The sequence below is a fragment of the Enterobacter chuandaensis genome, assembly GCF_039718975.1.
Classification (GTDB): Bacteria; Pseudomonadota; Gammaproteobacteria; order Enterobacterales; family Enterobacteriaceae; genus Enterobacter; species Enterobacter chuandaensis.
Map to the genome: position 1 here is coordinate 909960 of NZ_CP097173.1, position 230686 is coordinate 1140645.

A 230686-nucleotide genomic window follows, 5' to 3' on the forward strand; every position below is an offset into this window, starting at 1 on the left:
GCAAAAGCGCCTTTCATTATTACGCCACCCGTTTACAAATTGCAGGAAAATCGTCAAACGCTTTTGCACGTTATTTTCACCGGCGATAAAAACAGTCTGCCAGCGGACCGCGAATCACTGTTTCTGGCGAACGTTAAATCCGTATCGGCACTCTCGCCTGAGCTGAAAGAGAAAAACACGCTGCAGTTTGCAATGAAAACGCGTCTGAAACTTTTCTGGCGCCCCGCTCAGTTGAAAGAAACCGATGCTCTGAGTGCCTATGAAAAAATAACGTTCAACCGTCAGGGTGACACGCTAATCGCAAAAAACCCGACACCGTTTTATGTCTCGTTTGGCGAACTGGCCGTTGGCGGGAAAAGCGTGCCGGTGAAAGAGACCAAAACCACGCCTGGTGCCATTTCTATGATGGTTGCCCCCTTCAGCGAACAGCGTTTCGCGTTACCCGCATCAGCAAAGGGCGCGGTGACCTGGACGGCAATCAATGATTTCGGTGGGCAGACCCCGCAACGCAAGCAGGCTCTTTAAATAATCATGTTGGTATGTTATGTCGTCATCTCTGCTTCGCACACAGGTACTGTCCGGGATCGCGCTGGCGCTGCTCGCCGCGATCCCGCCTGCAAGTGGCGATGACGAATTCAACCTGCGGATCCTTGAGCTGGATACGCCTCTCGAAAATACCTCCACGCTCGAAAACTTCATCAAGGATAACGGGTTACTTGCAGGAAGCTACCTCACGACCATTATGTGGGATCGCGACATTCTGGATAAACGTAGCGTTTCCTACGTGCTGTCTGACGATAAACAGCGCCTGCTGCCGGAGCTGACGAAAGCCGATCTGCGTGATTACGGCGTAAAAGTCGACACGATCCCGGATTTAAAAGATCTGGATGACGGTGCTTACGTCCGCGATATCTCCCATTTCATCGAAAATGCCCGTTACGAATACAATCAGGACAACCAGACCCTGAAGCTGGTTATCCCGCAGGCGTATCGCGATCGCGCTGCCGCTGGCGCCATTCCGGCAAAATTCTGGGATGACGGGGCACCTGCTGCCTGGACAAGCTATCAGTTAAGCGGGTCGCAACAGCACTATAGCGCGGGCAAAACAGCTTCGACCTGGCTTGGCCTGGAATCTGGCCTCAATCTGGGGGCGTGGCGACTGCGGAATAACAGCACGTGGAGCGACGCTTCCGGCTGGGAAGCCATCGCCAGCACGTTACAACGTGACATCAAATTACTGAAAAGCCAGCTTGAGATGGGCCAGACGTATACCAATGGTGAGCTTTTTGACAGCATCCAGATGACCGGTGTGAAGCTGGAAACGGATACCTCTATGCTGCCCGTAAGCCAGCAAGGTTTTGCGCCTGTGGTGCGTGGGATCGCCAATAGCGATGCCAAAGTTACCATCAAGCAAAATGGCTACATTATCTATCAAACTAACGTCTCGCCGGGGCCTTTTGAGATCCGTGACTTAAGTCAGGTGACCTCCGGCGCGGATCTGGAAGTCACCGTCGAAGAGGCGGATGGCAGCGAGCACAGCTTTATACAGGCCAGCGCATCGGTGCCGGTGCTACAGCGGGAAGGCGGCTTTAAGTATTCGCTGGCCGCAGGGCGCTATCGCGGTAATGAAGGGGAAGACGAACCGACCTTTGCGCAAGGCACGGCTATCTATGGCCTGCCTTACGGCGTCACGGCGTATACCGGCGCGCTGGGTGCATCACTGTATCACGCACTGCTGCTGGGGCTCGGTGCCGATCTGGGGCATTTCGGCTCTGCCTCTGTTGATCTCACGGCCGCGCGTACCGCCTTTGATGACGGGCGTGACGATGCCAGCGGTTTATCCTGGCGGGCGCAGTATTCAAAAGATATTCCCGATACGGATACCACCGTCACGCTTGCCAGCTATCGCTACTCCACATCGGGGTTTTATACCTTTCAGGAAGCTATCGATCAACGTGATAGCGAGATCGATGACGGCATTTATACCTACCGCAGAACTAATAACCGCCGTAGCCGCATGCAGCTCAACCTTTCCCAGCGGGTTTCTGACTGGGGCTCGGCCTATCTCAACGGCTATCAGCAAGACTACTGGGATATGGACGGCCATGAGCGAAGCGTCAGCGCGGGGTTTAGCTCCAGCTGGCGCGACATCACCTGGTCGATAAGTTACAACCTGACCCGCACGCCAGATGCCGATACGGACCGGCAAATGGCGTTAACGGTCAACATTCCGTTATCAAAGTGGCTGCCGGATTCATGGGCAACCTACAGCGCCAATACCGCCAGCGGCGGTTTTGTCTCGCATCAGGTTGGTCTCGGCGGTACCGCTTTCGAGGACAACAAGCTGAGCTATAACCTCCAGCAGACCTATGCCAACCAGGATACGGGCTACGGCGGCAGCCTGTCAGGCCGTTATCGTGGATCTTCCGGTGAAGTGGGGATGGGGTACAGCTACGGTGGCGATAATCGACAGTGGAACTACAGCGCTCAGGGGTCAATCGTTGCCCACAAGCATGGCGTGACGCTGGGGCAACCCGTGCGCGACGCATTTGCCATCGTGCACATTAAAGATGGCGATAACGTCAAAGTACAAAACGGGCGCGGCATTTCTACCGACCGCTTTGGTAACGCGATTGTTCCCTCCCTGACCGCCTACCGGCATAACGTCATTACGGTCAATACCCAGGATCGGGAAGATATTGATATCGACGCGGCAACGATGGATCTCGTGCCGACGAAAGGCGCTGCGCTACACGCCACCTTCGATGCGCGTGTGGGACGACGCGCGCTGGTGACGCTGCTTTACGCGGGTAAGCCCGTGCCGTTTGGCGCCGTGGTGGCGCTGGATAACACCACGGCAATAGTGGGTGATGACGGCGAGGTTTACCTGACGGGGCTGTCCGGCAAAACCACGTTTAGCGTGCAGTGGGGGGAAGCGCGCGATCGGCAGTGTCAGGGGACGCTGGATATTCCTTCACAGAGCACTGCCGGGATCGTCAAAGCAACGGTCACCTGTGATTAACAGAGGTATTTCATGAAACTACGCCGTACGGTTAAAACATTTCTTTCACCACTGCTGCTCGTGCTGGCGGGGACCTTTTTCCATACAGCCCGTGCAGAATGTACCTTTAACGGCAGTTCTGACGTGGATGCCGTGGTAACGTTTCAACTTCCTCCGGTGATTGTTGTTCAACCCGATACGCCCGTCGGCACCGTGATTTATGATGGTAGCGTCGAGAGTAAAGAAGTAACGGTGGAGTGCAGCGGTGATGCGCAAATTCGGCGCGGATACCTCTATCTGTCTGATAGCGATGCGCGCGAAGATGTCATGTCGGGAGTTTATCAAACCAACGTGCCGGGTATTGGCATTCGCGCGGCTTCGTCGAACGAGCAGTTCCCCAATTACAATGAGGAAAATATACTCAGGCCGATGCACTATCTGGGATCGACCCACGGCTCTTCGCTAAATACATCTGTATTTCGTGCTGCCGCACAGCTGGTGGTGACGGGCGATATTCAGGAAGGGTATCTCGATACCTCGCGTTTAACCTCAATGGATATTCTGGGCAACGCGGTGATCGGTGAAATGCGGTTTTCCCCTACCAGCGTTCACATTACGAACAACACCTGTAATCTGGTCGACAGGAACATCTATGTGCCGCTGAAAACGGTCAATACGCAGGACTTTACCGGGCAATACTCGGATATTCTTACTGACGACAGCTTTAAGATTGAAATCACCGACTGTGCGGCGGGAACAAAGGTCGATTATCAGTTCACCAGCGCGGGCTCGACGGGGGTCATGAACGGCACTATTTTGCGCATCGCTTCCGGAGACTCTGCCGCTGATGGCGTCGGTATTCAGATCCTCGACCAGAATAATACCGTGCTGCAGTTTGATCAGAACTACACGGCGATAACCAGCACGCAGGACAAGGTTCCTGTCGAAATCCCCCTCAGGGCCCGCTACATCAAGACGGGGGAGGTTAAAGCCGGCAAAGTCGATTCTGTCGCGACGTTCGAGGTCTTTTACCGCTAATCCATCCTGCCCGCTCTGGCGGGCTTTAACGATCATTTCACTAACCTCATTAACCCCCTGTTTTCATCTGGTTAATTCTTAAACCCTTAAATCTTGTAGGGCCGCTTATTGCTTGCTATGCAACCAGCGTTTCGCATATTATTCTGGCGCTCATAATAATAATTCTCGTTTACGTTATCATTAACCTTTCCATCAGAGATACTACATGGCGCTTTTCAATACTGCTCAGCCAATTAACACGTCGCTGCGTAAAGTCGCGGTCGTCGTAGCCACAGCGGTTGCCGGCATGTCTGCTTATGCTCACGCGGCCGAAACCCCGAAAAAAGAAGACACCATTACGGTTACCGCAGCGCCCGCTGCCCAGGAAAGTGCCTGGGGGCCTGCTGCGACTATCGCCGCGAGACAGTCCGCCACCGGCACGAAAACGGATACGCCAATCCAGAAGGTTCCGCAGTCTATTTCTGTGGTGACGGCCGAAGAGATGGCGCTGCACCAGCCGCGTTCGGTGAAAGAAGCCCTGAGCTATACGCCGGGCGTTGCGGTAGGCACGCGCGGTGCGTCCAACACCTATGATTATCTGGTTATTCGTGGTTTTGCGGCCGATGGTCAGACGCAAAACAACTACCTCGACGGCATGAAAATGCAGGGGAACTTCTACAATGACGCGGTAATTGACCCGTACATGCTGGAGCGCGCCGAAATCATGCGTGGCCCGGTTTCCGTTCTGTACGGAAAAAGCAGCCCAGGCGGTTTGCTGAACATGGTCAGTAAGCGCCCAACGACCGAGCCGTTGAAAGAGATCCAGTTCAAAGCGGGTACGGACAGCCTGTTCCAGACCGGCTTTGACTTTAGCGATGCGATCGATGATGACGGCGTTTACTCATACCGTCTGACGGGCGTTGCGCGTTCGAACAATTCCCAGCAGGAGGGTAAGGGCGAACAGCGTTACGCCATCGCACCATCGTTCTCCTGGCGTCCGGATGATAAAACTACCTTCACGTTCCTCTCTTACTTCCAGAATGAGCCTGAAACGGGCTACTACGGCTGGCTGCCAAAAGAGGGGACGGTCGATCCGCTGCCAAACGGCGATCGTCTGCCGACTGACTTCAATGAAGGCGCGAAGAACAATACCTATTCCCGTAACCAGAAAATGGTGGGATACAGCTTCGACCACGAATTTAACGATACTTTCACCGTACGTCAGAATCTGCGTTTTGCCGAGAATAAAACCTCGCAAAACAGCGTATACGGTTACGGCGTTTGTACCGATCCGGCGAACAGCGGCAACAAGCAGTGCGCAGCTTTATCCCCTGCAGACAAAGGCCATTATCTGGCACGTAAATACGTTGTCGATAACGAAAAACTGCAGAACTTCACCGTTGATACTCAGCTACAGAGCAAATTCTCTACCGGTGAGGTGGACCACATCCTGCTGACCGGCGTTGACTTTATGCGTATGCGTAACGACATCAACTCCTGGTTCGGCTACGACGATTCTGTTCCGCTGCTGGATCTCTACAACCCGGTGAACAGTGACTTTGATTTCGGTTCGAAAGATCCTGCTACCTCCGGCCCCTATCAGATCCTCAACCGTCAGAAACAGACGGGGCTCTACGTGCAGGATCAGGCGCAGTGGGATAAAGTCCTGGTGACGCTGGGCGGTCGTTATGACTGGGCCGATCAGGAATCATATAACCGCGTGTTAAATACCACCTCCAAACGTGATGACACCCAGTTCACCTGGCGTGGTGGCGTTAACTATCTCTTTGATAACGGTATAACTCCGTATTTCAGCTACAGTGAATCGTTTGAACCGGCTTCACAGACCGATGCACAGGGCAAACTGTTCGCACCGTCTAAAGGCAAGCAGTACGAGGCGGGCGTGAAATATGTGCCGAACGATCGTCCGATTGTTGTCACCGGTGCACTGTACCAGCTGACCAAAACCAACAACCTGATGGCCGACCCTGCGGGTTCCTTCTTCTCCGTTGAAGGCGGCGAGATCCGTGCCCGTGGTTTCGAACTGGAAGCCAAAGCGGCCCTGTCTGCCAGCGTGAACGTTGTCGGTTCTTATACCTATACCGATGCGGAATACACCACGGACACCAACTACAAAGGCAACACGCCAGCGCAGGTACCGAAACACATGGCTTCCCTGTGGGGCGATTACACCCTGTATGACGGTGCGCTGTCTGGTCTGACGCTGGGTACCGGCGTTCGTTACACCGGCTCCAGCAAAGGCGATCCGGCGAACTCCTTCACGGTGGGCAGCTACACGGTAGTTGACGCCCTGGTCAGATACGACCTGGCGCGCGTGGGCATGGCTGGCTCTAACGTGGCGCTTCACGTGAACAACCTGTTCGATCGTGAGTACGTTGCCAGCTGCTTTAACACCTACGGTTGCTTCTGGGGTGCTGAACGCCAGGTTGTTGCCACCGCGACCTTCCGCTTCTAATCTCTCTTCGGGCACGGTTCGCCGTGCCCTTTTTATTTAAGTTGGCTGATATGCAGGATAATCAAACGCAATCCGACACCACCTTTACGCTCAACCATCTCTCCTTTCGCGTACCCGGACGCACCCTGCTGCATCCGCTCTCGCTGACGTTTCCGGCCGGTAAAGTGACGGGCCTGATTGGTCACAACGGCTCCGGTAAATCCACGCTGCTCAAGATGCTGGGACGTCACCAGCCGCCTTCTGAAGGGGACATTCTGCTGGACGATCAGCCGCTGGAGAGCTGGAGCAGTAAAGCTTTCGCGCGGAAAGTGGCCTATCTGCCGCAGCAGCTGCCGCAGGCAGAAGGGATGACGGTGCGTGAGCTGGTGGCGATTGGCCGTTATCCGTGGCACGGGGCGCTTGGGCGCTTCGGCGTCGCCGACCGGGAGAAAGTGGAGGAGGCGATTGCGCTGGTAGGGTTAAAGCCGCTGGCGCACCGTCTGGTGGATAGCCTGTCCGGCGGCGAGCGTCAGCGCGCGTGGATTGCGATGCTGGTGGCACAGGACAGCCGCTGTCTGCTGCTGGATGAACCCACCTCTGCGCTGGATATCGCCCATCAGGTGGACGTGCTGGCGCTGGTGCATCGCTTAAGCCAGCAGCGTGGTCTGACGGTCATTGCGGTCCTGCACGACATCAACATGGCGGCGCGCTATTGCGATTATCTTGTCGCGCTACGCGGTGGCGAAATGATTGCGCAGGGGACACCGCCTGAGCTGATGCGCAGCGAAACGCTGGAACACATTTACGGTATTCCAATGGGGATCTTGCCTCACCCTGCCGGGGCTGCACCGGTGAGCTTCGTGTACTGATGCTGGACAACACTTTTATTAGCCGTCGTCGCCTGCTGGCGGCAATGGCGCTCTCACCGCTGCTGTTTAAAATGACGACGGCACGCGCTGCCGCTATCGATCCCCACCGCATTGTGGCGCTGGAATGGCTGCCGGTCGAGCTGATGATGGCGCTGGGCGTTACGCCGTATGGGGTGGCCGACATCCCTAACTATAACCTCTGGGTGAACGAGCCGAAGCTGCCTGATTCCGTCATCGACATTGGCCTGCGCACGGAGCCAAACCTCGAACTGCTGACCCAGATGAAACCGTCGTTTCTGTTCTGGTCTGCGGGCTATGGCCCCTCAGAAGAGACCATGGCGCGCATTGCGCCAGGGCGCGGATTCTCGTTCAGCGACGGTAAAAAACCGCTGGCTATGGCAAAAAACTCGATTAACGAGATGGCGCATTTCCTCAACCGTGAGGCAGAGGCCAAAAAACACCTCGACGAATTTGATGCCCTGATCGACGCCCTGAAGCCGCGCTTTGCCAACCGGGGCGATCGTCCGCTGCTGATGGTGACGCTGCTGGATGCCCGCCACATGCTGGTCTTCGGTAAAAACTGCCTGTTTCAGGAAGTGCTGGACAGCTTTGGCATTCGCAACGCCTGGGAAGGGGAGATGACCTTCTGGGGCAGCACCGCCGTGGGTATCGATCGTCTGGCGGCGTTTCGCGATGTCGACGTGTTGTGCTTCGACCACGGCAACGAGCGTGAAATGCAAACCCTGATGGCGACACCGCTCTGGCAGGCGATGCCGTTTGTGCGCGAGAAACGCTTCCTGCGCGCACCCGCCGTATGGTTCTACGGCGCGACGCTGTCGGCCATGCATTTTGCCCGCGTGCTGGATAACGCGCTGGGAGGCAAAGCATGAACACGCGTATTGCTCGTTTCCCGGTACTGCTGCTCTCCCTGCTTTTTCTGGTCGCGCTGGCCTTAACCGGGCTCAATCTCTCGACGGCGTTACCGCGCCCGCAGTGGGGGGCCGCGCTGGCCTCGCCGGACATCGATAATATTCAGCAGATGCTGTTCCACTACAGCCTGCTGCCGCGTCTGGCGATTTCACTGCTGGTCGGGGCCGGTTTAGGCCTGGTAGGTGTGTTGTTCCAGCAGGTATTACGTAACCCGCTGGCGGAGCCGACTACGCTTGGCGTCGCGACCGGTGCGCAGCTTGGCATTACCATCACCACGCTGTGGGCGTTACCCGGGGCGTTAACCTCGCAGTTTGCGGCTCTCGCGGGAGCATGCGTGGTGGGGGCGCTGGTCTTTGGCGTGGCCTGGGGCAAACGCCTTTCTCCGGTAACGCTTATTCTGGCCGGGCTGGTCGTCAGCCTCTACTGTGGCGCGATTAACCAGCTGCTGGTGTTGTTCCATCACGATCAGCTGCAAAGTATGTTCCTGTGGAGTACCGGTACGCTCACCCAGACCGACTGGAGCATTGTGCAGCGCCTGTGGCCTCAGCTGGCGGGCGGTGTGGTGCTGACGCTGCTGCTCCTGCGTCCTCTGACGCTGATGGGGCTGGATGATGGCGTGGCGCGCAACCTGGGGCTGGCGCTGTCGCTGGCTCGTCTGGCGGCGCTCACCCTGGCGATTGTGTTAAGCGCTCTGCTGGTTAACGCGGTTGGCATTATCGGGTTTATCGGCCTCTTTGCGCCGCTGCTGGCGAAAATGCTCGGGGCGCGTCGCCTTCTGGCACGTCTGCTGCTGGCGCCGCTGATCGGGGCGCTGATCCTCTGGCTTTCCGATCAGGTCATTCTCTGGCTGGCGCGCGTCTGGATGGAAGTCTCCACCGGGTCGGCAACGGCGCTTATCGGTGCGCCGCTGCTGCTGTGGTTGCTCCCGCGTTTGCGCAGCATTAGCGCACCGGCGATGGACGCGGGCGATAAGGTCTATGCCGAACGTCAGTCGGTGCTGTGGTTCAGCCTGGCCGGTCTGGCGGTGTTGCTTATCGCCTCGTTCGTGGCACTCTCCTTCGGACGTGATGCCGCAGGCTGGCACTGGGCAACGGGTGATCTGCTCAACGAGCTATTACAGTGGCGCTGGCCGCGTATTCTCTCCGCGCTGATTGCCGGAGTGATGCTGGCGGTAGCGGGGTGCATTATTCAGCGTCTGACCGGCAACCCGATGGCGAGCCCGGAAGTGCTGGGGATCAGCTCCGGCGCGGCCTTTGGCGTGGTGCTGATGCTCTTCCTGGTGCCGGGTAATGCGTTTGGCTGGCTGATGCCTGCCGGGAGCATTGGCGCGGCGGTGACGCTGCTGATTATCCTGATTGCCTCTGGCCGCGGCGGATTTTCTCCGCACCGTATGCTGCTGGCCGGTATGGCGCTCAGCACCGCTTTCACCATGCTGCTGATGATGCTGCAGGCGAGCGGCGATCCGCGCATGGCGAAGATCCTGACCTGGATTTCCGGCTCAACCTACAACGCCACCGCTAGCCAGGTTGTGCATTCCGGGATAGTGATGATGGTACTGCTGGCGATTGTCCCTTTGTGCCGTCGCTGGATGACCATTCTGCCGCTGGGAGGCGAAACCGCGCGTGCGGTTGGCTTAGCGCTGACGCCGACGCGCGTTGCGCTGCTGCTGCTGGCGGCGTGTCTGACGGCAACGGCCACCATGACCATCGGTCCGCTGAGTTTTGTGGGGTTGATGGCGCCGCATATCGCCAGAATGATGGGTTTCCGCCGGACGATGCCGCACATTGTGATGTCGGCCCTGACGGGCGGGGTCATTCTGGTGTTTGCCGACTGGTGTGGAAGGATGGTGCTGTTCCCGTATCAGATCCCGGCGGGTCTGCTGTCGACCTTTATTGGTGCGCCGTACTTTATCTATCTGTTGAGAAAGCAGAGTAGGTAATAAAAGTAAACGGCAATCCCTGGATTGCCGTTTTAGTGTTTGCTCCCTCTCCCTGTGGGAGAGGGCCGGGGTGAGGGCACCAGGCCGCACATCTTAAAGCTTCTCAAACACCTTACGCGCCGCGTCGATGGTGTTATTGATATCTTCTTCGCTGTGCGCCACGGACATAAAGCCCGCTTCGAACGCCGACGGCGCCAGGTACACGCCTTCTTCCAGCATCAGGTGGAAAAAGCGCTTGAAGCGTTCAACGTCGCACTTCACCACGTCCTGATAGCAGGTCACGGTTTTCGCATCGGTGAAGAAAATCCCGAACATGCCGCCCACGTGGTTCACCACCAGCGGAATACCCGCGTCTTCTGCGGCTTCCAGCAGACCGTTTGCCAGCTGCGCGGTGCGGTCAGTCAGGGTTTCATGAATACCCGGCTGCGCCACTTCGGTCAGACAGGCGAAGCCCGCAGCCATGGCGATAGGGTTGCCGGAGAGCGTGCCCGCCTGGTAAACCGGGCCGGTTGGTGCCAGGGCTTCCATCACGTCCTTGCGACCACCGAATGCCCCGACCGGCATGCCGCCGCCGATGATTTTGCCGAGGCAGGTCAGGTCTGGCTCAACCTCATAATAAGACTGAGCGCCCGCCAGCGCCACGCGGAAGCCGGTCATCACTTCGTCGATGATCAGCAGCGCGCCGAACTCATCACACAGGGCGCGCAGGCCCGGCAGGAAGTCTGGCTGCGGTGGGATGCAGTTCATATTGCCCGCAACCGGTTCAACGATGATGCAGGCGATCTCCTGCGGATACTGCTCGAACGCCGCGCGAACGGTGCTCAGATCGTTATAGGTGCAGGTCAGGGTATGTTTAGCGAAATCAGCCGGTACACCCGGCGAGTTTGGCTGGCCGAGCGTCAGCGCGCCGGAACCGGCCTTCACCAGCAGACAGTCTGCGTGACCGTGGTAGCAGCCTTCGAACTTGATGATTTTGTCGCGGCCGGTAAAACCGCGCGCCAGACGGATGGCGCTCATGGTGGCTTCGGTACCGGAGTTCACCATACGCACCATGTCCATGGTCGGCACCAGTTCGGTAACCAGCTCCGCCATTTTCACTTCCATCTCGGTTGGCGCGCCGAAGCTCAGGCCGCGCTGCGCGGCTTCGATGACCGCGTTACGAATGGCCGGGTGGTTGTGACCCAGTACCATCGGCCCCCAGGAACCGACGTAATCGATATAGGCTTTGCCATCGACATCATACAGATACGCGCCGTCAGCACGTTCGATAAACAGCGGCGTGCCGCCCACGCCGGTAAAGGCGCGTACTGGCGAGTTCACGCCACCTGGAATAAGCTCGCGGGCTGCACTGTAGAGGTTTTCAGACTTGCTCATGGCATCGTTCCTGGTTCGTATAAAATGATTAAGCCCACTATTCTAAGTGATCCGCAGAAGGTTATGAAATTTTTAGCCGGGTAATGCTTTAAGATTTGTTAAGTATTTTTCAGACGACGCAGGGAAGGTCTCTGGTAAAATCCTCGCGGCTTTTTGTATGACGAATAAGAACAGGACATGAAATCAGATTCTCCGTCTTTTGAAGAACAACAGTTTACGCGCGCCCGGCACCGAATCAGCATTCGGCGGCTGCTCAATCGCGATAAAACGCCGCTGGCGATCCTGCTGGCCGCTGCGGTGGTGGGTACCCTTGCTGGCCTGGTTGGCGTGGCGTTTGAAAAAGCAGTTAATGCCGTACTCAACTGGCGAGTGGGGACCGTAGCCGGTTTCGCCGAGCGCGAATGGCTGGTCTGGGTGGCAGCATTCGGCCTGTCTGCGCTGTTTGCCATGGTGGGATATTTTCTGGTGCGTAAGTTCGCCCCGGAGGCGGGCGGGTCTGGCATCCCGGAAATCGAAGGTGCGCTGGAGGAGCTGCGTCCGGTGCGCTGGTGGCGGGTGATTCCGGTTAAATTCATTGGCGGTATGGGGACGCTTGGTGCGGGAATGGTGCTCGGCAGGGAAGGGCCAACGGTACAGCTCGGGGGAAACGTCGGCCGCATGGTGGGCGATCTGTTTCGGATGCGCAGCGCTGAAGCGCGCCATACGCTGCTGGCCACCGGTGCAGCTGCGGGGCTTTCTGCGGCGTTTAACGCGCCGCTGGCCGGTATTTTGTTCATCATCGAAGAGATGCGCGCACAGTTCCGCTACAACCTGATCTCCATTAAAGCGGTGTTTACTGGCGTCATTATGTCGAGCATCGTTTTTCGCATCTTCAATGGCGAGGGAGCGGTGATTGAAGTGGGTAAACTGACCAACGCGCCGGTCAACACCCTGTGGCTTTACCTGATCCTCGGCATGATTTTTGGCGTAGTGGGGCCGCTGTTTAACACCTTTATCCTGCGCGCTCAGGATATGTTCCAGCGTATTCACGGCGGGAATACCACGAAATGGGTGCTGATGGGCGGTCTGCTGGGCGGGATGTGCGGTGTGCTCGGCTTTATCGAGCCGAATGCTGCTGGCGGTGGCTTCGGGCTGATCCCCATTGCCGCAGCCGGAAACTTCAGCGTGGGTTTGCTGCTGTTTATGTTTATCTCCCGGGTCATCACGACGGTACTGTGCTTCTCCTCCGGTGCGCCTGGCGGGATTTTTGCCCCAATGCTGGCGCTGGGTACGCTGCTCGGTACCGCGTTTGGTATGGCGGCTGAGGCGGGGTTCCCCGCTTACCATCTGGACGCCGGCACCTTCGCAGTGGCCGGGATGGGGGCGCTGCTGGCCGCATCCCTGCGCGCGCCGTTGACCGGCATCGTGCTGGTGCTGGAGATGACGGACAATTACCAGCTCATTTTGCCAATGATCATTACCTGTCTCGGGGCGACACTATTAGCCCAGTTCCTGGGTGGAAAACCGCTATACTCCACTATCCTCGCGCGAACCCTGGCAAAACAAGAGGCGGAGCGGGCCGCCGCGCAGAATACTTGAATGAATTACCAGGGTATTAGATAATGACGAAAAGAATTGGGTGAATTTTACCCAATGGCAGTATTCATGGGAGCATAAGATGAGTGATGACGTAGCGTTGCCGCTGGAGTTTACCGAAGCAGCAGCCAACAAAGTGAAAACCCTGATTGCCGACGAAGACAATCCGGATCTGAAACTGCGTGTCTATATTACCGGTGGCGGCTGCAGCGGCTTCCAGTACGGTTTTACCTTTGACGATCAGGTTAACGACGGCGATATGACCATTGAGAAACAGGGCGTCGCGCTGGTTGTTGACCCGATGAGCCTGCAGTATCTGGTGGGCGGTTCGGTGGATTACACCGAAGGTCTGGAAGGTTCGCGCTTTGTCGTGACCAACCCGAACGCAACAAGCACCTGCGGGTGTGGTTCGTCGTTCAGTATTTAAGAGGGGGTGGGCTGATGCCCTCATCCCGACAAAACGCTAAAAACGGTAACCTGGTGGTTACCGTTTTGCATTTACCTGCCATTCTCATCCAGCGCAAACGTCGGCAGCTTCAGGTGCCAGCGTATCGCCGCTAAACGTATCACCAGCGTCACGACCATACCCAGCATGGCCGCATTTTCCAGCGGAACCGCAAAGGTGTAGTACGCCGTAGCGTGAACGATCCCACCAATTATGCAGGCAGTGGCATAGATTTCAGTCCGCAGGATCATCGGCACTTCACGCGCCAGGATATCGCGAATGATCCCGCCGCCAACGCCGGTCAATACGCCCATGCAGATCGCTACCATCGGGCCGGTACCCGCATTAAACGCCTTATTGACGCCAATGCCGACAAACACGGCGAGACCGACGGCATCCAGCACTGGCAATATCCATTTTGGCAGTCTGCGAGGCTGGCGAACCAGCACGATGGTCAACAGACAGGTCACCATCGCCACCACCAGATCGGTGGGATCTTTCACCCAAAATACCGGGCCATTTGCCAGCGCCATGTCGCGAATTGTCCCGCCGCCAACGGCGGTCACCACGCCCAGCACCAGCACGCCAAACGGATCCATGCGTAGTTTTCCGGCGAGCAGGACGCCGGAGATAGCAAAAACGGCTGTACCAAGAATATCCAGCCAATAAACGAGCATCGTTAAATCCTCGAACGTATGTTAATGACCCTCTGCCAGGGCGGCACAGAGCTGTTTTGCGGCGAGGATAATACGCGGGCTGGCGCGTTCAAACCAGTCGCCGTTGAGCGGGATCACCGGAATTTTTAGCTGGCTTTGCCAGAATTGTTCAATTTTAGGAATTTCGCTCGCACTTCCGACCACGACGATGGCCTGCGGCTGGCGCGCCAGAACCTGCTCGCGGCTCACCTGAGGCCACGGCACCCGGCTGGCAGCAAAGATATTTTCTCCGCCGCACACTTCCAGGACCTGATTCTGAATGGAGCCTTTACCGGTGGTGAATAGCGGCTGGCTGCCAAACTGCAGGAAGATGCGCTTTTTAACAGGGGTATCGTATCGGGCTTTCAGCGCGGCGTAGTCACTGAGCATCTGCTTCGCCGCAGCCTCGGCCTTTTTCGGCGTGGGGCTATAAGGTGCCAGGGCGCGCAGCGCCTGAGAGACCTGCTCAATGCTTACGGCGTCAACCCACATGACCTTGATGCCAAGCGAGGTAAGCTGGTTGACCTGCCGCTCGGCGTTACCGCCGCGCCAGGCCAGCACGAGATCCGGTTTAAGCGCCACGATGCGCTCAAGATTCATCCCTTGCCAGGTTGCTACTTGCTCAATGTCGGCCGCCTGCGGGGGATAATCCGAAAAGCTGCTGACGCCAACGGGGGTGATCCCGGCGGCAAACGCCAATTCGGTATTCGCGGGGGAGAGAGTAATCACACGCGGCGCGGCGAACAGCCACGCCGGTGCGAGGAGGAGCAGGGCGACCAGCGCCCTGATAGACCGTTTAGCCACGTGCCAGGTTCTGCACCAGGCGTTCCACCATCACAGTGGACTGTTTTGCCGCAACGACCAGGAACTCATCAAAGCTGATGTGGGACTGCTGGTCTGCCACGTCAGAGATGGCGCGCACCACCACGAACGGTACGCTGAAGTTATGGCAAACGTGCGCAATTGCGGTGGCTTCCATCTCAACAGCGACGGCCTGCGGGAAGTTATGACGGATTTTCGCCAGACCGACGGAACCATTGATGAACGCATCACCGCTGACAATCAGGCCGCGTACCGCGTTGAGATTGAGCTCAGCAATGCAGGTTTCAGCCGCGGCAATCAGTTTATCGTCAGCTTTGAACCCTGCCGGGCAGCCGGGAAGCTGGCCGTACTCGTAACCGAACGCGGTGACATCGGCGTCGTGGTAGCGCGCTTCGTCGGAGACAACGATATCGCCCACTTTCAGCGTCGGCGCCAGGCCGCCCGCAGAGCCGGTATTAACGATCACGTCCGGCTTGCAGCGTTCAAGCAGCAGGGTCGCACCCAGCGCAGCAGCCACTTTACCGATGCCTGATTTCAGCAGAGCCACGTCAACACCGTTCAGCTGGCCGGTGTAGATCTCACAACCACCCAGAGAGAGGGTCTGACGGTTCTCAATTTTGTCACGCAGCAGCGTAACTTCTTCTTCCATTGCACCAATAATGCCGATTTTCATAGATTTACTCGCGATGTGCCTTGTTAAGATGCATAGTCTATCATGCGGTTAAGGGGAAACGCATTCTCACGCGGGGGAGCACATGTCACCAATCGATTTTCGTACCAAAATTAACTGGCACCGTCGTTTCCGTTCGCCGCAGGGCGAAAAGAGCGAACATGAGATCCTGCGTATCTTCGAAAGCGATCGCGGCAGGATCATTAACTCGCCCGCCATCCGGCGTTTACAGCAAAAGACCCAGGTGTTCCCGCTGGAGCGTAACGCCGCGGTGCGCACACGCTTAACCCACTCCATGGAAGTCCAGCAGGTCGGGCGTTATATCGCCAAAGAGATTTTAAGCCGCCTTAAAGAGCAACGTTTACTGGAAACCTATGGCCTGGATGAGCTGACGGGCCCTTTTGAGAGCATCGTTGAGATGGCTTGCCTGATGCACGACATCGGCAACCCGCCTTTTGGCCATTTCGGCGAGGCGGCTATCAATGACTGGTTTAAGCAGCGGCTTTATCCGTCGGATGCGGTAAGCCAGCCCCTCAGTGATGACCGCTGCATCGTGCGCGATTTACGCCTGCGCGAAGGTGAAGAGGGGCTGAACGATCTGCGCCGCAAAGTGCGCCAGGATCTCTGTCACTTTGAGGGCAACGCGCAGGGGATCCGGCTGGTGCATTCCCTGATGCGCATGAACCTGACCTGGGCGCAGGTCGGCTGCATTCTGAAATATACCCGCCCCGCATGGTGGATGGGTGAGACGCCTGCCTCCCACAGTTATTTAATGAAAAAGCCGGGTTATTACCTTTCTGAAGAGGCCTATATTGAACGGCTGCGTAAAGAACTTTCCCTGACGCCAAACGGCCGCTTCCCTTTGACGTGGATTATGGAAGCCGCTGACGATATTTCCTATTGCGTGGCCGACCTGGAAGATGCCGTTGAGAAAAGAATATTCAGCGTTGAGGAGCTTTATCAGCATCTTTATGCGGCATGGGGACACCATGAAAAAGGCTCGCTGTTTGCCCAGGTTGTCGAAAATGCCTGGGAAAAATCGCGCTCAAATACGTTAAGCCGCAGTACGGAAGATCAGTTCTTTATGTATTTGCGGGTCAATACATTAAATAAACTGGTGCCGTATGCCGCCTCGCGCTTTATTGATAATTTGCCGCTGATCTTCAGCGGGGAATTCAATCATGCGCTGCTGGAAGACGACAGCAGCTTCAGCCAGCTTCTTGAACTTTATAAGCATGTGGCGATGCGGCATGTGTTCAGCCATCCTGACGTTGAACAGCTGGAACTGCAGGGATACCGGGTAATCAGTGGGTTACTGGAGATTTATTCTCCCTTGCTCAACCTGACGACGGACGACTTCAGTGAGCTGGTGGAAAAAGAGCGCGTGCGGCGAATTCCTATCGAATCCCGGCTTTACCAGAAACTCTCTACCCGTCATCGGCTGGCGTATGTCGAAGCGATTGGCAAACTGGATCGGCAATCACTCCAGTGGCCGGTGATGGAATATTATTATCGCTGCCGTCTAATCCAGGACTATATCAGCGGCATGACCGATTTGTATGCCTGGGATGAATACCGCAAGCTCATGGCCGTGGAATAATTCCAGAGTTTTGTAAAGACGACCAATAAATTTTTACCTTTTCCATAAACTTATGGCCGGAACTAAGCGGTATAAAATGAATCTGAGTTACACAGCAATTTTGCGTTACCTGTAAATCGAGATTGAGAAACATGAAAAAAACCACATTAGCAATGAGTGCACTGGCTCTGAGTTTAGGTTTAGCGCTGTCTCCTCTGACTGCTACTGCAGCCGAGACCGCGTCGTCGGCAGCAACCGCGCAGCAGATGCCAAGCCTGGCACCGATGCTCGAAAAAGTGATGCCATCGGTGGTGAGTATTAACGTTGAAGGTAGCACGACCGTCAATACGCCGCGTATGCCGCGTAACTTCCAGCAGTTCTTTGGTGATAATTCACCGTTCTGCCAGGACGGTTCGCCATTCCAGAGTTCCCCGTTCTGTCAGGGCGGTGGTGCCGGGGATGACAGCCAGGGCGGCGGCCAACAGCAGAAATTCATGGCGCTTGGTTCAGGGGTGATTATTGATGCGGCGAAAGGCTACGTCGTGACCAACAACCACGTTGTTGATAACGCGAACAGCATTAAGGTTCAGCTGAGCGATGGCCGTAAGTTCGACGCCAAAGTGGTGGGTAAAGACCCACGCTCCGACATCGCGCTGATCCAGATTCAGGATCCGAAAAACCTGACGGCGATTAAAATTGCCGACTCCGATGCGCTGCGCGTGGGTGATTACACCGTCGCTATCGGTAACCCGTTCGGTCTGGGCGAAACCGTGACCTCCGGTATCGTCTCTGCGCTGGGCCGTAGCGGCCTGAATGCGGAAAACTATGAAAACTTCATCCAGACGGATGCGGCCATTAACCGCGGTAACTCTGGCGGTGCGCTGGTGAACCTGAACGGCGAGCTGATCGGTATCAACACCGCAATCCTGGCACCGGACGGCGGCAACATCGGTATCGGCTTTGCTATCCCGAGCAACATGGTGAAAAACCTGACTGCTCAGATGGTGCAGTACGGCCAGGTGAAACGCGGTGAGCTGGGTATTATGGGGACCGAGCTGAACTCCGAGCTGGCAAAAGCAATGAAGGTGGATGCGCAGCGCGGTGCGTTCGTCAGCCAGGTTATGCCGAACTCCTCAGCGGCGAAAGCAGGCATTAAAGCGGGGGATGTGATCACCTCCCTGAACGGTAAGCCGATCAGCAGCTTTGCTGCCCTGCGCGCGGAAGTGGGTTCTATGCCGATTGGCAGCAAAGTGACCCTCGGCCTGCTGCGTGACGGTAAACCGGTTAACGTGAGCCTGGAACTGCAGCAGAGCAGCCAGAATCAGGTGGATTCCAGCACTATCTTCAGCGGTATTGAAGGGGCTGAGATGAGCAACAAGGGCCAGGACAAAGGCGTGGTGGTGAACAACGTGAAGGCGAACAGCCCGGCTGCCCGTATCGGCCTGAAAAAAGGTGATGTGATCATGGGGGCTAACCAACAGCCGGTGAAAAACATCGCTGAACTGCGCAAAATTCTCGACAGCAAACCGTCCGTGCTGGCACTGAATATCCAGCGTGGTGACACCTCAATCTACCTGTTGATGCAGTAATCCTCTTAAGCCCCTGTACGCAGGGGCTTTCTCGTTTCTGTGACCCCTACCGCAACTCCATACTTCCCCTTATCACTTTGTGCATTCGCACAATGCAGTCGTTGCTGAACTTCCCTATGCTTGAGCTCTGCTCACAGGAGGGTTACATGGCTGGCTGGCATCTTGATACCAAAATGGCGCAGGATATTGTGGCGCGCACTATGCGCATCATTGATACCAATATCAACGTAATGGATGCCCGCGGGCGCATTATTGGCAGCGGCGATCGCGAGCGTATTGGTGAATTGCACGAAGGTGCGCTGCTGGTGCTCTCTCAGGGGCGCGTGGTCGATATTGATGATGCGGTAGCGAAACACCTGCACGGCGTACGCCAGGGGATCAACCTGCCGCTGCGTCTGGAAGGGGAAATTGTTGGCGTTATCGGCCTGACGGGTGAACCGGAATCCCTGCGGAAATACGGCGAGCTGGTCTGTATGACGGCGGAAATGATGCTGGAGCAGTCGCGCCTGATGCACCTGCTTGCCCAGGACAGCCGTTTACGCGAAGAGCTGGTAATGAACCTGATACAGGCGGAAGAGCATACGCCTGCACTCAGCGAATGGGCGCAGCGTCTGGGGATCGATCTCAACCAGCCGCGCGTGGTGGCGGTGATTGAGGTCGACAGCGGCCAGCTTGGCGTTGACAGCGCGATGGCTGAGCTGCAGCAGCTGCAAAATGCGCTGGCGACGCCGGAGCGCGACAACCTGGTGGCGATCGTCTCGCTTACGGAAATGGTGGTGCTCAAACCGGCGCTCAATGCGTTTGGCCGCTGGGATGCGGAGGATCATCGTCGCCGCGTGGAGCTGCTGATCTCCCGGATGAAGGAGAATGGTCAGCTGCGTTTTCGCGTTGCGCTGGGCAATTACTTTACCGGGCCGGGCAGCATCGCCCGCTCCTGGCGCACTGCGCGCACCACCATGATGGTGGGCAAGCAGCGGATGCCCGAGAGCCGCAGTTATTTCTACCAGGATCTGATGCTGCCGGTGCTGCTCGACAGTCTGCGTGGCGGCTGGCAGGCCAATGAGCTGGCGCGTCCGTTAGCGCGCCTGAAAGCGATGGACAACAACGGCTTGCTGCGCCGGACGCTGCAGGCGTGGTTCCGCCATAACGTGCAGCCGCTGGCGACCTCAAAAGCGCTGTTTATTCACCGCAATACGCTTGAGTACCGGCTAAACCGAATTTCGGAGCTGACGGGGCTGGATTTGGGAAACTTTGACGACAGGCTGCTGCTGTACGTGGCGCTGCAGCTGGACGAGCAGAGATGATGCTGTGTGCGGTTTTCACCCTCTCCCTGTGGGAGAGGGTCGGGGTGAGGGGATCAGGCCGCACCTAACTTATTTATTGCGCGTTAATTTCTCAAGATCCGCTTCAATCTCGCTGATCTTGTTGGTGACAACGCTTTCAAGATGACGCAAATCATCGAGGATCTTACGTTTGAGATCGACTTCAGTGCGATCGCGCTGGCAAATCTGATCGAGCTCATCGATCACATAACGCAGGTTAGGGCTGATTTCCTGCACCTCTTTGTACCCTTGTCCTACGCCGTCAGCGACGACGGTCTTACGCTGGCGTGGATATTTAAACTTCACGCTCTTGGCGAAAAACTCTCCTTTATCCTTGTGAAAATAGATTTTTAGAATGTCGTTGTTGGCTTCCTGGCGAAGGCTGTAACGATCGATTTCATCAGGATTGGTAATGCCCAGACTTTTCAGATTATCGTACATAGCGGTACCCTTATCTCAACATAACCTTTGAATAATTAATGAAAAAATTCCTTTTTGCCACCCTCATATACAAAAAAAGCGGGGTCGATCCTGATTACATTTCACTGAAATTACCGGGCAGGGAAGGTGCATTGCCCCCACTCGTTTATTGTTGTTTTTAACCACTACGTCAAGCGGAAATCCATGGAATACATGAATCTCCCCTCACAACGCTAACGCAGTATCACGATAGCCGCGGGAAAAGGCGAGCGAGACGGGTATTCAAAAGCGAGGAAATGAGGCAAAGTTATCGCACAAAAGCGTAGCCCGCGGGGATAATGACATGTCAGGACGCATTGATTATCAAATTGAAAAATACAGCTTTGGTGCCGCCGAGGAGAGCCCAAGGCTCACGCACCAGTGGGCAGAAGTTGCCGCAGAGTGCCGCCAGTTAAAGGCGGGTGCGGAAGAGCGTTTACGTATTGCCTTGCTGAACGTGGATTATGTCACCAGCTTCGAACTGCCGTTCCGACTGGTACTGACCCGCGCCCCGCAGCTTATCGCCGGGCTGCGCGATGAGTTTCAGCTAAACCAGAAGAACGTCATCTTTAACGGTAAGCGCTTTGGCTGCGTGTACAGCCTGAAAGCCGATCTTAATGCGATTCCCGAGGCTTTTCAGTACCGTATGAGTACCCGCATTCGACGGATCGATCCCACCGGGCTGACGGCAGAGCCTTTCCGGCAGATTGCCAAAGAGGTAAAAGCGCCGCGTGAGCGACTGAAGCTGGCGCTGGAGTCGGGTCTGGCTGTGACGGCTCTCGACGGGCTGTTCTGGCTGGGCAGCCAGCGTATAGCGGCGGATATCGCAGGGTTGCGAAAAAAGGGAATGGCGATCGCGACAGCGGAAACGGACGTCTTTGATGATTATACCGGGACGCACAGGCGGGTCCCGGTTTATCAACGCGTCGGGGATTAGTCGATAGTGCGCAGCAGTTCGTTGATGCCCACTTTACCGCGGGTTTTCGCATCTACTTTCTTCACGATCACCGCACAGTACAGGCTGTATTTACCGTCTTTTGATGGCAGGTTACCGGAAACGACCACGGAGCCCGCAGGAACGCGACCGTAGTGCACTTCGCCGGTTTCGCGGTCGTAAATACGGGTGCTCTGGCCGATGTAAACGCCCATAGAGATCACGGAGCCTTCTTCCACGATCACGCCTTCCACCACTTCAGAACGTGCGCCGATGAAGCAGTTGTCTTCAATGATGGTCGGGTTAGCCTGCAGTGGCTCCAGAACGCCACCGATGCCGACACCGCCGGACAGGTGAACGTTTTTACCAATCTGCGCGCAGGAGCCGACGGTTGCCCAGGTATCAACCATGGTACCTTCGTCAACGTATGCACCGATGTTTACATAGGATGGCATCAGTACGGTGTTGCGTGAGATGAACGCGCCCTGACGAACCGCCGCTGGTGGTACCACGCGGAAGCCTTCTTTCTGAAAACGCGCTTCATCGTAATCCGCGAATTTCATTGGTACTTTATCGAAGTAGCGGCTTTCTGCTCCGTCGATAACCTGGTTATCGTTGATACGGAAAGAGAGCAGCACGGCTTTCTTCAGCCATTGATGAGTGACCCACTGACCGTCGATTTTTTCTGCCACGCGCAGGGCGCCGGAATCCAGCAGGGAAATAACCTGGTTTACCGCTTCACGGGTCACGGTATCCACATTTGCCGGGGTGATCTCGGCGCGACGCTCAAAAGCGGACTCAATAACGTTCTGTAACTGCTGCATTGTTTACTCTTTCCATTTCACTAAAAAACACGTCACCCTTTATCGTTTGGATTGAGGGCTGCTGTCAACCGTTGTTGCACTTCAAGCTGCAGGTCATTATTAAGGGCACGCCGGTCTGCGGTGGCGATTATAAATAAATCTTCTACTCGCTCGCCAATGGTTGTAATTCGGGCGCCATGAAGCGAAATTCCCAGATCGGCAAAAACCTGGCCGACCCGGGCAAGCAGCCCAGGCTGGTCGAGCGCGATCAGTTCCAGGAATGATTTACGGTCGGTGTGGGTCGGCAGGAAATTGACCTCGGTATCGACGGTAAAGTGGCGTAATTTAGCCGGCTGGCGACGCGGCTGCGGCGGCTGCCAGCTGCGCTGGGTAATCGCCTGCTCCAGACCGAAGCGTATCCCTTCATGCCTGTCCGACGACAGCGGGCTGCCGTCCGGCTCCAGCACAATAAAGGTATCCATCGCCATGCCGTCGCGGGTGGTAAAAATCTGCGCGTCGTGAACGCTCAGGTTACGCCTGTCCAGCTCGGCGCAGACGGCAGCAAACAGGTAAGGCCTGTCCGGGCTCCAGATGAAAATTTCCGTTCCGCCGCGCGTGGCCTGCGGGCTGAGCAGGATCATCGGCTGAGACAGATCGTGCTTTAGCAGGTGCCGCGCGTGCCAGGCAAGCTGATTTGGGCTGTGGCGGACAAAATAGTTGGCACGACAGCGGGCCCAGATCTGATGCAGCGCCTCTTCATCAATGTTATCCATCCGCAGCAGCGCCAGCGCCTGCAGCTGGTGATGACGCACGCGCTCGCGCATGTCCGGGGTATTTTGCATCCCGCGTCGCAGCTGTTTTTCGGTGGCGAAGTACAGCTCGCGGAGCAGGCTCTGCTTCCAGCTGTTCCACAGCGTTTCGTTGGTGGCGCAAATGTCCGCCACCGTCAGGCAGACCAGATAGCGCAGACGGTTTTCCGTTTGCACCTCTTCGGCGAACTGCTTAATAACCTCAGGATCCTGAATATCGCGACGCTGGGCGGTGACCGACATCAGCAGGTGATGGCGCACCAGCCAGGCGACCAGCTGCGTTTCACGTGAGTTGAGACCGTGCAGTTCGGCAAATTTCAGCACGTCCTGCGCGCCCAGCACCGAGTGGTCGCCGCCGCGGCCCTTGGCGATGTCATGGAACAGGGCGGCAATCAGAATTAATTCCGGATGGGTCAGGCGCGGCCACAGTTCTACGCACAGCGGGTGGCGGGAACGTGTCTCTTCTTTGGCAAAGCTTTCCAGCTTAAGCATCACGCGGATGGTGTGTTCATCCACCGTATAGGCGTGGAACAGATCGAACTGCATCTGCCCGACGATGTGTGACCACTGCGGCATATAGGCCCACAGTACGCTGTGGCGATGCATCGGCAGCAGCCCGCGGCTGACGGCACCCGGGTGGCGAAGCATGCTCAGGAACAACGAGCGCGCTTCCGGGATGTAACACAAAGGCTGCGTCAGATGGCGGCGTGCATGGCGCAAATGGCGCAGGGTGGTGGAGTAGATCCCGGTGATCGTGCTGTTGCGCACCATGGTGTAGAACATCCGCAGGATCGCTTCCGGCTCGCGGATGAACAGCGTTTCGTCGCGCAGATCGATCAGCGTGCCGCGCAGCTGGAATTCGTCATCAATCGGGCGCGGCTTTTCGTCCGCCGTCAGGGCAAGGATCGCTTCATCAAACAGCTGTAAGAGCATCTGGTTCAGCTCGGTAACCCGGCGGGTGACGCGGAAGAAATCCTTCATCATCTGCTCAACCGGCTCGTTGCCTTCGCCCTGGTAATTCAGACGCTGCGCCACGCTGAGCTGACGGTCAAACAGCAGGCGGTTATCGTAGCGCGTGACTTCCAGATGCAGGGCAAAACGGATGCGCCACAGCAGGTGCAGGCATTCGTTCAGCTCGTTACGCTCGGCCTCGGTCAGGAAGCCGAAGCCGACCATCTCGTCCATCGAGGTGGCGCCAAAGTGGCGGCGGGCGACCCACTGTAAGGTGTGGATGTCGCGCAGGCCGCCGGGGCTGCTTTTGATATCGGGTTCGAGGTTATAGCTGGTGCCGTGGTAGCGCTGGTGGCGCTGGTTTTGTTCCTCGACCTTGGCGGCGAAGAATTTTTCTGAGGGCCAGAAGCCATCGCTGAAGATGTGCTTTTGCAGCTCCAGGAACAGCGCGACGTCGCCAATCAGCAGGCGGGTTTCAATCAGGTTGGTGGCGACGGTCAGGTCGGATAATCCTTCCAGCAGACACTCTTCCAGGGTGCGCACGCTGTGGCCCACTTCCAGCTTGACGTCCCAGAGCAGGGTCAGCAGCTCGCCTATTTTCTGCGCCTGTTCGTCCGGCAGCTTTTTGCGGCTCAGGATCAGCAGGTCGATATCGGAGAGTGGATGCAGCTCACCGCGGCCATAGCCCCCGACTGCAACCAGCGCGACGTCGCTCACCTGCCCGAAACCGTAGTCTATCCACAGACGCTGCAGGAGCTGGTCGATAAATTCGGTGCGTGCTTCGATGAGCTGCTCGGCAGAGACGCCCGCGTCGAACGCGCTGCCCAGCCAGCGGTGGAAAACATCCATATGGGCTTTGATATGCGCGCAGGTCAGCTCGTGCGGCGGCCAGACGCCCGGGTTATCGGGCTGGTCAGGGAGGGTGGGAAGTGCTGTGTTAGCATACTGTTCGGGTAAAAGATTACTCATCGTGCGCCACCCATAAGAAAAAGCTATCGCCATTAAAAAAGCCGGCATTTGCCGGCTCTTTTATCACTCAATGTTCGTCAGTATCGCCGGGATGGTGTCATCCTTGCGCAACGTCATAATTTCGCAGCCGTTGTCCGTTACCACAATAGTATGCTCGTACTGGGCAGACAAGCTTCTGTCTTTGGTTTTCACCGTCCAGCCGTCTTTCATGGTGCGGATGCGGTAGTCACCGGCGTTGACCATCGGTTCGATGGTGAAGGTCATGCCTTTTTGTAGCACTACGCCGCCGTCATCGGCATCATAGTGCAGAACCTGTGGTTCTTCATGGAAGACGCGGCCAATGCCGTGACCGCAGTATTCGCGCACCACGGAGAAACCTTCCGCTTCCACAAACTTCTGGATTGCCGCACCGATGGTGCGCAGGCGAATACCCGGCTTAACCATTTTCAGCGCCAGGTACAGGCTCTCTTGCGTCACTTTGCACAGACGCTCGCCCAGAATCGTTGGTTTGCCAACGATGAACATCTTCGAGGTGTCACCGTGGTACTCGTCTTTAATGACGGTCACGTCGATATTGACGATGTCGCCGTCTTTCAGCAGTTTTTCGTCGTCCGGAATACCGTGGCAAACCACTTCATTAATAGAAATGCAGACGGATTTCGGGAAGCCGTGGTAGCCGAGACAGGCGGAAACCGCGTGCTGCTCGTTGACGATATAGTCGTTACAGATGCGATCCAGTTCGCCGGTGCTGACGCCCGGTTTCACGAACGGCTCGATCATTTCCAGCACTTCCGCGGCCAGACGACCGGCGACGCGCATCTTTTCAATTTCTTCAGGTGTCTTAATAGAGATAGCCATGTAATCTGTCCATCGGTGTCGATTTTTTCGACAATACTAGTCTAAGTGTCGTCAATGGTATCAGTCAGGCACGCTCTGTGCCAAATTGAGAATCATTAACAGCACACTCCGCCAACAACTGTTGGTTTCTGGTCGTGTTTTGTGGTATAAAGCGCGCCGGACTTCCGATCCATCTCAGATACACAGGCTGGACGGAAGCGACAAATCTCACTTTGTGTAACAACACACACGTATCGGCACATATTCCGGGGTGCCCTTCGGGGTCGGTAATATGGGATACGTGGAGGCATAACCCCAACTTTCAATATAGAGGTTTTAAAACATGGCAACTGTTTCCATGCGCGACATGCTCAAGGCTGGTGTTCACTTCGGTCACCAGACCCGTTACTGGAACCCGAAAATGAAGCCTTTCATCTTCGGCGCGCGTAACAAAGTTCACATCATCAACCTTGAGAAAACTGTACCAATGTTCAACGAAGCCCTGGCTGAGCTGAACAAGATCTCTTCCCGTAAAGGTAAGATTCTGTTCGTTGGTACTAAGCGCGCTGCAAGCGAAGCTGTGAAAGATGCTGCTAACAGCTGCGACCAGTTCTTCGTGAACCATCGCTGGTTGGGCGGCATGCTGACCAACTGGAAAACTGTTCGTCAGTCCATCAAGCGCCTGAAAGATCTGGAAACCCAGTCTCAGGACGGTACTTTCGACAAGCTGACTAAGAAAGAAGCGCTGATGCGCACTCGTGAACTGGACAAGCTGGAAAACAGTCTGGGCGGTATCAAAGATATGGGCGGCCTGCCAGACGCGCTGTTCGTAATCGATGCAGACCACGAGCACATCGCTATCAAAGAAGCTAACAACCTGGGTATCCCGGTATTCGCTATCGTTGATACCAACTCCGATCCGGACGGTGTTGACTTCGTTATCCCGGGTAACGACGACGCAATCCGTGCTGTTAGCCTGTACCTGAGCGCTGTAGCTGCTACCGTTCGTGAAGGCCGTTCCCAGGATCTGGCTTCTCAGGCGGAAGAAAGCTTCGTAGAAGCTGAATAATAAGGTTTTACCCCTTATTAGTACCGTGTATGAATAGGGGCCCATTATCGGCCCCTTTTTTCAATTTACACTGTTTGGCCTCCGGCCGGGCAGTTCACATCTCCCGAGGATTTAAGAATGGCTGAAATTACCGCATCCCTGGTAAAAGAGCTGCGCGAGCGTACTGGCGCAGGCATGATGGATTGCAAAAAAGCGCTGACTGAAGCGAACGGCGACATCGAGCTGGCAATCGAAAACATGCGTAAATCCGGTGCGATCAAAGCAGCTAAGAAAGCAGGCAACGTTGCTGCTGACGGCGTGATCATCACTAAAATCGACGGCACCTACGGTATCATTCTGGAAGTTAACTGCCAGACTGACTTCGTTGCTAAAGATGGCGGTTTCCAGGCATTTGCGAACAAAGTACTGGACGCAGCTGTTGCTGGCAAAATCACTGACGTTGAAGTTCTGAAAGCACAGTTCGAAGAAGAACGTGTTGCGCTGGTTGCTAAAATCGGTGAGAACATCAACATCCGTCGCGTATCTTCCCTGGAAGGCGAAGTGCTGGGTTCTTACCAGCACGGCGCACGTATCGGTGTTCTGGTTGCGGCTAAAGGCGCTGACGAAGAGCTGGTTAAACAGCTGGCAATGCACATCGCTGCAAGCAAACCAGAATTCGTTAAGCCAGAAGACGTGTCTGCTGAAGTGGTAGAGAAAGAGTACCAGGTACAGCTGGACATCGCGATGCAGTCTGGTAAGCCAAAAGAAATCGCAGAGAAAATGGTTGAAGGCCGCATGAAGAAATTCACCGGCGAAGTTTCTCTGACTGGCCAGCCTTTCGTTATGGATCCAAGCAAGTCTGTTGCTCAGCTGCTGAAAGAGCACAATGCTGACGTAACTGGCTTCATCCGCTTCGAAGTGGGCGAAGGCATCGAGAAAGTTGAGACTGACTTCGCAGCAGAAGTTGCTGCAATGTCCAAGCAGTCTTAATGATTGAAAAGGAGCCGCCTGAGGGCGGCTTCTTTTTGTCACCCTTCACAGGAAATCAGACAGGCTCCAGTATCGCTGTGCTGATTTGCGGCATATCATGTCGCCAGAATTAACCCCCATCTTAATCGTTGACAGTCTCAGGAAAGAAACATGGCTACCAATGCAAAACCCGTGTACAAACGCATTCTGCTTAAGCTGAGTGGCGAAGCGCTGCAGGGATCGGAAGGCTTCGGTATTGACGCAAGCATCCTTGATCGCATGGCACAGGAAATCAAAGAACTGGTCGAACTGGGTATCCAGGTTGGCGTGGTCATTGGCGGTGGCAACCTTTTCCGTGGTGCTGGTCTGGCGAAAGCGGGGATGAACCGCGTTGTGGGCGACCACATGGGGATGCTGGCAACCGTGATGAATGGCCTGGCAATGCGTGACGCGCTGCATCGCGCTTATGTGAACGCCCGCCTGATGTCCGCGATCCCCCTGAATGGCGTATGCGATAATTACAGCTGGGCAGAAGCCATCAGCCTGCTGCGCAACAACCGCGTGGTGATCCTCTCCGCCGGTACGGGTAACCCGTTCTTTACCACCGATTCCGCTGCCTGCCTGCGCGGTATCGAAATCGAAGCCGATGTGGTGCTGAAAGCGACCAAAGTAGACGGCGTGTTTACTGCCGACCCGGCAAAAGATCCTTCAGCGACCATGTACGATCAGCTGAGCTACAGCGAAGTGCTGGATAAAGAGCTGAAAGTGATGGATCTTGCCGCCTTCACGCTGGCTCGCGACCACAAACTGCCGATCCGTGTCTTCAACATGAACAAGCCTGGCGCACTGCGTCGCGTGGTTATGGGCGAAAAAGAAGGCACTTTGATCACGGAATAATTTCCGTCGACGATAAATACAGGTAAGATTCCGCTTTACTTTGTAGTGGTATCTTACCTGGACGCGCCTTTGGCGTTGTCATGAATTAAACGCGACTATACTTAGCACACCTGTAGCGCTGTGCTGGCGGATAGTCTGCCTGAGACAAGTTTTCAAGGATTCGTAACGTGATTAACGACATCAGAAAAGATGCTGAAGTACGCATGGACAAATGCGTAGAAGCGTTCAAAAACCAAATCAGTAAAATCCGTACTGGCCGTGCTTCCCCAAGCCTGCTGGATGGCATCATCGTAGAATACTACGGTACGCCAACCCCTCTGCGTCAGCTGGCGAGCGTAACGGTTGAAGATACCCGTACGCTGAAAATCAACGTCTTCGATCGCTCTATGAGCCCGGCCGTTGAGAAAGCAATCATGGCCTCTGACCTGGGTCTGAACCCAAGCTCTGCGGGCGCTGACATTCGCGTTCCACTGCCTCCGCTGACGGAAGAGCGTCGTAAAGACCTGATCAAAGTGGTTCGCGGTGAAGCTGAGCAGGGTCGTGTTTCTGTGCGTAACGTACGTCGTGATGCGAACGATAAAGTGAAAGCACTGCTGAAAGAAAAAGAGATCAGCGAAGATGACGATCGTCGTTCTCAGGACGACATTCAGAAAATGACCGACGCGGCCATCAAGAAAATTGATGCGGCGCTGGCAGAAAAAGAAGCGGAACTGATGCAGTTCTGATTTCTGTCGTACACTGATAAACGCCGTTCAGAGGGACTTCGGGTCTTGCTGGCGGCGTTTTGCTTTTATCTGGTCTAACTTTTTTCGGGCATCTCATGAAGCATTTAACACTCCTCGGCTCAACCGGCTCCATCGGTTGCAGTACTCTCGACGTCGTCCGCCATAATCCTGATCTTTACACCGTGACAGCGCTGGTGGCCGGTAAGAATGTGCAGCGTATGGCTGAGCAGTGCCTGGAGTTTATGCCCCGCTATGCGGTGATGGATGACGAACAGAGCGCACGTCTGCTGAAAGCACAGCTGCGTGAGAAGGGCAGCCAAACCGAGGTGCTGAGTGGCCAGCAGGCGGCCTGCGAGATGGCGGCGCTGGATGAGGTTGATCAGGTTATGGCGGCCATCGTCGGGGCAGCCGGGCTGCTGCCGACACTTGCCGCGATCGATGCGGGTAAAGACGTTTTGCTCGCTAATAAAGAGTCTCTTGTCACCTGCGGCCGCCTGTTTATGGACGCGGTAAAACAGCGCGGGGCGCGACTTTTACCGGTCGACAGCGAGCACAACGCCATTTTTCAGAGTTTACCGCAACCTTTTCAACAGAACCTGGGGTACGCTGACCTGGAGCAGAATGGCGTGGTGTCGATTCTGCTTACCGGGTCTGGTGGCCCGTTCCGTGAAACGCCACTGTCTGAACTGCGCGCAATGACGCCGGATCAGGCGTGCCGTCATCCGAACTGGTCAATGGGGCGTAAAATCTCCGTCGATTCTGCCACCATGATGAACAAAGGTCTGGAATACATTGAAGCTCGCTGGCTGTTTAATGCGTCGGCGAAACAGATGGAAGTACTGATCCACCCGCAGTCGGTGATTCACTCGATGGTACGCTATCAAGATGGCAGCGTGCTGGCACAGCTGGGCGAGCCGGATATGCGTACGCCTATAGCCCATTCAATGGCATGGCCAAACCGGGTGAAATCCGGCGTGAAGCCGCTTGATTTCTGTAAGCTCAGTTCTCTGACGTTCAGTGAACCAGACTACGATCGTTATCCTTGTCTGAAGCTTGCAATGAATGCCTTTGACCAGGGACAGGCGGCGACCACGGCACTGAATGCAGCCAATGAAATTACCGTTGACGCATTTCTGAATCAGCAGATCCGTTTTACCGATATTGCGACCTTAAATTTATCGGTACTGGACATGATGGATTTGCGCGAGCCACAAAGCGTGGAAGAGGTGCTGGCGGTGGATACAGCTGCTCGTGATATTGCGCGTAAACAGGTGACACGTCTCGCAAGCTGGTGATAAAGCAAGCACTAGTGGTCGTGCTATTTGTTAGCGTTGGGCTTCAGTGATATAGTCTGCGCCACCTGATCGCAGGAATTTGACTTTATGTGGTCAGGTAAGCCGTGGTTTGACACGGCTTTTTTATGTACAGGCTTAAGTATTCCTGAGTACCGTTAAATCCTTTTCAGGGACAAAAAACGCGTTATGTTGTCTGCGAATCAACCAATAAGCGAAAACTTGCCAGCTCATGGCTGCCGTCATGTAGCAATTATTATGGATGGCAATGGGCGCTGGGCGAAAAGACAAGGGAAAATACGAGCCTTTGGGCATAAAGCAGGGGCGAAATCTGTTCGCCGCGCCGTCTCTTTTGCCGCCAATAACGGCATTGATGCGTTAACGCTCTATGCTTTTAGCAGTGAAAACTGGAATCGACCTCCGCAGGAAGTAACCGCGTTGATGGAATTGTTTGTGTGGGCGCTAGACAGCGAAGTAAAAAGCCTGCACCGCCACAACGTACGCCTGCGCATCATTGGCGATACCAGTCGTTTTAACTCACGTTTGCAGGAACGGATTCGTAAAGCAGAAGCGCTGACGGAAAATAATACCGGTCTGACGCTCAACGTTGCGGCGAATTACGGTGGACGCTGGGATATTATCCAGGGCGTTCGGCATCTGGCCGAACAGGTTCAGGAAGGGCTGTTGAGACCCGACCAGATTGATGAAGAGGCGCTGAGCAAGCAAATCTGCATGAATGAACTGGCACCTGTGGATTTGGTAATTAGGACAGGGGGGGAACATCGCATAAGTAACTTTTTGATATGGCAAATTGCCTATGCTGAACTTTACTTTACGGATGTTCTTTGGCCCGATTTTGATGAACAAGACTTTGAAGGTGCGCTGCATGCCTTTGCCAATCGAGAGCGTCGTTTCGGCGGCACCGAGCCAGGTGGCGACAAAGCCTGATGGGGGTAGCTTTTGCTGAAGTATCGCCTGATTTCCGCTTTTGTTTTAATACCCATTGTCATTGCGGCGCTGTTTTTACTGCCCCCGGTGGGATTCGCCATTGTTACGCTGGTGGTGTGCATGCTCGCCGCGTGGGAATGGGGACAGTTTAGCGGCTTTACCTCGCGCAGTCAGCGAGTATGGCTTGCGGTACTTTGTGGCTTAATCCTGGCCATAATGCTGTTTACGTTGCCTGAATATCACCATGATATTCGTCAACCGCTAGTTGCCGGCTCCTTATGGGTATCGTTGGCCTGGTGGGTTGCTGCGCTGTTGCTGGTGCTTTTTTATCCAGGATCAGCCGCAATCTGGCGTAATTCTAAAGTGCTGCGACTTATTTTTGGTTTGCTCACCATTGTTCCCTTTTTCTGGGGAATGGTCGCGCTGCGCGCCTGGCACTATGATGAAAACCACTACAGCGGTGCGATCTGGCTGCTGTATGTGATGATTCTCGTCTGGGGGGCTGACTCCGGGGCGTATATGTTTGGTAAACTGTTTGGCAAACATAAACTGGCGCCAAAAGTGTCTCCGGGAAAAACCTGGCAAGGCTTCATCGGCGGCTTGTTTACGGCAGCGATCATCTCCTGGGGCTATGGCGTCTGGGCAGATCTGGCAGTGGCACCGTCAATACTGCTGGTGTGCTCGATTTTTGCTGCACTTGCCTCAGTGCTCGGTGATTTAACCGAAAGTATGTTTAAGCGTGAAGCAGGGATTAAGGACAGCGGACATCTTATTCCAGGGCATGGCGGTATACTGGATCGCATTGACAGCCTGACAGCGGCTGTTCCAGTATTTGCTTGCCTGCTTTTACTGGTATTCGGGACGATTTAACGGAAGGTTTTATGCTGAGCATTCTCTGGAATCTGGCGGCGTTCATTGTTGCACTGGGTGTACTGATTACCGTGCATGAATTTGGCCATTTCTGGGTTGCTCGCCGTTGTGGTGTGCGGGTAGAGCGATTCTCCATTGGTTTTGGCAAATCACTCTGGACGCGCACCGACCGTCACGGCACGGAATTTGTCATCGCCCTTATCCCGCTTGGCGGCTACGTCAAAATGCTCGACGAACGCGTTGAGCCTGTCGCCCCCGAGCTACGACACAGCGCGTTCAATAACAAAACCGTTGGACAACGCGCCGCCATCATCGCTGCCGGACCGGTAGCCAACTTCATCTTCGCGATTTTCGCTTACTGGCTGGTGTTTATCATCGGCGTCCCTGGCGTGCGTCCGGTTGTAGGGGAAATTGCCCCTGACTCCATCGCGGCGAGTGCGCAAATTACCTCCGGGATGGAACTTAAAGCGATTGATGGCATCGAAACCCCTGATTGGGATGCCGTGCGACTGCAGCTGGTAGCCAAAATAGGCGATCCGCAGACCACCATCAGCGTATCGCCGTTTGGATCAGACGCGCGTCAGGACAAAGTACTGGATTTACGCCACTGGCGTTTCGAGCCAGACAAAGAGGATCCCGTTGCTGCGCTGGGCATTCGTCCCCGCGGCGCGCAGATTGAGCCGGTATTAGCCGAAGTACAGGCAAATTCGGCGGCGAGCAAAGCGGGTTTGCAAGCTGGTGACAGGATCGTTAAAGTCGATGGTCAACCATTAACAGAGTGGATGACCTTTGTTACTCTGGTGCGCGATAATCCGGGGACGTCCCTCGCGCTGGAAGTTGAAAGGCAAGGCAGTCCGCTTTCGCTGACGCTGATCCCGGATACGAAGCCGGTCGGCAAAAAGGCAGAAGGGTTCGCAGGCGTTGTGCCAAAAGTGATCCCGCTGCCAGATGAGTACAAGACAATACGCCAGTATGGGCCGTTCAGCGCCATTCTTGAAGCCACGGATAAAACATGGCAACTGATGAAGCTGACGGTCAACATGTTGGGGAAATTGATAACCGGTGATGTGAAACTGAACAACCTCAGTGGGCCAATTTCGATTGCTCAGGGGGCTGGGATGTCAGCGGAGTTCGGGGTGATTTACTATCTCATGTTCCTCGCGCTTATTAGCGTGAACCTTGGGATAATCAACCTGTTCCCGCTTCCCGTTTTAGACGGGGGTCATCTGCTGTTTTTAGCGATTGAAAAGCTAAAAGGCGGGCCGGTATCCGAGCGAGTTCAAGACTTTAGTTATCGCATTGGCTCGATTTTGCTGGTGCTGTTAATGGGGCTTGCACTTTTCAATGATTTCTCTCGGTTGTAAGAGAGTTAGTTAGGAAGAACGCATAATAACGATGGCGATGAAAAAGTTGCTCATAGCGTCGCTGCTGTTTAGCAGCGCCACCGTATACGGTGCTGACGGGTTCGTAGTGAAAGACATTCATTTCGAAGGCCTTCAGCGTGTCGCCGTTGGTGCGGCCCTCCTCAGTATGCCTGTGCGCCCCGGCGATACGGTTAATGATGATGATATCAGTAACACCATCCGTGCTCTGTTTGCCACCGGCAACTTCGAGGATGTCCGCGTCCTGCGCGATGGTGATACGCTGCTGGTACAGGTAAAAGAACGTCCAACGATCGCCAGTATCACTTTCTCCGGCAACAAGTCGGTGAAAGATGACATGCTCAAGCAAAACCTTGAAGCATCCGGTGTTCGTGTGGGTGAGTCTCTGGACCGCACAACCCTTTCAGACATTGAAAAAGGTCTGGAAGACTTCTACTACAGCGTCGGTAAATACAGCGCCAGCGTGAAAGCGGTTGTCACTCCGCTCCCGCGTAACCGTGTTGATCTGAAGCTGGTCTTCCAGGAAGGTGTTTCTGCGAAGATCCAGCAGATCAACATCGTGGGTAACCACGCGTTCAGCACCGACGAACTGATCTCGACCTTCCAGCTGCGCGATGAAGTGCCGTGGTGGAACGTGGTTGGCGATCGTAAATACCAGAAACAGAAACTGGCGGGCGACCTTGAAACCCTGCGCAGCTACTATCTGGATCGCGGTTACGCCCGTTTCAACATTGACTCGACTCAGGTGAGCCTGACGCCGGACAAGAAAGGGATCTATATCACGGTTAACATTACTGAAGGCGATCAGTACAAGCTTTCAGGTGTTGAAGTGAGTGGTAACCTGGCGGGGCATTCTGCTGAAATCGAATCGCTGACCAAAATTCAGCCGGGCGATTTGTATAGCGGCTCCAAAGTCACCAAGATGGAAGACAGCATTAAGAAGCTGCTCGGCCGCTATGGTTATGCCTATCCGCGCGTACAGACTCAGCCGGAAATCAACGACACGGATAAAACTGTTAAGTTGCACGTTAACGTTGATGCGGGTAACCGTTTCTACGTGCGTAAGATCCGCTTCGTCGGTAACGACACCTCTAAAGATTCCGTTCTGCGTCGCGAAATGCGTCAGATGGAAGGTGCGTGGCTGGGCAGCGACCTCGTTGACCAGGGTAAAGAGCGTCTGAACCGTCTGGGCTATTTTGAAACCGTGGACACTGAAACCCAGCGTATCCCGGGCAGTCCGGATCAGGTTGATGTCGTTTATAAAGTGAAAGAGCGTAACACCGGTAGCTTTAACTTCGGTGTGGGCTACGGCACGGAAAGCGGCGTTAGCTTCCAGGTCGGCGTCCAGCAGGATAACTGGCTGGGTACGGGTTACTCTGTTGGTATTAACGGTACCAAAAACGACTACCAGACCTACTCTGAATTCTCCGTTACCAACCCATACTTCACCGTTGACGGTGTGAGCCTGGGCGGTCGTATCTTCTATAACGACTTTAAAGCGGATGACGCGGATCTGTCTTCCTACACCAACAAAAGTTACGGTGTGGACGGAACGCTTGGCTTCCCGGTTAACGAATACAATACCCTGCGTGCGGGCTTAGGTTATGTGCATAACGACCTGTCCAACATGCAACCGCAGGTGGCGATGTGGCGTTATCTGGACTCTATCGGCCAGTCTGCAAGCACATCCAGCGATGACAACGGCTTTGCGGCGGATGACTTCACCTTCAACTACGGCTGGACTTACAACCGTCTTGACCGTGGTTACTTCCCAACGGAAGGTTCTCGCGTCAACCTGAACGGTAAAGTAACCATTCCTGGTTCCGATAACGAGTTCTACAAGGTGACGCTGGATACCGCGTCCTACTTCCCGATTGATGACGATCACAAGTGGGTGGTTCTGGGTCGTACCCGTTGGGGCTATGGTGACGGTATCGGCAGTAAAGAGTTGCCGTTCTATGAGAACTTCTATGCGGGTGGTTCAAGCACCGTGCGTGGCTTCCAGTCCAATAACATTGGTCCGAAAGCGGTTTATTACGGCGGCAATGACGAAGATAACTGCGCAAGCCGTGATCCAAAACAAGTATGTAGCTCTGATGATGCAGTAGGCGGTAACGCTATGGCCGTGGCGAGCCTCGAGTTCATCACGCCGACGCCGTTTATCAGTGACAAATACGCGAACTCCGTACGTACGTCCTTCTTCTGGGATGCGGGTACGGTGTGGGACACGAACTGGCAGAACACCGATCAGATGCGTCTGGCTGGCGTACCGGACTACAGCGATCCGAGCAATATTCGCATGTCAGCCGGTATCGCATTACAATGGATGTCACCGCTGGGGCCGTTGGTCTTCTCCTACGCCCAGCCGTTTAAGAAATACGATGGAGACAAAGCGGAGCAGTTCCAGTTTAACATTGGTAAAACCTGGTAATAATTCGCTGCAATGGAATGCGTTGGCAGTGTAGCGCTGACAACCGGCGATCGGTCAAACGGTCGCCTTGCCACGCAAAGAACGGTACCTTCTGGTGCCAATGGGATGGTAAGGAGTTAATTGTGAAAAAGTGGTTATTAGCTGCAGGTCTCGGTTTAGCGATGGCAACTTCTGCTCAGGCAGCAGACAAAATCGCAATCGTCAACATGGGTAATTTGTTCCAGCAAGTCGCTCAGAAAACCGGTGTTTCTGCGACTCTGGAAAACGAATTCAAAGGCCGTGCGAGCGAACTGCAGCGTATGGAAGGCGATCTTCAGTCTAAAATGCAGCGTCTGCAGCGTGATGGTTCTACCATGAAAGCAAGCGATCGCAGCAAACTGGAAAAAGACGTTATGGCTCAGCGCCAGACCTTCTCCCAGAAAGCACAGGCTTTCGAGCAGGATCGTCAGCGTCGTTCTAACGAAGAGCGTGGCAAGCTGGTGACTCGCATTCAGACTGCTGTTAAAGCAGTTGCTGCCGATCAGAGCATCGATCTGGTTGTTGATGCGAACGCCGTTGCTTTCAACAGCAGCGATGTTAAAGACATCACCGCTGATGTTCTGAAACAGGTTAAATAAGTAATGCCTTCAATTCGACTGGCTGATTTAGCTCAGCAGTTGGATGCAGAATTACACGGTGATGGCGATATCGTCATCACCGCTGTTGCGTCCATGCAATCTGCTAAAGCTGGCACGATTACCTTCATGGTAAGCCCTAAGTACCGTGAACAACTGGCTCAATGCCAGGCGTCAGCAGTTGTTCTGACGCAGGACGATCTTCCCTTTGCCACTGGAAGCGCGCTGGTAGTGAAAAATCCCTACCTGACGTATGCACGTATGGCTCAAATTCTTGATACCACGCCGCAGCCGGCGCAGAACATTGCTGCCAGTGCAGCGATTGATCCGACGGCCAAGCTGGGTAACAACGTGGCCGTTGGCGCAAATGCGGTTATCGAATCTGGCGTTGAGCTGGGCGATAACGTCGTGATTGGCCCGGGATGCTTCGTTGGGAAAAATACGAAAATCGGCGCTGGAACCCGTTTATGGGCCAATGTGTCCGTTTATCATGAAGTTGAAATCGGCGAAAATTGCCTCGTCCAATCCAGTACCGTGATTGGTTCAGATGGCTTTGGTTACGCGAACGATCGCGGTAATTGGGTTAAGATCCCGCAGCTTGGTCGCGTTATTATTGGCGATCGCGTGGAGATCGGCGCCTGTACCACCATTGACCGTGGTGCACTTGACGACACGATCATTGGCAATGGTGTTATCATCGATAACCAGTGCCAGATTGCGCATAACGTTGTGATTGGCGACAATACCGCGGTTGCGGGGGGCGTCATCATGGCGGGCAGCCTGAAAATTGGTCGTTACTGCATGATTGGCGGCGCGAGCGTGATTAATGGCCACATGGAAATATGCGACAAGGTGACGGTGACGGGCATGGGCATGGTAATGCGTCCTATCACTGAACCCGGCGTCTATTCCTCCGGCATTCCGCTGCAACCCAACAAGGTATGGCGTAAAACAGCAGCTCTGGTGATGAACATTGATGATATGAGCAAGCGACTCAAGTCTCTTGAGCGTAAGATCGATCAACAAGACTAAACGTCACCCGTTTAACGCTATCTTTCCCGGCCTGTCGGCTTTCTAATAAACCGGCAGGCCGTGTTATTATTGTTATCAGTACATTTTGACAGGAAGAGTATTTTGACTACTGACACTCATACTCTGCATATTGAAGAGATTTTAGAACTTCTGCCGCACCGCTACCCGTTTTTGCTGGTAGACCGTGTGCTGGATTTTGAAGAAGGTCGTTTTCTGCGCGCAGTGAAAAATGTTTCCGTGAACGAGCCGTTCTTCCAGGGGCACTTCCCGGGAAAACCTATCTTCCCGGGTGTGTTGATTCTGGAAGCGATGGCTCAGGCTACCGGTATTCTGGCGTTTAAAAGCGTTGGTAAACTGGAGCCAGGTGAGCTGTATTACTTCGCAGGTATTGATGAAGCGCGCTTTAAGCGTCCTGTCGTGCCTGGTGATCAGATGATCATGGAAGTCACTTTTGAAAAAACGCGTCGTGGCCTGACTCGCTTCAAAGGCGTAGCGCTGGTTGACGGCAAAGTTGTTTGCGAAGCGACGATGATGTGTGCTCGTAGCCGGGAGTCCTGATACGTGATTGATAAATCCGCCTTTATTCATCCTACCGCTATTGTGGAAACCGGTGCCATTATTGGTGCTAACGTCCACATTGGCCCGTTCTGTATTGTTGGACCCCATGTCGAAATTGGTGAGGGTACAGTACTGAAATCTCACGTTGTCGTGAATGGTCATACCACCATTGGCTGCAACAACGAGATTTATCAGTTCGCTTCCATCGGTGAAGTAAACCAGGATCTGAAATATGCTGGTGAGTCGACCCGTCTGGAAATTGGCGATCGTAACCGTATTCGCGAAAGCGTCACCATTCATCGTGGAACAGTACAGGGTGGTGGGTTGACGAAGGTGGGCAGCGATAACCTGTTTATGGTTAATGCGCATATCGCGCACGACTGTACCGTGGGTGACCGCTGTATTCTTGCCAACAACGCAACGCTGGCAGGACACGTATCGGTTGATGACTTCGCAATTATTGGCGGCATGACCGCAGTCCATCAGTTCTGCATCATTGGTGCACATGTGATGGTCGGCGGATGCTCCGGTGTGGCGCAGGACGTCCCACCGTATGTGATTGCGCAGGGCAACCATGCCACGCCGTTTGGCGTGAACATCGAAGGCCTCAAGCGTCGTGGCTTTAGCCGCGAAGCGATTACTGCTATCCGCAACGCGTACAAGCTGCTGTACCGTAGCGGTAAAACGCTGGAAGAGGCGAAGCCGGAAATTGCCGAGCTGGCGGATAAGCATCCTGAAGTGAACGCGTTCATGGAATTCTTTGACCGTTCAACAAGGGGTCTGATTCGTTAATGGTCGACAGTCGTCCGCTTACGATAGCCCTGGTCGCCGGAGAAACCTCCGGCGATATTCTTGGTGCAGGTCTCATCCGGGCTCTTAAGGCGCGCGTACCCAATGCTCGCTTTGTCGGCGTTGCTGGCCCGCTGATGCAGGCCGAAGGCTGTGAAGCCTGGTATGAAATGGAAGAGCTGGCCGTGATGGGCATTGTCGAGGTGCTGGGGCGCCTGCGCCGTTTGCTGCATATTCGTGCCGATCTCACCCGCCGCTTTACCGAGCTTAAACCCGATGTGTTTGTCGGTATCGACGCACCTGATTTCAACATTACCCTCGAAGGGAATCTGAAAAAGCAGGGCATCAAAACCATTCACTACGTCAGTCCGTCCGTGTGGGCGTGGCGACAGAAACGCGTTTTCAAAATCGGACGGTCCACCAACCTTGTGCTGGCTTTCCTGCCTTTCGAAAAAGCGTTTTACGACAAATTTAATGTTCCGTGCCGTTTTATCGGTCACACCATGGCCGATGCCATGCCTCTGGATCCGGATAAAAACGCGGCACGCGACGTGCTGGGCATCCCGCATGATGCGCACTGTCTGGCACTGTTGCCGGGCAGCCGTGGCGCAGAAGTTGAGATGCTGAGCGCTGATTTTCTGAAAACCGCGCAGATTCTTCGCGAGACCTGGCCCGATCTTGAAGTGGTTGTGCCGCTGGTGAATGCCAAACGCCGCGAGCAGTTCGAGCGCATCAAAGCCGATGTTGCCCCGGATCTTCACGTCCGTCTTCTCGACGGGAAAGGGCGGGAAGCCATGTACGCGAGCGATGCCGCACTGCTGGCCTCCGGCACGGCGGCGCTGGAGTGTATGCTGGCGAAATGCCCGATGGTGGTCGGTTATCGCATGAAGCCGTTTACCTTCTGGCTGGCAAAACGCCTGGTGAAAACGGATTATGTCTCCCTGCCAAACCTGCTGGCCGGACGCGAGCTGGTAAAAGAACTGTTGCAGGATGAGTGCCAGCCGCAGGCGCTGGCGGATGCCCTGCTGCCGCTGCTCGCCAACGGCAAAACCAGCCACCAGATGCACGATACCTTCCGCGAACTGCATCAACTGATCCGCTGTAATGCTGATGAGCAAGCGGCCGATGCGGTGCTGGAGTTAGCAAAATGATGGAATTTGTTTATCCTCACACTCGCCTTGTGGCGGGGGTGGATGAAGTGGGTCGTGGCCCGTTAGTGGGTGCCGTGGTGACTGCTGCGGTGATCCTCGATCCGGCTCGCCCGATCGTCGGGCTGAACGACTCTAAAAAATTGTCCGAAAAGCGCCGGCTGGCGCTGTTCAGTGAGATTCAGGAAAAGGCGCTGGCCTGGAGCCTGGGGCGCGCTGAACCGCATGAAATAGACGAACTGAATATTTTGCATGCCACGATGCTGGCGATGCAGCGTGCGGTAGCGGGCCTGAAAATTGCCCCGGAATATGTTCTGATTGACGGCAACCGCTGTCCGGCGTTGCCGATGCCGTCGCTGGCTGTCGTCAAAGGTGATAGCCGGGTCGCAGAGATCAGTGCAGCTTCTATTATTGCCAAAGTGACACGCGATGCCGAAATGGCCGCGCTGGACCTCACTTACCCTCAGTATGGTTTCGCCCAGCATAAAGGGTATCCAACGGCTTTCCATCTGGAAAAGCTGGCTGAACATGGCGCAACTGAACATCACCGACGCAGCTTTGGCCCGGTGAAACGCGCGCTGGGACTGGTGTCCTGAATCAATACGCAAGCAATTAAGTAACGCGGAATCTGAAGATGGCTGAACCACGTTTCGTACACCTGCGGGTGCATAGCGACTACTCCATGATCGATGGGCTGGCGAAGACCGGGCCGCTGGTAAAAAAGGCGGCCGCGCTTGGTATGCCTGCACTGGCGATCACCGATTTTACCAACCTGTGTGGCCTGGTGAAGTTCTACGGAACAGCGCATGGCGCGGGGATGAAGCCTATCGTCGGTGCGGATTTTCACGTGCAGAGCGATCTCATTGGCGATGAACTGACGCAAATCTCCGTGTTAGCCATGAACAACACGGGTTATCAAAACCTTACCCTGCTTATCTCAAAAGCCTATCAGCGCGGTTACGGTGCGCTGGGCCCGTGGATTGACAGGGACTGGCTGGCTGAGCTTAACGAGGGGCTGCTGCTGATCTCCGGTGGTCGCATGGGCGATGTCGGAAAATCGCTGCTGCGCGGTAACAGCGCGCTGGTGGATCAGTGCGTCTCGTTCTATGAAGAGTACTTCCCCAGTCGTTATTATCTGGAGCTGATTCGCACCGGCCGCCAGGATGAAGAGAGTTATCTGCACGCTGCTGTCGCGCTGGCAGAAGAGCGCGGCTTGCCCGTGGTGGCGACCAACGACGTGCGCTTCCTTGAGTCGGGCGATTTTGACGCCCACGAAATTCGCGTGGCGATCCACGATGGCTTTACCCTCGACGATCCGAAACGCCCGCGTAACTACTCATCGCAGCAATATATGCGCAGCGAAGAGGAGATGTGCGAGCTCTTCTCCGACATCCCGGAAGCGCTGGAAAACAGCGTAGAGATCGCCAAGCGCTGTAACGTGACCGTGCGCCTTGGTGAATACTTCCTGCCGCAGTTCCCGACCGGCGACATGACCACGGAAGATTTCCTGGTCATGAAGTCGAAAGAGGGTCTTGAAGAGCGCCTGGAATTCCTTTTCCCGGATGAAGCGGTCCGCAAAGAGAAGCGTCCTGAGTATGACGAGCGCCTGGATATTGAACTCCAGGTTATCAACCAGATGGGCTTCCCGGGCTACTTCCTGATCGTAATGGAGTTTATCCAGTGGTCGAAGGATAACGGCGTTCCGGTCGGACCGGGCCGTGGCTCCGGTGCAGGTTCTCTGGTGGCCTATGCGCTGAAAATTACCGACCTCGATCCGCTGGAATTCGACCTGCTGTTCGAACGTTTCCTTAACCCGGAACGTGTTTCCATGCCCGACTTCGACGTCGACTTCTGTATGGAGAAACGCGATCAGGTGATCGAGCACGTGGCCGATATGTACGGTCGTGACGCGGTATCACAGATTATTACCTTCGGTACGATGGCGGCGAAAGCGGTTATCCGCGACGTGGGTCGCGTGCTGGGCCACCCGTACGGTTTCGTCGATCGTATTTCTAAACTGGTGCCGCCCGATCCGGGCATGACGCTGGCAAAAGCGTTTGAAGCAGAACCTCAGCTGCCGGAAATCTACGAAGCTGACGAAGAAGTCAAAGCGCTGATCGACATGGCGCGCAAGCTGGAAGGCGTCACGCGTAACGCCGGTAAGCATGCGGGGGGCGTCGTTATCGCCCCAACCAAAATTACCGACTTTGCGCCGCTGTACTGCGACGAAGCGGGCCAGCATCCGGTCACCCAGTTCGATAAAAACGACGTGGAATACGCCGGGCTGGTGAAGTTCGACTTCCTCGGCCTGCGCACGCTGACTATCATCAACTGGGCGCTGGAGATGATCAACGCCCGCCGCGAGAAGAACGGCGAGCCGCCGCTGGATATCGCGGCCATCCCGCTGGATGACAAGAAAAGTTTCGACATGCTGCAGCGCTCGGAGACAACAGCTGTCTTCCAGCTTGAATCCCGTGGCATGAAAGATCTGATTAAACGTCTGCAGCCCGACTGCTTCGAAGATATGATCGCACTGGTGGCCCTGTTCCGTCCGGGCCCGCTGCAGTCAGGGATGGTAGATAACTTTATCGATCGTAAGCACGGGCGCGAAGAGATTTCCTACCCGGACGTGCAGTGGCAGCACGAAAGCCTGAAGCCTGTGCTGGAGCCGACCTACGGCATCATCCTGTATCAGGAACAGGTTATGCAGATCGCCCAGGTGCTTTCCGGCTATACCCTTGGCGGCGCGGATATGCTGCGTCGTGCGATGGGTAAGAAAAAGCCGGAAGAGATGGCCAAGCAGCGATCTATTTTTGAAGACGGGGCGAAGAAAAACGGCGTTGACGGCGAGCTGGCGATGAAAATCTTCGACCTGGTGGAGAAATTCGCCGGGTACGGATTTAACAAATCCCACTCCGCTGCCTATGCTTTGGTTTCGTATCAAACGCTGTGGCTGAAAGCGCACTATCCCGCGGAGTTTATGGCGGCGGTTATGACCGCCGATATGGACAACACCGAGAAGGTGGTAGGCCTGGTGGACGAGTGCTGGCGTATGGGGCTGAAAATCCTGCCGCCGGACATTAACTCGGGGCTCTACCATTTCCACGTCAACGATGACGGGGAGATCGTCTACGGGATCGGCGCGATCAAAGGCGTGGGCGAGGGGCCGATCGAGGCGATCATCGAAGCGCGTAACAACGGCGGGTATTTCCGCGAGCTTTTCGATCTCTGCGCCCGCACCGATACCAAAAAACTGAACCGCCGTGTGCTGGAAAAGCTGATCATGTCTGGCGCGTTCGACAGGCTGGGGCCGCACCGCGCCGCGCTGATGAACTCGCTCGGCGATGCGCTGAAAGCGGCCGATCAGCACGCGAAAGCGGAAGCCATTGGCCAGGCGGATATGTTTGGCGTACTGGCGGAAGAGCCAGAGCAGATTGAGCAGTCTTACTCTAACTGTCAGCCCTGGCCAGAACAGGTTGTACTGGATGGCGAACGGGAAACGTTAGGCTTGTACCTGACGGGTCACCCGATCAACCAGTACATCAAAGAAATTGAGCGCTATGTCGGAGGCAACAGGCTAAAAGACATGCATCCGACAGATCGTGGTAAAATCACCACGGCTGCGGGGCTCGTGATTGCTGCAAGGGTAATGGTCACCAAGCGCGGCAATCGTATCGGCATCTGTACGCTGGATGACCGTTCCGGGCGTCTGGAGGTGATGCTATTCACCGACGCGCTGGATAAATACCAGCAATTGCTGGAAAAAGACCGCATACTTATCGTCAGCGGACAGGTCAGCTTTGATGACTTCAGCGGGGGGCTTAAAATGACCGCCCGCGAAGTGATGGACATTGACGAAGCCCGGGAAAAATATGCTCGCGGGCTTGCTATCTCGCTGACGGACAGGCAAATTGATGACCAGCTTTTAAACCGACTCCGTCAGTCTCTGGAACCCCACCGCTCGGGGACCATTCCAGTACATCTCTACTATCAGAGGGCGGATGCACGTGCGCGGTTGCGCTTTGGTGCAACGTGGCGTGTCTCTCCGAGCGATCGTTTACTGAACGATCTCCGTGGCCTCATTGGTTCGGAGCAGGTGGAACTGGAGTTTGACTAATACAGGAATACTATGAGTCTGAATTTCCTTGATTTCGAACAGCCGATTGCTGAGCTGGAAGCGAAAATCGATTCTCTGACAGCGGTAAGCCGTCAGGATGAAAAACTGGATATTAACATCGACGAAGAAGTGCATCGTCTGCGCGAAAAAAGCGTAGAGCTGACGCGCAAAATCTTTGCCGATCTCGGCGCATGGCAGATCGCCCAGTTGGCGCGTCATCCGCAGCGTCCGTACACCCTGGATTATGTCCGCCTGGCGTTTGATGAATTCGACGAACTGGCAGGCGATCGCGCATACGCTGATGACAAAGCTATCGTCGGCGGTATCGCGCGTCTGGACGGACGCCCGGTGATGATCATTGGTCATCAGAAAGGCCGTGAAACCAAAGAGAAGATCCGTCGTAACTTTGGTATGCCAGCACCAGAAGGCTACCGTAAAGCCCTGCGTCTGATGGAGATGGCTGAGCGTTTCAACATGCCAATCATCACCTTCATCGACACCCCGGGTGCATACCCAGGCGTGGGCGCGGAAGAGCGCGGCCAGTCTGAAGCCATCGCGCGCAACCTGCGTGAGATGTCTCGTCTGAAAGTGCCGGTCATCTGTACCGTTATCGGTGAAGGTGGTTCCGGCGGTGCGCTGGCCATTGGCGTGGGCGATAAAGTGAATATGCTGCAGTACAGCACCTATTCCGTTATCTCGCCTGAAGGTTGCGCGTCCATTCTGTGGAAAAGCGCCGACAAAGCGCCGCTGGCTGCAGAAGCGATGGGCATCATTGCGCCACGTCTGAAAGAGCTGAAGCTGATCGACACCGTTATCCCGGAACCTCTGGGCGGCGCGCATCGTAAGCCGGAAGTGATGGCCGCGTCCCTGAAGGCGCAGCTGCTGGCGGACCTGGCGGACCTGGACGTCCTGAGCAAAGAAGACCTGCTCAACCGTCGTTACCAGCGTCTGATGACCTACGGTTACGCGTAAGCTTCACAATTATCTGAAAAGCCGCACACTGTTGCGGCTTTTTTTATACCTGCGGTTTAGCCTGGCTATGCTTAGCTAATGTTTTTTAAGGAGGAAGCCCGTGAATATCATTGCCATTATGGGACCACACGGCGTCTTTTATAAAGATGAGCCGATTAAGGAGCTGGAGCAAGCCCTGCAGTCGCGCGGATATCAGCTAATCTGGCCGCACAACAGTGCCGACCTGCTGAAGTTTATCGAGCACAACCCGCGTATCTGCGGCGTGATCTTCGACTGGGACGAGTATGATCTCGAACTGTGCAGCGACATCAACAAGCTGAATGAATATCTCCCGCTGTACGCGTTTATCAATACCCACTCGACCATGGACGTCAGCGCCCATGATATGCGTATGGCGCTGTGGTTCTTTGAGTACTCTCTTGGCGTGGCAGAAGATATTGCGACCCGGATCCAGCAGTACACGCGCGAATATCTGGATAACATCACGCCGCCCTTCACCCGCGCGCTGTTCACCTATGTGAAAGAGGGAAAATACACCTTCTGTACGCCCGGGCATATGGCCGGGACGGCCTATCAAAAAAGCCCGGTGGGCTGCCTGTTCTATGATTTCTTTGGCGGCAACACGCTAAAGGCAGACGTCTCGATTTCGGTCACTGAGCTGGGTTCTCTGCTCGACCACACCGGCCCGCATCTGGAGGCCGAAGAGTACATCGCCCGTACCTTTGGTGCTGAGCAGAGCTATATGGTGACTAATGGCACCTCGACCTCAAATAAAATTGTCGGCATGTACGCCACGCCTGCCGGAAGCACATTGCTGATCGACCGTAACTGTCATAAATCGCTGGCGCACCTGCTGATGATGAGCGACGTCGTCCCGATCTGGCTATCACCCACGCGTAACGCGCTCGGTATCCTCGGCGGCATTCCGCGCCGGGAGTTCACGCATCAAGCCATTGAAAATAAGGTATCGGCGATCCCTGAAGCCAGCTGGCCTGTTCACGCGGTGATCACGAACTCCACCTATGATGGCCTGCTTTACAACACCAACTGGATTAAGCAGACGCTGGACGTGCCGTCGATCCACTTTGATTCCGCGTGGGTGCCTTATACCAACTTCCACCCGATTTATTCGGGAAAAAGTGGGATGAGCGGCGAGCGCGTGCCGGGCAAAGTGTTCTTCGAAACGCAATCGACGCACAAAATGCTGGCCGCGTTTTCGCAGGCCTCGCTTATTCACATCAAAGGCGAGTACGACGAGGATACCTTCGACGAAGCCTTTATGATGCACACCACCACCTCTCCGAGCTATCCGCTGGTGGCCTCTATCGAGACGGCGGCGGCGATGCTCCGCGGCAATCCGGGTAAACGCCTGATTAACCGCTCGGTGGAACGCGCGCTGCATTTCCGTAAAGAGGTTCAGCGGTTAAAAGATGAGGCGGAGGGCTGGTTCTTTGATATCTGGCAGCCGGAAGAGATTGACGAGGCGGAGTGCTGGCCAGTCGCGCCGGGGGAGAGCTGGCACGGTTTTCGGGATGCCGATGCGGACCACATGTTCCTCGATCCGGTTAAGGTGACGATCCTGACGCCGGGCATGGACGAGCAGGGCGTGATGGGCGACGAAGGGATCCCCGCCGCGCTGGTAGCGAAGTTCCTTGACGAGCGCGGCGTGGTGGTGGAGAAGACCGGCCCTTATAATTTGCTGTTCCTGTTCAGTATCGGAATCGATAAAACCCGGGCAATGGGGCTGCTGCGCGGGCTGATGGAGTTTAAGCGCGCCTACGATCTGAACCTGCGGGTGAAGAACATGCTTCCGGATCTCTACGCGGAAGATCCTGACTTCTATCGCAACATGCGCATTCAGGAGCTGGCGCAGGGGATCCACAGGCTGATCCGCCAGCACGATCTGCCGCGCCTGATGCTCCAGGCGTTTGATGTTCTGCCTGAAATGAAGCTGACGCCGCACAAGGCCTGGCAGCGGCAGGTGAAAGGTGACGTTGAAACCGTTGAGCTGGAAAATTTGGTTGGACGCGTGTCGGCCAACATGATCCTGCCGTATCCGCCAGGTGTGCCGCTGCTGATGCCGGGTGAGATGATCACCGAGGAGAGCCGGGCGGTGCTCGATTTCCTGCTGATGCTCTGTTCGGTAGGACGTCATTATCCTGGCTTCGAAACGGATATCCACGGTGCGAAGCGAGATGAAAACGGCGTGTACTGGGTGCGAGTCCTAAAATAAAGATGACCGCTTGCCAGGTGCGGGTTTTCGGTTGTAACGTTTCAGGCATCATAAAAAGGAGAAGCTATGCTGGGTTTAAAAGCTGTTCATCATATTGCGATCATTGCCACTGATTACGCGAAAAGTAAGGCCTTCTACTGCGATATCCTTGGCTTCACGCTGTTGAGCGAGGCCTACCGCGAGGAGCGCGACTCCTGGAAAGGTGACCTGGCGTTAAACGGACAATATGTAATTGAACTGTTCTCCTTTCCCTTTCCGCCTGCGCGCCCGTCACGCCCGGAAGCCTGCGGCCTGCGCCATCTTGCCTTCAGCGTTGATGACCTGGACAGCGCAGTAAAACATCTGGAAACTCACGGCGTGACGTGCGAACCCATTCGTATCGACCCGTTCACTGACAAGCGTTTTACCTTTTTCAACGACCCGGACGGCCTGCCGCTGGAGCTTTACCAGCAGTAATGTTTGTCCTGTGTGATAATGCCCGCTCAGTTCGGGCATTTTTTATGTGTAATTTCCTATGACCTTACCCGCTATCGCACAAGCCGTTTCATCGTACCGCCAGCTGCTGGTGGGGTTTAGCGGTGGCCTGGATTCCACCGTGTTGCTGCATCGCCTTAAGCTCTGGCGCGATCGGGACCCTGACGTCCAGCTTCGGGCGATACACATCCACCACGGACTAAGCCCTCATGCAGAAGAGTGGGTAACGCACTGTGAAGCCTTGTGTGCGGCCTGGGCGATCCCGCTCATCGTTGAGCGCGTCACGCTTGCTGATGAAGGATTGGGTATTGAGGCGCAGGCGCGTAAAGCCCGCTATGCCGCGTTTGCCGGAGCATTACGTACTGGAGAAGCGCTGGTCACGGCGCAGCATCTGGACGATCAGTGCGAAACATTTTTGCTGGCGCTTAAGCGGGGCAGCGGGCCTGCGGGGCTTTCCGCCATGCCGGCGTGTTCTGATTTTGCCGGAACGCAATTATTGCGTCCGCTGCTTGGCGAGACGCGTGCCTCACTGGAAGCCTGGGCGCGAGAACACCAGCTGAGCTGGATCGAAGATGAGAGCAACCAGGATGACAGCTACGACCGTAACTTCCTGCGTCTGCGCGTCCTCCCGCTGTTGAGCGAGCGCTGGCCGCATTTTGCCGACGCGACGGCAAGAAGCGCCATGCTGTGTGCCGAACAGGAAACGTTGCTTGATGAGTTGCTCAGTGAAGAGCTGGCTGAACTGATTTCTGAAGACGGGGCGCTGGCGATCGCGCCGCTGGAGGCGATGAGCCCGGTACGTCGTGCCGCGCTGTTACGACGCTGGCTGGCCTCTCATCATGCTGCGATGCCGTCGCGGGCGATGCTTAGCCGTATCTGGGACGAAGTGGCGCAGTCGCGGGCAGACGCTTCCCCCTGCGTATACCTGCATGGGTTTGAGGTAAGACGCTATAGAGGCGAACTGTGGTGGATAAAATCCACGCCCTCACTGACCGATGTGGTGCTCGACTGGCTTTCTCCTGACGCACCGCTGATTTTGCCCTGTGAGGCAGGGCGCGTCTCTCTCATTCCGTCTGGTCATGTGCGGCTGCCGAAGCCCGGTGAACCGGTCACCGTGCGCTTTAAGGCTGGCGGCATGCTGCATATCGTCGGGCGCAACGGGGGACGGAAGCTGAAGAAAATTTGGCAGGAGTGTAACGTGCCGCCGTGGCTGCGCGACACCACGCCACTGTTGTTCTACGGTGAAACGCTTATCGCTGCGGCAGGCGTTTTCATCACGGAAGAGGGATGGACAGAAGAGGGGGTCCGTTTTGCGTGGCAGAAAGCGTAACGGGCAGCCAGGCTGCCCGTTAGTGTCATCAGGATTCGCTCACCACGACGGTGCCGATTTGCGGGTGGCTGAAGCTGGCTATTTTGTCCAGACGCAGCTCACGCGTCGCACCGGCGTCTTCAACTATCAGGTATTCCACATTCTTACGTGAAACCAGATCGCTGGCTTTCGCCTTCAACACTTCGCCATCTTTTAGCTCCAGCGTCAGTATTAAATGATGCTGGCAGGCGAGTTCGAGGTTGTCATAATCATCACAATTGATGGGTTGATAAGTATCATTCATCGACATAATCGCTCACCAGTAAATTCGCCGCAGCATACGCTGCTTTTTCCCTGACCGACTCTGAAAGGCTCTCATCAGAGGCCACTTCATTAAGCACTTTCAATACACAGCCCAACGCGTCCGGGACATACCCCAGATCTCCGCTGGCGATTTCCGCATACCGTTTGCGAATTAACTCACAATAATTATTCACATCCCCTCCCGCCAGCGCACTGACTTACTGTGAGATATCATTAAGCCTACGAAGATAAACTCGGTTTAGCAAGGTGACTATACCATACTCATTTAAGCAATATCAGCGCCTTGATAGTGGGGTATTTAACACCCCGTAACAGCCTTTTGCCGCAGTTTTCGCTACAATGACCCCCTGATTCGAATGGAGTTCTCTCATGGCGCTGAAAGCGACAATTTATAAAGCAGTGGTCAATGTGGCCGATCTGGATCGCAACCAGTTTCTGGACGCGTCGCTTACGCTGGCACGCCACCCCTCTGAAACCCAGGAGCGGATGATGCTGCGCCTGCTGGCGTGGATTAAGTATGCCGACGAACGTCTGCAGTTTACCCGTGGGTTAAGCGCAGAAGACGAACCTGAAGCCTGGCTGCGCAACGACCATCTGGGGATCGATCTATGGATCGAGCTCGGCCTGCCGGACGAGCGCAGGATTAAAAAGGCGTGTACTCAGTCTGCGGAAGTGGCGTTGTTCGCCTATAACCAGCGCGCGGCAGAGATCTGGTGGCAGCAAAATAAGAATAAATGCGCGCAGTTTAAAAATCTCGCCGTCTGGTATCTGGATGATGAACAGCTGGCGCAGCTGAGCGAGTTTGCCAGCCGGACGATGGCGCTGCAGGCAACGATTCAGGACGGTGCCATCTGGCTCTCTGATTCTCAGAATAATCTGGAAATCCATCTGGCGGCCTGGCAGCCCGCATCATGATTGTTTTGTCCCGAAACGTCAGCATTCCTGATAACGAGCTGGAGATCACCGCCATCCGTGCTCAGGGTGCGGGTGGGCAGCACGTTAATAAAGCATCCACGGCTATCCATTTGCGTTTTGACATTCGGGCATCAAGCCTGCCAGAGTATTATAAAGAGAGCCTCCTTGCCGCCAGCCATCATCTGATCAGCAGCGATGGCGTCATTGTGATTAAAGCGCAGGAGTACCGTAGCCAGGAGTTAAACCGGGAAGCGGCACTTTCCAGACTGGTGGCGGTCATAAAAGAATTAACTGCAGTGCAAAAAAGCCGGCGAGCAACGCGTCCGACGCGAGCATCAAAAGAACGTCGTTTGTCATCGAAGGCGCAAAAATCCACCGTTAAGGCGCTGCGCGGCAAAGTCCGTCATCCGTAGCGTGACGAAAGGGACACACTTTTTCATAAGGAATGTATTGTGAAAAAAGCATTATTATCAGCGCTGGCAGTCAGTACACTGTTTGCGCTCTTCGGGTGTAACAACCGTTCTGAAACGCAGGTTATGCAGCCAGCACAGAACGAAGAATTAAAGCCAATGCAGCAGAGCTGGCGCGGCGTATTGCCTTGCGCGGACTGCGAAGGCATTGAAACGTCACTGTTCCTGCAAAAAGACGTTACCTGGGTGATGAACCAGCGCTATCAGGGCGCGAAAGAACCCTCTTCATTTGCAACTTACGGGACATGGGCGCGTACGGCAGAGAAGCTGGTCCTGACGGATACCACCGGTGAGAAAACCTGGTTCCGCCCTAAAGGCGAGAACATGGAGATGCTCGACCGCGACGGTAACCCTATTCAATCCCAGTTTAACTACACGCTGGCCCCGGTGAAAGCGGCCCTGCCTGCAACGCCGATGGCAATGCGGGGGATGTACTTCTATATGGCGGATGCGGCGATATTTACCGACTGCGCCACCGGCAAGAAGGTCAGCGTGGCTAACAATGCGCAGCTTGAACGTGATTACGCTGTGGCACGCGGCAATGACAGCAAGCCGGTATTGCTGACGGTTGATGGTCACTTTACGCTGGAGCCAAACCCGGATAGTGGCGAGATGGTGAAAACGCTGGTGGCAGACAAAGACGCGAAGTTTGTCGCGGGTAAAGACTGTAACAGTAAATAAATTGACGTTGAGCCATTAAAAAACCCCGCCGGAGCGGGGTTTTTTGTTTTTAGCCTTTGATGGCTTTTACCAGGTAATCAAGAATGTCGCCAGTCTTGATCATCTGTTTTTCGCCGCTGCGACGGTATTTATATTCAATCTCATCGCTGTCGAGGTTACGGTCGCCGATGACGACGGTGTGCGGAATACCGATCAGTTCCATATCGGCAAACATCACGCCCGGACGCTCTTTACGGTCATCCATCAGCACTTCAATACCCTGAGCGCGCAGCTCAGCGTACAGTTTCTCGGCCAGCTCCTGCACGCGGTAAGACTTGTGCATGTTCATTGGCAGAATAGCCACCTGGAACGGCGCGATGTTGTCCGGCCAGACGATGCCGCGCTCGTCGTAGTTCTGCTCGATGGCCGCAGCCACCACGCGCGTCACCCCGATACCGTAGCAGCCCATGGTCAGGATCTGGTTACGGCCATCTTCACCCTGAACGGCGGCGTTCAGCGCGCGAGAGTATTTATCACCCAGCTGGAAGATGTGACCGACTTCGATACCGCGCTTAATCATCAGGGTACCCTGGCCGTCCGGGCTTGGATCGCCGGCAACCACGTTACGGATGTCAGCCACTTCTGGCGTCGCCACGTCGCGATCCCAGTTGATGCCGAAGTAATGTTTACCGTCGATGTTAGCACCCGCGGAGAAGTCGCTCATTGCCGCAACCGTGCGGTCAATAACAACAGGCACCGGCATATTCACCGGACCAAGAGAGCCTGGGCCGGCATTCACGACGGCGCGGATTTCCGCTTCCGTGGCGAACGTCAGCGGGCTGGCTACCTGCGGCAGCTTCTCGGCTTTCACTTCGTTCAGCTCGTGATCGCCACGCACCAGCAGGGCAACCAGCGGGTAAGCGCTACCTTCGGTGGATTTCACCAGCAGCGTTTTAACGGTTTTTTCGACTGGCAGGTTGAACTGCTCAACCAGCTCGGCAATGGTTTTCGCGTTTGGCGTATCAACCAGCGTCATCTCTTGCGTTGCCGAGCCGCGTGGTTCTTTTGGTGCCAGCGCTTCTGCAAATTCGATATTCGCCGCGTAGTCTGATGAGTCAGAGAAGATCACATCGTCTTCGCCGCTCTGTGCCAGTACCTGGAATTCATGGGACGCGCTACCGCCGATGGAGCCGGTATCAGCCTGCACAGCGCGGAAATCCAGACCCATGCGGGAGAAGATTTTGCTGTATGCCTCGTACATTTTGTCGTAGGTCTCTTGCAGGGATTCCTGTGACGTATGGAAAGAGTAGGCATCTTTCATCAGGAATTCACGAGAGCGCATCACGCCGAAACGCGGGCGAACTTCATCGCGGAACTTGGTCTGGATCTGGAAGAAGTTCAGCGGTAGTTGTTTGTAAGAGCTCAGCTCATTGCGAATCAGGTCGGTAATGACTTCTTCATGCGTTGGACCGAGAACGAACGGACGCTCGCCGCGATCGACGAAGCGCAGCAGTTCTGGGCCATATTGCTCCCAACGGCCACTCTCCTGCCACAGGTCAGCGGGCTGAACCACAGGCATGGACACCTCGATAGCACCGGCGTTGTTCATCTCTTCACGCACGATGTTTTCGACTTTTTTCAGGACGCGCACGCCGGTCGGCAGCCAGGTGTATAACCCGGAGGCCAGCTTGCGGATCATCCCGGCGCGCAGCATCAGCTGATGGCTGATCACTTCGGCGTCGGCAGGCGTCTCCTTCAGAGTGGAGAGCAGATATTGGCTAGTACGCATGTTGTTACGGTTCCATTTCGACGATTGGAACAGGCTGAAACGCCAGCCTGACACAAAAAAAGTGGTTTAGTTTACCAGTGTGGCAAAGATGCCAAAAGAGAGGAGAACAAAATTACCTGGGTTCAAGGGCAAACACTTCAAAACCTTCCCCGGTGACGCGCCAGCGAACATTAAAATCCAGCAGCCAGACGGCGTACGTTTTTCCTGCTTCTTCTTCTTTACGGTAGGCCGGACGGGGATCCTGTGCCAGCACTTCGGTGATGAAATTCCGTAAGCGAGGATAGCGTTTCTCCAGCTGAATGAGCTGCGAGGCGATCTCAGGCGTAAACGAAACAGGCATGTCCGCCCGTGGTGCGTCCTGAGCGTAGCTTGCGCGCGCGTCCGGAAGGGCTTCAGCGAAGGGCAAATAGGGTTTGATGTCGATGACCGGCGTGCCGTCGACCAGATCCAGGCTGCCCAGTTCGAGTATGACCTGTTCTTTCTGGCAACGTATGCCTTTCAGTTCAACCAGCGACATCCCGATCGGGTTTGGCCGGAAGGTTGAGCGAGTCGCAAACACGCCCATTCTCGCATTTCCACCCAGGCGCGGGGGACGTACGGTGGGACGCCAGCCGCCTTCCATTGTCTGGTGAAAGACAAATACCACCCATAAGTGACTGAAAAACTCGAGCCCGCGTACCGCATCGGCCTGATTGTAAGGCGCGATAAGATGAAGCTCGCCGCTGCCGCTAGTGACCAGACCGGGCTGGCGGGGCACGGCGAACTTCTCTTTATACGGAGAGTGGATAACCCCTATCTGCTCAAACTGAAATGCACTCATTTCGCCGTGATGTTCAGCGCAGAACCGATGCAAACCGCCTGACGGTAGCAGCCCGGCGTGCCGCTGGTGACTTCGCAACTATGCAGCAGCACCGCGTTAGCTTTCATTTTTGCGGCGTTAATCTGCATGCGTTTGCGCGCGGTCGGGATATTCGGAGGAGAGTCCTGATTGGTTGCCTGACAGGATTCGCCGCTCACTTCACCCAGTTCACGGAACGGTTTGCCGACGAGTTCGTCTGCTTTCGTGATAATGCGAACCGGCGCAGGGCGCGTCACTTTCGGTTTTGCAGGCTCTGTTTTTGGCGGGGTTGCCGTGCTTTGAACGGGTTCAACAGGAGATCTGCTTAGCATAGAACAGCCGCTCAGCATGAGTGCTAAAAGACAGATCGGTAAAGCACGCATAATATTTCCTCAATGGATAATCAAAACGTCAGATATTGAATCAGGTGACTGCACAAATGACAAGACGGGCATAAGCCCGTCCTGATGATATTACACTGAGGTGAGATTACCAGCCTTTAACCGCGCCGCCGTTAAACACTTTGTTGGCTTCCTGGTAAACTTCGTCTGACTGATAGGCCTGAACGAACTTCTTCACGTTTTCCGCGTCTTTGTTATCTTCGCGAGTCACGATCAAGTTAACGTACGGGGAGTCTTTATCTTCAACGAAGATACCGTCTTTCGCTGGCGTCAGGCCAATCTGGCTGGCGTAGGTGGTGTTGATCACCGCCAGGGCAATCTGCGCATCGTCCAGAGAACGCGGCAGCTGCGGTGCTTCCAGTTCAACAATTTTCAGATTTTTCGGGTTCTCGGTGACATCCAGAACGGTCGGCAACAGGCCAACACCGTCTTTCAGTTTGATCAGACCCACTTTCTGCAGCAGCAGCAGGGAACGTCCGAGGTTGGTTGGATCGTTAGGCACGGCTACCTGAGAGCCCGGCTGCAGTTCGTCCAGTGATTTAATTTTCTTGGAGTAGCCGGCAATTGGGTAAACGAAGGTGTTACCCACGCCAACCAGCTTATAGCCGCGATCTTTGATCTGCTGATCCAGGTATGGCTTATGCTGGAAAGCGTTAGCGTCGATGTCGCCTTTGCTCAGCGCTTCGTTCGGCAGAACGTAATCATTGAAGGTCACCAGCTCAACGTCCAGACCGTATTTTTCTTTCGCCACTTTCTGAGCAACTTCAGCAACCTGCTGTTCTGCACCTACGATAACACCCACTTTAATATGGTTTGGATCTTTTTCGTCCTGACCGCAACCCACCAGTGCCAGAGAGCCAATTAGCGCGCCAACTGCAGCAAAGGTCTTTAATTTAAACGCCATGTTTTATCCTTAACTCGTCGAGTTTGTGTTGTGTGTAACGTTATTTGTGAGTAACAGCCCGGACGATGCGATCGCCAGAGAACTGGATTAAGTAAACCAGCACAACCAGCAATACCAGAACGGTATTCATCACGGTAGCGTTATATCCAATATAGCCGTACTGGTAACCAATCTGCCCTAAACCGCCAGCGCCAACTGCACCACCCATTGCGGAATAACCGACCAGCGTGATGAGCGTGATGGTTGCCGCATTCACCAGACCTGGCAGCGCTTCAGGAAGCAGGACTTTGCGCACGATCTGCATAGGGGTTGCACCCATTGCACGAGAAGCTTCAATCAATCCGGTTGGGATCTCCAGCAGGGCGTTTTCCACCATACGGGCGATAAACGGCGCAGCGCCTACGGTCAGCGGAACGATGGCCGCCTGCAGACCGATAGATGTTCCGACGATCACGCGGGTAAACGGAATCATCCACACCAGCAGAATAATAAACGGGATAGAACGGAAGATATTCACCAGCGCGGAGAGCGTACGGTAGAGCTTTGCGTTCTCAATGATTTGACCCGGACGCGTCACGTACAGCAGCACGCCAACCGGAAGACCAATCACAAAACCAAAGAAACCCGACACGAAGGTCATTGCCAGCGTTTCCCAAACGCCGCGAACCAGTAGCCACATCATCGGCTCAGACATAACCCAGTACCTCTACTTTTACATGATGTTCTTGCAGCCAGGCGATTGCTGCCTGGGTTTCTTCTTGGGTGCCGTGCATTTCCGTCAGCATGATGCCGAACTTCACGCCACCGGCGTAATCCATCTGCGCGCTGATGATGTTGTTGTTCACGTTAAAGCGACGCGCGGTTTCGGAAAGCAGAGGAGCATCTACGGACTGACCGGTAAACTCCATGCGCAGCATCGGGACGCTGTCTGCCGTAGGTTCAGTTTTCAAACGTTCCAGATAATCTTCTGGAATATCCAGATGCAGCGTGGACTGAATAAACTGCTGTGCCAGCGGGGTTTTCGGGTGAGAGAACACTTCACTCACCGTGTCCTGCTCGATCAGCTCGCCGTTGCTGATGACCGCCACGCAGTCGCAGATGCGTTTCACTACGTCCATCTCGTGCGTAATAAGGAGGATCGTCAGGCCCAGGCGACGGTTAATGTCTTTCAGCAGTTCCAGAATCGAACGCGTGGTGGCCGGATCTAATGCGCTGGTGGCTTCGTCGCACAGCAGTACTTTTGGGTTGCTTGCCAGCGCGCGGGCAATAGCGACACGCTGCTTCTGCCCACCGGACAGGTTCGCCGGGTAGCTATCATGCTTATCACCCAGACCCACGAGGTCAAGCAGCTCGGTAACGCGACGCTTCACTTCTTCTTTCGGCGTGTTATCCAGCTCCAGCGGTAAGGCAACGTTGCCGAACACCGTGCGGGAGGCCAGCAGGTTAAAGTGCTGGAAGATCATGCCAATCTGACGACGTGCTTTGGTGAGTTCTTTCTCTGAAAGGGCGGTAAGTTCCTGGCCGCCAACTTCTACGCTGCCCTGGGTTGGGCGCTCAAGCAGGTTAACACAACGGATCAGCGTACTTTTACCTGCACCCGATGCGCCAATGACGCCATAAATTTGACCAACAGGAACATGCAGGCTGACGTTGTTCAGTGCCTGAATGGTTCGGTTCCCCTGCTGGAACACTTTGGTGATATTGGAAAGTTTAATCATTAGATTATTTTTATCGTATGTAAGTTAGCCGTGGCATTTTCTTCTGCCAGATACGGGTGATGACCGTAAACAAAACGGATGTTAAGGCATCCAGACGTCTAAATCAATCCAACTCTGTACGATGAGCACTTTATTGCGCTGCGATTCATGAGATACTAGCTCAACAGGCCTTTTTCAGGAGCAAACCGGTGGCAAAATCAGTACCCGCAATTTTTCTCGACCGTGATGGCACTATTAATGTGGATCACGGTTATGTGCATGAGATCGATGAGTTTGAATTTATCGATGGCGTTATAGAGGCAATGCGCCAGCTAAAAGAGATGGGCTATGCGCTGGTGGTCGTAACGAACCAGTCCGGTATCGCGCGTGGTAAGTTCACCGAAGCGCAGTTTGAGACGCTGACGGAGTGGATGGACTGGTCGCTGGCCGATCGCGGTGTCGATCTTGATGGCATTTACTATTGCCCGCACCACCCGCAGGGAACGGTAGAAGAATATCGTCAGACCTGTGACTGCCGTAAACCGCATCCGGGTATGTTTAACTCTGCGCAGGAGTTCTTGCACATTGATATGGCAGCTTCCTATATGGTGGGCGATAAGCTGGAAGATATGCAGGCGGCCGCAGCGGCGGGAGTGGGTACCAAAATATTAGTGCGTACCGGTAAGCCCGTAACGCCAGAAGCAGAAAGTGCAGCGGATTGGGTGATTAATAGTCTGGCAGAGCTGCCAAAAGAGATAAAAAAGCATCAGAAATAGCCTTTTTGGCGAAAAGGTGAGCGGTCGAAATAAAAATGTATATTTCCGCTTGTCATTCCTCGGCAGCTCCCTATAATGCGCCTCCATCGACACGGCGGATGTGAATCACTTCACAAACAGCCGGTTCGGTTGAAGAGAAAAAATCCTGAAATAACGGGTTGACTCTGAAAGAGGAAAGCGTAATATACGCCACCTCGCAACGGTGAGCTGAAAGCCGCGTTGCAACTGCTCTTTAACAATTTATCAGACAATCTGTGTGGGCACTCAAAGTGACATGGATTCTTAACGTCGCAAGACGAAAAATGAATACCAAGTCTCTGAGTGAACATACGTAATTCATTACGAAGTTTAATTCACGAGCATCAAACTTAAATTGAAGAGTTTGATCATGGCTCAGATTGAACGCTGGCGGCAGGCCTAACACATGCAAGTCGAACGGTAGCACAGAGAGCTTGCTCTCGGGTGACGAGTGGCGGACGGGTGAGTAATGTCTGGGAAACTGCCTGATGGAGGGGGATAACTACTGGAAACGGTAGCTAATACCGCATAACGTCGCAAGACCAAAGAGGGGGACCTTCGGGCCTCTTGCCATCAGATGTGCCCAGATGGGATTAGCTAGTAGGTGGGGTAACGGCTCACCTAGGCGACGATCCCTAGCTGGTCTGAGAGGATGACCAGCCACACTGGAACTGAGACACGGTCCAGACTCCTACGGGAGGCAGCAGTGGGGAATATTGCACAATGGGCGCAAGCCTGATGCAGCCATGCCGCGTGTATGAAGAAGGCCTTCGGGTTGTAAAGTACTTTCAGCGGGGAGGAAGGCGATAAGGTTAATAACCTTGTCGATTGACGTTACCCGCAGAAGAAGCACCGGCTAACTCCGTGCCAGCAGCCGCGGTAATACGGAGGGTGCAAGCGTTAATCGGAATTACTGGGCGTAAAGCGCACGCAGGCGGTCTGTCAAGTCGGATGTGAAATCCCCGGGCTCAACCTGGGAACTGCATTCGAAACTGGCAGGCTAGAGTCTTGTAGAGGGGGGTAGAATTCCAGGTGTAGCGGTGAAATGCGTAGAGATCTGGAGGAATACCGGTGGCGAAGGCGGCCCCCTGGACAAAGACTGACGCTCAGGTGCGAAAGCGTGGGGAGCAAACAGGATTAGATACCCTGGTAGTCCACGCCGTAAACGATGTCGACTTGGAGGTTGTGCCCTTGAGGCGTGGCTTCCGGAGCTAACGCGTTAAGTCGACCGCCTGGGGAGTACGGCCGCAAGGTTAAAACTCAAATGAATTGACGGGGGCCCGCACAAGCGGTGGAGCATGTGGTTTAATTCGATGCAACGCGAAGAACCTTACCTACTCTTGACATCCAGAGAACTTAGCAGAGATGCTTTGGTGCCTTCGGGAACTCTGAGACAGGTGCTGCATGGCTGTCGTCAGCTCGTGTTGTGAAATGTTGGGTTAAGTCCCGCAACGAGCGCAACCCTTATCCTTTGTTGCCAGCGGTTAGGCCGGGAACTCAAAGGAGACTGCCAGTGATAAACTGGAGGAAGGTGGGGATGACGTCAAGTCATCATGGCCCTTACGAGTAGGGCTACACACGTGCTACAATGGCGCATACAAAGAGAAGCGACCTCGCGAGAGCAAGCGGACCTCATAAAGTGCGTCGTAGTCCGGATTGGAGTCTGCAACTCGACTCCATGAAGTCGGAATCGCTAGTAATCGTGGATCAGAATGCCACGGTGAATACGTTCCCGGGCCTTGTACACACCGCCCGTCACACCATGGGAGTGGGTTGCAAAAGAAGTAGGTAGCTTAACCTTCGGGAGGGCGCTTACCACTTTGTGATTCATGACTGGGGTGAAGTCGTAACAAGGTAACCGTAGGGGAACCTGCGGTTGGATCACCTCCTTACCTTAAAGAACCTGCCTTTGTAGTGTCCACACAGATTGTCTGATGAAAAACAGCAGTAAAAATCTCTGCAGGCTTGTAGCTCAGGTGGTTAGAGCGCACCCCTGATAAGGGTGAGGTCGGTGGTTCAAGTCCACTCAGGCCTACCAAACTCCTTTTAAAGGATGAGCGGTACAGAGATTAAAAACGATGGGGCTATAGCTCAGCTGGGAGAGCGCCTGCTTTGCACGCAGGAGGTCTGCGGTTCGATCCCGCATAGCTCCACCATCTTTTACTGCGAACACAAGAAAAATTCAGAGTGAACCTGAAAAGGTGCACTGCGAAGTTTTGCTCTTTAAAAATCTGGATCAAGCTGAAAATTGAAACGACACACATGTTATGTGTGTTCGAGTCTCTCAAATTTTCGCAATCAGAAGTGAAACATCTTCGGGTTGTGAGGTTAAGCGACTAAGCGTACACGGTGGATGCCCTGGCAGTCAGAGGCGATGAAGGACGTGCTAATCTGCGAAAAGCGCCGGCGAGGTGATATGAACCTTTGACCCGGCGATGTCCGAATGGGGAAACCCAGTGCAATCCGTTGCACTATCGTTAACTGAATACATAGGTTAACGAGGCGAACCGGGGGAACTGAAACATCTAAGTACCCCGAGGAAAAGAAATCAACCGAGATTCCCCCAGTAGCGGCGAGCGAACGGGGAGCAGCCCGGAGTCTGAATCAGCTTGTGTGTTAGTGGAACGGTCTGGAAAGTCCGACGGTACAGGGTGATAGTCCCGTACACGAAAGCACACAGGTTGTGAACTCGAAGAGTAGGGCGGGACACGTGGTATCCTGTCTGAATATGGGGGGACCATCCTCCAAGGCTAAATACTCCTGACTGACCGATAGTGAACCAGTACCGTGAGGGAAAGGCGAAAAGAACCCCGGCGAGGGGAGTGAAAAAGAACCTGAAACCGTGTACGTACAAGCAGTGGGAGCCTCTTTATGGGGTGACTGCGTACCTTTTGTATAATGGGTCAGCGACTTATATTCTGTAGCAAGGTTAACCGTATAGGGGAGCCGAAGGGAAACCGAGTCTTAACTGGGCGTTAAGTTGCAGGGTATAGACCCGAAACCCGGTGATCTAGCCATGGGCAGGTTGAAGGTTGGGTAACACTAACTGGAGGACCGAACCGACTAATGTTGAAAAATTAGCGGATGACCTGTGGCTGGGGGTGAAAGGCCAATCAAACCGGGAGATAGCTGGTTCTCCCCGAAAGCTATTTAGGTAGCGCCTCGTGAACTCATCTTCGGGGGTAGAGCACTGTTTCGGCTAGGGGGCCATCCCGGCTTACCAACCCGATGCAAACTACGAATACCGAAGAATGTTATCACGGGAGACACACGGCGGGTGCTAACGTCCGTCGTGAAGAGGGAAACAACCCAGACCGCCAGCTAAGGTCCCAAAGTCATGGTTAAGTGGGAAACGATGTGGGAAGGCACAGACAGCCAGGATGTTGGCTTAGAAGCAGCCATCATTTAAAGAAAGCGTAATAGCTCACTGGTCGAGTCGGCCTGCGCGGAAGATGTAACGGGGCTAAACCATGCACCGAAGCTGCGGCAGCGACACTATGTGTTGTTGGGTAGGGGAGCGTTCTGTAAGCCGTTGAAGGTGGCCTGTGAGGGTTGCTGGAGGTATCAGAAGTGCGAATGCTGACATAAGTAACGATAAAGCGGGTGAAAAGCCCGCTCGCCGGAAGACCAAGGGTTCCTGTCCAACGTTAATCGGGGCAGGGTGAGTCGACCCCTAAGGCGAGGCCGAAAGGCGTAGTCGATGGGAAACAGGTTAATATTCCTGTACTTGGTGTTACTGCGAAGGGGGGACGGAGAAGGCTATGTTAGCCGGGCGACGGTTGTCCCGGTTTAAGCATGTAGGCGGAGGTTCCAGGTAAATCCGGTACCTTTTAACGCTGAGGTGTGATGACGAGGCACTACGGTGCTGAAGTAACAAATGCCCTGCTTCCAGGAAAAGCCTCTAAGCATCAGGTAACACGAAATCGTACCCCAAACCGACACAGGTGGTCAGGTAGAGAATACCAAGGCGCTTGAGAGAACTCGGGTGAAGGAACTAGGCAAAATGGTGCCGTAACTTCGGGAGAAGGCACGCTGATATGTAGGTGAAGCCCCTGCGGGTGGAGCTGAAATCAGTCGAAGATACCAGCTGGCTGCAACTGTTTATTAAAAACACAGCACTGTGCAAACACGAAAGTGGACGTATACGGTGTGACGCCTGCCCGGTGCCGGAAGGTTAATTGATGGGGTTAGCGGCAACGCGAAGCTCTTGATCGAAGCCCCGGTAAACGGCGGCCGTAACTATAACGGTCCTAAGGTAGCGAAATTCCTTGTCGGGTAAGTTCCGACCTGCACGAATGGCGTAATGATGGCCAGGCTGTCTCCACCCGAGACTCAGTGAAATTGAACTCGCTGTGAAGATGCAGTGTACCCGCGGCAAGACGGAAAGACCCCGTGAACCTTTACTATAGCTTGACACTGAACACTGGTCCTTGATGTGTAGGATAGGTGGGAGGCTTTGAAGCGTGGACGCCAGTCTGCGTGGAGCCGTCCTTGAAATACCACCCTTTAATGGCTGGTGTTCTAACGTAGACCCGTGATCCGGGTTGCGGACAGTGTCTGGTGGGTAGTTTGACTGGGGCGGTCTCCTCCCAAAGAGTAACGGAGGAGCACGAAGGTTAGCTAATCCTGGTCGGACATCAGGAGGTTAGTGCAATGGCATAAGCTAGCTTGACTGCGAGAGTGACGGCTCGAGCAGGTGCGAAAGCAGGTCATAGTGATCCGGTGGTTCTGAATGGAAGGGCCATCGCTCAACGGATAAAAGGTACTCCGGGGATAACAGGCTGATACCGCCCAAGAGTTCATATCGACGGCGGTGTTTGGCACCTCGATGTCGGCTCATCACATCCTGGGGCTGAAGTAGGTCCCAAGGGTATGGCTGTTCGCCATTTAAAGTGGTACGCGAGCTGGGTTTAGAACGTCGTGAGACAGTTCGGTCCCTATCTGCCGTGGGCGCTGGAGAATTGAGGGGGGCTGCTCCTAGTACGAGAGGACCGGAGTGGACGCATCACTGGTGTTCGGGTTGTCATGCCAATGGCACTGCCCGGTAGCTAAATGCGGAAGAGATAAGTGCTGAAAGCATCTAAGCACGAAACTTGCCCCGAGATGAGTTCTCCCTGAGACTTTAAGTCTCCTGAAGGAACGTTGAAGACGACGACGTTGATAGGTCGGGTGTGTAAGCGCAGCGATGCGTTGAGCTAACCGATACTAATGAACCGTGAGGCTTAACCTTACAACGCCGAAGATGTTTTGGCGAAGAGACACGATTTTCAGCCTGATACAGATTAACAGAATTTGCCTGGCGGCTTTAGCGCGGTGGTCCCACCTGACCCCATGCCGAACTCAGAAGTGAAACGCCGTAGCGCCGATGGTAGTGTGGGGTCTCCCCATGTGAGAGTAGGGAACTGCCAGGCATCAAATTAAGTAGTAAGCCGGTGCATAAATCCGGTGGTTACAAGCAGTCTTCGGTGGAGCGGTAGTTCAGTCGGTTAGAATACCTGCCTGTCACGCAGGGGGTCGCGGGTTCGAGTCCCGTCCGTTCCGCCACTTATTAAAAGCCCTGAGTTAACGCTCAGGGCTTTTTTTCTTATCTGTCGTCTCATTATTGCGAAATTAGCAAAAATCCTCTGCGTTTTGCGATCTTTTTCTCTATAACAGAGCCAGCGATAATCCTCCTCAGTTTACGAACATAACGATTGAGGAATATTATGACTCTCCCTGCATTTGGTCTGGGCACTTTCCGCCTGAAAGACGACGTTGTTATCGCATCTGTTAAAACCGCTCTTGAACTTGGCTATCGCGCAATTGATACGGCACAGATCTATGAAAATGAAGCTGCCGTTGGACAAGCTCTCGAAGAGAGTGGTGTACCGCGTAATGAATTGTTCATCACCACGAAAATCTGGATTGAGAATCTCAGCAAAGACAAGCTTATCCCTAGCCTGAAAGGGAGCCTGAAAAAACTGCGTACTGACTACGTCGATCTGACGCTGATCCACTGGCCATCACCGAACGATGCCGTTTCTGTGGAAGAATTCATGCAGGCACTGCTGGAAGCGAAAAAGCAGGGCCTGACCCGTGAAATTGGTATTTCCAACTTCACCATCCCGCTGATGGAAAAAGCGATTGCCGCTGTTGGCGCTGAGAATATTGCGACCAACCAGATTGAGCTGTCTCCATATCTGCAAAACCGCAACGTCGTGGACTGGGCAAAACAGCACGGGATCCACATCACCTCATACATGACGCTCGCTTACGGTAAGGCTCTGAAAGACGAAGTGATTATCCGCATCGCAGAGAAACATAACGCGACTGCTGCGCAGGTCATTCTGTCATGGGCAATGGGTGAAGGTTATGCCGTGATCCCGTCCTCAACCAAGCGCGAAAACCTGGCCAGCAACCTGTTGGCGCTGGATCTCCAGCTGGATGAAGAGGATAAAAAAGCGATCGCAGCGCTGGAGTGCAACGATCGCCTGGTGAGCCCGGAAGGTTTAGCGCCGAACTGGGATTAATAAGACCCTCCCTCTGTACCCAGAACCCTCACACAGCTCCTTCGGGAGCTGTTTTTATATGTTCACTCAGGAAGTCGATAAAGGCGCGTATACGCGTACTCACCGCTCTGTCGCTGTAATACACCGCGCTAAAAGGCATCTCTACCGGCAGACGCTTATCGGCCATCAGCTCCACCAGTTCGCCCCGCGCTATCTCCTTATCAATCATATAGTCCGATAAACAGGCGATACCGTTCCCTTCCAGACATAGCTGTTTCAGCGTCTCTCCGCTGTTAGAGGATAATCCACAGGTAATTTCATGGAGCTGACCATCATGACAGGCAACAGGCCAGGTGTTCAGCGACACAGGTTCCGTAAAGCCCAGACACAGATGCTGCTTTAACTCTTCTACCGTCTCCGGTTTACCATGTTCAGCAATATACTGTGGCGACGCGATAATTTTGCGGTAGCTGGCAAACAGCGGCCGGGCACGTAGGCTGGAATCCGTCAGTGTTCCCGCCCTGATTGCCACATCCACTTTCCGCTCGATGAGGTTGATAAACGTTTCTGATGAGACCAGAGAGAGCGTCATCTCCGGATAACGTTCGCGAAAAGGTTTAATCAGCGGCATCAGAAAGTGAAGCACAACCGGCGTGGCCGCATCAATACGCAGCAACCCGCGCGGCGTGCTGCGGCTTTCCATAATCTCCGTCTCCGCTGCGGCCATCTCCTGCAGCACCGACTGCACGCGGCGAAAATAACGCTCTCCTTCTTCCGTCAGGCTCAGCTGTCGCGTCGTTCGGTTGAGCAGGCTCACCCCAAGCTTCATCTCCAGCTTTTTCACCGAGCGGCTGATGGCCGAGTTAGCCTGTCCCAGCTGTTCGGCTGCGCGGCTAAAGCTGCCGCTTTCGACGACGGCGACAAAGATTGTTAGCTCTTCCGACGTTGCTTTCATTGTTGCACCACCCGCAAAATTCTATTGATATTTTGACCATTTTTGTTATTTAAGCACTGGCGCATACTGCCTGTCATCTTAATCCTGATGATACGGAGTATTTTATGCCACTGGCGTTACTTGCCCTGACGATCAGTGCCTTTGCGATTGGCACGACCGAATTTGTTATCGTGGGGCTGGTTCCCACTATTGCGAACCAGCTTGCGATCTCGTTGCCCTCCGCCGGGCTGCTGGTGTCCATCTACGCTCTGGGCGTCGCCGTCGGCGCACCGGTGCTGACGGCCCTGACCGGACGTTTTCCGCGTAAGCAACTGTTAGTTGCGCTGATGGTGTTGTTCACCGCCGGCAATATTCTGGCCTGGCAGGCACCGGACTATACCACCCTTGTGATTGCCCGCCTGCTGACTGGCCTGGCGCACGGCGTGTTCTTCTCGATTGGTTCCACCATCGCAACCAGCCTGGTGCCCAAAGAGAAAGCAGCCTCAGCTATCGCAATCATGTTCGGTGGATTGACCGTCGCCCTTGTGACGGGTGTGCCGTTGGGAACGTTTATCGGGCAGCACTTTGGCTGGCGCGAAACGTTCCTGGCCGTCTCCTTACTGGGTGTTATTGCTCTCGTGGCTAGCCTGCTGCTGGTACCGTCGAATATTCCAGGCCGGGCGAGCGCCAGCCTGAGCGATCAGCTGAAGGTGCTCACTCATCCGCGTTTGCTGATCATCTACGCGGTTACTGCCCTGGGCTATGGTGGCGTATTCACCGCCTTCACCTTCCTGGCGCCGATGATGCAGGACCTGGCGGGTTTCTCCCCGAACGCCGTGAGCTGGATTTTGCTGGGGTATGGTATTTCCGTTGCTATTGGCAATATCTGGGGCGGAAAACTTGCAGATAAGCATGGTGCGGTACCGGCGCTGAAATTCATCTTCGCCGCGCTGGTTGTCCTGCTGATGATTTTCCAGTTTACCGCTTCGATACACTACGCCGCACTGGTCACGGTGCTGGTCATGGGGATCTTTGCTTTTGGTAATGTGCCCGGGCTTCAGGTCTACGTTGTACAAAAAGCCGAGCTTTATACGCCAAATGCGGTGGATGTGGCTTCTGGTCTGAATATTGCGGCTTTCAATATTGGTATCGCGCTGGGCTCCATCATTGGTGGACAAACCGTCGAACACTTCGGATTAACCCAGACCCCATGGATTGGGGCGGTGATTGTCCTGGTGGCATTCCTGCTGATTGGCCTGAGTGGACGTCTGGATAAGCCAGCCCGCGTAGCGCTGGGATAACATCAGTAAGTGCTTGCTTACAAAACTGGAAAACGGTTTCTCAGAAATTGCGTTGAAAGTGTGACCTAAAGTCCCTATAACATTAGAACCAGTCCGTTTTCCGGGCTGGTTCATGTTACAGGGGCTGTTTCCAAAAGTGCGAAAAAATACCTATGCCATGCGTTATGTTGCCGGTATGCCTGCGGAGAGGATCTTACCTCCGGGGTCGTTTGCGAGCATAAGCCAGGCATTACCCGCCGGCACACCGTTAAGCAGCGATGAAAAAATTCGGGTACTGGTCTGGAATATCTTCAAGCAGCAGCGCGCGGAATGGTTATCGGTACTCAAAAATTTTGGAAAAGATGCCCATCTGGTTCTGCTCCAGGAAGCGCAAACTACCCCTGAACTGGTCCGGTTTGCCACCACGAACTATCTTGCCGCCGACCAGGTACCGGCATTTGTCCTGCCGCAACATCCCTCTGGCGTGATGACGCTTTCTGCTGCCCATCCGGTCTACTGTTGCCCGCTCCGCGAGCGCGAGCCTATCCTGCGTCTGGCGAAATCAGCGCTGGTGACGGTCTATCCGCTGCCGGATACCCGAATGCTGATGGTCGTCAATATCCACGCGGTAAACTTTAGCCTCGGTGTGGATGTGTATAGTAAGCAGTTACTTCCAATTGGCGATCAGATTGCGCATCACAGCGGGCCCATCATCATGGCTGGCGATTTCAACGCCTGGAGCCGTCCGCGCATGAATGCGCTGTATCGTTTTGCGCGCGAAATGTCGCTGCGTGAAGTTCGTTTTAACGATGATCAGCGCAAAAAAGCCTTTGGTCGTCCTCTCGATTTTGTCTTCTATCGTGGTTTGAGCGTGCACGACGCTTCTGTTCTGGTGACGCGCGCCTCCGATCACAATCCTCTACTAGTTGAATTCAGTCCCGGCAAACCTGATAAATAATGGTGTGTCAGGTCTGCCGTGGGGCAGGCCTGCGCGGGTGCTGCCCTTTTATTTTAACCAACAAAGGACAGTACGATGACAACAACACACTCCCATCATGACAACGTAGAAAAACAGTTTGGTTCTCAGGCAAGTGCTTATCTGAGCAGCGCCGTGCATGCCTCAGGTCGCGATCTGGTGCGTCTCGGTGAACGTCTGGCGGCATTTCCACAGGCGCACGTGCTGGATTTGGGCTGTGGGGCAGGGCACGCGAGCTTTACGGCTGCGCAGCAGGTAGCCCACGTTACCGCGTATGATTTATCGAGCCAGATGCTGGACGTCGTTGCTGAGGCGGCGAAAGCGAAAGGGCTGAACAACATTGATACGCGGCAGGGCTATGCGGAGTCTTTACCGTTTAATGATGCGTCGTTTGATGTCGCGATCAGCCGTTATTCCGCACACCACTGGCATGATGTTGGCCAGGCATTGCGCGAAGTCAGACGAGTTCTCAAGCCGGGTGGCACCTTCATCATTATGGATGTGATGTCTCCCGGGCATCCGGTGCGTAATATCTGGCTGCAGACGGTCGAAGCGCTGCGCGATACCTCGCACGTGCAAAACTACGCCAGCGGGGAGTGGTTATCGTTTATCACTGAAGCCGGGCTGATTGCGCGCTCGTTAATAACAGACCGTTTACCGCTGGAGTTCGGCTCGTGGATCGCGCGTATGCGTACCCCGGAGGCGTTAAGCCAGGCGATCAGGCTCTACCAGGAAAGTGCGTCCGCAGAGGTGAAGGCGTACTTTGAACTGCAGGCCGATGGCTCATTTACCAGCGATACCATCATGGCTGAAGCACAAAAGGCGGGATAAATAAAAAAGGCACCGAGGGGAATCGGTGCCTTTTTATCTTTCGATCGTGTTATCAGGAGTCTGGCGTGGCGCTGTTCTTCACAAACAGCGTCAGCTGGTCGCCCGGTTTCAGATTGTCAGTATCATTATTCCAGCGCATCACATCTTTGATGTTCACGCCGTGCCGTTTTGCGATACTGGACAGTGAATCGCCTTTGCGCACGCGATAGGTAATGCTATCGCTGTTGCTGGCGAGACGCTGTGCGCTGTTACCTGCACCCACCGTCAGTGTCTGACCCACTTTCAGGCCGGAGCTGCGCAGATTATTCCACTGCTGCAGATCTTTCGCCGTCACGCCAAGGCGTGAGGCAATGCCTGAAAGCGTATCACCTGAACGTACCTTATAGCTGCGGCTGTTTACGGAGGAAGCATCCGCGATCAGCGTTGACTGAACGGCGGCAATCTCACCCGATGCTAAAGACTCACGTAACTGCTCAGCATGCTTCTGCGGAACCATTACGTACTGCGGGCCGCTTGCCCCCAGCGTCGAGCCTTTAACGCCTGCATTAAAGGTTTTCAATTTACTTACCGACATACCCGTCATATCAGCGACCTGTTGAATATCAACCGGATTGCTGAGGCGAACGCGCGCCAGTGCACGACTTTCGTCTGGTGTTGGCAGTTGTACACCGTAACGCTTGCTGTTCTTGAGAATATCGCTCAATGCCAGCATCTTCGGTACGTAAATCTTTGTTTCCTGTGGCAGTGAGAGCGACCAAAAATCGGTGGATTTACCCCGTGCTTTATTCGCTTTCATTGCCTTCAGTACACGACCTTCGCCGCTATTATACGCTGCGACCGTTAACAGCCAGTCACCGTCAAACATCTTGTTCAGACGTTGCATCATGTCGAGAGCGGCTGTCGTTGAAGCGACAACATCGCGACGCGCATCATAGTTGCGGGTCTGTTTCAGACCATAGTTTCGCCCGGTGCTCGGAATGATCTGCCAAATGCCTGCGGCATTGGCGCCAGACGTCGCGTGTGGGTCAAAAGCGCTCTCCACTATGGGTAGGAGTACCAGCTCCATAGGCATGTTACGTTTTTTAACTTGCCCGGCTATCCAGTACATATACGGCTCTGCCCGTAACGTTACATCGTGGAGATAGCTCTTATTTCTTAAATACTTCTGTTTCTGTTCGCGAATCCGGCTGTTTTCCGGAATTCCCATCTTTAGCTCGTCGCCAATAGAGGTCCACAAGTCTTGCTCCTGCGCGAAAGATGTCCCATCGTCCAACCATCGCGCCTGACTCGTAAACTTCCCTGCTTCCCCTTGACCAGCTGCAGAAAGGCTCTGTGCGTGCTGTTGTACGTTGCTGCCGTTCTGCGACTGGCAACCTACAAGCAGGACAGAGGCGAGTAATATCGCTTTTGCCTTCATGTGTGTGTCAATAGTTGCTTAAAAGACGAGCGATGATAACGGCGAAATTTTGAAAAGGCAACCCGCATTTATCTGAAGTTATCTTTCTTTGACCGTAACCATGCAAATCGCTGTTCTGGTTGTTGCAAATTTGTTTCTTGGTTAATTTTGTTAATTAAATCAATATCATCAGTTCGTAAAAATAAATTAATTTGACGCTCATTTTTCAGAATAACGGGCAGTGTATTTTGGTTTTTTGCACGTAACTCCTTCACTTTGTGATAATAATCCTGAATCGCCCGATCCTCAGGTAAGAGGCTTACGGCAAACTTCATATTCCCTAATGTATACTCATGTGCGCAACAAATAAGGGTATCATCCGGTAGAGCGTTAATCTTTTGTAAAGACTGATACATCTGTTCTGGCGTACCTTCAAAAAGTCTTCCGCAGCCGCCCGAGAAGAGCGTGTCGCCACAAAAAAGATAAGGTTTGCTGTAGAAACACAGATGTCCCAAAGTGTGACCTGGTGTGGCAAATACGGAAAACTCCCACTCGCGGATGAGGATATTTTCGCCTTCTTCGACTACTTGCGTGGTTCCCTTATCTTGTGTTTCAGCCGGTCCGTAAACCACAAGATGCGGAAAATGGGCGCGCAGTTCCGGCACACCGCCTGTGTGATCGTTATGATGATGCGTTAACAGAATGGCTTCTGGCTGCCAGCCATTCTCTTCTATTGCGCGCAGTACAGGGGCGGATTCTCCGGGATCGACAATGACGCATCGACGTTCGTCATCGACCAAAACCCAGATGTAATTGTCCTCAAAAGCAGGAATACTGATAAGATTCATACATTACCTCTTATAGCGTGGCGGGTGTTTTGATGAAACCGGCAAGGATACCTCAGACTGTCATAGCACCGGAACGTTGGGCGGAATTGCCCTGGGGCGAATACTATCGCGAGGCGTTAGAACAACAGCTGAAGCCCTGGCTCGCGAAAATGTATGGCTTTCACCTGCTTAAGATTGGCAATCTCAGCGCGGAAATCAATACCGAAAGCTGCGCTATCTCCCATCAGGTCAATGTTTCTCTCGGCGGTTCGCCGGTTCAGGTGAAGGCGGACCCCTTGCATCTGCCGTTTGCGGAAAAATCCGTTGATGCGTGTCTACTTGCGCACACGCTGCCCTGGTGCAGCGATCCTCACCGTATGCTGCGTGAAGCCGATCGCGTGCTGATTGATGACGGCTGGCTGATACTCAGCGGATTCAATCCGCTTAGCCTGATGGGGCTGCGTAAGCTGGTGCCTGTCCTGCGCCGTACGCCACCCTACAACAGCCGGATGTTCACCATGATGCGTCAGCTTGACTGGCTTTCACTGCTGAATTTTGAAGTGCTCAGCTACGGCGGCTTTCAGGTGCTGCCGTGGGCGCGGCAGGGGGGCGTAGTGTTAAGTACGCATTTGCCTGCCTTAGGCTGCATGCAATTTATCGTCGCGCGTAAGCGAACCATCCCCCTTACGCTTAACCCGATGAAGCAGAGTAAATCGAAAACCCCCCTTCGGCAGACCGTAGGCGCAACGCGGCAGTATAAAAAACCCTGATCAGGATTCAGGCTGATAGCCTGCATCCTCATGGGCCGGGTTTGAGGCCGCCGCGCGCGCCAGTTCGTCGCAGCGTTCGTTTTCAGGGTGACCGGCGTGGCCTTTTACCCATTCCCATTTAATTTGGTGCTGACCTAATGCCGCATCCAGACGCTTCCAGAGGTCGACATTTTTAACTGGCTTCTTATCAGCCGTTTTCCAGCCGCGTTTTTTCCAGTTATGGATCCACTGGGTTATGCCCTGGCGCACGTACTGACTGTCGGTACTGAGCACCACGTCGCAGTGTTCTTTCAAGGCTTCCAGCGCCACAATGGCCGCCATTAACTCCATCCGGTTATTGGTGGTCAGAAAATAGCCTTCGCTAAAAGTTTTTTCGTGCTGGCGATAGCGCATAATCGCGCCATAGCCGCCAGGCCCCGGGTTGCCGAGACAAGATCCATCGGTGAAAATCTCTACCTGTTTACGCATCTCTGGTAGACTTCCTGTATTCGAAACGTTCAGTTAAACGATAAGTCTGACATAAATGACCGCTATGAGCACTGCAATTACTCGCCAGATTGTCCTCGATACCGAAACCACCGGTATGAACCAGATCGGCGCGCACTACGAAGGGCATAAGATCATTGAGATCGGTGCCGTTGAAGTGGTGAACCGTCGTCTCACGGGGAACAACTTCCACGTGTACCTCAAACCCGATCGGCTGGTGGATCCAGAAGCGTTCGGCGTTCACGGTATTGCCGATGAGTTCTTGCTGGACAAACCGACCTTTGCCGAGGTGGCAGACGAGTTTCTGGAATACATCACAGGCGCCGAGCTCATCATTCATAACGCCTCGTTCGATATCGGCTTTATGGACTATGAGTTTAGTAAGCTCCATCGCGATATTCCGAAAACAAACACCTTTTGCAAAGTGACCGATAGTCTGGCGCTGGCGAGGAAGATGTTTCCCGGCAAGCGTAACAGCCTCGATGCGCTCTGTTCACGTTATGAAATAGATAACACCAAGCGAACGCTGCACGGGGCACTGCTCGATGCCCAGATCCTGGCTGACGTTTATCTGGCGATGACCGGCGGACAGACTTCAATGAAGTTCAGCATGGAAAATGAGTCGCAGCAGACGCAGGGCGAAGCGGGAATTCAGCGCGTTGTTCGTCAGGCAAGCCGCTTGCGGGTTGTTTTAGCCAGCGATGCAGAGTTACTTGATCACGAATCCCGCCTCGACCTTGTGCAGAAGAAGGGCGGAAGCTGTATGTGGCGTGCCTGAAAAAACGCCGGAATGCCTGTAAAATCATCTGTTGGGCGATTTTTGCAGCAAACGATTCAAAACATGAGAAAAAGCGTTGACGAGATCCGAGGCACACCGTAATATGCGCCTCGTTCCCCAAACGGGAACAGTGGAGCGGTAGTTCAGTCGGTTAGAATACCTGCCTGTCACGCAGGGGGTCGCGGGTTCGAGTCCCGTCCGTTCCGCCACTATTCAGAAGGCCTGAATCAGAAATGATTCAGGCCTTCGTCGTTTCAGCTCTCCTCTTCATTTTTCTCTTCTTTTTATTAACAAAAAGTTAATTTATGTGGTGCAATTATTTAACATTTGCACAACTTTAGTGCGTTATTTGCACTAACTCTGTGCATTCTTTCGTCTCGTCATCTTTGCGTAGCCCGTCAGGTTGTTTCCAGTTGTAAAAATAATTATCGGGAAATCATTCGCTTACCCGTCTTGTTCATAAAAGTTCATGAACCAATAACGTATTGGTTCGGTTATTGCTTAATCATTAGCACGATAAGCTTCATTCCATATCAATAACTTATCGTTAATAAAAACAAAATAATGATGATAGCGAGCGAACCAATATGGAAAAGCCGTCACGGTTTCTGGCCAATTCCAGCACCGCGCTTGAGCAGCTGCGCGGGCTAATCAACCAGCATGAGTCAACACCAGGCACTCCGCTGCCCACGGAACGTGAGCTGTCGGAAACACTCGGCGTAGGACGACGCGAAGTGCGTCGCGCGCTGGACGTGCTGGAAGAAGAGGGGCGGATCTGGCGCAAGCAGGGCAAAGGGACCTTTATTGGCCCGGCTGCCCCGGTTGAACCGCTGGCCCTTCAGGGACTGGTTCAGCAGACCAACCTGCTGGAAGTGATGGAAGCTCGTCTACAGCTCGAACCCGGCTTAGCCCGGCTTGCGGCACTGCGTGCCACCAGGGAAAACCTCGCGCTCATGCAGCGCATGCTGGAACGCATCGACAAGGTCAGTCCGGACGACCGCGATCTCAACGAACTCTGGGATAGCGCCTTTCACCGCGCCATTGCCGAGGCGGCGGGCAACCGCCTGATGCTCGGCCTGTTTGACGCCATTGATGCCGTGCGGCGCGAACCCGGCTGGCAGCACCTGCGCGAGCTGGCCCGCACGCCCGAACGTGTCGACAGCTATAACGACCACCATCACAAGATCATGTCTGCGATTATCCATCGCCAGCCTAATGAAGCCGCGGCTGCCATGCGCGAGCACCTGCTCAGCCTGCAAAACGCCCTGATTCAGGCGATCCACCTTGAGGATGACTTCACGCTATGACGACGATCCCGTTTAAGGATTCCACGCCAGTACTGCGGCTGAATAATCTCAACGTCAGGTTTTCCGGCTCGCCGGTGAGCGTACTTGACGGCATTTCCCTGACGGTCAAAGCGGGCGAAACGCTGGCGCTGGTGGGGGAGTCCGGCTGTGGAAAAAGTATCACCTCACTGGCGCTGATGGGTTTACTGCCCGCCAGCGCGCAGATTGTCAGCGGCGAGATGCAGTTTCGCCGCCACGACCTGCGCAAGCTCTCGCCGCGGGAATATGCCGATCTGCGCGGCAGCGAGCTCGCGATGATATTCCAGGAGCCGATGACCTCGCTCAATCCGGCGTTTACGCTGGGCGATCAGCTTAGCGAAGCGGTTATGCGACACCAGAACGTCTCGCGCGCAGAGGCAATGAAGGTTGCCCTGCAGATCCTCGAGAAGGTGCAGATCCCGGCGGCAGAGATGCGGCTCAAGGCATATCCGCATCAGCTTTCCGGCGGCATGCGCCAGCGCGTGATGATTGCCATGGCGCTGATTAACCATCCCAAACTGCTGATTGCCGATGAGCCGACCACCGCGCTTGACGTCACCATCCAGGCGCAAATCCTGACCCTGCTGAACACCTTAAAAGAGGAAACCGGCACGGCGTTCCTGATGATCACTCACGATTTAGGCGTGGTGGCAGAAGTGGCGCAGCAGGTCGCCGTGATGTACGCGGGGCAGGTAGTGGAGCAGGGGAGTGTCGAAGCCATCTTTGCCGACCCGCAGCACCCGTACACTATTGGCCTGATGGGCTCGATCCCTTCTCTGGGCGCACGCAAAGGCCAGCTTTCCACCATTCCCGGTTCGGTTCCGCTCCCGGAATCCATGCCGAAAGGCTGCCGTTTCGCGACGCGCTGCCCGTTTGCGCAGTCGCGCTGCCACGATGAAAAACCGCAGCTCACCACGCTCGGCGCGGGCCATCAGGTCGCCTGCTTCCGCGTGCCGCTCGAACACCACATTGCCCTGGGAGAGACCGCATGACCACGCCCATTCTTGAAGCCCGCGATCTGAGCAAGCGCTTCCCAGGCCCGAAAAAACTCTTCTCCCCGGCGCGGTTTGTCACGGCGGTCGATCGCGTTTCGCTTGCCGTGATGCCGGGCGAAACGCTGGCGATTGTTGGCGAATCCGGTTCCGGGAAATCCACCCTCGGCCGTCTGCTGCTGCGTCTGCTGGCCGCCAGCGAAGGGCGCGTGTTTTATCAGGGGGAGGAGATCACCGATGCCTCGGGCGCCCGTCTGAACCAGCTCCGGCGAGAGCTGCAGATTATCTTTCAGGATCCCTTCGCCTCGCTGAACCCGCGCATGACGGTAGAGCAGATCGTCGGCGAGCCGCTATGGCTGCATCAAAACATGAAGAAAGCGGATCGCCAGTATCGCGTTGCCGAACTCCTGAAGACCGTTGGTCTGCCTGCCGCCTGGGCAGGGCGCTACCCGCACGAGTTTTCCGGCGGACAGCGTCAGCGCATCGGCATTGCGCGCGCGCTGGCCTCGGGACCGAAGCTGCTGCTGGGTGATGAGCCGGTTTCCGCGCTGGACGTCTCCGTTCAGGCGCAGGTGGTCAACCTCCTGGAAAACCTGAAGCACCAGCTGGGGCTGACGATGGTGATCGTTGCCCACGGTCTGGCTGTGATTCGCCATATGAGCGACCGCGTGGCGGTGATGTACCTTGGGCAAATCGTTGAGCTTGCCACCGTCGATGAAATTTTTGACGCGCCGCTGCACCCCTATACCCAGGCGCTGATCGCCTCGGCCCCGCAGATGCAGCCGGGCGTTGAGCGCGACGCGCCGCTGCTGCAGGGGGATCTGCCCAATCCGGCCAGCCCGCCGTCGGGCTGTCGCTTCCACACCCGCTGCCCGTACGTCACCGATGAATGCCGCCAGGTCGAGCCGATTAATCAGGTACTCGACGGCGGGCGGCAGGTTGCCTGCCACCGCTGGCAGGAGATCAATCGCGATCGCAGCGTTATCCAGATCGCACCGCCATCCGCCGCTTTTCTGCGCCGCCGCGCGCTGTTTGAACACGCGGCCACTCACTCGTCCCTTCCTTCAAGGAACTCATGATAATGACAATACGTAATTCTCTTTTGACCGTACTGGGAAGTGTTATGTTGCTTGGCGCGGCGCTGCCCGCCCATTCTGAAAGCGTGCTGCGGATCGGCCTGGGCGCTGACCCGGACATGCTCGACCCGCATCTGGCGCGCACCTACTATGGCCGCTTCGTGTTTGCCTCCCTGTGCGACAGGCTGGTGGATGTCGATGAGCATCTGAAGGTCGTGCCGGGTCTGGCAAAATCCTGGGCCTGGAGCGAGGACGGCAAAACGCTAACCATGGATCTGCGTGAAGGCGTGACCTTCCACGACGGCGAAAAATTCGATGCCGCCGCGGCAAAATACAATCTCGATCGCGCTCTGACCCTGAAAGGCTCCCTGCGTAAAAGCGAGATCTCCTCCGTGGAGTCGGTAGAGGTCACCGGCCCGATGCAGATTGCGCTGCACCTGAAAACGCCCGATGCCGCGCTGCTGATGCAGCTCACCGACCGCGCGGGCGCGATGATGGCGCCCGAAGCCGCGAAAAAGCCTGACTTTGCCGCCCATCCGGTCTGCTCCGGGCCGTACAAATTCGACAGCCGCGTGTCGCAGGACCGCATCGTTCTGACCCGCTTCGACAACTACTGGAACAAAGACGCCTATCACTTCGACAAAATCATCTATCTGCCGATCCCGGATGCCTCCGTGCGCCTCGCGAACCTGCGCGCGGGCGATCTCGACCTGACAGAAGGCATCGCCGCCAGCGACGTCAAAACCGTCGAAGCCGACAGCAAGCTGGCGCTGGCGAAGGTGACGGGCCTGGGCTACCAGGGCATCACCTTCAACATCAACAACGGCAAGGTGCCGGCCAACGATCCGTTTAAGGACGCTCGCGTGCGCGAGGCATTTTCTCAGGCCATTGATCGCGATGCGTTAAACCAGGTGGTCTTTGAAGGGCTGTACACCCCGGCAAACCAGGCGTTTTCACCGGTCAGTCCGTATCACGTTAACCTGCCGGTCCCGCCGCGCGACGTCGATAAAGCCAAAGCGCTGCTGAAAGCGGCAGGCGTCACCACGCCGCTGACCGTCAACCTGCTGGTGCCGAACAACCCAACCTCGCAGCAGGTGGGACAGGTGCTGCAGGCTATGGTTGCCGAGGCGGGCTTTACCCTGAACCTGCAGATGACCGAATTCGCCACGCTGCTCGATCGCCAGCAGAGCGGCGATTATCAGTTGAGCTTCTCCGGCTGGTCGGGTCGTCCGGATCCGGACGGCAGCATCTACGGCTTTATCCATAGCAACGGCACCCTGAACGATGGCCGCTACAGCAACGCACAGGTCGATGAGTGGCTGACGCAGGCGCGCCAGAGCACCGACCAGGCCGCACGCCAGCCGCTGTACGACAAGGTAGTGAAGCAGCTGCAAACCGATATGCCGATTGCCTACCTCTACTTCGAGCCGCGCATTTTCGGCCTGAACAAAAGCGTGCAGGGCTTTAAGCCGTACCCGGACGGCATCGTGCGTCTGGCGGGTTTGACGCTGGCGAAATAAACGTCCTGAGGAGAACCCATGCTGGAACTGATTTGCAAACGTCTGCTGCTGGCCGTCCCGACGCTATTGCTGGTGAGCATGATGGTCTTCGGGCTGCAAAAACTGCTGCCCGGCGACCCGCTGATTGCGATGGCCGGAGAGGAGCGCGATCCGGCGGTGATCGCCCAGCTGCGTGCGGAGCTGAACCTGGATGCGCCGATCCCGGTGCAGTATTTCCACTGGCTGACGCGGGCGCTGCAGGGCGATCTGGGCGTCTCCTTGCGCACGCATGAACCGGTGACCGAGCTTATCGCCAGCAAGCTGCCGGTCACGCTTGAGCTGTCGCTGCTGGCGATGATTATCGCGCTGGTGTTTGGCATCAGCATGGGGATCGTCGCGGCGGTGAACAAAAACAGCTGGGTCGATCACGGGGCGAACTTTGTGGCGATCTCGGGGATCTCGATCCCGCATTTCTGGCTGGGGATCCTGCTGATTCTGGTCTTCTCGGTGAACCTGCAGTGGCTGCCCGCGTCCGGCTATGTGCCGTTCAGTGAAGATCCGCTCCAGAACCTGCGCACGCTGCTGCTGCCCGCTTCTGTGCTCGGAACCGGGCTGGCGGCAACGCTGATGCGCCATACCCGCGCGTCGATGATTGCGGTACTGAAAGCGGATTATATCCGTACCGCACGCGCCAAGGGGCTTCTGCCGAAGGCGGTCATTCTAAAGCACGCGTTTCGCAACGCGCTGGTACCGGTGATCACCCTCACCACGCTGCTGTTCGGCGAACTGCTGGGCGGCGCGGTGCTGACCGAGCAGGTGTTCACCATTCCGGGCTTTGGCAAGATGATCGTCGACTCGGTGTTCAACCGTGACTACGCGGTGGTGCAGGGCGTGGTGCTGATCGTGGCGATCGGCTTCCTGCTGCTCAACCTGCTGGCCGACGTGCTCTACGTTCTTATCAACCCGAAAATGCGAGGTTAACCATGGCGGAACTGACGACGCAAACCGTTACGCCCGCGCTGCCGCGCGCGCAGAACCGGGTGCTGAAGAAATTCCTCGGCAACAAAAGCGCGGTGATCGGCGCGGTGGTGGTGGGCTTTTTTGTGCTGGTGGCGCTGCTGGCGCCGTGGATCGCCCCGTTCGACCCGGTTAAAGCCAACTTCCTCGCGGTGCGCAAAGCGCCGTCGGCGATGTACTGGTTCGGCACCGACGAGCTGGGTCGCGACATTTTATCCCGCATTATCTGGGGGGCGCGCACCTCGCTGATGGCGGGCTGTATGTCGGTGGTTATCGCGGTGGTTATTGGCGTGCCGCTGGGGCTGGTGGCGGGCTACTTCCAGAAGATGTGGGACGGCGTCATCTCGCGGTTTATCGAGGCGCTGCTGGCCTGTCCGTTCCTGATCATGGCGATCGCGCTGGGGGCATTTTTAGGCCCGAGTCTCACCAACGCGATGATCGCCATCGGTCTTTCGGCGATGCCGATCTTCGCCCGCCTGACGCGCGGACAGGTGATCGCCATTCGCAACGAAGAGTATATCGACGGCGCGCGGGCGATTGGCCTGCCGGATCGCTGGATCATCATTAAATACGTCCTGCCAAACGTGATGTCGCCGATCCTGGTTCAGGCCACGCTGGCGATTGCCTCGGCGATTATCGCCGAAGCCAGCCTGTCGTTTTTGGGGCTGGGGCAGCAGCCGCCCAATCCATCCTGGGGCTCCATGCTCAATACCGCGAAAGGGTTTCTGGAGCAGGCGCCGTGGATGTCCGTTTTCCCCGGCGTGGCGATTTTCCTTGCCGTGCAGGGCTTTAATTTACTCGGCGACGGGCTGCGCGATGCGCTCGATCCGCGCCACGACTAAGGAGTCATGATGACCAAAGCGCTTGATTTTACGTCCGGTTACGCTTCACGCCGCCCGCCGATGATGGGCCACAACGCGGTTGCCACGTCGCAGCCGCTGGCGGCGCAGGCGGGAATGAAAATGCTGCAGTTGGGTGGCAATGCCGTTGATGCGGCCATTGCCACCGCGATGGCGCTGACGGTGGTTGAGCCGACCGGCAACGGGATCGGCAGCGATGCCTTTGCCATCGTCTGGGACGGTGAAAAGCTTCATGGTCTGAACGCGTCCGGTCGTTCGCCTGCCAGCTGGCATGCGGATCTGTTTGCCGGTAAAACCGCGGTGCCGGAAATCGGCTGGGACGCGGTGACGGTGCCGGGTGCGGTGTCGGGCTGGGTCGCGCTGGCGGAACGCTTCGGCACGCTGCCGCTGACCACGCTGGCGCAGCCTGCGATTGACTACGCGCGTAACGGCTTCCCGGTCTCGCCGCTGATTGGTCATCTCTGGCAGCGCGGCTATAACAAGCTGAAAGATCAGCCGGGCTTTAGCGCCTGCTTTGCGCCGGAAGGCCGCGCCCCGCGCGTGGGGGAGATCTTCCGTAACCCGGCACAGGCTCATTCGCTGGAGCTGATTGCCAAAACCAACGGTGAAGCTTTTTACCGCGGCGAGCTGGCGCAGAAAATTGCCGCCTTCGCCAAAGAACACGGCGCGCACCTGACGGCTGAGGATCTGGCAAACCATCGCGTGGACTGGGTAGAGCTGCTGTCGCGCGACTTCGCGGGCGGCTCGGTTCAGGAGCTGCCGCCAAACGGTCAGGGGATCGCCACGCTGATCGCGCTCGGTATTCTGGAGCAGTGCGGCATTGAGAAACATCATCCGGACTCCGTGCAGTCTCTGCACTTGTCCATTGAAGCCATGAAGCTGGCGCTGGCGGATCTCGACCGCTACGTGGCGGATGAAGAACACATGGCGTTCGCGGCAAAAGAGCTGCTGAGCGACCATTATCTGAAGTCGCGCGCGGCGCTTATCAACCACGACAGTGCCTCAGACTTCGTTTACGGTTCCCCAACGCAGAGCGGCACGGTCTACATCAGCACCGCGGATGCCAGCGGGATGATGGTCTCGTTTATTCAGTCCAACTATATGGGCTTTGGTTCCGGGATCGTGGTGCCGGATACCGGCATCAGTCTGCAAAACCGGGGCTGCGGTTTTGTACTGGATCCTGAACACCCGAACGCGCTGGCGGGCAGCAAGCGTCCGTTCCACACCATCATTCCTGGCTTTGCGATGGACGGTAACGGCAAGCCGCTGATGTCCTTTGGCGTGATGGGCGGGCCAATGCAGGCGCAGGGGCACATGCAGATGGCGCTGCGTATTATGCTGCACGGGCAAAACCCGCAGGCGGCCATCGACGCCCCGCGCTGGCGCGTGGTGCAGGGCAGGGAGGTGATTGTTGAATCGACGTTCGATCGCAATACTATCGCGGCGCTGCGCGAGCGCGGGCATCAGATCGTGGTGGAAGATCCGCTTCAGGATTACAACTTCGGCGGGGCGCAGGTGATCTATCGTATGCCGGAAGGGCACTACGTTGCCGCGACGGAAAGCCGCAAAGACGGTCAGGCGTTAGTGAGTTAATACTTTATCCCCCTAATGCGAGCAGCGAACAATCCCCTCTCCCCTTTGGGGAGAGGGTTAGAGTGAGGGGAAAATTTCATCCAATGCTAAACGGATCCGCATCCTGCCAGGCCGGAAACTTCTCCCGATACTCCTTCAGCGCCGTCAATGACAGCTCCGCATCAATGCGCGTCGCCTGATGCGGCTCGGCTGTGGCAATAATCTCGCCCTGCGGGTTCACCACCCGGCTGTCGCCGCGGTAGTGATGTCCGTTACCGTCCGTCCCCACGCGGTTACAGCCCACCACGTACGCCTGGTTCTCAATCGCGCGCGCCACCAGCAGCGCCTGCCAGTGCAGCGAGCGCGGCGCAGGCCAGTTGGCGACATACAGCGCCAGATCGTAATCGTTGCGGTTGCGCGACCACACCGGGAAGCGCAGGTCGTAGCAGACCAGCGGCAGGATGCGCCAGCCGCGCCACTCGAACACCACGCGTTCGTTACCCGCTTCATAGTGATGATGTTCATCGGCCATGCGGAACAGGTGGCGTTTATCGTAAAAATGCACTTTCCCTTCCGGCTCAACCAGCAGGAAGCGGTTCACCGGGCCGCGTTCCGTTTGCAGTGCGGCGCTCCCGGCGATCAGCGCGTTGGTTTGCTGTGCTTTGGCATGCATCCAGGCGACTACCTCTTCCTGGGGCATCGACTGTTTAGCCGCTTCCATGGCGAAGCCAGTGGTGAACATCTCCGGCAGGACAATCACATCTCGCCCGGTAATCTCTTCCAGTTGACGATCAAAGTGGCGCAGGTTGGCAGGGCCATCCATCCACACTAAAGGTTGCTGCAAAATCGAAATCTTCAGACCAGGCACGATACAGACTCCTCAAACGACCCCTTTTTGACACTGTAGCACGTCATTACGAGAAAATGTGGCAATAAAAAACCCCGCGCGAGGTGCAATGCCGTTCACTTAAGCGGAGCGGCATGGATGTCCACCGGATAGCGGGCTTTTGACATCTTAACCGCCCTCGGCCTTTATGGTCGGGGGCGTTTTGTGATGAACAACGCTTCCAGATTTCCCCGCAGATGCTCCGGTCGTTGCGAGATTGTCCCCGGAGAATGGTCTGACATTGCTGACTGCGGCGATCTCACTATGGAATACGGTATATATAGAAAGAGCCATAGATTCTCTGAAGCGAAAAGGACTCCCGCTAAATGAACAGCTTATTGCGCATCTGTCCCCGCCAGGATGGGAGCACATAAATCTCAGCGGGGATTACGTCTGGCGAACAAACCTCAAGCTGGGACAGGGTAAATACCGTACGTTACGCTCAGTGGATAGTAGTCTGTACAAAAAACAGGCTTAACGTAGGATAATTTACGGATTCCTGGCGGACCCCAACATGAATGGACTGTTCGGCATCAGAAAACGCTTGAGATGGAGCAAAACAGAAGCAGCGTTAGGGTCATCAATGACGCGTTAACTTGCCGGAAACGGCACTTTCAGTGCCATTTTTCGACGAAACTGGAGGTGATTCACTTGGCTGCATAAATATGCAGAGGATGAAAATTTTTCAGGTGCGTTGCCGGTGGTTTTGCGGTTTACCAGCCACGACTTTAGCACGTCAGACCCCGGAAACGCCGCCAGTGGTGATCTGGCGGTGCTGATAACAGATGTTATATTTAATCGTGTTCTGTCAGGTCCAGTGCTTTGAGTGTTTTAAACCCATTTTCTGACACTCTATAACGAGAGTGCTTTGTTTCTTCGTTGTAAATTACATCGACTAAACCATGTTCGACTAAATTAGTGACAATTCTCGCTACGTTGCCAAATCCGGGGATCCCTTTCATAGAAAGTGCGCGGTCTAGAATTATCCAGCTCCAATCCATGTCTTTTTCAGACATGACTTTTAGTACGTTAATTTCTGTCTTCGTGATCGTCATTTCAGTGCGTCCGGGTGGAATAGGTCACCGTCTTTAAGTTTAAAATCTTCTAACGTTGCTGTGTGTGCATTGTTCCATAGGTCATAGCTAGCAGGCCCTTCAGGTTCACCTGATTCCCAACCTAAATTGCAATAACGTTGGAATTCTCTGCATTCGTGTGTGTAGTAATTTAGATCTACTTGTTCGGGGGGAAATTCACCTTTTGCAATGTTTTTTAGCCTACCAATCATCACATCGTTAGCAGGGTCGTGGTCGAATCGTGATATATGTTTTTCTACGGTTGCGATCCCTTCATGAGTGACATTCACCCCATCTGTCGTCAGATTTTCGATCGGTCCACCTGCCAGTTCGGGATCAAACGTTCTTCCTGATGCAGCCCCTCTCGCCCCGAAATGCTCAAGCTCTTCCAGTTCTGGGAATCGCATCCTGCCCATCGTCAGCCCTGCCACGACAGATGCGCCAGCAATGATCAGTCCTTTGTTATCCATGACTTGATCGTAACCAGCTAACGTGTCGCCGCCTAGCTGCTGTGCGGCCTGATGGAATCCCTCTATATTGCCGTTGTACACACCTCCACCGGCCATCAATCCTCCAGCTATTTTGCTGTTGATTACTTTGCCCGCCTGAGCGTGCTGCACGGGTTCTCCGGAAGTGCGGAACTTCACGGTTGGTGCGGGTTTTCTACCGTTCTGGTTATTGATGGCATGTCGAAAAGCGCGCTGAAAATCACTGACAATCCAGCAGAACGGATCTGCATTATTAAAAATCAGCTCACCACCGGTGTCGATGTGGAAAGGGTTTACCGTTTCGTCCCACTGTTCGTCTGTATCCAGACCGATAACCCAGCCCTCCATCAGGTTTATTTCCAGATCATCATAAACCGGGTCGTAACCCGTTTGCTGATAGGGTTTGTTGTTAAAACCGTCCTTCTGTCTGGGAACCTCATTTACTGGTGGTGACGTGTAGTTTCGGTAGTCCAGGTCATAGCTTACCGTCGCTTTTTCCAGTGTCGCTTCCGGTGTCAGGATATGCTGGAAATCTTCGGGAGAGAGCTCCCGTTCGAGTTCCCACAGAGTGTACAATCTGAACATCAAACGTCCTTTTCATCCATGTGTCCTGTATGGATTTTCCGCTCTTTCTGCTTGTTAATCAACCATTCAGGGGGCAGTTTGGAGATCGGAAATTCTGGGCTCCGTTTTCCAGGCGTACCCCATCAAGAATGGCTCCACGCAGCTGCTGGCGTGCCGATCATTGGTTACCCCAGATAAGTCAGACAGTGTTGTATCCACTCAGCGGGAAGGTGTTTGACAAACATCTGGGCAGATGGCGGTGGCATAAGAGGGTGGTCACTGAAATCGAGCAGATCGTTGAGAAGTGGCATAAGAAAACGGCTCCCTGTGGTGGAAGCCGTTATAGTGCCGTAGTTTAAGGTTCGGTCAACTGATCCTTAACTGATCGGCATTGCGCGCGAGGCGGGGTTTGTATAAGCGAAACGCGTTATGCCGCTTCAGGTTTGCGGTGCTTCTCCGGCAACTTTACCGGCTGTGTCGCCAGCTCTTCCGGTTCGAAATCATCCACGTTGATACTGCGCAGACGGCTCTCTTCGGCTTTCACCAGCAGCGCGGCTTCATCTTTGTTGATAATGCCACCGGCCAGCGCCTGTTTCGCCAGTTCGTCCAGACGGGTAAACGGCAGGTTTTTGCCCAGCTGTTTGCAGATTTTCTGGTGAATCGGATCGGCAGCCATCACGTCCAGCAGCGCCTCTTCCAGCAGACCTACCGGGTTATGCGGCGTTGGAGCCAGATACTGACCGCGGCCAATGCGGGAGCGGGTTGCGCTCGGTACCTGCAGGATCTTCGCCACCTTGTGATCCAGCTTGTCGGACGGCGCCAGATGGTGACGTCCGGTCGGGAAGATCACCGCGCGCAGTGTGCCCGCCACGAAGCGGTTCGGGAAGTTGGCCAGCAGGTCGTCAATAGCCTGTTCTGCCTGATACATTGCATCCTGGACACCCCAGTGGACCAGCGGCAGATCCGCTTCCTGACGGCCTTCGTCGTCGTAGCGTTTCAGCACCGCCGAGGCCAGGAAGATCTGGCTAAGTACGTCGCCCAGACGGGCAGAGATACGCTCGCGACGCTTCAGGCTACCGCCCAGCACCGCCATGGAGACGTCAGACAGCAGAGCCAGGTTGGCGCTCAGACGGTTAAGATGCTGGTAGTAACGTTTGGTCGCATCGCCGGTCGGCGTCGCGCTGGTAAGACCGCGCGTCAGGCCGAGCCAGAAGCTGCGCACCTTGTTGCTGCCCACGTGACCGATATGTTTGAACAGCAGCTTGTCGAAGGCGTCCACGTCGTTGTTCTGCGCGGCGGCCATCTCTTCCAGCACATATGGATGGCAGCGAATCGCCCCCTGACCGAAGATCATCATGCTGCGGGTCAGGATGTTTGCCCCTTCCACGGTGATGGCAATCGGTGCGCCCTGATAGCCGCGCGCCAGGAAGTTGCCTTCGCCGAGCATAATGCCTTTACCGCCCGCGATATCCATCGCGTCAATGATCGACTGCTGCGCACGGTGGGTACAGTGGTACTTCACAATCGCGGACAGCACGGCCGGTTTTTCGCCCAGCATGATGCCGTAGGTAATCAGCGATGCAGCGGCATCCATCACGTAAGCGTTGCCCGCGATACGCGCCAGCGGCTCTTCGATACCCTCCATCTTGCCGATGGAGATTTTGAACTGACGGCGGATGTGGGCGTACGCACCAATCCCCATTGCTACCGACTTCAGGCCGCCGGTTGAGTTCGACGGCAGGGTAATACCGCGGCCAACCGACAGACATTCCACCAGCATGCGCCAGCCCTGGCCGGCCATTTTCGGACCGCCGATGATGTAGTCAATCGGCACAAAAATATCCTGACCGCGGGTCGGACCGTTCTGGAACGGCACGTTCAGCGGGAAGTGACGGCGACCAATTTCAACGCCTGGGGTAGAGGTTGGGATCAGCGCGCAGGTAATGCCGAGGTCTTCCTCGCCGCCCAGCAGTTTTTCCGGGTCGGAGAGCTTAAAGGCCAGGCCCAGCACGGTGGCAATAGGTGCCAGGGTGATATAGCGTTTGTTCCAGGTCAGGCGCATGCCCAGCACCTGCTGGCCCTGCCACTCGCCCATACAGACCACGCCGGTATCCGGGATTGCGCCCGCATCGGAGCCTGCTTCCGGGCTGGTCAGCGCGAAGCACGGGATTTCCTGACCGCGCGCCAGTCGCGGCAGATAGTGATCTTTCTGCTCTTCCGTACCGTAGTGCTGCAGCAGTTCACCCGGGCCTAAGGAGTTCGGCACGCCGACGGTAATCGCCAGGATCCCGGAGACGCCCGCCAGCTTTTGCAGCACGCGAGCCTGAGCGTAAGCGGAGAACTCAAGACCGCCGTACTCTTTCTTAATGATCATCGCGAAGAAGCGATGCTCTTTCAGGTAGGCCCACAGCTCCGGCGGCAGGTCGGCCATTTCGTGGGTGATAGCAAAGTCGTTTGCCATGCGGCACGCTTCTTCCACCGGGCCGTCAATAAAGGCCTGTTCTTCGGCGGTCAGGCGCGGCTGCGGATAGTTGTGCAGCTTTTTCCAGTCAGGGTTGCCCTGGAACAAATCGCCTTCCCACCAGGTGGTGCCCGCATCAATCGCTTCTTTCTCGGTGCGCGACATTGGCGGCATCACTTTGCGGAAGCCTTTGAACACCGGCGCGGAGATCATCGACTTACGCATCGGGGCCAGGTTAAACGGCAGAAGAATGATGGCAAGAGGGACTAAAAGCCAGATATTCCAGAGACCTGCGACGCCAAGCGCAGCCGTCCAGGCCAGAAGAATCAGGCTACTCAGGAATAAACTTACGCGGTGATAGAACAGCACACCGAGCAGAACAGCGGTTGCGAGAATGCTCAAAATCATCATAAAGAAAAGCTCCCTTGCTTGTAGGAGGTCTGACCACTTGTGATGATATGGTTGTAGTTGATGTGAATTCCTTTAGCAATGTGTTTACAAAATAATTACAACCTGGTTCACATTGTTCGCGTTTTAGCCGGCACAAAAAATCAAAACGCCGGACGATTCGCATGGCTTTAGCTTCTCGCTTTTCCCGCTATCCGGTACACTCCACTGTGTTATTTCATCAATACTGAAGGATTATCCTCATGTACCAGGATCTTATTCGTAACGAACTGAACGAAGCGGCGGAAACGCTGGCGAACTTTCTGAAAGATGATGCCAATATCCACGCTATTCAGCGCGCAGCGGTCCTGCTGGCCGACAGTTTCAAAGCCGGTGGCAAAGTGCTCTCCTGCGGTAACGGCGGCTCCCACTGTGACGCCATGCACTTCGCCGAAGAGCTGACCGGACGCTACCGTGAAAACCGTCCGGGCTACCCGGCGATTGCGATTTCCGATGTGAGCCACATCTCCTGCGTAGGCAACGACTTCGGTTACGACCACATCTTCTCCCGCTACGTTGAGGCGGTAGGCCGTGAAGGTGATGTGCTGCTGGGTATCTCTACCTCCGGTAACTCCGCTAACGTGATCAAAGCGATCGCCGCCGCGCGCGAAAAAGGGATGAAGGTCATCACCCTGACCGGCAAAGATGGCGGTAAGATGGACGGTAGCGCGGATATCGAAATTCGCGTTCCGCACTTCGGTTATGCAGATCGCGTTCAGGAAATTCACATCAAAGTGATCCACATCCTGATCCAGCTGATCGAAAAAGAGATGGTTAAGTAAGACTTCGCTGGGGGACGCCTGTGTCCCCCGCTGTTGTGGAGGTGACGTATGTGCGAACTGCTCGGGATGAGCGCCAATGTGCCAACCGATATCTGCTTTAGTTTCACCGGGCTGGTTCAGCGCGGTGGGGGAACCGGGCCGCATAAAGATGGCTGGGGCATCACCTTCTACGAAGGCAAAGGGTGTCGCACGTTCAAAGATCCACAGCCCAGCTTTAACTCACCGATTGCCAAACTGGTACAGGACTACCCCATTAAATCCTGTTCGGTGATCGCCCACATCCGCCAGGCAAACCGCGGCGAAGTGGCGCTGGAAAACACCCATCCCTTTACCCGAGAACTGTGGGGCCGTAACTGGACCTACGCGCACAACGGGCAGCTTACGGGCTATAAATCACTGGAGACGGGCAATTTCCGTCCGGTCGGCGAAACGGACAGCGAAAAAGCCTTCTGCTGGCTGCTGCATAAGCTGACGGAGCGCTATCCCCGCACGCCAGGCAACATGGCTGCCGTGTTTAAATACATCGCTTCGCTGGCATCAGAGCTGCGTGAAAAAGGGGTGTTTAATATGCTGCTGTCTGACGGGCGCTACGTGATGGCGTTCTGCTCGACGAACCTGTTCTGGATCACCCGCCGCGCGCCGTTTGGGGTGGCAAAGCTGCTCGATCAGGATGTGGAGATAGACTTTCAGAAAGAGACCACACCGAACGATGTGGTCACAGTCATTGCGACGCAGCCGCTGACGGGCAACGAAGCCTGGCAGAAGATCATGCCAGGCGAGTGGGTACTATTTTGTCTCGGGGACCGTGTAATTTGACGCCAGCTGCGGGTGAACGACTTCGTGGCTCAGCGGTTTGCTGACCACGTAACGCCCATCAACGATAGAGACTACCGGCGGCTTGTGGGTCTGCTCAAAGTAATCAAAACCTGGCTTCAACTGTTTCCAGAATTCTGCGTAGTATGAGTACTTATGGCGCGCCATATTGGCATCGGTCATGCGGAACGGATAGATGCTGACCTGAACGTTAGGCTGCCCAAACACCAGCGCGCCCGTTACAAACTGGAAAATCTCATCAATACCGGCGTCGGTCATCGCATAACAGCCGACAGACACGCAGGCGCCGTGGATCATCAGGTATTTACCTTCATAACCGTGAGCACGGTCATAGGCGTTCGGGAAACCAATGTTAATGGCTTTATAGAAGCGGCTGTCGGGTTTGAGCTGGCTACGCTGAACGTTGTAAAAGCCTTCCGGGCTTTTGAAATCGCCCTGACGCTGTTTCGGGCCCAGCCCGCCGGAATAGTTACAAATCTTGTAGCTATCAAGCAGCTGATATGTTTCGCCCATTTTGACATACAGATCGAGCGTGCGCTCTTCCTTGAAGATCTGAATATAAACCGGGGATCCCATTAACTGCTGTTTATATTCTTTGCTGATCGGCGTCGTGGAGCTGTTGCTGCTGAGCAGCCCGGCAAACGACATGCACGGAATCAGAAGCATCGCAATGAACAATGCGATTTTACGCATACTACTAGTTCCTTGATAAAACCATGACCAACTTGCCAGGACGGCAAAAGAGACCCGAAATCAGATTATTCTGTTAGGAGCGCTCACATTAGCACCGCTATAGATTTTCGCAAGAGCCGGGCGGTGAGTTTACAAATTAGTTTTACTTTATAAACCATCAAAATCGTGCTGGCTCCAGGAACTTTGCGTAATAGCTCGCAATTTGGCGCGCTCGACGCTGGATTACCTGCCCGTCAGAAGGGGAAAATGTTACACTTCGCGTCCACTGGATTGTTGTTTATGGAAACCTGCTAACCACATGTTTAAAATAAAAAAAGGACTTGATTTGCCGATTGCAGGCGTGCCTGAGCAGCACGTCTCGTCAGGTGCAAGCGTCCGTCATGTCGCTATATTAGGTGACGATTATCTGGGAATGCGGCCTTCAATGCTGGTACAAGAGGGCGATCGCGTTATTAAAGGGCAGGCGCTCTTTGAAGACAAAAAAAATCCCGGCGTCATGTTCACCGCACCCGCCAGCGGCACCGTTGTCGCGATTAATCGTGGCGAGCGACGCGTGCTGCAGTCGGTGGTTATCCGCATTGAAGGCGATGAACAGCGTGAGTTCGCGCGTTATGAAGTCGCGGAACTCGCGTCGCTTAGCCGCGAAGATGTGCAGGCTCAACTGCTGGCATCCGGTTTGTGGACGGCGCTCCGCACGCGCCCTTTCAGCAAATCTCCTGTTCCTGATACCGCACCAGCCGCCATTTTCGTTACGGCCCTCGACACCAACCCACTCAGCGCGGATCCGCAGCCTGTTATTCTGGCGCAGCGCAAAGATTTTGATGCCGGTCTGACCGTTTTAACGCGTCTGACCCCTGGAAAAGTGCACGTCTGCCAGGCTGGTGGCGGCAAGCTTGGTGGTCATCCGCTGGGTCAGGTCACGTTTAATGAATTTTCTGGCCCGCATCCTGCGGGGCTGGTCGGGACGCACATCCATTTCCTTGAGCCGGTGAGCCTGACAAAACAGGTCTGGCATCTTAACTATCAGGATGTCATTGCCATCGGTAAGCTCTTCACCACGGGTGTGCTCTGCGCTGAACGGACCATCGCTATCGGTGGGCCGCAGGCGGCAAATCCGCGCCTGGTGAAAACGCTTCTGGGAGCAGACATAAATGAACTGCTCGTCGGGGAAACGAAAGAGGGTGAAAACCGCCTGATTTCCGGTTCGGTACTCAGTGGCCGCCATGCCCTTGGCGCGCACGCGTACCTGGGGCGTTTCCATTTGCAGGTCAGCATTGTGCAGGAAGGGCGTGAAAAAGAACTGTTCGGCTGGGTGCTGCCCGGCGCGGAAAAATTCTCGGTCACCCGCACCACGCTGGGCCATTTCCTGCGTCATAAGCTGTTTAACTTCTCCACCAGCACGAATGGCGGAGAGCGCGCTATGGTGCCAATTGGCAACTACGAGCGCGTGATGCCGCTGGATATTCTGCCTACCGTGCTGTTGCGCGATCTCCTGGCTGGCGATACCGATGGCGCGCAGGCGCTCGGCTGTCTGGAGCTGGACGAAGAAGATCTGGCGCTCTGCACCTATGTGTGTCCAGGTAAATACGAATATGGACCCGTATTGCGCGAGGTGTTAACCCGCATTGAGCAGGAAGGATAACCATGGGTTTAAAACATCTCTTTGAAAAAATTGAGCCGCACTTTACCGAAGGGAAGCTCAAAAAGTACTACCCGCTGTATGAAGCGACGACCACCATTTTCTACACGCCAGGCCTGGTGACGAAAGGCGCGGCGCACGTTCGCGATGCCATCGATCTGAAGCGAATGATGATTCTGGTGTGGTTTGCCGTCTTCCCGGCTATGTTCTGGGGCATGTACAACGTCGGTCTGCAGACCATTCCTGCCTTGCATCATCTATACGATGCGCAGCAACTGGCGCAGGTGATTCAGTCTGACTGGCACTATCGTCTGGCGCAGTCGCTGGGCGTCAGCTTTGCCGCTGATGCTGGCTGGGTCAGCATGATGACGCTGGGCGCGGTCTTCTTCCTGCCGATTTACATGACCGTCTTTATCGTGGGCGGCTTCTGGGAAGTGCTGTTCGCCATCATCCGCAAACATGAGATCAACGAAGGCTTCTTTGTTACCTCCATTCTGTTTGCGCTGATTGTTCCGCCAACGCTGCCGCTCTGGCAGGCGGCGATGGGGATCAGCTTTGGCGTGGTGATTGCCAAAGAGATCTTCGGCGGAACCGGACGTAACTTCCTCAACCCGGCGCTGGCGGGGCGTGCGTTCCTGTTCTTTGCTTACCCGGCGCAAATCTCAGGTGACCTGGTATGGACGGCTGCGGACGGTTTCTCCGGCGCGACGCCGCTTTCTCAGTGGGCGGCAGGCGGCGGCGAAACGCTGGTGAACAATGCGACCGGCCAACCGGTGACCTGGTTTGATGCATTTATTGGCAACATTCCGGGCTCCATTGGCGAAGTATCTACCCTGATGATTTTGATCGGCGGGGCCATCATTCTCTTTGGCCGCGTGGCCTCATGGCGGATCGTCGCGGGCGTTATGCTCGGCATGGTGCTTACCGCCACGCTGTTCAATTTCATTGGTTCAGACACGAACCCGATGTTCTCCATGCCGTGGTACTGGCACCTTGTGCTGGGGGGCTTTGCGTTTGGCATGATGTTCATGGCCACCGATCCCGTTTCGGCCTCGTTTACCGACAGAGGTAAATGGTGTTATGGCGCGCTCATTGGGGTGATGTGTGTTCTGATTCGCGTGGTCAACCCGGCCTATCCGGAAGGGATGATGTTGGCCATTCTGTTTGCCAACCTGTTTGCGCCGCTGTTCGACTACCTGGTCGTGCGCGCCAACATTAAGCGGAGGAAGGCGCGTGGCTGAGGTTAAAAATAACGATAGCATCAGCAAAACGCTGCTGGTGGTGCTGGTACTGTGTCTGGTTTGTTCCATCGTGGTTGCGGGTTCTGCCGTAGGGTTAAAACCGCTGCAGCAGGAGCAACGCGCGCTGGATAAACAGCGTAACATTCTGGCCGTGGCCGGGCTGATGCAGGAAGGCATGACGAAGGACGAGGTCGCCGACGTGTTTGCCGAACGTATTACCCCACGGCTGGTGGATTTAAAAACCGGTGAGCTGATGGATAAAGACCCGGCGAAGTATAACCAGGCGTTGGCGCTGAAAGATCCGCAGATGAGCACCGTGCTTGACGCTTCACAGGATCCGGCAGGTATAAAGCGCCGCAGCAACATCGCGGAGATCTATCTGGTCCGTGACGAGCAAAAACGCGTACAGGAAGTGGTTTTGCCGATTTACGGTAACGGGCTGTGGTCAATGATGTACGCTTTTGTGGCACTGGATACAGATGGCCGCACGGTCAAAGGCATTACGTATTACGATCAGGGCGAAACGCCGGGGCTGGGTGGCGAAGTGGAAAACCCTAACTGGCGAGCGCAGTTTGTCGGTAAAAAAGTGCTCGACGACAACGGTCAGCCTGCGCTGAAGTTGGTGAAAGGGGGCGCGCGTGCCGGGGATGAATTCGCCGTTGACGGCCTTTCCGGCGCCACGCTCACCTCTAACGGGGTACAGCACAGTTTTGATTTCTGGATGGGTGAACTGGGCTTTGGTCCCTTCCTGAAAAATGTACGTGAAGGAGCGCTGAACAATGGCTGATATGGGTGAACTGAAAGAAGTTAAAAAAGTACTGATTGGCCCACTTTTAGCCAATAACCCGATAACCCTGCAGGTGCTGGGCGTCTGTTCAGCTCTGGCGGTAACGACAAAACTGGAAACGGCGGTTGTGATGACGCTGGCGGTAACGCTGGTTACGGCGTTCTCCAGCATGTTTATCTCCATGATCCGCCACCACATCCCTAACAGCGTGAGGATCATCGTGCAGATGGCGATCATCGCCTCGCTGGTGATCGTGGTCGATCAGCTGCTGCGCGCTTTCGCCTACGAAACCTCGAAGCAGCTTTCGGTGTTTGTCGGGCTGATCATCACCAACTGTATCGTGATGGGCCGCGCAGAAGCCTACGCCATGAAAATGCCGCCGCTGGCGAGCTTTATGGACGGTATCGGCAACGGTCTGGGTTATGGCGTGATCCTGCTGACGGTTGGTTTTCTGCGCGAGCTGATTGGCAGCGGCAAGCTGTTTGGCGTTCAGGTACTGGATACGGTGCAGAACGGCGGCTGGTATCTGCCGAACGGCCTGTTCCTGCTGGCCCCAAGCGCGTTTTTCATTATCGGTTTGCTGATCTGGCTGATTCGTACGTTGAAGCCTGAACAGCAGGAAAAGGAGTAACCGACAATGGCTCATTACCTGAGTTTATTTGTGCGCGCGGTGTTTGTTGAAAACATGGCGCTCGCCTTCTTCCTGGGCATGTGTACGTTCCTGGCCGTTTCTAAAAAGGTCTCGACGGCATTTGGCCTGGGCGTGGCGGTCACCGTTGTGTTGGGGCTTTCGGTTCCGATTAACAACCTGGTGTTCAACTTCGTGCTGCGGGACGGCGCGCTGGTGGAGGGAGTCGATCTTAGCTTCCTGAACTTCATCACTTTTATCGGTGTCATTGCGGCGCTGGTGCAAATCCTGGAGATGATCCTCGATAAGTATTTCCCGTCGCTGTACAACGCGCTGGGGATCTTCCTGCCGCTGATCGCGGTGAACTGCGCCATCTTCGGTGGCGTCTCGTTTATGGTTCAGCGCGATTACAACTTCAGTGAATCGGTAGTGTATGGTTTCGGTTCCGGTATCGGCTGGATGCTGGCGATTGTCACCATGGCGGGGATCCGTGAAAAAATGAAATATGCCAACGTGCCTGCGGGGCTGCGTGGCTTAGGGATCACCTTTATCACCACCGGCCTGATGGCGTTGGGCTTTATGTCCTTCTCCGGTGTGCAGCTATAAGGGCTAACAGATGGAAATTATTCTTGGCGTGGTGATGTTCACGCTGATAGTACTGGTGCTGTCAGGGCTGATTCTGGCGGCGCGCGCAAAGCTGGTCAATTCCGGGGATGTGGTTATTGATATCAATGACGATCCGCAGAACCAGATCCGCACACCGGCAGGTGATAAGCTGCTTAATACGCTCTCGGGCAACGGGATTTTTGTCTCATCAGCCTGCGGCGGCGGTGGCTCATGCGGGCAGTGCCGTGTGACGGTGAAAGAGGGGGGCGGTGATATTCTGCCTACTGAACTGTCGCATATCACGAAGCGTGAAGCCAAAGAGGGCTGCCGTCTGGCCTGCCAGGTCGCGGTGCGTCAGAACATGAAGATTGAGCTGCCGGAAGAGATTTTCGGCGTGAAAAAATGGGAGTGCGAGGTTATCTCGAACGATAACAAAGCCACGTTCATCAAAGAGCTCAAGCTGCGTGTCCCTGAAGGGGAGAGCGTCCCGTTCCGTGCAGGCGGGTATATCCAGATTGATTGTCCTGCGCACACCGTGGCGTATGCCGATTTCGATGTGCCTGAAGAGTACCGGGCTGACTGGGATAAATTTAACCTCTTCCGCTTTGTTTCTGAGGTCAAAGAGCCTGCGCTTCGCGCCTATTCCATGGCTAACTACCCGGAAGAGAAGGGCATTATTATGCTCAACGTGCGTATCGCCACGCCGCCACCGAATGTGCCTGACGCGCCGCCGGGCGTGATGTCGTCGTATATCTGGTCCCTCAAGCCGGGTGACAAAGTGACGATCTCCGGTCCGTTCGGTGAGTTCTTTGCCAAAGATACTGACGCTGAAATGGTCTTTATCGGCGGCGGTGCGGGTATGGCTCCTATGCGCTCGCACATTTTCGACCAGCTCAAACGTCTTAGCAGCAAGCGTAAAATTAGCTTCTGGTACGGTGCGCGCTCGCTGCGAGAAATGTTCTACGACGACGAGTTTGAACAGCTGGCGCGTGAGAATCCGAACTTTACCTTCCACGTGGCGCTTTCCGATCCGCAGCCGGAAGATAACTGGACGGGCTATACGGGGTTCATCCACAACGTGCTGTATGAAAACTACCTCAAACAGCATCCGGCACCGGAAGACTGCGAGTTCTATATGTGTGGTCCGCCAATGATGAACGCCGCCGTGATCAAGATGCTGAAAGATCTCGGTGTGGAAGATGAGAACATCCTCCTTGATGATTTCGGAGGCTGATCATGCTGACCTTTCTGGCAACCTTTGCGGTGTTTTTTCTGGTGATCTTCGGCATGTCATTAGGCTGGATCATCAAGCGTAAAAGCATTCAGGGCAGCTGTGGCGGTATCTCTTCCATCGGAATGGAAAAGGTGTGCGACTGCCCCGAACCGTGCGATGCACGTAAAAAACGGATGGCCCGGGACCAGCAGAGGATCATCTAGAAAAAGGCCGCTTCATGCGGCCTTTATCATTTATTTTGCCCAGCTTCTGGCTTTGGCTGGTGAGTCCACAAGAACACCGTCGGCACCCAATGTTTTCGCCTTCTGGTAATCTTCTTCAGAGTTCACACCGATAAAAATCAGATGGGCATTGCCCTGAGAGCGGAAGCAGTCAACGGCCTCTTTGTCCCACGTTAACGTTGCGGGGGAGATACCTTCGCCTAAGGTGAATTTCTCGACTACCTCTACTTTTCGGTTTAACTCAAGTCCATACCAGTAATCGTCCATTTTTTTCGAGGGGGACAGACATTCGTGGCTCAACGAAACAGTGGCCAGACGCGTGCGGGTTTCGCTGCGTGTGACAAAGCGGGGGATTTCAGCAGGCAACGCATCCAGATAGCGATCCTCCGTAGAATAGACGCGAATGCGATTCAGGCTGTTGGTCTCTTTCAACACGTTCAGCAGCGCGATGCCCATGGTCGCCGGATCGGCATCCGGGGATTTAATATCAATGAAAAACCGCGTTTTTGGCCAGGTGGTCAGTACCGACTTCAGGGTGGGTATTGAGGCATTCAGCAGGCTTTCCGGCAGGTTCTTATCTTTCCACTTAACGCTGACATCCGCCTTCGCCAGTTCCTCAGCGGTATACTGTGACACCTTTCCCTGTAGATTGCTTAACGCTTTCAGATCGACTGGTCGGTAAAGAACCGGTACACCATCCCGACTCAATTGCACGGTTATCCAGACGATATCTGCTTTGTTTTCGAGCGCAAGCTTAATGGCTGGCAGGGTGTTTTCAGGTGCATCCGCAGTCCCGCCCCGGTGAGCAACGATCGCAGGGTTAGCAGATGCAGCACTCGCCAGAAACAGTAACGAAATCGAGAGAATTTTCTTCATGAATAATTACGCTCCATTAATTTGCTAAATATATGTATATAAAGGTTTTATTACGCATGTTTGTAACACATTTATATGACAACTGTGAGTAAGGAAAATAGCTGACGCATTTTTTTCCTTTTGTTATACTGTATATAAATACATGTGTGGTATGACCGATGCGCAAAATAATCCATGTCGATATGGACTGCTTTTTTGCCGCAGTGGAGATGCGCGACAACCCGGCGCTGCGGGATATTCCCATCGCTATTGGCGGCAGCCGCGTTCAGCGCGGTGTGATCAGCACCGCCAACTATCCTGCACGCAAATTTGGCGTGCGCAGCGCCATGCCGACGGCAATGGCTCTAAAACTTTGCCCGCACCTTACCCTTTTGCCGGGGCGCTTTGACGCCTATAAAGAAGCGTCAAACCATATACGCGAAATCTTCTCTCGCTATACCTCACTGATTGAACCGCTATCGCTGGACGAAGCCTATCTGGACGTCACTGACAGCGTGCACTGTCACGGCTCCGCCACGCTGATGGCGCAGGAGATCCGCCAGACGATTTTCAACGAGCTGAATCTGACCGCGTCGGCAGGCGTCGCGCCCGTTAAGTTTCTTGCCAAAATCGCCTCCGATTTAAACAAACCCAACGGCCAGTACGTCATCACTCCTGAAGAGGTTCCTGCGTTTCTAAAAACGCTGCCGCTTGGCAAAATCCCCGGCGTAGGCAAAGTTTCCGCCGCGAAGCTGGAAAAAATGGGATTACGCACCTGCGAAGATGTGCAGCGAAGCGACCTTGCGATGTTGCTCAAGCGCTTTGGGAAGTTTGGCCGCGTGCTGTGGGAACGCAGCCAGGGGATTGACGATCGTGATGTGAACAGCGAACGGCTACGGAAATCCGTCGGCGTTGAGCGCACGCTGAGCGAAGACATCCATGACTGGTCGGAATGCGAAACCATTATTACGGAACAGCTCTATCCGGAGCTGGAACGACGCCTGATCAAAGTAAAACCTGATTTACTGATTGCCAGACAGGGCATCAAACTGAAATTTAATGACTTTCAACAGACAACGCAGGAGCACGTCTGGCCGCGTCTGAATAAAGAGGATCTGATCGCAACCGCGAAAAAGGCATGGGAAGAACGCCGGGGCGGGCGAGGGGTGAGGCTGGTGGGATTGCACGTTACGCTGCTGGATCCGCAGTTGGAACGTCAGTTGGTTTTGGGATTGTAATTGCCCGGTGGCACGAGGTTGTTCACCCTCTCCCTTGAGGGAGAGGGCTGGGGTGAGGGTATTATTTAACAGGAATCGCCTTCAGCAGTTCCGTCAGCAGCGTCCAGTAATGGCCGACGCTTTCAATATGAACCTGCTCATCCGGAGAGTGTGGACCGGTGATGGTTGGCCCGATAGAGACCATGTCCATGTCCGGATACGGTTTCTTGAACAGACCACATTCCAGACCCGCGTGGATCACCTGGATGTTCGGCGTGCTGTTGAACAGACGCTGATAAGTTTCACGCACCAGCGCCATTACCGGAGAGCTTGCATCCGGCTGCCAGCCAGGATAGCTGCCTTTAGCGGAGGTTTTCGCACCGGCCAGCGTGCCCAGGGATTCCAGCATGCTCACCACGTACTCTTTACCGCTGTCGATCAGAGAACGAATCAGACAAATGATCTCTGCGCTGTCATCGCTCATGGTCACCACGCCCACGTTCAGGGAGGTTTCCACTACGCCTTTCGCCACGTCAGAGTTGCGAATAACGCCGTTTGGCGTCGCGTTGAGCAGCTGAACGAAGCTGTCGCGAGACTGCGCGGTCAGGGCGGATTTATCCGTAGACACGGATTCCAGCACCACGGTCAGGTTCTTCTCTTTCGCCGACAGTTCGTTTTTCAAGATATCCAGGTAGACGCTGGAGAGTTTTTTCAGCTCGTCCGCTTTCGCCGCTGGCACCGCCACGGTGGCAAAGGCTTCGCGTGGGATCGCGTTGCGCAGTGTACCGCCGTTGAAGTCCACCAGACGCAGGTCCAGCTCGGCCGCGTGGCCCGCCAGGAAGCGTGCCAGCAGTTTGTTGGCGTTACCCAGACCCAGGTGAATATCACCGCCGGAGTGACCGCCTTTCAGCCCTTTCAGCGTCAGCTTGAAGGTCTGGAAGCCCGCAGGAATCGCTTCGCGGGACAGCGGCAGGGTAGAGATGAAATCAATCCCGCCCGCGCAGCCCATGTAGATTTCACCTTCTTCTTCGGAGTCGGTGTTGATCAGGATATCCGCCTGCAGCCAGTTTGCCTGCAGACCGAATGCGCCGTCCATGCCCGCTTCTTCGGTCATGGTCAGCAGCACTTCCAGTGGGCCATGCTCAACGCTGTCGTCGGTCAGCACCGCCAGCGCAGAGGCCATACCGATGCCGTTGTCCGCACCCAGCGTGGTGCCGCGTGCTTTTACCCAGTCGCCGTCGATGTACGGTTGAATCGGGTCTTTGGTGAAGTCGTGAACGGTGTCGTTGTTCTTCTGTGGCACCATGTCCAGGTGCGCCTGCAGCACAACCGGTTTGCGGTTTTCCATGCCTGCGGTGGCAGGTTTGCGGATCAGAATGTTGCCAACCTGGTCGCGCTCAGCGTGCAGACCTTTTTCCTTCGCCCAACCCATAATATGTTCGGCAAGCTGTTCTTCATGGTAAGACGGGTGTGGGATGGAGCAGATTTTCGCAAAAATATCCCACAGCGGCTGTGGAGATAATTGAGACAGTTCAGACACGATAAGTCTCCTTGTCGAGGCGCTGCAAACAGGGTTGCAGGCCACAGGGTTAGCAGGTTAATAGTTACCACAAGACAGGCTTGCGAGATGCAACTGAGAATACCACTTTCTCTGCTGGCTGGTAGCATAAAGCATGTAAAAACTCAGGCAGGGAGCGCTAAACACTGGTTTTTAGTGCGCCAGATCTCTATAATCTCGCGCAACCTGGTTCACCCTCATTTTTTTAAGCCGTATAAAAACAGGCTGGGACACTTCACATGAGCGAAAAATACGTCGTCACCTGGGACATGTTGCAGATTCACGCACGCAAACTGGCTGCGCGTCTGATGCCTTCCGAACAGTGGAAAGGCATTATTGCCGTCAGCCGTGGCGGTCTGGTACCGGGGGCGCTGCTGGCACGTGAGCTGGGTATTCGTCATGTCGATACCGTCTGCATCTCCAGCTATGACCATGACAACCAGCGTGAGCTGAAAGTGCTGAAACGCGCTGAAGGCGACGGTGAAGGCTTCATCGTTATCGACGATCTGGTGGACACCGGCGGCACCGCGGTGGCTATCCGCGAAATGTATCCAAAAGCACACTTCGTGACGATCTTCGCCAAACCGGCAGGCCGCCCGCTGGTTGATGATTACGTGATTGATATCCCGCAGGATACCTGGATTGAACAGCCATGGGATATGGGCGTGGTCTTCGTACCGCCTATTTCAGGCCGTTAATTCCCGCACGTAACTTTACACGCCCGGCTATGCCGGGCGTTGTTCTTTTTACCCCGCCACGCGTTACAATGGGCACTATATGACGTATCCATGGAGGCAACGCAATGACGCAGGCGAATCTCACCGAGACTCTCTTCAAACCCCGTTTCAAACACCCTGAAACGTCGACGCTGGTGCGTCGGTTTAATCCGGGGACCATGCCTGCCGTCCAGTCTGCGTTAGACGGTAAAAACGTGCCCCACTGGTATCGCATGATTAACCGCCTGATGTGGATCTGGCGCGGTATTGATCCCCGTGAAATCCTCGATGTGCAGGCGCGTATCGTGATGAGCGAGTCTGAGCGTACCGACAGCGAACTCTACGACACGGTGGTGGGCTACCGGGGCGGAAACTGGATCTACGAATGGTCTAAACAGGCGATGCTGTGGCAGCAAAAAGCCAGCCAGGAAGAGGATGCCACGCGAAGCGGCAAGCACTGGCTGCATGCGGCCAACCTCTACGCCATTGCCGCGTACCCGCATTTAAAAGGGGACGAGCTGGCTGAACAGGCTCAGGCGCTGGCGAATCGCGCCTATGAAGAGGCGGCTCAGCGTCTGCCGGGTCAGATGCGCGAGCTTGAGTTCGCCGTTCCGGGCGGTGCGCCCGTTACCGGCTTCCTGCACATGCCTGAAGGCGACGGTCCGTTCCCGACCGTGCTGATGTGCGGTGGTCTGGATTCCCTGCAAATTGACTATTACAGCCTGTATGAGCGCTACTTCGCACCAAAAGGGATCGCGATGCTGACGCTCGATATGCCTTCCATTGGCTTCTCATCGAAGTGGAAGTTAACGCAGGATTCGAGCCTGCTGCACCAGCATGCGCTTAAAGCGCTGGAAAATGTTCCTTGGGTTGATCATACCCGCGTGGCGGCATTTGGTTTCCGTTTTGGGGCGAACGTCGCGGTGCGTCTGGCCTACCTTGAATCTTCACGTCTGAAAGCAGTTGCCTGTCTGGGGCCAGTGGTTCATGCCCTGCTCAGCGATCCTGCCCGCCAGGGCAGCGTGCCGGAGATGTATCTTGACGTGCTGGCCAGTCGCCTTGGCATGCATGATGCATCAGACGAAGCGCTGCGCGTTGAGCTCAATCGCTACTCGTTAAAAACGCAAGGGTTGCTGGGGCGCCGCTGCCCGACGCCTATGCTGTCCGGTTTCTGGAAAAACGATCCCTTCAGCCCGGAGGAGGAGTCACGCTTAATCACTTCGTCATCTGCGGATGGCAAATTGCTTGAGGTGCCGTTCAGCCCGGTGTATCAGAATTTTGACAAAGCCTTGAAAGAGATCACGCGCTGGATCGCTCAGAGATTGTGTTAATAGATTGCTAAATTTCGCTGGTTTGATAAAACAGTGGCTTCACAAAAGGAGATCGCAATGACGTTACCGAGTGGACACCCGAAAAGTAGGCTGATTAAGAAATTTATGGCTCTCGGCCCGTATATTCGAGAAGAGCAGTGTGAAGAGAATCGCTTTTTTTTCGACTGCCTGGCTGTTTGCGTCAACGTGAAGCCTGCACCCGAAAAACGTGAATTCTGGGGCTGGTGGATGGAAATGGAAGCAGAGGAAAAGCGTTTTACCTATAGCTACCAGTTTGGCCTGTTTAATAAAGACGGCAACTGGCAGGCCGCCATCATCAAAGATCAGGAAGTGATCGATCGCCTGGAATATACCCTGAAAGAGTTTCACGACAAGGCGAGCGCACTGCTGGCAACTCTGGATCTGAAGTTCGAGCCAGCGGATGACTTTTCCAGCGAAGCGGTGAAGCTGACCGCGTAATGGTTTCTCCCTCTTCCTGTGAAAGAGGGCCGGGGTGAGGGCAGCAGACCGCTTTACCCTGGGCAAAAAAATCCCGGCTTATATGCCGGGATTTTCTTATTTGGATAATCTTAGAACTGATACGTCACACCCAGCGCAACGATATCATCGCTGCTCACGCCCAGCTTATTATCGTCGTCAATCTGGTTGATTTTATAATCAACAAACGCGGACATGTTTTTGTTGAAGTAATACGTGGCGCCCACGTCAATATATTTCACGATATCTTCGTCGCCAATGCCTTCGATATCTTTACCTTTGGACTGTACATAACCCACGGATGGGCGCAGACCAAAGTCAAACTGATATTGTGCAACCACTTCGAAGTTTTGCGCTTTATTTGCAAAACCACCGGAGATAGGGGCCATATTGCGGGTTTCAGAATAAATAGTGGCCAGGTAAATATCGTTCGCGTCGTATTTCAGACCGGTTGCCCAGCCCTCGGCTTTTTTACCTTCACCGCGCGCCTGCAGGTTCTGCGCGTTGGTGCGATCGGAGCTAGCATAAGCACCAATGACGGAGAAATCACTGCCGCCGAAGTCATAGGCCAGAGACGTACCAAAGCCGTCACCGTTCTGCTTTTTCACGTCGCGGTTTTCGTTTTTGCCCTGGTACTGCAGGGTCATATCAAGACCGTCCACCATGCCAAAGAAGTCGGTATTGCGATAGGTGGCCAGTCCGGAGGCACGTTTAGTCATGAAGTTGTCGGTCTGTGCCAGGCCGTCACCGCCGAACTCAGGGAACATATCGGTGTATGCCGCGACGTCATAAAGCGCGCCCAGGTTACGGCCGTAATCCAGAGAACCAAAGTCTTTCAGTTTAATACCGGCGAACGCCAGACGCGTTTTCTGCGAGGAGTCGCTTTCCGCTTTGTTACCCGCAAATTCAGCTTCCCAACGGCCGTAACCCGTCAGCTGATCGTTAATCTGGGTTTCGCCTTTAAAACCGAAACGAACGTACGTCTGGTCACCATCTTTGGTGTCATCATCGCTGATATAGTGCATAGCTTTCACTTTGCCGTACACGTCCAGTTTATTACCGTTTTTATTATAAACTTCTGCTGCGTGAACAGATGCGGAAGCTACCACGCCCATAACCACTAATGCCAGAGTGCTCTTTTTCATTTTCGATCCTGTCTTATAAACGCGCTTTAAAAATTCGCTGGACGATAAGCTCATGCTTAAGTCCCGTGAAAAAACAGGAAGGGTTTTATCGTTCTGGAATGAAACTTTTATGACAAACTAAGAATAATTTTAAAAAACTGTGATTTATTATTTCGGTAATAAATTTGTCAAATTCTGCCGCTACGCTTCCTGATCCCGCGCAACAAAGTGCCTGGTGATGCACTAAGGCAGTTGGCAACCGGGCTGACTCCTGTTAAAACGTTCGTTCGACATTACTTTCCCTTATCGTTGAACGGCAGAGAATCATGAGTGACAGCCAGACGCTGGTGGTAAAACTCGGTACCAGTGTGTTAACAGGCGGATCGCGCCGCCTAAATCGCGCCCACATTGTTGAGCTTGTACGTCAGTGCGCTCAGCTGCATGCCGCAGGGCATCGAATCGTGATTGTTACCTCCGGGGCAATTGCCGCCGGGCGTGAACACCTGGGCTACCCCGAACTCCCCGCGACGATCGCCTCTAAACAGCTGCTGGCCGCCGTGGGACAAAGCCGACTCATTCAACTCTGGGAACAGTTGTTCTCCATCTACGGCATTCACGTCGGGCAGATGCTGCTGACGCGTGCCGATATGGAAGACAGAGAGCGCTTCCTGAACGCCCGCGATACCCTGCGTGCGCTGCTTGATAACAATATCGTTCCCGTGATCAACGAAAACGATGCCGTTGCCACTGCCGAAATCAAAGTGGGTGACAACGATAACCTCTCTGCGCTGGCCGCGATTCTGGCCGGTGCCGATAAATTATTGCTTCTGACCGATCAGCAGGGGCTGTTCACCGCAGATCCGCGCTCCAACCCGGAAGCCGAGCTGATTACCGACGTTCACGGCATCGATGATGCCCTGCGCGCTATCGCCGGTGACAGCGTGTCTGGCCTGGGAACGGGCGGTATGGGGACTAAGCTGCAGGCCGCCGACGTGGCATGCCGCGCTGGTATCGACACCATTATTGCGGCGGGGAGTCGCCCTGGCGTGATTGGTGACGTCATGGAAGGTATCTCTGTGGGAACCCGCTTCCACGCCCAGGAATCCCCGCTGGAGAACCGCAAGCGCTGGATCTTTGGCGCGCCTCCTGCGGGTGAACTCACCGTTGATGAAGGGGCAACCGCCGCGATTCTGGAACGAGGGAGTTCATTGCTTCCTAAAGGAATTAAAAGCGTGACAGGCAACTTCTCCCGTGGTGAAGTGATCCGCATCCGTAACCTGGAAGGCCGCGACATTGCCCACGGCGTAAGCCGTTATAACAGCGATGCTCTGCGCCGCATTGCGGGTCACCACTCGCAGCAGATCGACGCCATTCTGGGCTATGAATATGGCCCGGTTGCCGTGCATCGCGATGACATGATTATTCGTTAAGGAGCCAGAACATGCTGGAACAAATGGGCGCTGCCGCGAAGGCCGCCTCTTACAAACTGGCGCTCCTTTCCAGCCGCGAGAAAAACCGCGTGCTGGAAAAAATCGCTGATTATCTGGAAGCTCAGTCCCAGGACATTCTGCTCGCCAACGAGCAGGATTTGCTGGAAGCGCGTCGTAACGGTCTGAGCGAAGCGATGCTCGACCGTCTGGCGCTGAACCCGGCGCGCCTCAAAGGTATCGCCGACGATGTCCGTCATGTCTGTAATCTGGCCGACCCGGTAGGGCAGGTAATTGACGGTGGACTGCTCGACAGCGGTTTACGTCTGGAGCGTCGCCGCGTGCCGCTCGGCGTCATCGGTGTGATTTATGAAGCCCGTCCAAACGTGACGGTCGACGTCGCTTCCCTGTGCCTGAAAACCGGTAACGCCGCCATTCTGCGCGGTGGAAAAGAGACCTGGCGCACCAACGCCGCGACGGTAAAAGTCATCCAGCAGGCGCTGGAAGAGTGTGGCTTACCGGCGGGTGCCGTACAGGCGATCGAAAGTCCTGACCGCGCGCTGGTCAATGAAATGCTGCGTATGGACAAATACATCGACATGCTGATCCCACGCGGTGGCGCGGGCCTGCACAAGCTGTGCCGAGAGCAGTCGACCATTCCGGTCATTACGGGCGGTATCGGCGTATGCCATATCGTGGTGGACGACAGCGCCGAGATTGAACCGGCGCTGAAGATTATCGTCAACGCCAAAACCCAGCGTCCAAGCACCTGTAACACCGTGGAAACGCTGCTGGTGCATCAGGGGATTGCGAGCACCTTCCTGCCAGCGCTGAGCAAACAGATGGCGGAAAGCGGCGTGACGCTGCACGCTGATACTAACGCGATCGCGCTGCTTCAGGATGGCCCGGCAAACGTTGTTCCAGTAAAAACGGAACAGTATGACGACGAGTTCCTGTCACTGGATCTGAACGTGAAGATTGTTGCCGATCTCGACGACGCCATTGCGCACATCCGTGAACATGGCACGCAGCACTCTGACGCCATCCTGACGCGCACGCTGCGCAATGCCGATCGCTTCGTGAACGAAGTGGATTCCTCTGCGGTATATGTGAACGCCTCTACCCGCTTCACCGACGGCGGTCAGTTTGGGCTTGGCGCAGAGGTCGCTGTCAGCACGCAGAAACTGCACGCGCGCGGTCCGATGGGGCTGGAAGCACTGACCACTTACAAGTGGATCGGCTTCGGTGACGATACGATTCGTGCGTAAATAGTCACGGGTGATGCAAAAATAGCCGTTTGATTCAAAAGGGCATTGACGCATCACCCGGATAGATCTAACCTTTTGCCCCGTGGTTACATTCGTAACTGGCCTTTCAGGGCCGATATAGCTCAGTTGGTAGAGCAGCGCATTCGTAATGCGAAGGTCGTAGGTTCGACTCCTATTATCGGCACCATTTCAAACTCTTCCCAAGTCTACCGAAATCAACTTATTGCCCGTATACTAAGGCTTCAAGCCCGTATTTTATCTCCTATTATCAACTGGACTCAACCGGAATCAAGTTACAGTTGGGGGCATAAGTGGGGGCATTCTGTGTTCGGTCTAGGGAGATGCCCCCAATGAAGCTTAATGCGCGACAGGTAGACGCTGCTAAACCCAGAGAGAAAGCCTACAAGCTGGCAGATGGGGCTGGTTTGTATCTTGAAGTCGTTCCCTCTGGTTCTCGATACTGGCGGATGAAATATCGCTTCAATGGAAAAGAGAAGCGTATGGCTTTTGGTGTCTATCCGACGGTATCCCTTGCCCAAGCGAGGGCACTGCGTGATGAAGCCAAGAAAAAACTGGCCGAGGGTATCGATCCATCGTTTGCCAAGAAAGAAGAAAAGCTGGTTCGCGATGTGCAGCTCAACAACACGTTTCAGGCTGTGGCACTTGAATGGCACGGAACGAAGGTGAGCCGGTGGTCAGAAGGCTATGCCTCTGACATTATCGAAGCCTTCAATAAAGATATTTTCCCATATATCGGCCAGCAGCCGGTGAATGAAATCAAACCTTTGGTTCTGCTTAATGTGCTGCGTCGAATGGAAAGCCGTGGCGCGACAGAGAAGGCCAAGAAGGTTCGCCAGCGTTGCAGTGAAGTCTTTCGTTACGCCATTGTTACCGGTCGTGCGGAATACAATCCTGCAGCGGATCTAACCAGCGCGATGTCAGGGCATGAATCAAAGCATTATCCCTTCCTGACTGTTGAGGAGTTACCAGACTTCTTTAAAGCTCTCGCAGGCTACACAGGAAGCCCGTTAGTTGTTCTTGCAGCACGTCTGCTGATCCTTACGGGAGTTCGCACTGGCGAGCTCCGAGGTGCTTCCTGGAGTGAGTTTGATCTTGAAAAAGCGGTGTGGGAAATACCTGCCGAGCGTATGAAGATGAAACGGCCCCATCTTGTCCCCCTTTCTACCCAAGCGCTGGAAATAGTACAGCAGCTCAAAGTGATGACTGGGCAATATCCACTGGTATTCCCTGGGCGTAATGATCCCCGTAAGACGATGAGTGAAGCGAGCATTAATCAGGTATTCAAACGGATTGGGTATACAGGAAAGGTTACTGGACATGGTTTTAGGCACACGATGAGTACGATTTTGCATGAGGAAGGGTTCAATACGGCGTGGATTGAAACCCAGCTTGCGCATGTCGATAAGAATGCGATTCGCGGGACGTACAACCATGCATTGTATCTGGAAGGGCGAAGGGAGATGATGCAGTGGTATGCGGATTACATTGATAACATTGTTAAATTTAATCTAATCATAGCATCATAATTTCACCTACAAACTTAGCTACTTATTTGTTAGATAGAGTGAAAATACAAGCAGGTCTCCTCCAAAACGGAGGAGTTCCATACCAGAAAATTTCTTTTTTGCTGAGTTTCATTTCTGCTTTCTGATGAAAAGTTACATGTACTTCTGAAGATCTGCTTAGTTCTGTAAGTTCAAACGATAGATACAAACGCAGGCTATAACGCTCTGTGAAGGATTAAGAAAGTCGATTGAATGTAGTGCCAATGGGGAACGGTAAGATATGTGAGTTTTACCTTTAAACTGACCATGCTAATGGAGGCATAATGGCTCGTATCGCTTGTCTTGGATGGGGTTCCTTAATTTGGGAGCCAAGAGGTTTACCTGTTCAGGGGAAATGGTCTGAGGATGGCCCACTTATATCTGTTGAATTCGCCAGACAGTCGCTAGATGGACGGATTACGCTTGTGCTAGTCGAAGCTGATCGATTAGTGCCTTCCCTGTGGGCGGTAATGGAATCAGTGGATCTTACCTCTAGTATTGAGGCTTTGCGTTGCTGTGAAGGTATCCCAATAAAAAATATTGAAAAGCATGTTTGCAGGTGGTCTGCTGGTCAGCCTTCTCCAAAACTGATCCCAGGATTGTCTGAATGGGCTGACACCAATAACGTGGACCATGTGATATGGACCGGTCTCCCTCCAAAATTCAACGGTAAAGAAACCCTTCCAACAGCCGAAAAAATTGTGAAGTATTTAGAACAACTATCTGGAGAACAAAGAGATAGGGCGGAGCAATACATTCGTCGTGCACCGCGTCCGATCGACACCATGTATCGGCGTATTATTGAATCATCGCTCCTGTGGCACTCAACGGGCGGTGAATAGGTATCTGGTCCGATCTGTATTGAGGGCTGACCTTTTAGCATGTGTTTGAGCTGATTAAGAGGAGGCAGGCTAGGATTTCGCGGGGTGTGTATAAACAGCATAAGATACCTTAACTCAGACTCTAGGACGTCCGTCATAAATGTCAGCCCTAAAACTACTAATTGCAGTGGCAAGTATGCCGAAAATTACCCCACTGCAAACCAGTGATTGTTTACGAAGTTACTACCCCCCGTTTAATCTAATGTTTTCACAGTATTGTTATAGCAGTAATGGATTGCCGAGCTTGTTTTAAGGTGAATGCCCAACAAAAGGAGCTGTTATGCTACCCGACCATTTAAAAGGTTTACATTTAAGGTCATCAGGTTTGATAACACCATTCGCCCTGTGGCAGCTGTTCCTGGACTTTCCGCTCTGGAGATTGACCCGCAGGAAGTCGCCCAGCAATACCACGCCAGAATCGTTGATCCTATCAAAGGCCTTCTCGCCTGATGACGTTATTAACAGTATCAGCGAGCAGCTTTCAGGAGCCTGTACGACGGAGATTGCGGCGTTCAATGAGTTCACCGGCTTATTGACAGACGCTTCCCTGCTGACCCGCTTCGATCACATCATTTTTGATACAGCGCCGACGGGCCACACGATTCGCCTTCTCTAGCTTCCCGGTGCCTGGAGTAGCTTCATTGAAAGCAATCCAGATGGTGCTTCCTGTCGGCGCTCTCTCTATTGATGGCAGCACCGCAACAGGCGTTATCAAAGAGGCGATGATTTATGCCAACGTGATTGGCTGCGATCTGGGACCGAAAATTACACCTATAGGTAGCTTGACAACGCTGCTCTGGCTACATGTTCTTTCACAGAAGAACATGACCATCACCTGGGGATACTATTTCCGCACCGGGATCGTCATGATTCTGCCTGTGTTGTTTGTAACGCTGGCCGCGCTGGCGCTACGTCTCTCTTTCACTTTGTAATGAGATACTGATATGAGCAACATCACCATTTATCACAACCCAGCCTGCGGCACGTCGCGTATTACGCTGGAGATGATCCGCAACAGCGGTAATGAGCCGACCGTAATTCTTTACCTTGAGACTCCACCTTCACGCGATGAGCTGGTCAAACTCATTGCAGATATGGGCATTTCAGTCCGGGCGTTGCTGCGTAAAAACGTCGAGCCTTATGAGGAACTGGGTCTTGCAGAAGATAAATTTACTGACGATCAGCTCATTGACTTTATGTTGCAACATCCGATTCTGATTAACCGTCCGATTGTGGCGACGCCACTGGGAACTAAACTGTGCCGTCCGTCCGAGGTAGTTCTGGATATCCTTCCAGATGCTCAGAAAGCGGCTTTCACCAAGGAAGACGGTGAGAAGGTTGTTGATGATGCAGGTAAACGACTGAAATAAACATTAAGGGGGCAATTGCCCCCTTATTTGTTAATTCGCCATACCCTTCCGCAAGTCTGTTCGAACCAGTTCATTATGATGATCACTATTGTCTTTTCTAGATTTTACAATAGTATCATGGGGTTAATGGTATTTAAGTTTGCTTCACCTAGAGCACCATATCACGATGGTAATGAATTTATACCTTTCATTATGCAACAGCAGATAATGAAACCGATGTATCAAGCTGATCGACCATTTCGCAGATCTGCGATTGTTCATAGCTCAGGACCGGTCGTTGCTTAACCACACTTACTACAAGTGGTTTAATCAGCATATTGGCCGTTGCTCGGTCTTGCTCTTTTGCGGCGAAGATAACCTCCAGGGCTTTTTGGTCAATTACTGTTGCCAGATTCGCGTTCAGGTTTTCAAGTTCGTGTTCTGTAAGCATGAAACTTGTTGCAAGCCATGTAACCTGTTCCTGAATGAGAGCCAGCACTTTTACTCGGTCGTCTTCAACCAGTGCACCCGCTATTTTTTTGGAAATCGCTGTGGCAATCATACCGCCTAACAAGCCACCAGCTGCGCGTCCCGCTAAAGCACCGAAAGGGCCTAATGGACTAAGCATCATTCCGCCAGCAATAGAACCAATTGCACCCCCAGCCACACCAGATGAAGTAACTGCCAGATTTTTTATAAACTGTGCCCCAGAAATACGACCTCGCACCATTTTGAGCATATCCGGACCAGTGGTCACGGCGACCAGTGCGAAAGAGGTAACCAGTGTGCCACGCATCATCTTGTTAAGGGAGTTGAGATTGTTAGCTCCGACTCCCTGTTGAAGCGCATTACGAACTGTCGGGCTGGCAGCGGCAAAATCAATATTTTTAAGTAACCCCTGAACGGCACTGATACGGTGTAATTGCTGTACCGTCACATAAACTGTCAGTGTGCGGGTAAATGTTTTACCTGCCTGTATTGCTGCCGTTTGCAACGCAGCCTTACGATCGCCGGTATTGAGGTAGAAAATAGAAGCTGTCAGACCGAAGCTGATACCTCCAGCTGCGAGGCTGATGATAGACCCTTCCGCAATGTCGTAAGTGATAGATTCGAATGTGCCAAACTTAGTGATGTTTTGTGCCTGGCTATAAGTCAGGTGTCCCTGACGCACAAGTTTTGTGGCTTCTGCAGGATCGGTAACGCCGGGGACTTTGCCATCGCGAATTTTGTTCTCCATCGTTTCAAGCGCTTTCGAATACTGGTCTTTCGGAACCTCTAACTGCATTGGGGTTCCGTTACTGTCATAATAACGATAATTACCGTTTTGTCCGTCAAAACCAGCTCCGACGCTACGTGCAGCGGTTGCACAGTATTTAGTCTGAATCTCTGAACCGTTAACCAGCCTGTCTGCACCATTTTTCGCATTATCATCACCGAGAATATGTGCATCTTTTAGTTGGATTTTGTCAGTAAGATGATTTCCCCGTTCGGCTGCAAAACCATGTCCTTGTCCTCCCACCGCAAACATTTTTTCGTTAGTATTCCAAGCCTCCGGGAGTGTCATGAGAATCAGACCGTTTGTTGCTGCACTGGAAATAAATTCAGCCTGTGGTCGCTTGTGAATTTCAATGCAGAGTTTCTCTGTTTCCCGACAAATATCAGAGCAATACCATTCCTGGCTCCCACCACCGTCCTGGTGTTTTGCGCTTTTAATCTCACTCAAACCGCATGAAGTGCAGGTACAAAGCTCGTCGACATAATGAAACGAGACAAATTTTCGACCATCCGAAAAAGAATAATAGTTCCCACCATCAAGATAACGGTTCAGGAGATCATCATTCGCAGCAGAGGGTAAATTCAGCCTATTATCAAAAAGGCTTCTTAGCTCATCTGATGAATGTACAATTTTACTGTTTAACTGCTCATTAAATTCAGTCATTTTTCTTTCATACCAGGCATCATTTAAAAGCCAGTTTTCACCAGCCAGATCCTGCTCTCGAGTATCACCCTGAAAAATATGCTGTGAGACCAACTTCAGATAGATAGTCTCTACGAATTCTGCTGAAAGGTTACTTCTCTCTTTTAGTTCCGTCAGCCAAAGTTGGTTATTGATCGCTTTTTGCTCATTTAACCCTACATTGATGGCATTAGTTAACTTCTTGAGTTCCTGAATTTGGTTTGCCGCATAGAACTGTGTCAGTAAGGCTGCTATCCAGTATAGTAATCCTGTCCACCACATCAGCGAAGACGAGATATTATATTGCCAGGCTATAAACGGTGTAGCCGCAGAGCAGGCCATCAAAAAGTAAGACGTATAAAAACAGCAATAATACTCTTTAAGTTTGGCATTGATATCGGCTGGTATAAGCCCGTTTTGTAGAATAGCCTTGGTTTGTACAGGTACTGCAAGCAGGGCACTAGCAAATGCAGCGGTTAAAATAAACTTCATTGAATCAAATGAATAAGCTTCGTAGGCAATATGTTTACCGTCAAGTCCCCACATAAAGCTAATCACCATCCCTGCTATGGCAAGAGGTACACCCAGCAGCCAACGCGAATGAAGCGCATAGGTTACGCGCTCTACAATATAGCCCGCCAATAAAGGTGGGCCCGCAACAATCAATGCACCCAATCCTAATATCATACCTAGAATATTGAGCGATGCCTTAAATAACGCTTTTATAATAACAAACCCGATTACCAGTAAAATTAACGCACCAATTATCTGTAGCATTGTGGTTTTATCCTTGCTGTAATTTTTATTCGAGTGCTACGCCATCATAAATGTGTCAAGGTCATCCGCATTTTTGATTATCTTCGCCTCTTCAACACCGTGAGCCTGGGCAAGCGTGATGCTTGCTTCCAGCAACTGGCGATTGTTTTCCACGTTAAATGCAGCTGCGGTGAGATCACCCAGAGCCGCGAACTCGTTCAGAATTCGGTTGAGCGCTTTCTGCTCAATCTCACTTAAGCGACATGTAAATTGTTCCATTTTTTTCGCCAGTAATTGGCGTGCTTTACTGTCCAGATTTTTAGCTACGGTAACCATAAACTTCCCTGAGATAGAACCAACCAATGCCCCCAAAACAGGCACAGGGATGATTGCCTGACCTGCGACAGACATTGCACCAACTATGGCCGATTCCGCGCAGATGATAAGGCCAAGATCGGTAAATTCATCAGCATTAATCTCACCGCGCTGATAGGAGAGAGCAAGATTGCTTACACCTTTCGCGGCAGTGACCAGCGCGCTGGCGAACGGTGCTCCCAGAGAGGCATAATTGGTCAGGGTATAAATTGCTCCGGCGGATACACCGCCAATAGCGGCACCTTTCAATGTATCTAAGCCGACCTCCTGCCAGTCCTGTCTGTTGAACTCTCCACGAAATATATTTTTACCGTCACGGTATTTGCTATATATACCTGTTACAAGAGCAAAGGTTCCACCGAAAGCGGCTCCCATTGCGGTTGCGCGCATGCCTTCACTTAGGGAGGGTTGGTGATCGTCAATAATTTCTGCTTTTTTTGCCTCGTTTTGTTCCGCTAATTCCTGATCATGCTTATCAAGCGTTTCGTCAATTTTTCCCCACTGAACATCTTTGTAATCAGAAACTCCAGGACGCACGACATCATTAAAGGATCTTCCCGTTGTACTTTCAATTTCTGCAACTTTATCCCTGATAGCCTGTATCGTTTTTTCGCTCAAGCCCTCGACCGGCTTCCCATCAATAACATCCTGAATCGTTTGCCAGGAGTCTTTGGGGATATGGTAAAAGGATTCTCCCTGGGTGAAATTGGGGTAGGTTTCCATGTGCTGAAGGACATGGTTCAGGTTATTATTAACTCCGTTGATAAACTTTGACTGTACGTCAACGCCATCTATCATATAATCCGCCGGAGCGGTTCGACCCACTCCGTCAAACGTGGCGCTAAGATCAGAGGCGTCCTGAACCCTTTCTTCTATTGCCTGGCGAGCGTTGCGTACGCCAACTTCTACCTGCTCAGCAATTTCACCGTGTTTGGTGCTCATTGAGCCCAGGATGTTACCCGGTGACGCGATGAAATCACGCACCTTTTGCATTTGTTCGCCAGCCAACTCAAATGCACGATCCTGCTGAGATAGTTTTAACAGTTCATTATTAATGCGGGTCTGATTAATGGCGTTAACCGCGCTGCCAATAAGCTGATCGCCAACTGTATTATGGTTAATGCTCATTACTGGATTTTCTTGTTGATCAGTTTTGATAATGCATTGATATGGTTAATCAATGCCCCTAATTGTTCTTTCTGATGGGTATTAAACTGGCAATAGTCTTGAGGCGCAGTCTTTTCCAGCACATCAATAATGCTTTCAGTACCATGATAGTGATCGGATGTGAGCATCTTGAGTTCTTGCGCACCACGTTCCATCACCCGAAGTTCGCTGGTTTTTGCGCGAACCTGGCGCTCTTCCTGTTGTGCTTCATCAATGATTTTACCGTTTTTGCGACGTGCCAGTAAGGTTCCGCCAGCGATGCCTGCAGCACCAATCCCCCAGCCAATTGGACCCGCCAGAGCCAGTAGTGCGCTTCCTGCTGACATGCCTCCGCCACCTGCAGCCAGTGCACCGCCGCCGAGCCATGCCAGGGCTGCATTTGTTGCGGCAGCTCCGCTTAACGTAGCAATAGCGGTACCCGTGGATGCTGTACCAAAAGTTGTTGCGACCGCCAGCGCAGCCGTAGGGGCAAATGCGGCGACGCCTGCCCCTACGGCAACCCCCGCAGCAGCCGTTCCTTTACCAATATGTGATGCGCGGTATTCTTCTTCCAGTTTTTCCACCACGTTATCAAATTCAGCGATTTCTGCTTTCAACTCGCTCCAGGATTTATCAAACTCTTTGGGCGTATTTGCCAGTCGATTAACAAAATTTTCACCACGGGCAATAAGGTCCTTACTGCATTTCTGGCGTAACAGAAAGAGGGCAGTGATCTCATCCTGGGTGTCTTTAGCCTGTACCTCATAACGGTTAGTTGCACTTTTGAGACTGGCTAATGCTTCTTTTCTTTCTGAACCACGTAACATTTTTTACTCCTGCTGTATGTTGTCAAAAATAATTTCACTGCAATGGGATTTCATTTCTTTTATCTGCTGGTTGAGCTTCAGATAAAAATGTTGTTGTAGACCAACTGGGGAAATAATAGTGAGATTTGGTAACCAATAACGTAGTAATGGAAATAGCTGATTTTCGTGTGCCATTTTTGTTTGCACAATCAAATCGCCATTAGGTTCCTGACGAATTAACTTTTGGGAAGGCAGAACATTTCGACGTTTAAAAAAATGGCTTACTTCGGCTGCAATTTTAAGGAGTACAATCTGCTTATCCAAAGAAAACCAGACATCATCTTCTTCAGCAAAGTATTGCGTGATATGGGGTTGTGGTGTGAAGTGCTCTGATTTAAGTTTCAGCCAATGAATTTTGGTGAGCTGAAATCCTTTAACCTTTTCATTCTCTACCGCACCGAGATACCAGACGCTCTTTATATTAATAAGCTTATAAGGCGCGACGGTGCGATGTTTCCCTTTATAGTGGAATTCGCAAAGGTTATTTTCACGAATCGCTTTATCGAACAAACTATAGTTATTCTCAAGCACGCGTTTCGCTTCTGGATCTCCGGGCAGTGATCTGATGATCAGTGAAGTCAGGTCAGGCTGGGAGAAGATTTTTTTTGCAGGGAATAATTCTGCCATGCCCAGAACGCTGATAAGATTTTGTTGTTCTTTTAGAGCCTGAGGTTTAGCGTAAGCGGGAGCCAGCCTGTAAATACCATCACCATCGGGGATGATTCTGTCACCCAGACGATTAAGATCACGATACAAAGTACGTTCACTGATGTTGAATTCGTCCATCATCTTCTTACGTGATACAAAACCGCACTGGTAAAGTTCCGCAATAATAGCGGTTATTCTTTGTACCATAACCTCATGCCCGCTCATGCGCGTTCTCCTTGTAATTTTTCCTTGAGATTACCAGTCGCTACTGACAGGGCATGTCAGTAGCGACTGGAGGATCATGTTTTCATATCGGCAAATTTCTCACATAACTTGAGGAGATTAAGTCGAAAAGTCAGTTAATGGCTTTTGCGGTCAATAACATAATCAGTCTCCTGCAGGCAGTCGCGAGTAGCCACTCAGAGGTGAAAGAACAACTGACGTGTCAAGGATTCAAAAGCAGAGTATGCTGAGATTCAGTCGATTAGAGCCAGGCTTAAAAATCTTTATAGAGTTAGTTTGTTTGGCTATTTGCATTCTAGGGTTGGAATTTATCCATTCTAACCCTTGATTCTTAGTCGGACAAAAAGCTGTTGCTGGTTGGATTTTTCTGTTTTTCACCACCCTGCGAGAATCTAACATTGGTTGGATTCTCAGACGGGCTCTTCTTCACGTTAATCCAACTCTCCACCTTCTGCCTGCTTCAACAATGTCGGAATGTGTGGCCCATACTCGACCTTGCCTCGTCCTGCTCGAATACCACTGCCAACCTTGCGGGCTTCTTTGGAGTACAACGTCTTTGCACGGATGATCTCATAGCTATAACCCCGACCTAACCGGTTGGACATCTTGATCAAGCCGTTGAGCCCTTCGGTATAGCCATTGGTGATTGAGAACGGCGCATCCCAGTAGGCAAAGATGTCGTCGTAATGGTTGTGTACCGTTTTTACCAGTTTTTTGAAAGGCTCCATGCCATAAGGCGGCAGGCTGTTCTCCCAAGCCTCAAAGGCGTTCTGAGCGCTCTGCTTGTCGGGTTCGTCGTAGATGCAGAAGAAGGCTTCCTTGAAGTCATAGGCCATGGCAAGTGCTGGGATCGCTTGCTTTACAACCTCCAGCGCCTTTTGCTCTGCGGGCGTCAGGTTGCCGGGTCGCTTCAGGGTGAGCCAGCGAATGGACTTTTTGACGTAAATGCGATCTTCTTTGCTTAACTGTGCCTGATAGTTCTTGCGCTCCGCTTCCAAGGCTTCAGAGGCCATCTTGACGACATGGAACTTGTCGATCACCAGTTTGGCGTTGGGCAGATACTGAGCAAAGAAACGCTTGAAGGGTCGCCACATATCCGTACAGACCCATTCCACCTTGTCAGCATCCGGCAAATCCTTGAAGAAGGGCTTCAAATGCTCTTGAGTACGATGCTCCAACATATCAAAGACGTTGTTGGTTGCCAGATTGGTGATTACACAGCGATACCCTCCGGCCAGGTTCACTTCGTCAATACCCATGATGACCGGGGTTTCGTAACGAACGGTTTGGGAGAGTTCCTCAATGAGATCGTGAGCGATGTTCTTGACGGTGTTCACCGCCACACCGGTTTGCTCGGCTAAAGCATGGAAGGTGGTTCCCAGGCACTGTTGCCGAATAACATCGACTAGCCGTTTGGTGGCTCGGCGTTTGTCATCCAGAAAACTCAACTCCGGCATGGACATTTTTCCGCACGACTCACAGCGAAAGCGCGGGCGCTGAACTTCAAGGCGGACGGGCGCCATGTACAACGGCGTGTCCATGAACTTGTTTTTGCGCGTACCGTGTCTGTGCATAGAGATGTTGCAGTCCCCACATAACGGCACCTCGACCGTTACCGGCTCAGCAACTATCACAAGGCACTTGCCTTCGTGGCGCATATCGACCGGCTTGATGCCTGGCAGATTCAGCAGGTCAAGCATCGGCTTAATCCATACCCAGATCGATGTCTTTGCCTTCGCGCAGCAGGTCATACACCATATCAACCAATGCGGTCATGCCCTGACGGTCAGACTTGAGCACCTGGGTTGCCAGCTTCTGATTACTGGACAAAGCACGAACAACCGCTTGCTGCACAGCACCGGGGAGGTTGCCTTTCATAGCCTGCTCACGGGTGTTGCTTTCCACCTGAGCCATGACGGCATCGCTTTCACCGGTAATCGCTGAAATCTGATTAACGAAAGCCACCTGATCTTGGATCGGCGTCGCCTCACCAAACAGGCTGTTGAGCCTCTCGATAATCTCTTTGACGAATTTCGGCTTATCGCCTGCCGCGCCACCACCGCCTGCACCTGCTGGTTGCAATACCGGGTTTTTGCCTTCGTCTTCTACGTCATCGGGTCGAGCATTGATGTCAAATCCAGTAAGCACCAGGCCTGTCAAGTCCACGGTTTCCGGTGCTTCGTGCTGAAGGCGCTTTTGCAGCAGCTTGGCGAAAGCGGCAAAGTTCTCCAACTCCGGGTCGCCAAAATCAATCAGTTGGGCGATATAGGAATAGGTACGGCAGAAGCGCCCCAAGTCCGACTTGAAGCCCATCAGCGCCTTGATTTGTTCGGCATACTCATCCTGGTGGTGATCGGCAGACTTCATGCCCGCCTCATCACCCTTGGCGCGGGCCTTCTCAAACGCTGCCTCCCAGGTTGCCATGCCATCGCGCAACATTTTCATCTTGTCGTTATACAAGGCCGTCGCTCCAGCTGTAGCGGCATACAGCGCCTTGTGCTGTGGCGATTTAGTATGGGTGATGTCACGTATGGTCTTGAAGCGGGCTTCTTTGAACGCGGCCAAGTCCTTCTCGTCGTACAGGCCGTGCTCGTCCAGTCGCTCCTTGATCTCGTAGACCACATTGAGGTCTTGCACTTCGCCGATGTGAGCGCCCTTGTCATAGGTGGCAAAGGCCTTGCGCACGTTCTCTGGATCGTTCACGAAGTCGATGATAAAGACTTCATCCTTCCCAGGTGCCGTCCGGTTCAGGCGGGCGAAGGTCTGCACAATCTCCACATGGTTGGCGATTTTCTTGTCCACATACATGGCGACCAGTTTGGGCTGGTCAAAGCCAGTCTGGAACTTGTCGGCCACCAACATCACTCGGTATTCCGGGCGGTCAAAGGCAAAGCGCAAATCCTGCCCGTGGACATCTGGGTTCATGCTCTGCTCGGTGAACTCCTCGTTCTCATCGACGATAAACACATCATCCTTGAACTCGCTGTCATCCTGGTGCATCACCTGCTTACCGGTCATCTTGCCGGAGAAGGCCACCAGTGAATGAATAAAGCCGTACTCGCTGTGCTGCTCGATATAGCGGTCAAACGCCTTCTTGTAGCGAATGGCAGCGGCACGGGAGCTGGTCACGACCATCGCCTTGGCCTTGCCATCCAGTCGGTGGGCGACGTTTTTGGTGAAGTGCTCAACGATAAACTGTACCTTCTGGGTCACATTGGTGGGATGCAATGACATCCACTGTGCCAGGGCGCGTTTGGCGGCCTTGCCGCTTACCCGCTTGCTGTCTTCAAGCTGCTTGGAAAGGTTGAAGGCCGTTTTGTAGGGCACATAGCCGTTCAACACATCGAGAATGAATTTCTCCTCAATGGCCTGGCGCATGGTGTACAGGTGGAAGGCTTGCGGCGGGTTATCGTCCGAGATCGGTTGGCTTGGATCTGTCGGGCGACCAAACAGCATCAAAGTGGAGTGCTTGGGCGTGCCGGTAAAGGCGAAGTAGCTGATATTGTCCGGGCGGGCGCGAGACTTTTGCAGTTGCTCCAGTAGTTCATCCACCGTCATGGTGGACATCTTGCCTTGTCCGCTCATCCCCAGCGCGGCTTGCAGCTTAGCGGCGGTAGAGCCAGTCTGCGAGTTATGCGCCTCATCAATGATCACAGCAAAGTTTTTCCCTTTCAGGGCCTTGTCAGTGATGATGGCTTCCATCGCGTAGGGGAAGGTCTGGATCGTGACTACCACAATCGGCGTGCCAGACAACAAGGCATCCGAGAGCTGCTTGCTCTTGGACTTGGATGACTTCTGCCGGTCAATGGCGGCGATCACCCCAAACTGATGGTCAATCTGCTTCACCGCGTCCTGAAGCTGGCCGTCCAGCACATTACGGTCGGTGACAATGATCACGCTGTTAAATACCGCGTCGCCGTTATCTTCGCGCAGTTTCACCAAGTCATGGGCCGTCCAGGAAATGGTGCTGGTCTTGCCGGAACCTGCGCTGTGGTCACACAGGTAGGTCATGCCTGCGCCATTTTCGCGAGCATCGGCCAGCATCTGGTTCACTGCCGTCCATTGGTGAAAGCGCGGGAAAATCAGGGTTTCTTTCTTCGACCAGTTGCCCTGAATATCCACCACGTCCTTTTTCTCGACGTAGACAAAGCTATGGAAAATCCGCAGCCAGGCATCCGGCTGGCAGACCGCCTCCCAGAAGTAGGCTACCGGGTATTCCTGGGTACCATCGGCCTTAATCTCACCTGGCGGGTTACCCGCATGTACCGTGCCGCTTTCGTCCTTGCGCCCCTTATTGAACGGCAGGAAAAAGGTGTTTTCTCCATCCAGCTTGGTCGCCATCATGATTTCAGAGTCGGACATGGCGAAATGTACCACCGCCCCACGCTTGAAGGTCAGCAATGGCTCTCGGCGTTTGGTCTGGGCGTCATACGGCAGGCGATCATTGCGGTACTGATCCATGGCCGCTTCGCAGGACTGGGTGAAGTCGGTCTTCAGTTCGACGGTTGCCACCGGCAGACCGTTGATAAACAGCACCAGATCAATGGCAAATTCACGGGCCGGGTGATACTTCAGCTCCGGCACCACGCGCAGGATATTGGCCTGGTAGCGCTCAATGACTGCTGCATTGCGCTTGTCTTCCGGTGCGGCCTCGGTCATCTCGATCAGGCCGCAACCGGCAATGGAAAAGCCTTGGCGCAACACCTGCATGGTGCCTTGTTTCTCCAGTGCTTTATCCAAGCGATCCATCAGCACTTCAAGGGTTTTGGCCCCGTTGAGCCGTTCCAGCTTGTCCCATTTTTCCTGCTGGCCGCTGGTTTTGATCCAGCTTTCCAGGTCTTCGGGGTACACCGCCCGCTCGGTGTCGTAGAACTTGGAATCACCCAGCTTCCAGCCCTGATCTACCAACCGTTCGATGATGTATTGCTGGAAGTGTTTTTCCTGATGTGCTGCTGATTGCATTTATTGTTTTCCTCGCAAATCAATCTGGCCGGTGACAGCGGCGGTGATAAAGGCCGAGCGGCGCTCTTTTAGTAGGGTAATACTTTGCTCTGCCTTGCCAATCAACGCATCAATACGGGCGGTTTCGCGGTCGAGGGTGGCCGCGATGGTGGCTTGTTCTTCTCGTTGAGGAACAGGCAGTACCATAGAGCTGTATTTTTCAGCGCTAACATTCTGTATTGTGGACTGTATATTGCTCCCACTAATATATTCCCAATAAGAGTGAGACTGAAGGTAAGCGTAAATATACTTTGGAAGAGCCTTTTCTTCGTCACAGCTAGCTTTTATCAAGTATCCTGCAAAGCACGCAGCACCATTAGTCTCTCTGTATAGAAAGCTTTTCCCTACTGTCGCACCGCTTCTTGCGAGCAATATGTCGCCGTCAGACAGTAAATAACTATAAGCTTTATCCCATGGCAGCGTCTTAAATGTATCCTCCCTTAAGGTGCCGTTCTCTGTCAGGTCAGTAATACGGATATACCTTGGATGATTTGGGTCATCACTTTCCGCAGACTCATTAGCTCCATAGGACATAGGAGCAGAAAGGATGTATTTGAACGGCTTCACCTCCCAATGCTCCGGCACCTGCCCAATCCATTCAACGCCGGAATCCTTCATCTTCACGTTGGGGTCTAGCCCCTTGGTGACCGCATGGGTAATCAGCGCCTGGCGCTTTTCCTTCAGTAGCTCGATAAAGCGGGTTTTCTTCTCGACAAGCGCATCAATACGGGCGGTTTCGCGGTCGAGGGTGGTTAGTATTTGCGCTTGCTCAGGCTGATCTGGGTATACAACTTCAATTGAACCGATATGCCCCCAATCTGCACGAGGCATTTTGGCTCCCTCGCATCCTGACTCTATTTGATGCGTTACATCAGGAGTTAAAAGCCATTCTTGCAGCCATCTGGGTTCTGTTTTTTCAGCCCTCAGAACCAAAAATTCTGTTGAGCAGCACCCTGCCATCTCTGAAATAATGGCTTTTCGCAAATATGGACGCAGCTTACCGTACAGGACATCCCCTTCATAAAAGATACCTACAGTTGAATCTTCTGATTGACGAGAGCTTCCATTCGTTGGCTTGTACTGCCCTGATCCTGCTTCTACATCCTCAAGTCCGATATAAATGGTATCAGTAGATACATCATTTCGTCGTTCATTGCGCAATGACGCCAGTCGCTTGACTCTCGCTACCTTCCAATGCTCAGGCACCTGCCCAATCCACTCAATACCGGAATCCTTATACGCGGGATATGTTCTGTACTGGCTCATTCGCTGGCCACCTCCGCCAGTAGCGCGGCAATCTCGGCTTCTACTTGCTTCAGGTCTTCATCAATATCTTGCAGCTTGCGCGGCGGCTGGTACTGGTAGAAGAAGCGGTTGAAGTTGATCTCGTAGCCAACGCGGCCCAATTGACCATCCCTGGCATCGGTAAAGCTCTCATCCATCCAGGCATCCGGCACATGAGGAAGCACTTCGCGAGCAAAGTAGTCGTCGATGTCCTCCAGATAGGGGACGTTCTCGTAATCAGTTAAATCTGTGTCTGGCACCAGCTCGCCGTTGGAATCCGTGACTGGCTCGGCTTTCGGGTCTTTGTGACCAAAGGCGTTGATCAGCGCGATGATCAATGTTTTGCTGGATTTGACCTTGAGCTGCTTGGCTTCGTCGGACTTGATCGAGTTCCTAACAAAGGTTTCTGCCCAGCTATAGGGCTGCGTTTGCCCGATCAACGGCTTGAGAGCTTCGCGCCAGAATGTCTGATGCGCGTCAGAGAGCTTTTCCCAGGCAGCTTCGGCTTCCAGCCGCTCCATGCCCACCTTATCCAGCTCCAGGGTCATGCGCAGCGGGCGCAGGACCTTGATACGGCGGTAGCCAAAGGTACGGTAGTCCAGCATCCGGGAAAGCGCACCGGTTTCGCCTGCGGCGTAGATGTCCAGAATCTGGCGGCGCTGCTCATCGCTGATAATACGGCGCTTGTTGCCCTCGTTGCGGATTGCAGTCCACAGGTCGGTGGCGTTGATCAACTGCACCTTGCCTTTGCGCTCCTGCGGCTTCTTGTTGGACAGAATCCACAGGTAGGTGGCGATATTGGTGCGGAAGAACAGATCCGTTGGCAGAGCTACAATGGCTTCAATCAGGTCGTCTTCCAGCAACCAACGGCGTATTTCCGATTCGCCAGACGCGGCACCGCCGTTAAACAGTGGCGAACCCGACAGCACGATAGCGGCGCGGCCACCGCCGTTGATCGGCAGTTCTAGCTTGCTCGCCAGGTGCATCAAAAACAGCATGGAGCCATCGCTAATTTTCGGCAGGCCCGGACCAAACCGGCCCAGCTCGCCTTTTTTGTGTTCCGCTTCGACGGCGGTTTTGTCCTTCTCCCATTTCTTGCCGAAAGGCGGATTGGACAGGCAGTAGTGGAAACGCTCACCGGCAAACTGGTCGTTGGACAGCGTGCTGCCCTGACGAATGTTCTTCGACAGATCTCGGCCAGGGTCGGACTCCAAACGGCGGATCAGCATACCGGCCACACAAACCGCATGGGTTTCCGGCTCCAACTCCTGCCCGTGCGGCACCAGCACTGGCGGGATCTTGTCGCGGTTACCGTAGTCGCCCACATGGTTCATGGCATCGGTGAGGAAGCCACCCGTGCCACAGGTCGGGTCATACAGAGTACGAATCAAACCGGGGCTGGCCTCAAACAGGGCATCATCCGGGTCAAGTAGCAATGCGGTCGCCAGGTGAACGATATCGCGCGGCGTCATGAAGTCCTCGGCCCCTTCATTGACCTCGGCACCAAAGCGGCGAATTAGGTGTTCGTAGATGTTACTCATCACCCGATCCGGAACCACGACCGGGTGCAGGTCGATCTTGGCGAAGTTCTGGCAAATCTTGTACAGCAAGCCCGCTTTCTCCAGCCGGATCACCGTATTGCCAAACTCAAACTCCTCGAAGATAGCGCGGGCGTTATCCGAAAACAGGGCGATGTAGTCTTCCAGATTGCGGCGCGTCTTGGTGCTACCCAGGGTGCCGAGGGAGTATTCAGAGGTGTTGTAAAAGGGGTATTCAGCGGTTGAGCGCAGAATGGTATCCAGCTCAACATCGGCATCCTTGAAAGCGTCATGCGCTTCTCTCACCGCCTCGCGGGTCGGCTCCAGCGCACACTCCAGGCGGCGCAGCAAGGTAAACGGCAAAATGATCTTGCCAAAGTCCGTATGCTTGAAGTCCCCCCAAAGGTCTTCCGCATTCTTCCAAATAAAGTCAGCCTGTGAAGCTGCTGATCCCGTAAATTCGTTCATTCTGGACTCCAACCACTTTTTGCACAGAACGGTAATGTAGTCAATCTGCGAATGTCAACCAGATTTTGCACAAAAGGGGATGGATTTCAATTCTTGGCTAAATTTGCGATCCTACCTCAGAATGCATATAGCCGGAATTTTTCATAACTAACGGGAGTTTTCCTTAGCACTTCAAGCGCTGTAGCACGGTCACGTAGTCTTGCGATTATCTTCAGGCGATCATAAATCGCGTACTTTTACTTTTCCCACTAGTGGCAATGCACGCGCTAGGCACGTAGCTTGCTTTTTTGGCATGCATATCATTACCATTTAACGCTATGCCTACCGCCCTGATTTTCCGGAGCCTCAACAGTGGCTTAACCTTTAGCATTACCCCAGTCGAAAGATCAAATTACTGGCTTACGTGGACGCCCTGACACTGAGCGTGGAGGAACGTCATTACAGCCGTATGCACACAAACCTTCTTTTTGTTCTTCCTTAGCCAGATAGCTCAGAACATGACGGATATTGTTAATGCTTTCCGGATCGTTATACCGAACAGGGATGTTGATATTTCCAGAATACTGCGGTCGATATTCACATCGGTGAGATCCGCCGTCCCGGTGCGTTATTTCCTCCCATAGTGTATTTGCTGTAAGGGCAAAGGGATAAGGGTGCTGTGTTTTTTGTCTGTCCAGCCAGAATACGACATGCGCATGGTATCCATGTCGTTCAGTCCATTCGATAACCCAGAAATACCCCACAATACCTTTCTCGCGTGTCATTTTATCCATAAGGTCACGTAAATCGTATTCAAGCATCTGGTGATTCAACTGTGAATACCTGACCGTGTTTTTTTTGTAAAAAAAATCCATGCGGAATGCCAAAAGACACGAGTATCTATTTATCATTTCATCGATGTGTGCATTGAGAACTGAAGCCAGGAACCAGTCTTCATTAAAATTTCTATCTGAATTTTTAAGCATGATTATTCCACTACAGATGATGAGAGAGGTCAGTACAAGCACTAAGTTAGTGATGTTTCATGTAATACTTTTCTTTAAGGTAATGCTGAGTTGACACTTAAATTAATTATCGCTTTAAAAAAATGAAGCTGGTTGTTGCAATAGTGTTTGCAAGGGTGTTTAAAAGAGACCTTGATAGTAAATGGTGAATATAAGAACAAATGAGAGTGAGTATAATTATATTAAAAAACCTATATTAAATTACGTAACCTGCCTGTGTAAAACATCAACATTAAAGATTCTAACCTCGAGATTGTTGTATTCTTTCCAGCATCCATTTTTCCACTTCGCTTTTTAGCCAGCGTGAACTACGCCCCAGTTTAATTGGTGCAGGGAACGCATTTTCTGAAATTAATCGGTAGAACCATTTATCGGTCATGTTTGTATAGCCAGTGATAAACGTCATATCAACGAGCTGATCATTCAGTAAAGATGTGGTTGTCTGGGGGCTGGATGATATCGGATGAGTTTTGTTTGTCATGGTAATGCTCCCGCAATTTAGTGTGAGTTCGGGAGAGGGCCAGTTGCCATCAATGGAGTAACGGGCATCCTTCTCATACCATCAGCTGATAAGTAGAAAATTACATCAGCGGGTTCTCACCAGCTAGTAGTGCTGTCAGGACACAACGTGTCCGGCCCTGTAACGTCTGATAATAAGAACAGAACTGCCGTGAGCTACTTTCGCTAAGCATGTGACACTGTAAAACATAGTGATGACTGACATAACTTTATGTATGCTTTTCAAGTTTTCTGAATGATCGTTTTTAACTAATAAATCGCCGAAAAACCCTTTGTTTTAGAGGTTAGCGTCGATTTTACTCTTACAAAAAGCTTACAATTTTCGAGCTATTTTCATTCAAAATAAAAACTTGTTTACTTCATAATCAATTCATTGTAAATACTCTTTATGGAGGTTTTTACTACAGGTGGTAACGGTGAGTGATAGCGATAATGAGAATTATTATCTAAAAAGGATTGGTAAACTGGGCGGTGAAGAAGTAGCAAGAGCAGAAGAACCTTCCCGTGAGGGAGGGAACCGCTTTACCAGCTCTAAAAGCGAATTCAGTGGCAATTCTTTGCCAGAAGACGAGTCTGCGCAGGCGGCCGAGGATTGTGATATTGAAGATAAGACAGGAGAACCGGCCCTGGGCAATCCGGTATCTGAAAGCAGCATAAACGCCAATGGGGCTATTGAAGCTTTTAAGCGTTTTGTGAAAAAAATACAGGCCGAGGAAAAGCGCAATGTTAAAACTAAAAGTCTTCATGGTGGAGATTCTTCATGTCTACGTGACGTTGATTTAAAATGGTTGAAGGGGGCGGTTAATTCACGTGCTATTTTTTGGTTTTGGGCGTATATACGAAAAGCTTCTGCCAGGGAGCTTTATTTGTCTGAAAACACTACGGAATTAATTCCGCGATGGGATCAAAAAAAGGAAAGCTTATACTCTTTTTTTAGCCTGCCTGGTAATCCAACGAGTTCAGCTGAAAGAAGTCGGGTAATTATTACCTTCATGAATGAACTTTCTTATTCCCTCAGCCCATATCAAAGTAAGCAAACGTTCGATTATATTCGTAGTATCTGGCTTGTTTTTAATAGTCAGGTTCAAAGCCCCAGATGGTTAAAGAAAAATGATAATGAAGATATTGAGTGGGCGTGGTCATACTTGTCAAAGAAAAAGGATATAAAAAGAAATGTTCTGTCCTGGTTCAAACCCGCAGACCTTAATGAGCGATACATTGGTGTAATGGGCGCGATTGATTGCTGGGCCATTCCGAATAAATTGGATGTGGAAAATTATAGAAAATTTCTTGATGATAAAAATGCACTTCTGAAAAATATGAGGGATTCTTTTAAGCAACGAAAAAGAAGGTCTGGAAAACATGATTTGACAATCTCTGCCAAAGCCAGTAAGGAATTATCTGAGTTAGCAGAGGCACTTGATAAAAAAGAGATTAAAGTTATTGAAAAACTTATTCATGATGAGTATCTAAGATATAAAAGCAAGCTTTTTGATTACAAAAACCCATCCTAAACAGGCAACGATAATTCCAAAAAATATAACGCCTACATTACTCATGTGAGTCGCCGGGATAAAAATTTCCCGGCATAGTTTTTTCACAGGAGTAAATCATGCCTCAAATCCCCAATCCGCAGGATACCAGTGATGCTGTGCGTACCTGTCTCAATCTCTTACCCCGGCAGGCTACTGAACGTATTCTGTCCCGCCTTCAGGAGGCGATTAACTATGAACCCGTGATAGGCATCATGGGCAAAAGTGGTGCGGGCAAGAGTTCATTATGCAACGCGCTTTTTCAGCAACCCGTCTGTCTGACCAGTGATTTGCTGGGCTGCACCCGGGAACCCCAGCGTCTGTTACTCACGGTTGGTGAGCGCAGTATGACGCTGGTGGATTTACCGGGTGTGGGCGAAACACCGGAATACGACGAAGAATATCTGGCGCTCTATAAGGCGTTGCTGTCAGAGCTGGATTTGATTATCTGGGTGCTTCGTGCTGACGACCGTGCCCGCGCAACAGATATCACCGCATACAGGGCACTGATGGAAGCCGGTGCCGACCCTTCACGTTTCCTGTTTGTACTGACTCAGGCCGACCGTATTCCGCCCCTCAGGGATGGTGAGCCCTGGCAGGCATCACCTTCTTCTGAGCAATGCCTTTCACTGGCTGCAGTCAGTGCGCAGGTTGCCGGTCAGTTGCCGTCCTCTTTCCCGGCTATGGCCGTCTCTGCACATACCGGCTATAACCTGCCCGCCCTGGTGGAGCTGATGGTGCATGCCTTGCCCGTACAGGCCAGTAGTGCCGTGTATTGCCAACTGAAACCAGAGAATCAGACTCCGGACAGTGACGCCGCTGTACGGCAGCAGTTTGGTGAGGCAGCAGGTAAGGCTTTTGACACGGTGATTAACCCTGACCACTTACCCTCTGTCTGGACTGCTCTGTTAAGGAGTATCCGACAAAAGTTAGTGCAACTTGCCACGGCATTATGGGACCGCATATTTGGCTGAAAGCCGCCGCTTTACCCCTCAATTACCACATTCAAAAAATAGTATATTGATCTGTAAAAACGATCGATAATTAGATATCGATCGTTTTTATCTATTAAAATATCGATGTATTAGTCCCTATTGATCGCTTTTACCTATCAAAGCAAGGGGATATTTCTTTCTCAAACCTCGTCATGAGCACGACGAACAGGGACGTTGACGTGATGGTCCGGATACAAGGGCGCATCAGGTATGAGTTCCTCGTCCCCGTTGCCGCTTCTGATTTATTAATAAGGTGACATATGAAAATTCAGACCATGATTGCACTCGTTTTGTCAGCCGTTTCGGTTTCAGCTCAGGCGGGTAACTGGACCGTTAAAAACGGTTGGTGCCAGACGCTGACCGATAATGGTGAGGCACTGGTGATGCTGAAAAATAACACCATTAGCATCTTCGGCCAGCTGCAGGGCTGCCCCAGTGGCCCGCAGGAGCTGATGGGGAGTCGAATCAGTGTAAACGGCAATCTGGTACCCACCTCCCAGTTGTGCAAACAGCAAACAGGGTTTAAGGCCGTTGAGGTTGAAGGCGGACAGGCACCTGCAGCCGCCAGAAAGGCAATTGCTTCGATTGCAGGTCAGAAAACATCGACCCTTCAGGTCTTTGGTGCGCAACTGACATTCACCCGTGGGGACATGATGACGGTCTGCCCGAAATACGTATCCGGCCTGGCTGCCGGTGCCGGGAGTCGAGCGCCGGAGATTAACAAAGGGTCAGTCATGAAGGCAGCAAAAGAAGCCTACACGAAAGAGTATGACCGTGATACGGCTGAGGTCGCTGATTTTGGCAGCTACAAAGTGGAGGGAAACACCGCTGTTTTTGAAGTCTACAATGCCGGGTACCGCACCTACGATAAGGTGACAGTCACCGTTGGTGCTGATGGTAAGGCCACCGATGCCAGGGTTGAATATATGGGGCAGTAACGCGTTATCCGCCACGCCATTCGTAATGTTAAAGGCCATGTTCCTTCGGGAGCATGGCCTTTTCTTTTTATACCGATAAACACACAAAGGAGTGAATTATGCGATTAGCATCCCGCTTTGGTGCGGTGAACCTTGTTCGCCGTGACCGTCCCTTAACCCGTGATGAACTGGCTCACTATGTTCCCAGTGTGTTCAGTGAGGAAAAGCATGAATCGCGCAGCGAGCGCTATACCTGCATCCCGACCATTACCCTGCTGGATAACCTGCAGCGCGAAGGTTTTCAGCCGTTCTTTGCCTGCCAGACCCGTGTGCGTAACCCCGACAAGCGGGAACACACCAAACACATGCTGCGTCTGCGCCGCGAGGGGCAGATTACCGGTAAACAGGTGCCGGAAATTATCCTGCTTAACAGCCATGACGGTTCGAGTTCATACCAGATGTTGCCGGGGCTGTTCCGGTCAGTCTGTCAGAACGGACTGATTTGCGGCGAGAGCTTTGGAGAAGTGCGCGTACCCCATAAGGGCAACGTGGTGGAAAAGGTTATCGAAGGGGCTTACGAGGTGCTCGGGGTGTTTGACCGGGTGGAGGAAAAACGCGACGCCATGCAGTCGCTGATGCTGCCACCACCGGCTCAGCAGGCGATGGCAAAAGCGGCGCTGTCGTATCGCTTCGGCGAGGAGTACCAGCCGGTCACGCAGTCGCAGATACTTTCCGCACGTCGCTGGCAGGATGAAAGCAATGACCTGTGGACCACGTACCAGCGTATTCAGGAAAACCTGATTAAAGGCGGGCTGGTGGGGAGAGCGGCAAACGGTAAACGCGCAAATACCCGTGCCGTTAAAGGTATCGACAGCGACGTGAAGCTCAATCGTGCACTGTGGGTGATGGCTGAGAACATGCTGTCATTATTAAGTTAGTTCTGGCATCAGAACAGAGGCACATATCGTGAACACTGAATCCACTTCATCCCTTCCTGACGGCCCCTTTACCCGCCACCAGGCAGCATCCCTCGCAGAGCTGTATGAGAACGTCGCTATCGAAGACGACCAGGGGACTCATTTTCGTCTGGTCGTTCGCCTTAACGGCACGATGGTCTGGCGGGCATGGAACTTCGAGCCAGAAGCCGGACGGTTACTTAACCGTTACATCACTTCTTACGGTATTCGTAAACCCTGACTGACTTCACGCCCCCTTATTCCCGCCAGCCCTTACCGGCTGGCTTTTTTATTTCCGGAGACACTTACCATGAATATTGCACTCCCTGATACTTCTCTTGTCCCGGCCCCCATAACTGCCACGCTTATCCCTGATGAACAACGTCTCAGCTTCTGGCCCCAGCATTTCAGCACGGTTCCTCAGTGGGTATTACTGGAGCCACGTGTCTTTAGCCGGATGGACACGTTGTGCGCGGATTACACCGGTGGCATCTGGAATTTCTTCACGCTCAGTAACGGCGGAGCCTTTATTGCCCCGGACGATGACCAAGCATGGTCGTTGTTTAACGCCCTGAACGGTAACAGCGCCATCCTCGGTAATGAAGCGGCAGGTATCGCCATTTGTCTGCTGGCCTGGAATCACCATGCCTGGCATACGAGTAGTGACGTGATGTGTGACCACTTTTACCGTCTGCGTGATTACGCCCTTCAGCACCCTGAATGCAGTGCCATCTTGCAGATTATCGACTGAGGGAAAAGGTATGACTTTCGAATTAACTTCGCCACCGGCACTGTCGGAGACAACCCGTCGTTCGGTTCAGCGTGCACTCTCATTACTGGAGAAACATCTTCGTGAGCCGGGTGCATTGTTTACCTCCACTGCGGCAGTTCGTGACTGGCTACGTCTGAAAATGACCGGCCTGGAGCGCGAGGTATTTATGGTGCTGTACCTGGATAACCAGCACCGTCTGCTGGAGAGCGAAACACTGTTCAGCGGCACCATCAACAGTACGGAGGTGCATCCTCGTGAGGTGGTGAAATCAGCCCTCCGCCATAATGCGGCAGCCGTACTGCTGGCACATAACCATCCTTCCGGCGAAGCGGAGCCCAGCCAGGCTGACAGGCAGATTACCGACAGACTGGTGAAGGCGCTGTCGCTGGTTGAGGTCAGGGTACTGGACCACTGCATTGTCGGGGGGATGACGGTGAGTTCATTTGCAGAGCGCGGCTGGCTATAAAGGAGAGTAAAAATGCCATCAAATGACTTACAGCAATGGGGATTAGGTCGCAACATCTCGCCGTGCTTTGGCGCAAGGCTCGTACAGGAGAAGAGTCGTCTGCACTTTCTGGCTGACCGTGCCAGTTTTAACGGTCAGTTTACCGAAGAGCAGGCGCGGCGACTCGACCAGTCATTTCCCCTGATGATGAAACAACTGGAGCTGATGCTCTCCACCGGTGAACTTAATCCGTGCCACCCGCACTGTGTCATCCTTTATCACAATGGACTGACCTGTGAGGCAGATACACTGGGGAGTTGTGGCTACGTGTATCTCTCCGTTTATCCAACCCCGCCGTCAGCATAAAGGAGGCGGAGATGTCTGTACCTGTGGCACGCCTGAATAGCTTATGGCGGGAACTGGGAAACATGGCCGTCAGGGAAGAAGAGGGGACGCTGGTCATCAGCGAGCCTTTTATTCACTTCCCCGCCGGGACACCTGTTTTTGATATCTGGACCTGGTTTGAAGCCAGTAATGAAGGTTTCGTGGTTGCCTGCAAACTTTACGGGTAAAAATACGAATTAGCTGTATTTAATTTTATTTAAGCTGGAGTTAATTTTATGCAGCGTTTAACTGAACTGACAACTAAGTCGGTTGACTCTTGCATCGTCCCGCAGCACTGTTTCTTTACCGGCATACAGTGCAGTACTGCTCACATAACGGATCAGGACAACGAACGGTTTTATCAACTGTCGCATGATCAGACTGAATACAGTGATGCGGAGTGGATTCACTTTACCGGAACGGGCTACTTGCTCCGGCTCAGTGCCTGGCAATACCCAGTGCTCAGGCTGAAACGACTTGGCCTGTCGAAAGCGTGTCGTCGATTGATCCTGATGTTATCCCACCAATACTCGATCACCTCTATCCATCTCGATGCTGCGGGAGATGTACTGCCTGGAGTGGAGCATTTTGATTGGTGATTCTCGTGCAAGATATCCATGAAAAAGCCCCTGCTGAAGTGGTAAAAATCAATGTGGGGGCATTAAAGGGGGCATGTATGAAGATCGAATATAAAAAATTACTTTATTATCAAATGCTTTATGTGATTGGTTTCGTTCCTATTATCGCACCATCTTTTAAAAAAGCCCTCTAAAGTATCAGCCATCAATTTCCTCTGACAGCTCCGATAATCCATCACACATCTCCTGCAACTCATTGAACATCCTTGCCACATGGAAACCATCGCACACGGAGTGATGGACCTGCACCGCGAGCGGCAATAACACTTTTCCATCCTGTTCGTAGTATTTTCCAAACGTGAACATCGGGGTAAAAAAGTTCTGCATATGAGCAATGTTCATATTAAAGTTAGTAAACGTGACCCAGGGAATAGACGAGACGAAAAAGACATTTTCCCGGGATTCTTCCTTCGGCCAATAAGAAAGGTTATTTCCATAGCGTGCAATGTCTTCTGAATAGGTGTTCTGGAAGTGATGAATATTGCCATCATAGTGACTCCATAATGACGAGAAGGTCTCCGTTTCATCATGAAAAATGGTATAGCTTGGATGAATTTCATTCCAAATAACCAGCTCATTGTCCTTCATTGCCATACGGAACTCGGCATGCCGGTTCATGATTTTAGAAAGAAGGAAAATGATTGTCGGGTAAAACTTCCAGCCAACCTTTTTAATATGTTTTCGCAATACGGTAATATCAATCAGAACCGTTTGATTAATTGTACATTGAGCAAATGACTGAAAAACTTCAAAGTGCTCCTTCCTTGCCCAACGAGACATGTCAACAGGTGTATATTCCGGCGTTGTTTTTTTCATTATTTAACCTTTAATGATGCAATCATTGACATGTGTCCTGGCCAGAAATGGTCTCAAATCCTTTGCAACCGCATCTGATCTTCTCGTTAACCTCGGGATGGGGTTTTCCGAACAAGTATCCCTGCACCAGATCGCAGCCAAGTGCCTGAAGCCGTTGAAGTTGCTCTTCAGTTTCAACCCCTTCTGCAATGACCCTCATATTAAGGCTCTTTGCCATACCGGTAATCAATTTGACGATATTAAGCGCATTATCTTGCGTAGAGATCGAGTTCACAAAGGATTTGTCTATTTTAATTTTATCAAAATTAAGTTCACTCAGCCTTGAGAGTGAAGAATATCCCGTGCCGAAATCGTCGATGGAAATTTTTACACCCATTGCCCTTAGCTTTTTGAGAATAGTGAGCGGCGTATTGCTATCGCTGAAAAGTGAAGACTCAGTCACCTCTAACTCAAGGCGGTCAGCCGGTAACCCTGTCTCTTCCAGAATAGACTGCACCATTGTCGTAAACGATTTGGTGCCCAACTGAACAGGTGAGACGTTCACTGAGATCCGCGCCGGAACCGCCCAGGACGCCGCTTCCCGGCAGGAAAGCTCAAGTACCATTTTTCCTATTTCATTGATCATGCCAGTTTTTTCAGCGACAGAGATAAAATAATCAGGTGAAAGAATGCCCTTTACCGGGTGCATCCAGCGAATAAGCGCTTCATAGCCGTAAATGTCTTTGCTGAACGAATCGACAATCGGCTGGTAATAAACAACGAATTCATTTCTGTCGAGCGCCAGTGCCATATCATGTTCAAGGGTTCGGCTTTCCTGCAATTTTTCCAGCATCCACTGACGGAATACTTTTATCTGGCGTGAACCTTCATTTTTAGCTTCGTAGAGCGCCAGGTCGGCAAATTTATAGAGATAATCAGAACGGCGTTCATTATCGGATAAAACAATCCCCACACAGGTGGCGATTTTAATGAGTTGATTATTAATCGAGTAGGGCTGGCTGATATAATCGCTGATTTCTTTAGCGCGCGAAACGGCAGCGCTTTCAGTCAAGCCGCTGGACAGAAGCGCAAACTCATCTCCTCCTAAACGGTAAAATGTATCTGAACCACTGCTCATTGAGGTGAGCCGTCTGGATACCTGATTTAACAGTAAATCCCCGGCATCATGGCCATAGGTATCGTTAACCTCTTTGAAGCGGTCTAAATCAAATAACATCACCGTCACAGGGACGTGGTCTTTATCCGCCTGAAGATTAATTTTGTTGAGATCGTCCCAGAAGTAAAGACGGTTTTTCATGCCGGTGAGGGAGTCATGGTAAACATCATATTCCAGTTTGGAGTTCTGAATTTGCAGCGTTTCTTTTGATAACTGCAATTCGTCGGCAAGGCTTTTAACCTGCATATGTGCTTTGAGGATGTTTTTATTCTGATAAATCATTAAGAACCCCAGAATAAAACTTAAGATCACCAGGAGTAACGACAGTGCGGAATAAATATAATAAAGGATTTGTATTTTATTATTAGATTCATTAATCGTATTAATATCTTTTGTTAACGCACTTGAAGAGAGTTGACTGAGTGGCGCGTCGAGCAGATGCATATTAGCCAGGTATTTTTTTAACTCAGCATGGCTCATTTTTTCCAGATTACTATCCAGATAGGTAAGTATTTGCTCCAGACGCGCGGCGAGCGCCTGATGCGTTTTATCACTTTCAATATAGCGACCTAAATCACCCCCCTTCATTAACTCACCCTGGCTGAGCATAATTTCGAGGCGCATGCGGGCCTGGTCTACCGTAACCTCATCGGTATCGGTTGCGTACAGACCAAGCCATGATTCAAATCGGTAGTACTCAGATACCAGTTGAGCCACGGACCAGGACTCAGTGTAGTGAGTCAGTTTTTGCAACTCTTGCTGACGATCGTAAACAAGAAATGCAATATATCCTGTCGTGATAAAAAGAGAAAAAATGATACCAACCAGTATCCTGTTCATTATGTTCTCCTGAACTGCTATTCAATCTTCATTTTGCTAACCTGCCAGGCTGAACGTGAGTAATAAATCTGATTATTCAATTCAGGAAGACTGTCATACGGGTAAACAATGAATGATGGACCTTTATCGCGAATGCGCATATATTCGCCATTGATCTTTAAGGCAAGTATGGCGTTGTATTTTTTGAAGTCGCTGAGAGGGATCTCGGTAGCGTAATCATTGAGGGCAATAACATTAACGGCAGTACCCTTTGCACCCACATAATCCATAAGTTTTTGCATCGGGACACCCTCGAATTTAGTACGACCAGTGTACCAGGGAGATGTCGTCTCGAAACTCACCATACCCAGTTTTTCAAGGCTGGCGAGATCAAACACTGCTTTTCCCTCTTCATTGGTATTTTCTATATTACCGTAAATCGTCAAAATGGGTTTTCCAACGGGTTTTGGCAGTTCGCCAGCCCAGGCAAAACTCTGTACCAGACAGCATAACAGCATTAGGATTAGTCGCATTTTGGCCTCCATTTTTGTCTCATGTATAAGGATTATAATTTAGTTATCAAATGAGTTTATGTATTTTGTTAAGACACGATGACTTTTATACTTTTGCCTTTTAAAAACACTTGCAAATCAACATGTTAATGTTAAATGTTCGGTTGTTGAACGAGGCCTGATTTTTTGAAACACGATACCGCTACTTGAAGAAACTCTCCTGCGTTTAAAAAACGATCGTTTTAATTGATTAATATTTTCTCACGTCACGGATTTACTTTTCAGAAAAACCAAAAAAACGGCACCCAACGGATGGCGCACTCGTATTTAACGATTATCCAGCTGGGCGCGAACGTTGTTCAGCCCGGTGATGATGATGCGATAAGGCTGCCCGTTAACAGAGTGGATCTGCTTTTTAGTGCGGAGTTTTTTAAAAGCAGCGAGTGTGCAATCACTCAGCACCAGTCCTTCGGGCGTGTACCGCTTCCAGCATCCCAAAGCTTACAATGCGCGCCCGGCCCAGCTCTTTCGCCCGGTACAGTGCCACGTCCGCGGCGCGCAGCAGGTTGTCGCTCTGGGCATGTTCCGGATAGCTGGCGATGCCAATCGACACATCCACCGGCCCAATCTCAGTCAGTCCGTAGCGAAGCGACAGCTCATGCACGCCATTGTAAATCTTCTGCGCGCAGGCGTGCGCCTCTTGATCATCGGCACCGGGAAGCAGAACCAGAAACTCTTCCCCCCCGTAGCGGAATGCCAGGCCGCTGTCATGCGCGACCCGCTGAACAATCGACGCCACGCTTTTGATCACCTGATCGCCCGCCTCGTGACCAAAGCGGTCATTAATACTCTTGAAGTGATCGATGTCGATCATCATGCAGCTTAACGGCTCGCTGTTGCGCATTGCCTGCGTCATCTGCGTGTGCAGGGTGTCTTCAAGATGATGACGGTTACGCAGGCCGGTGAGCGGGTCAAATAAGGCTTTTTCCAGCAGCGCGTCACGCAGGCGCTGGTTGGCCAGCGCCAGCCCGAGCGCCTCGGCCATCAGTTCAAGATACGCCCGTGCAGGGGCATTCTCCGGAGTAATGTTCTGGAACGAGAGCAACCCAATGGCTTCGCCCTGGGCGATAAGCGGCACGCACAGCGCGCTTTCCGCCTGAGATGGAGGGAGATGATAGCAGGCGATATCCGGCTCACCGTTAACAGGCGGGTGGCTCTGACCGCGACGCACGGCCCAGCACGCATCGGGGTGGAACGTCGTCTCTTCACCGGCCGGCGACAGCCATTGCGCGGCACAGCGCATTTGCCACGGATCGCGGTCAAAAACGTAGAGCCGGCCCGCTATCCCCGGCGCGATATTGGGCGCAAACAGCTCCGCCACGTTAATCACGTCGTCAAAGCTTTCACACCCCTGCAGTCGCTGGGTCATGCGCGCCAGCAGCTCGCGGATGGCCCAGTCGACATCGCGCTCCTTTTCCAGACGCTGTCGCGCAAGGCCGTTTTCACGAAAGATGCGGATGGCCTGGGCCATATCACCAATCTCATCAATCTGGCTGAAGTTGGGCGTTTCGACGGCGTAATCCTGCGATGCCAGGCGGTGCACCACGTCGCTCAGGCGTACCACCGGGCGGAGCACGCGGCGTTTCAGTATGAAGCCAAGAACAAACAAAAACAGCAGTGCGGTCAGGCCAACCATCACTTCAGAGGCCGTGCGCAGCGCTTTCGATTTTTTCGTCGCCTCCCGCACGGAGGCAATCACACGCTTGTCGAGTATCTGGCGAAAGCGATCGATCTGGGTTTGCGCGCGCTCAAGCTCCTGCTCGTAGGGCATGCCATAGAGCAGGGCAACGGCCTGTTCATCTTCACCCTGTGCCGCGCTCGTCAGTGCCGTCTGCTGCTCGTCCTGCAGTTGATCGATGATCTTTAGGCCATCATGCAGCAGGGCCAGCTCGTCATCAGAAGCACCGCTGTCCTGCAGTTTTTCCAGCTTCAGCTCAATGTTCTTAAGGCTGTTTTCTGACTGGTTATATTCTCTGAGGATCTGCGGGTCTTTTTTGATGACGTACAGGCGCGCTAAATCGGATTGTATCCAGGCATCGGTTTCAATATTTTCGGTAAGCTCATCAAAACGTTGACGTTGTTCAATGGCCTGACGTTCAGCGGTATCCGCACCGGAGGCCATCAGCATGATAATGCCGGAGGCGATAGTCAGGCAGACTGTGGCACCGTAGGCCCAGTTTGTTATTGTCGCGATTCGCACCTGGAGATCCTTTTACAACATGAAGAGGATGGCGTTCTTCAAATTATAGAAAACGTTTGATTTAAGGCGAAAAAAAAGGCGGCACAGCGCCGCCTGGTGTGGTCGTTATCGTCACATCCCTACAAATCTGGAGGGTTTTTTCCCTCTTCGATGAAATCCGCGTCCAGCTCTTCAGCATTGCCTGCGTGATCGCGTCCGGAGAAAAGGTTCCAGCAGGCGATAAACAGCGCGGCGATGAGCGGCCCAATCACAAAGCCGTTAATGCCGTACAGCTCCATGCCGCCGAGGGTAGTGATCAGAATCAGGTAGTCCGGCATTTTGGTGTCTTTTCCCACCAGCAGCGGGCGCAGAATATTGTCCACCAGCCCGACGATAATCACGAAGAAGCCAACAATAAACAGCCCCTGCCAGAGCTGGTGCGTGGCGAACAGGAAGATGGCGGCTGGCACCCAGACAATCGCCGAGCCTACGGCGGGAACCAGCGACAGGAACGCCATCAGCGCGCCCCAGAGCACGCTGCCGTCAATGCCGACGATGGCAAACGCGATCCCGCCGAGCGTGCCCTGAACCACGGCCACCACCGCCGTCCCTTTCACCGTCGCCCGGGAGACGCCGACGAATTTAGCGAACAGATGCTGTTTAACAAAATCAGACAGCGGCAGGGAATCGAGGATCTGACGCACCAGATACGGCCCATCCTTCAGCAGGAAAAACAGCAGATAAAGCATGATGCCGAAGCTAATCGCAAAGCCAAACGTGCCTTTGCCGATCAAAAACGCGCTGCCCGCCAGATACTGCCCGCCCTGCAGCGCGACATCGGAGAGTTTTTTCTGGATCTGCGCCGCGTTGGTCAGGTTGTGATCCGCCAGGAAGCCGCTGGCCCAGTCCGGCAGGTGGTTGAAGATGCTCGCCACCACTTCCGGGAATTGCGTGTTGTTCTCCTGGAGCTTCGTGTAAACCACGTTCAGCTCAATGGCGAGCGAGGAGAAGATCACCATCAGCGGGATAAAGACGATCAGGCAGATAATGCCGATCGTCAGCAGCGAGGCCAGTCCGTTGCGATCCCCCAGCGCGGCGCGCAGCTTGTTTTTTACCGGGTTAAAAATGACGGTCAGAATAGCGGCCCACAGTATCGCGGAGAAGTAGGGCGACAGCACGTCGAAGAAAGCCCAGGTGACAAGGGCGAGAATAAAAATAAAGAAACCTTTGGTCAGTCCGTTAAAGCGCATCAGTCAGTCCTGGTTACTAAGAAACTGTGACGACTATAGAACTGATTTTAGGATTTACCAACCCTTCCGCCGGGTGGCGGCTGCGCCTTACCCGGCCTACGGACGGTGTTGCGGTATGAGTCCGCTCTTCATGGATACCACTTTCGACTGACCGAAGAACGCACGCACCCGCACCATGCTGTAAGTATCTGCTTGCGGAGGTGCTTATGGCCTGGCGTCCGATTCTCTATGTGATCCTCACAACCCATCCCAGACTCAGTGCGCGGCGCGCCCGTTTGCGTCTGGTCATCTAGCTTTTTATTAACAATCGCGGTATAACACACCTTCTTTGGATGTTTAGATGTCCATACGTATAGAAGGTGATATGCAAACACAACAAGAAAATGGACAGCTTAAGCGCACCATGAAAACACGCCACCTGATTATGCTCTCGCTGGGCGGCGTGATTGGGACAGGGTTATTTTTCAATACCGGATATATCATTTCCACCACCGGTGCGGCAGGCACGCTGCTGGCGTACCTGATCGGCGCGCTGGTGGTCTGGCTGGTGATGCAGTGTCTGGGCGAACTCTCCGTGGCGATGCCGGAAACCGGCGCGTTCCACGTCTACGCCGCCCGCTATCTTGGCCCGGCGACGGGCTACACCGTGGCGTGGCTCTACTGGCTAACCTGGACGGTGGCGCTTGGATCGAGCTTTACCGCCGCCGGGTTCTGTATGCAGTACTGGTTCCCGCAGGTGCCCGTCTGGGCGTGGTGCGTGGTCTTCTGCGTGGTGATTTTCGGCCTTAACGTCATTTCCACGCGCTTCTTTGCCGAAGGTGAATTCTGGTTCTCGCTGGTGAAGGTCATCACCATCATCGCCTTTATTATCCTCGGCGGGGCGGCGGTCTTTGGCTTTATCCCGATGCAGGACGGTTCACCCGCGCCGGGCTTAAGCAACCTTACTGCCGAGGGCTGGTTCCCGCACGGCGGCCTGCCGATCCTGATGACCATGGTGGCGGTGAACTTTGCCTTCTCCGGAACCGAGCTTATCGGCATCGCGGCGGGGGAAACCGAAAATCCGCACAAGGTGATTCCGGTCGCAATCCGCACCACCATCGCGCGGCTGATCATCTTCTTTATCGGCACCGTGTTTGTGCTGGCGGCGCTGATCCCGATGCAGCAGGCGGGCGTGGAAAAGAGCCCGTTCGTGCTGGTGTTTGAGAAGGTCGGCATTCCTTATGCGGCTGATATCTTTAACTTCGTGATCCTGACGGCGATCCTCTCGGCGGCGAACTCCGGGCTGTACGCGTCTGGCCGCATGCTGTGGTCGCTCTCGAATGAGAAAACGCTCCCGCGCTGCTTTGCTCGCGTGAACAAAAACGGCGTGCCGCTGACGGCGCTCTCGGTTTCCATGCTCGGCGGCGTGCTGGCGCTGTTCTCAAGCGTGGTGGCCCCGGACACGGTGTTTGTGGCGCTCTCGGCCATTTCTGGCTTTGCGGTGGTGGCGGTGTGGATCAGCATCTGTGCGTCGCACTTCGTTTTCCGTCGTCGCCATCTGCAGTCCGGCCAGCCGCTCTCTGCGCTGCAGTACCGCGCGCCGTGGTATCCGCTGGTGCCGGTGCTGGGCTTTATTCTCTGCGTGGTGGCCTGCGTCGGGCTGTGGTTTGACCCGAGCCAGCGTATTGCCCTTTATTGCGGGCTCCCGTTCGTCGCCCTGTGTTATGGTGCCTACTACCTGACCCGAAATATGACATCGCAGGAGCCTGAACATGTCGCAGAATAATCCGCTTACCGCCATCCTCGAAAAACAGCCGTTTGTGGTGCTGGATGGCGCAATGGCAACGGAGCTGGAAGCGCGCGGCTGTAACCTTGCAGACAGCCTCTGGTCTGCCAAAGTGCTGGTAGAAAACCCGGATCTTATCCGCGAAGTGCATCTTGATTACTACCGCGCAGGTGCCCAGGTGGCGATCACCGCCAGCTACCAGGCCACGCCTGCGGGTTTTGCAGCGCGCGGCCTGGACGAGGCGCAGTCCCGCGCGCTGATTGGTAAAAGCGTGGAGCTGGCGCGTAAGGCGCGCGAAGCGTACCTGGCCGAAAACCCGCATGCGGGCACGCTGCTGGTAGCGGGCTCCGTTGGGCCGTACGGCGCGTATCTGGCGGATGGCTCAGAATATCGTGGCGACTACGTGCGCAGCGTCGAAGAATTCACAGAATTCCACCGCCCGCGCGTGGAAGCACTGCTGGATGCAGGGGCAGACCTGCTGGCCTGCGAAACGCTGCCCTCGTTTGCGGAGATTAAGGCACTGGTGGCGCTTCTGGCCGAGTACCCCCGCGCCCGGGCGTGGTTCTCCTTTACCCTGCGGGACAGCGAGCACCTGAGCGACGGCACGCCGCTGCGGGAGGTGGTTTCTTCTCTGGAGCACTATCCGCAGGTCGTCGCGCTGGGCATCAACTGTATCGCGCTGGAAAACACCACCGCGGCGCTGAAGCACCTGCACAACCTGACATCGCTGCCGCTGGTGGTCTACCCGAACTCGGGCGAGCATTATGATGCGGTAACCAAAACCTGGCATCACCACGGTGAATCGTGCGAGACGCTGGCGGGATATTTACCTCAGTGGCTGGAAGCGGGAGCGAAGTTAATCGGCGGATGCTGTCGCACCACGCCGAAGGATATTGCGGAGCTGAACGCGCAGCGCTGAGGTTTAATGCGGGCAGTGAACAATCCCCTCGCCCCTTTGGGGAGAGGGTGAGGGGAAAAAACCAACCGCACAAAACCAACTATCCTTTCCCGCTTTTTATCTAAAAACGAATCGTTATGAGCGATTCATTTTTATTCCTTTATCAAAATTCCCGCGCCGGAAATACTGCCCTCATAACAACAAGGGGAGCAGGCATTATGGCAATTTCATCGCGAATCACATTTCTTGGCGCGCTGGCGCTGTGGGCATTTCAGGCACAGGCGGTGGACGTCACCGTCGCGTATCAAACCTCTGCGGAACCGGCGAAGGTCGCGCAGGCGGACAATACCTTTGCTAAAGAGAGCGGCGCGAACGTCGACTGGCGCAAGTTCGACAGCGGCGCGGCCATCGTGCGGGCGCTGGCCTCCGGCGACGTGCAGATTGGCAACCTCGGCTCCAGCCCGCTGGCGGTGGCGGCCAGCCAGCAGGTGCCGATTGAAGTTTTCCTGCTCGCCTCGCAGCTCGGTAGTTCCGAAGCGCTGGTGGTGAAGAAAACCATCACCAAACCGGAAGATCTGATCGGCAAGCGTATCGCCGTACCGTTCATTTCCACCACCCATTACAGCCTGCTGGCAGCCCTCAAACACTGGGGCATCAAGCCGGGTCAGGTACAAATTCTCAACCTGCAACCTCCGGCGATTATTGCGGCCTGGCAGCGCGGCGACATTGACGGCGCTTATGTCTGGGCGCCCGCCGTGAACGAGCTGGAAAAAGACGGCACCGTGTTGACCGACTCCGAAAAAGTGGGCCAGTGGGGGGCGCCAACCCTCGACGTGTGGGTGGTGCGCAAAGACTTTGCCGAGAAGCATCCAGAGGTAGTCAAAGCCTTCGCTAAAAGCGCGATCGACGCCCAGCAGCCGTACATCAGTAACCCGGATGAATGGCTGAAGCAGCCCGCCAACCTGGAAAAACTCTCCCGCCTGAGCGGCGTGCCGGAAGCGGACGTACCGGGGCTGGTGAAAGGCAATACCTATCTGACGCCCGCGCAGCAGGTGCAGCAGCTGACCGGGCCGGTAAATAAAGCGATTGTCGATACCGCCACCTTCCTGAAGGAGCAGGGCAAAGTGCCCGCGGTGGCGGCGGATTACAGCCAGTACGTGACCGATCGTTTTGTGAAATAAGGAGTCCGCCATGCTGAATATTACGAACCTGTACGCCGATTACGGTGGTAAACCCGCGCTGGAGGACATCAACCTGACGCTGGACAGCGGTGAACTGCTGGTGGTGCTCGGCCCGTCAGGGTGCGGAAAAACCACGCTGCTGAATCTGATCGCCGGGTTTGTACCGTATCAGTACGGCACCATTCAACTGGAAGGCAAAAAGGTGGAGGGCCCGGGCGCAGAGCGCGGCGTGGTCTTCCAGAATGAGGGGCTGTTGCCGTGGCGCAACGTACAGGAAAACGTGGCCTTTGGCCTGCAGCTGGCGGGCGTTGGCCGTGAACAACGGCTGGCAACGGCGCGGGAGATGCTGAAAAAGGTCGGTCTGGAAGGGGCTGAAAAACGCTTTATCTGGCAGCTTTCCGGCGGCCAGCGTCAGCGCGTTGGCATTGCCCGCGCGCTGGCGGCAAACCCTCAGCTATTGCTGCTGGACGAGCCGTTCGGGGCGCTGGATGCCTTCACCCGCGAGCAGATGCAGACCCTGCTGCTGCGCCTGTGGCATGAGACGGGCAAGCAGGTGCTGCTGATTACCCACGACATCGAAGAGGCGGTGTTTATGGCGACCGAGCTGGTGCTGCTATCGCCGGGGCCGGGGCGCGTGCTGGAGCGTCTGCCGCTCGAATTCGCCCGCCGCTACGTCGCGGGAGAGCCCGTGCGCAGCATCAAATCCGACCCGCGGTTTATTGAGCAACGGGAATACGTCTTAAGCCGCGTGTTCGAACAGCGGGAGGCTTTCTCATGAGCATCGTCTTCAGTGAAAAAACGCGCCGCACACGCCTTACTGTACGCTGGCCGTTCTCCCGGCAGTTTACGCTGAGCGTGGGCACGCTGCTGGTGCTGCTGGCGGTGTGGTGGATAGTGGCGGCGCAGGCGTGGATCAGCCCGCTGTTTCTGCCGCCGCCGGGGCAGGTGCTGGCAAAACTCATTACCATCGCCGGGCCGCAGGGCTTTATGGATGCCACGCTCTGGCAACACCTGGGCGCAAGCCTGGCGCGCATTCTGGTAGCGCTGCTGGCGGCGGTGATTATCGGGATTCCGGTTGGGATCGCGATGGGCCTGAGCCCGACGGTGCGCGGCATTCTCGACCCGCTGATTGAGCTTTACCGTCCGGTGCCGCCGCTGGCATATCTGCCGCTGATGGTGATCTGGTTCGGCATCGGCGAAACGTCAAAAATCCTGCTGATTTATCTGGCGATTTTTGCCCCGGTTGCCATGTCGGCGCTGGCGGGCGTGAAGAGTGCCCAGCAGGTGCGGATCCGTGCGGCGCAGTCGCTGGGGGCCAGCCGCGCGCAGGTGCTGCTGTTCGTGATTTTACCTGGCGCGCTGCCGGAGATTTTAACCGGTCTGCGCATTGGCCTCGGCGTGGGCTGGTCCACGCTGGTGGCGGCTGAGCTGATTGCGGCCACGCGCGGCCTTGGTTTTATGGTGCAGTCGGCGGGGGAGTTCCTGGCGACTGACGTGGTACTGGCGGGGATAGCGGTGATTGCCGTCATCGCCTTCGGATTAGAACTGGGGCTGCGCGCGCTACAGCGCCGCCTGACGCCCTGGCATGGAGAAATACAATGAGTGAACGTCTGATCATTACCCCGCTGGGGCCGTACATTGGCGCGCAGGTGTCGGGCCTGGATGTGACCCGGCCGCTGAGCGACAACCAGTTCGAGCAGCTGTACCACGCCGTGCTGCGCCATCAGGTGGTGTTCCTGCGCGAGCAGGCAATCACCCCGCAGCAGCAGCGCGCGCTGGCGTTGCGTTTTGGCGACCTGCACATCCACCCGGTCTATCCGCATGCGGAAGGGGTGGAGGAAATTATCGTTCTCGACACCCATAACGATAACCCGCCGGACAACGACAACTGGCATACCGACGTGACCTTTATTGAGACGCCGCCCGCCGGGGCGATTCTGGCGGCGAAGCTGCTGCCGGAAACCGGCGGCGATACGCTGTGGGCCAGCGGGATTGCAGCGTATGAGGCGCTCTCCGCGCCGTTCCGGACGCTGCTGAGTGGACTGCGGGCGGAGCACGACTTTAAAAAATCGTTCCAGGAATACAAGTACCGTAAAACCGAAGAGGAGCGCCTGCGCTGGCAGGAGGCGGTGGCGAAGCATCCGCCGCTGCTGCACCCGGTGGTGCGCACCCATCCGGTCACGGGCAAACAGGCGCTGTTCGTGAACGAAGGGTTCACGACGCGCATCGTGGACGTGACGGAAAAAGAGAGTGAAGCGCTGCTGGGATTCCTGTTCGCGCATATCACTAAGCCGGAGTTTCAGGTGCGCTGGCGCTGGCAGGAAAACGACCTGGCGATCTGGGATAACCGCGTGACGCAGCACTATGCCAATGCGGATTATCTGCCGCAACGAAGGATTATGCAGCGGGCGACGATTCTGGGGGATAAGCCGTTTTATCGTGCGCCTTGATTGCCGGGTGGCGGCGTTGCCTTACCCGGCCTACGTTCCATTGTAGGCCCGGTAAGCGTAGCGCCACCGGGCAACGGGGTTAAAGGTGCGCCTCAATATACCGCTGATAGCGGTTCGCCTTCAGGTAGCACAAATCCACCAGCACCAGCCCGTCGACGCAGTCGTTGAACGCCGGGTCGCTGCCGAAATCAATAAACTGCACGCCGCCCGGCTCGCACAGCTCGGAATACTGTTTGTACAGCGGCGGTATACCGCAGCCCAGATTACCGAGCAGGGATTTCAGCTTCGTCAGATCGTCCACGTAATCCACGCCGCCAAACTGTGCCAGCACGTCCGGTAACGACGCCGGATACGGCTGACGTGACGCGGCCAACGGATGCGTTGCCGGGAACCACAGGCGGTAAAAGGCCACCAGCAGATCCCGTGCCGCAGGCGGTAATCCGCCGGAGATGGAGACCGGGCCAAACAGATAGCGGTAGTGTGGGTAACGCGCCAGGTAAGCCCCGATGCCGGACCACAGATAGTCCAGCCCCCGACGTCCCCAGTAGCGCGGCTGAATAAAGCTGCGCCCGAGCTCAATGCCGTGTTCCAGAACGTCCTGCATTTTGTCGTCGTAGTGGAACAGGCTGTAGCTGTACAGCCCGTCAACGCCGCGTTTTTCGACCTGCATGGCCGTTGGCATAAAGCGATACGCACCGACAATTTCTAAGTCTTCATCATCCCACAGGATCAGGTGCAGATAATCGTCATCGTAGCTGTCGGTGTCCCGGCGTTTACCGCTTCCTTCCTCCACCGCGCGAAACGCAATCTCGCGCAGGCGGCCCAGCTCGCGCAGAAGAGGCGCCTCTTCCTGCCCGTTGCGCTGCCACAGGTAGATGGTTTTGCCGTCGCTGGTTTTCCCCAGACACTCGGCCTGCGCCAGCTCGCGTTTCAGGGTGGCCCGGTCTTCCGGACGGGCGATGGCGCACTGGGTTTTAAAGACGCCAGGCAATCCCTTGCCAAGACGCATCACGTGCTGACGGCACTGCTCGGCCATCTCACGCGACGAAAGGGTGGCGCTATGCCAGTGATGCCAGGCGATCTGCTGGCCGATTTTAATCGGCAGCTGGCTATGGCGTCGGCGGAACATCTGCTGCATCAGCAGCAGCATCGACAATGTCGGCGACACCAGCGTGCTGGCATAAAAGAGCAGGCTATTGTGTGCCTGAATATGCACCGGCAGCAGCGGGGCGCGCAGCTTGCTGGCGAGTTTGATAAAGCCAGAGTGCCATTTCTTATCGCGAATGCCTTTGCGCGTGGGCCGCGAAACTTCTCCTGCCGGGAAGAAGATCAGCACGCCCGCGTTTTGCAGATGCTGCTCCATTTGCACAAGCGACGACTTCGCCGTTCTGCCGCCCATATTGTCCACCGGAATAAACAGCGAACTGAGGGGCTCAAGGTGGGTCAGCATCCGGTTGGTCACGACTTTAACGTCGCGTCGCACGCGGGAGACGGCGTACATCAGCGCCAGCCCGTCCAGCGTGCCCGTCGGGTGGTTGGCAATAATGACCAGCGGGCCATGTTCGGGGATTTGTTCGAGATCGCGGGCGGAAACGGTGCAGAGAATATCAAGGTGCTCCAGAACTTGCTCCACCATATCCAGTCCTTTCAGGTGGCGGTGAGCGGCGGCAAACTGCTGGAATTCGTCTTCGTAAAACAGCCTTTTTAACAGACTTTTTTGCCAGGGTGCAGGCCTCGCCTGAGGCCAAAGATCGTCGAGAACGCTATCGAGGCTAAACATGATTACTCCTCCTGCCGTCTTGCGAAGACAGTAGAAGGAGCAGATGTCGGTTGTATTGCAGTTTGGTGAAGATTAGCGGAGGATTTTTTTCTCGGCCAGATCCAGCGCGAAGTAGCTGAAGATCAGATCCGCGCCCGCGCGTTTGATCGCCCCCAGACTTTCGAGGATCACTTTCTCTTCGTCAATTGCCCCTGCCAGCGCGGCGAATTTGATCATCGCGTACTCACCGCTCACCTGGTATGCCCCCAGCGGCAGTTCGGTGCGTTCGCGGATGTCGCGCAGAATATCGAGGTATGCGCCAGCCGGTTTCACCATCAGGCAGTCTGCACCCTGAGCTTCGTCGAGCAGGGATTCGCGAATCGCTTCCCGGCGGTTCAGCGGGTTCATCTGGTAGGTTTTACGATCGCCCTTCAGCGCCGTACCCGCTGCTTCACGGAACGGGCCGTAGAAGGAGGAGGCAAATTTGGTGGAGTAGGACATGATGGCGGTATCGGTGAAGCCAGCCGCGTCCAGCGCCTGACGGATCGCCTGAACCTGGCCGTCCATCGCGGCAGACGGCGCGATGAAATCCGCACCCGCAGCGGCAGCCACGACCGCCTGCTTACCGAGGTTCAGCAGGGTGGCATCGTTGTCCACGCCGTGGTCACACAGCACGCCGCAATGGCCGTGGGAGGTGTATTCGCAGAAACAGGTATCGGACATGACCACCATTTCCGGCACGGTCTCTTTGCAGATACGGGACATGCGGGCAACGAGGCCATCTTCTTTCCAGGCATTGCTGCCGGTCGCATCGGTATGGTGGGAGATGCCGAAGGTCATCACCGAGCGGATCCCCGCGTTGGCGATACGTTCGATCTCGCGCGCCAGATGTTTTTCTGGAATGCGCATCACGCCCGGCATGGCTTCGATGGCTTTGTAGTCATCAATCTCTTCTTCGACAAAAATCGGCAACACCAGATCGTTTAAGGTCAGTGTTGTCTCTTCAAACATAGCGCGCAGTGCAGGTGACTTACGCAGGCGGCGGGGACGTGCAATTAAATCGGTCATGATATGCCTGATGTTTGTGGAACAAAGAAGGTTAGTGTACCTCAAAGTGAAGACAGGTGTTTTACTAAAGTGGGCATTTTGTTTTTGCGAAATGCGGCCAGTCAGTTTCATATCATCAATATATATAATACAGGGCGATGTATTGCTAAAAAGAGAGGAGGTATTCGTGTTGTTTCTATATTAATGGGAATGCATCATTAAAAATAATCTATTTTTTGTTGTTGTGTGTTTTGTATTGGCGTGCCTGTATTTTAACGTTTTGTTTTTATGATATTTATCTACGATGCCCTATGCGTTTATCGTATTGAAGTGTTATTGGTCTGGATACGGACTTAATGGAAACATTCATTGAACCTTTTCGAAATGGAAATGCATAATCCCCCCGGCAATAAAATATTGCCAAATGGTTTGATGGATAAACTTGCTTACGTCCCTGAGGAGGGATGACCCAATGCAAATATGGAAAAAGAAACTGGTTGTATCTCAACTTGCATTAGCCTGTACCCTGGCTATCGCTTCTCAGGCCAATGCGAAGGATATTTCCGGCACGACATATAATACTTTTGGATATGATAATACAGCATCTGGCCCATGGTATTATGGCTACGCTGACTGGGATTACTCAGACGTTACCCACGATGGTGATATTTATCCGGTGATTAATCAATCAACGGTGAACGGTGTTATTTCAACATACTATCTGGATGATGGAATCAATGGTCGTGCGAACGCGTTAAGTATTTCTAATAGCACTATTAACGGCATGATCACGTCAGAGTGTATGACCACGACGTGTGCGGATGGCGTGGATACCGACGGTACCAGTCATGCCCAGTATGATCGTTTTAGCCTGACGGTTAATAACTCCACCATCAACGATACCTACGAGCATTACGCGTATGACGTCGTCAATGGCGAAGCTACTGAAACGGATTATCTGGACACCTATGGTCTGGGTAACGCAATCACTCTGGACGTTGAATCTGATATCGTTATTCAGAACAATTCCCACATCGCGGGTATCACGCTGACGCAGGGTTATCAGGAACTCGATAACACACCATACGACGGTGTTGAAGGCGTTGCTGACAGCAGCAATGTCTTTACCGATACGCTGGTGATGAAAGACTCTGTGCTGACCTCCGGTGCGTACAGCGATCTGGGGACCAGCGGGTTCTACGGCCAGACGGCTAAGCCGAGCGACTATGGTGAAACCAACGCGACGGGCGCGGATGACGCGGCGCTGATCGTCGCCGCGAGCGCGTCTGATAATGCGATGCAGACGACAGCTATCTTTGATCATTCTACCGTCACCGGCGACATCCTGTTCTCCAGCACCTTTGATAACAACTTCTACGAGAATGGCGACCCGGAAACCGATACCACTGACGACGGTGTGTATAACCCAACCACTAACGGCTGGGACGGTACCGATAGGCTCGATGTCACGCTGACCAACGGCAGTAAATGGGTGGGTGCAGCTCAGTCGAGTGTTGAAGCTATTGGCACCTCCCGGATGTACGGCCAAGGATACAGCGATGTTGACTGGAGCACCCTTTCTCCTGACAGCATCTGGCCTGATTCCACCTATGACAGTAATGGTCATGTTGCGGGTGAAGAGGTCTATCAAAGCGGGTTGTTCAACGTTACGCTGGATCAGGGCTCCGAGTGGGATACCCGTAAAGTTTCTAACATCGATACGCTGGCGGTGAATAATCAGTCGCAGGTGAATGTAGAAAACTCTGGACTGCTGGCGGACTCCATTACGCTGACCAATGCTTCAACGCTGAATATTGGCGACAGCGGTGCCGTCGCGACCGACAGTCTGTATCTGGACAGCTATAGCCGTACAGCGCTGACGCAAGAGACGGCAGAACTCTATGCCAACACCATTACCGTAGACAATGGTGCTGAACTGGCGCTGGGTCTGGGCCAGATTGATACGCACAATATGGTACTCACCGATGGTGGTGTGCTGAATGTTGCCAGCCGCGATTATGTGTTGAATAGCGATCTGAACAACGCACGCTATATTACCAACGATCCGTATCAGGCGGAGTACGACTATGGCGTCGTCGCGCTGAATTCTGACGGTCATCTGGCTGTGAACGGTGACGTTAGCGGTAACTACAAAGTGCGCATCGATGATGCGACTGGAGCGGGTTCCGTTGCTGATTATAAAAACAAGGAAATTATCCACGTTTATGACAGCAACACGGGCACCGCAGCCAGCTTGACAGCCGCAAACAAAGCCGATTTAGGTGCTTACACCTACCAGGCGCAGCAGCAGGGTGACTCCGTTGTCCTCCAGCAGAAAGAGCTGACCGACTCCGCCAATATGGCGCTGAGCATCCCATCAGCCAATACCAACATCTGGAATCTGCAGCAGGATACCGTAGGTACGCGTCTGACTAACAGCCGTCACGGCCTGGCGGATAACGGCGGGGCGTGGGTGAGCTACTTCGGGGGTAACTTCGACGGCGACAATGGCGTTATTAGCTACGACCAGGATGTGAGCGGTATTATGGTTGGTCTGGATACGCAGATTGACGGTAATAATGCGAAGTGGATTGTCGGTGGTGCGGCAGGTTTCGCGAAGGGGGATATCAGCGATCGTACCGGCCAGGTCGATCAGGACAGCCAGACGGCGATGATCTATGCATCAGCGAAGTTCATGAACGATCTCTTCCTCGACAGCTCCCTGAGCTATACCCGCTTCAACAGCGATCTGTCTGCTAACATGAGCAACGGTCAATATGTTGACGGCAACACCACCAATGACGCCGTTGGTTTTGGGCTGAAACTGGGCTATGACTGGAAACCAGACCTTTCCGGCTATGTCACGCCATACGCAGCCGTGTCTGGGCTCTTCCAGTCAGGTGATGATTATCGCCTCAGCAATGATATGCGCATGGATGGTCAATCTTACGATAGCCTGCGTTATGAGCTGGGAGTGGATACGGGTTATACCTTCAACTACGGTGGCGATCAGGCCCTGACGCCTTACTTCAAACTGGCCTACGTCTACGACGATGCCGATAACAACGCTGATATTAACGGTGACAGCATTGATAACGGTGTGAAAGGCTCCGCTGTGCGGGTCGGGCTGGGCACCCAGTTCAGCTTCACGAAGAACTTCAGTGCGTATACGGATGCCACTTATCTGGGCGGCGGCGACGTTGACCAGAATTGGGGCGCCAATTTGGGTGTGAAGTATACCTGGTAATGCATAAAAGTGGGGGAGGATATCCCCCCGCTTTTTTATTCATAAAAACAATATTGAACCGACAAATACGGATGTCTTGAGGTCTGCATGAATGTTAATGCGAAACCACTTTCTGAATTAAGCCGGCTCGAACAGTGTCTGAAATCAGCCAGTACCCCTTTTAAATATGCTCCACAACAATTAATTACATCTGGTGAGTGTCATGAACCCCGTACGACCGTATTACAAACCGGTATAATCGAAATCTGTCGTCATTCCGATGAACTGCTTGTGGGTATCGCGAAAGCCCCGTTTATTTTGGGGCTGTCCACAGTAATGATTAATCACTATCGGGAATATAAAGTGATAGCCAAAACACCCTGCACGGGTTTTTATTTGTCCACTGAAACCACCCGTCAACTTATACAACAGAACGCGTTATGGAAAGAGGCTTTCGGTTGGTTATCCTGGATAAATTACATGCTTGAAAAACGTGATATGCAGCTGGTGGGAAATAATTCCTATCATCAGATCCGCGCCATGCTGCTGAATATGGCGGAGTGGGATGAAACGCTGCGTTCAAAAATTGGTGTGATGAATCATATTCAACAGAGTACACGTATTTCGCGTTCAGTTGTTGCTGAGGTTCTCGCCGCTCTGCGGCAAGGTAACTACATTAATATGAGCCGGGGCAAGCTGGTCAGCATCAACCGCTTGCCCACGGAATATTAAGATCAATTAGACGCGGTAAGCACCTGTGCTTTGTTGGCGCTCAGCTCGGCCACCAGGTTATTAATGCCATCACTCATATTAACGAAACGCGTGTGCGGAGAACGGGTAACCACCACAAACGCGCCCACGTTGGACTGCGGGATCATCGCCATATAGGTAATGAACCCGCCGCCACCGCCCGTTTTCTGAATAATGCCCGGACGGCCATTTTTCGGTGCCATATAAACCCATCCCAGGCCGAGCGCGTCGGCTTTACCCGGCACGTCCATCCCAATGACGCGCTGCAACTGGCCGCGCTGATAAATCAGGGTCTGCATACGATCGGCCTGGCTGCTGCGCGCGTAGAAATCTGAAGAGAGGAACTGCTGCATCCAGCGCATCATGTCGCCCGGGGTGGAGTAGACCCCGCCGCTGCCCACGGCTGCCAGCGTGTTGTTACACGGGCTTGCGCCTTTCTCCGCCACCATCAGGCGACGGCACTGATCCGGGGAAGGAGTAAAGGTAGTGTCTTTCATACCCAGCGGACGCGTGATCTGCTCTTCAAACAGCTGCGGATAAGGTTTGCCCGCCGCCGCGGAGAGCGCATCCGCCAGCAGGTCAAACGCCAGGTTTGAGTACGAGGCCTGCGATCCCGGGGCCGTTTTTAGCGTGGCGGTGCTCAGGTAGTTCCACCGCTGTTGGCGCGTTGGCCAGACAAAAACATCGCGGTGCGCCGCGCCGCCCGGCTGCTCGCGCGGCAGAGCGCTGGTGTGCGTCGCAAGGTTCACAAGGCGAATTGGCGTACCCTGGTATGTCGGCACGCGGGCACCCGGAGGTGCGTATTTGCTGAGCGGATCGTCGAGCTTCACCACGCCCTGGTCGAGCAGCTTCACCAGCATTTCACTGGTCATCAGCTTGGTTAAGGACGCGATGCGAACAACGGAATCCAGCTGCGGGTGAACGTTATTGCCTGGACGCGTTTCGCCAAAGCTGCGGAAAACGCGCTGGTTGCCGTCGATGACCACCATTGCCATCCCGGTCGCGCCGCTGCCGTAATAGATAAGGTTCGCGTAGCGATCGGCGATATCTGAAGCCAAAACGGGTGCCGTCAGCGGCTGGGCTGCCTGGGCGGTAGAAAAGCTCACCGCACACAGCGCGGCAAAAGAGAGCAGACAACGTTTCAACGAAAAGCATCCATGAAGTGAATGAGGAAAGTAATGGGTATTTATACTACTAATCGGCACCGTGCAATGCCCCGAATGACATAACGATAGCGAGAAAAACGTAACCATGGGTAAATATGAACAATTTCCCTGCGAGCGCTCTCCCATTTTGTGACATCAGGCTTATGATAGATGCCAGTGTCACTCAATTTTACGGAGAACGGTATGTCTGAAAAGCGTGTGGTAATGGTGGTTGATATGCAGAACGGGGTGTTTGAAACCCCGCGTCATCAGCGCGAAACGTGCGTCTCTCTTATTAACCAGCTTACGCAGGCAGCCGACACGGTGATTTTTATTCAGCATACCGAAGCCGGGGGGCTTGAAGAGGGGAGCGAAGGGTTTGCACTGCTGCCTGAACTCCACCAACCTGCTGGCGCGCTGTACGTGACCAAGACCGCGTGTGATGCTTTTTACGACACCACGCTTGAAGCGCTGTTACGCGAGCAGGGCATTCGCGAGTTTGTCATCTGCGGCTGCGCCACCGATTACTGTGTCGACGCGACAATCAAAAACGGCGTCAGCCGGGGTTACCATATTACCGTGGCAGAAGATGCCCATACCACCGCCAACCGCCCGGCTGCTGAAGCGCAAATTCTGATTCACCACCACAACGACGTCTGGCGGAACTTCATTGCGCCAGCGAACCCTCTCGCGGTGAAACGCACCGAAACAATTCTCGAAAACTGGAAAGCGAACTAATAATCAACCCACGGGTCTGACCTTTTTGCCCGAGCCGGGACACCGGCTCGGGCAAGGTATTCGTGTGGTAATGTGTTGAGCACAGCAACAACCATAACAACAAGAAGGAAGTATCATGTTTAAGTCTTTTTTCCCAAAGCCGGGGCCTTTTTTCCTGTCGGCATTTATTTGGGCACTGATCGCCGTCGTATTCTGGCAGGCGGGGGGCGGCGCATGGCTGGGGCACCTCGCAGGAGCGACAGGTGAGGTGCCCATTAGCGCAGCGCGCTTCTGGTCCATAAGCTATCTGCTTTTCTATGCCTACTACATGCTCTGCGTGGGGCTGTTCGCCATTTTCTGGTTCATCTATTCTCCTCATCGCTGGCAGTACTGGTCAATTCTTGGCACATCACTGATCATCTTTGTCACCTGGTTCCTCGTGGAAGTGGGCGTGGCGGTCAACGCCTGGTATGCGCCGTTCTACGATTTGATCCAGACCGCGCTGAGCTCGCCGCATAAGGTGACCATCGACCAGTTCTACCATGAAGTCGGCGTCTTCCTCGGTATTGCCCTTATTGCGGTGATCATCGGTGTGATGAACAATTTCTTCGTCAGCCACTATGTTTTCCGCTGGCGTACCGCGATGAACGAACATTACATGGCGCACTGGCAGCACCTGCGCCATATTGAAGGCGCCGCGCAGCGTGTGCAGGAAGACACTATGCGTTTTGCCTCCACGCTTGAAGACATGGGGGTAAGCTTTATCAACGCCATCATGACGCTGATCGCCTTCCTGCCGGTGCTGGTGACGCTCTCAGCGCATGTGCCGGATCTGCCGATTGTTGGCCATCTTCCGTATGGTCTGGTAATTGCCGCAATCGTCTGGTCGCTGATGGGCACCGGCCTGTTGGCGGTCGTGGGAATCAAGCTGCCGGGGCTGGAGTTTAAAAATCAGCGCGTGGAAGCCGCTTACCGTAAAGAGCTGGTTTACGGTGAAGATGATGCCAACCGCGCGTCGCCGCCGACCGTTCGCGAGCTGTTTGGTGCCGTACGCCGTAACTACTTCCGCCTCTACTTCCACTATATGTATTTCAATATTGCGCGCATTTTATATCTGCAGGTGGATAATGTTTTCGGGTTGTTCCTGCTGTTCCCATCGATCGTTGCGGGTACGATTACGCTCGGTCTGATGACGCAGATCACCAACGTTTTCGGTCAGGTGCGCGGGTCATTCCAGTATCTGATCAGCTCGTGGACCACCCTGGTAGAACTGATGTCCATCTACAAACGTCTGCGCAGCTTTGAACATGAGCTGGACGATCGGGACCTGCAGGAAGTCACCAATACATTTAGCTAATACAGGGAGTTGCTATGTCTTTTGCCGTACCGCGCGCGTTACCGCTGTCCTTGCTGGCCGCCCTCGTCCTGGCAGGCTGTGCCGAAAAAGGGGCTGCTCCGCTTAAAAAGGGCGAGAAGCCCGTGGATGTCGCAAGCGTTGTGCGGCAAAAAATGCCCGCCAGCGTGAAGGATCGCAACGCGTGGGCGGATGCGCTGGCAAAAACCTTTGAAAGCCAGAAGATTGCCCCCACCGAGGAGAATATCTGCTCGGTGCTGGCGGTGGCGCAGCAGGAGTCGATGTACCAGTCAGACCCGGTGGTGCCGGGTCTCAACAAAATCGCCTGGAAAGAGATCGACCGCCGCGCGGAATCGATGCATATCCCGGTGTTCCTCGTGCATGCCGCGCTGAAAATCACCTCGCCAAACGGCAAAAGCTACAGCGAACGGCTGGATACGGTGAAAACCGAAAAACAGCTCAGCGCCATCTTTGATGATTTCATTAATATGGTGCCGATGGGGCAAAAACTGTTTGGCTCACTGAACCCGGTTCACACCGGTGGCCCGATGCAGGTGAGCATTGCATTTGCTGAGAAGCATACCGACGGCTACCCGTGGAACATCGACGGTACGGTGCGTCAGGAGGTCTTCTCCCTGCGTGGCGGACTGTGGTTCGGTACGTATCATCTGCTGAACTATCCGGCGAACTACAGCGAGCCCCTGTACCGCTTCGCAGACTTTAACGCGGGCTGGTATGCCAGCCGTAACGCGGCATTTCAGAGCGCGGTCAGCCGCGTAAGCGGCGTCAAGCTGGCGCTGGACGGCGATCTCATCGCCTACGGCAGCAGCGAGGCGGGAAGCACCGAGCGGGCGATCCGGAAATTATCGACAACGCTTGATATGAGCAACAGCGACATTCGCCGTCAGCTTGAGAAAGGCGACAGCCTGGCATTTGAGAAAACGGATCTCTACAAAAAGGTGTTTGCCCTTGCAGAGAAGAAGAGCGGGAAAACGTTACCGAGGGCTATCCTGCCGGGGATCCAGCTGGAAAGCCCGAAGATCACGCGTAACCTGACCACAGCCTGGTTCGCAAAACGCGTGGACGATCGCCGGGCTCGCTGTATGGGGCTTTAATGACGACGGCGCAGGCGCAGCACTAACGCGACGACGCCCAGAATCATACAACCCGCGAGGAAGGGGATCAGACCGAACAGGGTGCTGACGCCAAACCCGATTTCAACGCGCGGGCGTCCGTTATCCTGCACTTGCATCAGGTGTTCATAAACGCCAGGCGCATGTACCAGCATATTGAGCAGCTGGGAGCCTGCCCAGAAGCAGAACAGGACAAACAGGGCATACGCGATATTACCCGCCGTGGAGGTTTTTGGTTTGCCGCCAAAAATCGGTTTCGACAATGTAAAGTCAGCCATGTTGACCTCCCGTGGTATCACTCTGTTTTAATACGCGTCTTACGGGGTGAGTTTGACAGGTCATCGCATTTGTCAATATCAGAATCGTGGTAATTTACGCTCAGGAATTCTCCTGGATTGTCGATTTCTGCATCACATCACAATTTATTAACTTAAGTGAAACATTATCGCATTTCAGAATTTACGCATCTGCCACAGACCTGGCGGTAAAACTGTGAGAGGATGTCTTTTTTCCCTGCCGGAGTTGTTATGAAGCTCACGTCCAAACTTCGCCGTGACTGGCACTACTACGCTTTTGCTATTGGCCTGATTTTTATTCTTAACGGCGTCGTGGGGCTGTTGGGATTTGAGGCAAAAGGCTGGCAAACCTATGCCGTGGGCCTGGTGACCTGGGTAATCAGTTTCTGGCTGGCAGGGTTGATTATCCGCCGTCGTCCTGAAGAGACGACAGCGGAGGAGACGGCTAAAGGTGCCGATTAACCGTTAACGGAACTTTTCAGGGCGCTGTCGGCGGCATGACGCTCCAGCGCCAGCTCGATCAGACGGGTGATCAGCTCAGAGTAGCCAAGCCCGCTGGCCTGCCACAGTTTTGGATACATGCTGATATTGGTGAAACCCGGCAGCGTGTTGATTTCATTGATCACCACCTCGTTCTCCGGCGTCAGGAACACGTCCACGCGCGCCATTCCGCTGCAGCCGAGCGTCTGATAGGCCTGAATGGCGATCGCCCGGATCTTATCGTTGATGGCCGGATCGATATCCGCAGGAACAACAACCTGGGCGCCTTTATCATCAATGTATTTGGTGTCGTACGAGTAGAAGTCGCTGTTTAAGACCACTTCACCGCAGGTGCTGGCCTGTGGAAAATCGTTGCCCAGCACCGCGCACTCAATTTCTCGGCCTTTAATCCCCTGCTCAACCACCACTTTATGGTCGAACTCGAACGCCAGACGGACGGCTTGCGTGAACTCTGCTTCGGTGGTGACTTTGCTGACCCCCACGGAGGAGCCCTGGTTGGCTGGCTTCACAAACAGCGGCAGACCCAGTTCAGCGCTAACCTGCGCGAAACTGTGTTTGTCGCGGTTGGCGCGGGTAAGCGTCACGAACGGCGCGATATTCAACCCGGCATCGCGCAGGAGGCGTTTGGTGACGTCTTTGTCCATGCAGGCGGCGGAGCCCAGCACGTCCGAGCCCACAAACGGCAGGTTGGCCATGCGTAACATCCCCTGCAGGGAACCGTCTTCGCCGAGGGTGCCGTGAACGATGGGGAAGACCACGTCGATCTGGGCGAGAGCCTGCGCATTGCCGGCGTCGATGAGCTGACCTTTCACAACGCCGGGTACGGTGGCGACGCTGATTTCCGAAGGATTAAGGGCGATGTGTGCCGGATCGTTGGCATTCAGCAGATACTGGCTGGCATCGTTAACATGCCACTGGCCCTGTTTATCAATGCCCAGCAGCACCACGTCAAAACGGCTTTTATCGATCGCATCGACAATATTTTTAGCCGATTGCAATGAAACCTCGTGCTCCGCTGATTTTCCCCCAAAGACAATACCTACGCGCTGCTTTGCCATCTCACTCTCTTCCAGTCTGACGAAAAGCCAATAACATACCACGATGCCCTGCGGGTTTCGCGGCCTTCTGCCATAATGTTTTGGGGAACAATGAGGGGGGAGAGTGAAAGGAAAAACGCTGCTGACCGTTTTCATCCTTGGGGCAATCGCAACGGCGGGCTATCGCTGGTTGCCGTCTTACTACAACCCTTTCACGCCGCTGTCCCTGGACGACCCGCCGGGCCGCATTACCCAGTATAAGCTGCGGCGCTTAACGCCAGAAGCCTGCGTGAACCTGCTGGCGCAGGCTAATCAACGAAATCTTATCCGCACGCAACCGGTCGCGGACAGCGGCGGAGCGTGTCCGCTGAGCAACGTCGTCCGCGTCCGTGACTTCGGCCCCGTCAGCCTGAACGGCAGTTTTCTTGCCAGCTGCCCCCTGGCGCTCGGCTCTGCGCTGTTCGTCAGCCAGCAGGCCCGGCCTCTGACCAAACGCTTCACGGGAAGCGAACTGACGCGCATTGAGCATCTCGGCAGCTTTGCCTGTCGCAATATTTACCACCGGCCTGACGCGCGGCGCAGCGAGCATGCGACGGCAGAAGCCCTGGATATCGTTGCTTTCCGGCTGGCGAACGGGGAGCGTGTTACGGTACTGAACGGCTGGAGATCGGCAAAAACGCAGCCGTGGCTGAAAGCCATGCTGGCGGCAAGCTGCGGCTACTACGGGAACGGTCTGGGGCCGGAGTATAACGCGGCGCATGCCAACCATTTCCATCTGGGAATGCGCGGTTTCGGGCTCTGCCGCTGAAGCATAATATTCCGCCAGAAAATGGATGAATTGTGACTTATTTCACAAATATGATGACTGGGAAGATAAAACACCAAAGTCAGCAAGGGCGCATCTCTGGTGCGACGTTAAGGCGCGTAACTTGCTAATCTGACGGCGAATTCGCCTAAAAATGAAGACTATTTCTTTATGGAATCCTGGAAAGTTAATCTTATCTCGGTCTGGTTCGGCTGCTTCTTCACCGGGCTTGCCATCAGCCAGATCCTGCCATTCCTGCCGCTGTACGTGTCACAGCTGGGGGTCACCTCCCACGAAGCGCTCTCTATGTGGTCCGGCCTGACGTTCAGCGTCACGTTTCTGGTCTCCGCCATTGTGTCACCGATGTGGGGCAGCCTGGCCGACAGAAAAGGGCGTAAGCTGATGCTGCTGCGCGCCTCGCTCGGGATGGCGATAGCCATTCTTCTGCAGGCCTTCGCCACCAACGTCTGGCAGCTGTTTTTCCTGCGTGCTGTGATGGGGCTAACATCCGGGTATATTCCGAACGCTATGGCGCTGGTTGCCTCTCAGGTACCGCGCGAACGCAGCGGCTGGGCGCTGAGCACGCTCTCCACCGCCCAGATAAGCGGCGTTATCGGCGGCCCGCTGCTGGGGGGCTTTCTGGCGGACCACGTCGGTCTGCGCGCGGTGTTCATCATCACCGCGATCCTGCTGGTGGTCAGTTTTCTGGTGACGCTCTTTCTTATTAAAGAAGGAGGCCGACCGGTTATCAGTAAATCTGAGCGCCTGAGCGGCAAGGCCGTTTTCGCCTCGCTGCCTTATCCGGGGCTGATGATTAGCCTGTTTGTCACCACCATGGTGATCCAACTCTGTAACGGCTCGGTCGGCCCGATTCTGGCGCTGTTTATTAAGTCGATGGAGCCAGACAGCAACAATATCGCCTTCCTCAGCGGTATGATTGCCGCCGTGCCGGGCGTCTCCGCGCTGATCTCTGCGCCGCGTCTGGGTAAACTGGGTGACAGGATCGGCACGGCGCGTATCCTGATGGCGACGCTGATTTTTGCGGTCGTGCTCTTTTTCGCCATGTCGTTTGTCACTTCTCCGCTCCAGCTCGGCGTGCTGCGATTTTTACTCGGCTTTGCGGATGGCGCTATGCTGCCCGCGGTCCAGACGCTGCTGGTCAAATATTCCAGCGATCAGGTCACGGGGCGTATTTTTGGATATAACCAGTCGTTTATGTATTTAGGCAACGTTGCCGGTCCGCTTATTGGCGCATCCGTTTCTGCAATGGCCGGTTTTCGTTGGGTATTTGCCGCAACGGCGATTGTGGTATTGATTAATATTATCCAGCTGGCTATTGCCCTGCATCGTCGCAGGCAATTAGCGGAGGCGAAATCGGCGAAATAACCTTTTCTCAGATGTATTATATATTCTTATGGTAGCCGCATTTTTATATAACAAAATGCGGCGTTTTTTTATAGAAAAACGTTTCGCTGAAAATACCGTGCCGCCTAATTTGGCGGTGGTGTCACTTTTGCATAAGATAATACTTTTCTCCACTTTGCATATTTCATTTCGGATGTTAATTTCAGAGAAAATCCCATAAGGAAATAGCACGATGAAAAATCTCATTGCTGAGTTGCTGGTCAAACTTGCACAAAAGGAAGAGGAGTCAAAAGAGCTGGTCGCCCAGGTTGAGGCGCTGGAGATCGTCGTCACGGCGCTGCTGCGACAGATGGCAAAACCGGATCAAGAGGCGCTGATCGACAATGTCGAAGGCGCGCTGGAAAAGGCTCGCCCCGATTCACAGGTCCCTGCCGAAGATGCGGAATTGTTGCAGCAATACGTAAAGAAGCTGTTGAGGCATCCGCGCAGCTAAGCCGTCAGTGAACGTAACGACGTGTCATAGAATTGTCATGCAGGATGCCTGGCGTCGCTCTGTTTTATTTTTAAGTATTCCCCCTGTTTATTACCCCTGTCATTTATGCCGATACCGCCAATACTCACGTTCTGGATTTAAAATGATAAATTCCCGGCGGAAATCACATCTGCCGGGTGGTTTTTTTCCTGCCACGGGCCAGACTTACAGGGAATGTTCACAAAAGGATGGTGCAATGAAAACAACATTACTGGTTACTCTGCTCTCCGGCCTGTTCCTGATCTCCTCGGCGAACGCGGAAGAAAAAACGTTAACGCCGCAACAGCAACGTATGACCACCTGTAATCAACAGGCGACGTCACAGAGTCTGAAAGGTGACGCCCGTAAGACCTACATGAGCGACTGCCTGAAAAACGGCGCCGCGAAACCAGCGGAAAAAAGCCTGACGCCGCAGCAGCAAAAGATGCGCGAGTGTAATGCCAAAGCGACCGAGCAATCCCTCAAGGGCGACGATCGCAGCAAGTTCATGAGTGCCTGCCTGAAGAAAAAAGTGTAGTTCTAACGGGTGAGCGGCTCCGGCGGCTCACCCGAAATTTCATACTTTCCCCGCAGACCCCCTCTCTATAATTTGGGAAAATGTTTCAGAATATTCCCAAAAATGATGAATGATGACATTTATTACACCCAAAAGCGCATTCGGGAAGAGTGGAGTTTAACCCTTTCTCAGGATGACCCTCACCGTACCGGCATCCAGTTTGCCAGGCGAGTTCGGCTGGCGCGCGTTGTCGGGCTGGCGGCGATGTTTTTCCCCGTTGCAGGGATCCTGGTCACCCATTTTTTACCCGGCGGCTGGTGGTTGTTACTGGTGGGATGGACATTCGTCTGGCCCCATTTTGCCTGGCAGCTAGCCTGCCGCGCCGCGTCACCTCATCAGCAGGAAATTTTTAACCTCAAGATGGATGCCGTTATGGCCGGGGTCTGGATCGGCGTGATGGGGATGTATGTATTACCCGCGGCGGCGCTGGTGATGATGGTGGGGATGAACATGATGGGCTCCGGCGGCTGCCGCCTTTTTATTGCGGGGATCGTGCTCACCCTGCTTACAGCGCTGCTTACGTTACCGCTTGCTGGCAGCGTGGTGCCCTTTAATCCGGGGGCGCTGGAGTGGGGCTTAACCCTTCCCGTCCTTATGTTTTATCCCACGCTCTTTGCCTGGCTCAGCCACCGCACGGCCATCAGGCTGGCGGAACATAAGCGGCGGCTGGAAATGATGAGCACCCGCGACGGTATGACCGGGGTCTTCAATCGTCGGCACTGGGAAGTGCTGCTGCGCAATGAGTTTGAGCACTGTCGCCGCAACCACTGCACTGCCACGATATTGCTGATTGATATCGACCACTTTAAAAACATCAACGATACCTGGGGCCACGACGTGGGCGACCAGGCGATTGTTGCTATTACGCGCCAGCTTCAGATGTCGGTGCGCGCGGGGGATGCGATAGGCCGGTTTGGCGGGGATGAGTTCGCGGTGATCATGTCGCAGACCGCGGCGGAAAGCGCCATCGCCGTTATGTCCCGGGTTCACGCGAGGCTGGAAACGCTGTCGCTGCCCTGCGCACCGAAAGAGACGCTGCGCATAAGCGTCGGCGTGGCCCCCTGGGGGCCGCAGTTTGTGCATTATCGGGAATGGCTGAAAGCGGCTGACGTGGCGCTGTACAAGGCGAAAAATGCCGGGCGAGGCCGCACCGAAGTGGCCGCCTGACGCCCGACTCTCTATCAGGATTTACTCAGCTTCTCTGATTTTTCCATGCATTTTGCCATCGCTTCGATAACCGCAGAACGGAACCCGCGTTCTTCCAGCACCCGCACCGCTTCGATGGTCGTACCGCCAGGAGAGCAGACCATATCCTTCAGTTCACCCGGATGCTTACCAGTCTCCAGCACCATTTTGGCGGAGCCCATCACTGCCTGCGCGGCAAATTTATACGCCTGCGCCCGCGGCATCCCGCCGAGCACAGCGGCGTCCGCCATCGCTTCTAAAAACATGAAGACGTACGCAGGGGCTGAACCGCTCACCCCGACCACCGGATGGATCATCGATTCGGCAATGACTTCCGCCTCACCGAAGCAGCGGAAAATGTTCAGCACGTCCGCCACCTCTTCTGAGGTCACCAGCGCGTTCGGCGTGACGGAAGTCATGCCGGCATTGACCAGGGAAGGCGTATTGGGCATTGCGCGGACGATTTTACGGTCGTGGCCCAGCGCGCGCGCCAGCTGATCGAGCGTGACGCCCGCGGCAATCGACACAACCAGCGTCTCTTTGTTCAGGCTCGAAGTGATATCGCTTAACACTTTGATCATGATGTTCGGCTTAACGGCGCCAAAGACGATATCGGCAACCTGGGCCACTTCCTGGGCACTTTCGGCGGCGTTGATCCCGTATTGATCGCGCAAGGCGGCGACGTTATCCGGTGACGGGGTATAGACCCAAATCTGACCCGGCAGAACCTGCCCGCTGGCGATCAGGCCGCCCAGGATGGCTTTGCCCATGTTACCGCAGCCGATAAACCCGATTTTCTTGTCCATCACGATTCTCCGTCATTATGCGTTGTTTTCTCTGATTGATAGCTTAACAACGAAATGCAGGCGACAATAGTCGCCAGAGTCATTATGGGGAGACAACATGGCGATTTGGGTTGATGCGGACGCGTGTCCGAATGTGATTAAAGAGATTTTATTCCGCGCCGCCGAGCGCGTTCAGATGCCGCTGACGCTGGTGGCGAACCAGAATATTCGCGTACCGCCATCGCGGTTCATCCGTTCTTTGCGCGTACCAGCCGGATTCGACGTGGCGGATAACGAAATTGTGCGTCTGTGCAGCGCGGAAGACCTGGTGATCACGGCGGATATTCCCCTGGCGGCGGAAGTGCTGGAGAAAGGGGCGGCGGCGCTCAACCCGCGCGGTGAACGTTACTCGCCTTCCACCATCCGTGAAAAACTCACTATGCGTGATTTTATGGATACAATGCGGGCCAGCGGCGTGCAGACCGGTGGACCGGATAGCCTCTCCCAGCGCGATCGCCAGCAGTTTGCTGCCGAGCTGGATAAATGGCTGCTGGAAGTGAAGCGCCGCACAGCGTAATGATAATTATTGTCAATTTGTGGTACAGTGTGGCCTCCACAGGGTTGTCATCCCGTACCGCTTTGCAGTAAAGTAATCGACACATCTTCTGCAATTATTTCTTTACACTCTTCAGCCATCCGGCATCAAGGGGAACACCTGGCTATGACCCAACCCATCTTTTTAGTTGGCCCCCGCGGCTGTGGGAAAACCACCGTTGGCCTGGAACTGGCGCGCGCGTGTCATCGTCAGTTTGTCGACACCGATCACTGGCTGCAAACCGAGGCCGGCAAAACCATCGCGGAGATTGTCGAGCAAGAGGGATGGGAGAGCTTTCGCGCACGCGAAACGGCTGCGCTGAAAGCGGTCACCACGCCCTCAGCCGTCATTGCGACGGGGGGAGGCATTGTTCTGGCCGAGTGCAATCGTCACTTTATGCGCGAGAAAGGCATTGTGATTTATCTCTGCGCACCGGTGGCGGCTCTGGTAGGGCGTCTTGAAGCCTTCCCGGAAGAGGGACAACGCCCGGCGCTGACCTCCAGACCGCTCAGCGAAGAGGTGAGCGAAGTGCTGGCCGAACGCGATGCACTGTACCGTGAAGCGGCGCACCATGTTGTGGATGCCTCTGCGGCCCCGGAAGAGGTGGTAATTCAGATTATTACCGCCCTGCGTCTGGCCTGCGCCAGCTAACCGCCGTCTATACTGATAGCTCAGACATAAAAAAAGGATGAGCTATGCCAACCAGACCTCCCTATCCGCGCGAAGCACGTATTGTTACTGTTGAAAAAGGTAATGGCGACCAGACCGTCACCTGGTATCAGCTGCGTGCCGATCACCCCAAACCGGACTCGCTGATCAGTGAACATGAGACTGAACAGGAAGCGCTGGATGCCAAACGGCGCTACGAAGATCCCGATAAGTCGTAGTTGTTTTCCTAAACGCTCCAATACCGTGCCTGAATCACACTTTTTACTCATCGCTAATGTTAAGCAGGAGTTAATATTAAGCTATTACAGGAAGCTCCGTTTCCGGCAGGTGATCTTTACATTTCGGGACAGAGATCACCTGCTACGCTTGGTGCTGTTTTGTTGAAAAAACGAACTGTGCAGCGTAGTGAGCCTGTACCTGTGTACACGTTTTTGTAGTGATGGAAGGCAAAGAAGATGAAGGCAACTTTGGCGATCCTCACCATTGGTGTGGTCCCTGTAAGCGAAGTGTTACCGCTCTTAACCGAGCATGTATCTGAACAACAGATCACGCATCTTAGCCTGTTGGGTAAGATGAGTCGGGAAGAGGTCATGGAAGACTACGCTGTTGAGGCGGGGGAGGATCCCCTGGCGACGTTATTAAGTGACGGTAAACTGGCGCATGTTTCACGACAGAAAATAGAGCGTTCGCTGCAGGCAGTTATAGAAGTACTCGATAATCAGCAATATGACGTTATTTTGCTGATGAGCACCGCCCCCATTAAGGGACTCATCGCGCGTAATGCGATTTTGCTTGAGCCGATGCGAATCATTCCGCCGCTGGTGGCCTCCATTGTTGACGGGCACCAGGTGGGGGTGATCGTCCCCATTGAGGAGCTCATGGACAACCAGGAAGCAAAATGGCATGTGCTTGAAAAAACGCCTCTGTATGCGCTGGCAAACCCCTTCTGGGACAGCGAGGCTAAGCTCATTGCTGCCGGGAAGGAGCTGCTGGAAAGAGGGGCAGACGTGTTGATTCTGGACTGCCTGGGGTTCCACCAGCATCACCGTGATTTACTGCAAAAGGCGCTGGACGTGCCGGTGCTGTTGTCCAACGTTCTGATGGCTCGCCTGGCCTCAGAGCTTCTGACGTAATGATTTTGCGTGACAGGTGATGAGCATGGCCCCTATAGTGAATTTTTATCTCTGAATATAAGGGCCAGTTCATGCTTCAAAGTAACGAATACTTTTCCGGTAAAGTGAAATCCATCGGTTTTACCAGCAGCAGCACTGGCCGCGCCAGTGTGGGCGTTATGGCTGAAGGCGAATACACCTTTGGCACGGCTGAAGCGGAAGAGATGACGGTGGTCAGCGGCGCGCTGAACGTCTTACTGCCGGGTGAAACGGAATGGAAAGTTTACGCTGCCGGGGAAGTTTTCAACGTTCCTGGCCACAGCGAATTTCATCTGCAGGTTGCAGAACCTACCTCCTATCTGTGCCGCTACCTGAAATAATCTTCTTCCCTCTCCCCTTTGGGGAGAGGGGCAGGGTGAGGGGAAATTATCTCTGCGCTTCGCCGCCGAGACCTTCCACCAGATTCTGAATTAACGCGGCCAGCTCGCCGGTCATCAGGATAAAATCCGCATCAAAGCGCTGGGCGTAATCTTCTCTGTCGATATCTTCGTTTTGATCGCGCAGTTCATCGCAGAACTTCAGACGCTTCACGGAGCCGTCGTCACACATCACGAACTGAATGCGTTGCTGCCAGTCGAGCGCCAGCCTGGTGACCACTTTGCCTGCTTCAATGTGTACGGCGATCTCGTCGCTCACCAGATCCTGCTTCTTCGCGCGGATCACGCCGCCATCTTCCAGCAGGGCTTTTAACTCGGCTTCGTCCAGGATCTGGAAACCTTGCGCTGCGGTACCGCTGCGGACCCACTCGGTCAGGGTCAGCTCAATCGGCGTTTCCAGCGCCAGCGGGACGACCGGTAAGGAGCCGATGCTCTTGCGCAGCAGGGCCAGCGTATCTTCCGCTTTTTTGGCGCTGGCGCAGTCCACCATGATCAGCCCGTTGACGGTATCGATCCACATCATCGTCTGGCTGAAGCGGCTGAAGGCGCGCGGCAGCAGAGAGTGCAGAACTTCATCTTTCAGCGAGTCTTTTTCGGTTTTTTTCAGCTTGCGGCCCTGTTCGGCTTCCAGCTTGAAAATTTTTGCTTCAAGCGCCTGCTTAACCACCGGGGTGGGCAGTATTTTCTCTTCTTTGCGGGCGCAGACGATAATTTGACCCGTGCTGCTGGCGTGGGTCAGTGCATCGCTTTGTGAACCCATTGGGGGAACCCAACCGGTTTTCGCCATATCCTGGCTACCGCAAGGGGAAAAGCTATAAGCGGCTAACTGTTTTTCCATCTCTTCTGCGCGCAGCGAAACGTCGCGGCTGAGACGGTAAACCATCAAATTTTTGAACCACAGCATGATAATTTCCACGGCCTTGTCGTTAAATCAGCGGGCATGATAACGAATTGTCGCATCGCTTGCATTGCTAATCGGGAAGCGTGCTTCTACTCTGTTGATAATCAAAATAATGAGGAGAGTCTTGTGCGTATTGGGATTGATTTGGGCGGCACCAAAACAGAAGTTATCGCACTGAGCGAGCAGGGGGAACAGCTGTTCCGCCACCGTCTGCCTACGCCGCGCGATGATTATCACCAGACTATCGAGACGATTGCCCGGCTGGTCGACATGGCCGAGCAGGCTACAGGTGAGAGGGGCACGGTCGGGATGGGGATCCCCGGCTCCATTTCGCCCTATACTGGCGTGGTGAAAAACGCCAACTCCACCTGGCTCAACGGTCAGCCGTTTGATAAGGATTTGAGTCAGCGTCTGAACCGGGAAGTGCGACTGGCGAATGACGCTAACTGCCTGGCAGTCTCTGAGGCCGTTGACGGCGCGGCAGCCGGGGCGCAAACCGTCTTTGCGGTAATTATCGGTACCGGCTGCGGCGCGGGCGTGGCCTTTGGTGGACGTTCACATATTGGCGGCAACGGCACGGCAGGCGAGTGGGGGCACAACCCGCTGCCGTGGATGGATGAAGATGAACTCAAATACCGTGCCGAGGTGCCGTGCTACTGCGGCAAGCAAGGTTGTATTGAGACGTTTATCTCCGGCACCGGTTTTGCGACCGACTACCACCGCCTGAGCGGCCAGCCGCTCAAGGGGAATGAAATTATGCGTCTGGTGGAGGAACAGGATCCGGTGGCCGAACTGGCGCTCAGCCGCTACGAAATGCGCCTGGCGAAATCGCTGGCGCACGTGGTGAATATTCTCGATCCGGACGTGATTGTGCTGGGCGGCGGCATGAGCAACATTGACCGGCTGTACGCCACGGTACCGAACCTGGTGAAACAGTGGGTCTTCGGCGGCGAGTGTGAAACCCCGATCCGCAAAGCCGTCCACGGCGACTCCAGCGGGGTGCGAGGCGCGGCGTGGTTATGGCCGGAATAAACGCAAGTTGCTGTTTTTGATGTTTGTACCCTCTCCCCGTGGGAGAGGGCCAGGCTGAGGGCACCAGACCGCACCATTCCACCATTCACCCTACCGCAAACTCCCTGTCCAGCCTGCTGTACCCCAGCCCGTTGATCTTCTTCACCTTGATCTGCACCGGAATGCGCTCTTTCATCGCCTCGACGTGGCTGATCACCCCGATGGTTTTCCCGGTGGCGTTCAGCGCGTCGAGCGCATCCAGCGCGGTATCCAGCGTTTCGCTGTCCAGCGTGCCGAACCCTTCGTCCAGGAACAGGGAATCAATCCGCGTCTTGTGACTCACTAAATCGGACAGCGCTAACGCCAGCGCCAGGCTGACAAGGAAGCTTTCGCCGCCGGAGAGCGTGCGGGTATCGCGCACCGCGTCCGCCTGCCAGGTATCCACCACTTCCAGCTCCAGCGCGTCACTGGCTTTGCGCTGCAGCAGATAACGCCCGTGCAGGCGGTTAAGCTGCTGGTTAGCGAGCCAGACCAGATTATCCAGCGTCAGCCCCTGAGCGAACTTACGGAACTTATCGCCGGTGCTGGAGCCGATCAGCGCGTTCAGATACCCCCAGTCGTCTGCCTGGCGACCGGCCTCTTCAATTTGCAGCATTAACGCCTGCTGGCGCTGACGGTTATCGCTGTCCTGCTTAAGCTGCTGGCGGATCTCGCCCTGATGCGTGGTGTTCTCACGAAGCCGTTGCGCCAGCTGCTGCAGCTGGCTTTGCAGGGTTGCGGCATCGGTGTCGAGCGCTTCCGGCCGCAGCGCCAGATGCGCCTGAAGCTGCTGGCTGGCCTGGCCGGAAAGGGCCGCGGTCTGCTGTATCTGATTTTCCAGCGACTGTTTCAGCTGTTCGAGGTGGCGGATAGCGTCGTCATCCAGCAGGGCGGCAAGAAACGCCTCCCGATCGGCAAAACAGCTTGCTGAGAGCGCGGCGGTGAACTGCGTCTGCGACTGTTGCAGGCGTTCTCGCTCCAGTGCTTCCTGCTGCTGCTGGGCGGTAAGCTGGCTCTGCAGCGACACGCATTCATCATGGATTTCTCGCCAGCTATCGGGAATGGCCTGTTCGGCTTCTTCTTCACTCGTTGCCGGAAGCGTATCGAGCAGCGGCTTCAGGGTGTTCACGCGTTCCTGAAGCACGCCGTGCTGCGTTTGCTTCTCCTGCCACTGGGCGAATTCCGCTTCGCGGGCGTGCAGCCAGGCGGCTTCGTGGTTCTCTTCAGGAACACTCAGGGACAGCGCCAGCAGGGTGTGTTCCAGCGCCTGGCGCGTCGCGGCCCGCTGTTGCTGATACTGGCGTTCCTGCATTTCCTGTTCGTTGAGCTGGTTTTGCAGGGTCTGGCGCTGGCTGAGCTGATAAAGCTGGCGCTCGTACTGTTCCTGCTCGTTCATCCAGGGCGCGATATCGTCCTGAATCGCCAGCATGACGTTCAGGGACGCGCAGGTTTCCTGCCACTCTTTAGTGAGCGCTTGCTCTTCCTGAGTCAGGGTCTGCGCTTCGTCCGTCTCGCGTTGGATCTGCTGAGTCAGGGCATTGACCTGTCCCAGCACCAGCAGGCCTTCTTCTTTAAGCGCGGCGACCTCTTTTTCCAGCGCATCACGGCGGCGCTGGTTGTCAGTCAGTTCAAGCGACTGGTATTGCTCAACGGCGGGATGCTCGCTGGAGCCGCACAGCGGACAGGGTTTGCCCGCCTCAAGCTGTGAACGGTAGTTTTCCAGATCTTTAATCGTCGCTTCACGTTCGCACAGGGCTTTCAGGTCCAGATAGTGCTGGTGTTTCTCTTTGTACTGCTGGCGGCGTAGCGCCAGGGTTTCATTGAGCTTACTCTGCTCCGCCTGGGCTTTCTGCACGCTTTCACCGCTCTGGCGCAGGCGCTTTTGCAGCGGCTGATAGCGGGCATGCAGTGACGTCAATCTCTGGCGCAGCGCGCGTGATCGGGATTGTTGTTCCATTGCCTCACTGACTTCATTTGCCGTCAGCGTCAGCGTAATATCCGGCATTGCAGCCAGCTTGTTTCGTAGCTCAGCAATCCGCGCAGCAAGCGCGGCGAGCTGACTTTTATCACGGTTTAGCTGTGAGAACTGGGCGCGCCAGCCGGCAATTTCCTGGCCCAGCAGGCGATAACGATCGTGCTCCGCCAGCCACTGCGTCAGCGCCGTCAGTTCGGCCTGTAGCCGCTCATGGGTACGCAGTGCGGTCGTGCGAATTCGCGCGCGCAGCGCGGTTTTGGTTTGTAAGCGAGTATTTACTTCTATAATTCGCTGCTGGGTTTGCGCCAGACGCGCGGTTTGTTCCAGCTGGTGCTCCCAGAGCGGACGCAGCTGGGCGGCGGGCTGAGCAAGCTGGAGCTTTGCCAGATCAGGCGCAGCGTCCGTCAGCGCCTGTTGCGCCTGCTGCTGCAACGCAGCAACGCGCTGTTGCTCGCGCGCAAGCTCGTCATGACGCGTAAGCCACTGAAAATCTTTCTGCTGACTCTGCTGTCGCACCAGCAGGGTTTTCTCTTCGTCAGTAAGTGCCTGCAAACTTTCCTGCAACTGCTGCTGTTGCTCTTCGCTCAACAGCACAACGCCCGCCGCCTGCGCCTCGCACTTTTCCAGCACGCTGCGGGCGGCTTTGTGTTTTTCAAACACCATGGCGGAAATCTGGCCGTAGATCTCGGTGCCGGTGAGCTCTTCCAGCAGCTCTGCGCGATCGCTCGGTTTAGCATTCAGGAAGGCGGCAAACTGCCCCTGGGAGAGCAGCATCGAGCGGGTAAAACGGCCGTAGTCCAGCCCGGTGAGCGCCGCGGTTTGTTCCAGTTTATCCGAGACCTTATCGGCCAGAATTTTGCCGTCTTCGCAGCGGGCCAGCTCCACGCGGGGAGCCTGGAGGTTCCCATCCGGCTGGTTGCGCGCCCGGTTCTGGCTCCAGAAGGCGCGGTAGGCAACGCCTTTCACCTCAAACTCCACTTCCGCCAGGCATTCGGCGGTGTCACGCGTCATCAGATCGTTCTGCGCCTGGGAGACCTTATTCAGGCGCGGGGTTTCGTGGTAGAGCGCCAGACAGATGGCATCAAGCAGGGTGGTTTTACCCGCGCCGGTTGCGCCGGTGATGGCAAACAGACCGTTGCTGGCAAACGGCTCGGCGGTGAAGTCAATTTTCCACTCGCCCTTGAGGGAGTTGAGGTTTTTCAGACGCAGGCTCAGAATTTTCATGCGTTTTCTTCCTCGTCATTGAGCGCATGCAGGGTATGGCTGAACAGCTCGTTGAGCCGGGCCCGCTTCACATCATCGATCTCTTCCTGCGACAGGCGGCGCTCGAACACCTCTTCAACGCGCAGTTCGCTAAGCGTTTCACGCTGGGCACCGAGCAAAATTTTCTCGCGCTGCTCGCGGCTGCGGCGCACCAGCAGCACCTCTACCGGCAAATCTTCAGTGAGCGCCTGAATTTTTCGCTGCATATCATGCAGGTAGTCATCGGTGGTGATTTCAATATCCAGCCAGACCGGCGGATCAAGATCTGCGCCGCGCCACTGCTCAAGCTGTTGCGTAATCGCGGCAAGATCGCCTTTCAGCACCGCCAGCGGCTGGGTGACCGGCACCTCCAGCGTCTCAACGGCGCTGAGTTTGCCCTCGCTGAAGCTCACCAGATGCACGGACTTGGTCTTGCCGGTTTCATCGAAACTGAGCGAAACAGGGGAACCACAGTAGCGGATGTGCTCGCAGCCGCCGATGACCTGTGCCCGGTGAATGTGCCCGAGCGCAATGTAGTCGGCAGGCGGGAAGTTTTGCGCAGGAAAGGCGTCCAGCGTACCGATATAGATCTCTCGGACCGCGTCACTTTTACTGGCCCCGACGGTGGTGAGGTGCCCGGTCGCGATCACCGGAATGGCCTGTTCACCGCGCAGGGTGCAGGCTTCCGCATGCTGCCGGTGATAATAGTCGGTGATGGCCTGTAATAAATGCTGCTGCTTTTCCGCACCCGACAGCCCCGCCTGGCTTTGCACGATGTCGCGCGGACGTAAAAAGGGGATTGGGCACAGTACCGCGCCCGGCGACCCGTCGCGTTTATTCAGGATCTGCGGGGCGTGCCCGGCGCTGGCCACCACGGTGGTATTGAGAAACGCCAGAATGTCGCGGGACTCATTCAGCGTGGCCACGGAGTCATGGTTCCCGGCGACAATCACCAGATGACACCCGGTCTGCTGCAGGTTCACCACAAAACGGTTGTATAATTCACGCGCATAGCTCGGCGGCGAACCGGTATCGAAGATGTCACCCGCCACAATAATGGCATCCACCTCGTGCGCCTGGGCCGTTTCCAGCAGCCAGTTCAGGAACGCTTCATGTTCAGCCGCACGGCTTTTGCTGTAAAAGTTTTGACCCAGGTGCCAGTCCGAGGTGTGAAGTATGCGCATAGGAGATCCGTGGCGAAAAAAGATGCGGACGATTATAAACTCTCAGGGAAAGGAAAATAACCGCTGTAATAAAACAACAGTTTGCCATTTATAGTGGTACTGTTTTTCATAAATCTGTCATAAATCTGACGCATAATGACGCCGCATTACAAACTTGTAACTTAAATAAGATAAGACAGGGCAAAGTATGGCGAGACGTATTCTGGTCGTAGAAGATGAAGCTCCAATTCGTGAAATGGTGTGCTTCGTGCTCGAACAAAATGGCTTTCAGCCGGTTGAAGCGGAAGATTATGACAGCGCGGTGAACCAGCTGAATGAACCCTGGCCCGATCTGATTCTGCTTGACTGGATGTTGCCCGGCGGCTCCGGACTGCAGTTTATCAAACACATTAAGCGTGAGGCGATGACCCGCGACATCCCGGTCGTCATGCTCACGGCGCGTGGTGAAGAAGAGGATCGCGTTCGCGGTCTGGAGACCGGCGCGGACGATTACATTACCAAGCCTTTCTCCCCGAAAGAGCTGGTGGCGCGCATTAAAGCCGTGATGCGCCGCATTTCGCCGATGGCGGTGGAAGAGGTGATTGAGATGCAGGGCCTCAGCCTTGATCCAACGTCACACCGCGTGATGACTGGCGAAAATCCCCTCGATATGGGGCCTACCGAATTTAAACTCCTGCACTTCTTTATGACTCACCCGGAACGCGTTTACAGCCGCGAGCAGTTGCTGAATAACGTCTGGGGAACTAACGTGTATGTCGAAGACCGGACGGTTGACGTCCACATCCGCCGCCTGCGAAAAGCGCTGGAACTGAGCGGCCACGATCGCATGGTGCAGACGGTCCGCGGCACGGGTTATCGTTTTTCTACCCGTTTCTGAACAATGACAGGAGTGTGACGCGTGCTGGAACGTCTGTCATGGAAAAGGCTCGTCTTTGAACTAATCTTATGCTGTATTCCGGCCTTCCTTCTGGGGGCCATTTTTGGGTATCTGCCGTGGTTTCTGCTGGCGTCGGTGACCGGTTTGCTGATCTGGCATTTCTGGAACCTGCTGCGCCTTTCATGGTGGCTATGGGTTGACCGCAGTATGACGCCACCGCCGGGAAGCGGTAGCTGGGAGCCGCTGCTGTACGGTCTGCACCAGATGCAGATGCGTAATAAAAAGCGCCGCCGCGAGCTGGGAAGCCTGATTAAACGCTTTCGCAGCGGCGCAGAGTCGCTGCCGGATGCGGTGATCCTGACGACAGAAGAAGGCACTATTTTCTGGTGTAACGGGCTTGCGCAACAGCTGCTGGGCCTGCGCTGGCCAGACGATAATGGTCAGAACATCCTCAACCTTCTGCGCTATCCCGAGTTCACGCTGTATCTGAAAAAGCGTGATTTCACCCGTCCGCACAATCTGAAGCTGAATAATGGCCGCCATCTGGAAATCCGCGTGATGCCTTACAGCGATCGCCAGTGGCTGATGGTGGCGCGCGACGTGACCCAGATGCACCAGCTGGAAGGGGCGCGTCGTAACTTCTTCGCCAACGTCAGCCACGAGCTTCGTACCCCGCTGACGGTGCTGCAGGGCTATCTGGAGATGATGCAGGAGCAAACCCTGGAAGGCGCGCCGCGCGAAAAAGCGCTGCACACCATGCGCGAGCAAACGCACCGGATGGAAGGGCTGGTGAAGCAGCTGCTGACGCTGTCGAAGATTGAAGCGGCGCCTTCGCTCGCGCTGACTGACACCATCGATGTGCCGATGATGCTGCGGGTGGTGGAGCGGGAAGCCCAAACCTTAAGCCATAAAAAACACCACCTTACTTTTGACGTCGACAACACGCTAAAGGTGCTGGGCAGCGAAGATGAGCTGCGTAGCGCCATCTCCAACCTGGTGTACAACGCGGTGAATCATACCCCGGAAGGGACGAAGATCGTGGTGCGCTGGCAGCACACCCCGGCAGGGGCCGAGTTTAGCGTGGAGGACAACGGGCCGGGGATCGCGCCTGAGCATATTCCGCGTCTGACCGAGCGGTTCTATCGCGTGGATAAAGCGCGCTCGCGGCAGACCGGCGGAAGCGGCCTGGGGCTGGCGATTGTGAAACATGCGGTCAATCACCATGAGAGCCGTCTTGATATTCAGAGTACGCCGGGCAAAGGAACCCGCTTCAGCTTTGTGATGCCGGAACGATTAATTGCCAAAAAAATCGCCTGACGGCAGGCGTGTCATTTTACCTTTCCACGGGCCAGCGTTTGCTGGCCCGTTTGCTTTGCAGTCAAGCGAAACGCGTGTGAATTTTATACGGCTGTCTTTTTTTTGTTCGCATGATTAGCCATGGGTTTTTCTCATAATTAGCGCATTGTGCTGGATTGATTTTTCATGCTGGCATATTGTTCTGGTTTTGCGATCCCACCTTGCCTTTAAACGTTATAAGCGTTTAAATTGCCCCCCAGATACTGTCAGACCGACTGTATTTGCGTGGTAAATCGAAAAACTATTCTTCTCCACGCCAGGACGGGAGCATTTCCCGCTGAAATTGAGCAAATTTTCGGCTGTATCGTCCCGTCAGGGAAATCGAAAATCTCAATGTTTTCAACACCACATCCACAGGCAGTAAGGTTTTATGACCCATCACTTAAAATCGCGTGACATCATCGCGCTGGGCTTTATGACATTTGCGCTGTTCGTTGGCGCAGGCAACATCATTTTCCCTCCAATGGTTGGCTTACAGGCGGGTGAACACGTCTGGACCGCCGCGTTTGGTTTCCTGATTACTGCCGTGGGCCTGCCGGTGCTGACCGTCGTCGCGCTGGCGAAAGTCGGCGGCGGTGTTGATAGCCTCAGCACCCCGATTGGCAAAGTGGCGGGCGTCCTGCTGGCGACCGTCTGCTATCTGGCCGTTGGCCCGCTGTTTGCCACCCCGCGTACGGCAACCGTGTCCTTCGAAGTGGGTATTGCTCCCCTGACCGGTGACGGTGCGATGCCGCTGTTTATCTACAGCCTGATCTACTTCGCGATTGTGATTCTGGTTTCCCTCTATCCGGGTAAGCTGCTGGACACGGTCGGCAACTTCCTGGCACCGCTGAAAATTGTCGCGCTGATCGTGCTGGCGGTAGCGGCCATCATCTGGCCAGCCGGCCCGATTAGCGACGCGATGGACGCCTATAAAAACGCCGCGTTTTCTAACGGCTTTGTGAACGGCTATCTGACGATGGATACCCTGGGCGCGATGGTGTTTGGTATCGTTATCGTTAACGCCGCGCGTTCCCGCGGCGTGACCGAAGCGCGTCTGCTGACCCGCTACACCATCTGGGCTGGCCTGATGGCCGGTGTGGGCCTGACGCTGCTGTATCTGGCGCTGTTCCGCCTGGGTTCCGATAGCGCGATGCTGGTTGATCAGAACGCGAACGGCGCGGCTATCCTGCACGCTTACGTTCAGCACACCTTCGGTGGCGCAGGCAGCATGCTGCTGGCGGCGCTGATCTTCCTGGCTTGCCTGGTGACGGCGGTTGGCCTGACCTGCGCCTGCGCAGAGTTCTTTGCGCAGTATCTGCCGCTCTCTTACCGCACCCTGGTGTTTATCCTCGGTATCTTCTCCATGGCGGTGTCTAACCTCGGTCTGAGCCACCTGATTCAGGTCTCTATTCCGGTACTGACAGCGATTTATCCGCCATGCATCGTGCTGGTGGTGCTGAGCTTCACCCGCCCGTGGTGGCATAACTCCTCACGAATTATTGCGCCAGCCATGTTTATCAGCCTGATTTTTGGTATCCTTGACGGGATCAAAGCATCAGCGTTCGCAGACATTCTGCCAGCCTGGACACAGCGTCTGCCGCTGTCCGAGCAGGGCCTGGCCTGGCTGATGCCTACCGTTGTTGCGCTGGTTCTGGCCGTTATCTGGGACCGTGCTGCAGGGCGTCAGGTCGCATCGAACGCCCATTAATCAACGGCAACAAACTGTTTAACCACGGGGCTTAAGGCCCCGTGGTTTTTTGTTTTTTCGTGTTGAATGGCAAGATTTTAATGGAAAGCACTAACAAACTTAAACGTGGACTCAGCACTCGCCACATCCGCTTTATGGCGCTGGGCTCTGCTATCGGCACCGGTCTTTTTTATGGCTCGGCAGATGCCATCAAAATGGCCGGTCCAAGCGTTCTGCTGGCCTACATCATCGGCGGCGTGGCGGCGTATATCATCATGCGCGCCCTCGGTGAAATGTCGGTTCACAACCCGTCCGCCAGCTCCTTCTCCCGCTACGCGCAGGAAAATTTAGGCCCGCTGGCTGGGTTTATCACCGGCTGGACCTACTGCTTTGAAATCCTGATTGTGGCCATCGCCGACGTGACCGCGTTTGGCATCTACATGGGCGTCTGGTTCCCGGCGGTGCCGCACTGGATTTGGGTCCTGAGCGTGGTGCTGATCATTTGCGCCGTCAACCTGATGAGCGTGAAGGTGTTCGGCGAGCTGGAGTTCTGGTTCTCCTTCTTTAAAGTCGCGACCATTATCATCATGATCCTCGCCGGTTTCGGCATCATCATCTGGGGAATCGGCAACGGCGGACAGCCGACCGGCATCCATAACCTCTGGAGCAACGGCGGCTTCTTCAGCAACGGCTGGCTCGGGATGGTCATGTCGCTGCAGATGGTGATGTTCGCCTACGGCGGCATCGAGATTATCGGCATCACCGCCGGGGAAGCTAAAGACCCGGAGAAATCCATTCCGCGCGCCATCAACTCGGTGCCGATGCGTATTCTGGTGTTCTATGTGGGCACGCTGTTTGTGATCATGTCCATCTACCCGTGGAACCAGGTGGGCACTAACGGTAGCCCGTTTGTCCTGACCTTCCAGCATATGGGCATTGCCTTTGCGGCCAGTATTCTGAACTTTGTGGTGCTGACCGCGTCGCTCTCGGCCATTAACAGCGATGTGTTCGGCGTGGGCCGCATGCTGCACGGTATGGCGGAGCAGGGCAGTGCGCCGAAGGTGTTCGCCAAAACCTCACGCCGCGGCACGCCGTGGGTGACGGTGGTGGTGATGACGGTGGCGCTGCTGTTCTCGGTTTACCTGAACTACATCATGCCGGAGAACGTCTTCCTGGTGATTGCCTCCCTGGCGACCTTCGCGACCGTGTGGGTGTGGATCATGATCCTGCTGTCGCAGATTGCCTTCCGCCGCCGTCTGTCGCCGGATGAGGCGAAAGCGCTGAAGTTTAAAGTGCCGGGCGGGGTGGCGACGACTGTGGTCGGGCTGATCTTCCTGGTGTTTATCATTGGCCTGATTGGTTACCACCCGGATACCCGTATTTCCCTGTACGTGGGCTGCGCGTGGATCGTTCTGCTGCTGATCGGCTGGGTGTTTAAGTGTCGCCGTGACCGCCAGATGGCGGAAGCGCAGTAATATTTTTATTCCCTCTCCCTCGCGGGAGAGGGGATTTTTGCCTCATCCCCCGTCCTCCTCCCCCAATAAATCTCGTCATGGTGAGCTAACCTTAATCACCCTGTGGCAAGGTGACGTCAATTTCATCAAAGGGGATTCGTGATGTTAAACGCCTGGCACCTTCCGGTTGCCCCATTTGTTAAGCAAAACAAAGACAACCTGGTGATTACGCTCTGGCTGGCGGGGGAAAATCAGCCGGAGCGTGTGACCCTTCGCGCCGAAGTGGATAACGAAGAAACGTCGCTGAAAATGCACAAACAGCGCAGCCAGCCGCAGCCGGGGATCACGGCGTGGCGGGCGAATATCGACCTGCGCAGCGGGCAACCGCGCCGTCGCTACAGCTTCAAACTTTTGTGGAACAACCGCCAGCTGTGGTTTACCCCGCAGGGGTTTAGCCGTTTCCCTCCGGCCCGGCTGGAGCAGTTCGCGGTTGATTACCCGGATAACGGTCCGCAATGGGTTAACGATCAGATTTTTTACCAGATTTTCCCGGACCGCTTTGCACGCAGCGAAAAACGCACCGCCGACCAGGACAAGGTCTATTACCATCATGCCGCCGGTCACGACATCATCCTGAAAAAATGGGATGAACCGGTGACGGCGCAGGCGGGGGGCTCGACGTTCTACGGCGGCGATCTCGACGGCATCAGCGAAAAGCTGCCGTACCTGAAAAAGCTCGGCGTGACGGCGCTGTACCTCAACCCGGTGTTTAAAGCCCCGAGCGTACACAAATACGATACCCAGGATTATCGTCACGTTGATGAGCAGTTTGGCGGCGACGCGGCGCTGCTGCGCCTGCGTGAGAACACCAAAAACGAAGGCATGCGCCTGATCCTGGACGGCGTGTTTAACCACAGCGGCGATTCGCACGCGTGGTTTGACCGTCATAACCAGTCGATGGGCGGGGCGTGTCATAACCCGGATTCGCCGCAGCGCGACTGGTACAGCTTTAACGAGGAGGGGCGCGCGCTGGACTGGCTGGGCTACCCGAGCCTGCCGAAGCTGGATTTCCAGTCCCCGTCTCTGGTGAATGAGATTTACGGCGGTGAAGACAGCATCGTCCGTCACTGGCTGAAGGCTCCGTGGAACATGGACGGCTGGCGTCTGGACGTGGTGCATATGCTCGGTGAAGCGGGCGGCGCGCGGAATAACCTTCAGCACGTCGCCGGGATCGCGCGTTCGGCGAAAGTGGCCCAGCCGGAGGCGTTTGTCTTTGGCGAGCACTTTGGCGACGCGCGCCAGTGGCTGCAGAACGATGCGGAAGATGCGGCGATGAACTATCGCGGCTTTACCTTCCCGCTGTGGGGATTCCTCGCAAACACCGATATCTCCTACGATCCGAACCATATCGACGCCGAAACCTGCATGGCGTGGATGGACAACTATCGTGCTGGCCTGTCGCACCAGCAGCAGCTGCGGATGTTTAACCAGCTCGATAGCCACGACACCGCACGCTTTAAATCCCTGCTCGGCAAGGATGTCGCGCGCCTGCCGCTGGCGGTCACCTGGCTCTTCACCTGGCCGGGCGTGCCGTGTATTTACTATGGCGATGAGGTCGGGCTGGACGGCAACAACGATCCGTTCTGCCGCAAAACCTTCCCGTGGGAGCCAGAGAAACAGGACAAGGTGCTGTTTAGCCTGTACCAGCGGCTGGCGAAATTGCGCAAACAGAGTCTCGCCCTGCGCTACGGCGGCTGCCAGGTGATGTACGCCCACGATAACGTGGTCGTCTTTGCTCGCGTCTATAACCAGCAGCGCGTGCTGGTGGCGATTAACCGGGGCGAGGCCTGCGAAGTGGTGCTGGATGATTCCCCGTTGCTGAAGGTGGCGAGGTGGACGAACAAAGAGGGCAAGGCGACGATACAGGATGGCGTGCTGGCGCTGCCTGCGGTATCCGCGACGGTCTGGCTCGGCAGCTAATGCACTAATGTTTCCACCTTTTAAGATGGCGCAAATGCAACGATTTGTGTCAATCTTAACGGATCGTTTACGGTGAAGGTGGAAACATGGACGAGCTTTACATCCTTGGCTGTTTATTCCTGGTTTTTGCGCTGCTGGTTGCGCCCGTACTTGCGGTTATCGGGTTTAATCGAAGCACGGCGGCGCAGCAGGAGATCGCCCGGCTACGCCAGCGCATTGAGGCGCTTGAGCAGCGCGGCGCGGCTGAGATAGCGCCGGACCCGGTACCGGCCGCCGCGGCAGTGGTGGTGGAAGACGCGCCCGCGCCTGTCGATCCCTGGCGTCCCGAAACGCCCGCTGTCGCGGCAGAACCCGCTCCGGCCCCTGCGGCTAAACAGCCTTCTGCCTTTGGCGGCATTGTGACGTCGCTGGCGCGCTGGTTTATGCAGGGCAATCCGCTCGCGAAGCTTGGCATTCTGCTGCTCTTCCTCGGCCTCTCTTTCCTGCTGCGCTACACCGTTGAACACTCCCTGTTCCCGCTTGAGCTGCGCCTGGTGGCGACGGCGCTGTTTGCCATCGTGCTGCTGGCGGTTGGCTGGCGGCTGCGTCACAAGCAGCCGATCTACGCGCTTATCTTACAGGGCGGGGCGACGGGTATTCTCTACCTGACGGTCTTCGGCGCCTTCCGGCTCTGGCAGATGCTGCCGATAACGCTGGCCTTTGCGCTGCTGGTGGTGATTTGCGCCGCGAGCGTCGGGCTGGCCGTGCTGCAGAAAGCCCTGAGCCTTGCCATGCTGGCGAGCCTCGGCGGATACCTTGCGCCGCTGCTGCTATCTACCGGGGGCGGGAGCTTTGTGGCGCTGTTCTCCTTCTATCTCCTGCTTTCCATCGGCATTCTCGCCATCAGCATCTGGCAGCACTGGCGCGAGCTTAACCTGCTCGGGCTGCTCTTTACCTTTGGCGTGGGCGGCCTGTGGGGACTGAGTGATTACCAGCCTGAAGACTATTGGATCTGTCAGCTGTTCCTGATTGCCAATACGCTGATATTCGGCGTGCTGAGCGTGGCGCTGTCGCTGCGGGCGCAGGAGAAAGGGAAGCAGATTATTGACGGCGTGCTGCTGTTTGCCCCGCCGCTGATAGGCTTCGGGATGCAGTACGGTATGACTCAGCACTGGACGTACGGCCCGGCGCTCAGCGCGCTGGGGTACGGTGCGTTTTACCTCTCGCTGGCGTTCCTCGCGCTGCGCCGCTATCCGTCCATCGGACGACCGCTGGTGATGGCGGCGCTGGCCATTGGCGGTGGGTTTGCCACGCTCGCCATTCCGCTGGCGCTCTCCGCACGCTGGACGGCAATGGCCTGGGCGCTGGAGGGGCTGGGCATCCTCTGGCTGGGTGTGCAGCAGAACCAGCGGCGCATGAGCTATAGCGGGACGGCGCTGCTGGTGCTGGCGCTTGGCAGCGCGATCTGGGCGCTGATGAACGGCGTGACGTCGCTGAGCCTGCTGCTGATCTTCGCCATCCTCAGCCTTTGCTGGCTGGCTGCAGCCTGGCTGTGGCGGCGTATTGTGCTGCCGGTCAGCTGGACGCTGCTGGCAGGCGGGCTGCTGTTCTGGCTCGTGGCGCTATTGGGTGCGTCGCGGATGGTGTTGAAACACGAATTGCCTGTTCTGGCAGGCGTGCTGGCGCTCCTGGCCATCTCTGTCTGGGGCTGGCGGCAGGTAGCCGCGCGTCTGACGTGGCGGGAGCTGGATGCCAGTAAATGGCTGCTGTGGCCGGTTATGCTGCTGATGGTAGGCTATCAGCTCTGGCACCAGCAGATGTTTGCCGCTGGCTGGGCAAATCTGGCCTGGGGTATTGCGCTGCCGGCCGCGCTGACGCTGTTGTGGCGAGACGGCGCTCGTTTAGCGCCGCGTGTCTCAATGGGGCTGCATATTTCGCTGTTCTGGATGATTTTACTGGCGCTGGCGGCGGAGCTTTACTGGTTTGCCCGGTCGCTGCCGTGGGGCATGGCGGCCTGGGGCAGCGGGCTGGTGATGGCCGCAGGCGGCGGGGTGATTATTGCACTCTCTGCGGCGGTGCGCCGTCGCGTGTGGCCGTTCCGTGCGTGGCCTGCGCTCTACGCGTGTGTGGCACCGATCCCCGTGCTCGCGGCGCTGCTGGTATTACTGGTGGTGACCAATTTCCAGGACGGCGTGGTTTATCGTCAGACCTGGCTGCCGCTGGTGAACCCGCTTGAGGAAGGCGCAGCGTTCGCGCTGCTGGGGCTGGTGGTCTTTTATCGGGCAGTGGATCGCTACTACCCGGCGCTGCTCTCGCAGGCCCGTCCGTGGCCTGCCGTCGCGATCGTGGCGTTTGGCTTCTGGTGGCTTAACGGTGCGCTGATGCGCGCTCTGGCCTGGTACGGCGACGTGGCCTGGAATATGGCATCGCTATGGGATTCGCGGCTTATCCAGACCACCTTTGCCCTGTTCTGGATGCTGATCGCGCTGGTGGTGATGGTCCACGCCACCCGTCGGGCTTCCCGTCAGGAGTGGCTCAGCGGTGCCGGGCTGCTGGGGGTGGTGATGGTGAAACTGATGCTGGTAGACAGCGCGGGCGGAGGCGGTCTGTCGCGCGCGGTGGCGTTTATCGGCGTGGCGATACTGGTGCTGATCGTGGGGTATTTCTCACCGCTACCGCCCAAAACAGGAGAAGAAAAATGAAATGGATGAAAGCGGTAGCATGTACCGCGCTGCTGGCGCTTTCCGGGCCGGCGTTCTGCGACGAGGCAAAAACGGAATCGCCGCGGGATTATGCCTTCGGTCTTTCGCTGGATACGTCAGCTCCTTCCCAGTGGTATCGGGTGACGTTGCCGCTCGCCGTCTATGCGCAGAGCACGTCGCCGGATCTGCATGACGTTCGCGTCTTTAATCAGTCGGGCGAGCCGGTTCCGTTCAGCCTGGTCGCCGCGACGCGTCCGCAGGCGGCAGCGCAATCCACGGCGCTGCGCCTCTTCCCGCTGGACGCCTCGCCGCTAGCGCCTGCGCGAGGGGATGAGGGCAGCGATAAAATCCTGCTCCGTTCCCGAAACGGCGTTGAGATTGTGCTGGAAGGGCAAAAAGCTGCCGCAGCGGGCCAACATTATCTGCTGACCCTGCCGGAGCAGGCTTCGGATGAGATTGCCTTGTCTCAGCTGCAGCTGGTCTGGAATAACCCGCAGCCCCCGTGGCAGGGAACGGCGTCGGTCTATTACAGCGAGGATCTTAAGCGCTGGTATACCCTGCGCGAGGATATGCCGCTGCTTGACGTCGTCAGCGGCGAGGAGCGTCTTAAGCTCGATCGGATCGATATTGATACGGTTCTATCTCCCGATGCGAATCGCTATCTTATGGTGGTGCTGAATGCGCAGAGCCAGGGGATAACCCTGACCGGCGTAAACGCGATTAGCGCCCCTGCGCAGGCGGCCCCGGAAGCGATCGACCTTGAGGGGGAAGGAGAACAGCTATCGACAAGCGAAGCGCAGTGGCACTGGGCGCGGCCGCAGCCGCTGAGTGCTGTCAGCATTTTACTGAATGGCGATGGCGTCCTTCCCGTCGAGATCGCGTGGCGGAGTACGGAAAAAGATACCTGGCACCCGCTGAAAAAAGAGGTGCTTTACCGTCTGGAGGGCAAAACGTCTCCACCGGTTTCGCTTAGCGGAGGCCTGGTGCAGGCGGTGAAAATCACGACGCTGAATGCGCGCCTGCCGGAATACCTGCCGGGCGTCATCGGGCATCGCGACCGCTATGATCTGGTGTTCAACGCGCAGGGAAAAGCGCCGTATGTGCTCGCCTGGGGCAACGGTGCTGCAAAGCCTGCCAGCGTGGAGCCTGACATGCTGATCCCTGCCGGGCTGCGTAAAACGTATGATATGGCGAACCTGCCGCAGGCCGGTATTCTGAAGGATGTCGCGTTAGGCGGGGAGGCTCGCCTGACCGCTACCTCAGCAGCCGATCGGGAGAGCCGGATGAACACCCTGCTGGTGTGGGGCGTGCTGATTGCGGGCGTGATTTTGCTGGCGGGCATGGCCTGGCGCATCTGGCGAGAGACGCAGCGTCACGCATAAAAAAAGGCCCGCATAAGCGGGCCTTCTTCGTAAACCGTGCCGATTACAGGCTGGATACGTTCTCGGACAGGTATTTAGCAACGCCGTCTGGGGAAGCAGACATACCTTCTTTACCTTTTTCCCACTGAGCCGGGCACACTTCGCCGTGCTCTTCGTGGAACTGCAGCGCGTCAACCATGCGCAGCATTTCGTCGATGTTACGACCCAGCGGCAGATCGTTCACAACCTGGTGACGAACGATGCCGTTTGCGTCGATCAGGAAGGAACCGCGCAGCGCAACGCCAGCGTCCGGATGTTCGATACCGTAAGCCTGCTGGATTTCGCGTTTGATGTCCGCAACCATTGCGTATTTCACCGCACCGATGCCGCCTTTGTCGACAGGGGTGTTACGCCATGCGTTGTGTACAAATTCAGAGTCGAAGGAGACGCCAACAACTTCCACGCCACGCTTCTGGAATTCTTCATAACGTTTGTCGAAGGCGATCAGCTCAGACGGGCAAACGAAAGTGAAGTCCATTGGCCAGAAGAACAGAACGGTCGCTTTACCGTTGGTGTGCTGTTTGAAGTTGAAGTTTTCAACGATTTCACCGTTGCCCAGAACTGCTGCAGCTGTAAAATCCGGAGCCGGACGAGTTACCAGAACCATATGATTCTCCTGTAGATACTAAGGTTATTTGGAACGCAACGCGAGCCAGTATAGAGAGTGTTCATGGATAAGACAAAGAGGTGGTGACAATCGTTCCGCCAGCTTTTACCTATCAATGTCATTTTTATACACAAAATCATTCAAGTTGCATCAAGGCGGCAAGTCTGGGAATCCCCGGGAGCTTACTGAAGTAAGTGACTGGGGTGAGCAGACGTAGCCAACGCAGAGGCAGCTTGAAGGATGAAGTGTATTTAGAGCTGTTTGTTTTTCGCCTGCACCATCATGCGCGGGTAAAACTGCCAGAAACGCGTTTCCAGCGCGTCGTAATGTTCATCCAGGTCGTACCAGGAATCGCGCAGCGCATCCAGCCGCGGGCGACGGCTCGCCATCCCGTTCAACACATTCTGGATGAAATCCATCTCGCGATAGCGCTCCAGCCAGCGCTCTGACCACAAATAGTTATTCAGATTCACAAAGCGCGGCGGAGAGTCGGGCAAAATGATCGACACCTGCTGGTGGGCGTAGCGCACAAACTCGGGCAACGGCATCTCCGGCGACAGCTGTTCCCAGTGGCGCGACAGGAAGTGGTCCCACATCACGTCGAGCGTGATCGGCGCAACGCGGCGGGTTTCAGGGCGAAACCAGGCTTTGGCTTCCGTCACCTCTGGCAGGTTATCGGTCAGCACGTCGATGCGACGATGCATAAATATCCCGTCGACAACCTCAGGGGAAAAGTCTTCCGCGGGGTTGCCGCGCACGAAATCGGCCAGCAAATTGCCGGAAAGGGAGCTGTCAGCGAGGTGGGCGAGATGCAGGTGAGCGAGAAAATTCATGCGTTTTATTTGTCCAGTGGCGGCTAGTTGTTGCAGCAAAAGGGTGTGAGCACTAGACTATGCCGCCTGTTTTTAAGTCACGAGTATACGTCATGCGCGTCGCCGATTTCTCCTTTGAACTACCTGAATCCCTGATTGCTCACTATCCCATGCCTGAGCGCAGCAGCTGTCGCTTACTGTCACTGGATGGGCCAACGGGCGATCTGACGCACGGTACTTTCACCGATTTGCTCGACAAGCTCAACCCTGGCGATCTGCTGGTCTTTAACAATACACGCGTGATCCCGGCGCGCCTGTTTGGCCGTAAAGCCAGCGGTGGCAAGATTGAAGTGCTGGTCGAACGTATGCTCGATGATAAACGTATTCTGGCACATATTCGCGCTTCCAAAGCGCCGAAGCCGGGCGCAGAACTGCTGCTGGGCGATGATGAGAGCATTAAAGCGACAATGACCGCGCGTCACGATGCGTTGTTTGAAGTGGAATTCGATGACGAGCGCTCGGTGCTCGACATCCTGAACGCCATCGGCCATATGCCGCTGCCGCCGTATATTGAGCGCCCGGACGAAGAGGCCGACCGCGAGCTGTACCAGACCGTCTACAGCCAGAAGCCTGGCGCGGTCGCGGCGCCAACGGCAGGTCTGCACTTTGATGAACCGCTGCTGGAAAAGCTGCGCGCCAAAGGCATTGAGATGGCATTTGTGACGCTGCACGTCGGCGCGGGGACCTTCCAGCCGGTGCGCGTGGACAGCATTGAAGACCACATCATGCACTCTGAATATGCCGAAGTGCCGCAGGAAGTGGTGGACGCGGTACTGGCGGCGAAAGCGCGCGGTAACCGCGTCGTGGCCGTCGGAACGACCTCCGTGCGTTCACTGGAGAGCGCCGCGCAGGCGGCGAAAAGCGAGTTGATTGAGCCGTTCTTTGGCGATACGCAGATCTTCATCTACCCGGGCTATCAGTACAAAGTGATTGACGCGCTGGTGACCAACTTCCATCTGCCTGAATCGACGCTGATTATGCTGGTCTCCGCGTTTGCGGGTTATCAGCATACGATGAATGCGTACAAGTCTGCGGTAGAACAAAAATATCGCTTTTTTAGCTACGGGGACGCGATGTTTATCACGTACAATCCGCTGGCTTTGAATGAGCGTGTCGGGGAATAAGTCCGCGGCACCGTATGACAACGTTGGACTGTTTTTCTGACGTCGGAGAAAAAATGAAATTTGAACTCGATACCACCGATGGCCGCGCGCGTCGCGGTCGCCTGGTGTTTGATCGCGGCGTGGTGGAAACCCCCGCGTTTATGCCTGTGGGCACGTACGGCACCGTAAAAGGGATGACGCCGGAAGAAGTTGAAGCCACTGGCGCACAGATTATCCTCGGCAATACCTTCCACCTGTGGCTGCGTCCGGGTCAGGAGATCATGAAGCTCCACGGCGATCTGCACGATTTCATGCAGTGGAAAGGCCCGATCCTGACCGACTCCGGCGGCTTCCAGGTCTTCAGCCTGGGCGATATCCGCAAGATCACCGAGCAGGGCGTTCACTTCCGTAACCCGATCAACGGCGATCCGATTTTCCTCGATCCAGAAAAGTCGATGGAGATTCAGTACGATCTCGGCTCTGACATCGTGATGATCTTCGACGAATGTACGCCGTATCCGGCGGACTGGGATTACGCGAAACGCTCTATGGAAATGTCGCTGCGCTGGGCGAAGCGTAGCCGCGACCGTTTTGACTCCCTGCAGAACAAAAATGCGCTGTTCGGCATCATTCAGGGCAGCGTTTACGAAGATTTACGCGATATCTCCGTTAAAGGTCTGGTAGAGATAGGTTTTGATGGCTACGCTGTCGGCGGTTTGGCTGTGGGTGAGCCGAAGGAAGACATGCATCGCATTCTGGAACATGTCTGCCCGCAAATCCCGGCGGATAAACCACGATACCTGATGGGTGTGGGTAAACCCGAAGATCTGGTGGAAGGCGTACGTCGCGGCATTGATATGTTCGACTGCGTAATGCCAACCCGCAACGCGCGTAACGGCCATCTGTTCGTGACCGATGGCGTGGTGAAAATCCGTAACGCGAAGCATAAGAGTGACACCAGCCCGCTCGATGCCGAGTGCGATTGCTATACCTGTCGCAATTATTCTCGCGCGTATCTGCATCATCTCGATCGTTGTAATGAGATTTTGGGGGCGCGTCTCAATACCATTCATAATCTTCGCTACTATCAGCGCTTAATGGCTGGTTTACGCAAGGCTATCGAAGAGGGTAAATTAGAGAGCTTCGTGACCGATTTTTACCAACGTCAGGGGCGGGATGTTCCACCGTTGAACGTTGATTAATATTAATAATGAGGGAATTTGAATGAGCTTTTTTATTTCTGATGCGGTAGCAGCAACGGGTGCACCAGCGCAGGGCAGCCCGATGTCTCTGATTCTGATGCTGGTTGTGTTCGGTCTGATTTTCTACTTCATGATCCTGCGCCCACAGCAGAAGCGTACTAAAGAGCACAAAAAGCTGATGGACTCCATCGCGAAAGGCGATGAAGTGCTGACCAACGGTGGCCTGGTCGGTCGCGTAACCAAAGTGGCTGAAAGCGGCTACATTGCTATCGCCCTGAACGACACCACTGAAGTGGTTATCAAACGTGACTTCGTAGCTGCCGTTCTGCCGAAAGGCACCATGAAGGCGCTGTAATCCCAACTTTTCCCAAAGGGAACTGCCGTGTTAAACCGTTATCCTTTGTGGAAGTACATCATGCTGGTCGTCGTGATTATCGTCGGCCTGCTGTACGCGCTTCCCAACCTGTATGGTGAGGATCCGGCTGTTCAAATCACTGGCGCGCGCGGTGTCGCCGCCAGTGAGCAAACGCTGATCCAGGTCCAGAAAACGTTACAAGAAGAAAAAATTACCGCTAAGTCTGTGGCTCTGGAAGAGGGTGCAATTCTTGCTCGCTTCGACACCACCGACACGCAGCTCCGCGCTCGCGAAGCGCTGATGGGCGTGCTGGGTGACAAATATGTCGTGGCGCTTAACCTTGCTCCTGCAACCCCTCGCTGGCTGGCTGCGCTGAACGCAGAGCCAATGAAGCTGGGTCTTGACCTGCGTGGCGGCGTTCACTTCCTGATGGAAGTGGATATGGATACCGCGCTCGGCAAGCTGCAGGAACAGAATATCGACAGCCTGCGCAGCGATCTGCGTGATAAAGGCATCGCCTACACCACCGTGCGTAAAGAAGATAACTACGGCATGAGCATCACGTTCCGCGACAGCGCGGCCCGCGATCAGGCTGTAGATTACCTGACTCAACGTCACCGTGACCTGGTGATCACCTCTCAGGGCAGCAACCAGCTGCGCGCGGTGATGACCGATGCGCGTCTGAAAGAAGCGCGTGAATATGCCGTTCAGCAGAACATCAACATTCTGCGTAACCGTGTAAACCAACTGGGCGTGGCTGAGCCGCTGGTACAGCGTCAGGGTGCTGACCGTATCGTGGTTGAATTGCCGGGTATCCAGGACACTGCGCGTGCGAAAGAGATTCTGGGTGCGACCGCAACGCTGGAATTCCGTCTGGTGAACTCCAATGTCGATCAGTCCGCCGCGGCGTCTGGCCGTATTCCGGGTGACTCTGAAGTGAAACAGACCCGCGAAGGTCAGCCGGTTGTGCTGTACAAACGCGTGATCCTGACCGGTGACCACATCACCGACTCTACTTCAAGCCAGGATGAGTACAACCAGCCGCAGGTTAACATCTCGCTGGATAGCGCGGGTGGTAACATCATGTCTAACTTCACCAAGGACAACATCGGCAAACCGATGGCGACCCTGTTCGTGGAGTACAAAGACAGCGGTAAGAAAGATGCAAACGGTCGTGCGGTGCTGGTGAAAGAGGAAGAGGTGATTAACATCGCCAACATCCAGTCTCGTCTGGGTAACAGCTTCCGTATTACCGGTATTAACAACCCGAACGAAGCGCGTCAGCTCTCTCTGCTGCTGCGTGCCGGTGCGCTGATTGCGCCAATTCAGATTGTTGAAGAACGTACCATTGGTCCAACTCTGGGTATGCAAAACATCCAGCAGGGTCTGGAAGCGTGTCTGGCTGGTCTCGTGGTTTCTATCCTCTTCATGATCTTCTTCTATAAGAAGTTTGGTCTGATTGCGACCTCCGCGCTGATTGCGAACCTGGTGCTGATCATCGGCATTATGTCCCTGCTGCCAGGGGCGACGCTGACCATGCCGGGGATTGCGGGTATCGTTCTGACCCTTGCGGTGGCGGTCGACGCCAACGTACTGATTAACGAACGTATCAAAGAAGAGTTGAGCAACGGTCGCTCTGTTCAGCAGGCGATTGACGAAGGTTATAAAGGCGCGTTCAGCTCTATCTTCGATGCGAACGTAACAACACTGATTAAGGTTCTTATCCTGTATGCAGTGGGTACTGGCGCGATCAAAGGCTTTGCGATTACTACCGGTATCGGTGTCGCAACGTCAATGTTTACCGCTATTGTCGGCACCCGTGCCATCGTGAACCTGCTGTACGGCGGCAAGCGCGTCAAAAAGCTGTCTATCTGAGGAGTGCGTTGTGGCACAGGAATATACTGTTGAACAATTGAACCATGGCCGTAAAGTCTGGGACTTTATGCGCTGGGACTACTGGGCCTTCGGCATTTCAGGTTTACTGCTGATTCTGTCCATCGTCGTTATGGGCGTGAAAGGCTTTAACTGGGGGCTGGATTTCACCGGTGGTACGGTTATTGAGATCTCCCTGGAAAAACCGGTCGATATGGACCAGATGCGTCTGTCTCTGCAGAAGGCGGGCTTTGAAGAGCCGCTGCTGCAGAACTTCGGCAGCAGCCGCGACATCATGGTGCGTATGCCGCCGGTGCACGATGCCAACGGCAGCCAGGAACTGGGCAGCAAGGTCGTACAGGTCATTAACGAGACCACCAGCCAGAACGCGGCGGTCAAACGTATTGAGTTCGTTGGCCCGAGCGTAGGTGCGGACCTGGCGCAGACCGGCGCCATGGCGCTGCTGGTGGCGCTGATCTCCATCCTGGTGTACGTCGGTTTCCGCTTTGAGTGGCGACTGGCAGCCGGTGTGGTTATCGCCCTGGCGCACGACGTGGTGATCACCATGGGCATACTGTCTCTGTTCCACATTGAGATTGACCTGACCATCGTGGCATCCCTGATGTCCGTTATCGGTTACTCACTGAACGACAGTATCGTGGTATCTGACCGTATCCGTGAAAACTTCCGTAAGATCCGTCGCGGTACGCCGTACGAAATCTTTAACGTGTCGTTGACCCAGACGCTGCACCGTACCTTGATCACATCCGGTACCACCCTGATGGTAATCCTGATGCTGTTCCTGTTCGGTGGCCCGGTGCTGGAAGGCTTCTCGCTGACCATGCTGATCGGTGTCTCCATCGGTACGGCGTCGTCCATCTATGTGGCGTCCGCTCTGGCACTGAAACTCGGCATGAAGCGCGAGCACCTGCTCCAGCAGAAAGTCGAGAAAGAAGGGGCGGATCAGCCGTCCATTCTGCCGTAAGCCGACGTTTAGCGCGTGATTGAAATCCCGGTCTGTTGACCGGGATTTTTTTTATCTGCTCCTGACAAACACTCCTGACAGTATGCTGTCAGGAGCCCTGTCGTAGACTCCTTCTGAACCCAAACAACAGGCAGGAGGATGTATGAAAAGCGTAATTAACTGGTTTGAAATTCCGGTCTCGGATATGGATCGCGCCATCAAATTTTATGAGCCGGTCATGCAGCTCGCGCTGCGTCGCGAGAAAATGGACGTGGCTGAACTGGCGGTTTTCCCGCATGAGGACCCGGCCACCGGTGGGGCGCTGGCAAAATTTGACGGCGTTACGCCATCTTTGCAGGGCGCTATTATTTACCTGCATACTGACAATCTGGCGGCCACGCTGGATCGCATTGCCTTTGCGGGCGGCGAGTGCGTGTTTGGCCCGCTGGAACTGCCGCATGGCATTGGCACTATTGCATTGTTTACCGACAGCGAGGGTAATCGCGTCGGCCTCCATCAACCTGCCTGAGAGCGAATGACGTTATGACCCGACGCGCTGACCGTTTGTTTCAGATTGTGCAGATCCTGCGGGGCAGGCGTCTGACAACGGCAGCGCATCTGGCGGAGCGGCTTGGCGTGTCCGAGCGCACGGTCTACCGCGATATCCGCGACCTGTCGCTTTCCTGCGTGCCGGTGGAAGGCGAGGCGGGAAGCGGATATCGGCTGATGTCGGGTTTTGACCTGCCGCCGCTGATGCTGACAAATAAGGAGTCCGAAGCGCTGATGGTCGCGATTCGCCTGCTTAAAACCTGGGGCGGGGAATCGCTGTCGCGCGAGCTGGAGTCGGCCCAGGAGAAGGTGCTGGCCATTCTGCCCGAGGAGAGTCGTCGAAAGGCGGAGCAAACGCGAATTTATGCGCCAGATATTGCTCTACAACCCCATTCACGCAGCGGTTTTGATGTGATTCATCAGGCGATTTCCGCCCAGCGCGTACTGGCGCTGCATTATCGTGATGAGGCAGGGCAGCTTTCTAAACGTGAGGTTCAGCCGCTGGGGCTGTTCTTCTGGGGGGAGCGCTGGCTGCTGGCGGCATGGTGCGAACGGCGCGATGACTACCGCTGTTTCCGGCTCGACCGGTGTCTCAATATTGTGATGACGGAGAGGCGGTTCAGCGAGAGTGCGGACAGATCTCTGGCAGATTTTTTGCGCAAGGTGAAGCAGTAAAAAGCCGGGTGGCGAGGTAAAAGCAAAACGGCAATGTCTATTGCCGTTTTTAGTGTTTTTTCCCTCTCCCCGTGGGAGAGGGTCAGGGTGAGGGCATCAGCCCGCACGGTCCCGCACTGATTAGAAGTTATAACCTACGACCAGGTAACCACCCCAACCGGTAGAACGGACGTTTTCTTTCATCCAGTTCAGGTCGGCGTCGTCGTTCCACTGGCCACCGTTGTGCCAGTAACGCGCAACAACAGAGTAGTGCCAGTGATCGTAGTTCAGCGCCAGGATGTGGCTGGAGGCGATAGAGTCGTTGGTACGCTGTTTGATGCCGTTCTCTGCGTAACCGCTCTTATCGCCCAGATCTGAACCCCAGTCGAAGTTGGTGAAGCCGATATAGCTCAGGTTGCCGCCCCACAGTTGGGTAATTGGCACAAAGTATTTCACTTTGAAACGGTAGCCATCCCACTCATTCTGGTTTTCAGCACCGTAGTTCTGCCACTGATATTTCGCGTATACGTTCAGGGACAGGCTCATTGGCAGGCCGGTGTCGATGTCGGTACCCAGACCCATATACCAGGTGCTCTGACGACCGGACTCGTTGCGCCCCATGTCGTAGATATAGTTGTTTGCGAAGTACCACTCTTTAAACGGACCAAACGCCAGGCTGGTGCCCGTCAGCTTATCAATAGAGAAACGTGGTTCGATTTCCATAAACAGCGGAGAACCGTGGTTCCAGATACCTTTTGCATCGGTGTTACCGCCGAAAAAGACCGGAGCATCCATATAGCCGTAGAAATCAAACCAGTCTTTTTTGGCGAACGCTTCATATTCCAGGTAGGTATCGTTGCGGATCTGCGGTCCGAAACGGGTGTGGTAGCTACCAACCACGTTAACGCTCTGGTGCCACCAGTCGGAGAGGTATTGTGGTTTGTCGTTTTCCGCTGCGTTAACAGTGAAAGAGGAGGACAGTGCCAGCACGGCGCCAGCTGCGAGTAATGTTTTTTTCATAATCATGCCACTGATTGAAATTCCCTTCCGGGAGTGAAAAATGCGCGAATTGCGTTTCTAAATATTTCGTGTTTCTGCGGTGCCTATTATAGGAATCCCTGCTCACAAAAATATGTGTTGTTTCACATATCTCTCACACGCGTAATCGATTGCGTTCACGTTTGCGTACTTTAAACGGCCGGGATTGTAGCGGCAATCATTTATGTTGCCAATCCATACGAAATGTAAATGTTAGCGGAGTGACATTTCACTCCGCCCAAAAGGAAGGAATTACTGCGCGGCGGGTTGGATATCGTGAATGCGGATAAAGCCTAACTGCTCAGGCGTAAGGCCTCTTAGCTGAAGCGGAATATCCACATCGCTGGGTGCCAGAACGCTGGCCGGGGCGGTAAAAAGCTGGTTCTTCACGTTCACTTCCTGGTAGCTCTCCGTGGTGCCCTGGATCTGGCCCCACTCAACGGTGCCGCTAAAGGCGGGCAGCGGATCGTTTGATTCGCCATGAATACGCAATGTTGCGCGCGTACCATCCGCATTCGCCGCCACGTTCACCAGCGACATTTTCAGCGTGCCAATCTGGCTGTTAAGCAGGGCGGGTGTATTTGCCCCCGGCAGCAGATATACCCCGCTGGTGGATTTCGCGTTCAGCGCGTTTTGCTGGGTGATCTTGACCGTTTCTTTGTTCAGTTTGTCCATTGCCGTATTGAGCGTGTTCACACTCTGTTTCATCTGGCGGACTTCGGTTTGCTGTGCGCAGGCACTGAGGGTGAAGAGGCTCCCCACCAGTAAAATTTTCAGGTAACGTCTTGTCATAGCGTTTATTTCCTTGAAATAACGGATCCATATAATGGTAGCCAGCAACGTACCGCCAGACATAGATCCTTTGTCTCAAAAAGCTCTTCCTTTGTTGTCGGGCCAGATCAGGGTAAAATGAAAACCAGTTAACCGGATAACAGGGATACCGTATGCATTGCCCATTCTGCTCCGCTGTGGATACCAAAGTCATCGACTCTCGTCTTGTGGGCGAAGGGTCTTCTGTACGCCGTCGTCGGCAGTGTCTGGTGTGCAACGAGCGTTTCACGACCTTTGAGGTTGCAGAGCTGGTAATGCCGCGCGTGGTGAAAAGCAACGACGTGCGCGAGCCGTTCAACGAAGAAAAGCTGCGCAGCGGGATGCTAAAAGCCCTCGAAAAACGCCCCGTCAGCGCAGACGATGTCGAAATGGCGTTAAACCACATTAAATCGTATCTCCGTGGCCTGGGTGAGCGCGAGGTGCCGAGCAAAATGATCGGCAACCTGGTGATGGAGCAGCTGAAAAAGCTCGATAAAGTTGCCTACATCCGCTTTGCCTCGGTCTACCGCAGCTTTGAAGACATTAAAGAGTTTGGCGAAGAGATCGCCCGCTTACAGGATTAAGCTCATGCACGATGAGATGTACATGGCGCGAGCCATGAAGCTGGCGCAGCGCGGTCGTTTTACTACCCATCCCAACCCGAACGTCGGGTGCGTTATCGTGAAAGATGGCGAAATCGTGGGGGAAGGTTATCACCATCGCGCGGGTGAGCCGCATGCAGAAGTGCATGCGTTGCGCATGGCGGGCGAGAAGGCGCGCGGCGCCACGGCCTACGTGACGCTCGAGCCCTGCAGCCATCACGGGCGCACGCCGCCGTGCTGTGAAGCGCTGATCGCGGCGGGCGTGGCTCGCTTGGTGGCAGCGATGCAGGATCCGAATCCACAGGTCGCCGGGCGTGGATTGTATCGCCTGCAGCAGGAAGGGATCGACGTCAGCCATGGGCTGATGATGCAGGATGCGGAAGCTCTGAATAAAGGCTTCCTGAAGCGCATGCGCACCGGTTTTCCGTATATTCAGCTCAAGCTGGGCGCTTCGCTGGACGGCCGTACGGCGATGGCAAACGGTGAAAGCCAGTGGATCACCTCGCCGCAGGCAAGGCGCGATGTGCAACGCCTGCGCGCGCAAAGCCATGCTATTCTCACCAGCAGTGAAACGGTTCTCGCTGACGATCCGGCCATGACCGTGCGCTGGGACGAACTGAATGCCGATACCCAGGCGCTTTATCCGCAGGAGAACCTGCGCCAGCCGCTGCGTATTATTATTGATAGCCAGAACCGCGTGACGCCGCAGCACCGTATCGTGCAGCAGCCGGGGGAAACCTGGATTGCGCGCACCAAAGAAGATACGCGCGAGTGGCCGGAAGGCGTGCGCAGCATTATGGTGCCGGAGCATAACGGGCATCTGGATTTAGTGGTGCTGATGATGCTGCTCGGTAAGCAGCAGGTGAACAGCATCTGGGTCGAAGCCGGTCCGACGCTTGCCGGGGCGCTGCTCCAGGCGGGGCTGGTGGATGAACTGCTCGTCTACGTTGCGCCTAAACTGTTAGGTCAGGACGCGCGCGGCCTGTTTGTGCTGCCCGGCCTTGAAAAACTGGCCGACGCACCGCAACTCACATTCAGCGAGATTCGTCCGGTGGGTCCGGATGTTTGCCTCCATTTAACGACAGCGTAATTGCTCCCGAAATAGGGAAGCAGTGCGCAAAGTATTATGATAAAATCCGCCCCCCTGCGGGGCCAAATGAACCCGTAAAGGAAGAGTATGAACATTATTGAAGCTGCTGTAGCTACCCCGGACGCTCGCGTCGCCATCACCATTGCGCGTTTCAACAACTTCATCAACGACAGCCTGCTGGAAGGTGCGATTGACGCCCTGAAACGTATCGGCCAGGTTAAAGATGACAACATTACCGTTGTTTGGGTTCCAGGCGCTTACGAACTGCCACTGGCGGCGGGTGCGCTGGCGAAAACCGGTAAATACGACGCGGTGATTGCGCTGGGTACTGTTATTCGTGGCGGCACTGCGCACTTCGAATACGTTGCGGGCGGTGCAAGCAACGGTCTGGCACACGTTGCGCAGGATGCTGAAATTCCTGTCGCGTTCGGCGTGCTGACCACCGAAAGTATTGAACAAGCCATCGAACGTGCTGGCACCAAAGCCGGTAACAAAGGTGCAGAAGCTGCACTGACCGCGCTTGAAATGATCAATGTATTGAAAGCCATTAAGGCCTGATTTTTTTGTAAGGGGAATTCCGTGAAACCTGCTGCTCGTCGCCGCGCCCGTGAATGTGCCGTTCAGGCACTTTACTCCTGGCAGTTGTCCCAGAACGACATCGCTGATGTTGAATACCAGTTCCTGTCAGAACAGGACGTGAAAGACGTTGACGTTCTGTACTTCCGTGAACTGCTGTCGGGAGTGGCGACTAATAGCGCGTATCTCGATGGTCTGATGAAGCCATACCTGTCTCGTCTGCTCGAAGAGCTGGGCCAGGTGGAAAAAGCAGTGTTGCGTATCGCGCTGTTTGAGCTGTCTAAACGTGATGATGTGCCGTACAAAGTGGCCATCAACGAAGCGATCGAACTGGCGAAAACCTTCGGCGCTGAAGACAGCCACAAGTTTGTAAACGGCGTACTTGATAAAGCAGCACCTGCGATCCGTCCCCACAAAAAGTGATCCGCAAACCGGAGTTCTGCATTGCCTGACGGGCAGTGCGGCTCCGGTTTTTTCTTTTATTTGCTGAGGCATAACGTATGGCATGCGGCGAATTCTCCCTGATTGCCCGTTATTTCGACCGTGTCAGAACCTCTCGTCTTGATGTTGAAACTGGCATTGGCGATGACTGCGCACTTCTCAACATTCCCGAAAAACAGACGCTGGCAATCAGCACCGACACCTTAGTGTGCGGACGTCATTTCTTACCGGATATCGATCCTGCGGATCTGGCGTATAAAGCGCTGGCGGTGAATGTCAGCGATCTGGCCGCAATGGGCGCGGATCCTGCCTGGCTGACGCTGGCACTGACGCTGCCAGAGGTGGATGAAGCCTGGCTGGAAGCGTTTAGCGACGCGCTGTTTGAACAGCTGAATTACTACGATATGCAGCTGATTGGCGGTGATACGACCGCCGGGCCGCTGTCGATGACGCTGGCGATCCACGGCTACGTGCCGTTTGGCCGGGCACTCAAGCGCTCGGGCGCAAAACCTGGCGACTGGATCTACATGACCGGCACGCCGGGTGACAGCGCGGCAGGGCTGGCCATTCTTCAGAATCGTTTAGCGGTTGAAGATACCGATGATGCGGCGTATCTGGTGAAGCGTCACCTGCGCCCGACGCCGCGTATTCTGCACGGCCAGGCGCTGCGTGAACGGGCAAGCTCGGCTATCGATCTCTCTGACGGTCTCATCTCGGACCTCGGCCATATCCTGAAGGCCAGCGGGGTGGGGGCGCGCGTTGATCTGGACCTGTTCCCGCTGTCTGAGCAACTGCTTCGCCATGTAGAACCTGAGCAGGCGCTGCGCTGGGCGTTATCCGGCGGCGAGGATTACGAACTGTGCTTCACCGTTCCTGAGCTCAACCGTGGAACGCTGGACGTAGCGTTAGCGCATCTCGGCGCGAAATTTACCTGCATCGGTCAGATCATGCCCGAGAGCGAAGGGCTGAAGTTTGTGAAAGACGGTGCGCCCGTTACGCTGGACTGGAAAGGGTACGATCACTTCGCGTGATGTTGTGCCTTTGTATTGCCGGGTGGCGGCTACGCCTTACCCGGCCTGCGGATTCGATTACTTAAACCCCACGACTGGATGCGGCTGATACGGCGTCTCCAGCTCGGCAATCTGCTCCGGCGTCAGCGTGATATCCACCGCATTCAGCAGCTCATCCAGCTGTTCTTCCCGCGACGTGCCAATAATCGGTGCCGCAACCCCGCGCTTGCCCAGCAGCCATGCCAGCGCCACCTGTGCGCGGGTGGCTCCGGTATCGTCGGCGATCCCGGCTAAGCGTTCGGCAATTAGCGCATCGCTGGCCTCTGTTCCGGAATAAAGATTTTTTCCTACTTCATCCGATACCAGACGAGCCGTAGTTTCTCCCCACGGACGGGTTAAGCGTCCGCGCGCCAGCGGGCTCCACGGGATCACCGCCACGCCTTCCTGGTAGCAGAGCGGCAGCATCTCACGTTCTTCTTCCCGGTAAATCAGGTTGTAGTGATCCTGCATGGTGACAAAGCGCGCCCAGCCGTGCTGCGCCTGGAGATCGAGCGCCTGAGCAAATTGCGACGCATGCATAGATGACGCGCCGATATAGCGCGCTTTACCCGCTTTCACGACATCGTTCAGCGCTTCAAGCGTCTCTTCAATCGGCGTGTTGTAATCCCAGCGGTGAATTTGCAGCAGGTCGACGTAATCCATGTTCAGGCGTCTGAGGCTGTCATCAATGGAGCGCAGGATCTGCGCGCGAGAGAGGCCTTCAGTCAGATCGCCTGACGGGTAGTAAACCTTGGTGGCGACGACGATGTCCTCACGACGGGCAAAATCGCGCAGGGCGCGGCCAACAATCTCCTCGCTGCTGCCGTCGGAGTAGCTGTTGGCGGTGTCGAAGAAATTAATGCCGCCTTCAATGGCGCGTTTGATAATCGGACGACTGCTCTCTTCCGGCAGCGTCCAGGCGTGGTTTCCCCGATCGGGTTCGCCAAAGGTCATGCATCCCAGACAAAGCCGGGAAACCTTGAGGTCGGTTTTTCCTAAAGTTGTGTATTGCACTGTCCGCTCCTGCTGTTTAAACACCAGGTTTAAGCATAGCAGGAGCGGAAAAGGGGGAAGGGGTTATGCCAGCCAGGTGCGGATTTTGGCTTCTATGCCAGTTGCGTCCAGGCCAATAGCCGCACGGGCTTCATCCTGCGTACCCTGAGGAATGAAATGATCCGGCAGGCCGAGATTGAGCACCGGAACGGCCTTACGGTTTGCCATCAGCACCTCGTTCACGCCGCTGCCCGCGCCGCCCATAATGGCGTTTTCTTCCAGCGTGACCAGCACGTCGTGGCTTTCCGCCATGCTCAGAATCAGGGATTCATCCAGCGGCTTCACAAAGCGCATATCCACCAGGGTGGCATTCAGCGTTTCAGCCACTTTCGCGGCCTCTGGCATCAGCGTGCCGAAGTTCAGGATCGCCACTTTTTCACCGCGACGCTTCACCAGACCTTTACCGATCGGCAGTTTTTCCAGCGGCTGCAGCTCGACGCCCACCGCATTGCCGCGCGGGTAGCGAACGGCGCTTGGGCCATCCTGATAGTGGTAGCCGGTGAACAGCATCTGACGGCATTCGTTCTCGTCACTTGGCGTCATAACAACCATATCCGGAATACAGCGCAGGAACGACAGGTCAAACGCGCCCTGGTGCGTCTGGCCGTCGGCACCGACGATGCCCGCGCGGTCGATGGCAAACAGTACCGGCAGCTTCTGAATCGCCACGTCGTGGATCACCTGATCGTAGGCGCGCTGCAGGAAAGTGGAGTAAATCGCCACAACCGGTTTATAGCCGCCAATCGCCAGGCCCGCTGCAAACGTCACCGCATGCTGCTCGGCAATCGCTACGTCGAAATACTGGTCAGGGTATTTTCTGGAGAACTCCACCATGCCGGAGCCTTCGCGCATAGCCGGGGTAATCGCCATCAGCTTGTTGTCTTTCGCAGCGGTTTCGCACAGCCAGTCGCCGAAGATTTTAGAATAGCTCGGCATACCGCCGCTGCTTTTCGGCAGGCAGCCGCTGGACGGGTCGAATTTCGGCACCGCGTGGAAGGTGATCGGATCTTTTTCCGCCGGTTCGTAACCACGACCCTTTTTGGTCATAATATGCAGGAACTGCGGGCCTTTCAGGTCGCGCATGTTCTTGAGCGTGGTCACCAGCCCCAGCACGTCGTGGCCGTCAACCGGGCCGATGTAGTTAAAGCCCAGCTCCTCAAACAGCGTGCCGGGCACGACCATGCCTTTGATGTGTTCTTCGGTGCGCTTGAGCAGCTCTTTAATCGGCGGTACGCCGGAGAAGACTTTCTTGCCGCCTTCGCGTAGCGACGAGTAGAGCTTGCCGGAAAGCAGCTGCGCCAGATGGTTGTTCAGCGCGCCGACGTTCTCGGAGATCGACATTTCGTTATCGTTAAGGATAACCAGCATGTCCGGCTTGATATCGCCCGCGTGGTTCATGGCCTCGAAGGCCATCCCGGCGGTGATCGCGCCGTCGCCAATCACGCAGACGGTGCGGCGCTGCTTGTTCTCTTTTTCGGCGGCAACGGCAATACCGATGCCGGCGGAAATGGAGGTGGAAGAGTGGCCGACGCTGAGCACGTCAAACTCGCTCTCACCGCGCCACGGAAACGGATGCAGGCCGCCTTTCTGACGAATAGTGCCAATTTTATCGCGACGTCCGGTCAGAATTTTGTGCGGATAGGCCTGGTGGCCCACGTCCCAGATAAGCTGATCGAACGGCGTGTTATAGACGTAGTGCAGCGCCACGGTCAGCTCTACCGTGCCAAGCCCGGAGGCGAAATGGCCGCTGGAACGGCTAACGCTGTCGAGCAGGTAGCGACGCAGCTCGTCGCACAGCTTCGGCAGGCTCTCTTTCGGCAGCAGACGTAACTCCTGGGTGGAGTCAACTAACGCCAGTGTCGGGTATTTGGCAATATCAAAACTCATCAAAGGCTCATCGAGATATATAGTTTATTTATCACGCTGGATTATATAGTCCGCTAGCGCTTCCAGTGCCGAGGTATCCAGCGATTGCGCGGCCAGTTCATTTAGCGACTGGCGGGCATCGTCTATCAGATCCCGGGCTTTACGTTGGGCTTGCTCAAGACCCAGCAGGGCGGGGTAGGTACTTTTGCCAAGCTGCTGGTCGGCACCCTGACGTTTACCCAATGTTGCAGTATCGCCCACCACATCCAGAATGTCATCCTGAACCTGGAATGCCAGACCGATACTTTCTGCGTATCTGTCCAGAATCGGCAGGGCTTTGCGCCCTTGTTCACCCGCGCTCAGCGCGCCCAGGCGAACGGCGGAACGAATAAGTGCGCCCGTTTTATGGCGATGAATACGCTCCAGCTGTTCCAGATTAACCTGACGTCCTTCCGCTTCAAGATCCAGCGCCTGTCCGCCGCACATGCCAGCCACGCCGCTGGCCATCGCCAGTTCGGAGATCATCGCCAGGCGGTCACGGTCAGCCACTTCCGCCATCGGCGCGTCGCTCAGAATCGAGAACGCCAGCGTCTGCAGGGCATCCCCCGCCAGAATGGCATTCGCCTCGCCAAACTTAATGTGGCAGGTTGGCTGACCCCGGCGCAGATCGTCGTCGTCCATGGCCGGGAGATCGTCGTGGATCAGCGAATAAGCGTGGATGCACTCCACGGCGGCTGCCGGGGCGTCCAGCGTGTTATCGCTGATACCAAACATATTGCCGGTGGCGTACACCAGGAACGGGCGCAGGCGCTTTCCACCCAAGAGTGCGCCATAGTGCATGGCTTCAACCAGTGGAGTGTTCTGAAAAGGCTGTGGCGCAATAAATCGGCGCAGGGCGTCGTTGGCGCGCACGACGCGCGCCTGAAGCTCGTTGGCAAAATCCATTTACTCGGCGTCCGGTGTGAAAGGCGTGGTTTTCGCGTTTTCGCTGTCGGAAAGCAGGATCTGCACGCGCTGCTCGGCCTGCTGCAGTTTGACCTGCCCCTGTCGCGCCAGCTGCACGCCACGTTCGAATTCGTTGAGCGCCTCTTCCAGCGGGAGATCGCCGCTTTCAAGACGGGTAACGATTTGCTCCAGTTCACTCAGCGCAGTTTCAAAACTGGCCGGTGCGTCGTTCTTCTTCGGCATAGTGAATTGACTCTTATATTCTCAGCCCTGATATGGTAACGGACTCGGGCGGATAAGCAAATAACGCGCAATGTGCACAGGAGCGGCGCGATGGTGGTATACTTGCGCGCCTGGATGCAGCCACGGGTGTGGGCTGCTGTACTCTTTTCCATTACAAGCCTTAACACGCTTGCCTAAGAAACATTGCCGCCATGAAGTTTATCATTAAATTGTTCCCTGAAATCACCATCAAAAGCCAATCTGTGCGTTTGCGCTTTATTAAAATTCTCACCGGGAACATTCGTAACGTATTAAAGCACTACGACGAAACCCTCGCCGTGGTGCGCCACTGGGATCATGTGGAAGTGCGCGCCAAAGACGAAAACAAACGTCAGGATATTCGCGATGCGCTGACCCGTATTCCTGGGATCCACCATATCCTGGAAGTGGAAGATGTTCCGTTCAACGATATGCATGACATCTTCGAAAAAGCGCTGGTCCAGTACCGCGACCAGATCGAAGGCAAAACCTTCTGCGTGCGCGTGAAGCGTCGCGGTAAGCACGAATTCAGCTCTATTGAAGTGGAACGTTACGTCGGCGGCGGTTTGAACCAGCACGTTGAAACGGCGCGCGTACGTCTGACTAACCCGGACGTGACCGTGAACCTGGAGATCGAAAACGATCGCCTGCTGCTGGTGAAAGGGCGCTATGAAGGTATCGGCGGTTTCCCGATCGGCACCCAGGAAGACGTATTGTCCCTGATCTCCGGCGGGTTCGACTCCGGCGTTTCCAGCTATATGCTGATGCGTCGCGGCTGCCGCGTGCACTACTGCTTCTTCAACCTGGGCGGCGCGGCGCACGAAATCGGCGTTCGTCAGGTGGCGCACTACCTGTGGAACCGCTTCGGCAGCTCCCACCGCGTGCGTTTTGTGGCGATTAACTTCGAACCCGTGGTCGGCGAAATCCTCGAAAAAGTGGACGACGGCCAGATGGGCGTGATCCTGAAGCGCATGATGGTGCGCGCGGCCTCAAAAGTGGCTGAACGCTACGGCGTGCAGGCGCTGGTCACCGGCGAAGCGCTGGGCCAGGTCTCCAGCCAGACGCTGACCAACCTGCGTCTGATCGACAATGTGTCTGATACGCTGATCCTGCGTCCGCTTATCTCCCACGATAAAGAGCACATCATCGACCTGGCGCGCGAAATCGGCACCGAAGATTTTGCCCGTACCATGCCGGAATACTGCGGCGTGATCTCAAAAAGCCCAACGGTGAAAGCGGTGAAGGCGAAGATCGAAGCGGAAGAAGAGAACTTCGATTTCAGCATCCTGGAAAAAGTGGTGGCGGAAGCGTCCAACATTGACATCCGCGAGATTGCTCAGCAGACCGAGCAGGAAGTCGTTGAAGTTGAAACCGTAAGCGGTTTCGGCGCTAACGACGCGATTCTGGATATCCGCTCCATTGACGAGCAGGACGATAAGCCGCTGAAGGTTGAAGGCATCGACGTGGTTTCTCTGCCGTTCTACAAGCTGAGCACGAAGTTTGGCGACCTCGATCAGAGCAAAACCTACCTGCTGTGGTGTGAGCGCGGGGTGATGAGCCGCCTGCAGGCGCTGTATCTGCGCGAGCAGGGCTTTGCGAATGTGAAGGTGTATCGTCCGTAGTGTATTGCCGGGGAGTGCGGCCTGTTGCCCTCACCCCGGCCCTCTCCCTGTGGGAGAGGGAGAACACCTATTCGTAATAATTATAAATCCCCGCCGGCATCACCAGCGAGGACGCCACTTCGTACGCCTTCTCGCGCCCGACCAGCAGGTCAATAATTTTTAAGCCAAAATCAATTGCGGTGCCCGGTCCCTGGCTGGTCAGCAGGTTAACGCGCGGATCCCAGACGACGCGTTTATCCACCCAATGATCTTCCGGGATCGTGTCCTTCAGCCCCGGGAAACCGGTCATATTGCCGATGGGGAAGATGTCGTGCGGAATCAGAACCGTTCCGGCGGCAGCGCAGATGGTTGCGACGATACGCCCCGACAGATGAAACTGACGCACGGTCTCGACCAGCAGCGGGCTGTCGCGAAAACATTCCGCCCCTTTCAGGCCGCCGGGCAGGACGATAATGTCGTAATCGCCGTCAGCCACCTGAACAAGCGGTGCGTCCGCCAGAATTTTCACCCCACGCGAACAGGTGACCGCGAGATTGCCGTCGCTGGCAACGCTGGCGGTGGTCACCGTGATACCGCCCCGCACCATTAAATCGATAGTAGTGACGGCTTCCATCTCTTCGCTACCAGGGGCGAGGCATACCAGTGCTGACGCGCTCATACTCATTCTCCTTACGTTTAACCTGATCGTACAGGCGGGCGTTTTCAGGGACCGCGATACCGTGCGCACGGGCGCGCTTTAGCAGATAGCCGGTGATGTAGTCGATTTCGGTGTGGCGTAACGCACGAACGTCCTGCAGCATCGAAGAGATATTTTCTGCCGTGCTATCAATCACCTGCTCGACATAATAGCGTAAATCATCCGCCGAGGTGTGCAAGCCTTCGCGCTCCACCACCGAAGCCACTTCTTCACACAGCGTCGCTATCTCCTGCGGATGGTTTTTTAGCTCGCCGTTCGGGCAGTCCCACAGCGCCGTCAGCGGGTTGATCACGCAGTTTACCGCCAGCTTGCGCCACAGCTGAGGGCGAATGTTGTTGTGCCAGGCCACGTCTGGCAACACCTTTTGCAGGACATCGGCCAGATAGCTGTAATCGCCGTCCTGTTCGCGGGCCGGACCGATATGCGTCACGCCGTTGGCGACATGCACGATGATATTGCCGTCGCGACGTGCAGCGTGCGTGGTGGTCGCCATCAGCAGGGGCTGTGGAACGCTTTGCAACTCGTCAAGTGTCCCCATGCCGTTATGCAGCAGCAGAATGGGGGACGTGGGGGGGAGCTGCGCGGCCAATGTCTTTACCGCATCCGAGACCTGCCACGCCTTGAGCGTCACCAGTAGCAGGTCGCTTTGCGCGAGGAAATCAGGATCGTTCGCGGTGAGAGATTCGTTAAAAATGCTTCCGTCTTCACCAATCAGATTAACGCTGCAATAGGGCTGGGGCACGCGCAGCCAGCCCTGAACCTCATGTCCGTGCTTGCACAGTGCGGTCAGCCACAGCTGGCCAAGCGCTCCGCATCCGAGCACCGTAATTTTCATTGTTCCTCCTCACCTGCAACTGCGCCAGGTGTTACAGCTTAATTATACAGCTAAGCTTCTGTTGAGTTATGCCTCGTAGCGGGTATTATGCAACGCAACAAAAGTGAAGGGAGAAGAAAAGATGCCATCTTTCGATATTGTTTCCGAAGTTGATATCCAGGAAGTTCGCAACGGCGTTGAGAACGCAACCCGCGAAGTTGAGTCACGTTTCGATTTTCGTGGCGTTGAGGCGTCGTTTGAGCTGAACGACGCAAATAAGACCATTAAAGTGCTGAGCGAGTCAGATTTCCAGGTGAATCAGCTGCTCGACATTCTGCGTGCCAAGCTGTTAAAACGCGGCATTGAAGGAACGTCTCTCGATGTACCGGACGAGTTTGTGCACAGCGGTAAAAACTGGTTTGTGGAAGCGAAGCTGAAGCAGGGCATTGAGAGCGCGGTGCAGAAGAAGATCGTTAAGCTCATCAAAGACAGCAAGCTGAAGGTGCAGGCGCAGATCCAGGGCGAAGAAATTCGCGTGACCGGCAAATCTCGTGATGACCTCCAGTCGGTGATGGCGCTGGTGCGCGGCGGGGATCTGGGACAGCCGTTCCAGTTCAAAAACTTCCGCGATTAAGACAGAAAAGCCCGGTTCAACCGGGCTTTTTTTCAGGCTTTGAGCGCCTGCTCGACCTCAAAGCGGTTCGTCACTTTGCTGTCTATTTTGACATAAGCGCTGCGCTCTTCCGGGACAATGAGCACCTCTGTCACGCCCTCTCTTGCTTCCAGACGCTGCTTCAGCGCATCGCTGATTTCTACATCATCCGGGATTTCTACCCGCAGGCTGCTTACGTAGCGCGGCTCTTTCATGGTGCTGGCGACCATCAGCCAGATTGTTGCCAGCAGCGCGCCTGCAAGAAACACGGTTTGTGAATCAAACAGACCGTCGACCCAGCCGCCGAGCGACCCGCCGATCGCCACGCCGAGGAACTGGCTGGTGGAGTAAATGCCCATCGCCGTGCCTTTGTAACCGGCCGGAGACTCTTTGCTGATAAGCGAAGGCAGCAGCGCTTCCATCAGGTTAAACGCCAGGAAGAACAGCTGTACGCCTGCCACCAGCTCCCAGAAGTGCGGGCCGGAGCCCCAGAGCACGATCTCGGCAATCAGCAACAGCGCCACGCAGCCAATGAAGACGCGCTTCATTTTGCGCTTCACTTCGGCATAGATGATGAACGGCACCACGGAGACAAACGAAATCAGCATCGTTACCAGATAGATTTTCCAGTGCTCAGCCGCCGGGAAACCCGCCGCGGCAAGCTGGCCGGGCAGGGCGACAAAGGTCGACATCAGCAGAATGTGCAGACACATGATGCCGAAGTTCAGCTTCAGCAGGCGCGGTTCAACCAGCACTTTGCTGAAGCAGCCCTTCACCATGCCGGATTCACGGTTCAGAACGTGATTTTTGCTGTCCGGCACAACCCAAAGCGTTAGCGCGATCCCGATGGTCGCCAGCACGGCAATCATCCAGAACAGGGCGTGCAGGCCGAGCGTGTGGGTAATAATCGGGCCCAGCACCATCGCAATGGCGAAGGTGACGCCAAAACTGACGCCGATAAAGGCCATCGCCTTCGTACGGTTCTGCTCGCGGGTGAGGTCTGACAGCAGCGCCATGACGGCAGCGGCAATCGCGCCGGAACCCTGTAAGGCGCGGCCAAGAATAATGCCCCAGATAGAGTGGGAGAGGGCGGCAATGACGCTGCCAAGAACAAAAATAAGCAGACCGCCGACAATCAGCGGTTTTCGGCCAACGCGATCCGAGAGCAGGCCAAACGGGATCTGGAAGACCGCCTGCGCCAGACCGTAGATGCCGATCGCGAGCCCAATCAGCGCCTCGCTGGCTCCCTGCAACGCCATGCCGTACGTGGTCAGAACAGGCAGGACCATAAACATGCCAAGCATCCGTAGCGAGAAGACAGTCCCTAAGCCCCAGGTCGCGCGGAGCTCGCCTGGCGTCATTTTATAATCGTTCATTACCACCTCAGTTCAAAAGCAGGCCATAGTGTAGTGCGGGGAAGGGGCGGGGTAAATAAAGGCTTATTTAACAAATATTACATGCGTTATTAATAGATTTAGTGAATAAAAAAGGGTGCCGAAGCACCCTTTTTAGACCTGATTTGGCTTACCAGACGTAAGTCAGCAGGTTATGTGAATCCGGCACCATGAAGTCCACGGACATCATCACGGACAGCGAAGTGATGGCAACGATAGAGAACACAAACAGCTTGCGCGCCCAGACTTTGTCATCTTCCACTTTGTATCCGCGCAGCGCCATACCGAGCCACCAGACGCTCACCGCAGCGGCAACCGCCAGATATTTGTATCCAGCGTAGCCACCCAGAGAGAGCATCAGCGTTGCCACGGCAAAGGCGATGATGTAGAGAGTGATGTGGTTCTTGGCAACCGAAATGCCCTTCACGACCGGCAGAACCGGGATGTTCGCTGCCTGATAATCCTTAAAGCGGAAAATCGCGATGGCATAGGAGTGCGGCATCTGCCACAGGCTAAAGATAGCCAGCAGGATCAGCGCGCCGCTGTCGAACTCGTTCGTGACCGCGCAGTAGCCAATCACCGGCGGCGCAGCGCCGGAGAGAGAACCAATCAGCGTGCCGTAGACGGAGTGACGTTTCATATACAGGCTGTAGATGCCCACATACACCACGAACCCCATCACCCCCAGCCAGCAGGCCAGCGGGTTAGCACCAAACCACAGCAGCATAAAGCCAGCAATACCCAGCAAGGTGGCGTACACCAGCGAGACGGAAGGGGCGATCAGGCCTTTAACCAGCACCCGATTTTTGGTCCTTTCCATCTTCTTGTCGATATCCATGTCGATGTAGTTGTTAAATACACAACCGGACGCAACAACCAGTGACACACCGACCAGCGTAGAGATAAAGAGGGCGTAATCAATGCTGCCCTTAGAGGCCAGCAGGAACCCTCCGATCACGGAGATCAGGTTGCCAAAGATGATGCCTGGTTTCGTTACTTGCAGGTATTGCTTAAACATACTCGCCGCTCTTAGTGAACCATCATGTTGTAGTTGAGGTTCCACATAATCCAGATGGAACCGACTACCAGGATAGCGATGATAATCACGGTAAAGATAAAGGCCGTCATGTTCCAGCCTTCATCGGACTTGGTGTTCATGTGCAGGAAGCAAACCAGATGCACCAGAATCTGAATCACCGCGGTCACCAGGATTGCTCCCAGGATAACCGGCTTGGACGCAGAACCGCTCATCACCATCCAGAACGGGATCACCGTCAGGATGATCGACAGGATGAAACCTGTCATGTAGGTTTTTACGCTGCCGTGGGAAGCGCCATGATCGTTAGAATGACTCATTACATCGCCCCCATCAGATAGACAACAGAGAACACGCAGATCCACACCACGTCCAGGAAGTGCCAGAACAGGCTCAGGCACATGATACGGGTACGGTTAGTGCTGGTCAGGCCGCGACGGGAGATCTGGAACATCAGAACTGCCATCCAGATCAGACCTGAAGTCACGTGCAGACCGTGGGTACCCACCAGCGCGAAGAACGCGGACAGGAAGCCACTGCGATCCGGGCCGAAGCCCTCCATGATCAGGTGATGGAATTCATAGATTTCCATCCCGATAAAGCCAGCACCAAACAGCCAGGTCAACGCCAGCCAGGAGACAACCTGGCTCTTGTTGTTTTTGTACATGGCGATAGCCGCCATGCCGTAGGTGATGGAGCTGAATAACAGCAGTGCGGTTTCAACCAGAACGAACGGCAGTTCAAAAATGTCCTTGCCGGTTGGGCCGCCCGCTGTGCCGTTCACCAGAACGGCATAGGTCGCGAACAGACAGCAGAACAGAATGCAGTCGCTCATCAGGTAGATCCAGAAACCGAAGACTTTGGTCGGTCCCGTATCGTGGTGCGCATGCTCATGCGCGTGGGCAGTTGAGTGCGCCAGAGTATCAGTTGCCATTTTTCAGCCCCGCTTTAGAAATCTCGTCGAAATGCTGATTTTCCAGCTTTTCAACTTCACGGACTGGTACGTAGTAGTCCACGTCCTCGTCAAAGCTCTTCACAATCCAGCTGATTACGATGCCAGCGAAGCCAACAATCGCCATCCACCAGATGTGCCAGATCATTGCGAAACCAAATACCGTTGCGAAAGCGGCAATCACGATGCCCGCCGCGCTGTTTTTCGGCATATGGATCTCTTCGTAATGCTCAGGTTGCTTGTACGCTTCACCTTTTTCTTTCATTTCCCAGAATGCATCACGCTCGTGAATGTGCGGCACTACGGCAAAGTTATAGAACGGCGGTGGAGAAGAGGTCGCCCACTCCAGCGTACGGCCACCCCATGGGTCACCGGTCAGGTCGCGGTTCAGGTTACGGTCACGGATAGACACGTAGTACTGAATCAGCTGGCACAGAATACCGCAGGCAATCAGCGCTGCACCGCCCGCTGCAACCATCAGCATTGGGTGGAACTGCGGATCGATCTGCTGGCTCAGACGACGGGTCATACCCATGAAGCCCAGCACGTACAGCGGCATAAACGCCACGAAGAAGCCGATGATCCAGAACCAGAACGCGCGTTTACCCCATTTTTCGTTCAGCGTGAAGCCGAACGCTTTTGGCCACCAGTAGGTCACACCAGCGAAGCAGCCGAAGACCACGCCACCGATGATAACGTTATGGAAGTGCGCAATCAGGAACAGACTGTTGTGCAGAACGAAGTCAGCACCTGGTACCGCCAGCAGTACGCCGGTCATCCCACCTACGGAGAAGGTTACGATGAAGCCGATGGTCCACAGCATTGCTGAGTGGAACACGATACGGCCCTGGTACATGGTGAACAGCCAGTTGAAGATCTTCACCCCGGTAGGGATGGCGATAATCATGGTGGTGATACCGAAGAAGGCGTTTACGTTCGCGCCCGCACCCATGGTGAAGAAGTGGTGCAGCCAAACGATGAACGACAGAACGGTAATACACACGGTTGCCCACACCAGAGAGGTGTAACCAAACAGACGCTTACGCGAGAAGGTTGCCGCGATTTCGGAGAACACACCGAAGACAGGCAGAACCAGAATGTACACTTCCGGGTGACCCCAGGCCCAAATCAGGTTGATGTACATCATCATGTTGCCACCCATATCATTCGTGAAGAAATGGGTGCCCAGGTAGCGGTCCAGGGTCAGCAGCGCGATGGTGACGGTCAGAATTGGGAACGACGCGATAATCAGTACGTTGGCGCACAGAGATGCCCAGGTAAATACCGGCATCTTGAACATCGTCATACCAGGTGCACGCATCTTCAGGATGGTCACGAAGAAGTTGATACCGGTCAGGGTAGTACCGACACCGGAGAGCTGAAGCGCCCAAATCCAGTAGTCAACGCCTACACCCGGACTGTACTCAATTCCTGACAGCGGCGGGTACGCCAGCCAGCCGGTCTGTGCGAATTCGCCCACGCCCAGTGACAGGTTAACCAGGATAACGCCGACAACCGTGAACCAGAAGCTCAGGTTGTTCAGGAACGGGAACGCGACGTCGCGCGCGCCAATTTGCAGCGGAACGACAACGTTCATCAGACCGATTACCAGCGGCATCGCCACGAAGAAGATCATGATAACGCCGTGGGCGGTAAAGATCTGATCGTAGTGGTGCGGTGGCAGGAAGCCGGCTTCGCCCGCAGACGCAAGTGCCTGCTGGCTACGCATCATGATCGCATCCGCAAAGCCACGAATTAACATGACGATACCGACGATGCAGTACATGATACCGAGTTTTTTGTGGTCAACCGAAGTCAGCCACTCATTCCACAGGTAGCTCCACTTACCGAAGTAAGTGATAAGGCCAACTAAGGCCGCGCCACCAATGATAATTGCAGCCACCGTAACCATAATAATCGGTTCATGGTAGGGCACTGCATCCAGTGTCAATTTTCCGAACATTTTCTTCCTCGGCCCCTTAGTGAGCGGTTTCCGCGTGGCTCATGTCCATGCCTTCCATACCTTCATGCGCGCTGTGCTCGCCTTCAGGCTGGGTCATGTCCATGCTCATACCGTGGTCCATAAATTTGCCAATAACGTCTTTGAACAAATCTGGTTTCACGTTAGAGAAGTACTCCACCTTGTTGTATTCGCTAGGTGCAGCCACTTTTTCGAACGCCGCCATGTCAGACATGGTGTTTGGAGACTGCTTCGCTTTCTCAACCCACTGGTCGAAAGCGGCACGGTCCGGCGTCGCGATAGCTTTGAACTTCATACCTGAGAAGCCCGGGCCGCTATAGCTGGCGGAGATACCATCGTAGGTGCCTGCTTCATTCGCGATCAGATGCAGGTTGGTCTGCATACCGGCCATCGCGTAAATCTGGCTACCCAGACGTGGGATGAAGAAGGAGTTCATTACGGAGTTGGAGGTCACTTTGAACTGAACCGGAGTGTTCGCCGGGAAGGCGATTTCATTCACGGTAGCAATGCCCTGCTCTGGGTAGATGAAGAACCATTTCCAGTCCATGGAGACCACTTCAATGGTAATCGGTTTTTCATCGTGAACCAGCGGCTTGCTTGGCTCAAGTGCGTGAGTGGTTTTCCAGGTCAGTACGGCAAGGAACAGGATGATCAGAATAGGTACCGTCCAGACCACAGCTTCCACTTTATTGGAGTGTGACCAGTTAGGGCTATACTTCGCATCTTTATTGCTCGCACGATACTTCCAGGCGAAACCAACAGCCATCAAAATGGCAGGAATAACCACAATCAACATCAGGCCAAAAGCCGTCAATATCAGTGAACGTTGTTCCAGTCCAATCTGTCCTTTGGGGTCTAGTAGTGCAGAATCACAGCCACTGAGTAATACAGTGCCTGCGAATAATGACAACCATCCCAAACTTTTATTGTATTTCCTGAGTCTCATTTAACGACCTCAATTCCACGGGAGTCTGGTGGCGTTTAAAGTGTGCGGGCATTTTACGGGAAGGTTACATTACTGTAAACATCATTAGGCCTGTGTCAGGAAGGTGTTACCGGGTTCTGCCGCACGTGTCACAAGTGTTGCAAATTATGTCGGTTTTTATGACCGAAGCCGCATGGCATGGGCTTTATAACGAAAGGACCCCCAAGCATACCCTAAAAGGGGCAATTGGTATAACCATTGTTAAAAATAAACAAAAAATTAACAATTAATTATCAATAAAAAGACATCTAAAAAACGAAAAATCAAACTTTCCACTGCTGAATCGTTTAATGAAAAATAGCGTTTTGGAATTGGCTCCAATAATTTCCAAAACCTATCCCGCACAAAACAACAAATATTTTTTTAGCGGTTGGTGGCTATTTCACCGTTATAATTTCGGTTGGTGATTACAACGGGAAATAACCTTTCGTTTTTTCTTCAGGTCATCTGCGTTTTACGCAACGCCATGAAATCGAGCAGACCGCCGGTCAGGATCCCGGCGATGGCCAGCAGGGCTCCGACATCCAGCAGAAGGGCTTCTGGAGGGAGCGCCAGGGACGTGCTGGCATTAATAATGAGCACCACAAGCCAGAGCGCCAGCGCGCCGCAGCCCGCCATTAACAGACGTAACGCAAAACGGTAAGCGCGGTGATATTCAGTGCGCGGCATAAAGTGTTCGGTACGCTGGGTATATTCCAGCGTCTGGCGACACACCAGCAACAATAAAATCCCCGGCACGGCAGCCGCGACCGAGAAGAGATAAAACGTTGGCCAGCCGTGAGCTTCCACAAACCAGCCGGCAATCGGTCCGACGTACACGCGGCCAACGGCCGAGAGCGCCGAGAGCAGCGCGAACTGCGTGGCGGAAAACGATTTATTGCACAGGGTCATCAGCAGGGCGACAAATGCCGCCGTTCCCATGCCGCCACAGAGATTTTCAAAGAACACCGCCGCAGCCATGCTGAACATATGTTTGTCAGTAACCGACAGCAGCCAGTAGCCCGCGTTAGATGCGCCCTGCAGGATGCCGAAGATCAGCAGCGCGCGGAAAAGCGTCAGGCGCTGCATCAATACGCCGCCGTAAAGCGCGCCGACGATGGTCGCAAACAGCCCCAGCGTTTTATTCACCACACCCACTTCACCGGCGTCAAAACCGACGCCGCGGATCAGGAAGGTGGTGGTCAGGCTCATGGCAAAAGCATCGCCCAGCTTATAAAGGACGATGAGCAGCAGAATCAGCCAGGCATTGTTGCGGCCAAAGAAGTCACGCAGCGGTTCGGCGACGGCCTGCTCCAGCGAGCGGGGAACCGGGATGACGTCACTCGGTTCGGGAGCAAACAGGGTCGCGATAATGCAGGGGATCAGCAGGGCGGCCATCAGCCAGTACATGCCCTGCCAGCCGAGGTAACGGTCGGCCAGCCACAGCGCCAGCCCGCCGGAGACCAGCATCCCGAGGCGATAGCCCAGCACGCTGATGGCCGCACCGGCACCGCGTTCTTCCGCAGATAACACGTCCGTCTTCCAGGCATCGAACACGATATCCTGTGAAGCGGAGCAGAAGGCAATCACCACCGCAAGCGCGGCCATCCAGCGAAGCTGTGTGGTCGGCTCAAGAAAGCCCATCCCCGCGATCGCCAGCAGCAGCATGACCTGCGTCATTACTAACCAGCCGCGACGACGTCCCAGGAACGGTGGCGTGTAGCGATCCATGACCGGCGACCACAGGAACTTAAAGACATAGGCCTGACCGACAAGCGAGAAGAAACCAATGGTTTTAAGATCGATGTTCTCGACCGTCATCCATGCCTGAAGCGTGCCGGAAGTGAGCGCAAGGGGTAAACCGGAGGCAAAGCCGAGGATCAGCAGAATCGCTGATTTCGGTTGCTGGAAAATGCGTAAGTAATGGCTGGACATGTTCTTATAAAACTGACCCGGCCAGGAACCGGGTCAGCGAGCGGGATTAACGCGCGTTCTGCTTGATGAAGTCGTGGATGCTGGTGTCCTGCGCCATATCGGCGATGGTGTCAGTCAGCACGCTATTCACGGCGTTAGCAATGTTCTGGTTGGAGGCCTGGAACGCGCCTTCAACGGAGTAGCTGGCGCGGTAGTTTTTGGTCATCTTGTTGCCGTTCTTCGCGGTGGCAATGATGGCGATATCCGCTTTGGTCGCAATGTTGTAGCGCACGTTGCCCTGAGACACGTCAGCGTACAGGTTGTTAACGATGATCTGCAGATCAACCGCACCGCTTGGGCCAATCATGTAGCCGCGAGCGGTCATTTGCTTCTCAAGCACTTCCTGCAGCAGGAAGCGCAGGTCGCGGGACGCGGTCAGCGTTACCTGCTGGTTATCGCGGGTCACTTTTGCCAGCGCCTGGTCCTGACGCTGATCGGCACCGTTAATACTCACAGTGACGCCCATCAGGCTAGGGTCCTGCTGAGGCAGGGTGATTTTTGGTGAAACATCAATGGTGGTAGGCGGGGTAGCGCAGCCTGCCAGCATAAAAAGGGCTACCAACGGAAAGAAGAGTTTTTTTAACATTTTCAGGTTCTCAACGAATCGTAAGCATTAAAGAGAGAAAAATTGCCGCCATCATAACATCGACTACGGCCAGGGGAAGTGGTCAACGCATGTAAATTCATCGTCTTGTCTGAAAACTGACCAGCTCATCCTTTTTCTCCTCCCGCGAGTGACGAAAGGTATGAGTCTCACAGGGAACTTCATTCGTTTGAATGAGAAAATCAGACGAAAGCTAAATATTTGTTGTCAAGGTGTAATGGAAACGGTAAAAGCGGCTAATATTTAAAGGGATGGGTGACATCTCAGCGTTGTCGGAGGAGTAATTTCATGATGATACGTGAACAGATAGAAGAAAAATTAAGGGCAGCGTTCAACCCTGTGTTCCTCGAAGTCGTCGACGAAAGCTATCGTCATAACGTGCCGGCAGGTTCTGAAAGCCACTTTAAAGTGGTTCTGGTTAGCGATCGCTTCACGGGAGAACGTTTCCTGAACCGACACCGCCTGATCTACAGCACCTTGACGGAAGAACTCTCCACAACCGTGCATGCGCTGGCACTGCATACCTACACCATTAAGGAATGGGAAGGTTTGCAGGATACGGTTTTCGCGTCGCCGCCTTGTCGCGGTGCAGGCACCATCGCCTGATAAATCGGATTTGCAACGGCTGGAGCTTTTCCAGTATGTTGCTTACAGATTTCCTCAAAACGGCCTCCGGGCCGTTTTGTTTTGTCTGAGTTTTGAGCGGATGGTGCGATTTTAAGGCTAAAAATAGCCTTAAAATGTGAAAAAAGCCGCAGCAACATGCCCCAACCGTTCTCGACTCACCTAAGTGATGCCGCTATAATGCCGCGTCTTAATGAATGTCTTCGGGATGATTCTGGCGACAGGGAATGTGAATCTGCACTAAGAGAGCATCCCGGTATAACAGACAGATTCAGAGTTGACCGAGCACTGTGATTTTTTTGAGGTAACAAGATGCAAGTTTCAGTTGAAACCACTCAAGGCCTTGGCCGCCGTGTAACGATTACTATCGCTGCTGACAGCATCGAAACTGCTGTGAAAAGCGAGCTGGTCAACGTAGCAAAAAAAGTACGTATTGACGGCTTCCGTAAGGGCAAAGTACCAATGAATGTTGTTGCTCAGCGTTATGGCGCTTCCGTGCGTCAGGATGTGCTGGGTGAACTGATGAGCCGCAACTTTATCGACGCGATCATCAAAGAAAAAATCAATCCGGCCGGCGCGCCAAACTACGTGCCAGGCGAATACAAACTGGGTGAAGACTTCACTTACTCCGTAGAGTTCGAAGTGTACCCGGAAGTTGAGCTGAAAGGTCTGGAATCTATCGAAGTTGAAAAACCGATCGTTTCCGTCACTGACGAAGACGTTGACGGCATGCTGGATACCCTGCGTAAGCAGCAGGCGAACTGGAAAGAGAAAGAAGGCGCTGTTGACGCGGAAGACCGCGTAACCATCGACTTCACCGGTTCTGTAGACGGCGAAGAGTTCGAAGGCGGCAAAGCGTCTGACTTCGTACTGGCAATGGGCCAGGGTCGTATGATCCCAGGCTTCGAAGACGGCATCAAAGGCCACAAAGCGGGCGAAGAGTTCACCATCGACGTGACCTTCCCTGAAGAGTACCACGCTGAAAACCTGAAAGGTAAAGCAGCGAAGTTCGTCATCAACCTGAAGAAAGTTGAAGAGCGCGAACTGCCAGAACTGACTGAAGAATTCATCAAGCGTTTCGGCGTGGAAGATGGTTCTGTTGCAGGCCTGCGTACCGAAGTGCGTAAGAACATGGAGCGCGAGCTGAACGGTGCTGTGCGTAACCGTGTGAAATCTCAGGCGATTGAAGGTCTGGTGAAAGCCAACGAAATCGACGTTCCTGCTGCCCTGATTGACAGCGAAATCGACGTTCTGCGCCGTCAGGCTGCACAGCGCTTCGGTGGCAACCAGCAGCAAGCGATGGAACTGCCGCGCGAGCTGTTTGAAGAGCAAGCGAAACGCCGCGTTGTTGTTGGCCTGCTGCTGGGCGAAGTGATTCGTACCCACGAGCTGAAAGCTGACGAAGAGCGTGTGAAAGGCCTGATCGAAGAGATGGCTTCTGCATACGAAGATCCATCAGAAGTGATCGAGTTCTACGGTAAGAACAAAGAGCTGATGGACAACATGCGCAACGTCGCACTGGAAGAGCAGGCTGTTGAAGCGGTACTGGCGAAAGCGAAAGTGACCGAAAAAGCGACCTCTTTCAACGAACTGATGAACCAGCAGGCGTAATTTCGCCCTAACGGTTTAAAGTTTGAACAAAAAACCCGTTGCCCTCCGGCGACGGGTTTTTTTTATCGCTGCTTTAGTTCTGGAAGGGTGCTAAAACGCCCTTTCAGTGTTAGCGTTACAACAAAAGGTTGTTATGCTTGAAATAGGGCGTGGCGAACCCCATAAGTATGTAATCACGATGATTGAGACTGGCTGATAATCCGTCCATAAGGTTACAATCAGCACAGCAGGTGTTTTCAATTTTGAACCAGGAGACGGAAATGTCATACAGTGGCGAACGAGATAACTTTGCACCCCATATGGCGCTGGTGCCGATGGTTATTGAACAGACCTCACGCGGTGAGCGTTCTTTCGATATCTATTCCCGTCTGCTCAAGGAACGCGTTATCTTTCTGACCGGCCAGGTAGAAGACCATATGGCTAACCTGATCGTGGCGCAGATGCTGTTCCTGGAAGCGGAAAACCCGGAAAAAGACATTTACCTGTACATCAACTCGCCGGGCGGTGTGATTACGGCGGGCATGTCCATTTATGACACCATGCAATTCATCAAGCCTGATGTCAGCACTATCTGCATGGGGCAGGCTGCATCCATGGGGGCGTTCCTGTTAACCGCAGGGGCGAAAGGTAAGCGTTTCTGCCTGCCTAACTCCCGCGTGATGATTCACCAGCCGCTGGGTGGTTACCAGGGGCAGGCGACGGATATTGAAATCCACGCCCGCGAAATTCTGAAAGTAAAAGCGCGCATGAATGAACTTATGGCGCAGCATACAGGTCAATCTCTTGAGCAGATCGAGCGCGATACCGAGCGCGATCGCTTCCTCTCTGCTCCAGAGGCAGTTGAGTACGGCTTAGTCGACTCCGTATTGACCCATCGTAATTGATGCCCGCGACGCGAGCGTGCCGCTATACTAAGGTAGGGCGGCACACTGCCTGAGCGCAGTTCGCGTCTGAAAATGGCATTTGCGTCGTCATGTGCGGCACAAAGAACTTAAAAAGAGGTTTGGACTCATGACAGATAAACGCAAAGATGGTTCGGGCAAACTGCTGTACTGCTCTTTTTGCGGCAAAAGCCAGCATGAAGTGCGTAAACTGATTGCCGGGCCGTCCGTGTATATCTGCGACGAATGTGTCGATTTATGTAACGACATCATTCGCGAAGAGATTAAAGAAGTTGCGCCGCACCGTGAGCGTAGCGCACTGCCAACGCCGCATGAGATTCGTCATCACCTTGACGACTATGTCATCGGTCAGGAGCAGGCGAAGAAAGTGCTGGCGGTGGCGGTGTATAACCACTACAAACGTCTGCGTAATGGCGACACCAGCAATGGCGTAGAACTGGGCAAAAGTAACATCCTGCTGATCGGGCCGACTGGCTCCGGTAAAACGCTGCTGGCTGAAACCCTGGCGCGCCTGCTGGATGTTCCGTTTACCATGGCGGATGCCACCACCCTGACCGAAGCCGGTTATGTGGGTGAAGACGTTGAAAATATCATCCAGAAACTGCTGCAGAAGTGCGATTACGACGTTCAGAAAGCACAGCGCGGGATTGTTTATATTGATGAGATCGACAAGATCTCCCGTAAGTCAGACAACCCGTCTATTACCCGTGACGTATCCGGTGAAGGCGTTCAGCAGGCACTGCTGAAGCTGATCGAAGGCACGGTGGCTGCTGTTCCGCCGCAGGGTGGGCGTAAACATCCGCAGCAGGAGTTCCTGCAGGTTGATACCTCCAAGATCCTGTTTATCTGTGGTGGTGCGTTTGCCGGTCTGGATAAAGTCATTTCCCACCGTGTTGAAACCGGCTCCGGCATTGGTTTTGGCGCAACGGTGAAGGCGAAGTCCGAGAAAGCCAATGAAGGTGAGCTGCTGTCGCAGGTTGAACCTGAAGATCTGATCAAGTTTGGTCTGATTCCTGAGTTCATTGGTCGTCTGCCGGTTGTGGCAACGCTGAATGAACTGAGCGAAGAGGCGCTGATTCAGATCCTGAAAGAGCCGAAAAATGCGCTGACCAAGCAGTATCAGGCGCTGTTCAATCTCGAAGGCGTCGATCTGGAATTCCGTGATGAAGCGCTGGATGCTATTGCCAAGAAAGCGATGATTCGTAAAACCGGCGCGCGCGGCCTGCGCTCTATCGTTGAAGCGGCGCTCCTCGACACCATGTACGATCTGCCATCTATGGAAGACGTTGAGAAAGTGGTGATTGACGAGTCCGTGATCAGCGGCCAAACCAAGCCGCTGCTGATTTACGGTAAACCGGAAGCCCAGCAGGCATCTGGCGAATAATTCACCAAATCATACAAGCAGTTAATCAAAAAGGGGGGATTTTATCTCCCCTTTACTTTTTCCGTATTCATAGCGTTGAATGTGTGGGAAACATCCCCATATACTGGATACATGTTAATGGTTGTGTGAAGCACAGTTACATGACCAGTTTACCTGGCGGACACTAAACTAAGAGAGAGCTCTATGAATCCTGAGCGTTCTGAACGCATTGAAATCCCCGTATTGCCGTTGCGCGATGTGGTGGTTTATCCGCACATGGTCATACCCTTATTTGTAGGGCGGGAAAAATCTATCCGTTGCCTCGAAGCCGCCATGGATCATGATAAAAAAATCATGTTGGTGGCGCAGAAAGAAGCATCAACGGATGAGCCGGGTGTAAACGATCTTTTCACCGTCGGGACCGTGGCCTCTATTTTGCAGATGCTGAAACTGCCTGACGGCACCGTGAAGGTGCTGGTCGAAGGCCTGCAGCGTGCGCGTATTACCACCCTGTCAGACGATGGCGAACACTTCTCTGCGAAGGCAGAGTACCTTGATTCGCCTGAGCTTGATGAGCGCGAGCAGGAAGTGCTGGTGCGCACCGCGATTAGCCAGTTCGAAGGCTATATCAAGCTGAACAAGAAAATCCCACCAGAAGTGCTGACGTCGCTGAACAGCATCGACGATCCTGCGCGTCTGGCGGACACCATCGCTGCACACATGCCGCTGAAGCTGGCTGACAAACAGTCCGTACTGGAAATGTCCGACGTCAACGAACGTCTGGAATACCTGATGGCGATGATGGAGTCTGAAATCGATCTGCTGCAGGTTGAGAAGCGTATTCGCAACCGCGTGAAAAAGCAGATGGAGAAATCCCAGCGTGAGTACTATCTGAATGAGCAAATGAAGGCCATTCAGAAAGAGCTGGGCGAGATGGACGATGCGCCGGACGAAAACGAAGCGCTGAAGCGTAAGATCGACGCGGCGAAGATGCCGAAAGAGGCGAAAGAGAAAGCCGAAGCAGAATTGCAGAAGCTGAAAATGATGTCTCCGATGTCGGCAGAAGCGACCGTCGTGCGCGGCTACATTGAGTGGATGGTGCAGGTTCCGTGGAATGCCCGCAGCAAGGTCAAGAAAGACCTGCGTCAGGCTCAGGAGATCCTCGATACCGACCACTACGGCCTGGAACGCGTGAAAGACCGCATTCTTGAGTACCTCGCGGTACAAAGCCGTGTGAACAAAATTAAAGGCCCAATTCTGTGCCTGGTTGGGCCGCCGGGGGTAGGTAAAACCTCTCTGGGTCAGTCCATCGCTAAAGCGACCGGACGTAAGTATATCCGTATGGCGCTGGGTGGCGTACGCGATGAAGCGGAAATCCGCGGTCACCGCCGTACCTACATCGGTTCTATGCCGGGTAAACTGATTCAGAAGATGGCGAAAGTGGGGGTTAAAAACCCGCTGTTCCTGCTCGATGAGATCGACAAAATGTCTTCGGACATGCGTGGCGATCCGGCGTCTGCACTGCTGGAAGTGCTTGATCCAGAACAGAACGTGGCGTTCAGCGATCACTACCTGGAAGTGGACTACGACCTGAGCGATGTGATGTTCGTGGCGACCTCCAACTCCATGAACATTCCGGCACCGCTGCTGGACCGTATGGAAGTGATTCGTCTCTCCGGCTATACCGAAGACGAGAAGCTGAACATTGCTAAACAGCACCTGCTGCCGAAACAGATTGAGCGTAACGCGCTGAAAGCCAACGAGCTGACCGTCGAGGACAGCGCGATTATCGGCATCATTCGCTACTACACCCGTGAAGCGGGCGTGCGTAGCCTTGAGCGTGAAATCTCTAAACTGTGCCGAAAAGCGGTGAAACAGCTGCTGCTGGATAAGAGCCTGAAACACATCGTGATTAACGGCGACAATCTGCATGCGTACCTGGGCGTTCAGCGCTTCGACTATGGCCGCGCGGATAACGAAAACCGCGTGGGTCAGGTGACCGGTCTGGCATGGACGGAAGTGGGCGGCGATCTGCTGACCATCGAAACCGCCTGTGTACCGGGCAAAGGCAAGCTGACCTACACCGGCTCGCTGGGTGAAGTGATGCAGGAGTCCATCCAGGCGGCGCTGACCGTGGTGCGCGCGCGCGCGGAAAAACTGGGTATCAACCCGGATTTCTACGAAAAACGCGACATTCACGTTCACGTTCCGGAAGGGGCGACGCCGAAAGATGGCCCGAGCGCGGGTATTGCCATGTGTACCGCTCTGGTCTCCTGTCTGACGGGTAACCCGGTGCGTGCCGACGTGGCAATGACCGGTGAAATCACCCTGCGTGGTCAGGTTCTGCCAATCGGCGGGTTAAAAGAAAAACTGCTGGCGGCACACCGCGGTGGGATCAAAACCGTATTGATCCCTTACGAAAACAAACGCGATCTGGAAGAGATTCCGGACAACGTGATTGCCGATCTGCAGATCCATCCTGTTAAGCGAATTGAGGAAGTTCTCAGTCTCGCACTGCAGAATGAACCCTCCGGAATGCAGGTTGTAACCGCAAAATAGTGACCTCGCGCAAAGAGCGTCAATAAAAACAAGGCTGGTAAGTCATTTCGCACTTGCCAGCCTTTTTTTGTATAGCTAATTTAGATTGCTGATTAGGTCAGCCATCAACAACGGGTGTTGTAAGGTCATGGCAGGCCTGATATAACTGCTGCGCGGTCGCGTTGTGAAGGATTCAGGCGCGATATAAATTATAAAGAGAGGAAGAGAACAGTGAATAAATCTCAACTGATTGACAAAATTGCTGCTGGTGCTGATATTTCTAAAGCTGCAGCTGGACGTGCGTTAGATGCATTAATTGCTTCTGTTACTGAATCTCTGCAGGCTGGGGACGACGTTGCACTGGTAGGCTTCGGTACTTTTGCTGTTAAAGAGCGTGCTGCCCGTACTGGCCGCAACCCTCAGACCGGTAAAGAGATCACCATTGCTGCTGCTAAAGTGCCGGGTTTCCGTGCAGGTAAAGCGCTGAAAGACGCAGTAAACTGATTGCTTTCCCGTTTCAGGGAAGCCGGATAGTACAAGGGCGCATCATTTGATGTGCCTTTTTTGTTTGTCCAGACCTGATTTGTGCGAGTTTATGCGAGTTGTGGGCTGACAATCGCCCCGTTTTCTTGTCACAATACGCCTTTACGCGCGACGGGCAGGATTTTCCGTCAGCGTCAGGTAACCAGTCACCTACAGCGGAGTGTTGTTACACCATGATGGACAGCTTACGCACGGCTGCTAACAGTCTCGTGCTCAAGATTATTTTCGGTATCATTATCGTGTCGTTCATATTGACCGGCGTGAGCAGTTACCTTATTGGCGGTGGCGCGAACTATGCCGCAAAAGTGAATGGCCAGGAGATCAGCCGCGGTCAGTTCGAGAATGCTTTTGCTGGTGAACGTAACCGTATGCAGCAACAGCTGGGCGACCAATTCTCTGAACTGGCGGCGAATGAAGGGTACATGAAGACCCTGCGCCAACAGACACTGAACCGTCTTATCGACGAAGCGCTGCTGGATCAGTATGCCAAAAAGCTGGGCCTTGGCATCAGCGATGAGCAGGTGAAAAAAGCGATCTTCGCCACTCAGGCATTCCAGTCTAACGGTAAATTCGACAACGCGCGTTACAACAGCATCGTTAATCAAATGGGCATGACGGCCGATCAATACGCTCAGGCGCTGCGTAACCAGCTGACAACCCAGCAGCTCATCAACGCTGTCGTGGGTACCGATTTCATGCTCAAAGGGGAAACCGACGAACTGGCCGCGCTGGTGGCACAGCAGCGCGTGGTCCGTGAAGCGACCATCGATGTGAACGCCCTGGCGGCTAAACAGCAGGTCAGCGACGCAGACGTTAATGCTTACTACGAGCAGAATAAAAACGCCTTTGTTTCTCCAGAGCAGTTCCGCGTCAGCTACATCAAGCTGGATGCAGCCGCGCTGCAGGAAACTGCGTCTGATGCGGAAATCCAGTCTTACTACGATCAGCATCAGGATCAGTTCACTCAGCCGCAGCGTAACCGCTACAGCGTGATCCAGACTAAAACTGAAGCAGATGCTAAGGCGGTACTGGACGAGCTGAACAAAGGCGCGGATTTCGCAACCCTCGCAAAAGCAAAATCCACCGATATCATCTCTGCGAAAAACGGCGGTGATATGGGCTGGCTGGAAGACGCAACCACGCCTGATGAGCTGAAAAATGCGGGTCTGAAAGAGAAAGGCCAGCTGTCTGGCGTCATCAAGTCTTCCGTGGGTTTCCTGGTCGTACGCCTGGACGACATCACTGCGGCGAAAACCAAGCCGCTGGCTGAGGTTCGTGATGATATCGCTGCGAAAGTGAAACAGGAAAAAGCGCTGGATGCTTACTATGCGCTGCAGCAGAAGGTAAGTGATGCTGCCAGCAACGATAACGAATCTCTGGCGGGTGCAGAGCAGGCGGCGGGTGTGAAAGCGGTTGAGACCGGCTGGTTTGGTCGTGACAACTTGCCGGAAGAGCTGAACTTCAAGCCGGTTTCCGATGCCATCTTTAACGGTGGTCTGGTGGGCGAGAACGGCACGCCGGGCAGCAACTCTGACATCATTACCGTTGACGGTGACCGTGCGTTCGTTCTGCGCGTCAGCGAGCACAAGCCAGAAGCGGTCAAACCGCTGGCGGAAGTGAAGGATCAGGTTGTCGCTCAGGTTAAGCACAACAAAGCGGAACAGCAGGCCAAACTGGATGCTGAGAAGATTCTGGTTGATCTGAAAGCGGGCAAACAGGACGCGCTGAAAGCGGCGGGCCTGAGCTTCGGTGAGGCGAAAACGCTGAGCCGTACCGGTCAGGACCCTATCAGCCAGGCCGCGTTTGGTCTGAGCCTGCCTGCGAAGGACAAACCAAGCTTCGGTACCACCACCGATATGCAGGGTAACGTCGTTCTGCTGGCGCTGGATGAAGTGAAAGCTGGCACTATGCCAGAAGCGCAGAAGAAAGCGATGGTTCAGGGGATTACCCAGAACAATGCCCAGATTGCCTTCGAAGCGATGATGAGCAACCTGCGCAAAGATGCGAAAATCAAGCTGGGCGATATCATGACTCAGCAGCAATAATTACGTGTCTGCTCGCAGATTTTCGTAACGTACTGCAAAAACTAAAGGCCGCTTTCGCGGCCTTTTCCATTTCTGCAATCTGCTGTTTGTGCCTGTTTTCTCCGGCGGCTATTGTTGCGTGGCTGTCAACAAACAAGGAGATAACAGCATGAAATGTGGAATCAAAGCACTGTTAATTACGCTGGCTATTGCCACCACCGGGATGAGCGCGGGGGCGCTGGCGGCGACGCCCGCAGCCAAACCACAGGCTACGCAGAGCAAGTCTGACGCGGCAGCGTCGGTGCAAGGGCAAACCAAAGCGACTGACGCCGGTAAAAATGCGGATGATGACGGTACGCGGGTCAGTATCAATTCGGCCTCTGCGGACGATCTCGCCCGCGCGATGAATGGCGTGGGACTGAAAAAAGCGCAGGCTATCGTCAGCTATCGTGAAGAGTACGGTCCTTTCAAAACGGTCGACGATCTCAAACAGGTCCCGGGCATGGGCAGCGCGCTGGTTGAGCGCAACCTCTCACACCTGACATTGTAATTACGCAATTCCTTGCACTGCGGCAAAAGTTTGCCAGGATAAAGAGGTCATACCAGTTATGACCTCTGATCCTATAACAACGAAAGGCTATTGCGCTATGCAGACAAAAATCAAAGTACGCGGTTTCCATCTTGATGTTTATCAGCACGTCAATAACGCTCGCTATCTTGAGTTTCTTGAAGAAGCGCGCTGGGACGGGCTGGAAAACAGCGAAAGCTTTCAGTGGCTGACCGCGCACAACATCGCGTTCGTGGTCGTCAATATCAACATCAACTACCGTCGTCCGGCCGTGCTGGGTGATGTGCTCACGGTCACCAGCCAGGTACAACAGCTAAACGGCAAGAGCGGCGTGTTAAGCCAGGTGGTAACGCTCGATCCAGAAGGGCAGGTGGTGGCTGATGCACTGATCACCTTTGTCTGTATCGATCTGAAAACGCAAAAGGCGCTGCCGCTGGAAGGGGAATTGCGGGAAAAGCTGGAGTTGATGATCGTGTAGATATTTGGCTTCAGTACAAGAAATGATGTTATCACCGAGATAGCATAGCAAAGAGCCAGGGTTCGAAAATGCATGGATCCTGGCGTTAACCAACATCGAAGTGAAATTCGCTGAAATGGCTCGTAACGCATTGGTGAAATTTATCAGTTTCAGGATGAATAACGATGAATATGCTAGAACGAAAATTTTCGAGTAGCGTCAATCACGATGAAGCAGTAATAAAAATGCTACGCGAGGATCCTTCCTCTGCTCAAATTTATTTGAATGTTGCGTTGGATGAGATCTATGAAGACCAGGGGATCCCTGCCTATCTCATTGCACTCCGTCAGGTCATCGAAGCCCGCGGCGGCATAGGTGAAATCTCTACCAAAGCAGGCCTGTCCCGTCAGCAGCTATACCGAACCTTATCAGACAACGGCAACCCAACGCTGACAACGCTGATGAAAATCAAGCGTGCTGCCGGTGTAAAACTGTTCGACAGCACGGTCAAATAACCCTATTTAAGCCCGGTTTTTTTCTGCATCGCGGCCATCACGCCGACTTTATCAGACAGGTAATGGTTCAGCCCGTTAGCGCGCAGATTACAGGCTGCGCACTGGCCACAGCCGTCGCCTTTGAGGCCGTTATAGCAGGTAAGCGTTTCGCTGCGAACCAGGTCCAGCTTGCCCCAGTAGTCGGCCAGCGCCCAGGTTTCGGCTTTATCCAGCCACATGAGCGGGGTTTCAAAGCGCGTCTCTTTCGCCATGCCCAGATTGACGGCGTGGTTGAGCGCTTTCACAAACTCATCACGGCAGTCCGGATATCCTGAGAAGTCGGTCTCGCACACGCCCGTAATTACCGCTTCGGCTTTTACCTGGTAGGCGTATATCGCCGTCAGGGTCAGGAACAGAATATTCCGCCCCGGCACGAAGGTGTTCGGAATGCCGCTGGCGTCTGGTTCGTAGTCCGGAACCGGGATACTGTCGCGGGTCAGGCTGCTGACGGCCAGTTCATTTAACAGCGTAACGTCCAGCACCTTGTGCGCGCGTGCGCCCAATTTGAGGGCCAGTTCACGGGCAACGTCGATTTCAGCGCGGTGACGCTGACCATAATCGAACGTCACACAGTGAACTTCATCATACTGATGTAGGGCCTGTACCAGGCAGGTAGTAGAGTCTTGTCCTCCGCTGAACACGACGACGGCACGTTTCATAAATCATCTCGACAGTAACGGTAAAAACGTTATGTTACCGTCTGGCCAGGACGGCGACCAGCTTCTTCACGATTTCGGGGCGGGCAGCCAGGCTTCGGTAAAATCAAACCAGCCGCGGGTGTTAAGGCGTATCCCATTCACGCCCGGCGGGGCGCTGATTTGATACTGATAGTTAAAGAGCGGCGTCAGTACTGCACTCTCCATTAAGCGGCCGAAAATGACCTGCAGGCCCGCGTGCCGGTCCCGAGCCTCGGCCTGAGTCTGCACCGCATCCAGCGTGGCCTGCAGGTGCGCATATGCTGGTGCGCTTAACAGATGCGGCCAGAGCGCATCGCAGCGAAGCCACTGCTCGAGCGTATACGCTGGCGCTTCACCAATCAGCCTGTCTCCCATCATCATATCGGCTTCGGCAAGCTGCTGGCATCCGTCCCACGTCTTGGCGTCGTGGAAGATGACGGTCAGTTCACACCCCTGTCGCGCCAGGTACGCCTTTAACTGACTGGCCATGGTGTGAAGCTCAACGGGCAGATGGTAAACCAGCGTCAGCGCCTCCGGCAGGGCAACGTCCGTTAAATCAGGCCATTCGGGGATCGTCCAGCCGGGAAGCAGTTCTTCGGTGGGCGTAATGAGCCCTTCGTTGAGCGGAAGCGTGTGCAGAAGCCTGGAGAGATGGATGATATTGATAAGCCGCTTTGCCTGCGTCTCGCTCAGGCGCGCGCTCTGTTTCAGCGTGAGGTAACAGAACCCCAGGCTGGTGCTGCTGCTGACCAGCCGCAGACTTTCCAGCTCGTCGGCCTCGCCGATCGCGATTTGCACCGGGTGGCGACAGCTGGTGCCCAGCCTGTAATCAAAAAGCTGAGGGGTGATCCAGTATTCGATGGCCTTAAGCAGCGGATGGCTCAGGTGGTACTGCTCATGGCTTTCCAGACGGACCAGGTCTGGCTCAAAGGCGGCCAGCCGGAAGGGGCCGCAGCCAAGCTCAGGGTTATCGGGATGTGCCAGACGGCTACAGTAGGTTGCCAGTCGGTGTGCCAGCCAGTAGTCCGGTTGATGTAACGCAAACGTCAGGCATTGTGGATGCGTTGTTTCGATACGCAAAACGCTCCGGAACAGCGTTCGCAGGGCGGGGAGCGTCAACAGCGCCGTCAGGCTTCGCTGGAGTTGCGCCGTTTCTATTTTATCGCCGTTATGCCAGTGCAGGGTGGAACGAATGTAGAAATGCCAGCGCAGGCCGTCAGCAGAGACCTCCCAGTGATGCGCCAGATCGCCCGTAGGTTCACTGCTGCTGCCGTTAAAACGCGTCAAACCTGAGAATACTTGTCCCGCCAGATGCTGCTCCGCCCGGCCAGGCAAGAAGCCCGGCTGAAGCGGCTCCAGCGAGCGGTAGTAGGGGATGCGCAGCGTCGGCGTGTCGTTTTGCCACTGCCCGCCCAGAAATGGATGCAATAACGATCTCAGCGCGTCAGGCGCAAGCTGGGCCAGCTCCAGCGCGTTGTGCTGCTGCCCGCTCTTAAGCGCCTCTTCCATCATCGCATTGCGCAGTGACTCCGGGCTGGCATGGAACGTCAGCTCACCGCGCTTGCCGCGACCAGACCGCGCGCGCCAGCTGAGCCAGCCCGCCTCCTGGGCCTGACGCAGCAGGGTGCGGACATGCCGCTCGCTACAAAAGCAGCGGCTGGCAAGCTCGCTTACGGTTACGAGCTGCGGAGCGCCGGCGGAAGGTTGCCACAGGCGCTGATACTGGTTAAGGCGGTTAAGCTGGCGCATAAGAAACCCGGAACAATAATTTTCATCTATTCACTATTACTTCCGTATATCGCACGCAATACTGATGCACAAGTTAATCGCATCACATTTCAGGAGTAATCATGGCCCGCCTCGCTGCATTTGATATGGACGGTACGTTGTTAATGCCGGATCACCGTCTGGGGGAGAAAACACTGAATACCCTGAAGCGTCTGCGCGAGCGTGATGTCACCCTGACGTTTGCCACTGGTCGCCACGTGCTGGAGATGCGCCATTTGCTGGGCGCGTTTTCCCTGGATGCGTTTTTAATCACGGGTAACGGAACGCGCATTCACACCGTTGAAGGAGACGTGCTGCACCGCCAGGATCTCAATCCGGAAGTGGCGGATATCGTCCTGCACAGCACCTGGGACACACAGGCCAGTATCCACGTCTTTAACGACCAGGGCTGGTTTACCGGACGTGAAATCCCTGAACTGCTGCACGCCCATGTCTATAGCGGTTTTCAATTTCAGCTTATCGATCTGCGTCGGATACCTGCCCATGCGGTGACCAAGATCTGCTTCTGTGGCGATCATGACGATCTTTCTCGCTTACGGATTCAACTGAATGAGGCGCTGGGCGACCGGGCGCACCTGACCTTCTCGGCGGTGGATTGTCTTGAAGTGCTGCCGGTGGGCTGTAACAAAGGTTCAGCCCTGGCGGTGCTCAGCGACCACCTGGGCTTAACGCTGCAGGAGTGTATGGCGTTTGGCGACGCCATGAACGACCGCGAAATGCTGGGCAGCGTAGGGCGTGGTCTGATTATGGGGAATGCGATGCCACAGCTAATCGCAGAGCTTCCTCATCTGCCGGTTATCGGACACTGCGGTAACGAAGCGGTGTCCCATTTTTTGACGCATTGGCTGGACAACAACAACCTCCCATATTCCCCCGAATAGTGAGACCCTTCCAGCGAGCCAGACTTCGGTCTGGCTTTTTTTTATTTCAGCAGGTGCGCAATCTGCGCTTTCCACGGGGTGATGTCGCCGATGTTTGCCTGCACCCACTCTGCATTGTAGTAGGTCTCAAGGTAGCGCTCGCCGCTGTCGCACAGCAATGTGACGATGGAGCCGGTACGGCCTTCTTCGCGCATGCGTGCCGCAAGCTGCAATGCGCCCCACATGTTGGTGCCCGTTGATGCGCCGACCTTGCGGCCGAGCTGCGTTTCCAGCCAGTGCGCGGTAGCCACGCTGGCGGCGTCCGGTACGCGAAGCATTTCATCCACCACGTCCGGGATGAATGAGGGTTCCACGCGCGGTCGGCCGATCCCTTCAATTTTGCTGCCCACCGGGCTGCGCAGGTCAGCATCGCGGCTTTGCCAGTAGTCGAGGAAGACGGAGTTTTGCGGGTCAACGACCATCAGCTGCGTATCGTAGCCCTGACAACGGATGTAGCGTCCGATAGTGGCTGACGTGCCGCCAGTACCGGCGCTCATTACAATGTATGACGGAACCGGATGCGGCTCGTGGGTCATCTGGCGGAAAATACTGTCGGCAATGTTGTTATTGCCGCGCCAGTCCGTTGCACGCTCGGCGAAGGTGAATTGGTCCATATAGTGGCCATTCAGCTCGCGGGCCAGCATTTCAGAGGCGGCGTAGATTTCGCAGGCGCTTTCCACAAAGTGGCAGCGACCGCCGTAAAATTCGATCTGCTCGATTTTGCGTTTTGCGGTGCAGGAGGGCATCACGGCGATAAACGGCAGGCCCAGCAGGCGGGCGAAATAGGCTTCGGATACCGCCGTTGAACCGGATGAAGATTCAATGATGGTGGTGCCTTCTTTGATCCAGCCGTTACACAAACCGTATAAGAACAGGGAACGCGCCAGACGATGCTTCAGGCTACCGGTGGGATGGGTGCTTTCATCTTTCAGATAGAGCTGAATACCGTCAAATCCCGGCAGGGAGAGGCGAATCAGGTGCGTATCCGCCGAGCGCTGATAGTCGGCATTGATTTCGCTGATGGCATGTTTAACCCAGGTGCTATTCATCGTAATTATCCGTTTGTCATTTTGTGCCCAGCATAGCGAA

At 54.6% G+C, this 230686-nt stretch carries 207 protein-coding genes, 5 tRNA genes, 3 rRNA genes and 5 pseudogenes (1 of these 220 running past the window's edge); 145 read left to right on the forward strand and 75 right to left on the reverse strand.

The window, feature by feature from the left end:
• The 7 genes from MX657_RS04430 to fhuB form a co-directional block, all read left to right on the forward strand.
• On the forward strand, positions 1-525 hold the 3' portion of the coding sequence (locus MX657_RS04430; RefSeq protein ID WP_080328736.1) for a fimbrial biogenesis chaperone. The gene continues 189 nt to the left of window position 1, outside the view; the window shows 525 of its 714 coding nt (coding positions 190-714); its start codon lies beyond the left edge, outside the window; the stop codon is at positions 523-525.
• Between the two features lie 19 nt (positions 526-544).
• Positions 545-3022 (forward strand): fimbria/pilus outer membrane usher protein, encoded by a 2478-nt coding sequence (locus tag MX657_RS04435; RefSeq protein ID WP_346807451.1) that lies wholly within the window; start codon positions 545-547, stop codon positions 3020-3022.
• Between the two features lie 12 nt (positions 3023-3034).
• Complete coding sequence (locus MX657_RS04440; RefSeq protein ID WP_346807452.1) at positions 3035-4039, forward strand: fimbrial protein; 1005 nt, start codon at positions 3035-3037, stop codon at positions 4037-4039.
• 205 nt (positions 4040-4244) lie between these two features.
• Positions 4245-6494, forward strand: coding sequence for a ferrichrome porin FhuA (gene fhuA / locus MX657_RS04445; RefSeq protein WP_333017291.1), 2250 nt, complete (start codon positions 4245-4247; stop codon positions 6492-6494).
• Between the two features lie 50 nt (positions 6495-6544).
• Positions 6545-7342: a Fe3+-hydroxamate ABC transporter ATP-binding protein FhuC gene (gene fhuC, locus MX657_RS04450; RefSeq protein ID WP_217479546.1), complete on the forward strand. Its 798-nt coding sequence runs from the start codon at positions 6545-6547 to the stop codon at positions 7340-7342.
• Positions 7342-8232, forward strand: coding sequence for a Fe(3+)-hydroxamate ABC transporter substrate-binding protein FhuD (gene fhuD, locus MX657_RS04455; RefSeq protein ID WP_080328741.1), 891 nt, complete (start codon positions 7342-7344; stop codon positions 8230-8232). Before fhuC ends, fhuD begins: the two co-directional genes overlap by 1 nt.
• The gene (fhuB, locus tag MX657_RS04460; protein ID WP_119915996.1) at positions 8229-10211 is read left to right on the forward strand and encodes a Fe(3+)-hydroxamate ABC transporter permease FhuB; all 1983 of its coding nucleotides are present in this window, start codon (positions 8229-8231) and stop codon (positions 10209-10211) included. Before fhuD ends, fhuB begins: the two co-directional genes overlap by 4 nt.
• A gap of 93 nt (positions 10212-10304) precedes the next feature.
• On the opposite strand, the gene hemL is transcribed toward fhuB, so the two are convergent.
• Positions 10305-11585, reverse strand: coding sequence for a glutamate-1-semialdehyde 2,1-aminomutase (gene hemL / locus MX657_RS04465; protein ID WP_346807456.1), 1281 nt, complete (start codon positions 11583-11585; stop codon positions 10305-10307).
• A gap of 177 nt (positions 11586-11762) precedes the next feature.
• Here hemL and clcA point away from each other — a divergent pair, with 177 nt between their 5' ends.
• Both clcA and erpA read left to right on the forward strand, forming a co-directional pair.
• Positions 11763-13163, forward strand: coding sequence for a H(+)/Cl(-) exchange transporter ClcA (gene clcA / locus MX657_RS04470; RefSeq protein ID WP_119915995.1), 1401 nt, complete (start codon positions 11763-11765; stop codon positions 13161-13163).
• Positions 13164-13242: 79 nt separating this feature from the next.
• Positions 13243-13587, forward strand: a complete 345-nt coding sequence (erpA, locus tag MX657_RS04475; protein ID WP_013095643.1) for an iron-sulfur cluster insertion protein ErpA — start codon at positions 13243-13245, stop codon at positions 13585-13587.
• 71 nt (positions 13588-13658) lie between these two features.
• On the opposite strand, the gene MX657_RS04480 is transcribed toward erpA, so the two are convergent.
• From MX657_RS04480 to mtnN, 3 genes are read right to left on the reverse strand one after another with little or no spacing between them, the layout of a single operon-like run.
• Positions 13659-14282 (reverse strand): TRIC cation channel family protein, encoded by a 624-nt coding sequence (locus tag MX657_RS04480; RefSeq protein WP_080328745.1) that lies wholly within the window; start codon positions 14280-14282, stop codon positions 13659-13661.
• Between the two features lie 21 nt (positions 14283-14303).
• The gene (btuF, locus tag MX657_RS04485) at positions 14304-15104 is read right to left on the reverse strand and encodes a vitamin B12 ABC transporter substrate-binding protein BtuF (RefSeq protein ID WP_346807459.1); all 801 of its coding nucleotides are present in this window, start codon (positions 15102-15104) and stop codon (positions 14304-14306) included.
• Positions 15097-15795, reverse strand: a complete 699-nt coding sequence (gene mtnN / locus MX657_RS04490) for a 5'-methylthioadenosine/S-adenosylhomocysteine nucleosidase (RefSeq protein ID WP_119915993.1) — start codon at positions 15793-15795, stop codon at positions 15097-15099. Before mtnN ends, btuF begins: the two co-directional genes overlap by 8 nt.
• Positions 15796-15877: 82 nt before the next feature.
• On the opposite strand from mtnN, the gene dgt reads away from it, so the two are divergent.
• From dgt to cdaR, 3 genes are all read left to right on the forward strand, one after another.
• Positions 15878-17392 carry a dGTPase gene (dgt, locus tag MX657_RS04495; protein ID WP_119915992.1) on the forward strand — a complete coding sequence of 505 codons (1515 nt, stop codon included), beginning with the start codon at positions 15878-15880 and terminating at the stop codon, positions 17390-17392.
• A 131-nt stretch (positions 17393-17523) separates the two neighbouring features.
• Complete coding sequence (gene degP, locus MX657_RS04500) at positions 17524-18960, forward strand: serine endoprotease DegP (protein ID WP_080328749.1); 1437 nt, start codon at positions 17524-17526, stop codon at positions 18958-18960.
• Between the two features lie 146 nt (positions 18961-19106).
• Positions 19107-20264: a DNA-binding transcriptional regulator CdaR gene (cdaR, locus tag MX657_RS04505; protein WP_023334570.1), complete on the forward strand. Its 1158-nt coding sequence runs from the start codon at positions 19107-19109 to the stop codon at positions 20262-20264.
• A gap of 69 nt (positions 20265-20333) precedes the next feature.
• Here the strand turns inward: cdaR and MX657_RS04510 are convergent, their stop codons facing one another.
• The gene (locus tag MX657_RS04510) at positions 20334-20723 is read right to left on the reverse strand and encodes a DUF3461 family protein (protein ID WP_008501916.1); all 390 of its coding nucleotides are present in this window, start codon (positions 20721-20723) and stop codon (positions 20334-20336) included.
• Between the two features lie 322 nt (positions 20724-21045).
• Between MX657_RS04510 and MX657_RS04515 the strand changes: the two genes are divergently transcribed.
• On the forward strand, positions 21046-21678 hold the full coding sequence (locus MX657_RS04515) for a DNA-binding protein (protein ID WP_119915991.1): 633 nt from the start codon (positions 21046-21048) through the stop codon (positions 21676-21678).
• Here the strand turns inward: MX657_RS04515 and dapD are convergent.
• The 3 genes from dapD to map all read right to left on the reverse strand — a co-directional run bounded on the left by dapD (position 21675) and on the right by map (position 26065).
• On the reverse strand, positions 21675-22499 hold the full coding sequence (dapD, locus tag MX657_RS04520; protein WP_119915990.1) for a 2,3,4,5-tetrahydropyridine-2,6-dicarboxylate N-succinyltransferase: 825 nt from the start codon (positions 22497-22499) through the stop codon (positions 21675-21677). The two genes, MX657_RS04515 and dapD, sit on opposite strands and share 4 nt — an antisense overlap.
• 32 nt (positions 22500-22531) lie before the next feature.
• Positions 22532-25207 carry a bifunctional uridylyltransferase/uridylyl-removing protein GlnD gene (gene glnD, locus MX657_RS04525; protein WP_008501914.1) on the reverse strand — a complete coding sequence of 892 codons (2676 nt, stop codon included), beginning with the start codon at positions 25205-25207 and terminating at the stop codon, positions 22532-22534.
• Between the two features lie 63 nt (positions 25208-25270).
• On the reverse strand, positions 25271-26065 hold the full coding sequence (gene map / locus MX657_RS04530; RefSeq protein WP_014882626.1) for a type I methionyl aminopeptidase: 795 nt from the start codon (positions 26063-26065) through the stop codon (positions 25271-25273).
• Positions 26066-26387: 322 nt separating this feature from the next.
• Between map and rpsB the strand changes: the two genes are divergently transcribed.
• From rpsB to tilS, 20 genes are all read left to right on the forward strand, one after another.
• Positions 26388-27113, forward strand: a complete 726-nt coding sequence (gene rpsB, locus MX657_RS04535) for a 30S ribosomal protein S2 (RefSeq protein WP_003856207.1) — start codon at positions 26388-26390, stop codon at positions 27111-27113.
• A 117-nt stretch (positions 27114-27230) separates the two neighbouring features.
• Entirely contained in the window at positions 27231-28082 is an 852-nt protein-coding gene (gene tsf, locus MX657_RS04540) for a translation elongation factor Ts (RefSeq protein ID WP_028015579.1), read from the forward strand.
• Positions 28083-28232: 150 nt separating this feature from the next.
• Complete coding sequence (pyrH, locus tag MX657_RS04545; protein ID WP_008501910.1) at positions 28233-28958, forward strand: UMP kinase; 726 nt, start codon at positions 28233-28235, stop codon at positions 28956-28958.
• A 167-nt stretch (positions 28959-29125) separates the two neighbouring features.
• Entirely contained in the window at positions 29126-29683 is a 558-nt protein-coding gene (gene frr, locus MX657_RS04550) for a ribosome recycling factor (RefSeq protein WP_003856180.1), read from the forward strand.
• A gap of 95 nt (positions 29684-29778) precedes the next feature.
• On the forward strand, positions 29779-30978 hold the full coding sequence (gene ispC, locus MX657_RS04555) for a 1-deoxy-D-xylulose-5-phosphate reductoisomerase (RefSeq protein WP_119915988.1): 1200 nt from the start codon (positions 29779-29781) through the stop codon (positions 30976-30978).
• Between the two features lie 186 nt (positions 30979-31164).
• Positions 31165-31923 (forward strand): (2E,6E)-farnesyl-diphosphate-specific ditrans,polycis-undecaprenyl-diphosphate synthase, encoded by a 759-nt coding sequence (ispU, locus tag MX657_RS04560; RefSeq protein ID WP_028015581.1) that lies wholly within the window; start codon positions 31165-31167, stop codon positions 31921-31923.
• 12 nt (positions 31924-31935) lie between these two features.
• Positions 31936-32793, forward strand: a complete 858-nt coding sequence (gene cdsA, locus MX657_RS04565; protein ID WP_080328753.1) for a phosphatidate cytidylyltransferase — start codon at positions 31936-31938, stop codon at positions 32791-32793.
• 11 nt (positions 32794-32804) lie between these two features.
• Positions 32805-34157, forward strand: a complete 1353-nt coding sequence (rseP, locus tag MX657_RS04570) for a sigma E protease regulator RseP (RefSeq protein ID WP_346807470.1) — start codon at positions 32805-32807, stop codon at positions 34155-34157.
• 31 nt (positions 34158-34188) lie between these two features.
• Complete coding sequence (gene bamA, locus MX657_RS04575; RefSeq protein ID WP_080328754.1) at positions 34189-36606, forward strand: outer membrane protein assembly factor BamA; 2418 nt, start codon at positions 34189-34191, stop codon at positions 36604-36606.
• A 122-nt stretch (positions 36607-36728) separates the two neighbouring features.
• Entirely contained in the window at positions 36729-37223 is a 495-nt protein-coding gene (gene skp, locus MX657_RS04580) for a molecular chaperone Skp (RefSeq protein WP_014882635.1), read from the forward strand.
• Positions 37224-37226: 3 nt separating this feature from the next.
• Positions 37227-38252 (forward strand): UDP-3-O-(3-hydroxymyristoyl)glucosamine N-acyltransferase, encoded by a 1026-nt coding sequence (lpxD, locus tag MX657_RS04585; protein WP_041911190.1) that lies wholly within the window; start codon positions 37227-37229, stop codon positions 38250-38252.
• 102 nt (positions 38253-38354) lie between these two features.
• Complete coding sequence (gene fabZ, locus MX657_RS04590) at positions 38355-38810, forward strand: 3-hydroxyacyl-ACP dehydratase FabZ (RefSeq protein WP_010426706.1); 456 nt, start codon at positions 38355-38357, stop codon at positions 38808-38810.
• Between the two features lie 3 nt (positions 38811-38813).
• The gene (gene lpxA / locus MX657_RS04595) at positions 38814-39602 is read left to right on the forward strand and encodes an acyl-ACP--UDP-N-acetylglucosamine O-acyltransferase (RefSeq protein ID WP_080328755.1); all 789 of its coding nucleotides are present in this window, start codon (positions 38814-38816) and stop codon (positions 39600-39602) included.
• Complete coding sequence (gene lpxB, locus MX657_RS04600) at positions 39602-40750, forward strand: lipid-A-disaccharide synthase (RefSeq protein ID WP_119915987.1); 1149 nt, start codon at positions 39602-39604, stop codon at positions 40748-40750. The genes lpxA and lpxB overlap by 1 nt, the downstream gene beginning before the upstream one ends.
• Positions 40747-41343 carry a ribonuclease HII gene (rnhB, locus tag MX657_RS04605; RefSeq protein ID WP_080328757.1) on the forward strand — a complete coding sequence of 199 codons (597 nt, stop codon included), beginning with the start codon at positions 40747-40749 and terminating at the stop codon, positions 41341-41343. The genes lpxB and rnhB overlap by 4 nt, the downstream gene beginning before the upstream one ends.
• A 38-nt stretch (positions 41344-41381) precedes the next feature.
• Positions 41382-44864, forward strand: coding sequence for a DNA polymerase III subunit alpha (gene dnaE, locus MX657_RS04610; RefSeq protein WP_080328758.1), 3483 nt, complete (start codon positions 41382-41384; stop codon positions 44862-44864).
• Between the two features lie 12 nt (positions 44865-44876).
• On the forward strand, positions 44877-45836 hold the full coding sequence (gene accA / locus MX657_RS04615; protein WP_013095666.1) for an acetyl-CoA carboxylase carboxyl transferase subunit alpha: 960 nt from the start codon (positions 44877-44879) through the stop codon (positions 45834-45836).
• A 100-nt stretch (positions 45837-45936) separates the two neighbouring features.
• The gene (locus tag MX657_RS04620; protein WP_346807474.1) at positions 45937-48069 is read left to right on the forward strand and encodes a lysine decarboxylase LdcC; all 2133 of its coding nucleotides are present in this window, start codon (positions 45937-45939) and stop codon (positions 48067-48069) included.
• Positions 48070-48135: 66 nt separating this feature from the next.
• Positions 48136-48525, forward strand: a complete 390-nt coding sequence (locus MX657_RS04625; protein WP_119915983.1) for a VOC family protein — start codon at positions 48136-48138, stop codon at positions 48523-48525.
• Between the two features lie 58 nt (positions 48526-48583).
• Entirely contained in the window at positions 48584-49873 is a 1290-nt protein-coding gene (tilS, locus tag MX657_RS04630) for a tRNA lysidine(34) synthetase TilS (RefSeq protein ID WP_217479557.1), read from the forward strand.
• A 28-nt stretch (positions 49874-49901) separates the two neighbouring features.
• Here tilS and rof read toward each other — a convergent pair whose 3' ends face one another.
• Complete coding sequence (gene rof, locus MX657_RS04635) at positions 49902-50162, reverse strand: Rho-binding antiterminator (RefSeq protein WP_014830722.1); 261 nt, start codon at positions 50160-50162, stop codon at positions 49902-49904.
• Positions 50149-50349: a YaeP family protein gene (locus MX657_RS04640; RefSeq protein WP_008501889.1), complete on the reverse strand. Its 201-nt coding sequence runs from the start codon at positions 50347-50349 to the stop codon at positions 50149-50151. The genes rof and MX657_RS04640 overlap by 14 nt, the downstream gene beginning before the upstream one ends.
• Before the next feature lie 196 nt (positions 50350-50545).
• Here MX657_RS04640 and MX657_RS04645 point away from each other — a divergent pair, with 196 nt between their 5' ends.
• Genes MX657_RS04645 through nlpE form a run of 3 tightly spaced genes read left to right on the forward strand, consistent with a single transcriptional unit; the run spans position 50546 to position 52242 of the window.
• A complete protein-coding gene (locus tag MX657_RS04645; RefSeq protein WP_346807478.1) occupies positions 50546-51091 on the forward strand; it encodes a YaeQ family protein in 546 nt (181 codons plus the stop codon).
• Positions 51088-51504 (forward strand): alternative ribosome rescue aminoacyl-tRNA hydrolase ArfB, encoded by a 417-nt coding sequence (gene arfB / locus MX657_RS04650; RefSeq protein ID WP_346807480.1) that lies wholly within the window; start codon positions 51088-51090, stop codon positions 51502-51504. Before MX657_RS04645 ends, arfB begins: the two co-directional genes overlap by 4 nt.
• A 39-nt stretch (positions 51505-51543) precedes the next feature.
• Positions 51544-52242: an envelope stress response activation lipoprotein NlpE gene (gene nlpE / locus MX657_RS04655; protein WP_346807481.1), complete on the forward strand. Its 699-nt coding sequence runs from the start codon at positions 51544-51546 to the stop codon at positions 52240-52242.
• A 49-nt stretch (positions 52243-52291) separates the two neighbouring features.
• Here nlpE and proS read toward each other — a convergent pair whose 3' ends face one another.
• From proS to metN, 6 genes are all read right to left on the reverse strand, one after another.
• Positions 52292-54010 carry a proline--tRNA ligase gene (gene proS / locus MX657_RS04660; protein ID WP_346807482.1) on the reverse strand — a complete coding sequence of 573 codons (1719 nt, stop codon included), beginning with the start codon at positions 54008-54010 and terminating at the stop codon, positions 52292-52294.
• A 112-nt stretch (positions 54011-54122) separates the two neighbouring features.
• Positions 54123-54830: a tRNA (N6-threonylcarbamoyladenosine(37)-N6)-methyltransferase TrmO gene (gene tsaA, locus MX657_RS04665; protein ID WP_346807484.1), complete on the reverse strand. Its 708-nt coding sequence runs from the start codon at positions 54828-54830 to the stop codon at positions 54123-54125.
• Positions 54827-55231 carry an Rcs stress response system protein RcsF gene (rcsF, locus tag MX657_RS04670; RefSeq protein ID WP_080328767.1) on the reverse strand — a complete coding sequence of 135 codons (405 nt, stop codon included), beginning with the start codon at positions 55229-55231 and terminating at the stop codon, positions 54827-54829. The genes tsaA and rcsF overlap by 4 nt, the downstream gene beginning before the upstream one ends.
• 106 nt (positions 55232-55337) lie before the next feature.
• A complete protein-coding gene (gene metQ / locus MX657_RS04675; RefSeq protein WP_014168729.1) occupies positions 55338-56153 on the reverse strand; it encodes a methionine ABC transporter substrate-binding lipoprotein MetQ in 816 nt (271 codons plus the stop codon).
• Positions 56154-56193: 40 nt separating this feature from the next.
• Positions 56194-56847, reverse strand: coding sequence for a methionine ABC transporter permease MetI (locus MX657_RS04680; protein WP_003856130.1), 654 nt, complete (start codon positions 56845-56847; stop codon positions 56194-56196).
• On the reverse strand, positions 56840-57871 hold the full coding sequence (gene metN, locus MX657_RS04685) for a methionine ABC transporter ATP-binding protein MetN (RefSeq protein ID WP_346807490.1): 1032 nt from the start codon (positions 57869-57871) through the stop codon (positions 56840-56842). The genes MX657_RS04680 and metN overlap by 8 nt, the downstream gene beginning before the upstream one ends.
• A gap of 188 nt (positions 57872-58059) precedes the next feature.
• Between metN and gmhB the strand changes: the two genes are divergently transcribed.
• The 8 genes from gmhB (at position 58060) to dkgB (ending at position 65153) form a co-directional block, all read left to right on the forward strand.
• Positions 58060-58626 (forward strand): D-glycero-beta-D-manno-heptose 1,7-bisphosphate 7-phosphatase, encoded by a 567-nt coding sequence (gmhB, locus tag MX657_RS04690; RefSeq protein ID WP_028015601.1) that lies wholly within the window; start codon positions 58060-58062, stop codon positions 58624-58626.
• 370 nt (positions 58627-58996) lie between these two features.
• Positions 58997-60536, forward strand: a 16S ribosomal RNA gene (locus MX657_RS04695).
• A gap of 69 nt (positions 60537-60605) precedes the next feature.
• Positions 60606-60682 (forward strand) — tRNA-Ile (locus MX657_RS04700).
• Between the two features lie 42 nt (positions 60683-60724).
• Positions 60725-60800 (forward strand) — tRNA-Ala (locus MX657_RS04705).
• Between the two features lie 170 nt (positions 60801-60970).
• Positions 60971-63874 (forward strand): 23S ribosomal RNA (locus MX657_RS04710).
• A gap of 65 nt (positions 63875-63939) precedes the next feature.
• Positions 63940-64055, forward strand: a 5S ribosomal RNA gene (gene rrf / locus MX657_RS04715).
• Together the 16S, 23S and 5S rRNA genes with 3 tRNA genes alongside form the textbook arrangement of a ribosomal RNA operon.
• Positions 64056-64111: 56 nt before the next feature.
• Positions 64112-64188, forward strand: a tRNA-Asp gene (locus tag MX657_RS04720).
• Positions 64189-64349: 161 nt separating this feature from the next.
• A complete protein-coding gene (dkgB, locus tag MX657_RS04725; RefSeq protein WP_119915310.1) occupies positions 64350-65153 on the forward strand; it encodes a 2,5-didehydrogluconate reductase DkgB in 804 nt (267 codons plus the stop codon).
• A gap of 28 nt (positions 65154-65181) precedes the next feature.
• On the opposite strand, the gene yafC is transcribed toward dkgB, so the two are convergent.
• Positions 65182-66087, reverse strand: a complete 906-nt coding sequence (gene yafC, locus MX657_RS04730; RefSeq protein ID WP_080328138.1) for a DNA-binding transcriptional regulator YafC — start codon at positions 66085-66087, stop codon at positions 65182-65184.
• Between the two features lie 104 nt (positions 66088-66191).
• On the opposite strand from yafC, the gene MX657_RS04735 reads away from it, so the two are divergent.
• The 3 genes from MX657_RS04735 (at position 66192) to MX657_RS04745 (ending at position 69153) form a co-directional block, all read left to right on the forward strand.
• A complete protein-coding gene (locus MX657_RS04735; RefSeq protein WP_219366795.1) occupies positions 66192-67367 on the forward strand; it encodes an MFS transporter in 1176 nt (391 codons plus the stop codon).
• A gap of 136 nt (positions 67368-67503) precedes the next feature.
• Positions 67504-68304 (forward strand): endonuclease/exonuclease/phosphatase family protein, encoded by an 801-nt coding sequence (locus MX657_RS04740; protein WP_047347395.1) that lies wholly within the window; start codon positions 67504-67506, stop codon positions 68302-68304.
• A gap of 75 nt (positions 68305-68379) precedes the next feature.
• Positions 68380-69153 (forward strand): class I SAM-dependent methyltransferase, encoded by a 774-nt coding sequence (locus MX657_RS04745; RefSeq protein WP_119915308.1) that lies wholly within the window; start codon positions 68380-68382, stop codon positions 69151-69153.
• Between the two features lie 52 nt (positions 69154-69205).
• On the opposite strand, the gene mltD is transcribed toward MX657_RS04745, so the two are convergent.
• A complete protein-coding gene (mltD, locus tag MX657_RS04750; RefSeq protein ID WP_080328135.1) occupies positions 69206-70570 on the reverse strand; it encodes a murein transglycosylase D in 1365 nt (454 codons plus the stop codon).
• Positions 70571-70638: 68 nt separating this feature from the next.
• Complete coding sequence (gloB, locus tag MX657_RS04755) at positions 70639-71397, reverse strand: hydroxyacylglutathione hydrolase (protein ID WP_346807494.1); 759 nt, start codon at positions 71395-71397, stop codon at positions 70639-70641.
• Positions 71398-71429: 32 nt separating this feature from the next.
• Here gloB and MX657_RS04760 point away from each other — a divergent pair, with 32 nt between their 5' ends.
• Positions 71430-72146 carry a class I SAM-dependent methyltransferase gene (locus MX657_RS04760; RefSeq protein WP_119915321.1) on the forward strand — a complete coding sequence of 239 codons (717 nt, stop codon included), beginning with the start codon at positions 71430-71432 and terminating at the stop codon, positions 72144-72146.
• Here MX657_RS04760 and rnhA read toward each other — a convergent pair whose 3' ends face one another.
• On the reverse strand, positions 72147-72614 hold the full coding sequence (gene rnhA, locus MX657_RS04765; protein WP_010426635.1) for a ribonuclease HI: 468 nt from the start codon (positions 72612-72614) through the stop codon (positions 72147-72149). It lies immediately after the preceding gene.
• Between the two features lie 64 nt (positions 72615-72678).
• Between rnhA and dnaQ the strand changes: the two genes are divergently transcribed.
• From dnaQ to MX657_RS04810, 9 genes are all read left to right on the forward strand, one after another.
• A complete protein-coding gene (dnaQ, locus tag MX657_RS04770; RefSeq protein WP_080328133.1) occupies positions 72679-73410 on the forward strand; it encodes a DNA polymerase III subunit epsilon in 732 nt (243 codons plus the stop codon).
• Positions 73411-73542: 132 nt separating this feature from the next.
• Positions 73543-73619 (forward strand) — tRNA-Asp (locus MX657_RS04775).
• A 378-nt stretch (positions 73620-73997) separates the two neighbouring features.
• Positions 73998-74717, forward strand: coding sequence for a FadR/GntR family transcriptional regulator (locus MX657_RS04780; protein ID WP_080328132.1), 720 nt, complete (start codon positions 73998-74000; stop codon positions 74715-74717).
• Positions 74714-75727 (forward strand): ABC transporter ATP-binding protein, encoded by a 1014-nt coding sequence (locus MX657_RS04785; RefSeq protein ID WP_346807496.1) that lies wholly within the window; start codon positions 74714-74716, stop codon positions 75725-75727. The genes MX657_RS04780 and MX657_RS04785 overlap by 4 nt, the downstream gene beginning before the upstream one ends.
• Positions 75724-76806, forward strand: a complete 1083-nt coding sequence (locus tag MX657_RS04790) for an ABC transporter ATP-binding protein (RefSeq protein ID WP_119915305.1) — start codon at positions 75724-75726, stop codon at positions 76804-76806. The genes MX657_RS04785 and MX657_RS04790 overlap by 4 nt, the downstream gene beginning before the upstream one ends.
• A gap of 2 nt (positions 76807-76808) precedes the next feature.
• Positions 76809-78323 carry an ABC transporter substrate-binding protein gene (locus MX657_RS04795; protein ID WP_208861678.1) on the forward strand — a complete coding sequence of 505 codons (1515 nt, stop codon included), beginning with the start codon at positions 76809-76811 and terminating at the stop codon, positions 78321-78323.
• Positions 78324-78341: 18 nt separating this feature from the next.
• A complete protein-coding gene (locus tag MX657_RS04800) occupies positions 78342-79283 on the forward strand; it encodes an ABC transporter permease (RefSeq protein ID WP_061099113.1) in 942 nt (313 codons plus the stop codon).
• 2 nt (positions 79284-79285) lie between these two features.
• Positions 79286-80161, forward strand: coding sequence for an ABC transporter permease (locus MX657_RS04805; RefSeq protein ID WP_032639545.1), 876 nt, complete (start codon positions 79286-79288; stop codon positions 80159-80161).
• Positions 80162-80170: 9 nt separating this feature from the next.
• Positions 80171-81772, forward strand: a complete 1602-nt coding sequence (locus tag MX657_RS04810; RefSeq protein WP_346808527.1) for a gamma-glutamyltransferase family protein — start codon at positions 80171-80173, stop codon at positions 81770-81772.
• Positions 81773-81848: 76 nt separating this feature from the next.
• Here the strand turns inward: MX657_RS04810 and MX657_RS04815 are convergent, their stop codons facing one another.
• Together MX657_RS04815 and MX657_RS23670 are read right to left on the reverse strand one after the other, a co-directional pair.
• A complete protein-coding gene (locus tag MX657_RS04815) occupies positions 81849-82619 on the reverse strand; it encodes an amidohydrolase (protein WP_041911141.1) in 771 nt (256 codons plus the stop codon).
• Positions 82620-82714: 95 nt separating this feature from the next.
• Positions 82715-82867: pseudogene (locus tag MX657_RS23670) on the reverse strand (IS4 family transposase); the annotation flags it as partial.
• Between MX657_RS23670 and MX657_RS04820 the strand changes: the two are divergent.
• A pseudogene (locus MX657_RS04820) lies at positions 82867-83115 on the forward strand (Tn3 family transposase); the annotation flags it as partial. The pseudogenes MX657_RS23670 and MX657_RS04820 sit on opposite strands and share 1 nt — an antisense overlap.
• A 316-nt stretch (positions 83116-83431) precedes the next feature.
• Here the strand turns inward: MX657_RS04820 and MX657_RS04825 are convergent.
• The 3 genes from MX657_RS04825 to fadE form a co-directional block, all read right to left on the reverse strand.
• Positions 83432-83692: a MarR family transcriptional regulator gene (locus tag MX657_RS04825; protein WP_119915300.1), complete on the reverse strand. Its 261-nt coding sequence runs from the start codon at positions 83690-83692 to the stop codon at positions 83432-83434.
• Positions 83689-84783, reverse strand: coding sequence for a hypothetical protein (locus MX657_RS04830; protein ID WP_346807499.1), 1095 nt, complete (start codon positions 84781-84783; stop codon positions 83689-83691). Before MX657_RS04830 ends, MX657_RS04825 begins: the two co-directional genes overlap by 4 nt.
• Before the next feature lie 406 nt (positions 84784-85189).
• A complete protein-coding gene (gene fadE, locus MX657_RS04835) occupies positions 85190-87634 on the reverse strand; it encodes an acyl-CoA dehydrogenase FadE (RefSeq protein WP_119915298.1) in 2445 nt (814 codons plus the stop codon).
• Between the two features lie 239 nt (positions 87635-87873).
• Here fadE and lpcA point away from each other — a divergent pair, with 239 nt between their 5' ends.
• Both lpcA and MX657_RS04845 read left to right on the forward strand, forming a co-directional pair.
• The gene (gene lpcA, locus MX657_RS04840; RefSeq protein ID WP_119915297.1) at positions 87874-88452 is read left to right on the forward strand and encodes a D-sedoheptulose 7-phosphate isomerase; all 579 of its coding nucleotides are present in this window, start codon (positions 87874-87876) and stop codon (positions 88450-88452) included.
• Positions 88453-88500: 48 nt separating this feature from the next.
• Positions 88501-89268: a class II glutamine amidotransferase gene (locus MX657_RS04845; RefSeq protein WP_080328125.1), complete on the forward strand. Its 768-nt coding sequence runs from the start codon at positions 88501-88503 to the stop codon at positions 89266-89268.
• Here MX657_RS04845 and dpaA read toward each other — a convergent pair.
• On the reverse strand, positions 89239-89979 hold the full coding sequence (dpaA, locus tag MX657_RS04850; RefSeq protein ID WP_080328124.1) for a peptidoglycan meso-diaminopimelic acid protein amidase: 741 nt from the start codon (positions 89977-89979) through the stop codon (positions 89239-89241). The genes MX657_RS04845 and dpaA overlap by 30 nt on opposite strands.
• A 298-nt stretch (positions 89980-90277) precedes the next feature.
• Between dpaA and MX657_RS04855 the strand changes: the two genes are divergently transcribed.
• The 7 genes from MX657_RS04855 to nqrM are packed head-to-tail and all read left to right on the forward strand — an operon-like array spanning position 90278 to position 96317.
• On the forward strand, positions 90278-91621 hold the full coding sequence (locus tag MX657_RS04855) for a Na(+)-translocating NADH-quinone reductase subunit A (protein WP_119915296.1): 1344 nt from the start codon (positions 90278-90280) through the stop codon (positions 91619-91621).
• A 2-nt stretch (positions 91622-91623) separates the two neighbouring features.
• Complete coding sequence (locus MX657_RS04860) at positions 91624-92859, forward strand: NADH:ubiquinone reductase (Na(+)-transporting) subunit B (protein ID WP_119915295.1); 1236 nt, start codon at positions 91624-91626, stop codon at positions 92857-92859.
• A complete protein-coding gene (locus MX657_RS04865) occupies positions 92852-93646 on the forward strand; it encodes a Na(+)-translocating NADH-quinone reductase subunit C (protein WP_119915294.1) in 795 nt (264 codons plus the stop codon). The genes MX657_RS04860 and MX657_RS04865 overlap by 8 nt, the downstream gene beginning before the upstream one ends.
• A gap of 1 nt (position 93647) precedes the next feature.
• Positions 93648-94277 carry an NADH:ubiquinone reductase (Na(+)-transporting) subunit D gene (locus MX657_RS04870; protein WP_429844905.1) on the forward strand — a complete coding sequence of 210 codons (630 nt, stop codon included), beginning with the start codon at positions 93648-93650 and terminating at the stop codon, positions 94275-94277.
• Between the two features lie 6 nt (positions 94278-94283).
• Positions 94284-94880 carry an NADH:ubiquinone reductase (Na(+)-transporting) subunit E gene (gene nqrE, locus MX657_RS04875; protein ID WP_003863217.1) on the forward strand — a complete coding sequence of 199 codons (597 nt, stop codon included), beginning with the start codon at positions 94284-94286 and terminating at the stop codon, positions 94878-94880.
• 10 nt (positions 94881-94890) lie between these two features.
• The gene (nqrF, locus tag MX657_RS04880; protein WP_080328119.1) at positions 94891-96114 is read left to right on the forward strand and encodes an NADH:ubiquinone reductase (Na(+)-transporting) subunit F; all 1224 of its coding nucleotides are present in this window, start codon (positions 94891-94893) and stop codon (positions 96112-96114) included.
• Positions 96115-96116: 2 nt separating this feature from the next.
• Positions 96117-96317, forward strand: coding sequence for a (Na+)-NQR maturation NqrM (gene nqrM, locus MX657_RS04885; RefSeq protein WP_119915293.1), 201 nt, complete (start codon positions 96117-96119; stop codon positions 96315-96317).
• Between the two features lie 30 nt (positions 96318-96347).
• Here the strand turns inward: nqrM and MX657_RS04890 are convergent, their stop codons facing one another.
• On the reverse strand, positions 96348-97211 hold the full coding sequence (locus tag MX657_RS04890; protein WP_119915292.1) for a glycerophosphodiester phosphodiesterase family protein: 864 nt from the start codon (positions 97209-97211) through the stop codon (positions 96348-96350).
• A 158-nt stretch (positions 97212-97369) separates the two neighbouring features.
• Between MX657_RS04890 and dinB the strand changes: the two genes are divergently transcribed.
• Positions 97370-98428 (forward strand): DNA polymerase IV, encoded by a 1059-nt coding sequence (gene dinB, locus MX657_RS04895; protein WP_119915291.1) that lies wholly within the window; start codon positions 97370-97372, stop codon positions 98426-98428.
• Between the two features lie 61 nt (positions 98429-98489).
• On the opposite strand, the gene pepD is transcribed toward dinB, so the two are convergent.
• Positions 98490-99947 (reverse strand): cytosol nonspecific dipeptidase, encoded by a 1458-nt coding sequence (gene pepD, locus MX657_RS04900; protein WP_119915290.1) that lies wholly within the window; start codon positions 99945-99947, stop codon positions 98490-98492.
• Between the two features lie 257 nt (positions 99948-100204).
• On the opposite strand from pepD, the gene gpt reads away from it, so the two are divergent.
• The 3 genes from gpt (at position 100205) to crl (ending at position 102471) form a co-directional block, all read left to right on the forward strand.
• Positions 100205-100663, forward strand: a complete 459-nt coding sequence (gene gpt, locus MX657_RS04905; RefSeq protein WP_003863205.1) for a xanthine phosphoribosyltransferase — start codon at positions 100205-100207, stop codon at positions 100661-100663.
• 104 nt (positions 100664-100767) lie between these two features.
• Positions 100768-102012, forward strand: coding sequence for an esterase FrsA (frsA, locus tag MX657_RS04910; RefSeq protein WP_080328114.1), 1245 nt, complete (start codon positions 100768-100770; stop codon positions 102010-102012).
• 57 nt (positions 102013-102069) lie between these two features.
• A complete protein-coding gene (gene crl / locus MX657_RS04915; protein WP_119915289.1) occupies positions 102070-102471 on the forward strand; it encodes a sigma factor-binding protein Crl in 402 nt (133 codons plus the stop codon).
• Positions 102472-102581: 110 nt separating this feature from the next.
• Here the strand turns inward: crl and phoE are convergent, their stop codons facing one another.
• Complete coding sequence (phoE, locus tag MX657_RS04920) at positions 102582-103634, reverse strand: phosphoporin PhoE (protein WP_028012086.1); 1053 nt, start codon at positions 103632-103634, stop codon at positions 102582-102584.
• 305 nt (positions 103635-103939) lie between these two features.
• On the opposite strand from phoE, the gene proB reads away from it, so the two are divergent.
• The 8 genes and pseudogenes from proB (at position 103940) to arsC (ending at position 110124) form a co-directional block, all read left to right on the forward strand.
• Complete coding sequence (proB, locus tag MX657_RS04925; protein ID WP_014882684.1) at positions 103940-105043, forward strand: glutamate 5-kinase; 1104 nt, start codon at positions 103940-103942, stop codon at positions 105041-105043.
• An 11-nt stretch (positions 105044-105054) separates the two neighbouring features.
• Positions 105055-106308, forward strand: coding sequence for a glutamate-5-semialdehyde dehydrogenase (proA, locus tag MX657_RS04930; protein ID WP_119915288.1), 1254 nt, complete (start codon positions 105055-105057; stop codon positions 106306-106308).
• A gap of 111 nt (positions 106309-106419) precedes the next feature.
• Positions 106420-106495 (forward strand) — tRNA-Thr (locus tag MX657_RS04935).
• A 163-nt stretch (positions 106496-106658) separates the two neighbouring features.
• On the forward strand, positions 106659-107855 hold the full coding sequence (locus tag MX657_RS04940) for a tyrosine-type recombinase/integrase (RefSeq protein ID WP_346807508.1): 1197 nt from the start codon (positions 106659-106661) through the stop codon (positions 107853-107855).
• Between the two features lie 302 nt (positions 107856-108157).
• Positions 108158-108715: a hypothetical protein gene (locus MX657_RS04945; protein ID WP_346807510.1), complete on the forward strand. Its 558-nt coding sequence runs from the start codon at positions 108158-108160 to the stop codon at positions 108713-108715.
• Positions 108716-109084: 369 nt separating this feature from the next.
• Positions 109085-109367 (forward strand): annotated as a pseudogene (locus MX657_RS04950) (ArsA-related P-loop ATPase); the annotation flags it as partial.
• Positions 109368-109422: 55 nt separating this feature from the next.
• Positions 109423-109686, forward strand: a pseudogene (locus MX657_RS04955) (ArsB/NhaD family transporter); the annotation flags it as partial.
• Between the two features lie 12 nt (positions 109687-109698).
• On the forward strand, positions 109699-110124 hold the full coding sequence (gene arsC / locus MX657_RS04960; RefSeq protein WP_346807511.1) for a glutaredoxin-dependent arsenate reductase: 426 nt from the start codon (positions 109699-109701) through the stop codon (positions 110122-110124).
• 190 nt (positions 110125-110314) lie between these two features.
• On the opposite strand, the gene MX657_RS04965 is transcribed toward arsC, so the two are convergent.
• The 10 genes from MX657_RS04965 to MX657_RS05010 all read right to left on the reverse strand — a co-directional run bounded on the left by MX657_RS04965 (position 110315) and on the right by MX657_RS05010 (position 125870).
• Positions 110315-112837, reverse strand: coding sequence for a hypothetical protein (locus MX657_RS04965; RefSeq protein WP_346807513.1), 2523 nt, complete (start codon positions 112835-112837; stop codon positions 110315-110317).
• A 36-nt stretch (positions 112838-112873) separates the two neighbouring features.
• Positions 112874-114319: a hypothetical protein gene (locus tag MX657_RS04970; RefSeq protein ID WP_346807515.1), complete on the reverse strand. Its 1446-nt coding sequence runs from the start codon at positions 114317-114319 to the stop codon at positions 112874-112876.
• Positions 114319-115164 (reverse strand): hypothetical protein, encoded by an 846-nt coding sequence (locus MX657_RS04975; protein WP_346807517.1) that lies wholly within the window; start codon positions 115162-115164, stop codon positions 114319-114321. The genes MX657_RS04970 and MX657_RS04975 overlap by 1 nt, the downstream gene beginning before the upstream one ends.
• Before the next feature lie 3 nt (positions 115165-115167).
• Positions 115168-116076 (reverse strand): helix-turn-helix transcriptional regulator, encoded by a 909-nt coding sequence (locus MX657_RS04980; protein WP_346807519.1) that lies wholly within the window; start codon positions 116074-116076, stop codon positions 115168-115170.
• A gap of 449 nt (positions 116077-116525) precedes the next feature.
• Positions 116526-117794, reverse strand: a complete 1269-nt coding sequence (locus tag MX657_RS04985; protein WP_346807520.1) for an ISL3-like element ISKpn25 family transposase — start codon at positions 117792-117794, stop codon at positions 116526-116528.
• A gap of 4 nt (positions 117795-117798) precedes the next feature.
• The gene (locus MX657_RS04990; protein ID WP_346807522.1) at positions 117799-121056 is read right to left on the reverse strand and encodes a type I restriction endonuclease subunit R; all 3258 of its coding nucleotides are present in this window, start codon (positions 121054-121056) and stop codon (positions 117799-117801) included.
• Positions 121057-122361 (reverse strand): restriction endonuclease subunit S, encoded by a 1305-nt coding sequence (locus MX657_RS04995; protein ID WP_346807524.1) that lies wholly within the window; start codon positions 122359-122361, stop codon positions 121057-121059.
• On the reverse strand, positions 122358-124385 hold the full coding sequence (locus MX657_RS05000) for a type I restriction-modification system subunit M (RefSeq protein ID WP_346807526.1): 2028 nt from the start codon (positions 124383-124385) through the stop codon (positions 122358-122360). The genes MX657_RS04995 and MX657_RS05000 overlap by 4 nt, the downstream gene beginning before the upstream one ends.
• A 386-nt stretch (positions 124386-124771) precedes the next feature.
• Positions 124772-125350, reverse strand: coding sequence for a rolling circle replication-associated protein (locus MX657_RS05005; protein WP_346807528.1), 579 nt, complete (start codon positions 125348-125350; stop codon positions 124772-124774).
• A gap of 280 nt (positions 125351-125630) precedes the next feature.
• A complete protein-coding gene (locus MX657_RS05010; protein WP_346807530.1) occupies positions 125631-125870 on the reverse strand; it encodes a helix-turn-helix transcriptional regulator in 240 nt (79 codons plus the stop codon).
• A 454-nt stretch (positions 125871-126324) separates the two neighbouring features.
• Between MX657_RS05010 and MX657_RS05015 the strand changes: the two genes are divergently transcribed.
• The 11 genes from MX657_RS05015 to MX657_RS05065 all read left to right on the forward strand — a co-directional run bounded on the left by MX657_RS05015 (position 126325) and on the right by MX657_RS05065 (position 132681).
• Positions 126325-127422: a hypothetical protein gene (locus MX657_RS05015; RefSeq protein ID WP_346807532.1), complete on the forward strand. Its 1098-nt coding sequence runs from the start codon at positions 126325-126327 to the stop codon at positions 127420-127422.
• 98 nt (positions 127423-127520) lie between these two features.
• Positions 127521-128414, forward strand: coding sequence for a GTPase family protein (locus tag MX657_RS05020; protein WP_346807534.1), 894 nt, complete (start codon positions 127521-127523; stop codon positions 128412-128414).
• Between the two features lie 281 nt (positions 128415-128695).
• A complete protein-coding gene (locus MX657_RS05025) occupies positions 128696-129373 on the forward strand; it encodes a hypothetical protein (protein ID WP_346807536.1) in 678 nt (225 codons plus the stop codon).
• Between the two features lie 95 nt (positions 129374-129468).
• Positions 129469-130290, forward strand: a complete 822-nt coding sequence (locus MX657_RS05030) for a DUF932 domain-containing protein (protein ID WP_346808528.1) — start codon at positions 129469-129471, stop codon at positions 130288-130290.
• A gap of 28 nt (positions 130291-130318) precedes the next feature.
• Positions 130319-130549 (forward strand): DUF905 domain-containing protein, encoded by a 231-nt coding sequence (locus MX657_RS05035; protein ID WP_346807537.1) that lies wholly within the window; start codon positions 130319-130321, stop codon positions 130547-130549.
• A 69-nt stretch (positions 130550-130618) separates the two neighbouring features.
• The gene (locus MX657_RS05040; RefSeq protein WP_346807539.1) at positions 130619-131059 is read left to right on the forward strand and encodes an antirestriction protein; all 441 of its coding nucleotides are present in this window, start codon (positions 130619-130621) and stop codon (positions 131057-131059) included.
• Positions 131060-131069: 10 nt separating this feature from the next.
• Positions 131070-131546 carry a RadC family protein gene (gene radC / locus MX657_RS05045; protein WP_346807541.1) on the forward strand — a complete coding sequence of 159 codons (477 nt, stop codon included), beginning with the start codon at positions 131070-131072 and terminating at the stop codon, positions 131544-131546.
• A gap of 12 nt (positions 131547-131558) precedes the next feature.
• Positions 131559-131891, forward strand: coding sequence for a type IV toxin-antitoxin system YeeU family antitoxin (locus MX657_RS05050; protein ID WP_346807543.1), 333 nt, complete (start codon positions 131559-131561; stop codon positions 131889-131891).
• Between the two features lie 11 nt (positions 131892-131902).
• Positions 131903-132097: a hypothetical protein gene (locus MX657_RS05055; protein ID WP_346807545.1), complete on the forward strand. Its 195-nt coding sequence runs from the start codon at positions 131903-131905 to the stop codon at positions 132095-132097.
• 48 nt (positions 132098-132145) lie between these two features.
• Complete coding sequence (locus MX657_RS05060) at positions 132146-132508, forward strand: DUF5983 family protein (protein WP_346807547.1); 363 nt, start codon at positions 132146-132148, stop codon at positions 132506-132508.
• 5 nt (positions 132509-132513) lie between these two features.
• The gene (locus tag MX657_RS05065) at positions 132514-132681 is read left to right on the forward strand and encodes a hypothetical protein (RefSeq protein ID WP_346807549.1); all 168 of its coding nucleotides are present in this window, start codon (positions 132514-132516) and stop codon (positions 132679-132681) included.
• A gap of 4 nt (positions 132682-132685) precedes the next feature.
• On the opposite strand, the gene catA is transcribed toward MX657_RS05065, so the two are convergent.
• From catA to MX657_RS05095, 6 genes and pseudogenes are all read right to left on the reverse strand, one after another.
• Entirely contained in the window at positions 132686-133363 is a 678-nt protein-coding gene (gene catA, locus MX657_RS05070; RefSeq protein WP_346807550.1) for a type A chloramphenicol O-acetyltransferase, read from the reverse strand.
• Between the two features lie 22 nt (positions 133364-133385).
• On the reverse strand, positions 133386-135359 hold the full coding sequence (locus MX657_RS05075; protein ID WP_346807552.1) for a putative bifunctional diguanylate cyclase/phosphodiesterase: 1974 nt from the start codon (positions 135357-135359) through the stop codon (positions 133386-133388).
• Between the two features lie 17 nt (positions 135360-135376).
• Complete coding sequence (locus MX657_RS05080; protein ID WP_080328175.1) at positions 135377-135871, reverse strand: molybdopterin-dependent oxidoreductase; 495 nt, start codon at positions 135869-135871, stop codon at positions 135377-135379.
• Positions 135872-136177: 306 nt separating this feature from the next.
• A pseudogene (locus MX657_RS05085) lies at positions 136178-136330 on the reverse strand (YjhX family toxin); the annotation flags it as partial.
• Positions 136302-138110: a diguanylate cyclase gene (locus MX657_RS05090; RefSeq protein ID WP_429844602.1), complete on the reverse strand. Its 1809-nt coding sequence runs from the start codon at positions 138108-138110 to the stop codon at positions 136302-136304. The gene MX657_RS05090 and the pseudogene MX657_RS05085, both read right to left, overlap by 29 nt.
• Positions 138111-138229: 119 nt before the next feature.
• Entirely contained in the window at positions 138230-139339 is a 1110-nt protein-coding gene (locus MX657_RS05095; protein WP_119915280.1) for an AI-2E family transporter, read from the reverse strand.
• A gap of 364 nt (positions 139340-139703) precedes the next feature.
• Between MX657_RS05095 and mmuP the strand changes: the two genes are divergently transcribed.
• From mmuP to tauD, 6 genes are all read left to right on the forward strand, one after another.
• Positions 139704-141104 carry an S-methylmethionine permease gene (mmuP, locus tag MX657_RS05100; RefSeq protein ID WP_041911121.1) on the forward strand — a complete coding sequence of 467 codons (1401 nt, stop codon included), beginning with the start codon at positions 139704-139706 and terminating at the stop codon, positions 141102-141104.
• On the forward strand, positions 141091-142023 hold the full coding sequence (mmuM, locus tag MX657_RS05105) for a homocysteine S-methyltransferase (protein WP_346807555.1): 933 nt from the start codon (positions 141091-141093) through the stop codon (positions 142021-142023). Before mmuP ends, mmuM begins: the two co-directional genes overlap by 14 nt.
• Before the next feature lie 197 nt (positions 142024-142220).
• Positions 142221-143183 carry a taurine ABC transporter substrate-binding protein gene (tauA, locus tag MX657_RS05110; RefSeq protein ID WP_346807556.1) on the forward strand — a complete coding sequence of 321 codons (963 nt, stop codon included), beginning with the start codon at positions 142221-142223 and terminating at the stop codon, positions 143181-143183.
• A 10-nt stretch (positions 143184-143193) separates the two neighbouring features.
• Entirely contained in the window at positions 143194-143961 is a 768-nt protein-coding gene (gene tauB, locus MX657_RS05115) for a taurine ABC transporter ATP-binding subunit (RefSeq protein ID WP_346807557.1), read from the forward strand.
• Positions 143958-144785 carry a taurine ABC transporter permease TauC gene (gene tauC, locus MX657_RS05120; protein WP_080328104.1) on the forward strand — a complete coding sequence of 276 codons (828 nt, stop codon included), beginning with the start codon at positions 143958-143960 and terminating at the stop codon, positions 144783-144785. The genes tauB and tauC overlap by 4 nt, the downstream gene beginning before the upstream one ends.
• Positions 144782-145633 (forward strand): taurine dioxygenase, encoded by an 852-nt coding sequence (gene tauD / locus MX657_RS05125; protein ID WP_346807560.1) that lies wholly within the window; start codon positions 144782-144784, stop codon positions 145631-145633. The genes tauC and tauD overlap by 4 nt, the downstream gene beginning before the upstream one ends.
• A gap of 79 nt (positions 145634-145712) precedes the next feature.
• On the opposite strand, the gene MX657_RS05130 is transcribed toward tauD, so the two are convergent.
• The gene (locus MX657_RS05130) at positions 145713-147413 is read right to left on the reverse strand and encodes a lysophospholipid acyltransferase family protein (RefSeq protein WP_346807561.1); all 1701 of its coding nucleotides are present in this window, start codon (positions 147411-147413) and stop codon (positions 145713-145715) included.
• Between the two features lie 72 nt (positions 147414-147485).
• Complete coding sequence (gene hemB, locus MX657_RS05135; protein WP_346807563.1) at positions 147486-148460, reverse strand: porphobilinogen synthase; 975 nt, start codon at positions 148458-148460, stop codon at positions 147486-147488.
• A gap of 451 nt (positions 148461-148911) precedes the next feature.
• Between hemB and MX657_RS05140 the strand changes: the two genes are divergently transcribed.
• On the forward strand, positions 148912-151686 hold the full coding sequence (locus MX657_RS05140; RefSeq protein WP_346807564.1) for an autotransporter outer membrane beta-barrel domain-containing protein: 2775 nt from the start codon (positions 148912-148914) through the stop codon (positions 151684-151686).
• Positions 151687-151773: 87 nt separating this feature from the next.
• A complete protein-coding gene (locus MX657_RS05145) occupies positions 151774-152397 on the forward strand; it encodes a helix-turn-helix domain-containing protein (protein ID WP_346807566.1) in 624 nt (207 codons plus the stop codon).
• 2 nt (positions 152398-152399) lie between these two features.
• Here MX657_RS05145 and ampH read toward each other — a convergent pair whose 3' ends face one another.
• Positions 152400-153560 (reverse strand): D-alanyl-D-alanine-carboxypeptidase/endopeptidase AmpH, encoded by a 1161-nt coding sequence (ampH, locus tag MX657_RS05150; protein WP_346807568.1) that lies wholly within the window; start codon positions 153558-153560, stop codon positions 152400-152402.
• Positions 153561-153764: 204 nt separating this feature from the next.
• On the opposite strand from ampH, the gene MX657_RS05155 reads away from it, so the two are divergent.
• The 3 genes from MX657_RS05155 (at position 153765) to MX657_RS05165 (ending at position 156746) form a co-directional block, all read left to right on the forward strand.
• Entirely contained in the window at positions 153765-154298 is a 534-nt protein-coding gene (locus tag MX657_RS05155) for an isochorismatase family protein (protein ID WP_346807569.1), read from the forward strand.
• Between the two features lie 115 nt (positions 154299-154413).
• Positions 154414-155634, forward strand: a complete 1221-nt coding sequence (gene sbmA / locus MX657_RS05160) for a peptide antibiotic transporter SbmA (RefSeq protein ID WP_346807571.1) — start codon at positions 154414-154416, stop codon at positions 155632-155634.
• A gap of 14 nt (positions 155635-155648) precedes the next feature.
• On the forward strand, positions 155649-156746 hold the full coding sequence (locus MX657_RS05165) for a DUF1615 domain-containing protein (protein WP_346807573.1): 1098 nt from the start codon (positions 155649-155651) through the stop codon (positions 156744-156746).
• On the opposite strand, the gene MX657_RS05170 is transcribed toward MX657_RS05165, so the two are convergent.
• Positions 156743-157042: a DUF2755 family protein gene (locus tag MX657_RS05170; RefSeq protein WP_080328096.1), complete on the reverse strand. Its 300-nt coding sequence runs from the start codon at positions 157040-157042 to the stop codon at positions 156743-156745. The two genes, MX657_RS05165 and MX657_RS05170, sit on opposite strands and share 4 nt — an antisense overlap.
• 249 nt (positions 157043-157291) lie before the next feature.
• Here MX657_RS05170 and MX657_RS05175 point away from each other — a divergent pair, with 249 nt between their 5' ends.
• Entirely contained in the window at positions 157292-157522 is a 231-nt protein-coding gene (locus tag MX657_RS05175; RefSeq protein ID WP_028012119.1) for a DUF2754 domain-containing protein, read from the forward strand.
• Here MX657_RS05175 and ddlA read toward each other — a convergent pair.
• Positions 157519-158619 (reverse strand): D-alanine--D-alanine ligase, encoded by a 1101-nt coding sequence (gene ddlA, locus MX657_RS05180; RefSeq protein WP_119915266.1) that lies wholly within the window; start codon positions 158617-158619, stop codon positions 157519-157521. The two genes, MX657_RS05175 and ddlA, sit on opposite strands and share 4 nt — an antisense overlap.
• Positions 158620-158722: 103 nt before the next feature.
• On the opposite strand from ddlA, the gene MX657_RS05185 reads away from it, so the two are divergent.
• The 5 genes from MX657_RS05185 to adrA all read left to right on the forward strand — a co-directional run bounded on the left by MX657_RS05185 (position 158723) and on the right by adrA (position 163023).
• On the forward strand, positions 158723-159406 hold the full coding sequence (locus MX657_RS05185; RefSeq protein ID WP_080328094.1) for an extensin family protein: 684 nt from the start codon (positions 158723-158725) through the stop codon (positions 159404-159406).
• A gap of 168 nt (positions 159407-159574) precedes the next feature.
• The gene (locus tag MX657_RS05190) at positions 159575-160789 is read left to right on the forward strand and encodes a multidrug efflux MFS transporter (protein ID WP_119915265.1); all 1215 of its coding nucleotides are present in this window, start codon (positions 159575-159577) and stop codon (positions 160787-160789) included.
• Between the two features lie 211 nt (positions 160790-161000).
• Positions 161001-161261, forward strand: a complete 261-nt coding sequence (gene iraP, locus MX657_RS05195) for an anti-adapter protein IraP (RefSeq protein ID WP_080328092.1) — start codon at positions 161001-161003, stop codon at positions 161259-161261.
• A 235-nt stretch (positions 161262-161496) separates the two neighbouring features.
• Positions 161497-161817 (forward strand): phosphate starvation-inducible protein PsiF, encoded by a 321-nt coding sequence (gene psiF / locus MX657_RS05200; protein WP_080328091.1) that lies wholly within the window; start codon positions 161497-161499, stop codon positions 161815-161817.
• Positions 161818-161919: 102 nt separating this feature from the next.
• A complete protein-coding gene (gene adrA / locus MX657_RS05205) occupies positions 161920-163023 on the forward strand; it encodes a diguanylate cyclase AdrA (protein ID WP_080328090.1) in 1104 nt (367 codons plus the stop codon).
• A gap of 14 nt (positions 163024-163037) precedes the next feature.
• Here the strand turns inward: adrA and proC are convergent, their stop codons facing one another.
• On the reverse strand, positions 163038-163847 hold the full coding sequence (gene proC / locus MX657_RS05210; RefSeq protein ID WP_014882733.1) for a pyrroline-5-carboxylate reductase: 810 nt from the start codon (positions 163845-163847) through the stop codon (positions 163038-163040).
• Positions 163848-163944: 97 nt separating this feature from the next.
• Here proC and MX657_RS05215 point away from each other — a divergent pair, with 97 nt between their 5' ends.
• The 5 genes from MX657_RS05215 to ppnP all read left to right on the forward strand — a co-directional run bounded on the left by MX657_RS05215 (position 163945) and on the right by ppnP (position 166582).
• Positions 163945-164403: a YaiI/YqxD family protein gene (locus MX657_RS05215; RefSeq protein ID WP_010428006.1), complete on the forward strand. Its 459-nt coding sequence runs from the start codon at positions 163945-163947 to the stop codon at positions 164401-164403.
• 144 nt (positions 164404-164547) lie between these two features.
• Positions 164548-165072 (forward strand): shikimate kinase AroL, encoded by a 525-nt coding sequence (aroL, locus tag MX657_RS05220; protein ID WP_119915263.1) that lies wholly within the window; start codon positions 164548-164550, stop codon positions 165070-165072.
• 44 nt (positions 165073-165116) lie between these two features.
• A complete protein-coding gene (gene yaiA, locus MX657_RS05225) occupies positions 165117-165308 on the forward strand; it encodes a protein YaiA (protein WP_013095817.1) in 192 nt (63 codons plus the stop codon).
• 237 nt (positions 165309-165545) lie between these two features.
• Positions 165546-166223 carry an AroM family protein gene (locus MX657_RS05230; protein ID WP_028012129.1) on the forward strand — a complete coding sequence of 226 codons (678 nt, stop codon included), beginning with the start codon at positions 165546-165548 and terminating at the stop codon, positions 166221-166223.
• A gap of 71 nt (positions 166224-166294) precedes the next feature.
• A complete protein-coding gene (gene ppnP / locus MX657_RS05235; RefSeq protein WP_045328300.1) occupies positions 166295-166582 on the forward strand; it encodes a pyrimidine/purine nucleoside phosphorylase in 288 nt (95 codons plus the stop codon).
• Positions 166583-166628: 46 nt separating this feature from the next.
• On the opposite strand, the gene rdgC is transcribed toward ppnP, so the two are convergent.
• The gene (gene rdgC, locus MX657_RS05240) at positions 166629-167543 is read right to left on the reverse strand and encodes a recombination-associated protein RdgC (protein WP_080328087.1); all 915 of its coding nucleotides are present in this window, start codon (positions 167541-167543) and stop codon (positions 166629-166631) included.
• Between the two features lie 123 nt (positions 167544-167666).
• On the opposite strand from rdgC, the gene mak reads away from it, so the two are divergent.
• Entirely contained in the window at positions 167667-168572 is a 906-nt protein-coding gene (gene mak / locus MX657_RS05245; protein ID WP_346807580.1) for a fructokinase, read from the forward strand.
• Between the two features lie 85 nt (positions 168573-168657).
• Here mak and sbcC read toward each other — a convergent pair whose 3' ends face one another.
• A complete protein-coding gene (gene sbcC / locus MX657_RS05250) occupies positions 168658-171789 on the reverse strand; it encodes an exonuclease subunit SbcC (protein ID WP_346807582.1) in 3132 nt (1043 codons plus the stop codon).
• Positions 171786-172991 (reverse strand): exonuclease subunit SbcD, encoded by a 1206-nt coding sequence (gene sbcD, locus MX657_RS05255; protein WP_346807584.1) that lies wholly within the window; start codon positions 172989-172991, stop codon positions 171786-171788. Before sbcD ends, sbcC begins: the two co-directional genes overlap by 4 nt.
• Before the next feature lie 187 nt (positions 172992-173178).
• On the opposite strand from sbcD, the gene phoB reads away from it, so the two are divergent.
• The 7 genes from phoB (at position 173179) to MX657_RS05290 (ending at position 184390) form a co-directional block, all read left to right on the forward strand.
• On the forward strand, positions 173179-173868 hold the full coding sequence (phoB, locus tag MX657_RS05260; RefSeq protein WP_003859122.1) for a phosphate response regulator transcription factor PhoB: 690 nt from the start codon (positions 173179-173181) through the stop codon (positions 173866-173868).
• 21 nt (positions 173869-173889) lie between these two features.
• Positions 173890-175185, forward strand: coding sequence for a phosphate regulon sensor histidine kinase PhoR (gene phoR / locus MX657_RS05265; protein WP_119915259.1), 1296 nt, complete (start codon positions 173890-173892; stop codon positions 175183-175185).
• A gap of 409 nt (positions 175186-175594) precedes the next feature.
• The gene (gene brnQ / locus MX657_RS05270; protein WP_080328083.1) at positions 175595-176914 is read left to right on the forward strand and encodes a branched-chain amino acid transporter carrier protein BrnQ; all 1320 of its coding nucleotides are present in this window, start codon (positions 175595-175597) and stop codon (positions 176912-176914) included.
• An 80-nt stretch (positions 176915-176994) separates the two neighbouring features.
• Positions 176995-178368 (forward strand): proline-specific permease ProY, encoded by a 1374-nt coding sequence (proY, locus tag MX657_RS05275; protein ID WP_119915258.1) that lies wholly within the window; start codon positions 176995-176997, stop codon positions 178366-178368.
• Between the two features lie 141 nt (positions 178369-178509).
• On the forward strand, positions 178510-180327 hold the full coding sequence (malZ, locus tag MX657_RS05280) for a maltodextrin glucosidase (RefSeq protein ID WP_346807587.1): 1818 nt from the start codon (positions 178510-178512) through the stop codon (positions 180325-180327).
• 86 nt (positions 180328-180413) lie between these two features.
• Complete coding sequence (locus MX657_RS05285) at positions 180414-183008, forward strand: DUF2339 domain-containing protein (RefSeq protein ID WP_346807588.1); 2595 nt, start codon at positions 180414-180416, stop codon at positions 183006-183008.
• Positions 183005-184390 (forward strand): DUF3999 domain-containing protein, encoded by a 1386-nt coding sequence (locus tag MX657_RS05290; protein ID WP_346807589.1) that lies wholly within the window; start codon positions 183005-183007, stop codon positions 184388-184390. Before MX657_RS05285 ends, MX657_RS05290 begins: the two co-directional genes overlap by 4 nt.
• A 43-nt stretch (positions 184391-184433) precedes the next feature.
• On the opposite strand, the gene MX657_RS05295 is transcribed toward MX657_RS05290, so the two are convergent.
• On the reverse strand, positions 184434-185036 hold the full coding sequence (locus MX657_RS05295; RefSeq protein WP_013095829.1) for a peroxiredoxin: 603 nt from the start codon (positions 185034-185036) through the stop codon (positions 184434-184436).
• Positions 185037-185287: 251 nt separating this feature from the next.
• Positions 185288-185869, reverse strand: coding sequence for an ACP phosphodiesterase (gene acpH, locus MX657_RS05300; RefSeq protein WP_333016494.1), 582 nt, complete (start codon positions 185867-185869; stop codon positions 185288-185290).
• A gap of 92 nt (positions 185870-185961) precedes the next feature.
• Here acpH and queA point away from each other — a divergent pair, with 92 nt between their 5' ends.
• The 7 genes from queA to MX657_RS05335 all read left to right on the forward strand — a co-directional run bounded on the left by queA (position 185962) and on the right by MX657_RS05335 (position 192628).
• The gene (gene queA, locus MX657_RS05305) at positions 185962-187032 is read left to right on the forward strand and encodes a tRNA preQ1(34) S-adenosylmethionine ribosyltransferase-isomerase QueA (RefSeq protein ID WP_080328077.1); all 1071 of its coding nucleotides are present in this window, start codon (positions 185962-185964) and stop codon (positions 187030-187032) included.
• Positions 187033-187085: 53 nt separating this feature from the next.
• Entirely contained in the window at positions 187086-188213 is a 1128-nt protein-coding gene (tgt, locus tag MX657_RS05310; protein WP_047347295.1) for a tRNA guanosine(34) transglycosylase Tgt, read from the forward strand.
• Positions 188214-188235: 22 nt separating this feature from the next.
• Positions 188236-188568, forward strand: coding sequence for a preprotein translocase subunit YajC (gene yajC / locus MX657_RS05315; RefSeq protein ID WP_000007630.1), 333 nt, complete (start codon positions 188236-188238; stop codon positions 188566-188568).
• A 27-nt stretch (positions 188569-188595) separates the two neighbouring features.
• Positions 188596-190443 carry a protein translocase subunit SecD gene (secD, locus tag MX657_RS05320; RefSeq protein WP_080328076.1) on the forward strand — a complete coding sequence of 616 codons (1848 nt, stop codon included), beginning with the start codon at positions 188596-188598 and terminating at the stop codon, positions 190441-190443.
• A 10-nt stretch (positions 190444-190453) separates the two neighbouring features.
• A complete protein-coding gene (gene secF / locus MX657_RS05325; RefSeq protein ID WP_080328075.1) occupies positions 190454-191425 on the forward strand; it encodes a protein translocase subunit SecF in 972 nt (323 codons plus the stop codon).
• 142 nt (positions 191426-191567) lie between these two features.
• Positions 191568-191933 carry a VOC family protein gene (locus MX657_RS05330; RefSeq protein ID WP_346807593.1) on the forward strand — a complete coding sequence of 122 codons (366 nt, stop codon included), beginning with the start codon at positions 191568-191570 and terminating at the stop codon, positions 191931-191933.
• A gap of 14 nt (positions 191934-191947) precedes the next feature.
• Positions 191948-192628, forward strand: coding sequence for a helix-turn-helix transcriptional regulator (locus MX657_RS05335; protein WP_346807594.1), 681 nt, complete (start codon positions 191948-191950; stop codon positions 192626-192628).
• 120 nt (positions 192629-192748) lie between these two features.
• Here the strand turns inward: MX657_RS05335 and MX657_RS05340 are convergent, their stop codons facing one another.
• Positions 192749-193627: a nucleoside-specific channel-forming protein Tsx gene (locus MX657_RS05340; protein WP_080328174.1), complete on the reverse strand. Its 879-nt coding sequence runs from the start codon at positions 193625-193627 to the stop codon at positions 192749-192751.
• Between the two features lie 270 nt (positions 193628-193897).
• Positions 193898-194437 carry a DUF3251 domain-containing protein gene (locus MX657_RS05345; protein WP_119915251.1) on the reverse strand — a complete coding sequence of 180 codons (540 nt, stop codon included), beginning with the start codon at positions 194435-194437 and terminating at the stop codon, positions 193898-193900.
• Between the two features lie 152 nt (positions 194438-194589).
• On the opposite strand from MX657_RS05345, the gene nrdR reads away from it, so the two are divergent.
• The 5 genes from nrdR to thiL all read left to right on the forward strand — a co-directional run bounded on the left by nrdR (position 194590) and on the right by thiL (position 198195).
• Positions 194590-195039: a transcriptional regulator NrdR gene (gene nrdR, locus MX657_RS05350; RefSeq protein ID WP_008503337.1), complete on the forward strand. Its 450-nt coding sequence runs from the start codon at positions 194590-194592 to the stop codon at positions 195037-195039.
• Positions 195040-195043: 4 nt separating this feature from the next.
• Entirely contained in the window at positions 195044-196147 is a 1104-nt protein-coding gene (gene ribD / locus MX657_RS05355) for a bifunctional diaminohydroxyphosphoribosylaminopyrimidine deaminase/5-amino-6-(5-phosphoribosylamino)uracil reductase RibD (protein ID WP_346807595.1), read from the forward strand.
• 87 nt (positions 196148-196234) lie between these two features.
• Entirely contained in the window at positions 196235-196705 is a 471-nt protein-coding gene (gene ribH, locus MX657_RS05360) for a 6,7-dimethyl-8-ribityllumazine synthase (RefSeq protein WP_006176874.1), read from the forward strand.
• A 21-nt stretch (positions 196706-196726) separates the two neighbouring features.
• Positions 196727-197146 carry a transcription antitermination factor NusB gene (gene nusB / locus MX657_RS05365; protein WP_006809908.1) on the forward strand — a complete coding sequence of 140 codons (420 nt, stop codon included), beginning with the start codon at positions 196727-196729 and terminating at the stop codon, positions 197144-197146.
• 77 nt (positions 197147-197223) lie between these two features.
• Positions 197224-198195, forward strand: a complete 972-nt coding sequence (thiL, locus tag MX657_RS05370) for a thiamine-phosphate kinase (RefSeq protein ID WP_346807598.1) — start codon at positions 197224-197226, stop codon at positions 198193-198195.
• Between the two features lie 57 nt (positions 198196-198252).
• Here thiL and MX657_RS05375 read toward each other — a convergent pair whose 3' ends face one another.
• From MX657_RS05375 to xseB, 4 genes are all read right to left on the reverse strand, one after another.
• Positions 198253-199227, reverse strand: a complete 975-nt coding sequence (locus tag MX657_RS05375) for an aldo/keto reductase (RefSeq protein ID WP_346807600.1) — start codon at positions 199225-199227, stop codon at positions 198253-198255.
• Positions 199228-199290: 63 nt separating this feature from the next.
• Complete coding sequence (gene dxs, locus MX657_RS05380) at positions 199291-201153, reverse strand: 1-deoxy-D-xylulose-5-phosphate synthase (protein ID WP_119915247.1); 1863 nt, start codon at positions 201151-201153, stop codon at positions 199291-199293.
• A 24-nt stretch (positions 201154-201177) separates the two neighbouring features.
• A complete protein-coding gene (ispA, locus tag MX657_RS05385) occupies positions 201178-202077 on the reverse strand; it encodes a (2E,6E)-farnesyl diphosphate synthase (protein ID WP_008503332.1) in 900 nt (299 codons plus the stop codon).
• Positions 202078-202320: an exodeoxyribonuclease VII small subunit gene (gene xseB / locus MX657_RS05390; protein WP_346807601.1), complete on the reverse strand. Its 243-nt coding sequence runs from the start codon at positions 202318-202320 to the stop codon at positions 202078-202080.
• A gap of 191 nt (positions 202321-202511) precedes the next feature.
• Here xseB and thiI point away from each other — a divergent pair, with 191 nt between their 5' ends.
• Positions 202512-203960, forward strand: coding sequence for a tRNA uracil 4-sulfurtransferase ThiI (gene thiI, locus MX657_RS05395; protein WP_346807602.1), 1449 nt, complete (start codon positions 202512-202514; stop codon positions 203958-203960).
• Positions 203961-204027: 67 nt separating this feature from the next.
• On the opposite strand, the gene yajL is transcribed toward thiI, so the two are convergent.
• The gene (gene yajL, locus MX657_RS05400; protein WP_080328068.1) at positions 204028-204618 is read right to left on the reverse strand and encodes a protein deglycase YajL; all 591 of its coding nucleotides are present in this window, start codon (positions 204616-204618) and stop codon (positions 204028-204030) included.
• On the reverse strand, positions 204581-205492 hold the full coding sequence (gene panE, locus MX657_RS05405) for a 2-dehydropantoate 2-reductase (protein ID WP_217480204.1): 912 nt from the start codon (positions 205490-205492) through the stop codon (positions 204581-204583). The genes yajL and panE overlap by 38 nt, the downstream gene beginning before the upstream one ends.
• A 121-nt stretch (positions 205493-205613) precedes the next feature.
• Between panE and MX657_RS05410 the strand changes: the two genes are divergently transcribed.
• Positions 205614-206105: a YajQ family cyclic di-GMP-binding protein gene (locus tag MX657_RS05410; RefSeq protein WP_023293165.1), complete on the forward strand. Its 492-nt coding sequence runs from the start codon at positions 205614-205616 to the stop codon at positions 206103-206105.
• A 32-nt stretch (positions 206106-206137) separates the two neighbouring features.
• Here the strand turns inward: MX657_RS05410 and MX657_RS05415 are convergent, their stop codons facing one another.
• The 8 genes from MX657_RS05415 to MX657_RS05450 all read right to left on the reverse strand — a co-directional run bounded on the left by MX657_RS05415 (position 206138) and on the right by MX657_RS05450 (position 215010).
• On the reverse strand, positions 206138-207499 hold the full coding sequence (locus MX657_RS05415; RefSeq protein WP_119915244.1) for an MFS transporter: 1362 nt from the start codon (positions 207497-207499) through the stop codon (positions 206138-206140).
• Positions 207500-207647: 148 nt separating this feature from the next.
• Positions 207648-208535, reverse strand: coding sequence for a heme o synthase (gene cyoE / locus MX657_RS05420; RefSeq protein ID WP_119915243.1), 888 nt, complete (start codon positions 208533-208535; stop codon positions 207648-207650).
• Positions 208536-208546: 11 nt separating this feature from the next.
• Positions 208547-208873: a cytochrome o ubiquinol oxidase subunit IV gene (locus MX657_RS05425; protein WP_006176899.1), complete on the reverse strand. Its 327-nt coding sequence runs from the start codon at positions 208871-208873 to the stop codon at positions 208547-208549.
• Complete coding sequence (locus tag MX657_RS05430; protein WP_003859057.1) at positions 208873-209487, reverse strand: cytochrome o ubiquinol oxidase subunit III; 615 nt, start codon at positions 209485-209487, stop codon at positions 208873-208875. The genes MX657_RS05425 and MX657_RS05430 overlap by 1 nt, the downstream gene beginning before the upstream one ends.
• The gene (gene cyoB, locus MX657_RS05435; RefSeq protein ID WP_116341615.1) at positions 209477-211468 is read right to left on the reverse strand and encodes a cytochrome o ubiquinol oxidase subunit I; all 1992 of its coding nucleotides are present in this window, start codon (positions 211466-211468) and stop codon (positions 209477-209479) included. Before cyoB ends, MX657_RS05430 begins: the two co-directional genes overlap by 11 nt.
• A gap of 16 nt (positions 211469-211484) precedes the next feature.
• The gene (cyoA, locus tag MX657_RS05440) at positions 211485-212432 is read right to left on the reverse strand and encodes a cytochrome o ubiquinol oxidase subunit II (protein WP_080328065.1); all 948 of its coding nucleotides are present in this window, start codon (positions 212430-212432) and stop codon (positions 211485-211487) included.
• Positions 212433-212909: 477 nt separating this feature from the next.
• Positions 212910-214385, reverse strand: a complete 1476-nt coding sequence (ampG, locus tag MX657_RS05445) for a muropeptide MFS transporter AmpG (protein WP_119915242.1) — start codon at positions 214383-214385, stop codon at positions 212910-212912.
• Between the two features lie 46 nt (positions 214386-214431).
• Complete coding sequence (locus MX657_RS05450; RefSeq protein WP_023310568.1) at positions 214432-215010, reverse strand: lipoprotein; 579 nt, start codon at positions 215008-215010, stop codon at positions 214432-214434.
• A gap of 306 nt (positions 215011-215316) precedes the next feature.
• Here MX657_RS05450 and bolA point away from each other — a divergent pair, with 306 nt between their 5' ends.
• From bolA to MX657_RS05500, 10 genes are all read left to right on the forward strand, one after another.
• Positions 215317-215634: a transcriptional regulator BolA gene (bolA, locus tag MX657_RS05455; protein WP_003859051.1), complete on the forward strand. Its 318-nt coding sequence runs from the start codon at positions 215317-215319 to the stop codon at positions 215632-215634.
• A gap of 330 nt (positions 215635-215964) precedes the next feature.
• Complete coding sequence (gene tig, locus MX657_RS05460) at positions 215965-217263, forward strand: trigger factor (RefSeq protein WP_008503318.1); 1299 nt, start codon at positions 215965-215967, stop codon at positions 217261-217263.
• Between the two features lie 260 nt (positions 217264-217523).
• Positions 217524-218147 (forward strand): ATP-dependent Clp endopeptidase proteolytic subunit ClpP, encoded by a 624-nt coding sequence (gene clpP / locus MX657_RS05465; protein ID WP_014069126.1) that lies wholly within the window; start codon positions 217524-217526, stop codon positions 218145-218147.
• Between the two features lie 127 nt (positions 218148-218274).
• Complete coding sequence (clpX, locus tag MX657_RS05470) at positions 218275-219549, forward strand: ATP-dependent protease ATP-binding subunit ClpX (protein ID WP_080328063.1); 1275 nt, start codon at positions 218275-218277, stop codon at positions 219547-219549.
• Between the two features lie 183 nt (positions 219550-219732).
• On the forward strand, positions 219733-222087 hold the full coding sequence (gene lon, locus MX657_RS05475) for an endopeptidase La (RefSeq protein WP_023334706.1): 2355 nt from the start codon (positions 219733-219735) through the stop codon (positions 222085-222087).
• A gap of 210 nt (positions 222088-222297) precedes the next feature.
• Positions 222298-222570 carry a nucleoid-associated protein HU-beta gene (hupB, locus tag MX657_RS05480; protein WP_002444653.1) on the forward strand — a complete coding sequence of 91 codons (273 nt, stop codon included), beginning with the start codon at positions 222298-222300 and terminating at the stop codon, positions 222568-222570.
• A gap of 212 nt (positions 222571-222782) precedes the next feature.
• Positions 222783-224654 carry a peptidylprolyl isomerase gene (ppiD, locus tag MX657_RS05485; protein WP_119915241.1) on the forward strand — a complete coding sequence of 624 codons (1872 nt, stop codon included), beginning with the start codon at positions 222783-222785 and terminating at the stop codon, positions 224652-224654.
• Between the two features lie 148 nt (positions 224655-224802).
• The gene (locus tag MX657_RS05490) at positions 224803-225183 is read left to right on the forward strand and encodes a helix-hairpin-helix domain-containing protein (RefSeq protein WP_119915240.1); all 381 of its coding nucleotides are present in this window, start codon (positions 224803-224805) and stop codon (positions 225181-225183) included.
• A 97-nt stretch (positions 225184-225280) separates the two neighbouring features.
• Positions 225281-225679 carry a YbgC/FadM family acyl-CoA thioesterase gene (locus MX657_RS05495; protein WP_014830880.1) on the forward strand — a complete coding sequence of 133 codons (399 nt, stop codon included), beginning with the start codon at positions 225281-225283 and terminating at the stop codon, positions 225677-225679.
• A gap of 164 nt (positions 225680-225843) precedes the next feature.
• Positions 225844-226173, forward strand: coding sequence for a DNA-binding protein (locus tag MX657_RS05500; RefSeq protein ID WP_119915238.1), 330 nt, complete (start codon positions 225844-225846; stop codon positions 226171-226173).
• Positions 226174-226175: 2 nt separating this feature from the next.
• Here the strand turns inward: MX657_RS05500 and queC are convergent, their stop codons facing one another.
• Both queC and MX657_RS05510 read right to left on the reverse strand, forming a co-directional pair.
• Entirely contained in the window at positions 226176-226871 is a 696-nt protein-coding gene (gene queC, locus MX657_RS05505; RefSeq protein WP_119915237.1) for a 7-cyano-7-deazaguanine synthase QueC, read from the reverse strand.
• Between the two features lie 66 nt (positions 226872-226937).
• The gene (locus MX657_RS05510; RefSeq protein WP_119915236.1) at positions 226938-228638 is read right to left on the reverse strand and encodes an SgrR family transcriptional regulator; all 1701 of its coding nucleotides are present in this window, start codon (positions 228636-228638) and stop codon (positions 226938-226940) included.
• A 101-nt stretch (positions 228639-228739) separates the two neighbouring features.
• Here MX657_RS05510 and cof point away from each other — a divergent pair, with 101 nt between their 5' ends.
• Complete coding sequence (gene cof / locus MX657_RS05515) at positions 228740-229558, forward strand: HMP-PP phosphatase (protein ID WP_346807613.1); 819 nt, start codon at positions 228740-228742, stop codon at positions 229556-229558.
• A gap of 41 nt (positions 229559-229599) precedes the next feature.
• Here cof and MX657_RS05520 read toward each other — a convergent pair whose 3' ends face one another.
• Entirely contained in the window at positions 229600-230646 is a 1047-nt protein-coding gene (locus tag MX657_RS05520; protein WP_119915234.1) for a PLP-dependent cysteine synthase family protein, read from the reverse strand.
• Positions 230647-230686 lie beyond the last annotated feature (40 nt).

Excerpts from the sequence above, each read along its gene's own strand:
- MX657_RS04435 (WP_346807451.1), top strand. The coding sequence starts at position 545 with ATGTCGTCATCTCTGCTTCGCACACAGGTACTGTCCGGGATCGCGCTG.
- MX657_RS04440 (WP_346807452.1), top strand. The coding sequence starts at position 3,035 with ATGAAACTACGCCGTACGGTTAAAACATTTCTTTCACCACTGCTGCTC.
- fhuA (WP_333017291.1), top strand. The coding sequence starts at position 4,245 with ATGGCGCTTTTCAATACTGCTCAGCCAATTAACACGTCGCTGCGTAAA.
- fhuC (WP_217479546.1), top strand. The coding sequence starts at position 6,545 with ATGCAGGATAATCAAACGCAATCCGACACCACCTTTACGCTCAACCAT.
- fhuD (WP_080328741.1), top strand. The coding sequence starts at position 7,342 with ATGCTGGACAACACTTTTATTAGCCGTCGTCGCCTGCTGGCGGCAATG.
- fhuB (WP_119915996.1), top strand. The coding sequence starts at position 8,229 with ATGAACACGCGTATTGCTCGTTTCCCGGTACTGCTGCTCTCCCTGCTT.
- hemL (WP_346807456.1), bottom strand. The coding sequence starts at position 11,585 with ATGAGCAAGTCTGAAAACCTCTACAGTGCAGCCCGCGAGCTTATTCCA.
- clcA (WP_119915995.1), top strand. The coding sequence starts at position 11,763 with ATGAAATCAGATTCTCCGTCTTTTGAAGAACAACAGTTTACGCGCGCC.
- erpA (WP_013095643.1), top strand. The coding sequence starts at position 13,243 with ATGAGTGATGACGTAGCGTTGCCGCTGGAGTTTACCGAAGCAGCAGCC.
- MX657_RS04480 (WP_080328745.1), bottom strand. The coding sequence starts at position 14,282 with ATGCTCGTTTATTGGCTGGATATTCTTGGTACAGCCGTTTTTGCTATC.
- mtnN (WP_119915993.1), bottom strand. The coding sequence starts at position 15,795 with ATGAAAATCGGCATTATTGGTGCAATGGAAGAAGAAGTTACGCTGCTG.
- dgt (WP_119915992.1), top strand. The coding sequence starts at position 15,878 with ATGTCACCAATCGATTTTCGTACCAAAATTAACTGGCACCGTCGTTTC.
- degP (WP_080328749.1), top strand. The coding sequence starts at position 17,524 with ATGAAAAAAACCACATTAGCAATGAGTGCACTGGCTCTGAGTTTAGGT.
- cdaR (WP_023334570.1), top strand. The coding sequence starts at position 19,107 with ATGGCTGGCTGGCATCTTGATACCAAAATGGCGCAGGATATTGTGGCG.
- MX657_RS04510 (WP_008501916.1), bottom strand. The coding sequence starts at position 20,723 with ATGTACGATAATCTGAAAAGTCTGGGCATTACCAATCCTGATGAAATC.
- MX657_RS04515 (WP_119915991.1), top strand. The coding sequence starts at position 21,046 with ATGTCAGGACGCATTGATTATCAAATTGAAAAATACAGCTTTGGTGCC.
- dapD (WP_119915990.1), bottom strand. The coding sequence starts at position 22,499 with ATGCAGCAGTTACAGAACGTTATTGAGTCCGCTTTTGAGCGTCGCGCC.
- glnD (WP_008501914.1), bottom strand. The coding sequence starts at position 25,207 with ATGAGTAATCTTTTACCCGAACAGTATGCTAACACAGCACTTCCCACC.
- map (WP_014882626.1), bottom strand. The coding sequence starts at position 26,065 with ATGGCTATCTCTATTAAGACACCTGAAGAAATTGAAAAGATGCGCGTC.
- rpsB (WP_003856207.1), top strand. The coding sequence starts at position 26,388 with ATGGCAACTGTTTCCATGCGCGACATGCTCAAGGCTGGTGTTCACTTC.
- tsf (WP_028015579.1), top strand. The coding sequence starts at position 27,231 with ATGGCTGAAATTACCGCATCCCTGGTAAAAGAGCTGCGCGAGCGTACT.
- pyrH (WP_008501910.1), top strand. The coding sequence starts at position 28,233 with ATGGCTACCAATGCAAAACCCGTGTACAAACGCATTCTGCTTAAGCTG.
- ispC (WP_119915988.1), top strand. The coding sequence starts at position 29,779 with ATGAAGCATTTAACACTCCTCGGCTCAACCGGCTCCATCGGTTGCAGT.
- ispU (WP_028015581.1), top strand. The coding sequence starts at position 31,165 with ATGTTGTCTGCGAATCAACCAATAAGCGAAAACTTGCCAGCTCATGGC.
- rseP (WP_346807470.1), top strand. The coding sequence starts at position 32,805 with ATGCTGAGCATTCTCTGGAATCTGGCGGCGTTCATTGTTGCACTGGGT.
- bamA (WP_080328754.1), top strand. The coding sequence starts at position 34,189 with ATGGCGATGAAAAAGTTGCTCATAGCGTCGCTGCTGTTTAGCAGCGCC.
- lpxD (WP_041911190.1), top strand. The coding sequence starts at position 37,227 with ATGCCTTCAATTCGACTGGCTGATTTAGCTCAGCAGTTGGATGCAGAA.
- lpxB (WP_119915987.1), top strand. The coding sequence starts at position 39,602 with ATGGTCGACAGTCGTCCGCTTACGATAGCCCTGGTCGCCGGAGAAACC.
- rnhB (WP_080328757.1), top strand. The coding sequence starts at position 40,747 with ATGATGGAATTTGTTTATCCTCACACTCGCCTTGTGGCGGGGGTGGAT.
- dnaE (WP_080328758.1), top strand. The coding sequence starts at position 41,382 with ATGGCTGAACCACGTTTCGTACACCTGCGGGTGCATAGCGACTACTCC.
- accA (WP_013095666.1), top strand. The coding sequence starts at position 44,877 with ATGAGTCTGAATTTCCTTGATTTCGAACAGCCGATTGCTGAGCTGGAA.
- MX657_RS04625 (WP_119915983.1), top strand. The coding sequence starts at position 48,136 with ATGCTGGGTTTAAAAGCTGTTCATCATATTGCGATCATTGCCACTGAT.
- tilS (WP_217479557.1), top strand. The coding sequence starts at position 48,584 with ATGACCTTACCCGCTATCGCACAAGCCGTTTCATCGTACCGCCAGCTG.
- rof (WP_014830722.1), bottom strand. The coding sequence starts at position 50,162 with ATGTCGATGAATGATACTTATCAACCCATCAATTGTGATGATTATGAC.
- MX657_RS04645 (WP_346807478.1), top strand. The coding sequence starts at position 50,546 with ATGGCGCTGAAAGCGACAATTTATAAAGCAGTGGTCAATGTGGCCGAT.
- arfB (WP_346807480.1), top strand. The coding sequence starts at position 51,088 with ATGATTGTTTTGTCCCGAAACGTCAGCATTCCTGATAACGAGCTGGAG.
- proS (WP_346807482.1), bottom strand. The coding sequence starts at position 54,010 with ATGCGTACTAGCCAATATCTGCTCTCCACTCTGAAGGAGACGCCTGCC.
- tsaA (WP_346807484.1), bottom strand. The coding sequence starts at position 54,830 with ATGAGTGCATTTCAGTTTGAGCAGATAGGGGTTATCCACTCTCCGTAT.
- rcsF (WP_080328767.1), bottom strand. The coding sequence starts at position 55,231 with ATGCGTGCTTTACCGATCTGTCTTTTAGCACTCATGCTGAGCGGCTGT.
- metQ (WP_014168729.1), bottom strand. The coding sequence starts at position 56,153 with ATGGCGTTTAAATTAAAGACCTTTGCTGCAGTTGGCGCGCTAATTGGC.
- MX657_RS04680 (WP_003856130.1), bottom strand. The coding sequence starts at position 56,847 with ATGTCTGAGCCGATGATGTGGCTACTGGTTCGCGGCGTTTGGGAAACG.
- metN (WP_346807490.1), bottom strand. The coding sequence starts at position 57,871 with ATGATTAAACTTTCCAATATCACCAAAGTGTTCCAGCAGGGGAACCGA.
- dkgB (WP_119915310.1), top strand. The coding sequence starts at position 64,350 with ATGACTCTCCCTGCATTTGGTCTGGGCACTTTCCGCCTGAAAGACGAC.
- yafC (WP_080328138.1), bottom strand. The coding sequence starts at position 66,087 with ATGAAAGCAACGTCGGAAGAGCTAACAATCTTTGTCGCCGTCGTCGAA.
- MX657_RS04735 (WP_219366795.1), top strand. The coding sequence starts at position 66,192 with ATGCCACTGGCGTTACTTGCCCTGACGATCAGTGCCTTTGCGATTGGC.
- MX657_RS04745 (WP_119915308.1), top strand. The coding sequence starts at position 68,380 with ATGACAACAACACACTCCCATCATGACAACGTAGAAAAACAGTTTGGT.
- mltD (WP_080328135.1), bottom strand. The coding sequence starts at position 70,570 with ATGAAGGCAAAAGCGATATTACTCGCCTCTGTCCTGCTTGTAGGTTGC.
- gloB (WP_346807494.1), bottom strand. The coding sequence starts at position 71,397 with ATGAATCTTATCAGTATTCCTGCTTTTGAGGACAATTACATCTGGGTT.
- MX657_RS04760 (WP_119915321.1), top strand. The coding sequence starts at position 71,430 with ATGAAACCGGCAAGGATACCTCAGACTGTCATAGCACCGGAACGTTGG.
- rnhA (WP_010426635.1), bottom strand. The coding sequence starts at position 72,614 with ATGCGTAAACAGGTAGAGATTTTCACCGATGGATCTTGTCTCGGCAAC.
- dnaQ (WP_080328133.1), top strand. The coding sequence starts at position 72,679 with ATGAGCACTGCAATTACTCGCCAGATTGTCCTCGATACCGAAACCACC.
- MX657_RS04780 (WP_080328132.1), top strand. The coding sequence starts at position 73,998 with ATGGAAAAGCCGTCACGGTTTCTGGCCAATTCCAGCACCGCGCTTGAG.
- MX657_RS04785 (WP_346807496.1), top strand. The coding sequence starts at position 74,714 with ATGACGACGATCCCGTTTAAGGATTCCACGCCAGTACTGCGGCTGAAT.
- MX657_RS04790 (WP_119915305.1), top strand. The coding sequence starts at position 75,724 with ATGACCACGCCCATTCTTGAAGCCCGCGATCTGAGCAAGCGCTTCCCA.
- MX657_RS04795 (WP_208861678.1), top strand. The coding sequence starts at position 76,809 with ATGACAATACGTAATTCTCTTTTGACCGTACTGGGAAGTGTTATGTTG.
- MX657_RS04800 (WP_061099113.1), top strand. The coding sequence starts at position 78,342 with ATGCTGGAACTGATTTGCAAACGTCTGCTGCTGGCCGTCCCGACGCTA.
- MX657_RS04805 (WP_032639545.1), top strand. The coding sequence starts at position 79,286 with ATGGCGGAACTGACGACGCAAACCGTTACGCCCGCGCTGCCGCGCGCG.
- MX657_RS04810 (WP_346808527.1), top strand. The coding sequence starts at position 80,171 with ATGACCAAAGCGCTTGATTTTACGTCCGGTTACGCTTCACGCCGCCCG.
- MX657_RS04825 (WP_119915300.1), bottom strand. The coding sequence starts at position 83,692 with ATGACGATCACGAAGACAGAAATTAACGTACTAAAAGTCATGTCTGAA.
- MX657_RS04830 (WP_346807499.1), bottom strand. The coding sequence starts at position 84,783 with ATGTTCAGATTGTACACTCTGTGGGAACTCGAACGGGAGCTCTCTCCC.
- fadE (WP_119915298.1), bottom strand. The coding sequence starts at position 87,634 with ATGATGATTTTGAGCATTCTCGCAACCGCTGTTCTGCTCGGTGTGCTG.
- lpcA (WP_119915297.1), top strand. The coding sequence starts at position 87,874 with ATGTACCAGGATCTTATTCGTAACGAACTGAACGAAGCGGCGGAAACG.
- MX657_RS04845 (WP_080328125.1), top strand. The coding sequence starts at position 88,501 with ATGTGCGAACTGCTCGGGATGAGCGCCAATGTGCCAACCGATATCTGC.
- dpaA (WP_080328124.1), bottom strand. The coding sequence starts at position 89,979 with ATGCGTAAAATCGCATTGTTCATTGCGATGCTTCTGATTCCGTGCATG.
- MX657_RS04855 (WP_119915296.1), top strand. The coding sequence starts at position 90,278 with ATGTTTAAAATAAAAAAAGGACTTGATTTGCCGATTGCAGGCGTGCCT.
- MX657_RS04860 (WP_119915295.1), top strand. The coding sequence starts at position 91,624 with ATGGGTTTAAAACATCTCTTTGAAAAAATTGAGCCGCACTTTACCGAA.
- MX657_RS04870 (WP_429844905.1), top strand. The coding sequence starts at position 93,648 with ATGGGTGAACTGAAAGAAGTTAAAAAAGTACTGATTGGCCCACTTTTA.
- nqrE (WP_003863217.1), top strand. The coding sequence starts at position 94,284 with ATGGCTCATTACCTGAGTTTATTTGTGCGCGCGGTGTTTGTTGAAAAC.
- nqrF (WP_080328119.1), top strand. The coding sequence starts at position 94,891 with ATGGAAATTATTCTTGGCGTGGTGATGTTCACGCTGATAGTACTGGTG.
- nqrM (WP_119915293.1), top strand. The coding sequence starts at position 96,117 with ATGCTGACCTTTCTGGCAACCTTTGCGGTGTTTTTTCTGGTGATCTTC.
- MX657_RS04890 (WP_119915292.1), bottom strand. The coding sequence starts at position 97,211 with ATGAAGAAAATTCTCTCGATTTCGTTACTGTTTCTGGCGAGTGCTGCA.
- dinB (WP_119915291.1), top strand. The coding sequence starts at position 97,370 with ATGCGCAAAATAATCCATGTCGATATGGACTGCTTTTTTGCCGCAGTG.
- gpt (WP_003863205.1), top strand. The coding sequence starts at position 100,205 with ATGAGCGAAAAATACGTCGTCACCTGGGACATGTTGCAGATTCACGCA.
- frsA (WP_080328114.1), top strand. The coding sequence starts at position 100,768 with ATGACGCAGGCGAATCTCACCGAGACTCTCTTCAAACCCCGTTTCAAA.
- crl (WP_119915289.1), top strand. The coding sequence starts at position 102,070 with ATGACGTTACCGAGTGGACACCCGAAAAGTAGGCTGATTAAGAAATTT.
- phoE (WP_028012086.1), bottom strand. The coding sequence starts at position 103,634 with ATGAAAAAGAGCACTCTGGCATTAGTGGTTATGGGCGTGGTAGCTTCC.
- proB (WP_014882684.1), top strand. The coding sequence starts at position 103,940 with ATGAGTGACAGCCAGACGCTGGTGGTAAAACTCGGTACCAGTGTGTTA.
- proA (WP_119915288.1), top strand. The coding sequence starts at position 105,055 with ATGCTGGAACAAATGGGCGCTGCCGCGAAGGCCGCCTCTTACAAACTG.
- MX657_RS04940 (WP_346807508.1), top strand. The coding sequence starts at position 106,659 with ATGAAGCTTAATGCGCGACAGGTAGACGCTGCTAAACCCAGAGAGAAA.
- MX657_RS04945 (WP_346807510.1), top strand. The coding sequence starts at position 108,158 with ATGGCTCGTATCGCTTGTCTTGGATGGGGTTCCTTAATTTGGGAGCCA.
- arsC (WP_346807511.1), top strand. The coding sequence starts at position 109,699 with ATGAGCAACATCACCATTTATCACAACCCAGCCTGCGGCACGTCGCGT.
- MX657_RS04965 (WP_346807513.1), bottom strand. The coding sequence starts at position 112,837 with ATGCTACAGATAATTGGTGCGTTAATTTTACTGGTAATCGGGTTTGTT.
- MX657_RS04970 (WP_346807515.1), bottom strand. The coding sequence starts at position 114,319 with ATGAGCATTAACCATAATACAGTTGGCGATCAGCTTATTGGCAGCGCG.
- MX657_RS04975 (WP_346807517.1), bottom strand. The coding sequence starts at position 115,164 with ATGTTACGTGGTTCAGAAAGAAAAGAAGCATTAGCCAGTCTCAAAAGT.
- MX657_RS04980 (WP_346807519.1), bottom strand. The coding sequence starts at position 116,076 with ATGAGCGGGCATGAGGTTATGGTACAAAGAATAACCGCTATTATTGCG.
- MX657_RS04985 (WP_346807520.1), bottom strand. The coding sequence starts at position 117,794 with ATGCTTGACCTGCTGAATCTGCCAGGCATCAAGCCGGTCGATATGCGC.
- MX657_RS04990 (WP_346807522.1), bottom strand. The coding sequence starts at position 121,056 with ATGCAATCAGCAGCACATCAGGAAAAACACTTCCAGCAATACATCATC.
- MX657_RS04995 (WP_346807524.1), bottom strand. The coding sequence starts at position 122,361 with ATGAGCCAGTACAGAACATATCCCGCGTATAAGGATTCCGGTATTGAG.
- MX657_RS05000 (WP_346807526.1), bottom strand. The coding sequence starts at position 124,385 with ATGAACGAATTTACGGGATCAGCAGCTTCACAGGCTGACTTTATTTGG.
- MX657_RS05005 (WP_346807528.1), bottom strand. The coding sequence starts at position 125,350 with ATGCTTAAAAATTCAGATAGAAATTTTAATGAAGACTGGTTCCTGGCT.
- MX657_RS05010 (WP_346807530.1), bottom strand. The coding sequence starts at position 125,870 with ATGACAAACAAAACTCATCCGATATCATCCAGCCCCCAGACAACCACA.
- MX657_RS05020 (WP_346807534.1), top strand. The coding sequence starts at position 127,521 with ATGCCTCAAATCCCCAATCCGCAGGATACCAGTGATGCTGTGCGTACC.
- MX657_RS05025 (WP_346807536.1), top strand. The coding sequence starts at position 128,696 with ATGAAAATTCAGACCATGATTGCACTCGTTTTGTCAGCCGTTTCGGTT.
- MX657_RS05040 (WP_346807539.1), top strand. The coding sequence starts at position 130,619 with ATGAATATTGCACTCCCTGATACTTCTCTTGTCCCGGCCCCCATAACT.
- radC (WP_346807541.1), top strand. The coding sequence starts at position 131,070 with ATGACTTTCGAATTAACTTCGCCACCGGCACTGTCGGAGACAACCCGT.
- MX657_RS05050 (WP_346807543.1), top strand. The coding sequence starts at position 131,559 with ATGCCATCAAATGACTTACAGCAATGGGGATTAGGTCGCAACATCTCG.
- MX657_RS05055 (WP_346807545.1), top strand. The coding sequence starts at position 131,903 with ATGTCTGTACCTGTGGCACGCCTGAATAGCTTATGGCGGGAACTGGGA.
- MX657_RS05060 (WP_346807547.1), top strand. The coding sequence starts at position 132,146 with ATGCAGCGTTTAACTGAACTGACAACTAAGTCGGTTGACTCTTGCATC.
- catA (WP_346807550.1), bottom strand. The coding sequence starts at position 133,363 with ATGAAAAAAACAACGCCGGAATATACACCTGTTGACATGTCTCGTTGG.
- MX657_RS05075 (WP_346807552.1), bottom strand. The coding sequence starts at position 135,359 with ATGAACAGGATACTGGTTGGTATCATTTTTTCTCTTTTTATCACGACA.
- MX657_RS05080 (WP_080328175.1), bottom strand. The coding sequence starts at position 135,871 with ATGCGACTAATCCTAATGCTGTTATGCTGTCTGGTACAGAGTTTTGCC.
- MX657_RS05095 (WP_119915280.1), bottom strand. The coding sequence starts at position 139,339 with ATGCGCTTTAACGGACTGACCAAAGGTTTCTTTATTTTTATTCTCGCC.
- mmuP (WP_041911121.1), top strand. The coding sequence starts at position 139,704 with ATGCAAACACAACAAGAAAATGGACAGCTTAAGCGCACCATGAAAACA.
- mmuM (WP_346807555.1), top strand. The coding sequence starts at position 141,091 with ATGTCGCAGAATAATCCGCTTACCGCCATCCTCGAAAAACAGCCGTTT.
- tauA (WP_346807556.1), top strand. The coding sequence starts at position 142,221 with ATGGCAATTTCATCGCGAATCACATTTCTTGGCGCGCTGGCGCTGTGG.
- tauB (WP_346807557.1), top strand. The coding sequence starts at position 143,194 with ATGCTGAATATTACGAACCTGTACGCCGATTACGGTGGTAAACCCGCG.
- tauC (WP_080328104.1), top strand. The coding sequence starts at position 143,958 with ATGAGCATCGTCTTCAGTGAAAAAACGCGCCGCACACGCCTTACTGTA.
- tauD (WP_346807560.1), top strand. The coding sequence starts at position 144,782 with ATGAGTGAACGTCTGATCATTACCCCGCTGGGGCCGTACATTGGCGCG.
- MX657_RS05130 (WP_346807561.1), bottom strand. The coding sequence starts at position 147,413 with ATGTTTAGCCTCGATAGCGTTCTCGACGATCTTTGGCCTCAGGCGAGG.
- hemB (WP_346807563.1), bottom strand. The coding sequence starts at position 148,460 with ATGACCGATTTAATTGCACGTCCCCGCCGCCTGCGTAAGTCACCTGCA.
- MX657_RS05140 (WP_346807564.1), top strand. The coding sequence starts at position 148,912 with ATGCAAATATGGAAAAAGAAACTGGTTGTATCTCAACTTGCATTAGCC.
- MX657_RS05145 (WP_346807566.1), top strand. The coding sequence starts at position 151,774 with ATGAATGTTAATGCGAAACCACTTTCTGAATTAAGCCGGCTCGAACAG.
- MX657_RS05155 (WP_346807569.1), top strand. The coding sequence starts at position 153,765 with ATGTCTGAAAAGCGTGTGGTAATGGTGGTTGATATGCAGAACGGGGTG.
- sbmA (WP_346807571.1), top strand. The coding sequence starts at position 154,414 with ATGTTTAAGTCTTTTTTCCCAAAGCCGGGGCCTTTTTTCCTGTCGGCA.
- MX657_RS05165 (WP_346807573.1), top strand. The coding sequence starts at position 155,649 with ATGTCTTTTGCCGTACCGCGCGCGTTACCGCTGTCCTTGCTGGCCGCC.
- MX657_RS05170 (WP_080328096.1), bottom strand. The coding sequence starts at position 157,042 with ATGGCTGACTTTACATTGTCGAAACCGATTTTTGGCGGCAAACCAAAA.
- MX657_RS05175 (WP_028012119.1), top strand. The coding sequence starts at position 157,292 with ATGAAGCTCACGTCCAAACTTCGCCGTGACTGGCACTACTACGCTTTT.
- ddlA (WP_119915266.1), bottom strand. The coding sequence starts at position 158,619 with ATGGCAAAGCAGCGCGTAGGTATTGTCTTTGGGGGAAAATCAGCGGAG.
- MX657_RS05190 (WP_119915265.1), top strand. The coding sequence starts at position 159,575 with ATGGAATCCTGGAAAGTTAATCTTATCTCGGTCTGGTTCGGCTGCTTC.
- iraP (WP_080328092.1), top strand. The coding sequence starts at position 161,001 with ATGAAAAATCTCATTGCTGAGTTGCTGGTCAAACTTGCACAAAAGGAA.
- psiF (WP_080328091.1), top strand. The coding sequence starts at position 161,497 with ATGAAAACAACATTACTGGTTACTCTGCTCTCCGGCCTGTTCCTGATC.
- adrA (WP_080328090.1), top strand. The coding sequence starts at position 161,920 with ATGATGAATGATGACATTTATTACACCCAAAAGCGCATTCGGGAAGAG.
- proC (WP_014882733.1), bottom strand. The coding sequence starts at position 163,847 with ATGGACAAGAAAATCGGGTTTATCGGCTGCGGTAACATGGGCAAAGCC.
- MX657_RS05215 (WP_010428006.1), top strand. The coding sequence starts at position 163,945 with ATGGCGATTTGGGTTGATGCGGACGCGTGTCCGAATGTGATTAAAGAG.
- aroL (WP_119915263.1), top strand. The coding sequence starts at position 164,548 with ATGACCCAACCCATCTTTTTAGTTGGCCCCCGCGGCTGTGGGAAAACC.
- yaiA (WP_013095817.1), top strand. The coding sequence starts at position 165,117 with ATGCCAACCAGACCTCCCTATCCGCGCGAAGCACGTATTGTTACTGTT.
- MX657_RS05230 (WP_028012129.1), top strand. The coding sequence starts at position 165,546 with ATGAAGGCAACTTTGGCGATCCTCACCATTGGTGTGGTCCCTGTAAGC.
- ppnP (WP_045328300.1), top strand. The coding sequence starts at position 166,295 with ATGCTTCAAAGTAACGAATACTTTTCCGGTAAAGTGAAATCCATCGGT.
- rdgC (WP_080328087.1), bottom strand. The coding sequence starts at position 167,543 with ATGCTGTGGTTCAAAAATTTGATGGTTTACCGTCTCAGCCGCGACGTT.
- sbcC (WP_346807582.1), bottom strand. The coding sequence starts at position 171,789 with ATGAAAATTCTGAGCCTGCGTCTGAAAAACCTCAACTCCCTCAAGGGC.
- sbcD (WP_346807584.1), bottom strand. The coding sequence starts at position 172,991 with ATGCGCATACTTCACACCTCGGACTGGCACCTGGGTCAAAACTTTTAC.
- phoB (WP_003859122.1), top strand. The coding sequence starts at position 173,179 with ATGGCGAGACGTATTCTGGTCGTAGAAGATGAAGCTCCAATTCGTGAA.
- brnQ (WP_080328083.1), top strand. The coding sequence starts at position 175,595 with ATGACCCATCACTTAAAATCGCGTGACATCATCGCGCTGGGCTTTATG.
- proY (WP_119915258.1), top strand. The coding sequence starts at position 176,995 with ATGGAAAGCACTAACAAACTTAAACGTGGACTCAGCACTCGCCACATC.
- malZ (WP_346807587.1), top strand. The coding sequence starts at position 178,510 with ATGTTAAACGCCTGGCACCTTCCGGTTGCCCCATTTGTTAAGCAAAAC.
- MX657_RS05285 (WP_346807588.1), top strand. The coding sequence starts at position 180,414 with ATGGACGAGCTTTACATCCTTGGCTGTTTATTCCTGGTTTTTGCGCTG.
- MX657_RS05290 (WP_346807589.1), top strand. The coding sequence starts at position 183,005 with ATGAAATGGATGAAAGCGGTAGCATGTACCGCGCTGCTGGCGCTTTCC.
- MX657_RS05295 (WP_013095829.1), bottom strand. The coding sequence starts at position 185,036 with ATGGTTCTGGTAACTCGTCCGGCTCCGGATTTTACAGCTGCAGCAGTT.
- acpH (WP_333016494.1), bottom strand. The coding sequence starts at position 185,869 with ATGAATTTTCTCGCTCACCTGCATCTCGCCCACCTCGCTGACAGCTCC.
- queA (WP_080328077.1), top strand. The coding sequence starts at position 185,962 with ATGCGCGTCGCCGATTTCTCCTTTGAACTACCTGAATCCCTGATTGCT.
- tgt (WP_047347295.1), top strand. The coding sequence starts at position 187,086 with ATGAAATTTGAACTCGATACCACCGATGGCCGCGCGCGTCGCGGTCGC.
- yajC (WP_000007630.1), top strand. The coding sequence starts at position 188,236 with ATGAGCTTTTTTATTTCTGATGCGGTAGCAGCAACGGGTGCACCAGCG.
- MX657_RS05330 (WP_346807593.1), top strand. The coding sequence starts at position 191,568 with ATGAAAAGCGTAATTAACTGGTTTGAAATTCCGGTCTCGGATATGGAT.
- MX657_RS05335 (WP_346807594.1), top strand. The coding sequence starts at position 191,948 with ATGACCCGACGCGCTGACCGTTTGTTTCAGATTGTGCAGATCCTGCGG.
- MX657_RS05340 (WP_080328174.1), bottom strand. The coding sequence starts at position 193,627 with ATGAAAAAAACATTACTCGCAGCTGGCGCCGTGCTGGCACTGTCCTCC.
- MX657_RS05345 (WP_119915251.1), bottom strand. The coding sequence starts at position 194,437 with ATGACAAGACGTTACCTGAAAATTTTACTGGTGGGGAGCCTCTTCACC.
- nrdR (WP_008503337.1), top strand. The coding sequence starts at position 194,590 with ATGCATTGCCCATTCTGCTCCGCTGTGGATACCAAAGTCATCGACTCT.
- ribD (WP_346807595.1), top strand. The coding sequence starts at position 195,044 with ATGCACGATGAGATGTACATGGCGCGAGCCATGAAGCTGGCGCAGCGC.
- ribH (WP_006176874.1), top strand. The coding sequence starts at position 196,235 with ATGAACATTATTGAAGCTGCTGTAGCTACCCCGGACGCTCGCGTCGCC.
- thiL (WP_346807598.1), top strand. The coding sequence starts at position 197,224 with ATGGCATGCGGCGAATTCTCCCTGATTGCCCGTTATTTCGACCGTGTC.
- dxs (WP_119915247.1), bottom strand. The coding sequence starts at position 201,153 with ATGAGTTTTGATATTGCCAAATACCCGACACTGGCGTTAGTTGACTCC.
- ispA (WP_008503332.1), bottom strand. The coding sequence starts at position 202,077 with ATGGATTTTGCCAACGAGCTTCAGGCGCGCGTCGTGCGCGCCAACGAC.
- xseB (WP_346807601.1), bottom strand. The coding sequence starts at position 202,320 with ATGCCGAAGAAGAACGACGCACCGGCCAGTTTTGAAACTGCGCTGAGT.
- thiI (WP_346807602.1), top strand. The coding sequence starts at position 202,512 with ATGAAGTTTATCATTAAATTGTTCCCTGAAATCACCATCAAAAGCCAA.
- yajL (WP_080328068.1), bottom strand. The coding sequence starts at position 204,618 with ATGAGCGCGTCAGCACTGGTATGCCTCGCCCCTGGTAGCGAAGAGATG.
- panE (WP_217480204.1), bottom strand. The coding sequence starts at position 205,492 with ATGAAAATTACGGTGCTCGGATGCGGAGCGCTTGGCCAGCTGTGGCTG.
- MX657_RS05410 (WP_023293165.1), top strand. The coding sequence starts at position 205,614 with ATGCCATCTTTCGATATTGTTTCCGAAGTTGATATCCAGGAAGTTCGC.
- MX657_RS05415 (WP_119915244.1), bottom strand. The coding sequence starts at position 207,499 with ATGAACGATTATAAAATGACGCCAGGCGAGCTCCGCGCGACCTGGGGC.
- cyoE (WP_119915243.1), bottom strand. The coding sequence starts at position 208,535 with ATGTTTAAGCAATACCTGCAAGTAACGAAACCAGGCATCATCTTTGGC.
- MX657_RS05425 (WP_006176899.1), bottom strand. The coding sequence starts at position 208,873 with ATGAGTCATTCTAACGATCATGGCGCTTCCCACGGCAGCGTAAAAACC.
- MX657_RS05430 (WP_003859057.1), bottom strand. The coding sequence starts at position 209,487 with ATGGCAACTGATACTCTGGCGCACTCAACTGCCCACGCGCATGAGCAT.
- cyoB (WP_116341615.1), bottom strand. The coding sequence starts at position 211,468 with ATGTTCGGAAAATTGACACTGGATGCAGTGCCCTACCATGAACCGATT.
- cyoA (WP_080328065.1), bottom strand. The coding sequence starts at position 212,432 with ATGAGACTCAGGAAATACAATAAAAGTTTGGGATGGTTGTCATTATTC.
- ampG (WP_119915242.1), bottom strand. The coding sequence starts at position 214,385 with ATGTCCAGCCATTACTTACGCATTTTCCAGCAACCGAAATCAGCGATT.
- MX657_RS05450 (WP_023310568.1), bottom strand. The coding sequence starts at position 215,010 with ATGTTAAAAAAACTCTTCTTTCCGTTGGTAGCCCTTTTTATGCTGGCA.
- bolA (WP_003859051.1), top strand. The coding sequence starts at position 215,317 with ATGATGATACGTGAACAGATAGAAGAAAAATTAAGGGCAGCGTTCAAC.
- tig (WP_008503318.1), top strand. The coding sequence starts at position 215,965 with ATGCAAGTTTCAGTTGAAACCACTCAAGGCCTTGGCCGCCGTGTAACG.
- clpP (WP_014069126.1), top strand. The coding sequence starts at position 217,524 with ATGTCATACAGTGGCGAACGAGATAACTTTGCACCCCATATGGCGCTG.
- clpX (WP_080328063.1), top strand. The coding sequence starts at position 218,275 with ATGACAGATAAACGCAAAGATGGTTCGGGCAAACTGCTGTACTGCTCT.
- lon (WP_023334706.1), top strand. The coding sequence starts at position 219,733 with ATGAATCCTGAGCGTTCTGAACGCATTGAAATCCCCGTATTGCCGTTG.
- ppiD (WP_119915241.1), top strand. The coding sequence starts at position 222,783 with ATGATGGACAGCTTACGCACGGCTGCTAACAGTCTCGTGCTCAAGATT.
- MX657_RS05490 (WP_119915240.1), top strand. The coding sequence starts at position 224,803 with ATGAAATGTGGAATCAAAGCACTGTTAATTACGCTGGCTATTGCCACC.
- MX657_RS05495 (WP_014830880.1), top strand. The coding sequence starts at position 225,281 with ATGCAGACAAAAATCAAAGTACGCGGTTTCCATCTTGATGTTTATCAG.
- MX657_RS05500 (WP_119915238.1), top strand. The coding sequence starts at position 225,844 with ATGAATATGCTAGAACGAAAATTTTCGAGTAGCGTCAATCACGATGAA.
- queC (WP_119915237.1), bottom strand. The coding sequence starts at position 226,871 with ATGAAACGTGCCGTCGTCGTGTTCAGCGGAGGACAAGACTCTACTACC.
- MX657_RS05510 (WP_119915236.1), bottom strand. The coding sequence starts at position 228,638 with ATGCGCCAGCTTAACCGCCTTAACCAGTATCAGCGCCTGTGGCAACCT.
- cof (WP_346807613.1), top strand. The coding sequence starts at position 228,740 with ATGGCCCGCCTCGCTGCATTTGATATGGACGGTACGTTGTTAATGCCG.
- MX657_RS05520 (WP_119915234.1), bottom strand. The coding sequence starts at position 230,646 with ATGAATAGCACCTGGGTTAAACATGCCATCAGCGAAATCAATGCCGAC.